Below are 226625 nucleotides of genomic sequence, written 5' to 3'. Positions count from 1 at the left end.
TCCCCCGCTCGGTCGAGGAGACGCCGGTCGGGGCCGACGCGCGCCGGTTCCCCGGCGTCGACGGCACCGTGCACTACGACGAGGGCATCTTCTCGGGCTACCGCTGGTACGACCAGCAGGACGTCGACCCGCTGTTCGCCTTCGGGCACGGTCTGTCGTACACGACGTTCCGGTACGGGCCGCTCACTGTGCGGCCGGCCCGCGACGGGGGCCTGGTCGCCCGCGTCAAGGTGGCCAACACCGGTGACCGCGCCGGCTCGGAGGTCGTCCAGGCCTACCTCGGGGCCAGCCCGAGGGTCGACCTCCCCCAGGCGGAGCGTCAGCTGGCGGGCTTCGAGAAGGTCCGGCTGGCCGCGGGGGAGTCGCGCTGGGTCACGGTGCGCATCGAGCCGCGCGCCCTGCAGCATTGGGACGTCGAGCGCGACGCCTGGGTGACGGGCACCGGCCGCCGGACCGTGGAGGTCGGGTCGTCCTCCAGGGACCTGCGCCGCAGCGCCGAGGTGATGGTGCGGGAGAAGCGCCGCTAGGCCTGGCCGCCGCGCGGGGGACGGGGGCGACCTCCGCGTCCGTCACCCGTGCGGCGCCCGCCCGCGTCGCGGCGCGGGCCGCCGCCCGCGCGACCGTCCGGCCGGGGGCCTCCGCCTGGGCGGCCGCGCCGCCCCCGCTGGTCGCCCGGTCCGCGCGCGGCGCCGCCACGGGACCCGTCGAGGAGCTGGAACAGCGTGATCCACTGGTCGGGGTGCACGAAGGCGACGATCTCGTCGTGGTGGACGTCGGCGCGCGCGAACGCGCTGTCGACCTTCGAGCGCGGCCACTCCCGGGTCAGCGACCGGTAGAGGCTGCCGCCCTTGCCGACGAAGCCGATCTCCACCATGTCCGCGAAGCGCGACCTCGCCGCCGCGTCGCGCAGGAGGGGCTGTGGGCGGCGGCGCAGCCGCATGATCGCGGAGTGCACGCGCGGCACCGGTGTGAACAGCGTGCGGTCGACCTTGGCGACGTACTGCCACTCGAAGGTCGGCCACGTGGTGACGGTGAGGGCCGTCCACCGTCCGTAGTCACCCGTCCGCTTGCGCGCGAACTCCTGCTGGGTCACGAGGGTCGCCGACGTCAGGGTCGGGGCGGTCAGGCACCAGTCGACGATGGCGGAGGTGATGCCGTAGGGGATCGCGCCGACGAACTGGAACGGCTCCTCGGGGTGAGGCGCGGTCAGGAAGTCGGCGTGGACGACCTCGATGCTCGTCTCCTGGGCCAGGTCGGTCGAGAGTCGTCGCGCGAGGCGCTGGTCCAGCTCGTAGGTGCGTACCCGCCCGGCGCGTCGGGCGAGCTCGCGGGTGAGCAGCCCTTCGCCGGGACCCGCCTCGACGACGAGCCCGTCGGGGTCGACGTCGGCGGCGTCGGCGATGCGCCGGATGGTCGCCGGGTCGCGCAGGAAGTTCTGGCCGAGGACCCGCCGGTCGCGGTCGCGCTGGCTGCGGCCGCCCACCGGCCGCTGCGGGCGACCGGAGGAGGGTCCGCGCCCTCGCGGACGGTCTTGCGGACCTGCCATGGGCTCCTGCTCCTCGTCGGTGCGCCGGCGGGACGGGCCCCGTCGGTACGTCTCAGGATACGGTGGGGACGCGCCGGTCCGACGCGTCGGGCGGTGCGCCTGACGCCGTCAACGCGAGGAGGAGTCGTGTCCCACGTGGTCCCGCCGATGTCCGACGAGAAGGCCCTGCTCGCCTGGCTGGCCGAGATGCGCGCGCACGAACCGGTCTGGCGCGACGAGTACGGCGTGTGGCACGTGTTCCGCCACGCGGACGTCCGCGAGGTCCTGAAGGACACCGCCACGTTCTCCTCCGACCCGAACCGGGTGATCGAGGGCTCCGAGCCGACCCCGGGGATGATCCACGAGATGGACCCGCCGGACCACCGCGCGCTGCGCAAGGTGGTCAGCAGCGCGTTCACCCCACGGATGGTCGAGAACCTGGAGCCGCGAGTCCGCGAGGTCGCACGCGATCTGCTCGACGCGGCCGGACCGCGTTTCGACCTCGTGCAGGAGATCGCCTTCACGCTGCCCGTCACCATCATCGGAGAGATGCTCGGCCTGCCGCGCGAGGACCAGGAGCAGTTCGGCTCCTGGTCGGCCTCCCTCATCGACATCCAGATGGACGACCCGACCGACCCGGCCCTGGCGGAGCGCATTGCGGCGATCCTGGATCCTCTGACGTCGTACCTGCAGCGCCTGTGCGCCGAGCGCCGCGCCGCGCCCGCCGACGACCTGGTGAGCAAGCTCGTCCTTGCAGAGGTGGACGGGCGCGGGCTCGACGACGTGGAGGCGGCGAACTTCTCGACCGCGCTCCTCCTCGCGGGCCACGTCACCACCACGGTCCTGCTCGGCAACATCGTCAACACGCTCGATGAGCATCCCTGGGCTTGGGATCTCGCCCGCGAGCACCCGGACCGGATCCCCGCCATCGTCGAGGAGGTCCTGCGCTTCCGTCCACCCTTCCCGCAGATGCAGCGCACGACGACTGCCCCGGCGCGGGTCGGCGGCGTGGACCTCCCGGCCGACGTCATGGTGAACGTGTGGGTGCTGTCGGCCAATCGCGACCCGGAGGCGCACAAGGACCCCGATCGCTTCGACCCCGACCGCGGGGTGCGCGGCGCGGCGCAGCTCTCCTTCGGCCACGGCATCCACTTCTGCCTCGGGGCACCGCTCGCGCGCCTCGAGAACGTCGTCGCGCTCGAGGAGATCGTCCGGTCCCGCGGCCGGCTCGTGGTCGACCGCGAGGACCCGTCGTTCGCGATGTTCGACCAGATCGTCCTCGGGGTGCGCACCATGCCGGTCCACGTCTAGGTCGTGGGTCTCGTCGGTGCACGTCCCGTGGGGGACGGACCGCTGCGTCGGCTCCTCGACGCCCGCCTGGTCGTCGGCGAGGCGTTCGCGCACGGGGACGAGGACGGCCTCACCCCGGCGGAGCGCCTTCTGGTCGTGGGGGCCGTGCCTGCGCGCCGACGTGAGTTCGCCGCGGGGCGCCGTCTGGCGCGCTCGGCGCTTGACGAGCTCGGCGTCCGCGCCGACTCGATCCTCTCGGGACCGCGGGGCGAGCCGATGTGGCCGGTGGGCGTCGTCGGAAGCATCACCCACTGCAGCGGCTACGTGGGCGTCGCGGTCGGCCGCCGCACGGAGGTGCGCGCCGTCGGGATCGACGCCGAGCCGGACGAGCCGCTGCCCGAGGGCATCCTGCACAGCATCGCCGACCCGACGGAGGTCTCGATGGTCGCGGACCTGACGGCGAGCGCTCCCGGACCTGCATGGGACAGGCTCGTGTTCTGCCTCAAGGAGGTGGTCTTCAAGGTGTGGTACCCGCTCGCCGGGAGCTGGCTCGACTTCGACGACGCGGCGGTGGTGGTCGACCGGGGCTCGGCGACCTTCCGGGCGACGTTGCTGCGCCCGGCTCCCGAGCTCGCCGCGCTCGGGCTGCCCTCGACGTTGCAAGGGTCGTGGGTGCGGCACCGGGGCATCCTGGTGGCCGCCGTACGCATCGACGACCTCCAGGGGAGCGCAGGATGATCGACCGCGGTGACGACGTCTGGTTCCGAAGGCTGAACGAGGGGCAGCGCGACGCGCCGCTGTTGTTGGTGCTCCCGCACGCCGGCGGGTCTGCCACCTACTACCGGCCGCTCGGTGCCCTGCTGCCGGAGCTCGAGGTGCTGGCGGTGCAGTACCCGGGCCGCCAGGACCGGCACCGGGAGGCGCAGCTGCCGTCGATCGAGGCGCTCGCCGAGGAGGTCTCGACGCGACTCGCCCCCCGTGCCGCGGCGCGGACGCTGGTGCTGTTCGGTCACAGCATGGGCGCGGTCGTGGCCTTCGAGGTTGCACGACGGCTTGAGGGTCGGGGCACGGCGGTCGCGCACCTCGTGGTGTCCGGCCGGGGTGCGCCGGGGTGGTCGGAGGCGGCGCCGGTCACGCTCGACGACGACGCGCTGCTGACCGAGCTCCTGCGCCTCTCGGGGACCGACGTCGCGGTGCTGGACGACCCGGAGATCCGCGCCCTGGTGCTGCCCGCGGTGCGGGCCGACTACCGCATCGTCCGCGCCTACCGCGGGTCGGCGGACGCCGTCGTCCAGGCCCCGCTCACCGTCATGCACGCCCGCGACGACCCGCTCGTGCCGGCAGACGCGGTTGCCGGATGGCGGCGGAACTCGCGCGGAGCGCTGACGGAGCTCACCTTCCGCGGCGGCCACTTCTACCTCGTGGACCAGGTCGCCGAGGTGGCGGAGGTGCTCAGGCGGGCCGCGACGGGCTAGGATCGACGTAGTTCTCACGGGCCAGGACGACCAGCACGATCCGACCAGTGGAGGAAGGGGGCGTCCACCGATGGAGCACGCGCCGACCTTCGTGGACACGGCTGCCGCGGGACGCGGAGCCGTGCTCGATCGAGAGCGCGCCGATCCGCGCGACGCCTTGCTCGGCTGGCTCGCCGAGCGTGCCGCGGCTCGCGACCTGCAGGTCGAGCGGACCTCGTTCGCCGACCTTGAGCACTGGAGCCTCGACGGCACGCACGGAGCGATCCGGCACGATTCCGGCCGGTTCTTCTCGGTCGAGGGGTTGGCCGTCTCGACGAACCACGGGTGGCGGCGCGAGTGGTCGCAGCCGATCCTGCTGCAGCCGGAGGTCGGGTTCCTCGCCCTGCTCGTGCGGGAGGTCGACGGCGTCATGCACGCGCTCGTCCAGGCCAAGGTCGAGCCCGGCAATCTCGGGAAGGCGCAGCTGTCGCCGACGATCCAAGCGACGCGCAGCAACGTCCTCGGCGTGCACCGTGGCCACGCGGTGCGCTACATCGAGCACGTCAACGGCACGGCTCCGGGCCACGTGCTGCTCGACGTCCTGCAGTCCGAGCAGGGGTCGTGGTTCCTGCGCAAGCGCAACCGGAACCTCGTCGTGGAGGTGCAGGAGGACGTCGAGCTGCACCCGGACTTCCGCTGGACGCCCCTGTCGGTGCTGCGCTCGGCGCTGCTCGTCGACAACGTTGTCAACATGGACCTGCGCAGCGTGATCTCCTGCCTACCGACCACCGGACGCCTCGGCCCCGTCGACGACGGCGGCCCCGTCGTCGACGAGCGCGTGCAGGCCCTGCGCCGCTCCCTCGCGGCCCGACCGGAGCCCGACCACGCGCTGCGCCGGTGGGTCACCGACATCCGGTCCCGGCGCGAGCTGGTGCAGCGGCTGCGCCCGCTCTCCGACACGGCGTCGTCCGGCTGGGTCCTCGGCGAGGACGCCATCGAGCACGTTGACGGCAAGTACTTCTCCGTCTTCGGCATCACGGTCACCGCCAGCGGACGCGAGGTCGGCTCGTGGTCGCAGCCCATCGTCGCCGCGGCGAGCCCGGGGCTCCTGGCCCTGCTCGTCACCCAGGTCGACGGTGTGCTCCGCGCCCTGGTGCAGATGCGCACCCAGGCGGGCGGCTTCGAGGTCGCCGAGCTCGCACCGACCGTGCACTGCCAGCCCGCGAACTACGCCGACCTGCCCGAGTCGGCCGCGCCCCCGTACCTCGACGTCGTCGCGACGGCCGACGAGGGATCGGTGCTGTACGACTCGTGGCAGTCCGAGGAGGGCGGACGCTTCCACCACCTCCAGAACCGGTACGTCGTCGTCGAGGTGCCGCCGTCCTTCGACACGTCGCAGACCCCGGAGCACCGGTGGGTGACCCTGGGCGAGATCGGCGACCTGCTCACGCACGAGAACTACGTCACCATCGAGCTGCGCACGCTCATGGCCTGCGCGCTCGCCCTCGCACAAGGGGAGCACCCGTGAAGCGCACCATCGACGACCTCGCCGTCTTCGGGGGGCCCGCAGCCTTCCTCAACACCGTCACCGTCGGTCGCCCTTCGATGGGGGACCGTGAGCGCTTCGAGTCGCGCATGGCCTGGGTGCTGAACAACGAGTGGCTCACGAACAGCGGCCCGTTGGTCAGCGAGTTCGAGACCGCCGTCGCCGAGATCGCCGGGGTCAGGCACTGCGTGGCCACGAGCAACGCCACAGTGGGCCTGCAGCTCGCGATGCACGCGGCGGGGGTCCGCGGCGAGGTCATCATGCCGGCCATGACGTTCGCGGCGACGCCGCACGCCGCTAGCTGGATCGGTCTGGAGCCGGTCTTCTGTGACGTCGACCCGGTCACGGGGCTGATCGACCCCGACGACGTGAAGCGGCGCATCACCGAGCGCACCGGGGCCGTCGTCGGCGTCCACCTGTGGGGCCAGGTCGCGCCGGTCGAGGAGCTCGACCGACTCGCGCACGACCACGGCCTGGTCATGCTCTACGACGCCGCCCACGCCCTGGGGTGCACGCGCGACGACCGGCCAGCGGGCAGCTTCGGCGACGCCGAGGTCTTCAGCTTCCACGCGACCAAGGTGGTCACGTCCTTCGAGGGCGGGGCCCTGGTCACCGACGACGCCGCGCTCGCCGCGCGGGCCCGGAGCATGCACAACTTCGGCCTCGGCCAGGGCGGACGGGTGGAGCACGTCGGCACCAACGCGAAGATGAGCGAGGCGTCGGCCGCCATGGGCCTCACCTCGCTCGACGCGTTCGCTGAGGTCTGCGAGCACAACCGCCGCAACCACGAGCTGTACGCCGAGGAGCTGCGCGGCGTGAAGGGCCTGCGGCTGCACGAGCTCGACCTTGAGGAGCGCAGCAACTACCAGTACGTGATCGTCTCGGTGGATCCCGCGCACACCGGGATCGACCGCGACGAGATTATCAGGGTGCTCGCTGCCGAGCAGGTGGTCGCGAAGCCGTACTTCTCGCCGCCGTGCCACCTCATGGAGCCCTACCGGACCGAGACCCCCCAGCGCATCGAGAGCGCGGAGTGGCTGGCGGCGCAGGTCGTCGCCCTGCCCACCGGGCCGGGGGTCTCGGCCGAGGACATCCGCAGGATCTGCGACGTGCTGCGGCTGGTCGTCGCCGACGGGGAGCACGTCGCGCGCCGGCTGACCGCAGCGAGGAACGCACCGAGCTAGGGCCCCGGACAGGGGCACGTCCACACCTATGGAGACATCGATGAAGGTTCTAGACGTGGCACGACCCGGCGTCGACCACCACACGGCACGCGACCTCGTCGCCGAGCGACTCCGCTCGATGGGCGAGGACGGGGTCGAGGCGAAGGCGGCACACCTGGCCGCCCTCGTCTCCCACTACGGGGCGCACCCGTTCACCCCGCTGGAGCAGATGCGCCAGAGGCTCGGCCTGGACCGCGACGAGTTCGCGGCCGTGCTGGAGGTGTTCGACCGCGTGCCCGAGCTGGCGCTGGCCGTGGAGCACGGCCCGGCGGGCAAGTACTGGAGCAACACGATCAAGCCGCTCAACGAGGCCGGTGCGCTCGACGCCGCCGTCGAGCGACGCTTCGCCTTCCCCGTGAGCGTCGGCCTGTACCCGGGCCCGACGTGCATGTTCCGGTGCCACTTCTGCGTGCGTGTGACCGGGGCGCGGTACGCGGCGGACTCCCTCACCCCCGGCAACGAGGTCCTGGCCTCGGTGATCGACGAGGTGCCGAACGACGGTCGCACGACCATGTACATGTCCGGCGGGCTCGAGCCGCTGACCAACCCGGGTCTGGGCGAGCTGATCACCCGCGCCGCGAACCGCGGGCTCGACCTGACGATGTACACGAACTCCTTCGCGCTCACCGACGCGACCCTGTCGCGGCAGCCGGGGGTCTGGGACCTCGGGGCCCTGCGCACCTCGCTCTACGGCCTGAACGACGAGGAGTACGAGGAGACCACCACGAAGAAGGGTGCGTTCAGCCGCGTCAAGGCCAACCTGCAGCGGTTCATGCACCAGCGACAAGAGCGGGGCAGCGACCTGCGGCTCGGCTTCAACCACATCATCCTCCCCGGCCGCACGGGGCGGCTGATCGACCTCGTCGACTTCATCGCCGAGCTGAACGAGTCCAGCCCCGACCGTCCGCTCGACTTCGTCACCGTGCGCGAGGACTACAGCGGTCGCGACGACGGCCGGCTCGACGAGCAGGAGCGAGACGAGCTCCTCCACGGTCTCGACGCGTTCATGGAGTACGCCGAGCGGCACACCCCGGGGATGACGATCGACCTCGGCTATGCGCTGGAGAGCCTGCATCGCGGGGTCGACGCGGAGCTGCTTCGGATCCGGCCGGACACCATGAGGCCCACCGCGCACCCGCAGGTCGCCGTCCAGGTCGACCTGCTGGGCGACGTGTACCTGTACCGGGAGGCTGGCTTCCCCGACCTCGACGGAGCCCACCGCTACATCGCCGGGCGGGTCACTTCCGATCACAGCCTGCACGACGTGCTGCGCGAGTTCGTCGAGTCGGGGCGCGAGGTGGAGCCGGCTCCCGGCGACGAATACTTCCTCGACGGCTTCGACCAGTCGGTCACGGCGCGGTTGAACCAGCTCGACCAGGATGTCGCCGATGGGTGGGGACGCTTCCGCGGGCTCGTCAGGGCGAGCTGACGGTGCGGGCACGTCAGCTGCGCGTCGCTGGAGGGTGGGAGTTCACGCCGACGGTGCACCACGACGCACGAGGAGTCTTCGCGTCTCCCTTGCAGGAGGAGGCGTTCGTGGCGGCCGTCGGGCACCCGTTCCCCGTGGCGCAGACGAACCACATCGTCTCCGACCGCGGGGTCCTGCGCGGTGTGCACTTCACCGCGTCGCCCGGTCAGTCGAAGTACGTCCACTGCGCCGCCGGTCGGGCGCTCGACGTCATGATCGACGTGCGCACGGACTCGCCGACGTTCGGCACCTGGGAGGCTGTGGAGCTCGACCCACGGCGATGCAACGCGCTGTACTTCCCGATCGGGACCGCGCACGCCTTCATGGCGCTCGAGCCCGGCACGATCATGTCCTACCTCGTGAGCACGCCGTACGATGCGGAGCTCGAGCTGGCGATCGACCCGTTCGACCCCGAGCTGGCCCTCCCGTGGCCGGCTGACGTGCCGGCCCTGCTGTCCGGTCGTGACGAGGTGGCGATGTCCTTCGCCCAGGCCCGCGCCGGAGGGCTGCTGCCACGGTCGGGTCCGAGGATGGTGGCAGAGGGCGTCGAGCCCTAGGGTCGCGCCGCGAGCACGGCGACCAGGTCGGCCACCCGTTCGGCAGCCGGGAGCGGGAGGTGCGGGCCCATGGGCAGGCTCAGCACTTCCCGGGCCAGACGTTCGGCGTGCGGGAGGGAACCGGCTCGGTGTCCGTGGTCCGCGTAGGCCGCGCTCAGGTGCACCGGGGTCGGGTAGTGGACGAGGGTCTCGACTCCGTGACGGGTGAGCTCTCGCTGCAGCGTCTCCCGGTCGTGGCAGCGGACGACGAAGAGGTGCCAGGCAGACCGGCCCTGGTCGTGCGGGGGGAGGCGGACACCAGATGCCTCCTCGAGCCGGTCGAGGTAGAGCGCGGCGATGGTCGCGCGGCGAGCGTTCCATGCGTCCAGCAGCGGCAGCTTCGCGCGCAGGACGGCCGCCTGGATCTCGTCCAGGCGACTGTTCGTGCCTCGGACCTCGTGCACGTACTTGGCCACGGACCCGTAGTTGCGCAGGAGGCGGACCCGTCGAGCCAGGTCGTCGTCGGCGGTGACGACGGCCCCGCCGTCACCGAGAGCGCCCAGGTTCTTGCCCGGATAGAAGCTGAAGGCAGCCGCGGTGGACCCGGATCCGACGACGGCGCCGTCTCGTCCGCGGGCACCCGTGCTCTGAGCCGCGTCCTCGACGAGAGCGAGACCGTGACGGTCGGCGACCCGGCGGATCGCGGCGAGATCGGCGACCTCGCCATACAGGTGCACGACGAGGATGGCGGCCGTCCGCGGCGTGATGGCGGCCTCGACCGCCTCGACGTCGACGAGGTAGCCGTCGGGTGACGGCTCCACGGGCACGGGGCGGGCTCCGCAGCGGGAGACGGCGAGCCAGGTGGCGATGAAGGTGTGGGCGGGGACGACGACCTCGTCACCAGGACCGACGCCCAGTGCGGTCAGACTGAGCTCCAGCGCGTCGCAGCCGCTGCCGACCGTGACGCAGTGCGCGGCAGAGCATGCCGCAGCGAACTCCGCCTCGAACGCCTCGGTCTGGGCGCCGAGCAGGTAGCGCCCGGACGCGAGGACCCCGCTCACCGCGGCGTCGATCTGGGGACGAAGCTCCACGTAGGCCGCGTCGAGGTCGAGGAACGGGACGTCGATGGTCATCGGCCTGCTCAGACGCGGTAGGGATCGTGGGCGTCGTCGCCCTCGTCGAGCAGGGCGCGCAGGTAGGGTCCGTAGGTGCTCGAGGAGTGCCGCTCGGCACGCTCGAGCAGCTCAGCGTCGGAGAGGAAGCCGACGCGCCAGGCCACCTCCTCGGGAGAGCCGACGAGGGTCCCTTGACGCGCCTCGATGGTGCGCACGAAGTTCGAGGCATCGTTGAGCGAGTCGAAGGTGCCGGTGTCGAACCATGCGGTGCCGCGGGGGAGGACCTCCACGTGCAAGCGGCCCTCCTGGAGGTAGAGGCGGTTCAGGTCAGTGATCTCGAGCTCACCTCGGGCGGAGGGCACGAGAGTCTTGGCGTGCTCGACCACGTCGTCGGGGTAGAAGTACAGACCCGGCACCGCATAGGGCGAGCGGGGCCGCTGCGGCTTCTCCTCCAGGGAGATCGCCCGGCCGTCCTCTCCGATCTCGACGACCCCGTAGGCCTGCGGGTTGGAGGTGCGGTAGCCGAAGATCGCCGCCACCTCGGTCTGGGTGTGTCGGCGCAGCTGGTAGCCCATGCCCGTCCCGTGGAAGATGTTGTCGCCCAGGACCAGCGCCGCCGGCTCCTGGCCGAGGTGCGACTCGCCGATGAGGAAGGCTTGGGCGAGGCCGTCGGGTGTCGGCTGCACCGCGTAGCTCAGGTTGACCCCGAAGGCGCTGCCGTCGCCCAGGAGACGCACGAACAGCTCTGCCTCGTGCGGACTCGTGATGATGAGGATGTCGCGGATGCCCGCGAGCATCAGGGTGGACAACGGGTAGTAGACCATCGGCTTGTCGTAGACCGGCACGAGCTGCTTGCTGATGCCGCGTGTGATGGGATGCAGTCGAGACCCTGTGCCCCCGGCCAGGATGATTCCGCGCATGTCTCGACCCTAGCGGTCCTTCTTCGCCCGCGGGGCGGTGGAGAAGGGCGCGGTCCCTGGAGCGCGACCAGGCGGGTGTCCGACCTAAGCTGGTCGCGGGGTCCTCGATGCACTCGGCGTGAGACCGAGCGCGCCGGTGGCAGAGGAGTCCGGCGGTCGCACGGACGGAACGCGCATCCAGCCCCGTCCATCAGCCCGCGAGGCCGTCCGGTCCCCGCGGGTCGACAGCGTCCCGCAGCGTGGCGAGACACGTCCGTCGTCGGATGCCGGGTTCATCGCCCGCGCCTCGTCGTCGGGCCGGGCGTCGGCGCACGATCGGAGGTGGCGTTCGACGACACGGTCGGTCTGGGCGTCTGGGCGTCTGGGCGTCTGGGCGGGCCTGCTCGTGCTCGTGTCGCTGCTCGGTAGCACCCCGGGGACACCCGATCTCGCTCGTGCTCAGCTGCGTGGCCGCGGTCCCCGAGGTGGTCGGGTGCTGCTCGATGGCGCTCCTCGTCGCGAGGCCGACCAGCGCCACACCGCCGCTGGTCGCGGCGTATCTGCTGGTGGGCCTCGAGGACGACGACGACGGCGACTCCGGGGTGGCGCGACGCTGGCCCGACGCCGGTCTCGACTGCGGGACGTTCGTCCGTCGCGTCGAGGACGGGGGTGGGTGCCAGGGCAGGCACGCGGACGGGTTCTCCGGCTGCGCGCGCGAGTCGCAGTCGGCGTGGAGCGTCCGGCGGCCCCGTCTGCTGGCCGACGGCACCCTCGACGTCGCGATGTGGCCGGGCCTGGTCGACGTCGACTGGCTGTTCTGAGCCGACGCCAGGGCGCGTCGTCGCTCAGCCCTCGCGGATCGTCATGCGGGTGAGCCGTCGCCCGCCACCTCGAACGCGAAACGGGAGCGACCGTTGGCGTGGGTCGAGCGCCAGTCGCCCACGACCGTGACGTGGCTGTCGTCCTGGATGCTGACCTCCTCGACGGTCAGGATGCCCTGGGAGCCGATGAACTCCCGAGCGCTCCAGGCCTTGATCTCGTCGCGACCGGTGAAGGTGCGACCCCAGTCGTCGACGACGGCGCCGGCGGCTAAGGCGTCGAGGAAGCCCTCGTCGTCGTGGCGGTTGACGGTCTCCACGAAGGAGGCCACGGGCTGGGGCAGGTGCGGTGCGGTCATGGGGGGTCTCCTCAGGGTCAGCGGGTCGTGTATCCGCCGTTGGCGAAGATGGTCTGGCCGGTGATCCACCAGCCCTCGGTCGCGAGGAAGCGGACGATCGGGGAGATGTCCTCGATCTGCGTCAGCTGGCCGCCCATCGCCTGCGACCGGTGGAACTCGACGCGCTCGGGCGTCTCCTGGCCGTAGAAGAACGGGGTGTCCATCGGGCCCGGCGCGATGGCGGTGACGGAGATCCCTCGCTCGGCGAACTCCTTCGCCGCGGCGCGCGTGAAGTGCTCGACCGGCGACTTGCCGCCGGCGTACGTCGAGTAGCCGTCGGTGAAGGCGCCGAGGAGCGACGTGACGATCGTGATGACCTTGCCGCCGTCGGCGACGTGCCGTCCGGCCTCCTTGATGAAGAAGTACGCCGCCTTGCTGTTGATGTCGAACATCGCGTCGTACTCGGCCTCGGTCGTGTCCGCGATGGGCTTGCGCAGCACCTTGCCGACGGTGTTCACCGCGACGTCGACGCGCCCGAGCGCCGACTCGGCGTCGGCGAACAGCCTCGCGACGTTGTCGGGGACGGTGAGGTCTCCGGTGAGGATCACGCCCTTGCCGCCCGCGGCCTCGACCGCGGCGAGCGTCTCCTCGGCGTCGGCGCGCGTGGACGCGGAGTTGTAGTGCAGGGCGACGTTCGCGCCCGCCTCCGCGGCCTGACGGCTGATGAGTCCTCCGAGGTTCTTGGCACCTCCGGCGACGAGGACGGTCTTGCCCTCCAGCGTGTGCGTGGACATGGTCACTCCTTCTATGTCGAGTGAATAGGAACATGTATCAGCGATACACGAGTACTGTAGCGACATGACAGAAGAAGTGCGAGCCGATACACGGACTCGTCTTCTCGACGCGGCCGCCGAGATGATCGCGAGCGCACCCGGCGAGGAGGTCTCGCTCAGGGCGGTGTGCGCTGCGGCCGGCGTGCAGATGCCGACGCTCTACCACTTCTTCGGCAACAAGCAGGGCCTGACCGACGCCGTCGTCGAGCGTGGGTTCGACCTCTACCTCGCCGAGAAGTCGGCCGGCGAGAGCACGGGAGACCCGATCCAGGACATCCGCGACGGGTGGGACGCCCACGTCGCGTTCGGCCTGAGGAACCCCGGGTTCTACACGCTCATGTACGGGAAGGTCCGCCCCGGCTACTCGCCGTCGGCGCAGGCCCGGCCGAGCGAGCTGCTGCGCGAGCTGACGAGGAAGGCGCACGAGCAGGGACGACTCTGCACGACCCCGGAGCAGGCGGCAGCGCACGTGCTCGTCACGAACATCGGCGTCACCCTCCGCCAGATCGTCCTCGCGACCGAGGACCGAGATCTCTCGATAGCCGTGCGCGAGGGAGTGATCGCCGCCATCACCGGCTCCGCGAGCTCGTCGCCGTCCCTCCAGGCCGACGTGCGTCGCGTCCTCGAGCACGCCGTGACGCAGCGTGACCTCCTCGGAGGGGAGGAGACGGCGCTGCTCACGAAGTGGCTGAGCCGTCTCCTCGCTGTGGGGTCGGACGGCTGACTCCTGCATCGCCGACGGTGCGCCCACCCCATCGCCGGCGGACGACGCCGCGCCTGGTCCCTCGCCCCGGCTAGCGTGCCGGGATGAAGCCGGATGCGTGGGCGCGTCTCGTGCGGGCGGGTGTGCTCCCTGCCGTCGTGACCACCGTCCTGATCGCCCTCGCGCTCGGTGTCGAGAACCTCGGGGTGGCCGCGACGATCGGGGTGCTGACCGGCCTGGTCGGGTGGGCGGTGGCCTCGTCGCAGCGCGCGGAGTCGCTCGGACGGCCGATGCCGGTGCTGGCGCTGGTGCTCGCTGCGGCGGTGGGCCCGGCGGTCTGCTTCGTCGTGAGCATCTGGGTCGGCCTGGGGAGGTCCGAGGCGGCAGGCGACTGGATCGTCCGTGGGGTGCAGGTCGGAGCGTGCTGCCTGCTCGTCGCGGCGGTCCTCGGTTTGCTCGGGCCGCGCACGCGCGAGGTGAGCGTGGGTCTGTGCCTCGTCGGGGCCGTCGTGCCGGCGCTGGTCGCCGTCCCGATGGGGATCGTCGCCCTGCGTACCGACGAGCGGGTCGAGGCTGCCGTGGACGACTTCCCAGTACGCGGCCCGAGCCGCCCGGCGGACGGAGACGAAGCGGTCGACCTCTCCGAGAACGAGATGGTCGAGGTGGTGCGTGCGTGGCCTGGTGCTGATCTGACCTGCGCCGACCTCGCACGGAGGTTCGAGGACTGGACGGGACGCGACGTGGCGCCCGATCCTGGCGACCGCACCTGCACGCTCGAGCACTCCTCGGCATGGCTCGGCCGACGCGCCGCGCTCCGGCCCGACGGGACCTTGGTCGTCGCCGTCTGGTCGCCGACGACGTCGTGGGTCGCGCAGGCCACCGCGGATCCGTAGCTCCGTCGGGGCTCGCGACGTGAGGCCCAGTGCACCCTCCCGGCGCTACCGTGCCTCATGGCGTCGGCCGGGTGGTGGAGGTTCGTCGGGAGCTTCGTGGTGCCCGCGGTCGGCATCCCCGTGGTCGCGACGCTGGGCTCCGGCATCGACGTGCTGGAGGCGGCCCTGTGGTCTGGCATCGCCGTCGGGCTGCTGGCCTGGAGTCTCGTCGAGGTGCTGGTGGCGCTGTTCGGTCCCGCCCCGCAGGCGGCTCGGCGAAGGGTGCCCCGCGCGGCCCTCGCCGTCCTGGCCACGCCAGTACCGGTGGTGTGCTGGGCCGCGGGCTTCTGGGTCGCGCTCGGGACGTCGGACGCCGCGGGGACGGTCATGTCGTGGGCCGCCTTGAGCGGTCTCGCGTGTGCGGCGCTGACCGTGGTCACGGCGTTGCTTCTCCCGCACCGCCGTGGACTCGCCACCGCGCTCTGCGCTGCTGTCGTGCTCGTGCCGGTCGTCGTCGGCGGAGCGATGGCGTTCTACGTCGCTCGCGTGGACGCGCGCCTCGCGTCGGCAGCGGCTGACTTCCCGGCCGAGGGCGACAGTCGGACGGCGCAGCCCGACGAGCCTGCCTCGGCGTCGTCACCGAAGGGGCCGCCCGAGGCGCTGCGGGTGTGGGACGAGTCCGACGTCACCTGCCCCGAGCTCTCCGACCGGTTCGAGCGCTGGTCGGGTCGGCCGGCTCTCGAGAGCCCAGTGCTCGAGGGAGAGTCGTGCGCCGTCGAGGCCGAGACGTCGTGGACGGGCTGGCGGGCCGCCGTCCGCTCCGACGGCCGGTTCGTGGCGGTGGTCTGGTCGCCGACGGCGGACCTCTTCGTCTTCTAGTCGTTGTCGTCACGGGGGCCGCCGGTGGATCGCCGTGCTTCTTCTCGTACAGGTAGCGGTGGGCGACGGGACCGATGGTGATGTCGCTCGTCGGGTCGGAGATCCACTTCGGGCTGCCGAGCTGGTCGTAGGTGGTGGAGATCGTCTCGCGGTTGCGGCCGATCTCCGCGATGAGTGCGACGGCGAACAGCCTTTGGTACCGCGGGCAGGCGCGTGACGGGTCGACGGGTTCGTACCAGCTGGGCACGCGCACGTACGACCCGTCGGATGCGGCGTTCACGACGCCGGACACGTATCGGGTGGCTGCGCCTCCGACGGACCTGTCGGTGACGACTGATCCGTTGACGGCGAACACGTACACGTACGTGAACGGCAACCCCGTCAACATGATGGATCCCGATGGTCACCGGGTGACGTGCACGGAGGGGCCGAGTCCGTGCAGCGTGACGGAGAACGGGAAGACTCGTGAGACGGGCAAGACGGTTCGTCCGGATGGGTCGATCTACACGGCGGCTGAGCTGCAGCGTCGGGGTGAGGCGGAGCTGGCGGCGTCGATGTCGCGTCGCGAGGCGTTGGCGAAGAAGGCTGCTGCGGAGTTCGACTGGAAGGGCGCGTTGGTCGATCTGGGGGTCGAGGCCTCGGGTCTGGGTGACATCAAGCGGTGCGTGATGGACCGCGACGTCGGCGCGTGTGCGTGGGCGGTCGCGGGGACGGCTGGGGCGGCGATCTTCAAGGCCGGCAAGACGATCAAGAAGGTCAAGAACTTGATCGACAACGTCCGTTCGTTCAACGCCGCGAAGCGGGCTGCGTCGGCGGCGTTGAGCAAGCTCGATGGGCAGATCTCGAAGCAGGCGGCGGAGCTGAAGTCGCTGGCGGCGAAGGTGAAGCGTTCACCGAGCAGTAGTGCTGGTGGTGCTCGCAAGGCGAGTGCGAAGACGGAGGCTCCGAGGCGCGGGGGTGGGGGCAGCAGCAAGAAGTCTGCACCTAGTGACCGAGGTTCAGGCCGAGGGCTGAACAAGTACGGTGGATCTCTAGACGAGACAAGCAGCAACGCAGCGGGCGGCCGGATCTTTACCTCGACGGGGGCCATCGATCAGGATGATCTGACTCCAATTGTCCAGTCTGCCGTCATGCGGGATGATGAGGTTCACATCCTGAGCGGTGTTCATGGGTTTGCTGACGGCACCACAGAGGGACATCGTGCGTTCTTCGATGAGGATGTCGTGGCGTTCGGCGACCTCCCTGGAGTCAGCGTCTACGACATCGACTCGATGTCGCCGGCTGAGGTAGGTGCGGTCATGGAGAAGCCGGGCACGATTATTGGGGGGTTCTGCGAAAGTCGAGCCTGTCTAAAGCGGTGATGAAACGGCAGGAGTGATGGTCTTGAGTTCTAGTCCTCTGAAGGAATACGTAGGATTCATCTGGATTGGCGACGAGCCTGGAAAAAGGCTAAGCGTGTGGGCGACGTCGCCCCGAGAGGCGCGGGCGATGGTCATCGAAGAGTTCGGCGAGGGACACGTCATCTCGCTACGAAACATTCGGGAGGCACGAACAACGCGCTAGCAAGATCCGGTGTCGCGGAATCGGTCAATCGGGCTGAGAGGTGTGGAGACGGGATATCGCCATGCTCTAGGCAGGGCCCACAGCAACCGGACTGGTTGTTCGGCGGACTGGATGGGGCTTGAGGTGAAACCCGTCGCCCGGTATCACGACAGGCTGGTCCGGCAAAGTCTCGCGAATTAATTGCAGGGCGTTCTTGGAGGTTTGGGGTGAGTGCTTCGACAGTCGCGACTATGGGTGCGCTCTCATACGAATTCCCCGACCTCCTGCCCCTACTTCAAGAACACCTGGAGGACAACGAAGGTGAGATGCTCCCGCATCTCTACCTCGCTGACGTGATGCGATGGCTTGCGAAGCGGGCGACTGCCCGAGAAGACCTCTGCCGCGCAATTCTTCGATGGCTCGAGGACGCGTACGCGACCGGAAATGAGGAGATTCGCGGATTGTTGACAGTCAGCGGAGTCGAACTTATCCCCGACCCTGGCGAACCGGGATCGGAGTTGCGGACACTTCTAGGGCCCCGGCTTCGTTCGATCGACCCCTGGCCCACGTAACCGTGGGATCGCAACGTTGCTTTTCGAGCGCGGCTTGATGACGATTGAGACAGTTGCACTCGTTGATGACAACTTGATCTGACGGTGAGCCCGGCAGCGATGACGCAGCAAACTCCTAGACCAGCCGTGGTAACAACAACTCGAGAACGGGAAGAAGTGAGCTCAGAGCCGACCCGGAGAAGCGCATTCTGCAGGCAGGAGAGGGAGAAGCCGTCAATGCTGTCGCATGAGGCTAGGCGGTTTCGGGCAACGAATTGATTGTGGTAGATCCGTCAGCCGGCCGCGTGAGTTTCCGCTCTACGTCTTCAGCTGGAACGCCCAAAGACTTCGGCTATCGAGCAAGTTAGGTGCGCAGCCCGCGTGGAGAGACGGACGATATCGAAGGAGAGATCGGTGGAAGAGTTCAAGTCGCGTTTCGACGTTGCGGCCCTCGCAGAATCGATGGCTGACACGATACGGGCGGACGCGGAGGCTTGGGAAAATAACACCCTCGGGTCTTTCTCTCAGGGCTATCTGGGTGGTTGGAAGACATGCACGGGTACTACGAGGCGCGCGGAGAGGAGACCCCGGCGCAACCGACGTGGCAAACGCTCGCTGATCTATTGCGAGCTGCCAAGGTGTACGAGTGAGCTCGTCTCCATTTCACCGCTACTACGGACGACGTAGGCCGATGCGAGGACGCTCCCGGCAACGTTGTTCGATGCGGATGGTGCGCTTCCTGATTGGCGGATCTCTCGGCGGGCTGCGGAGCTGAAGCCTCGGGCGGTGGCGGTGAACTTCAAAGGCTCGACCGCTGAGGATGTAAAGCGCGGCATTGAACTTCAAGGTCGGCCTAGGGGAGGTCTGTGGCGAGTGCTGCGACAGCGCCGATGGGTGCGCTCCCTGCAGCTGTCTCGCCGTCGGCGCTCCATGGCGAGTTCAGTACGAGAAATCCGATGGTCGGGACGCTGTTGAGTCTGGGGCGCCAGGCATCGACTGTGTGCCCCAACCTCGAAGATGCGAGGCGAGAATGACTATTGCGAATCACCTGGAACGGTTGAGCGAGACGATCCGAGAAGAGTCGTCGAAGCCCGAATCGTTGCGAGAGTCCGGGGCATCCGACGACGCTATCCGTCGGGCTGAGAATCTAGCGCTCGAGATGCGTAGGGGCATTCGATGCGGGGGACCTCAGTGCAGCCGACGCATTTGCTCAACGGCTAGCACGGAAGGCGATTGACGAGTGGTCCCCCCACTCGCGGCTGACCGAGGAGGTTCTTGCCTGCTCGACGGCACTGAGGTCTGTGAAGAAGTCGATCTAAACCTGAGACTGTCCCGCACGGCAAGACCGACGGATGACTCCTCATCAAAGGAACCAACAGACCCAGTGTTGTCCCGACAAGATCCAGGATGGACAGTATGAGGTTTCCCGCTCCAGATGACATGGCGGGGGCGCCAGCGTGGGACAACTATGTGGTGGCGCAAGTCGTCCAGGCCTCGCTCGGATTGTTGCCCTGCAACCTGACCCGGCCGGGGGGTCGAGATCGACGGTTTGAAGGTTCGCCTCCACTCTTACTTCTCCGAAGTGACGGCCGTCGACGAGGAATGCGTGGAAGACATTGCGGACGAGCTGAGTGGTCTGCTCGGTCCGCAGGCAGATGTCAGCGTCCAGTGGAACGCCGAGGAAGGGCGGCCAATCGATCCGAGCGGCAGTCTTCGTTGGACGTTCCTGCGTTGGGATGGGGGGACTGTCTACGGGTAATTCCTTATCGCCGCGACGAAGCAGGAGAGCGGGTCGGCCGAGGGCGTCGTCAGACCTCGTCCAGGCTCCGTGGCATGGGGCGCTGGCGCTATCGGTGGGGAGGTATCAGAGGTGACTCGATCGGTGGGCTGGTGCGAGAAGGGCAGGTGCGTCGTGGTGCAAGCCCTCCTTCGGACGGCCTTCTTCCTCGCCCTCGCGTGGCTCATCTTGTTCATGCGAGCAGGGGAGCCGGAGAGCAACCGCCGATTTCTCGTGGGTCTCGCGTGTGTTCCCTTAGCTCTCTGTGTGCTGATGCTGTTCTCCTCGGTCCGCGACTACCAGTGGATCCGCAGGGGTAGATCGGACTGAGGTCGACGGGGCTGGGGGAGATGGCGGGAACCGTCGCTCGTTCCGTCCCGCAAGGGGGAGGTGCCCCCAGCCGTCCCACGTCCCGGCAACCCTGCACGTCTGCGGAGATGGCGGGAGCCGTCGCGGCTCGTACCTCGCCGCTCCTCCCAAATCCCGACGCCTTCGTTAAACGATCGAGGACCCCCAGAAAAGAGCGCTGGGAGTCCTCGATCATTCGGCGGAGATGGCGGGAGCCGTCGCTCGTTCCTCGCTCCTCCCAAATCCCGGCAACCCTTCATAGACGCGAGAAGACCCCCAGCAAAGAGCGCTGGGGGTCTTCTCGCGTCTGCGGAGATGGCGGGATTTGAACCCGCGAGAGGTTTAACCCTCAACCCGCTTAGCAGGCGGGCGCACTAGGCCACTATGCGACATCTCCACGTCGCCGCCGGGCGGCAACCGGTACAGGATAGCGAGGCCCCGCCGCTCAGGACGAATCGGGCCGACCCTCAGGCTCTCGCCGGCACGCGACGACGCAGGGCGACGGTCGCCGCGACCGCGCCCAGCAGCGCCCCCGACGTGTTCGCGACGACGTCCGACACCGTCGCGAACCGCTCCGGACGCAGCAGCGCCTGACCCACCTCGATGCCCGACGACAGCACGAAGCCCGCCGCCGTCACCTGCCACCACGACAGCCGCGTCAACGCGACCGCCAGCCAGCCGAGCGGCACGAACAGCACGACGTTCGCCGCCGTCTGCACCACGTCGTAACCTGTCGGGCGCGGCATCCCGAACGACGACTCCAGCCAGCGCACCGGCCAGGAGTTCAGCACGTCCACCCCCTGGTCGACCGGGGTCGGCCAGAACGCGATCGCCGCCAACGCCGCCAGGTACGCGAGCGCCAGCACGACGTGGGTGGGGGAGCGGCGCATCCCCCGAGCCTAGGGCGCGCCCCCACACGGCCACCGCCGTTCGTGACCCAACACACCGCACCTCTGCCACCATGAGCGACATGCGCGTCGAGCACCTCAGGGCAGCCGTCATGAACCCCCTCACCCTCCCCGGGCTCCCCGCACACGTCTTCCTGCTGCACACCGACGACGGACTTGTCCTCGTCGACACCGGCTTCGGCACCGCCGACGTCACCGACCCCGCGCGCCGGTTCGGGCCCATCCGCCACCTGCTGCGACCCGATGGCGACCCCGACCGCACCGTCCTGCACCAGCTGCGCGCCCGCGGGCTCGATGCGTCCGACGTCGCCCACGTCGTGCTCACCCACCTCGACCTCGACCACGCGGGCGGACTCTCCGACTTCCCCGACGCCGCCGTGCACACCACCGCCGACGAGCACGCCGCCGCCGTCACCGACCCCGACCTGCTCGACCGCACCCGCTACCGGCCGCAGCAGCTCGAGCACGGCCCCCGCTTCGTGCTGCACGCAGGCCGCGGCGACGAGTGGCGCTACGGGCTCACCGGGCACGAGGTGCTGCCCGGCGTCGTGCTCGTGCCCATGCCCGGCCACTCCCGCGGGCACGCGGCCGTCGCCGTCGAGACCCCCGACGGGGTCGTCGTACACGCGGGCGACGCGGTCTTCGACGCCAGCCACGTCAGCGACCACAGCCCCCACGGCCAGCGGCTCGCGCCCGTGCGCGCCCTCCGCGCCTTCGAGCAGACCGTCGGCCGCGACCGCGCCCGCATCCGCGCCAACCACCGCGAGCTGCGACGCCTCGCCTCCCTGCCCGACGTGCTCGTCGTCCCCGCGCACGATCGGCGCATCACCGACGAGCTCGTCGACGGCGCCGCCACGTGAGCGACGCCTACCGGCACGTCGTCCTCTTCCGGCTGCACGACGGCACCGACGACGCCACCCGCGACGCAGCCGTCGCGGCGCTCGCGAGCCTGCACGACCTGCCGGGCGTCCTCGAGTGGACCGTGCGCGTCTCCGACGACACCCGCAAGGGCGTCGTGGTCGTCGAGAACGCGCTCTTCGAGAGCGAGGCGGCGTTCCGGGCGTTCCAGGCCCACCCGCGGCACGCCGAGGCCGGAGCGCTGCTGCGCGAGACCGCCGACTGGTGGGTGGGCGACTACCCCGAACCCCGGGGCCGGGACGCCGACGAGATCACGTGACCCGGTCTGCGCGAGTAGGCCACGGTGGGCCGTCCGGCCCCTAGACTCGGCCACGTGCCGAAGCCCCTGTCCCTGATCGCGCTCGTCGCGTTCGTCCTCGTCGACGTCGTGCTCGTGGTCCTGGTCTTCCAGCACGTCCACCGCGCGCCGCCCGGCAGCGGCCTCGGCCCGGCTGCCGCCACCGAGTCGCCCACCCCGGAGCGCAAGACGAACCAGCAGGCGTTCGACTTCAAGCCCGCCCAGGCCGCCAGCATGGACCTCGCGAACGACGGCACCTGGGTGTTCGCCACCCGTGGCGCCTGCGAGGGACGCACGAGCGCCACGCTCTGGACCTCGACGAAGAACGGCGCGTCGCCCACCAAGCGCGACCCCGAGCTCAAGGTCATCACTGCCGTCCAGGCACGCTCCGGCGGTGAGCTGACCGTCGTCGGCGCCGGCGAGGACTGTCAGGCCCGGCAGCGCTCGTCCACCGACGGCGGCGCCACGTGGGTCGACGACCCGATGATCACCCGCTGGTACACGTCCCCGTCCGACCCGACCGTCGCCGTGTCGCCCTCGAAGGGTGAGTCCAAGCCCGGTTGCACCTTCTCGTCGCTGTCGCAGGTCGACGACGACTTCGCGCGCGTCACCTGCATCGACGGCGACGTCGTCGGCAGCGGCGACGGTGGCGGCAAGTGGCTGCTGCTCGGTCGCCTCGACAACAGCCGCACCGCCGTGTTCACGACGTTCAACGCCGGCTACGCGCTCGCCCGCTTCGAGGGCTGCGCCGCCCAGCTGTTCAGCACGAAGGACTCGGGCCGCACCTGGGCGCCCGGCGGCTGCATCGTCGGCGACCCCGCCCGCGGCATCGCCGCCAACGACACCCTCGTCGCGGCCGTGGTCGGCGAGGATCCGCAGAGCTACGTCAGCGACGACCAGGGCCAGAAGTTCACGCAGCCGTAGAGGCGGCGCGCCCGCTCCGGCGGGTGGTGAGGACGGCCGTCGCACCCACCGACAGCACGGACACGAGCACCAGCGCTCCGGCGGGGCCGAGTGCGGTCCACGGGGCGCGCTCGACGTAGGCGGAGCCCTCGGCGAGCACCAGACCCCACTCCGGGCGAGGAGGTCGTGCGCCGAGCCCCAGGAACCCGAGCGACGCCAGGGCGAGCACGATGCCGGGCAGCCGCAGGGCGGCGTGGCGGGTGACGGCCGGCACGACGGCCGGCAGCGTGTGCCGCACGAGCCGGCGCACCGGCCCGACCCCCAGCACCGGCAGCACGGCCACGTGCGGCTGCGACCCTGCCTCGCGCAGCAGGGCCGACGTGTGCGCGGCGAGCGGGGCCCAGCTCACCGCCGTCACCGCCACCGCGGCACCCAGCTGCGACGGTCCGGCGATCGCGGCCACGACGAGCCCAGCGAGCACCGGAGGTGCGGCGTTCGCGATCTCGATCGGTCCGGTGGCGGCGTGCGAGAGGCACCCGACCGCCAGCCCGATCAGCAGGCACAGGACCAGCACGACGAGGCCCGTGCCGACGGTGGTGAGCGCGCCGTGACCCACCCTCGCGAGCAGGTCGCGACCGCTGGCGTCGGCGCCCAGCCAGAGCCCCGGCGACGGTGGCGCGAGGCGTGGGTGCGCCGACGTCGACGGGTCGCCGAGGAGCCCGGCCACCACGACGACGAGCAGCAGCGCGCCGGCCACGCCGGGGACGAGCAGGTCGCGACGACGCAGCACCACGACCGGCTCCGGCAGCGACAGGGCCGACAACCGCACGGCCCGGCCGAGCAGGAGGCGAGCGAGCAGCGACGCCGCACCGCCCGCAACGGCGGCGACCACCACGAGGAGCAGCAGCCCGGCTTGCAGGGCGGGCAGGTCCTGGGCGGCGGCCGCGCCGAGCAGCGCGCGACCGATCCCCGGGATCGCGAAGACCTCCTCGACCGCCACCGCGCCGCCCGTCAGCCCGACGACCACGAGGCCCAGCTGCGGCAGCACCGACGGCACCGCGCGACGCAGCACCGCCGTCGCCACCTCCCGTCGGGTGAAGCCGGCGCCCCGCCACGTCGTCACCCACGGCTCGGTGAACACGGCCGTCACCGCCGTGGCCGTCAGTCGGCCGAGCAGACCGCCCGCCGGCAGCCCGAGCGCCAGGGCCGGCAGCACCGCCTGGCCCGGGCCGTCCCAGCCGAACGGTGGGAACCAGCCGAGCCACACGGCACCGACGAGCAGCAGCACCGTCGCCAGCAGGAACTCCGGCAGGGCGGTCAGCAGCACCGACCCCGACCCGGACCCGAACGACGGACGCCCCCGCAGGCCGGCCCGCATCGCCACCGTGACGCTCACGGTGGCCACCGCGAACGCGACCACGAGCGAGAAGCCCACGAGCGTGAGCGACACGCTCAGGTTGTCGAGCAGGCCCGGCCCGACCGGACGTCCGCTGATCCACGACGTGCCCAGGTCCCCGCGCAGCAGCCCCGACACCCACTGCCCCAGCAGGGTGAACGGTCCGGCGTCGAGGCCGAGCTCGGCGCGGACCGCGGCCAGCGCCTCGGGTGTCGCCTCGCGGTCGGCGTACCGGGCGCGCAGCACCGTGAGCGCTGGATCGCGTGAGGCGAGCCAGGGCAGCGCACCGACCAGGGCGAGCAGCCCCGACGCCGCCAGCAGCCGCGACGCCGCCGTGACGACGGCGTCGCGGCGCGGCCGGGGCTCAGGCACCGGCGCTGCTGTCGGCGTCGATCAGGTCGCGCTCGCGCGGGTCGCGCTCGACCCCCGACACGCCCTGCGCCTCGCCCTGGATGACGCGCTCGTGCAGCAGCGGGACGGCGGCGTCGAGGCCCAGCACCTGCGCCTCCGCGAGCATCGTCAGGCGCTGACGCTCAGCGCCGGGCTCCACCTGCGCGGCGCGGTCGAGCGCGGCGTCGACGTCGTCGTTGCAGAGCTGGGCGATGTTGAAGCCGCCGTCGCAGCCGAAGTCGGACGCCATGTAGGCCACCGGGTCGCCGGAGTCGAGCACCGTGGCGCGCGACAGGATGAACGCGTCGAACGCTCCGTCGAGCGCGTCGGCCTCGATGAACTGGTACTCGCGCACGTCCTGCTGCACGACGAAGCCGGCGGCCTCGAGCTCCTGCTCCAGCAGCACCGCCACCTCGGGCAGCTCGGCGCGGTCGGTGAACGTGCCGAGGGTGATCCTGACGCCGTCGACCTTCGCGGGCTCCGCGCGCTGGGCGAGGAGCTGCGTGTACTCGGGGTCGGAGCGCAGGTCGGCCGCCCAGGGCAGCGCCGGGCCGAGCAGACCGCTGGCCTCGTCGGCGCGGCCCTCGTACACGTCCTTCACGAGCCGGGCGCGGTCGATCGCCTCGCGCGCCGCGGCGCGGACGGTCGGGTCCTTGAACGGGCCCTTCGTGGTGTTGAGGTAGAGCGTGTTCGTGCGCGGCATGGGCACCTCGATCACGAGATCCTCGTCGAGCTGCGCCACCTGGCCCACCGGCACCGACTCGACGACGTCGGCGTCGCCCGTGCGCAGCGCGGCGGCGCGGGCGGTGCCGTCGGGCACGAAGCGAGCATCGATGCCGGACGCCTTCGCCTTCTCGCCCCAGTAGTCGTCGTAGCGGTCGAGGGTCGCGCCCGACGTGCCGTCGACCTTCACCAGCTCGAACGGTCCGGTGCCGGCGCCGACCGGGTTCACGGCCTTGGTCGTGTACGCCTTCGGCGCGAGGATCGACAGCTGCGGGCTCGAGAGCCGCTGGGGGACGAGCGGGTCGGCTACGGCCGTCTTCACCACGACGGTGTCGGCGTCGGGCGCCTCGACGGTGAGCTCGACGCCGTCGAGGATGCGCGGCACGGGCGACGCCTGGGCCGCGGTCTGCAGCGACGCCACGACCTCCTTCGACGTCAGCGGCGTGCCGTCGTGGAAGGTGACGTCGCCGCGCAGGTCGAACGTCCACGTGCGGTCGTCGGTGCGCTGCCAGGAGGTGGCGAGCATCGGCTGCGCCACGCCGTCGGCGTCGAGCTGCACGAGCGTCTCGGCGGTGCTCCAGCGCGACAGCTTGAACGCGTCGTCGCTGAGCGGGGAGAGGCCGGAGCGCGGCGGCTGCATCATCGCGACGGAGATGCGGCCGTCGCTGGCCTGGTCGCTGCCGCCGCCGGCGAAGCAACCGGCGGCGAGGGTGAGCACCAGGGCGGCCGCGCCGGTGCGCAGTAGTGGACGAAGGGGGGTCATCGAGGTCCTTTCGAGGGGGAGGGGGTGGGTGGTGCGGGGCTCCGGGGCTCCGCGGGGTCGAGGGGTGGTGCCGCGAGCGGACGTCGCAGGAGGAGCGCGGCGGCCACGCTCGAGCAGAGCGCGAGGCCGGCGAGCAGCGCCCACGGGCGCGACGCCACGAGCGACGTCGCGCTGGCGTCGGCGTAGAGCGCGCCGAGCGGGACCGACAGGACGAGCACGGCCACGCCGCCGCACGTCGCGAGCAGGCCGTAGTAGGAGCCGAGGCGTCGACCGGCGGCGAAGGTCGGCACGAGGTCGAGCGCGGCCGGGCCGACCACGAGGTGGCCGAAGGTCAGCAGCACCACCGACGCGGTGACGGGCGCGAGCGACGTCGCGGTGGCCGGGACCGCCGCGGCGACCGCGAGCACGCCGAACGACGACGCCAGCAGCCCGTAGCCGACGGGCAGCACCACGCGGCTGGGGAGGCGTCGCGCGAGGCGGGCCACGGGCAGCTGGAGGGTGATCGTCACGGCGGAGACCACCGCGAGCAGCGCGGCGTAGGCGCCGGCGCCGCGACCGACGCGCTCCAGCTCCACCGGCAGCCCGAGGTACAGCTGGTTCCAAGCCAGCAGGTTCACTGCGTGCACGACGGCGAACAGCACGAACGTGCGGTGCCGCAGGCTCAGGCCCGGGCCGACGTCGCGCAGACCGGCGCGCAGCGTGTGGCCGTCGGGGCGGGCCGGGTCGGCGGGCAGCAGGCGCGCCAGCGCGAGGGCCGTGACGCTGAACAGCGCGGCACCCGATCCCGCCACGGCCGAGAACCCCCAGTCGAGCAGCAGCGCCCCGACGAGCGGACCGACGACGGCGCCGGTCTCGCCGACCACGGTGAGCCACGCGAAGAGCGTCGCCCGGGTGCCCGATGCGCTCGGGCGGGCCTGCTCCGCGGCGGCCACGAGCGTCTCGATCGCGGGGGAGAACAGCGCACCGCCGAGACCGGTGAGGACGGCGCCGGCGACGAACGTCGGCAGGTCGTCGGCGAGCGCCAGCGTGCCGAACCCGGCCACGCGCACCGCGCAGCCGGTGAGGATGAGGCGACGCGCGCCGAGCGCGTCGACCAGCACGCCGCCGAGCAGGAACAGGCCCTGTTGCGCGAACGTGCGGGCGCCGAGCACGAGACCGATCGCCGCGCCGGACAGCAGGTAGTCGTCGCGCAGCACGATCGCCAGGAACGGCACGACGGCGTAGAAGCCCACGTTGAAGACCAGCTGCGCCCCGAGCAGGGGTGCAGCCGTGGCTCGTCGCGTCACCCCAACGCCCCCGGACGGGACGCGTCGACGAGCGCCCGGGTCGCGGGGTGGGTGGGCGCGTCGAGCACCTGCGCGGTGCTGCCGTGCTCCACCACGCGGCCGTCGTGCAGCACGGCCGCCGTGCTGCACACCGACGCCACCGCGTGCAGGTCGTGGGTGATGAGCAGCAGGCCGAGGCCGTGGTCGACGTGCAGGTGCTGCAGCAGCGCGGCGAGGTCGCGGCGCAGGCCGACGTCGACGGAGCTGAGCGGCTCGTCGGCCACCAGCAGCGTCGCGCCGGTGCCGATCGCGCGCGCGATCGCGACCCGCTGCGCCTGCCCGCCCGACAGGCTTGAGCAGCGACGTCGCGCGAACGTCGTGTCGAGCCCGACGGCGTCGAGGGCGCGCTCGACGCAGCTGTCGTGGTCGTCGTCGATGGCCAGGCTGCGCAGCGGCTCCGTGAGGCAGGCGGCGACGTCGCGGCGCGGGTCGAGACTGCCCGCCGGATCCTGCGGCACGTACTGGAGGCAGCGTCGGAACCGTCGCAGCCCCGCGCGACGTCGGGGCAGCGCGGCACCGTCGAGCAGCACCTCGCCCGACGTCGGGCGCTGCAGGCCAAGCAGCACCCGGGCCAGCGTCGACTTGCCGGCGCCGGAGCGTCCGACGAGGCCGAGCGACGTTGCCGACGTGAGCCGCAGGTCGACGTCGGCCAGGGCGTCGGTGCCGTCGGCCAGTCGGACGCTGACCCTCTGCGCGTGCACGGTGGGGCCGGTCGCGGCTGGGGTGAGGGTGGCTGCGCTCATGCGACGAGTCCGAGGTCGTGCGCGAGGTGCCGGTCGGGCCCGTCGAGCAGCGTGGTGAGGTCGACGTCGGCGACGAGGCGGCCGTCGTCGACGAGCAGCGCCCGGGTGCAGAGCGCCTGCGCGACCTCGAGGTCGTGGGTGATGAGCAGGAGCGTCGACCGGGTGGCGCGCAGCGCGTCGACCACCTGGCGACGCGTGACCACGTCGAGCGCGCTGGTCGGCTCGTCGGCGACCAGCAGCGGACCGTCGACGGCGATCGCGAGCGCGATGCACACCCGCTGGCGCTGCCCGCCGGACAGCTCCGCGGGCAGCCGGTCGAGGACGGCGGTCGCGTCGAGGCCGACGTCGGCGAGGAGGGTGGTGAGGCGTGCGTCGAGGGCAGCGCCGCGTAGACCGGCGGAGCGCAGCGGTCGGGCCAGCTGCCGCCGGACGGGGGTGAGCGGGTTCAGCGCGACCTGCGAGTCCTGCGCGACGAGCGACGCCCGCGGTCGGCCGGGCTGGCTGCCACCGACGCTGACGCGCCCCTGGACGCGCAGCGTCGGCGAGGTGACGTCGGCGACGGCACGCGCGATCGTCGACTTGCCGGAGCCGGAACGTCCGAGCAGCGCCACCCGCTCCCCAGCGGCCTGTCGCCAGGAGACGTCGCGCACGAGCAGGGTCGCCCCCGCCCACACCGAGAGGCCCTCCACCTCCACCGCTCCCTGCGCCATCACATGGGAATGATAGTCACTTTGATGTGAGGAGGCGCCGCCGCCCCATGCCCCGGTTTCCCCCCGCAACCACCTCTCCAGTGACCGACCAGCGGAAGAGTTCGCTGGTCGAGTAGTCGGGCTCGGCGAGGAACGAGCCTGAGCCCCACGTATCGAGACCACTCCAAGCGGACGCTGGGGGATGGGTCGCGCTGATCTGTTGCCGGGTGGTCTCGATACGCAGGGACCTCGCAAGCTCGTCCCTGCTACTCGACCAGCGAAGGGCCCCGGTGGTCGAGTAGGCCGCCTGGCGACGAAGGAGCTCGGTCGGGCGTATCGAGACCACTCCAAGGTCTCGCTGGGAGCCGGCGCCCGCTGATCCGTTGCCGAGTGGTCTCGATACGTCAGGACTTCGCAAGCTCGTCCCTGCTACTCGACCAGCGAAGTGTCCCGCTGGTCGAGTAGGCCGGCCGGCGACGAAGGAGCTCGGTCGGACGTATCGAGACCATTCCAAGCAGACGCTGGGAGCCGGCCCGCGCTGGGCCGTTGCCGAGTGGTCTCGATACGCAGGGACCTCGCAAGCTCGTCCCTGCTACTCGACCAGCGAAGTGTCCCGCTGGTCGAGTAGGCCGGCCGGCGACGAAGGAGCTCGGTCGGACGTATCGAGACCATTCCAAGCAGACGCTGGGAGCCGGCCCGCGCTGATCCGTTGCCGGGTGGTCTCGATACGTCAGGACGAGCTCGCTGGCGCTCGCCGTCCTGACTACTCGACCAGCGGAAGGGTTTCGCTGGTCGAGTAGTCGACGCCGCGACGAAGGAGCTGGCGGAGAGGTATCGAGACCACTCCAAGGTTTCGCTGGGAGCCGGCCCCCGCTGATCCGTTGTCGAGTGGTCTCGATACGTCAGGACGAGCTCGCTGGCGCTCGCCGTCCTGACTACTCGACCAGCGGAAGGGTTTCGCTGGTCGAGTAGTCGACGTCGCGACGAAGGAGCTGGCGGAGACGTATCGAGACCACTCCAAGCAGACGCTGGGGGTCGGCTCGCGCTGACTGGCTACCTGACAGTCGCTGAGGCCAGGACAGAGCTGTGGACATCAGCTCGACCGACCCCGGCGACGTCGGTGCACTGACTGGATGGCCTACATGTACATCCTGCGCTGCTCCGACGGCAGCTACTACGTCGGCAGCACCCGGAACCTCGAGTCACGTCTTTACCAGCACCAGACCGGGATCGGCGCGGAGTACACCCGCTGCCGCAGACCGGTCGAGCTCGTCTACGCCTACGAGTTCGAGGACGTCGCCGACGCGTACGCCGCGGAGAAGCGGGTGCAGGGGTGGTCGAGGGCGAAGCGCGAGGCGCTGATCCGCGGCGACTACGACCTCCTCCCCACCCTCGCCCGCAAGGACTTCCGTCGACGCGACCCACGCCCCTGGCGCGAGTGAGCCTGACCGCCGGTCGAGTAGTCGACGTCGCGATAAAGGAGCTGGCGGAGACGTATCGAGACCACTCTGGGCTTTCGCTGGGAGCCGGGTCGCACTGATCCGTTGCCGGGTGGTCTCGATACGTCAGGACTTCGCAAGCTCGTCCTGACTACTCGACCAGCGGCACCCTTCGCTGGTCGGGTAGTCGACGTCGCGACGAAGGAGCCGACGGAGACGTATCGAGACCACTCCAAGCCGTCGCTGGGGACTGAGTCGCACTGATCTGTTGCCGGGTGGTCTCGATACGTGAGGACTTCGCAAGCTCGTCCTGACTACTCGACCGGCGGTGGGTCCGCTGGTCGAGTAGTCGACGTTGCGACGAAGGAGCTGACGGAGACGTATCGAGACCACTCCAAGCCGTCGCTGGGGACTGAGTCGCACTGATCCGTTGCCGGGTGGTCTCGATACGTCAGGACGAGCTCGCTGGCGCTCGCCGTCCTGACTACTCGACCAGCGGAACCCTTGCCTGCTCGACCAGCGGTAGGTCTCGTTGGTCGAGTAGTCGACGTCGCGACGAAGGAGCCGACGGAGACGTATCGAGACCACTCCAAGCGGTCGCTGGGGGCGGGTCGCGCTGAGCCGTTGCTGGGTGGTCTCGATACGCAGCCACGGCGCTCGTGCCTCGCGCGTGGCCGCTACTCGGCCAGCGGTGGGTTTCGCTGGTCGAGTAGTCGACGTCGCGACGAAGGAGCTGACGGAGACGTATCGAGACCCCTCCAAGCCGACGCTGGGAGCCGGGTCGCGCTGAGCCGTTGCCGGGTGGTCTCGATACGTCAGGACTTCGCAAGCTCGTCCTGACTACTCGACCAGCAGAACCCTTGCCTACTCGACCTGCGGAACCCTTCGCTCCTCGACGAGTGGGGGTCAGGAGCAGGAGGTGGGGAAGCGGCGGTCCTGGGTGAAGGACTGGACGCCCGGCGTCGTCGTCACGACCGCGCCGCGACGTTGGTCCTTGCCGGTCGTCATGGTGGTGCGGATGGTGACGGTCTGGCCGGGCTTGATGACGTAGGCCGTGTAGGCGACGGGGCGGGTGCCGAGGCGGCCGCTCTCGTCGAGGGAGATGGCATCGTCGGCCTTCACGTCGTCGACGGTGCCGCCGGCGGGGGCGACGACGCGGACGGTCAGCTGCTGGTCGCCGCGCGGGGCCCGGTTGCCGTTGCCGGTGATGTACTGCGGCAGGTCGGCGGCGTCGGCTGGTGCGTTCGACGTGATGGTGGTGGTGGCGACCAGCGTCTGGCGACCGTCGGTGCGGCAGCCCTCGGACTTCACCGTCGTCCTCCAGTCGAGGTAGTACTGCATCTTGGAGCTGGTGGTGTCGTTCAGGTACACGCCGATGCGTGGCGTGGTGCTCGGCTCGGGCAGCTCGCCCGACAGGCGCGTGCCGGCGAGGTCGTCCTCGACCGTCTTGTCGGCGCTCCACAGCAGGATGCGCCGCTCGTCGACGGCCTTCGTCAGACCCTCGAGGGTCTTGCGGGAGTCGCCGCGTCCGCCGAGGACGGAGCTGAAGATGCGCTGCGCCGCGTCGGCGAAGAAGAGGTCCTGCACCTGCGGGTCGGGGAACCGTGCGTACACGGTGTTGAGCAGGATCTCGACGGCGTTCGCGGACGTGAGCACCCTGCCGTCGGTGAGCCGGATGGAGCCGGTGCCGTCGAGCGCGTAGGAGAGGGCGACGGGGTCGATGGACAGCACGCCGTCGACCTTGGTGCCGAGCGAGCGCTGCACCATGGCGCGAGCGATGGTGGCGACACGGGGGAAGTCGGGCGTGATGGTGGTGTCGCGGATGTCCTCGGCGATGAGGCTGCCGAAGGTGCGCTCCTCGTCATCGCTGATGCGCACGACCGGGTCGTCGAACTCGCCGAGCTCGCGGATGGTGAACTGCTGGTTGAAGCTGAGCCGGCCGTTGCGGGCGGTGACGAGCGCGAGTGCGCCGGGGATACCACCGAGCGACCGCGACTCCGCATTGTTCTGGAACATGACCAGGTAGGTGCGGGTGCCGTCGGCACCGAGCATGCGGGGCGCGATGCGCAGCGCCTTGGCGGCGGCGTCGGCGGCCTGCTGCGCGGTGCCGAGCTTGTCCTTGAGCTCCTGCACGGGCTTGCGGAGGGGGCCGACGATGGCGGAGTCGTCGATGGCGTCGATGCGGCGACGGTTCTCGGTGAGGACGTTCGCGGCGGTGCTGACCGGACGCACCAGCCCGGCGAACTCACGGAGCGGGAAGCGGCCATCCTTGGGCCGGAAGGTGTTGGCGTCGAGCGACTGCGCGGTGTCGACGACGGGCGGCAGGGCACGCTGGGCGATGTCGTCGAGGGCGTCGGCGGCGGTCTGCACGGCGTCGACGCTGGAGCCGACGAAGGGCACGTGGGTGGCGGCGCCCCACAGGGGGCCGTCGGTGCGGGTGCGGGCGGTGGTGGTGCTCTGCTGCAGCGCACGCAGGGTATTGCGTGCGAGCTCCGTGTCGCCGCTGGTGATCTGCGACTGCAGGTCCTGCGCCTCGCCCGTGGCTGACGTGATGGCCTTCTGCGCCTGCGACGCCTCGTAGCCCATCCACCCGACGACGCCGATCGCGACGAGGACGACGACGCCCAGGCCGATCCACAGCGGCTTGCGGTTGCGCTGCTTGCGGCTCTTGCGCCGTGCGCTGCCTGAGGAGCGCGACGAGCGGGTGCGGGAGGCCATGGCGTGATCCTAGGGTCGCGGGTCGAGCCGACGGTTTCGGCGCAGACATGACTCCGCCACCTCCCCAGCCCGGAGGCTGGTGGAGGTGGCGGACGTCAGGGTCGTGCTTCGCGGAGCGACGCGATCAGCTGTGACGACGGCGGGCGGCGATGACGCCGGCGCCGGCGAGCACGAGGGCTGCGCCACCCGCGAGGAGGAGGACGTTCGAGCCGCCCGTGTCGGGCAGCGCGCCGCTGGCGTTGTCGCCGCTGCCAGCGCCGGTACCGGTGCCGGCGTCAGCGACGCCCGTGCCCACGACGAGCTTGATCGTCTTGGTGTAGGTCTGCTGGACCGGGACGAAGCCGGACTTCAGGCCGCTCGCGCTGGGGGCGATGTCGTCGGCCGTCGTGATCGTCATGACGATCTCGAAGGTGCCGTTCTCGTTCGGCGCCTGGCCGGAGACGTTCCAGGTGGTGGTGTTCGTGCCGCCACCGACGTTCTGGCCGAGCAGCGTGGCGGAGTAGGACTCGACCTCGGCGCCACCGAAGGTGCCGGAGAAGGAGAACTGACCGCCGGGAGCGACCTGGACACCCGCGGCGGCGCTGCCACCGGGGATGGTGATGATGGGCTCGTCGCCGTAGGCGAACGCCGAGCCGGCGGAGAAGAGGGTGACCAGACCGGCCACGAGGCCAGCGATGGCCAGACGAGTGCTGCGCATGTGAAGCTCCGAGGGATGTAGAAGACGACCACAAAACCAGTGGTTCCCGGCTAACAGTAGCGGTGAAAAGCCCTCGCGAACCAAACTTGTCCAAACTATTCACACGGACGCAACACGGGCCAACTTGCTGACGGCGTGTCTGGGGGATTTTTCCCGTCTTTTCAGGAAGCCGAGCTGTGACTCATGACACAAGCCGTCGGGACGAACGACCGGTCCGCACGGACTGAGACGCCCGGGAGATCAGGCCTGGCGGCCCGGATCGTCGATCTCGGGGTCGTCCGGGAGGCCGCGGCTCGCGTCGAGGCGGCGGCTGGGCTCGCGACCCACGGCGTCGTCGAGGGCGTCGAGGTCGCCCGAGCGGTCGGTGCGCCGACGGGCGGTCACCGGGTGCGACTGACGCTGCTGCTGTTGCTGCGTGGTGTCGGCGCGGCGCTTGGAGCCGCGTCGGGTCGAAGCGGGCTCGGGGCGGTCCTCCGCGGCCTCCACGCTGTCGGTGTCCGTCGGCGCGTAGCCGTAGCCGTACCCGTAGCCGTACCCGTAGCGCCCGGACTTCACGGGCGTCATGTTGAAGACGGCCGCGACGGGCTTGGCGCCGACGCCCTCGAGCCGTCCGACCGCGGCGCGCACCTGGTCGCTGGAGGTCTTGCCGTGGCGGACGACGAGCACGGCGCCGTCGACGACGCTGGAGATCAGCGCGGCGTCGGTGACCGGCAGGAGCGGCGGGGCGTCGATGAGCACGACGTCGTACTCGGCGCGCAGCTGCTCGACGAGGCTCACCATGGCGCGCGACTGCAGGAGCTCGGCGGGGTTGGGCGGCGTCTTGCCGCTCGAGAGCACCGACAGGCCGGAGACGCCGGTCTCCTGCATGGCGTCGGGCAGCTCCACACGGCCGACGAGCACCGTGGTGAGGCCGACGGCCTCGACGAGCCCGAGGTACTGCGCCACGCGGGGGCGTCGCATGTCGCCCTCCACCAGCGCGACCTTCTGACCGCCCTCGGCGAGCGCGAGCGCGAGGTTGACGGCCGTGGTGCTCTTGCCCTCGCCCGGCAGCGCGCTGGAGAGCACGAAGACCTTCTTGTTGGCGTCGGGGTCGATGAACTGCAGGTTGGTGCGCAGCACGCGGAAGGCTTCGGCGCGCGGGGAGTACGGGTCGATCTCGGAGATGAGCGGGGCGCCGTCGGCGCCGTTGTCGAACGGGATGGCGCCGATGACCGGCGCCTCGGCGAGCTCCTCGAGCTGCTTGTGCGTCTTGACGGAGGAGTCGAGGGTCTCGCGCAGCACGGCGATGCCGGCGCCGAGGAGAAGGCCCAAGGCGAGGCCGATGACGAGATTACGAGACGGTTGGGGCGAGACGGGTGACGCCGGCGCCGTGGCCTGGTTGGTGACGGTGGCCTTGATGGTGGCCTGGTCCTTGCCGGGCGGCGTCTCGAGCTCGCCGACGTACCCGACGAACACGTCTGCGGTGGTCTCGGCGATGCGCTGGGCGCGCTCGGGCGACGGGTCGGTGACCGTGATCGTCAGGATGACCGTGTCAAGCTGCGACGTGGCGGTGATCTGCTGGCTCAGCTCGGCCGGTGTCTCGTCGAGGTCGAGGTTGCGGATGACGCGCCGGGTGACCTCGTTCTGGTTGACCATCTCGGCGTAGCTCTTCACGCGCTGCAGCGAGAACTGGCTGCCCTGGAAGGCCTGGCTGTCGTCGGCGGCCTGCGAGGTGGAGATGAACAGGTCGGTGGACGACGCGTACTCGGGCGTGGTGCGCCAGGTGGCGAGCGCTGCCAAGGCGACGACACCGAGGGCCACGGACGCGATGAGCAACCAGCGGTGACGAAGGATGGTCAGGTAGTCCCGCAGGTCCACGTACAGCTCCCGAGTGGTGATGACGGCGGCCCCCGAGACCGAGGGATGCGCCTCACTCTAGGCGAGGCGGGTGGGGATCGTGGACGACTTGGCTGTGACGTCGTGCGGGCGAATCGTGCGCGATGCTCAGACGTGGGCCAGGAGATCGAGCAGGTAGCGGCCGTAACCGCTCTTGTGCAGCCGCTCGCCACGGGCACGTAGCTGGTCGTCGTCGATGTACCCGAGACGCCAGGCGATCTCCTCCGGCGCGCCGACCTTGAGGCCCTGACGGGACTCGACGGAGCGGACGAAGTTGGAGGCGTCGTTGAGGGAGTCGAAGGTTCCGGTGTCGAGCCAGGCGGTGCCACGCTCGAGGATCTCGACGTGCAGCCGGCCCTCCTCGAGGTAGCGCTCCTGCAGGCCGGTGATCTCGAGCTCGCCGCGGTCCGACGGCTTCAGCTCGTGGGCGTACTCGACGACGTCGCTGTCGAAGAAGTAGAGGCCGGGGATGGCGAAGGGACTCTTCGGCTCCGCTGGCTTCTCCTCGATGGAGAGCACGCGGCCGTCGTCGGCGAACTCGACGACGCCGTACGGTCGCGGGTCGGCCATGCGATACCCGAAGATCGCGGCACCGTCCATCTCCTTGAACCGGCTGAGCGTGGATCCGAGGCCGGTGCCATAGAAGATGTTGTCGCCGAGCACGAGTGCGCTGTGGCTCGTCCCGACGTGGTCGGCGCCGATGATGTATGCCTGGGCGAGGCCGTCGGGGCTGGGCTGCTGGGCGTACGTGAGACGGATGCCGAACTGGCTGCCGTCCCCGAGAAGCCGCTCGAAACCGTCGGCCTCGTGTGGCGTCGTGATGATGAGGATGTCCCGGATGCCGGCCAGCATGAGCGTCGACAGCGGGTAGTAGATCATCGGCTTGTCGTAGACCGGCATGAGCTGCTTGCTGATGCCCTCGGTGATCGGGTGCAGACGGGTACCGGTGCCGCCGGCCAGGATGATGCCCTTCATCGGTGCACGTCCGTCTCCATGAACGGACCAACGATATGAGGAGGCCGTAGTCACGGCGCCTCGTCGCGCGGTTCGCACGGTCACGCGACCCTGAGTCGAGCCGATCTGTGATCGAGCCCTCTTGGATGGCGCTCTCAAACGCTCTCGCGCGGCACCGCGCCCGTGACACGATGTGGACGACGTGCTGGAGATCCCGGCGAGAGGGCGATCGATGAGACGTGGACCGGTGGACCTGCTCCCGGCGGGAGCGCTGCCGCTCGGACTCGGGTGCAGCAGGCTTGGTTCGGTCGGGGGAGCATCGCCGGACGAGGCGCGTACTGTCCTCGCGCTTGCGCTCGAAGAGGGTGTGCGGTTCTTCGACACGTCCAACATCTATGGCCAGGGCGACAGCGAACGCCTGATCGGCGAGGCGATGAGTCGGCGCGACGATGTGGTCGTGGTGACCAAGGCCGGAAAGTACGTGCCTTGGCCGAAGCGCGCCCTCGTGCCCGTGAAGGGGCTTCTCAGAGGCTCGGTGAGACGGTCGACCGCAGCGAAGCAGACCGTCGGGTCCGCGCGCGCCAAGCCGATGCCCACGAACTGGGAGCCCTCGCGCCTCAGGTCGAGCCTCCACGGGAGCCTTCGTCGTCTTCGGCGCGAGTACGTCGACGTGCTGATGCTTCACAGCCCTCCGGTCGAGATCGTCGAGCGAGGGGAAGCGACGGCAGGCCTCGAGGACGCCAGGCTCGCAGGAGACGTGAGGTACGTCGGCGTGTCCGTCGACGACGTCGCCACTGCCAACGCCTGCCTCGACGACGGCCGGATATCGGTGCTGCAGCTCCCGTTGCACCCAGGCTCGGACGACTACGCCGAGGTGCTCGACCGCGCACGAGTTCTGGGCGTAGCGGTGATTGCGCGGGAGGTTCTTGGCGGCATCGGCTCACTGTCGGGCCATCCGCGCCCCAGTGAGCTCGCGCAGGACCGGATCTGTCGTTCCATCAACGATCCGTTGGTGGCGATCACGCTCGTCGGGGCGACAAGGACGTCGAGTCTGGCTGCGTCGGTCGAGGCTGCCCGCTCGTGCACCGGTGGCCACCCATGAGCGCGCGGTACGAGTCTTGAGCGCGTCCTCGGCTCGTGTGATGGTGCGGGCAGCGTCGCGGCTGTCGTTGCGCCAGGTCGCCTACCACGTGAAGCGGATCGTGCGGAACCGCATCGCTCGCGCCCGACCCGACCTCTACCACCGCTACGTCGCGCGCGTCGCCCGCTCGGTGCCGCCGCTCGAGCTGGGGCGCCGACCCGCCCGGTCCACCGAGCTGGCGCGCGCCGTGGCGCCGTTCTACTACGCCGAGTACGTCGAGACGATCGACCGTGCGGCTCGGGCGGAGTTCGAGTTCTTCGGCCAGAAGGTCGACTTCCATGATGTCGCACGTATCGACTGGCACCACCGCGTCGACGCCGAGTCCGACTTCCACCTCTGGCGCATGAAGCTCGGTCACATGGGCTTTGTCTGTCCCATGCTGATCGACGGAGGGGAGACGCACCTGGCGGCGGTCGAGAGTCTCGTGCGGGGGTATCGGACGACCGCGGACTTCGGGATCGAGGGTTGTTTCTCCTCCTACTGGTTCCCCTACAGCGTCTCCCACAGGATCCTCGCGATCCTGAGCGGTTACGTGCTCGCGCTAGAAGGGCGCGAGCTGCCGACGACGCTGACCGATGAGCTCGACGAGTTCCTCCGGTGGAACGTGGCGTTCGTGCAGGTCAACGTCGAGCACGAGCTGCGCAACAACCATGTCGAGCGGAACCTGGCCGCGCTGTGCCTGTACTACAGCTACGCCCGCCGCGTCCCTCGGCGCACGAAGCGCCGACTGAACCGCGAGGTCCGCAGGTCGATGCGTGCCTGCGTCCTGCCCGACGGAGTGATCGCCGAGCGATCAGCGATGTATCAAGGTCTTGCCGTGATGGCGCTCGACGTCTTCGCCAAGACGCCGTTCCTGTCGCAGCGGGTCCGCGACGAGGCCAAGAAGACGCACGACAAGGCTCTGAAGGCCTGGGCGTCCCTCACGCATCCCGACGGCGAGATCGCGTTGTTCAACGACAGCTGGTTCGAGGAGGTCCCCCCGATCAGCGACGTCTTGGACGGGCAGGACGTCAGGCCCACCAGCGTGCTCGACTCGGCTGGATACGTCCGGCTCGAGGGCGAGGACGTCTTTGCGCTCATGGACGGGGGAGCCATCGGCCCGTCGTGGAATCCCGGTCACGGGCACGCGGACTTCCTCTCGGTCGAGGTCGACGTCGCGGGGCGGCGGTTCATCGTTGACCCTGGCACGTTCCAGTACTCCACCGGTGAACGGCGGACCCTCGAGCGGTCGGCTGCCAGCCACAACGGTCCCCGGGTGGAGGGACTCGAACCGGTCGAGTACCTCGGCTGCTTCCGTGTGGGTCGGATGGCGCGGGCTTCCATCCAGGTGGCGGACGACGAGCAGTCAGCCACGGGAGAGCTGCCGCTCCCAGGTGGCCCGACGGTCCGGCGACGCGTGAGCCTCGGGCGCGGCTCGGTCGTGGTGCGTGACAGCTGGTCGGGACGACGGGACGAGGCTGTCGTCACGCTCACCGTCTCCGACGGATGGACTCTCGTCGACAGCCAACGGGATCGCGTCCTGTTCCGCTCGGACGACAAGGAGGCCGAGATCGCCGTGACCCACGGCGACGTCGCCGGCGTGCGCGACGGCGCGTGGGCCTGTCGCTACCTCGAGAGTCGCGCCGCGACATTGATCGACCTGAAGCCTTCGCTCGACTCGAGTCACGACCTCGAGTGGCAGGTCGCCGTGAACAGCCGTCCCGTCGCAGAGCGGGTGGAGCGAAAGGAGCATCCGGCATGAAGATCGCGATCGTCGGCTGCGGATTCGTGTTCGACATCTACATGAGGACGGTGCGCGCCCACCCGGAGCTGGAGGTCGCTGGGGTCTACGACCGGCGACCAGAACGAGTGCGCGCCGTCGCAGAGCACTACGGGTTCCATGGGTACGCGTCGTACGACGAGCTCCTGGACGACCCGCAGGTCGACATGGTCGTGAACCTGACCAACATCGGGTCGCACTACGAGGTGTCGAAGCGCGCCCTGGAGGCTGGGAAGCACGTCTACTCGGAGAAGCCGATCACCACCTCCGTCGAGGAGACCCGGGACCTGTTCGACACCGCGGAGACGAATGGCGTACGGCTCGGCGCCGCGCCGTGCAACATCTTCAGCGACAGCGTGCGCACCATGTTCGAGCTCGTGCAGTCCGGCGCGATCGGGCAACCGCTCCTGGTCTATGCCGAGCTCGACGACAACCCCATCCATCTCATGGGGTTCGAGGAGGTCGTCAGTCCGACGGGAGCACCATGGCCCCTGGTCGAGGAGATCCTCGAAGGGTGCACCTACGAGCACCTGGGATACCACCTCATCTGGATCTGCGGCCTCCTCGGACCGGTGACCGCCGTGACGGCGTTCTCGAGCGAGCTGATCGAGGGCAAGGCGGGGGACGTACCCGGTCTGTCGGGAACGCCCGACTACTCCGTGGCCAACCTCCACTTTGCGAGCGGAGCGGCCGCGCGCATCACGTGCAGCGTCGTGGCACCCCGCGACCACCGCATGCGCGTGATCGGACGCGAAGGCGAGATCACCACTGACAGCTATCGTCAGTACCGGGCCCCGGTCTTCCTCGAGCGGTTCACCCGGCGGAGCCTGAACGCCCGAAAGTTCCAGACGCTCCGCGCGCATCGCGGTCTCGGCCGGCTTCTCGGAATGGGCGGACGTCGCGTCAAGCTCCTCCGGAACTCCAAGTCGCACGCCGTGGAGAAGAACCTCCTCGTGCGTCCGTCGCTCAAGCAGCGCCTCGTCGGGGCGCTCCGGAGACGCGAGGTGTACGCCCAGGACAAGTTCGCAGGGATCGCGCAGATGGCTGACGAGATCTCAGGCGGCAACCCTCAGTACCTGAGTCCGGACTTCCTGCTGCATCTGAACGAGCTCACGCTCCTGGTCCAGGGGGCGGGTCCGGGCGGGATCGCTGTGCGCACGACGACCACCTTTGAGCCTCTGGGGCCGATCCCGGACGTGGGCGCACTGACGAGCGGTGATCCGCGCCACGATCAGCCAGGTGGTGTGCGCAATGTCTGATCCAAGGAACTCGCCCGGCATTAGGATGCTGCAAGACACGCTGGATCGTCGACGTCCGCCTGCGAGTCGAGCAGCAGGTTCGGACACGCGAGCTGGGCGTTCCCCAGTACCAAGTACACGGTGGATGTGACACGTTGCGAGTCGCTGTGACAGGAGTGAGTGGGCTCATCGGGTCGGCGGTCGTCCGCCTCCTCGAGCACGATCACGAGATCGTCAAGGTGGGCCGCCGGGATGGTGACGACGTGGTCCTCGACCTCTCGGACGAGTCGACGTGGGACAGGGCCGACTTCCCCCAGATCGATGCGTTGGTGCACTGCGCCGGGGTCGTCGACGAGGACATACGCGATCACGCGGATCTTGCGTGGAAGAAGGCCGTCGGGGGTGCGAACCGTCTGGTCGACGCGGCACTCCACGCGGGGGCCCGCCACCTCGTCTACATCTCCTCCGCTCACGTCTACGGGCCACTCGTCGGTCGTGTCGACGAGAGCCGTGCCTCCAATCCGGTGTCCGACTACGCCATCGCGCACTACGCGACGGAGCAGATCTTTCGACGACGGGCCTCGGACCAGGTCCGGGTCTCGGCCCTCCGACCCTGCGCAGTCTTCGGCCTCTTGCCCGATCCCGAGCGCTTCCGCCGGTGGTCGCTGGTCCCCTTCGCGTTCCCTCGCGACGCCGTCAGCGGGGGTGAGATCAGGATCCGGTCGTCCGGCGAGCAGCGGCGGAACTTCGTCGGGAACGACGACATCGCCCGCGTGGTCGCGCGATGGCTCGGGGAGGACGGCCAGGGTTGGAGCGTCCTCAACCCGATCGGCCTGCTCGACGCCTCGATCGCCGAGGTCGCGCAGATCTGCGCTGAAGAAGCTGAGTCCGTCACGGGCCGACCGTGCCAGGTGTTCCGAGGGGGTCCGGACGTCGATCCGCCTGAACCCCTGCGGTACGAGTCGACAGCATCGTACGAGCGGGGATCGCAGGCCTTCCGCGCCACCACCCGCGACTTGCTGCGTCTGCTGAACGGTGGTGCGTGACGTGAAGCCGAGGCTGACGATCGGGCTCATCACCTTCAACGGATCGGCGTCGATCGCGCGAAGCATCGAGAGCCAGCTGAGCCAGACCTTCCGCGACTTCACGCTGCTGATCTTCGACAACGCCTCGACGGACGGGACGAGCGAGATCTGCGCCGCCTTCGCGGCCGAGGATCCGCGGGTCGTGCACGTCCGGCATCCCGCCACCGTTCCTCAGAGTGACAACTTCCGTGGCGTGCTCATGGCCGCGGACACCGAGTACTTCATGTGGGCGACCGACGACGACCTGCGCAGTCCGCGGTTCGCCGAGGACTGCATCGAGCTGCTCGACCACCATCCCAATGCGGTGGCAGCCTGCACGCCGGTGCAGTTCAGAGCGCAGGACGGTTCGCTGACCGACGCGCGCGGCACGTTCAGCATCGAGGGGACACCGGAGCAGCGGCTCAGGACGTACTTCGCGAACCCGCGTGACAGCTCTCGTCTCTTCGGCGTCTACCGAACCGATGGCCTCAAGAAGGCCTACGCCGAGGACACGTCGGTCTTCGGCTACGACTGGCTCGTCGTCGGCCTGACGATGCTCGAGGGCGACCACCTCGAGACAGGGACGGTCGGCCTGGTCCGTGCGGCAAACGCGCCCGGCAAGTACTTCGCCAGCTTCAAGCGGCACTTCGTCCGCGAGCCCGGTCCGTGGGGCGTCCTCTCCTCCTTCCTCCCGCTCCTTCCCATGACGCGGCAGCTGCGGTCCCGCCTTCCGCGCTCTGCTTGGAGAGCTTCTCGATGGCGCCTGCTGCGCCTGAACCTGCACCAGTCGCTGTTGATGCTTCGGTGGAGGTTCCCGAGGCTTGAGCCGGTGTTCCGGTTGGTGCGTCGCGTGGACCGTAGCGTCGGGAACTCGTGAGGTAGACATGGTCAAGGTCCACGACGCCAGGGCGAACAACTTCAACCTGCTCCGCCTGGTGGCGGCAAGTGCAGTGATCTTCTCGCATGCGGCAGAGATCGCTGGTGCGCGCCCCGACGCGATCGAGGAGTGGATCGGTTACAGCGGGGGCTGGATCGCCGTCTCCGCGTTCTTCTCGATCAGCGGCTTCCTCATCTACCGTTCCATGGTCAGCAGCAGGAACGTGAAGATCTTTATGGTGGCGCGAGGCCTCCGCATCTTCCCGGGCCTGTGGGTGATGCTCGTGCTCACGACGATGGTTCTTGGGCTCACGGTCGCCGCAGGCGGACCGAGCAGCTACTTCACGTCCCCGCAGGTCTACGAGTACGTCGCCGGCAACGCCGTGCTCTACGCGCCGCAGTACCACTTGCCGGGAGTGTTCGACGGTCTGCCGACCGACGGCGTGGTGAACGGCTCCCTCTGGACCCTGCGTTTCGAGTTCGCGTGCTACCTCGCGGTCGTGGGGCTCTTCGTGGTGGGAGCGTTCGCGTCCAACCGTCGCTTCGCCTCCATGTGCGTGGTGTATGTCGTGGGCTACGTGGGCTTCCTCGTCGTCTCAGCGCACCTTGGCTCCCTCGATGCGGCGCTGCACGACGGTAGCGACGTCGCCAAGCTGCACCGACTCTCGCTGGCGTTCATGGTCGGGGTCGTCGTTGCCCGCCTGTCCGACCGGGCACGTCCCGCGTGGTGGTGGGTCGGCATCGGAGGGCTGCTGTGCTTGGTGAGCTTTGGCACGCCCCTCTTCCAGACCGCCCTGGTGTTGCTCGTGGCCGCCCTCGTCTTCTGCCTCGCCTTCTTCCAGGCGCAGTGGCTGCATCGCTTCCGCTCCATGCACGACTACAGCTACGGCATCTACATCTACGCGTTCCCGGTGCAGCAGGCCGTCCAGCTCTGGTTGGACCCGCGCCACGCGATCGTGAACGCCCTGATCAGCCTGGTGATCGTCGTGCCGCTCGCCGCCCTCTCCTGGCAAGCTGTGGAGAGCCCGGCACTGCGACTGAAGAGCCGGCTGCAGAGACGCGCAACGCCGTGAGGACGATGCGACGCAACAGTGCATTCTCCGCGGCCGAGGTCATCGTCGGTGGCGTCTGCCTCTTCTTCATCTACCGCAACGTCGTCCAGACCCTCGGCGTCTCCATGCTCGGCGTTTGGTCCCTAGTCCTGGCGACGACGGCGTTCGGCCGTGCTGCGGACCTCGGGATCAGCGGAGGTCTGGCGCGATTCATCGGGCGATCGATCGGCGAGGGCCGACTCGAAGCCGCAGTCGCGTACATGCGGACCGGTGTCCTGTTCATGGCGGCCGCCATGGGCGTCGTCGCGCTTGCCCTCTGGTGGCCCCTTTGGCGCGGACTGGCCATCGCCCTCGACGGGCGTGAGCTTGCCGCCGCGCGAGAGGTGCTGCCCTGGGCAGTGTTGAGCCTGTGGCTCCTCATCGTGAAGTCCGCGATCGACTCGTGCCTGCTGGGGATGGGGCGCGCCGACCTGCGCTCCATCGGAGGCATGCTGGGCATGCTGGCCCAGCTGGTCGCGTCGCTGATGCTCGTGGGGACGTTCGGCCTGAACGGTCTGGCGTGGGCGCAAGCGGGGCAGTTCGTGCTCGCCATCTGTTTCGAGCTCGGCGCTCTCGCCATCGTGACGAACAGCGCCGGCGACAGGATGGCATCGCCCTGGTTCTCCGGGGCGCTCCTGCGGGAGATGCTCGGATTCGGCGTCAAGCTCCAGGCGGGTTCTCTCGCCAACCTGATGTTCGAACCCGTCGTGAAGACCGCTCTCGGAGCGGTGGCGGGCACTCACGTCCTCGGGATCTTCGAGATCGCCTACAGGATGTCGTATCAGGCCCGAAACGTCGCGATCATGGCGCTGCAGCCTTCACTGCCCAAGTTCGCAGAGCTGTCGGTGGGAGACCAGCAGGGCCTGCGGGACCTCTTCTCGCGCATCTGTCGTGCCGCAGCCCTCATGGGTGGTGGGCTCATGCTTTTGGTCGCGGTGGCCTCTCCGCTCATCTCGTTCCTCTACCTCGACGAGGTCGATCCGCTCTTCATCTACGTGGTGGGAGTGGTCTCGGCGATGTGGGCTGCGACGATCTTCGCCTCGCCTGCCTACTACCTCGGTATCGCGAGTGGCCGCGTCGTGCCGTACGTGATGAGCGAATGTGTCTCCATCGCCATCGCGGGCCTGGCGGTCGTCGTCGTGGGTGCCGTCATCGATCCGGCAGCTTCCATCGTCGGTATCGCTCTGGGAAAGATCGTGGGCAGCTGTATCACAGCGGCATGGATCCGTCCCACCTCACGACTTCGCGACTCGGCACTGCTTCATCCGGATATCCTGAAGGCGACCGTCGTCGTGTTGCTGTGCTCCGTGACTGTGGTCCTGGTGAGCTTGCACGTGCGATGACCGGAGACGAGAGGCTCGACAGATGGCTCTGACGCAGTCGAGCACCCGTCGTGGCGCGCCCGCCGTCGACACGGGCCGGCGAGGGCACCGCACGGTCTACGCGTTGATCGTCGTCGCCCTGATCGGGATGCATCTGCGGCTCTCCGTGGAGACGAGCACCGGGGCACAGGTCGTTCCGATGTACCCGCTGCTGCTGAGCGCCGCCCTGCTCTCGTTCCGTGTCGGGAACGAGCTGGCTCGACGAGCGGGTCAGCTGATCGTGGTCCTGGCCGTGTTCCTGCTCATCGAGCCGTTCGTCTCCTTCGCTCCAGAGAGTGCGAGCGTCGTCAACCTGCTCTCGGCGTTGCAGCTCCTCGCCTCGGTCCTGTCGGCCTTGATCATCATCGCGGTGTGCCGGACGCTGCCCCGTGACGGCTTGCGCAAGCTGTTCTTCGGCTTCTGGGTCGCCTTGATGGTGCTGGCCCTGTTAGAGAGCGTCGGACTTCGCGACGTGTTCACCTCGATCCGCGATGCGCTCTACTTCACCTCGCAGCGAGGGATCTACTCCGAGGCGGCACGCGACATCGTCCTCTACGGGAAGATCCGACCGACTGCGCTGGCGAGCGAACCTTCCTATCTTGCCGACTCGTACATGAGCATGATCGTCGCGGTCTTCCTCCTGGATCCTCGACGAGGGCAGTGGTCGTCCTGGGTGCGGCTCGGGCTGATGGTCGCCATCGGCTTCGCGATCGCGCCGAGCCTGAAGATCGTCTTCTACCTGCTCGCTCTCGGGATCTGGATCCTGTGGCCGAGGACGCCCAAGCGGCTGGCGCTCGCGGGTGTGGCGCTGTCGACGGTCTTCTTTGTCATGTTTGTGACCTTCGAGTTCTCGCTCGGATCGGTCCTGACGAGGTTCGGGCTGGGGGAGACCGGCAGCTTCTTCGGACGCATCGCTGTCGCGCCGCAGATCGGTCTCGAGGCCGTCACCAACCACCCGGTCCTGGGGTACGGAGTGGGGAACACAGACGGACTCCTGCCCGTCATCGACGAGGCCTGGCAGAGCAGCGGAGCCTACGCCCGTTTCCCGTGGTATCAGGGATTGGGCCCGTCGGAGCTCATGTCCAACGGGTTCTGGTGGCAGTGGGCTTTCCTCGGAATCGTGGGCGGAGCGACCTTCTGGCTCCTCGTTGCGAAGACCCTGAGGGCCGTTGGCGTGGAGCATCCGTTGCGATCGATCGTCTGTGCGTGGGCCGTTTGGTACTCGGGCTTTGCCTTTGTCGACCCGGCGAGCTGGTTCGTGCTGGCATTGTTCGTGATCCCGGTCGTGTCAGGGGTACGGCCGGTGCCAGCGAACGCAGCCTCGCTAACAGGGTCGCGGAAGTCCTGAATGTCGGCGACCGTGCTCCAGGCGCGTCTGTCTGACCAAGACAGAGGCAGAGCCGGGCGGGTATACGCAACCTCGGCAACCCCGACTGCCGTGGCGAGCACCTCCAGCAGCTTTGTCCCCGTGCGGCGTCACATGCCAGAACGACACTAGGACTGGCGACCGAGGTGCCAGGCGGGGTCGAAGTCTCGCGCGGCAGCGTCCTTCGGGGAGATCAGCGCGGGCTCGAACGGAAGCGACACGTCGAAGGTCGGGTCGTCCCACCGGACCGATCGCTCGTTCTCGGGGTCGTAGTAAGCGGACACGAAGTACATCATCTCGACGTCCTCCGTCAGGGAAAGGAAGCCGTGGGCGCAGCCGTGCGGGATGTACATCATGGTGCGGTTCTCGGACGTCAGCTCGGCGCTGAAGGAACGGCCGAAGGTCGGTGAGCCCTCACGCAGGTCCAGCACCACGTCGAGCAGGGCTCCTCGGATCACCTTGACGACCTTCACCTCAGCACTCTCGCCGAGCTGGTAGTGCATCCCCCGGAAGGTGTGCTTGACGCGACTGAACGACGTGTTGAACTGGACGAACCGAGTCTCGAGGTCGTGCGCCTCGAACTCGTCGACGTCGAAGACGCGGGAGAAGAAGCCTCGATCATCACCCCGAGGCTCGAGGTCGATCGTGTAGACGCCGGCGAGTGGCGACTCGGTGAACCTCACGGTGCCGTCCTCTCTGCAGCGCCCTGTCCCAGCGCCTCGTAGTCATCGATCTGCGCATCGAGCGCCGTAGCGTAGTCCTGCCCGGAGTCCGTGGCCTTGATCCAGTCCGCCGTCCACTGGACTGCCTCACGACCGGTGAGTCGTGGTCGCCAGCCCAACGACTTCTCGGCGAGTGAGGCGTCGAGCGTGAGGAGCTTCATCTCCACCGGGTGGAATCCGGAGGCCTGGTGCCACGGCCGGTCGACCCCCATCGCCTCGCCGAGCGTCTCGGTCACCTCACTTACGGTCATCGGCTGGTCAGGGACCGGAGCGAAGTTCAGGGCCCGCGGCAAGGTCGGCCAGCGGTGATCGACCATCGCCTCGACGTAGTCGAGGTAGCCGCTCACGGGGTCGAGGACGTGCTGCCAGGGCCTGACGGACCGAGGGTTCCGGAGCTCGACGCCGGTGCCCGAACGCATGGCGCGCCAGATGTCGGGGACGAGGCGGTCCTCCGACCAGTCTCCTCCTCCGATGACGTTACCTGCTCGCGCTGTCGCGAGGGCGACGCCAGCGTCGTCGTAGAAGCTCTGCCGGTAGGAGGAGACCACCTCCTCGCACGCAGCCTTGGAGCTGGAGTAGGGGTCGTGGCCACCCAGGCGGTCCGACTCGACGAACGGGGTCCCGGAATCGTCGTTGAGGTAGACCTTGTCCGTCGTGACCACGAGGACCGCCTGAAGACGCGGCGCATGGTGGCGGAGAGCTTCCAGCACGTTGAGCGTGCCCATCACATTGGTCGCGAACGTCTCGGCGGGCTCGGCGTAGGAACGGCGGACCAGTGGCTGGGCAGCCATGTGGATCGCGACCGTCGGATCGGCGTCGGCCACCGCCGACGTCAAGGTCGCCGCGTCCGTGATGTCGCCGACGACGGACTGGAGTCCCGGGAGGTCCAACGAAGGGAACAAGGCGGGAGTGGTGTCCGGCGCCAGCGCGTAGCCGACCTGCGAGGCGCCCATGCGCGACAGCCAGCGGGCGGTCCACGATCCCTTGAAGCCCGTGTGTCCGGTCAGGAAGACTCGCTGGTGGGCCCAGAACTCTGGATTCGGCACGGTCGGCTACTCCCACGTCTTCCAGGGAGCCTGGTCGGCTGCCCACAGGTCCTCGAGATGCATCTTGTCCCTCAGCGTGTCCATCGGCTGCCAGAATCCGTTGTGCTCGAAGGCTGCCAACTGTCCGTCGTGGGCGAGGCTCTCGAGCGGCTCTCGTTCCCAGATGGTCGCGTCGCCGTCGATGCGATCGAGAACGCGAGGATGGAGGACGAAGAATCCGCCGTTGATCTGTCCGCCGTCGCCCGCAGGCTTCTCCTCGAACTTCTCCACCCGGCCATCCGTGATGACGGTGGAGCCGAAGCGACCGGAGGGTCGCACCGCCGTGAGCGTCGCGTCGAGACCGTGCTCGCGGTGGAACGTGGTCAACGCTGTGAGGTCGACATCGGCGACACCGTCACCGTAGGTCATGAGGAAGGGCTCGTCGTCGCGGAGGAACGGCCGGACGCGCTTGAGCCGTCCGCCGGTCAGCGTCTCGGCCCCCGTGTCGATCAGCTGGATCTTCCAGTCAGGCAGCGACTCGTTCTCCCCGAGGAAGGACACGGAACGCTGGCGGATGTCGACCTCGATCGAGGAGTTGTGCATCGCGTAATTCGCGAAGTACTCCTTGATGTAGTAGCCCTTGTATCCCAGGCACACGACGAACTCGTTGAATCCGTGCTGCGAGTAGATCTTCATGATGTGCCAGAGGATCGGATACCCACCCACCTCGACCATCGGCTTCGGCCTGACCGAGGTCTCCTCGGCGAGCCGCGTGCCGAGGCCCCCGGCGAGAATGACTACCTTCATGCGATGTCCCGTCCCTTGTGTTGACTCATGAGAGTGCCGTCTCGTCGGACGGGTCGAGCGCCGCGGTCAGCGACCGGGCGCGATCGTCCCACGAGAACGCCGAGCGGCAGTCGTCGAAGGCTCGATTCTGGACCGCGTCGAGGAGCGCGGGGTCGTCGATCACCGCACACACCAAGGTGGCAAGCGCGTCGAGCGACTCCGCAGCGAGGTACCCGTCGCCGGGTGGCGTCGGCAGGCCGCTGATGGCCGACTCGAGACCGACGATCGGCAGACGTTGGAAGATCTGCGAGAGCAGGCGGAGCTTGAAGCCGCTCCCTACGGTGTCCACGATCAGGCCGGCTCGAAATCCACTGATCACCGACTCCAGGTCGTCGACGAATCCCACGACGTCCACGTTCGGGTACTCGGTGACGACTCGACGCTTCAGCGACTCCGGGACGTCACCGACGACCGCCATCTCGATGCCGTGCTTGTCGAGACGCTCGTACGCGACGCTGAACCAGTCGAGAAGAACTTGCTGCTTCTGCTCGGAGCGGCGCCCTCCCAGCAGGGCGATCCGGCGAGGGGTGGTCGCGTCGATGGTTCTTCGTGGTGTCATGGGGCCGTCGTAACCCGGCGACAGCACGAGGTACTTCCGCTGTGGAGCGATGGCCCGGAACGGCCGGAGATCGGCCTCGTTGATGACCGTCACGACGTCGGTCCGCCTTATGAGCCGGTTCTCCCAATACTTCACCTTTGCGAGATCCCATCGGGCCATCACGCGCTTCGGCAGCGACATGTCGTAGCCCTGGTACTTGCCGGCGCGCGTCGGGTACTCCCACTCGTGAGAGGTGTAGAGCACCGTCGTGTCCTGATGCCTGCGACGGTGCCTCAGCGCGTCGCGGAGGAGGTGCGCGGAGCCGATGTTGTCGAGCACCACGGCGTCCCAGGTGTCGCTGCGCAGGTGGCGCTTCGCCTCGCGACGGTAGTCGCGCCGGGCGCCCTTCCAGGCGATGAGGGGGAATGTCGACAGGACGGAGGCTGCGCGACCGCGGCGTTGAGCTGTCGTGACGACCCAGGTCACGCCGTCAGCGGCGTCCTCGACCCGGGCGCCACCGTCGGCGCAGACGACGGTCACGTCCGCGAACGTCGCCCAGGTCTCGATGAGGCCACGGCTGTACACCGCGTCTCCAGCGACGGCCGGAGGGTACGGCAGCACCTTGGTGAAGTAGAGGACGCGAGGTCGGCGCGACTGTGTGGTCATGTCTCTACCGAGAACCTGCCGGCGCCCACGTCGAGTAGGTGCGTCCTCTGGCTGCCCGAAGGACGCCGAGCAGCGTGGCCAAGAGGGCGATCACGATCTCGGCGAGAGCGGCGATCGGCCCGGACTTGACCTTGGCTGCGATCACCGTGCTCGCCGCGACGGCCACCAGCGCGGCCAGTCCGAGGAACGGCGCGACGGTCGTTGCAAGGCCGATCGCGGCAACCGTACCGATGATCACGAAGAGACCTCCGAACCAGCGGATCACCTTGTGGGAGACGTACTTGAAGGTGTCGATCCTCGACATGGTCCGTAGCTGTGGCTTCATGACGCGGTGGGTGTGGTAGGCGCGAGCTGCGATTCGCGCCTTGCGCGAGAACTCGTCCTTCCTGTCGGTGACGAGGCGTTCGTGGGCTACGACGTCGTCGACCTTGAGAAGCCTCTTTCCCGCGAAGACGGCAGCCATCGACACCGTCAGGTCGTCGAGGACGGTGTCAGGGAAGTCCGGGTAGAGCTCACGACGGACGGCGAAGATCGACCCGTCGGCACCCATCACGTTCCCCGTCCGGGACTCGAGGGTCTTGATCTTCTCCTCGAGTCGCCAATAGGCGCCGCCGACGGCCGCGGTGGAGCTGTCGTCAGCGTTCACGTAGCGCAAAGTCCCGCACACTCCGCCGACTTCTGGGTCGGAGAACCAGGAGGAGAGTCGTTCCAGCGCGTCCTCGCGCAGGGTCACGTTCGCATCGGTGAAGATCAGCACGTCACCGACAGCCTGACCCGCGAGGACCTTCATGCCGTGCGCCTTCCCGAGACGACCGCTGCCTTGGAAGACCTCGACCAGGTCGGGTCGTTCGGACAGCTTCGTCAAGGTGTCGTCGAGCGACCCGTCGTCATAGGCGAGGACCTGAAGCTCGGGATCGACCTTGCGCAGCGCTTCGAGGTTGGGGATCTTCACGTCGAGCGCGTTCGACTCGTTGAAGGCGCAGAACAGGAGGCTGAACCGCATTCGCGGTGCTGGACGCGGCTCCACGGGAACCTTCGGCAGTAGCGTGAGCACTGCGGGATAGATCGCATAGGGGTAGAGGACGCCGAGGATGCAGGCGGCCAGAACCACGGCACAAGTCGCGGTCATGCTTGATGGGACGTCCGGACCGTCTGGTGGCCCCCGAGCGGACTCATGCGCATCAGTATGCGCCGTCCGATGCGAGCACGGCCTTCATGGTTCGCCACAGGATCGCGACGTCGGCGGTCAGCGACCAGTTCTCGACGTAGTAGGTGTCGAGCTGGATGGCCTCTTCCCAGGTGAGGTCAGACCGCCCGGACACCTGCCACAGACCCGTCATGCCCGGCAGGACGCGCAGGCGGCGGTGGGCGACGTGGTCGTAGAGGTCGACCTCGAACTGGCGCTGCGGGCGCGGACCGACCAGGCTCATGGTCCCGAACAGGACGTTGAAGAGCTGCGGCAGCTCGTCGAGGGAGTACCGGCGCAGGAAGCCACCGACCCGGGTGATGCGCGGGTCGTTCTTCAACTTGGCGAGCGGACCGACCGACTCTCCCTGCTCGGAGAGGAGCGATGCGAGGCGCGCGTCGGCGTCGGGGTGCATCGAGCGGAACTTGATCATGCCGAACGGCTCGCCGTCCTTGCCGATGCGCTCCTGGTGGTAGAAGACAGGACCGCGACTGGTCATCTTGACGGCGAGGGCCGCTGCCAGGAGGACCGGAGAGAGCATGAGGATCAGTGCCGCCGCACCAGCGCGGTCGAAGATCTGCTTGGGCCACGTCGCGGCGTCGCCGTAGGTCGGCTTGTCGACGTTGAGGAACGGCATCTTCCCGACGCGGCTCAGCTGGATGCGCGAGCCCGAGACGTCGACGACGTTGGGTGACACGAGCAGGTCGACGTCGAGACCTTCCAGCTCCCAGGTCAGCTCCTTCAGGCCGGCGTGACCCAGGTGCTCCGTGTCGGTGACGATCACCAGCTCCGCCTCCGCCACGCTCAGCGCGGCGTCGAGGTTGCGCTCGGTCCCCATCACCGGCACGAAGGCGTCCGGAATCGGGAGCCACTCGCACAGCGAGGTGGCGCGGTCCGGGACCCACACGCCCGTCACCCGGACGCCGGACTGAGGGCTGTTGCCCAGGTGGCGCGTGATGTCCTCGGCCGATCGCATGCCGCCGATCACGAGGGCGTTGGTGATCATCGCCCCCCGCTGGCGCTGGCGGTTCAGCCACGAACGCCACACGCGGCGGACGACGATCAGCCCCAGGAGGCCGAGAGGGAAGGTGATGGCGAGATACCCGCGCGAGGAGTCGATCTTGAAGACGAGGGACGCGATGGCCACGAGCCCGAAGAAGGTGACGGACGCGCGGACGATGCGGCGGTACTCCTCGACGCCGTCGCCCAGGACCCGGCTGTCGCGGGTGCGGTAGGCCTGCAGCGCGACGGACCAACCCACGGCGAGAGTGGCTCCGAACGTCCAGTAAGAGACGGAGAGCGGGCCGTTGGTGGTGGCCTCGGCGTCAGCGCCGAAGCGCAGGACGGCTCCCAGGATGGCCACGGCGAAGAGAACGGCGGTGTCGGTCAGGAAGACACGGTGTGCGACCTGCTTGTGCCATGGCGCGCGGTGTGTCGCTGAGCTGTCGATGGCGGGGTCCTCAGGGGGTTCGACGGCGACAGCAGGTCGCTGGGTTCGCCGCGCGCTCGGGAGGTCCGCATGGGTAGAGGTCGTCCGACTGACGTCCTGGATGGTCATGTGCACCGTTCTCCGAGCTTCTCAGTGTGCTCCCCCGAGCCAGCACCCGCTCAGGTTAGGGCTGATTCCGGGGCGATTCGACCACTTTGTGTGAACGAGGTGTGACATCACAGGCGCCAAACGGTGATCCTCGCCACGTCTGGGTCGTTTGCCCTCTGCAACGACAGGGCATTCGACCCGTACGGCACTCGGGCCAAAGTCAGGGGCCAATGCGGTCGGGTCGGACGGGATCGGAAATCCGTCGTACGAATGTGGAGAAACCGCTGACGGACGTGGTGGCGGTCGGTAGTGTTCTTCTCGAAGCCCCGCTGATTCACCCCCCGAGATCAGCGGGGTTTCTCTATGCCGGAAGCCCGCTTCCGCTGGTGACGCAGCCCACCTGGAAGTGACACGTTCCTGTCATCTTCCTTCCTTACCTTCAGATCAGAAGGAGGAGGGTGATGAGACGTACCTGGAGGCGCTGGCGCTGCCGGCTGAAGTACGGATACGCCTGCCCCCACCTGGAGCTGCACACCAGGGAGGGCAGAAAGGGCCTCGGCACGCGGAAGCGCTGACGACCGTCAGTCGACCGAGACCGTGTTGTTGCTCAGGTTCGGGTCGGTGCGACCGGGCGACGTGACCGTCGCGAAGAAACCGGAAGCCTCGGGGGGCGACCAGGACGCCACGAGCGGTCCGGGGTTCGGCCCAGACGCCGTGCAGATCACGACCCTCGACGCTCCGCCTCCCGTGCACGACCAGCCGTTCTGCTGCACCCAGCCCACCGACAGCTCCTGCGGGAACGTCAACGTCACCTGCGGGACGTCGCGCGTCGCCACCACCGTCAGCCGCACGATGCGCTCGAGCTCCGTGCGCTCCACCGTCGCCGAGATCGAGAGGTCCTCGTCGGGCGTCGGCTCGGGAGTGGGCTCCGGGGTCGGCTCGACAGTCGGCTCAGGGGTGGGCTCCGGGGTCGGCTCGACCGTCGGCTCCGGGGTGGGCTCGGTGGTGGGCTCGGGCGTCGGGTCGGGCCGAGCCGGCCGGGGGGTGGGCTCGGGCTTCGCCGGTGCCGGCTGCGGCCGGGCGTGGGGCTCGGCCGGTGCCGTCGGCGCCGCGGACGGGGACGTCGTGGGCGCAGGCTGCGGCACCGTGCTCGCGACCGGCTCGAGCGACGGCGTGGCCGTCGGCTCGTCGACGGGGACGTCCGACGTCTCGGGAGTGGACTGCGGCGACGCCGTGACGGCGCTGGGCACGTCCTTCGCGACCACGCGCGCGGTGTCGCCGCGCTGGGACACCAGGACGGCGCCCACGGCCACCGCCGCGACCAGCACGGTCGCGGCCACGGCAGCGACGACGCCCAAACCGGCGCCGGCCAGGCCTCCCACGCCGGACGCACCAGCGGCGCCGCCGGACGACGACGAGCCGCTCGTCGACGAGCCCCCGGTCGCGGACGACGTCGCGACGAGACCGGCGCCCACCGCGGTGCTCGTGGTGCCGAACGCGGCCACACCCGGCGCGCCCAGCAGCGCGGGCAGCAGGAGCAGACCCAGGTTGGCGGTGATGCCGCCGACCATGAGCGCAGCCTCGCTGCAGCCCTCGCAGTGCTCGAGGTGCGCCTCCACCTTGGCCAGGGCCCGCGGCCGCAGCTTCCCGCGGTCGTACGCGGGCAGCAGCTCGCGCACCTCGCGGCACTCCGGGTCGTCGGTCTGGCCCAGGTGCGCGGTCAGGTAGGCGTTGCGCAGACCCTCACGGGCGCGCAGCGCCAGCGACGAGACCGCGTTCGGGCGGATGCCGAGCGTCTGCGCGACCTGCTCGGGCGACTCGTCGTGAATGGTCGTGTGCCACAGCACCGCCTGCCAGCGCTCCGGGAGCGTCGCGAACGCCTGGGCCAGCAGGCTCGACTCCTCACGCAGGTCGACCCCGTCGCCTGCGGCCGGCACAGGCGCCTCGTCGACGTCCTCGTACAGGTCGATGCGCGACGCCGCCTTCGACGCGCGGTAGAAGCCGTTGCGCACCGACGTGAGCAGGTAGGGGCGGAACGCGAACTCGGGTCCGGCGCCGTTGCGGATCGCGCGGAGCACGCCGACGAACGCCTCGGAGGCGAGGTCGTCGGCGGCGGAGCGGCCGGCCAGGGCCGTCGCGAGACGGACGGCCGGGGGGTGGTGGCGCTCGAACAGGGGACCCGCGGCGTCGTCGTCTCCATCGCGGTAGCGCTGGATCAGCTCGGCGTCGCTCGGGTCGAGAAAGAGGTCAGGCATGGGTGGCCATTCGGCTGGTGAAAAGGGGATCTGGGGGGTAGCCCTGTCACCAAGAGTGCGTCGTCATCGTCTCGTCACGCAAAATTCGGAGAAAAGATCAAGGAGATCCGCGTGATCGTCCCACCGTGACCGACTCCTTTCCTTTCGTCGGCGGGAACGGCCCGTCATTCCAGGGGCGAGAGGAAGCGGTACACCGTGAGCATCCGAGCCCTGCCCTGCCGACCCCCCACGCTGCGTCTCGTCGGCGGGCCCGGCGACGACATCGCGCACGTCGCCGGACTGCTGGCGCGCTGCACGCCGGGCGGCGGCTGGCAGCCCACGCTCGCGGCACGCCTCGGCCGGCTGCACGCCCAGGAGGGTGCCGACCTGCACGGCCTGCTCGCCTGCATCGACGACACCCTCCTCGCCGCCGGCCGCTCGCCGGCCACGCCGCAGGTGGCCCGCGCGGCGCTCGAGGCGTGGACCAAGGAGCGGTGCCGACGCGGCGAGGACGTCGACAACCCGCTCACCGGCACGCCCGGCGCGGAGAACCTGCGCGGCCAGCTCGAGCGGGTGTGCCTCGCGGCGACGCCGCGGGTGCTGGTGGCCGAGGTCATCGTCGACGAGCTGGTGCAGTGCGACCGCGGCGCGCTGCGCGACGTGGAGGCCGAGCTGAGCCTCGCGCTCGTCCGCGCCGTCCTCGACGAGCAGCTCGGCGCCACCGACCACCTCCACCGCGGACGGTGGTCGCGCCTCGGCCAGCACCGGCTCGCGGCTCTCGTCGACGTCGCCGACGTCGCGGCCCTCGTGGCCGGGGTGAGCCGGTCGCGTCGCTGGCTCGGACGGTGGCGCGCCGACATCGACGTCGCCGCCTGGTTCGAGCCGGTGCCGTCCGAACCGTGCGCACGGGGTGCGCTCGTCAGGGACCTCGCCATGTGAGGCGAACGAGACCGCCGTCCACGGACGTGATCAGGGGTGCAGGTCCGCGGTGGGGAGCACGCTCCCTCGGGGGGACGGCGCACATGAAGACGCCGGCGGCGACCGACCGGCTCAGGGGTGCTGCGGAGGGAGCAGCACCGCGAGCAACGGTGGTCGCCGCCGGCGACGAGTGCGAAGGGGAAGGATCAGCTGCCGACGTCGAACTTCGGCGAGGGGGCAGCGGCGGGGTGGTCGGACGTCGGCCGCTTCGGTGGCGCGATCGACGTCGGACGATCTCGGACGAACTCGCGTTCCATCCAGTGCAGGCGGTTCGAACCCGTGCGCGGATCCCAGAAGTCACAGAGCACGAGGCCCTCGTAGGTGTGGGTGGCCACGGCGGGCACCAGTTCCTTGACCTGCTCGCCGCCGTGGTCCCAGAGGCAACCGACCCAGACGGGTCGGGGTTGGACCAGCGGTACAGGCGTCCCGGAGGGCGTCGGCTGCTGGTTGATCAGGAGGGACATGCCCCCAACCTATTCACTGAAGAGGTTCTGACCAACTTCTGGTTGAATATTTGTCCACCGACAACGTCACACCAGCTCGCGATTGGCGAACTGGTTCAGCTTGTCGCAGACGAACACGACGTGCCGGTGCAACCACACGGTCGCCGCGGGACCGAACGACGCCGACGTCGCGTCGACGGAGTACGTGAGCCGGCTGCCCGTCAGGTGGTCGTGCAGCTCGATGGTCTCCAGCAGGTCCGCCATCGGCGTCTCGGTGCGCAGCGCCAGGCACTGCCCGGCCCTGAAGTCCGCGACCCGCACCGTCGCGTCGACGCCATGCAGGCCGTTGTGGTGCTTGCACACGTACGACGACGTGGGATCGAGGACCGTGCTGTCCGTGGACACGCACTCCTCCAGCGCGCTCCACTCGGAGATGTTCTCCAGGGACACGAGCTCCTCCCACAGTCGCTCGCGGGCGAGCGAGGACTCGATCTCGTGACCATCGATGAGCATTCTCGAACGGTAGGTCCGGTTCGGCGGGTCCGCAGTGCGAGAGAACCATTGAAATCTCAACCATCTGCGGGGGTGGAGTGCGCGAGCGTCGGCGTGCGTCCCCGGCGTCCGCTGGCAGCGCAGGCCTGGCGTCGGACAGGCACCCGTGACATTTCCCACTTGTTACGACCAGGTAGATGAAAACTTCTTCAACTCCGGTACGGTCACTCCAACCGATTGCGGGGGAGGACCCCCCGGAACGTGTCCCCGGACGGGGCAACGAGAGGAAACGACACGATGGCAGACGTGGCGGCGGCGCTCGACAAGGCCGGACTGACCAACACGCACGTGCGCGAGTACGTGGAGCACTGGGCGGGGGTGACCGGCGCCTCGCAGATCGAGGTCGTCTCGGCCGCCGACGACGCCCGACTCATCCAGGAGGCGCTCGACGCCGGGGAGCTCCTCCCCGCCGGCGAGGGCCGCTACTACTCCCGCTCCTACTTCAAGGACACCGCACGCGCCGAGGAGCGCACCATCGTCGCCACGCACGACGAGGCCGACAAGGGCGTCTACAACAACTGGCGTCCCGCCACCGAGATGAAGGAGAAGCTGGTCGGGCTCATGACCGGCGCCTCCGAGGGCAAGACGATGTACGTCATCCCCTACCTCATGGCACCGAAGGGCTCGCCGCTCGAGGAGTACGCCGCCGGCGTCGAGCTCACCGACAACCGCAACGTCGTGTTGCAGATGATCCGCATGGCCCGCGTCGGCGCCGAGTACATCAACGACCTCGGCGACTCCTTCGTCCGCGCCGTGCACGTCACCGGCGACCTGGAGAACCTCGGCCAGGGCACCCCCGACGACAAGCGGTACTTCGTCACCGTCGCCGACGAGCGCACCATCCTGCACTTCGGCTCCTCCTACGGCGGAAACGCGCTGCTCGGCAAGATCGCCCACGGCCTGCGCCAGGGCTCCTACGACGGCTGGAAGAACGGCTTCCTCGTCGAGCAGTTCATGCTGCTCGGCATCGTCGACAAGGAGACCGGCAAGAAGTACCACATCTGTGGCGGCTTCCCGTCCGCGTCGGGCAAGACGAACCTCGCCATGACGCTCGCCCCCGACGCCCTCGGCGACCGCTACTACGTCGAGTTCTACGGCGACGACATCGCGTGGCTGTGGGTCGGCGACGACGGCAAGCTCTACGGCATGAACCCCGAGAACGGGGTCTTCGGCGTCGCGAAGGACACCAACGAGAAGACCAACCCGACCGCCGTCGACTCCATCGTCGAGGGCACCGGCGCCATCTTCACCAACGTCGCCTACAACCCCAAGACCCAGGAGGTCTGGTGGGAGGGCAAGGGCGACAAGCCCACCGACCTCGACGGCTGGGAGGACTGGAAGGGCGACCTCATCGCCGACCGTCAGGGCGAGGAGGTCGACGCGCCGTGGGCCCACCCCAACAGCCGCTTCACCACCACGCTGGAGAACGTGCCCAACGTTGCGAAGGACTTCGAGGAGCCGCAGGGCGTCGAGATCCACGGCGTCATCTTCGGCGGCCGCACCCGCGACCGTGAGCCGCTCATCCGCGCCATCGACGACGTCGCCGAGGGCGTCTACGACGGCCTGACCCTCGGCGCCGAGGCCACGGCCGCCGCCGACGGCCTCGAGGGCGTCCTGCGCTACGACCCCATGTCGATGCGTCCGTTCATGTCCTACTCCGAGGGCGCCTACGCCGCCCACTGGCTCGAGGTCTTCTCCCGCGCCCAGAAGAAGCCCGTGTTCGCGCACGTCAACTGGTTCCAGCGCGGCGACGACGGCCGCTTCCTGTGGCCCGGCTACCGCGAGAACCTGCGCCCGCTCGTGTGGCTCATGCAGTACATGAACGGCGAGGTCGAGGGCGAGCGGACGCCCGTCGGCGTCATCCCGAAGCGCGACGAGCTGCTCCTCGAGGGTCTGGACGAGCAGGCCCTGGCCGACCTCGACACGATCCTCACGATCGACGTCGACCGCTGGCGGGAGGAGATCGGCCACCGCCAGGTGCACCTGGAGCAGTTCCACGGACTGCCCGAGGAGATCTGGGAGGCGCACCGCCGCGTCGCCGCGGCACTCGACGACGCCTGAGCCGGTGTCCGCCACGAGCGCGCCGCTGCACCACAGCAAGGCCGAGCTCTTCCGCACGCTCGGGCACCCGGTCCGCATCCGGGTGCTCGAGCTGCTGGAGGACCGGCCGATGGCCGTGCGCGAGCTGCTCGCCGACATCGAGGTCGAGTCGTCGTCGCTGTCGCAGCAGCTGGCCGTCCTGCGTCGGGCCGACCTCGTGACGTCGACCCGACGCGGCGGCACCGTCGAGTACGCGCTGGCGACGGATCGCGTCGCCGAGCTGCTCGCCGCCGGCAGGGCCCTGCTCAACGTCCTGCCCTGACCCACCCCCACCCGACCCCGCCCAGCCTCCGCTGGGCGGGGTCGCGTGCGTCGCGGTCGAGTGCGCCAGGACGGGCTGTCCGAGCGGTTTGCCAAGATGAGGCCATGTCGGCCCTGTCGAAGGCACTCGCCTACCGGCGTCTCGTGGATGAGCACGCTGCCCTGCGACTCCTGCGCGCCGACCTCGCACCCGTCATCGCAGGCATCCTCGCCGAGCGTCTGGGTGCACCCGGAATGCGCATGCCCACCGAAGAGCTCCACGCGGCCGTGGAGGCAGATCTCGAGGAGCTGCGTCTGCACGAGGAGCTCAAGCAGAACGCACGTGCCTACTGCGACGACTGGCGCAACGCCGGCTTTCTCGTGCGGCGCACCGATCGCGACAGCCGCGGAGAGACCTACGAGCTGTCGGCCGCCGCTCACCTCGCGCTCCGGATGTTCTCCCAGCTCGAGACACCTCGCACCACGATCACCGAGTCGCGTCTCGTCGGGCTTGCTGCCGCCATCCGTCAGCTCGCCCGCGACACCGACCCTGACGGCACCCGTCGACTCGAGGTCCTGCTGACCGAGCGAGACCGCATCGACGCCGAGATCACCGCGGTACGCGGAGGTGAGGTGACCACGCTCGACGACCGCCGCGCCGCCGAACGCCTCGCCGACATCCTCCTGCAGGCCGAGCATCTCCCCGGCGACTTCGCCGGGGTACGAGCTCGCTTCGAGAGTCTCAACCAGGACCTCCGCGCCAGCATCCTCGACGCCGACGAACGACACGGCAGCGTCCTCGACGACGTCTTTCGCGGTGTCGACCTGATCGAGGCCTCCGACGAAGGCCGAACCTTCACCGCCTTCGCCGCGCTCATCCGCGACCCCGAGCGGTCCGCCGCCCTCGACACCGACCTCGCCGCCCTGCTCGAGCGTGACTTCGCCCGCGCGATCGACCCAGGGGCACGTCGCGCGCTCCGCACGCTTGTCCGCGACCTCAAGCACGGCAGTCGCGACGTGCACCAGGTACTCACCGAGTTCGCTCGCGGTCTGCGCCGCTATGTCTACTCCCAGGAGTTCCAGCGCGACAGGCGGCTCCGCGACGCGCTGCGGGAGTCGCTCTCCGTCGCCGTCGCTGCCTCTCGCCGCATCAAGCCCTACGCGCGGATGCCGCGCGACATCGAGCTGTCGGCGCTCCCGTTCTCCACCGTGGGAGAGATCAGTGCGCACGACCCGTCCGACTACGACACCGGTGCCACCCTCGACGACGCGACCACCACGACGGTCGACCTCGAGGCACTCCGCGCGGTCGCGCGAGAGAGCGAGATCGACTTCGTCGAGCTCGTCCGCAACGTCAACGCCGTCCTCGACGAGGTGCCGTCCGCCTCGGTAGGCACCGTCCTGCGCCACCGCCCTGCCAGCCAGGGGGTCGCCAGCGTCGTCGGGCTGCTCTCCCTCGCCACCGTCCACGGGCGGCTCGACCCGAGGTCGGCCGAGTCGCTCACCTGGACGGGGACCGACGGTGTCCCGCGATCCGCCATCATCGCCACCCACACCTTTACGGAGAAGATCAGATGAGTCTCGCGGACCCCGCCGGCGCCCCGCGCCTCTGGAAGGACGACACGGGCAGGCTCGTCGAGGACTCGCGGCGGGCGGTGCTCGAGATCCTCAAGGGCCCGTACCTGTCAGGGCGCCGACGGCCACAGCTCTGGGCCGCCCTGATGGCCGACGAACGCGCCATCCGATCGCTCCTGCACGATCTCTTCCTCGAGCTCGTCATCGACCCCGTGGACGAGTTCGCCTTCACCCGCAAGGTCCGCACCGACGAGATCGAGGTCCCGAGCACGCTGCGCAGCGAGAGTCTCGCGTTCATCGACACCGCGATGCTCCTCGTGCTTCGTCAGCTCCTCCTCGCGACGTCCGGAGAGCGGCGGGTGATCGTCGGCCAGGACGAGGTGTACGAGCGGCTGAGCATCTACTCCGACGGCGACGAGTCCACGTTCCGTCGCAACCTCAATGCAGCCTGGGGGCGCATGATGAACAAGCTCCGGGTCATCCACCCTGCGGGCGAGGAGCGAGCCGAGATCTCACCCGTGGTCAAGTTCCTGCTCGACGAGGATGAGGTCCGCGCTCTCACCGAGGAGTACCGGCGCATCGGCGAGGGTGCCGCGTCAGGTGAGGACGTCTCATGACCCTTCCCCTCGACCTCCCGGTCCCGGCCACCGGACAGTGGCGCCTCGCCGAGGTCCAGCTCGCCAACTGGGGCACGTTCGACGGCAAGATCTACCGGCTGCCGATCGCCCGACGAGGTCACCTGGTCACCGGGCCCTCCGGGTCGGGCAAGTCGTCCCTGCTCGACGCGATCGCCGCTGTCCTCACCCCGGATAAGTGGCTACGGCTCAACCAGGCGGCGCAAGGCAGCGGCGCCCGGGCCGATCAGCGCAGCCTCGTCAGCTACGTTCGCGGTGCATGGTCGCGCACCGTCGACGACGACGAGGACCGCGTCGTCAGTCAGTTCCTGCGCACCGGAGCGACCTGGAGCGGGATCCTGTTGCGACTTGAGTCCGGGACCACCCAACCCGTCACGCTGGCCCGCTTGTTCTTCCTGCGCGCCGGCGGCTCCAGCAACGCCGACATCAACGACGTCTGTGTGCTGGAGCGATCGGCCATCGACCTGCGCGACGTCGAGCCGTTCGTCCGTAAGGGCGTCGAGGTGCGCAAGCTGCAGGCCGCCTGGCCGGACGCCGTGGTCACGAGCAACCGGTCCCACGCCCGCTTCTACGCACGACTCAGGTCCGTCGTCGGCATCGCGGACGAGACCGCCCTCCAGCTCCTGCACAAGACGCAGTCGGCGAAGAACCTGGACAGCCTCGACGACCTCTTCCGCGACTACATGCTCGAAGAACCGTCCACCTTCGCGCTCGCAGACAACGCGGTGGCGCAGTTCGGTGAGCTCCGCAGCGCCCATGACCGCGTCGTGCAGCTGAGGTTGCAACGCGATCACCTCCTGCGGCTCCGCGACGCTGCCTCCGCCCACGACGAGGCCCGCGTCGCAGCGGAGAAGGCGAAGGACCTCGCCAGCCACGTCGTCGGCTACCAGCATGCCCGCACGCTTCTGCTGGCCACCAACGAGGCTGAGGCCCTCAGGGAACGCCTGGTCGTCCTCCGGGAGGACGTCGCGACTGCACGGCTGCGCGACACCTCGTCGGACGAGGCACTGCGTCGCGCCGAGCGCCTCGCGCTGGAGCTCGGAGGTGCGGAGGCCGAGCACGTCCAACGGGCGATCGACACCGCCGAGCAAGCCGCGCGCGACACGGAGGAACGCTGGCAGACTCTGGCGCGGCAGCTCGCCGCCGCGGGCATCCAGAGTCCGCCCCGGACGGCAGGTGAGTTCGCTGAGCTTCGTCGGGCCATCGAGGAGATGATCGACGACACCGAACCGGAGACCGCGTCGTACGAGCAGCTCCAGCGCCTGTTCGAGACCCGCGCCGAACGGGATCGGCTCACCGACGACATCGCGTCGCTCCGCAGGACCGGGAGCACGGTACCCCCGCGACTCCTCGCGGTTCGGACGGCTCTCTCCGCGCACCTCGGGCTGCCGGACACGGCACTCCCGTTCGCGGCCGAGCTGATCGAGGTCGCCCCTCGTCACGTCGCCTGGACCGGTGCGATCGAGAGGGTGCTTCGACCGCTCTCTCTCGCGATGCTCGTGCGGTCCGAGCACCTCCGGCCCGTGCGGCGCTGGGTCGAGGAACACCAGCTCGACGGCCTCCGCCTGGTCTTCGAGGAGGTCCGACCGGACGCCGCGCCGCCACGACCGGCGCGCAGCGACGTGTCGCTGCTGCACCGGGTCGTGATCGCCGACGGACCATTCGCCGGGTGGCTTGGAGGGCAGCTGTCCGAGCGGTTCGACTACGCCTGCGTCGACAGCCCGGATCACCTGGACCGTCACGACAAGGCGGTCACGATCGGCGGCCAGGTCAAGACGTCGCGCACGCGGTACGAGAAGGACGACCGCATGCGCATCGGTGACCGGCGCGGGTGGGTCCTGGGCGATCGCGAGGCGAAGATCGAGGCGTTGGTCGAGCGCCTCATCGGCGCGGAGGCCGAGCTGGCCGCAGCGCAGGAGGTCGCCGCCGACGTCGAGCGGCGCCGAGCAGCGTCGATCGAACGCCGTGGTGTGCTCAAGACCGTCCGTGAGCAGCGTTGGGCTGCGGTCGATGTCGAGGGTGCGCAGAGCCGCGTGGCCGAGCTGCAGCACCAGCTCGAGGATCTCACGAGCGCCGACTCCGAGCTCAGCACCGCGGTGCAGACGGTGGCTGCGCGTCGCAGCGAGCGGCAGGCGTCCGCGGAGGTGCTGCGAGCCGCTGAGCTGGCGGTGGCGCAAGCGGAGAGCGAGCAGCGTCGCCTCGGGGAGGAGATCGATCGGCTGAACGCGTCGTCGCGCGAGGAGGGCGCGCTCGACCCCGAGGTCGTCACCGAGCTGGACGGACGGTTCCGTGCGAGGCGGCGGCACCTGGACCGGGTCGGCATCGCCGCCGTCGGACAGCAGGTCGTCCAGGATCTCCGCGACGATAGCGACGCGGAGACCCGCCGGGCCAACACCGCGGCGGAGGCCATCGTCCGCGAGGCCACGTCGTTCAACGAGCAGTGGCCTGCCGCTGCGGTCGCGGCTGACCTGACCCCGTCGGTGGACGATCGCGGCGGCTACCTCGACGTACTCGACCAGATCGTCGCGAACGGTCTGCCCCAGCACGAGGCCAGCTTCCTGCGGCTCCTGCGGGAGCGCTCGCGCGACATGGTGGCAGACCTCGTCAACGACATCCTGGCAGCGCCGCGGGAGATCGCCGAACGCATCGGCCCGGTCAACGACTCGCTGCGCAGGTCGCCGTTCGACACGGACCGCTCCCTGGGTCTGAAGGTCAAGACCCGTCACACCGACACGGTCACGCGATTCATCGCCGACCTGCGGGCCGTGGCGAGCTTGGGCTGGACGGAGGATGACCTGGAGGCCGCAGAGGAACGGTTCGCCGTGCTCAGCCGCATCATGGAGCAGCTGGCCTCCAGCCTTCCGGCGGACCGTGCGTGGCGCCGTCAGTGCCTCGACACCCGCCAACACGTAACCTTCCGGGCCGAGGAGATCGACCCCGACGGCCACGTGCACGCCACGTACGACTCGGGGGCGGCGATGTCGGGAGGGCAGCAGCAGAAGCTCGTAGTGTTCTGCCTCGCCGCTGCGCTGCGGTACCAGCTCGCCGACGCAGACGACGTCGTCCCCCGGTACGGCACGATCGTCCTCGACGAGGCGTTCGACAAGGCCGATACGAGGTACACGCGCATGGCCCTCGACGTGTTCGTCGAGTTCGGTTTCCAGCTCATCCTCGCCACCCCGCAGAAGCTTTTGCAGACGATCGAACCGTACGTGGGTGCGGTGACCTCGATCGAGAACCCCACTCGGAAGCTCTCCCAAGTCTCGAGCGTCGTCTGGGACGATGAGGTTCCGTCGTGATCGGGGTCGCCGAGGCGCGCGCGGGGGCAGCGGCCACCCTGCGGCGACGTGGCACTGATTGGGCCGTTGCTCCGCCCGACGAGCCGGCTCTCACGATCCTGCTGAAGCCGCCCACGGAGCGCGAGGCGATGGTCGATCAAGCCGGTGCCGAGGCCTGGGCGCGCGCATGGACGGACCCCGCGTTCGTCGGTGGTCTCACCGTGGAGTGGGAGGAGCGCTCGTGGCGGCGGGTGGGTCGTCAGCGGGTGCCGGTGAGACTGGTGGCCCGTCGTCCCGACGATGTCGCAGCGTTGGCGGGGGGCCGGGTCGCTTCCGAGTGGAGGCTATTCGCTGCTCGTGTGGCAGAGATCCGAGGACGGTGGGGACCGTCGGAGGAGCTCGACGCCACCTGCCGACGTCATGCGCGTGAGATCACCGGGTGGGACGAGGACCGGTTCCTGCAGGTCCTCGACGTCGCTCAGTGGCTCGCCATCCACCCCTCCGACGGGTTGCGTCCGCGGCAGGTCCCTGTGCGAGGGGTGGACAGCAAGTGGCTAGGGCGCCACCGCGGCGTGCTCACGGCTCTCACGACTGCCACGACGGGCCGGCCTGGGTTGGGGCTGGTCGATGGGGACCCGCTTCTCCGGGTGAGGTGCCTCGACTCCTCGCTCTGCATCGGTGGGCTGGCGGACCTCGCCGCACCGGTCCGTCAGCTCGCGAGCCTCGCTCTGCGCCCGGACGTCGTCTTCGTGTTCGAGAATCTCGAGACCGTCCTCGCCATGCCGCAGTGGCCCGGCGCCGTGGTGCTACATGGCTCCGGCTATGCCGTCGACGTCCTCGAGAAGCTGCCGTGGCTGGCGCGGTGTCCGATCGTCTACTGGGGAGATCTCGACTCGCACGGTTTCGCGATCCTGAACAGGTTGCGATCTCACCTCGACGGGGTGACGAGCGTGCTTATGGATGAGAAGACCCTCCTGGACCATCGTGACCTTTGGGTGATCGAGCCCCGACCGGCGCGCGGCGTGCTCGACGAACTGACGTCGGACGAGCGTGCCGTGCTAGCGCGGATTCGTGCGGAGGGTGACGTCCGGCTGGAGCAGGAGCGAATCCCCTGGGACCTCGCCCTGAGGGAGCTCAGATCGGTTTCGCGAGGCTGATGACCGAGCGCGTGGGGTGAGCGGCAGCGTCGGCGTGGGGTGGTCTCGATACGGCGACTTCTGCTCCTTCGTCGCGACGTCGCCTACTCGACCAGCGGTCAACTCGCTGGTCGAGTAGTCAGGACGAGCTTGCGAGGTCCTGACGTATCGAGACCACTCGGCAGGGGCTCAAGCGTGGGCCACCCCCCAGCGTCCGCTTGGGGTGGTCTCGATACGCCCGGAGCACGCTCCTTCGTCGCGGCTCCGCGCTACTCGACCAGCGGGTGGGGGCGGGGATGGACCGCTCGACCAGCGGTAGGGGTGGTGTCTCTTCGACCAGCGGTGGGGTGGGTCAGTCGCTGCCGAAGAGGTCGCGGGTGTAGATCTTGTCGGCCACGTCGGCGAGGTCGGGGGTGTGGCGGTTGACGACGATGACGTCGCTGCGACGCTTCAGCTCCTCGAGGTCGCGCAGGACCTCCGAGCCGAAGAACGGCTCGTCGGGCAGCAGCGGCTCGTACACGAGCACCTCGATGCCCTTCGCCTTCAGCCGCTTCATGACGCCCTGGATGCTCGAGGCGCGGAAGTTGTCCGAGCCCGACTTCATCACCAGGCGGTAGATGCCGACCGTCTTCGGCTGACGACGCAGGATGTCCTCGGCGACGAAGTCCTTGCGGGTCGAGTTGGCGTCGACGATCGCGCCGATCAGGTTCTGCGGCACGTCCTCGAAGTTCGCGCGCAGCTGCTTCGTGTCCTTCGGCAGGCAGTAGCCGCCGTAGCCGAACGACGGGTTGTTGTAGTGGCTGCCGATGCGCGGGTCCAGACCCACGCCCTCGATGATCTGCCGCGAGTCGAGGCCGTGGATCGCCGCGTACGTGTCGAGCTCGTTGAAGTACGCCACCCGCAGCGCCAGGTAGGTGTTCGCGAACAGCTTGATCGCCTCGGCCTCGGTCGAGTCGGTCAGCAGCACCGGCACGTCGTCCTCCAGCGCGCCCTCGCGCAGCAGCTCCGCGAACGCCTCGCCCTCAGCGGTGCGGGCACCCACGACGATCCGCGACGGGTGCAGGTTGTCGTACAGCGCCCGACCCTCGCGCAGGAACTCCGGCGAGAACAGGATCGTCAGGTCCGGGTGCTGCTCGCGGATGCGGGCCGTGAACCCCACGGGAACGGTCGACTTGATGACGATCGCCGCCGCCGGGTTCACCTCGCCGACGGCCGCCACGACGCTCTCGACGGAGCGCGTGTTGAAGTAGTTCGACTGCGGGTCGTAGTCGGTGGGCGTCGCGACCACGACGAACGAGGCGTCGACGTAGGCCGACGCGGCGTCGGTGGTGGCGGTCAGGTCGAGCGGCTTCTCGGCCAGGTACTGCTCGAGCTCGACGTCCTCGATCGGCGACGTGCGCGCGTTGATCTGCTCCACCTTGGCGGCGTCGATGTCGACGGCCACCACCTGGTGGCGCCGGGCGAGGATGACGGCGTTCGAGAGGCCGACGTAGCCGGTTCCCACCACTGCGATCTTCATGGCCGCAGCCTAACGTCTGGCATCGCGCCCCCGACCGGACAATGCCGTGCGACCCCGCGGCGACAGGCCCCGTCAGGTGCTGTCGCAGCACCCCCGCGCGCCGCTACGATGAGCGCACCCCCGTCGCCTTCCTCACCCCTGGAGAAGGCGGCGGGGCTTCGTCGTCCCCGTCAGGGGGTCAGGACTCGTCGGTCGCGTACGTGTCGGTGCGCTGGACGAAGCGGGTCAGCCGCTCCTGCACGAGCGCCACGTGGTCGTGCAGCCACACCGTGACGGCCGGGCCGAACATCGACGACGTCGCCGCGGCGGTGTAACGGACCAGCGTGCCTCGACCGTCGGGCTCGAGGACGACGCGCTCGTTCACGACCGCCATCGCCGACGCCGTGCGCAGCTTGAGCTCGTTCGGCGGGTCGAGGTTCGTGACCACGATCGAGGCGTCCAGCTCCTCGTCGCGGTGCTGCAGGACGCACAGGTACGACTGGGCCTGCGCCAGGACGTCGGTGTCGGTGGACAGGCAGCGGCTGACAGCACTCCACTCGCCGAGGGTCTCCAGACGCAGGAGGTTCGCCCACAGCTGGGCGCGCGTCTGCGGCGACGCGATCTGGTACTCCTCCGCAATCATGTTTCGACGGTAAGCATCCTGCGAGGCGGGCGCATCTCAACGCGCCGTGCGGAGCATGTGGAGAGGTTGATCGTCCGTCAGATCCACCGGCGGCGACGGAACACGGCCCACAGACCGACGCTCACGCAGCCCATCAGCAGCAGCGCGAACGGATACCCGAGACGCCAGTGCAGCTCGGGCATCTGGTCGAAGTTCATGCCGTACACGGTGCCGATGAGGGTGGGCGCGAACAGGATGGCCGCCCAGGCCGAGATCCGCTTGACCTCCTCGTTCTGGTCGAGGCTGGCCTCGGTGAGCGCCTTCATCTCCTCGTTCTGCTTCTGCGCCACCAGGGTGGCGTTGACGGTCATGATGTCGCGCAGCAGCTGGCGGAACCCGTCGATCTGCTCGGTCACCTGCGTCAGGTGGTCCTCGACGTCGCGCAGGTAGCGCTGCAGCTCGTCGTCGATGCGGTACTTCGTGAACCCGCCGGCCAGCGAGCGCAGCACGCGCGCGAGCGGTGCGGCGGCCCGCTGGAACTCGATCACCTCGCGGGTCAGCTCGTAGATGCGCCGCGAGACGCGGGGGTCGCCGGAGAAGACCTCCGTCTCGATCTCGTCGATGTCGTTGGCGAGGCCCGCGACGACGGGCAGGTAGCCGTCGACCACCCGGTCGAGCACGGCGTAGAGGACGGCCTCCGGGCCGAGGCGCAGCAGGTCGGGGTTGCTCTCGAGGCGGCGACGCACGGCCGACAGGTCGGGCGCCTCGCTGTGCCGCAGCGTGACGACGAAGTCGGGCCCGACGAACACGTGCACCTCGCCGAACTCCACCTCCTCGACGTCGTCGAGGTAGCGGGCGGCGCGCAGCACGACGAAGAGGGTGTCGTCGTAGCGCTCGAGCTTGGGGCGCTGGTGGGCGACGATCGCGTCCTCGACGGCGAGGCTGTGGAGGTCGAGCTCGTCGGCGAGCGACCCGAGCTCGTGCTGGTCGGGCCGGTAGAGACCGACCCACGCGAACGCGTCGGGGTGCTCGCGCAGCGCACCGTAGGTGTCGGCGAGCGTGCGGGGCGACGCGACGCGGTCGCCGTCGACGTAGACGGCGCTGTCGACGAGGCTCTCGCGACCCTCGGCCTGGCGGTCGGTGGCGTGCGCTGCGCTCGGCTGGTCCGCGCGGGGACGGTCGGGGGTCGGGTGCTGACGGCGCACGCGGGTGGTCAGGGTGCGCAGGGACGTGAAGGAACGGTCGGACATGACGGACTCCGTCGGGGTGGGCCGCAGAGCTGCGGCGGGCCGGTGCTGACGACGGTGCTGGTCCCGGTGCGAGCGACCGGGGCGACGACGGCGCTCAGGAGCGCGGTCGTCGACTGGGAGGTTCACCGGACACGGCAACCACCTCCCTCGTCAGCCTGCGGGCGTTCCACCGACCAGGGTAGCTCGTCCCCGGCGCCTACCCGTCCGTACGGCGGACGGGCGTCACGCGCGAGAAACCTCGGGACGGCAGGATGGGTGCCATGACCTCCCCCAGCACCCGGTCGACCGAGCAGATCCTCGCGTCCGATCGCCGTGAGCCCGACGTCGCCCTCTTCGCCGGAGGGGTCGGGTCCGACGAGGAGCATGCGGCGCTGCGCGCCTCGGTCCGACAGCTGACGACGCTGCTCGGCGAGGCGCTCACCCGCCACGAGGGGGCGGAGCTGCTCGAGCTCGTCGAGCGGGTGCGCCACCTCGCGCGACGACCCGGCGCCGGGTCGGGCGAGCTGCGCGAGGCGCTCGACGCCCTCGAGCCCGACCGCGCCGTGGTGCTGGCCCGGGCGTTCGCCCTGTACTTCCAGCTGGTCAACATCACCGAGCAGCTGCACCGCTGGCAGGAGCTGACGCTGAGCAGCGAGGGACCGCTCGCGAGCACCTTCGGGCGCATCGAGGAGGCCCTCGCCGACGGCAGCCTCTCGGCCGAGGAGCTGGCCGACGTGCTCACCCGCGTCGAGTACCGGCCCGTGTTCACCGCCCACCCCACCGAGGCGAGCCGGCGCACGGTGCTGCGCCTGCTGCGCAAGGTCGCCGAGGTCGTGCGCGACCTCGAGGACCCGCGTCGTCCGGCCGCGCACGCCGCCGCCGACGAGCGTCGCCTGGCCGAGCTGGTCGACCTGCTGTGGCAGACCGACGAGCTGCGGGTCGTCAAGCCCGAGCCGCTCGACGAGGCACGCACGGCCGTGTACTACCTGCGCTCGATCGCGTCGGAGGTCGTGCCCGGCCTGCTCGACGAGCTCGACCGGCAGACCGCGCGCGTCGGCGTCGAGCTGGCGCCGGCGGCCCGACCGCTGCGCTTCGGCACGTGGGCCGGCGGCGACCGCGACGGCAACCCCAACGTCACGCCGGAGGTCACGCTCGACGTGCTGCACCTGCAGCACACGTCGGGCCTGGCCGAGCTGGTGACGATGGTCGACGACCTGCTCACCGAGATGACCGCGTCGACGCGCGTGGTCGAGGCCAGCCAGGAGCTGCTCGACAGCCTCGCCGAGGACGCCGAGGCGCTGCCGATCACCTGGAGCACGATCCGCCGCCTCAACGCCGACGAGCCGTACCGCCTCAAGCTCAGCTTCGTGCGCGTGCGCCTGCTGCGCACCCGCGACCGCCTCGTCGACGACACCCCGCACGAGCCGGGTCGCGACTACCTCGGCTTCGACGAGCTGGTGCGCGACCTCGCGCTGGTGCGCGACTCGATGCTGGCGGCCGGCGACGAGCTGACCGGCAACGGCGCCATCCGACGTCTGCTGCGCACCGCGGTCACGTTCGGCGCGGGCCTGGCCACGATGGACGTGCGCGAGCACTCCGCCAAGCACCACGCGGCCCTCGCCGACCTCTACGCGAGGGTCGGCGAGACCGGGTACGGCGAGCTCGAGCGTCCGCAGCGCATCGAGCGGCTCGCCGAGGAGCTGCGGTCCGCGCGTCCGCTGCTGGGTGCTGCGGCGGCCGCCGACCGCGAGCGGCTCGGCGAGGCGGCGTCGGCGTCGCTGGCGCTCATGGAGACCATCCGCACCGCGCTCGACACGTACGGGCCGGAGGTCGTCGAGACCTACATCGTCTCGATGACGCACGACGTGGACGACCTGTTCGCCGTCGTCGTGCTGGCCCGCGAGGCAGGCCTCGTCGACCTCACCGGCGAGGAGCCGGTGGCGCGCATCGGCTTCGCGCCGCTGTTCGAGACCGTCGCCGAGCTCGAGTCGGCCGGGCCGCTGCTCGACGCGCTGCTGTCGGACCCGTCGTACCGCCGCGTGGTCGCGGCGCGCGGCGACCTGCAGGAGATCATGCTCGGCTACTCCGACTCCTCCAAGGACGCCGGCATCGCCGCCTCGCAGTGGCAGATCCACCGCGCGCAGCGCGCGCTGCGCGACGTCGCCCGCGAGCACGGCGTGCGGCTGCGGCTGTTCCACGGTCGCGGCGGGTCCGTGGGCCGCGGCGGCGGCCCGACGGCCGAGGCGATCATGAGCCAGCCGTACGGCTCGCTCGACGGCGCCATCAAGATCACCGAGCAGGGCGAGGTCATCTCCGACAAGTACGCCCTGCCGGGGCTCGGTCGGCACAACCTCGAGGGTGCGCTGGCCGCGGTCGTGGAGGCGTCGGCGCTGCACCGCACGTCGCTGCTGCCGCGCGAGGTGCTCGACGGCTGGAACGCGACGATGGACGTCGTCGCCGAGCAGGGCAAGCAGGCCTACCGTGCGCTCGTGCGCGACGACGCGCTGGTGCCGTTCTTCGTGGCCGCGACGCCCGTCGACGAGCTCGGCAAGATGAACATCGGCTCGCGTCCGGCGAAGCGCCCGGGCGGCGCCGGGGGCCTCGACGACCTGCGTGCCATCCCGTGGGTGTTCGGGTGGACCCAGTCGCGGATCATCCTGCCCGGCTGGTTCGGCGTTGGCTCGGGCCTGCAGGCCGCGTTCGACGACGGCCGCGAGGACACGCTGCGCGAGATGTACGGGTCGTGGGCGTTCTTCCGCACGTTCCTGTCGAACGTGCAGATGACGCTCGCGAAGACCGACCTCGAGATCGCCTCCTCCTACGTCGACGCGCTGGTGCCCGACGACGCCCGCCACCTGATGGACGTCATCCGCGCCGAGCACGAGCGCACCGTGGGGCAGGTGCTGCGGGTGACCGGCCAGACGTCGCTGCTGGAGTCGGCTCCGGTGCTGCGCCGCACGCTCGAGCTGCGCGACGCCTACCTCGCGCCCCTGCACGCGCTGCAGGTCTCGCTGCTCGGTCGGGCGCGTTCGGCGGAGTCGCCGTCGGCCGAGACCGAGCGGGCGCTGCTGCTGACGATCAACGGCATCGCCGCCGGCCTGCGCAACACCGGCTGAGCGGTCCCGTCACCACGACGACGGCGCTGCCTCCCCGTGCGGGGTGGCAGCGCCGTCGTCGTGTGCGGGTGACGCGGGGATCAGCGGTAGCGGACCTTGAAGTACAGCAGTCCGCTGACGATCGACGTCTGGCGCAGGCGCTTGTCCTGGTTCACCAGCACGCGCTTGCTGGAACGCTTCGACGGCTTCGTGAAGTAGTCCTGCGACACCACGAGGTCGTCGTTGCGCACGTCGTTCGCGAGCTGGTCGGCCACGCCCTGCGCCGACGTCGGCTGCTTCGCCGGGAGCGACAGCTCGTCCTCGTCGTCGTAGTAGTAGTCCTCGTCGTCCCACGGGGCGAAGTCGTCGAAGTACTCGTCCTCGTCGTCCCAGCTGTTCGTGTTGCCGCCGGTGATGACGATGCGGCCGGTGCCGATCGCCGTCGACGCGGGACGGATCTCGGTGGTCACGTAGCGCTTGGTGGCCTTCGAGTACCGGTTCGCGCGGTCGAGGGTGATGCGCAGCTTGATCGTGCGTCCCTTGGTGGCGGTGATGGTGCCACCCTCGCGCAGCTTGACCCAGCGACGCGTCTTCGTGTCGTAGCGCTCGGCGGCGGTGGCCTTGAGCGCCTTGTACGGCGACGTGAGCGTGTCGTCGATGGTCACGTCGGTGACGTCGATGTTCGAGAACGGGTTGTCCTGCAGGGCCCAGATGTTCGACGCGACGCCGGTGCCGACGTACTCCGCGAGGGAGTCCTGTCGGCTGTAGCGGTCGGTGCGGCGCATCTCGACGGGCTTGCCGTTGACGGTGCTGGTGCCCTTGACCGTCCAGGTCACGAGCGACTCGCCACCGGCCAGCTGGTCCTGGGCGAGGGCAGCGTCGCGGAAGGCGTGCGTGGCGGCGATCTCGGCGAGGGCGTCCGGGTTGGGGACGGACGACAGGTAGGTGCGCGCCGGCTTGCCGTCGGACGAGGCCGTCGAGGTGACGGTCGTGGTGAGCGGCAGCGCGCCGAGGCGACCGAACACGCCGGCCAGGCCGTCGTGCAGGAGGGTTCCCTGCGGGGCGCCGAGGTTGGCCAGCTTGTACGACTCGCCGCCGTCGGCCTGGATCAGCGCGGTCGACGCGTTGTGCAGGGTGCGCTGGGCGTTCGCGAACTCCATGGGGTGGCCGAAGCCGACGACGTCGCCGTCGCACACGAGCGACGCGGTGCCGAGCGCGTAGGAGGCGATCGACCCGTAGGAGTCGGCGACGGCCAGGTTGCCGCCGGCGACGATGGGTGCGTCGGCGGCGGTGCCGCCGCTGGCGCCGTTGATGACGGTGCGGGCCGTGGTGCCGGCGCGCTTGGCGATGGTGGCGTAGCCGCGGGCGAGGCTGCTGGGCAGCGTGATGGCGGTGACGGGCTTGATGCTGCGCGCGCCGGTGCCGAGCTCGCTGCGGTCGGCGCCGGCGGCGACGAGGCGGTTCTTCTCGCGCGAGGTGAGCCTGATGCTCGTGGGCGCCTGGCCGCCGTTGGCGCGCAGGGCCTGCAGGGCCGCGGCGGGCGTGACGCCGGCGATCGAGGAGCCCTGCGTGCCGCCGAACGTGTAGGCGACGGCGCCGATGAGGCGGCCGTCGGCGGCGTACACGGGGGAGCCGGACATGCCCGACCAGACGCCGGCGTCGATGGTGCCGTCGGCCTTGGTGATCCGGGAGCCCTTGAGGTCGAAGACGAGGGTGTCGCCGTCGTCGCTCCTGAGGGTGTCGAGGTAGGTGCCCGTGAACGACTCCGGCTCGACCTTCGACGACGGGCGACCGGGGATGACGCCGGCGGTGGTGAGACCGGTGACCTCCTGGCCCTCCTCGAGCTGGTCGGCGGGGTAGGTCTCGCACGCGGCGGACGACGAGGGGGCGTCGGTCGGCTCGGCCTGGGCGGGCGCGGCCACGAGGCCGACGGTGCTGGCGACGAGTGCGGCGGATGCGCACAGCGCCGGCAGCGCCAGACGACTGCTGGTCATGGGTCCTTCTCTCTCCACGGTGCCCCGCGACGGGGCGGCTGCGCTCACCGTAGTGGTCGCGGACCTGGTTCCTGGGCGGATTCACCAAACAGACACCTGTCGTCGGTGGATCGGGTGAGTCTTTGCGTGGTCCCGGCCCCGGTTGCACGACGCCGAGGGGCGTCCCGTAGACTCTTCGCTGTCCTTCGGGACGTGCGCCCGTAGCTCAACGGATAGAGCATCTGACTACGGATCAGAAGGTTTGGGGTTCGAATCCCTACGGGCGCGCAGACGAGGCCCGGAGCATCTGAGGATGCTCCGGGCTTCTGTGCTTTGTGGGGGACCCGGGGCGGTGCCTGGGTGGACGCAAGACTCCGCGTCCGCGTGCGGGGTGTCGAAGGATGCTGCGTCCGTGTCGGGATCCCGTCGTGAACGCAGCATCGTCGGGTGTCGGGGACCTCGACGCAGGACCGTCAGGTCGGTTTCAATGCATGGAGCAGGTGTCGAGATGACGGACGTGAGGGGGAGACGATGCTCGGCTCGTTCATGACCCTGGACGTCGTCGGCGAGGTCCTGGACCGGCTCGACCGCTCCCAGACCGCGGCCGCGGCGTACCGGGCGGCGTGGAAGAGCCGCGAGACGAGCGGCGACGCGAGTCCCGAGCTGCTCCTCGAGGAGATGAAGCGGCGCTCGGTCCCCGGCGCCTACGCGCCTCTCGACGATCCTCGGCTCGCCGCTCCGCTCGCCCTCTGGCAGGCCGGGGTGGAGCCGCGCGCAGCACGTCGGTCGCTCAAGGCCGGGCGGGTGCCTGACTGACTCCGCTGTCTCCCAGAGCGACAGAGGAGACGGCATCGTCGGTCTCGAGTCGTCGGGGCCGGGAATGATACTGCGGCGCCGGGATCGGCTACGACACCTCAGCCCGTGGGACGGACGACTGTCCCGGATTCATTTTTGACGTGATCTCGATTCACCAGCTGGTCTGACCTGTGATGGTTCGTATCACCCGCTACTGACCGGTTGCGGTTCCGATGCCGCTCGACACCAGCGGCTTCCCCATGAGAGAGCGGCCCATGCCCCCTTCCGCCCCCTTGACCGCAGTCACGACGGTCACCGCCACCGCGGTGCTCGCAAGCCTGCTCGCGGCACCTTCACACCGCCCGCCCGTGCTCCACGGCGCGTCCGATACGTCGATCATCGCCGGCGACCACCGCGGCGAGGGCGACGGGTCGCTGCGCTCGATCGCTGACTCTGACACCGACACGTTCGAGCGTCTTCCCCTGAACGGAGACCGCACTGCGACCGCCACCACGCCGGTCCCGATCGCCTCGGGCGGCACCGGCTGGACGACCTTTCCCCGCAAGAGCAAGCGCACCGTCACCGTCGCAGGTGTCGGCTCGGTGCCCGCCAACGCCTTCGGCGTCAGCCTGAAGGTCACCGGACGTTGGACCACGAAGAAGGACCCCGGCTGGCTCGTGGTCAACGACCCTGAGCTTCCTGGCGACTACCAGATCGTCGAGAGCCCCTACGGGACTACCTATGAGAGCAGCGAGCTCATGGAGATGACCCTGTCCGAGGCCGGCACGATCGAGGTCGCCAACAACTCCGGGACCAACGTCAACATCAAGGTCGAGGTCAACGCCTGGTACGCCGACCCCGACCCGCTCAGCGACATCGACTCCGGGATCATCGACGGCCTCGAGCTGATCGAGAAGATCCCCGACTCCGAGACCGGCACGCAGGAGGACATCGACGCGTGGCTCGCCGAGCAGGGCCTCGAGCGGCCCGCCGCCGACGTCACCAGCGACAGTGGCGACGCGATCCAGGCCACCTACGACCCGCGCGTCAAGCAGAACGCGATCACCGTCGGCGCCACCGCCTGCATCGGTGCGATCATCCTCGCCGTCCTGAGCAACATCTACCTCGTGTCCAAGCTCGCGAAGGTCAAGGCTGCGATCAAGACTGTCGGTGGCACGAAGGCCGCCTACAAGGCTCTACGGAAGGCGTACAAGACCTACCGCAAGGCCGGTCACGGACGAGGAGCGTCGGCGAAGAAGGCTTTCAAGCACGTCTTCACCCATGGGAGCATCGGCAAAGACGTACGCGACGCGCTGATCGACCTGGCCACGGTCGGTGGCGTCATCGAGAAATGCTTCTGACGGGGGAGATCATGGAAACGCTCAACAACTACCGCACGCTGTTCTCGATCGTGGCCGTGGCCGCGATCGCCGTCAACATCTTCGGCAGTGCCGACGCCGCGACCGGCGCCTACATCGTCGCCGCTGCGGTCGTCCTCTACATCCTCTGGGCGGCATTCGGACGGACGCAGCTGCAGCAACGGCGCGTGAAGAACGCCTCCAGCTGAACCACGACGGCACTGTGACTGGCCGATTCCGACCAGCCACAGTGCCGTCTCACGCCCCTCCGCGACGTCGCCCGAGGCGCTCGAGCTGCAGCACGGGGAGCGCGGCCTCACCGGCTCCGTCGGTGCGAGACGTCCTTCAGGACGCGCCCTGCTCCTCGCGCGGGACGGACAGCTCGACGAGGTTGCCGTCCGGGTCGCGGACGTAGACGCTGCGGATCGGTCCGGAGGAGCCGGTCCGGTCGACGGGTCCGAGCTCGACGGGCACGCCGGCGCCGGCGAGCGTCCGCTCGACCTCCCCCAGGGGGCGGTCGACGATGAAGCAGAGGTCGGCCGAGCCGGGGGTCGGTGCGGCGGCGTGCGGCTCGATCGGCGCCGCGGCCTCGTGCAGGTTGATCTTCCAGCCCGGCGCGTGGAGGGCCGTCCGTCCCTCGCCGAAGGTCCGGGCCTCGAGCCCGAGGACGTCACCGTAGAAGCGGACCGTCGCGTCGACGTCGGCGACGGTGAGGACGAGGTGGTCGAGGTGGTGCAGCACCCGCCCATCGTGCGCCACCGCGCCACGCCCGTCACGTGCCCTCGAGGTCCCGACGGCGGACGCACGCGTCTGCGTCCGCGTGCCAAGGGTCGAAGGATGCTGCGTTGGTGACGGGATCCCGTCACCAACGCAGCATCCTTCGGGGCTGGACGCAGGACGGCAGAATCCTGCGTCCAGCCGTCCCCTCACCCCCGCCCCGGCCCCCTCAGGGGGCCGGCCATGGCGTGGTAGCCGCCGTCGACGTGCAGGATCTCGCCGGTGACGGCTCGTGCGAGGTCGGAGAAGAGGTAGCAGACCGAGTCGGCGACAGGCTCGGTGTCGCGGGGGTCCCACGGCAGGGGCGACCGCTGCTCCCACGCGTCGAGCAGCTCCTCGAAGCCCGGGATGCCGCTGGCGGCGCGGGTGTGGACGGGTCCGGCCGCGACCAGGTTGCTGCGGATGCCGATCGCGCCCAGGTCGCGGGCGAGGTAGCGGTTGAGCGACTCCAGGCCCGCCTTGCACACGCCCATCCAGTTGTAGACCGACCACGCCCCTGCGGCGTCGAAGTCGAGCCCGACGAGGCTGGCCCCCGGCGGCGGGCTCAGTCGGCGCAGCACCTCCGCCAGCTCCGCGTAGGAGACGGTGCTCGTGCGGAACGCCTGCTCGAGCTGTGCAGGGTCGACGCCCAGCATCGAGCCCGACAGTGCCGCCCGCGGCGCGAACGCGATGGCGTGCAGCGCCGCGTCGAGACGTCCGAAGCGCTCGCCAACGGCCTCGACCAGCTCCAGGCCCGCGCCCGGGCGGGTGACGTCGTAGGTGAGGACGGTGTCGACGTCGAGCGACCGCGCCGCCTCTCTCGCGCGCTCGAGGTCGCGGTCGAGGGCCGTGAGCACGACCTGGGCGCCCAGCTCGCCGGCCCGTCGAGCCACGCCGTAGGCGATGCTCTCGGTGGTGACGACCCCCGTCACCAGCACGACCTTGCCGGCCAGCAGGCCCGCGCTCACGCGAGCACCCCGGCGATCGCGTGGTACAGCGGGATGCCGAGGACGATGTTGAACGGGAACGTGATGCCGAGCGACATCGTCAGGTAGCGCGACGGCAGCGCCTCCGGGATCGCGTGGCGCGCCACGGCCGGGACGACGATGTACGAGCCGCTGGCCGCCAGCACGGTCAGCAGCGTCAGGTCGCCGATGGAGAGACCGGCCAGGACGCCCAGGGCCAGCGCGAGCGTCGCGCCGAGCAGCGGCATCACGACGGCGAAGCCGATCAGGAACGGCGGGACCCCCTTGACCTCGCGCAGCTGCCGGGCCACGACGAGGCCCATGTCGAGCAGGAAGAACGCCAGCAGCCCCTTGAAGAGGTCGTGCAACAGCGGCGCCATGGTCTCCGCGCCGCTCGATCCGGAGGCGACGCCGATGACCAGGGAGCCGACGAGGAGCAGGAACGTGCCCTCGGTGAACGCCCCGCGCAGGATGCTGCCCACGCTCGCGCCGGCCGGGGGCAGGTCCGACGTCGGCGTCGTGGGGGCGTCGGGTCCGGAGCCGGTGGTCCGCGCGGCCACGAGGGCCGGCTCGGCCGCCCGACGCTGCGAGCGCACCCAGGTGGCGAGCAGCACGGCCATGATCACCGCGGGCGTCTCCATCATGACCAGCGCGACCGTCATGTAGCCGCCGGGCTCGTCGCCACGCGAGGTCACGAACTGCGTCGCCGCGACGAACGTGACGGCACTGACCGAGCCGTAGGTGGCCGCGATCGCCGCCGCGTCGAAGGGCGCCACCCGCCGGCGCAGCACGCGGTACCCGACGACCGGGATGACGACGGACAGGAGCACCGCGAGGCCCATGACGGTGAGGGCGGTGCTGGTGATGCCGGTGGCCGCGAGCGCCTCGCCGCCCTTGAAGCCGATCGACATGAGCAGGTAGAGGGAGAGGAACTTCGTGACGGCCGGTGGCACCTCGAGGTTCGAGCGCAGGGTGCCGGCGAGCAGTCCGAGGACGAAGAACAGGATGACCGGGTCGGTGAGGTTGCTGAGCATGGAGAGATCCACGAGGACTCCTGGACTGGCAGGGGGATCTCGTCCGCGCGGTGTCGCCACCCCGTCCGGCGCCGCGCGGTGAGAGATCGTTAACGGGAAGCACAATACCGGTATTGAGGTGCCGGTGTAGCCTACGTGAGGCACGACACCTTCGCGGCTAGGCTGGGTGCGTGACGTCGGAGCGCTCCTCGTGGACCTTTCTCAGCAACCACGGCCACGTGCTCGTCCTCGTCGCGCGCGAGCCGGGCATCCTGCTCACCAGCCTCAGCGAGCGCGTCGGCATCTCCGAGCGCGCCGCCCGCACGATCCTGCGCGACCTCGAGGAGGCCGGGTACCTCACGCGCACCAAGGTCGGGCGACGCAACCGCTACGAGGTGCACCCCGACGGTCCCCTGCGCCACCCCGAGGAGTCGACCACCATGGTCAGCGACCTCCTCGCCGCCTTCGGTCGCTGAGCGGCGCGTCGGCCTCTACGGACGGGACGGCTCGTCGTCCCAGCCGGGCACGACGACGACGTCGATGCCCTCGGACTCCCACAGCGAGATCACGTTCGGGTTGTCGTCCCAGGCGCGGACGACGCGGTAGCGCTGGCGCACCTGCGCGAGGACGTCGCGCTTGACCTCGACGTCGGGGCGGCCGTCGTGCTCGCCGCGCAGGTAGAGGTGGTCCGACGGCACGTCGTGCAGCGCGAGCCAGAACGACGTTCCCGCGCGCCAGTGCTCGCGGCGGGCAGTGACCACGACGACGGCCCGACCCTCGCGCGCCGCGGCCCGTGCCCCGTCGACGACCCAGGCGTGCGGCGGGCAGCCGAGGGCGGCCTCGTGGAACGCCTCGAAGTTGCGTCGCTCCCCACGCACGTGGTGCCGGACGCCCGAGACGTCGCACAACGTGCCGTCGACGTCGAAGATCTCGGCCTCCCGCATGGGCAGGAGCCTACGAGGGCAGGACGGCCAGCACGCCGTGCACGAACAGCTCGACGCCGATCGCGAGGATGAGGAAGCCCATCACGCGGGTAAGGGCGCCGATGCCGGTCGGGCCGAGCCGGTCGACGACCGGCGTGGCGAAGCGCAGCGCGAGCGCGATGAGCAGACCGATCGCGAGGCCCGCGACGAGGATGCCGACGCGGTCGAGCGGGTCGGGGTGGCGCGCGGACAGCGCGATGATCACGCCGATCGCCCCCGGCCCGGCCACCAGCGGCAGCGCCATGGGCGAGAACGACACGTCGGCCTTCGCGGCGGCGTGCTCCTTCTCGGCGTCCGTGCTCGTCTCCCACGGCACGATCATGCCGAAGCCCGAGTGCGCCACCACGAGGCCGCCGGCGATCTGCAACGAGGCGATCGTGATGCCGAAGGCGCTCAGCACGAGGCTGCCGAGGAGCGCGAACACGCCCAGGATGGCCGCCACGTAGATGCCGGTGCGCCACGCCTGACGTCGCACCTGATCGGCGGGCTGGCCCTCGGTGAGGGCCGCGAAGGCGGCCACGGCCCCGAGCGGGTTGGTGATCGGCAGCAGCGCCGCGAGGGCGGCGAGGGCCACGGAGACGGACGTCACGCGTCCATCGTGGCAGCCACGGGCGACTCGGGCGCGTCGGCCCTCGCGTAGTCGCCGTGGGCGGTGCGACGCACCAGGCCCTGCTCCTCGAAGGCGTCGAGCCAGCCCTGCATGGGCCACCGCCCCCAGCGGTCGCGGAACAGGCGGCCGTTGCGGAGCACGTCGTCGAGGTGCTGCACCGGCGGGGTCTGCGTCGGGTGGTGCTGGTGCGAGGCCCGCGCGCCGCCCACCCATGCGAGCGGCACGCCGGCCGCCGCCGCCCGCTGCCCGAAGTCGGTGTCCTCGGCGCCGTAGCCGGCGTACGCCTCGTCGAACCCGCCGACCCGCTCCCAGGTCTGCGGGGTGAGGGCGAAGGAGAGCGACCAGAACAGGTCGTGCCCGTCCGCGTCGACGACCACGTCGCCCGCGGGCGGCGCGGGGCGCGCCGGGTGCGGCGTCGCGAGCGTGTGCACGGTGTGCAGGTCGTAGCCGCCGGCCGGCGGCGGGGGCAGGTACGAGACCGGTCCGCAGAGCACCGCGTCCTCCGCGAGCGGACGCCGCGACGCCTCCTCGTAGGCGAGGACGAGCCCGGGCGAGGCGAGGCAGTCGACGTCGAGGAGCACGACCAGGTCGGCTCCGCGCTCGATCGCCGTGCGCGCCCCGAGGTTGCGGGCCGCGGCGAGCGGCAGCCGCTCGTCGGCGAGGGGCAGGTGCACGACGTGCGGCCGTCGCCCGGGCGCCGGCCACCACGCGGCGCGCGGGTCGCCCATCGCCACCACGACGTGGTCGTCGGGCGGCACGGCGCCCTCCGCGAGCGACCGTTGCTGCAGCCACAGGTGACGGTGCCGGCCGTGCACGACCGTCACGACCGCGACCCGGCCCGACCCCTGCGGCGTCATCGGCTGTCCGTCCGCGCGTGCGCCACCTCGAGGACGATCTCGGCGGCGCGGGCGGCGCCCTTGCCGTCGTTCCAGACCTCCCAGTCGCGTCCGTCGCGACGCACCGCCTGCTCCAGCAGCGCGGCCCAGTCGTCGTCGGCGGGCGCCTCGGCGACGACGACGGGCAGCCGCCCGTCGGCCCGCAGTGCCGCGGCGGTGGTCCGCTGCTCGTCGTGCGGACGCTCCTGCGGCACGACCACAGCAGGCCGACGCGCCGCGGCCACCTCGGCCAGCGCGTTCTGCCCGGCGTGGGTCACGACGACGTCGGCGCGCAGCAGTGCGGGCCACGGGTCGTCCAGCCAGGAGCCGGCGTGGCCACCGAGCACCGTCCACGTCCAGCCGGGGGTGTTGCGTCGGGCGCGCTCGAGCGAGGCGTCGTCGATGCCGGGTCCACCGGTGCCCGACAGGACGGTCACCTGGCGCGTGGCCGGAGGCGCGACCGCGTGCGGCTCCGGGCGGTCGTCGAAGCGCGAGAACGCGCCCACGTGCACGAGCCGCGGGTCGTCGGGGGCGACACCCTCGACGACGCCCGCGACGTCGGCGGGCCACGGCGCGACGATGCGGTCGGCGAGGTCGAGGGCCAGCTGGTGCGGCCGGTCGGTGCGGACGCCGGGCTGCAGCATCTGCACCACGGGCACGCCGTGCAGGCGGCAGAGCGCGGCCACCTCGACCGACGTGTCCACGACGACGACGTCGGGGTCGGTCAGGTCGATCCACCGCGAGATCGTCGCCATGCGCGAGCGCAGGCCGTCGTGCCCGCGGGGCACCCAGTGGAAGACCCCGCCGGCGGTCGGGTCCGGCGGGAGCTCGAACGGGTCGTCGTCGGCGTCCGGGTCAAGCCCGATCCACAGCTGCGGCCAGCCGCGCGGCGCGGGCAGCGTCGAGAACCCGGTCACCTCGTGCCCTCCGAGGTGGGGCAGGAGCGTCGTCGCCCGCATGACGTGCCCGTGCCCGTGGTGGTGGACGTAGTAGCCGATCATGAGGCCTCGGCGGGCTGGGTCGGGCTCTCGGCGCGGGCGTAGAGCTCCTCGTAGCGCGTGACCATCCGCTGCACGGAGCAGTGCCGTACCGCATGGTCGCGGACGGCGGTACGGTCGAGCGCGACCGCCTCGCGGGCGGCGCGGGCGAGGTCGTCGACGTCGTCGGGTCGCGCCAGCCGCCCGGCCGACACCCCGACCACCTCGGCCAGCGCACCGCGCGCGAACGCCGCCACGGGGGTGCCGCAGGCCATGGCCTCCGCCGCGACGAGGCCGTACGGCTCGTCCCACTGCGGCGTCACGAGCGCCACGCCGGCCCGCCCGACGAGGTCGCAGAGGGCGTCGGTGTGCAGGTGGCCGACGAGCCGGGCGTCGTCGCCGAGCAGCGGCTCGACCTCGCGACGCACGTAGTCGGCGTCCAGCACGGGTCCCGCGAGGTCGATCGCGAGACCGGCGCGTCGGGCGGCGAGGATGGCCAGGTGCGGAGCCTTCTCCGGCACGAGTCGGCCCGTCCACACCGCCCGCCCGCCCCCCGGACCCGGCTGCCACCGGGACGTGTCGACGCCGTTGGGCACCACCTCGGCCTGCACGGCGCGGGACCAGGCCGCGGCGGTGTGCCGGCTGACGGCGGCGAACGTCGACGCGCCGCCCGACATCGCGATGGCCGACTCGAGCCAGCCCAGCGGCGGGGTGTGCAGGGTCGTCACCATCGGCACCGACAGCATCGGCGCCATCGCCACGGGGAGGTGGTGGAGGCTGTTGTTGTGCACGACGTCGAAGCGCGACTGCCCGCCGCGGGCGAGCCGGAGCATGAGCGCCAGGTAGGCGTGGTGCTCGCGCATCCACGCGTCAGGGTGCGCGCCCACGTCGGCCCGCGCCGCCGCGCTCGGCTCGAACGGCGGCACGTCGAGCTCCTCGACGTCGAGTGAGGGGTCGGACCCGGGTGCGGCGAAGACGCTCACCCGGTGGCCGCGGTCGGCGAGCGCGTGGGCCAGCGTGGCCGTGTGCGCCTCGAGGCCTCCCTGGAACGGCTCGGCGACGGGGAAGCGGGCGGACGCGACGAGGCAGATCCTCATCGGCCACCCACGGTCGCGATGCTGCACGCACCGGTCAGCGCGTCGGTGTAGACCGTGGCGTGGGCCTCCGCGAGCTGGCGACGCTGCGCGAGCCGTTGCGCCACCGTCGGCGCCGGGGTGGGCGTCGACGCCCACGCGTCGCGCACCGCGGCCACGAGGCTGTCGGCGTCGAACCGTTGCTCGTCGAACGTGAACGCGTGCACCGGCCCCTGGTCGGCGTAGTAGCCACAGCTCGGAGCGGCGACCGGGGTGCCGACGTCGCGGCACAGCTCGAGCCAGCCCGAGTGGGTGCCGAAGCGGTAGGGCAGCACGGAGAGGTCGAGCGAAGCCAGGTAGTCGACCAGCTCGTCGTCGGTGAAGTAGTCGTGCACGCGCACGTCGACGACGTCGGGGGCGTCGGCGAGCCAGGCGGCCAGGTCGGCGTCGAAGCGCGCGCCGCCCGGGTCGAGCACGTCGGTGTGGCCGTCGACCTGCAGCACGCCGCCCGGCACCTCCTGCACGGCGCGGAGCAGGGTCGGCAGGAGGGTGGCTGGGTCCATGCAGGCGCGCAGGCTCTTGACGTGCAGGCCGACGCGGAACTCGCCGCCGCGCTCCGCAGGCGCGGGCCGGTGTCGGGCGAGCCTCTGCATGGTGGTGGGCTCGACGACGTGCGGGTGGGGGAGCACCAGCGCGTCGCGGTCCCACCGGCGGCGCACCTCGGCGGCCGCGCCCTCGGTCAGCGTGGCCACGACGGCGGCCGCCGGCACGAGCACGTCGAGCTGGGCGTCGTGCAGGGCGCGGTCGAGGTGGTGCGGGTTGCGCAGGTCGTGCACGGTGAGCACGAGCGGCTTGCCGTGCGTGCGCAGCGCCTCGACCAGCGCGGTGAGCTGCGCCGGGGCGAGGGCGTCGAAGCCGAAGTGCACGTGCATCAGGTCGAAGGAGCCGTGCGAGCGCTCCACCCAGGCTGGGTCGAGCATCGCCGGCGGCCACCACGGCTGGCCCGCGGCAGCCGGTCCGCCCCCGGGTGCGGGGTCGGCCAGGCGGCGCACGGGGTCGTCGAGGTCGAGGTCGGGCGACGACAGGTGCCGCACGTACACGTGCCCGGCGGGCACGGACGCGACCCTGATCTCGGGACGACCCCGGCGGGGCCCCATGGACGGCCCGGTGGACGACACCGTGGATGGCCCGGTGGACGACTCCGTGTCGGCGAGCGGCATGCTGACTGACCCCCTCGAGGCTGTGGGCGACCGCGGACCGGTCGCGTCCCAGGAGGTACCCGTGGCTGAGGGGGTGAACCCTCCCCGTCACACGCGTCGGGGGAGGCGTCCAGCGGACGGCCTCCCCCGTGGCGGATGCGCCCGACTCAGAGGTCGAGCGTGCCCACCCAGCGCTCGCCCTCGTCGCCGCCCCACGCGTCCCACGCGACGCGACCGGGCGACGGGAAGCCGTCGGAGCCGTTCTTGAAGCCCTCGGCGTCCTTGTCGACGTCGTGCCGCTTGAAGTAGGCGCGCATCTTCGTGGCCTGCTCGTCGGTGAGCTTCTCGCCGTTCGCGAGCTGGTGGGCCCGGTGCTCGCCGGTGTCGGTGAAGCCCTTGCCGGCCTTGCCGTCCTCGATCCAGCGGACGGCCCGCTGCGCGGTCTCCTGCACGCCCTTCGGCGGCTCGTGCTTGCCCTCGCTCATCGTCGGACCTCTCTCGTCGTCAGCGCGATGGTCGCGAGGTCACGGGTTCTCGACGACGCCGTGGTCGCTCTTGTACGGCTCGCCGGTCAGCTTCGACTTCACCAGGCTGATCGCGGACGCGACCTTGCTGCCGGGCGTGTCCCAGTACTCCGCCTTGTCGACGCGCACCTTGATCAGCGTCGAGTTGTCGCCCTCCGGTCCCTCGGGCAGCCAGGCCTCGGCGAAGGTGTTCCACAGCTCCTTCAGCTTGGCGAGGTCGTCGACGACCTCAGCGTGGCCCGTGAGCGCCACCCAGGAGTCCGAGGAGCTGAACGTCAGCTGCACGTCGGACCGCTTCGCGACGTCGCGCGTGTGCTCGGTGTCCTTCGCCGTGATGAACCACAGCTCGGCGGGGTCGAGGTCGGTGTCCTGGCGCGCCATCGGGATGCTGCGCAGGGTGCCGTCGTCGGTGACGGTCGTGAACATGGCGATCCGCAGGTCGGTCAGCAGGTCGTCGAGGGTCTTCTCGTCTGTCGTGTCACTCATGGTGGCTCCTCGTCTCGGGGTCGTCTCGACCGTAGGACGGGGTCGGCGGGTACGCCTCCCGAAATTCGGGGGGTTCGACATCGAGTTCCGGGGTACCGGGCCCGGTCGACGTGCACGGCCGTCGATCGTCGCCGACGGTGGAGACATGACCGAGATCAGCCGTACGTTCACCGTCCAGCCCGCCCCCGCGACCGTCCTCGAGTACCTGAAGGACTTCTCGCACGCCGAGGAGTGGGACCCGGGCACCGAGTCGTGCCAGCGCATCGACGACGGCCCGGTCGCCGTCGGCAGCCGCTGGCGGAACACGTCGAAGATTGCGGGCGTGAGCACCGAGCTGGAGTACGAGCTCACCGAGCTCGACGACACGCACGTGCAGTTCGTGGGCACCAACGACACCGCCCACTCCACCGACACGATCACCGTCCAGCCGCACGGGTCGGGCAGCGAGATCACCTACGTCGCCGACATCCAGCTGAAGGGTGCCGCGAAGCTCGCGACGCCTGTCGTCAAGCTGGTCTTCGAGAAGATCGGCAGCGACACCGAGGACGACCTCGTGCAGGTGCTCAACCGGCTCTGAGGCGTGCGTCCCTGAACCGGGACGTCGGGCCGGGGCGCGGAACATCCCGCTGCCGCCCGACGTTCACCCCCAGGTCTGCGCCGTGGTCGACGATGGAGCCCACGCGCCACCAGCACGCCCGGCACCGACCCCAGGGGACCGCATGAGCACCGCCACGACCGACCCGACCGCGACGACGGACACGCCCCCGCTGCCGCGCGAGCACCTGCTCGTCATCGGCACGCTGCTGGTGGCGTCGTTCGTGGTGATCCTCAACGAGACGGTCATGAGCGTGGCCGTGCCGGTGCTGCAGGACGACCTCGGCGTGCCGCCGTCGACGGGCCAGTGGCTGACTACCGCGTTCATGCTCACGATGGCCGTCGTCATCCCGCTCACCGGCTACCTGATCCAGCGGATGGCCACGCGCACGCTCTACGTCGCGGCGATGTCGCTGTTCACGGCGGGCACGGTGCTCGCGTTCGCGTCGCAGGGCTTCGCGATGCTGCTGGTCGCGCGGGTCGTGCAGGCCTCGGGCACCGCCGTGATGCTGCCGCTGCTCATGACGACGGTCATGACGATCGTCCCCGTCGCCCGGCGCGGCGCGATGATGGGCAACATCACGGTGGTCATCGCCGTCGCCCCCGCGCTCGGCCCGACGCTCTCGGGATTCGTGCTCGACCACTTCGGCTGGCGATGGATCTTCGGCGTCGTCGCCCCGATCGCGCTGGCCGCGCTCGTGGTTGGCGCGCGCTACGTGGTCAGCGTGGCGGCCACCGGCGACCAGCGCATCGACGCCGTGTCGGTGCCGCTCTCGGCGCTCGGCCTCGGCGGTCTGGTGTACGGCCTCGTCGGCATCGGCGAGCACGCGCAGGGGTCGTCGGGCACGCCCACCTGGCTGCCGTTCGTCGTCGGCGGCGTGGCCCTGGCCGCCTTCGTCGCCCGCCAGCTGCAGCTGCAGCGTGACGACCGCGCGCTGCTCGACCTGCGCGTGTTCACGTCGGGCCAGTTCCGCATCGCCACGGGCGCGATGCTCATCGCCATGGCGGCCATGTTCGGCTCGTTCCTCCTGCTGCCGCTCTTCGCGCAGCAGACGCTCGGCCTCAGCGCGCTCGAGACCGGACTCATCACCCTGCCCGGCGGCGTCGTGATGGGCGTGACCGGACCGTTCGTCGGCCGGCTCTACGACCGGCTCGGCCCGCGCGTGCTCGTCGTGCCGGGGTCGCTGCTCGTGTCGGCGGGCCTGTGGCTGCTGGTCGACGTCGACGCGGACACGTCGGTCGCGTGGCTGGTGGGCGCCAACCTGGTGCTGATGCTGGGTCTGTCGGCCACGTTCACGCCGCTCATGACCACAGCCCTCGGCTCCGTCGAGCCTCGCCTGTACTCCTACGCGAGCGCCGTCGTCGGCAGCCTGCAGCAGGTGGCCGGCGCCGCCGGCGCGGCTCTGTTCATCACCATCATGACCGTCGTCTCCGCCAGCGGCGTCGACGCCGGACTCGGCGAGGGTCAGGCGTTCGTCGGTGGTGTGCAGCAGGCGTTCCTGGTGGGTGCGCTGCTGAGCCTCGTGCTCGTCGTCCTCGTCCCGTTCCTGCGCAAGGCCGACGCACCCGAGGGTGCGCCCGCTCACTGAGGGCGCCCCCGTCGCCCTGCGGGCGGTAGGTGGCGCGCGCTTCCTCGTCGGCGGCGGTAGGCAGCACGCGGAAAACAGCGTCGAGAGCGCTACCCACCTACCGCTGACAGGTCGGGTTCCGCGCGCCACCTACCGCTGACAGGTCGGGTTCCGCGCGCCACCTACCGCTCGGGGGGCGGGTCCCCTCGTCCTCGGCTTCGCCGTCAGCGGACCCGTGCGGCGACGCCTGCCGCCCGGCCTCGTGCGGGTGCTGGTGCTCGTCGTCAGCGGGTCGTCGGCGCTGCTGCTGCTCGTGCGCTCCCTCCTCGGCTGCGTCGCGCGCCGCGGCCCGGCGACCCACCAGACCTGGGCAGAACGCGCCAGACGAACCTCTCTCGTCTACACTGGCCGGAGCAGGAGCCGTACGGCCCGCACTCGTGGGTGGGTGCTCAGCCACCGACCCGCCGCCGATGTCACTGGCGGCCGAGTCGCCGTACGCCCTGTCGCGGCGACGGGCACGACCCGTCCGCCGCCGGCCGAGGCAGACGTCCGGCCGTGGAGGAGGAGCCTGTTGGCCACGAGAACGCAGCAGCGGAACCCGCAGAAGGCACGCCAGAACGGCAGCGGGGCCCGGCGCAAGAAGCACGATGACGACACCGGACTCATGCCCGTGCTCGCGAAGGCGGTGCGCGAGGTCGAGAACGCGGTGCAGCGACGACGCGTCACCGCGTCGACCCGCGCCACCTTCCAGGCCGTCGGCCTGCTGGTGCGCGAGGAGCGCGCCCGCGTGAAGACCGCCACCGACCTCACCGAGCCGCAGCGCGCCGACCAGCTCAAGCGACTCGACGGCGTCGCCACCATCCTGGCCAAGACCGCGACGCGCGAGCCCGCGCTGCTCATGCTGCTCACCGACGACGCCGAGATCTCCAGCTCGACCCTCGCGCTCAAGCGTGAGCTGATGGCAGCCGCCGGCCTCGAGCTGGCCGTCGAGCCGCCCGCCGCCACCACCGAGCTGCGGGTCGACCGCTCCGTCGTGCCCCGCTCCGTCGTCGCGCGCCAGCTCGCCAACCCCTTCATGCCGCCGGAGTTCTCGCCCGAGCCGCCGCCCCGCACCGGGCCTAGCCGCCTCGCCACGTGGGAGCTCATCGGCCCCCTGCTGTCGTCGTTCGAGCGGGCCGCCGCCGGTGCGCCCGCCTGCATGGAGCTCCCCGAGCCGCTCCCGCTGAACCACCGCGGACCCGACCTCATGCGCCACCAGGCCCAGCTCGTGTCGTCCGCCGCCGAGGGACACCGCACCTTCCTGCTCGCCGACGAGCCCGGCCTCGGCAAGACCGCGCAGTCGCTGCTCGCCGCGCACGCGGCGCAGGCCTACCCGCTGCTCGTCGTCGTGCCGAACGTCGTCAAGGCGAACTGGGCGCGCGAGGTCGGGCTGTGGACCCCGCAGCGCGCCGTCACGGTCGTGCACGGCAACGGTGACGACATCGACGCGTTCGCCGACATCGTCGTCGTCAACTACGAGATCCTCGACCGCCACGCCGGCTGGCTCGGCGACCTCGGCTTCCGCGGCATGGTGCTCGACGAGGCGCACTTCATCAAGAACACGTCGTCGCAGCGCTCGCGTCACGTGCTGCGCATCGCCGACCGCATCCGCAGCCGCACCGCGCGACCGCTGATGATGGCGCTCACCGGCACCCCGCTCATCAACGACGTGGAGGACTTCCGCGCCATCTGGCAGTTCCTCGGCTGGATCGACGAGAAGAAGCCGCTTCCCGAGCTCATGCACCGGCTCGACGAGACCGGCCTGACGCCGCTCGACCCCGGCTTCTTCCCCGCCGCCCGGCAGGCCGTCATCGACATGGGCATCGTCCGACGTCGCAAGATCGACGTCGCCGCCGACATCCCCGCCCGCCGCATCGCCGACATGCCCGTCGAGCTCGACGGCGAGGCCGGCCGCTCCATCCGCGCCGCCGAGGCCGAGCTGGCCCGTCGGCTCGTCGCCCGCTACGACCGGGCGGCCGCCGCCCGGGTCGAGGCCGGGCACCCGGTGGCCGACGTGCTCGACCTCGACCTCGTCCGCAAGGTCGCGGCGTGGGAGCGCGAGGAGGCCAACGAGTCGACCGGCGAGAACGTGTTCTCGATGGTGCGTCGCATCGGCCAGGCCAAGGCCGGTCTGGCTGCCGACTACACCGCCCAGCTGGCGCGCAGCGTCGGCAAGGTCGTGTTCTTCGCGAAGCACCTCGACGTCATGGACGCCGCGCAGAAGGCGTTCGAGGAGCGCGGCATCGGCTACTCGACCATCCGCGGCGACCAGACGGCCGCGGCGCGCGCGAAGGCGATCGACGCGTTCCAGAACGACCCGGGCACGCAGATCATCGTCTGCTCGCTGACCGCGGCCGGCGTCGGCATCAACCTGCAGGTGGCGTCGAACGTGGTCCTCGCGGAGCTGTCGTGGACCGACGCGGAGCAGATGCAGGCGATCGACCGCGTGCACCGCATCGGTCAGGAGGAGCCGGTCACCGCGTGGCGCATCATCGCCTCGCAGACGATCGACACGCGCATCGTGGAGCTCATCGACAGCAAGGCCGGGCTCGCCGCCCGCGCCCTCGACGGTGAGGACACCGAGGTCGACGTCACCGACGTCCAGCTCGAGGCCCTCGTCGGCATCCTGTCGGACTCTCTCCGCTCGCGTCGCCGCTGACCGGGCCCGCTCCGCCTGCGCGTTTGCGTGGGGCCCCACTCAAACGTGCGAGAACGACGCACGGTTGCGTTGGGGGGAGCTGGTTTACGTGGGGCCCCACGTCAACGGGCCTGAGGACGCGAGGCGGGGCGGGCCGCTCGATCAGCGCCGGGCGGTCACGCCGCGCGGGAAGGCGGGGACGTCGCCGGGCCAGTCGCCCAACCGTTCGCGAGCGGGTGAGCCGTCGTCGGTGCGCACGTTGACGAGGCTGAAGGACGTCTGCCCGGGGACGGGCTCGCCGCGCTCGACCCATCCGCCCTCGGCCGCTGCTGCGTCGACGTCGAACTCGGGGCCGTCGCCGGTGTCGACGCTGACCGTGATGTACGTGTTCGGCAGGTAGCCGGTGCGCACGGACCACGCCGACTCCACCAGGAACGTCACCAGCGCGGGTCCGTCGACGATCCGGTACCCCGGCGCGACCGTGACCCGGACGTCGTAGCCGGTGTTGCCCTTGATGTTCGGCGGCTCGCCCCCAGCCACGTCGATCGTCAGGCCGGGGATGCTCGAGACGGCAGCCTGCGCCTGGCGCAACGTCTGCCCGCCCGACGCCGCATCGTGGGGGATGTCGTAGCGCGGGCCGCCCGCAGCACCGCAGCCTGCGAGCGCGACGAGGACGGCGACGGCCGCGACGAGGCGTCTCGCCGTCGAGCCTGCTTGCGTCGTCGTCGGGGTGCCCATGCGGGAGATCCTGGCATCTCGGGGGTCTTGCTGGGGTGGGGGCCTCAGAGGTCTCGTCCTCCTGCTGCGCTGCCTCGGGATGTCTCGACGTGCTGGTGCGACGTCTGCGCGGGTCTCGGCTCGTTGCTGCGCCGCCTCGGCGTTCGCTGGGGGTGGTCTCCGAAAGGGCTTCGACCGGGCGGCTGGCATCCGCGCTGGTCTGGGGTCTCGGGCCGGGACTTGGTGCTGGGGCGAACGCACGCGGACGCAGAAGCTTGGGTGCCCTTGGGGTTGGGGGGACGCACGATTCTGCTTTCGCGTGGAACGGTCCACGCCAAGGCAGAATCCTTCCGGCGCGACGCCCTCCATCGGTGGATCATCAACCGCAGGGGCGCTCCTGATGTTGCAGATCCACCGATGAAACGCGCGAACGCAGAGACGAAGAATCATGCGTCACCCGAGAGCCCAGGCCAGACCCCGAGACCCGAACCCGCCCCCAGGCCCGCTGCCGGTCGAGGCCCTTGCGGAGACCACCCCCAGCGCGAGCCGCGGCAGCGCACCAGCAAGGTCAGGCTCCCGCAGGCAGCGCACCAGCAAGGTCAGGCTCCCGCAGCCGGCGCGACGGCGGGACCCCGTCAGGCCAACGCGCGGTCGAGGTTGATGGCGGCGCTGATGAGGGACAGGTGCGTGAAGGCCTGGGGAAAGTTGCCGAGCTGGTCGCCGGTGGCGCCGATCTGCTCGGCGTAGAGGCCGAGGTGATTGGCGTACGTGAACATCTTCTCCAGCGCGACCTCGGCCTCGCGCAGACGACCGGCGCGGGTCAACGCCTCGACGTACCAGAACGAGCAGAGGCTGAAGGTGCCCTCGCCGTCGCCCACCCCGTCGCCGTCGGCGTCGGCGTCCTCGATGCCGTCGGGGGCGGCGTGGACGTCGTAGCGGAAGACGAGGCTGTCGGCGACGAGCTGCTCCTCGACGGCCGCCAGCGTCGACAGGAACCGCGGGTCGACGGGCGAGCAGAACTTCACCATCGGCATCAGCAGCACGCCGGCGTCGAGCACCGGGTCGTCGTCGGGGGCGGCGTCCGGGTCGGCCTCGGCCATGAGGAACGTCTCGTGGTGCGGGTCCCAGTGGTCGCTGAGGATCCGCTCGTGGATCTCGTCGCGCACCCGCGACCACGCGCCGACGTCGCCGGGCAGCCCCCGGCGCCGGGCCATGCGGATCATCCGCTCGACCGCGACCCAGCACATGAGCCGGCTGGTGGTGTGGGCGCGCACGTCGCCGCGGATCTCCCACATGCCGGCGTCGTCGGCGTCCCAGTGCTCGAGCACCCAGTCGAGCACGCGCCGCAGGTCGTTCCACGCGTCGTGGCTGATGCCCGGCCCGTACTTGTCGAACAGGTAGACGGCGTCGATGACCTCGCCGTAGATGTCGAGCTGCATCTGGTCGACGGCCGCGTTCCCGACCCGCACCGGACGAGAGTCGCGGTAGCCCGACAGGTGGTCGAGCTCGTGCTCGTCGGTGGGCGCCGACCCGTCGATGTCGTACAGCACCCGCAGCGGCCCGAGCTCGGCCTCGTCCTCGCGCTCCTCGCCGAGCCGCTCCGACAGCCAGCGGGTGAACGCGTTCGCCTCCGACGTGAACCCGAGACGCAGCAGCGCGTACAGGCTGAAGCCGGCGTCGCGGATCCACACGTAGCGGTAGTCCCAGTTGCGGGTGCCGCCGATCGTCTCCGGAAGGCTCGTCGTGGGGGCGGCGACGATCGCGCCACTCGGCTCGTGGGTGAGCAGCTTGAGGGTGATGGCGGAGCGGTGCACCGTCTCGCGCCACCGGCCGGCGTACGTCGACTGCGACAGCCAGCTGCGCCAGAACTGCGACGTCGCCTCGAACAGCGCCGACGTGTCGGTGTCGTCGCAGCCGTCGGTGGGGGTGTCGGCGTGCGGGTCGAGCACCTCCAGCACGAACAGGGCCCGCTCGCCCTCCTCGAGCGTGAACTCGGCGGTCACGTCGCCGGCGTCGACCTCGAGCGGCACCGTCGCGCCGAACGCCATGCGCACGCCCGGGTCGTCACCCCGGCCCTCGCAGGTGAGGGAGACCCCGTGGCCCGACGCGACGTCGAGCAGCTCGAGGTCGGGCGTCGTGCGCCCGTAGTGGGGGCGGGCCGCCACCCGGGTGCGGACCACGGAGCGTCCGCGGACGGCCACGACGCGACGCACGAGGCGCTGGCGGTGGTCGGGGTCCTCCGCGCGGAGCACGGGCATGAAGTCGTGCACCTCGACCACGCCGTCGTCGGTGAGGAAGCGGGTGGCGAGGATCGCGGTGTCGGGGAAGTAGAACTGCTGCGACCGCACCGACCCGTCGACCGGCTCGAGCTCCCAGGCCCCGCCGCGCTCGTCGTCGAGCACCGACGCGAACACGCTCGGCGCGTCGAAGCGCCCGGGACAGAACCAGCCGATGGTCCCGTCGGTGCCGACGAGCGCGGCCGTGCGCAGGTCTCCGACCAGGCCGTGGTCGGAGATCGGCAGCGGCCCCGACGTCGGACCTGGTGGGGACCCCGTCATCGCAGGTGCCAGCCGCGCTCGCCCGCGAGGTCGAGCGCAGCCTGCGGGCCCCACGAGCCCTTCTCGTACGTCTGCACCGGCGGCGGGTCCTCCAGCACGGGCGTGATGACCTGCCAGAGCCGGTCGACCTCGTCGCCGCGCGTGAACAGCGTCTGGTCGCCGTGCATGACGTCGAGCAGCAGCCGCTCGTACGCCTCGAGCGGCCGGTGCTCCGGGTCGTCGTCGGGCAGCTTGAAGGTGGCTGACGCACGCGTCAGCTCGAACGTCGGGCCGGGTCGCTTGACGTGCAGCGCGGCCGTCACCTCGGGCGCCTCGCCGAGCTCGAGCACGAGGCGGTCGTCGCCGTCCTGACGCTCGTCGAACAGCGGCTCCGGGGCACGGAAGAACAGGGTGGCGGTGCGTCGGGTCGCCGCCATCGCCTTGCCGGTGCGCAGCAGGAACGGCACGCCACGCCAGCGGTCGTTGTCGACGTGCACCCGGACCGCCACGAACGTCTCCACCTCGGAGTCGTCGTCGACGCCCTCCTCGTCGCGGTAGCCCTCGTACTGGCCCCGCACGACGTCGTCGGCGCGCAACGGCTGCAGGTCGGCGAAGACCGCGGCCTTCGCGTCGCGCAGGTGGTCGGCGTCGATGCTCTCGGGCCGCTCCATCGCCAGGAAGCCGAGCACCTGCGAGAGGTGCGTCGAGACCATGTCGCGCAGGGCGCCGGTGGCCTCGTAGAAGCTGCCGCGACCCTCGATGGTGAGCTCCTCCGGCACGTCGATCTGCACGGCGCACACGTGCTCGGCGTCCCACGACGGCTCGAGCAGGCCGTTCGCGAAGCGCAGCGCGAGCACGTTCTGCACGGCCTCCTTGCCGAGGAAGTGGTCGATGCGGAACACGCTGTCCTCGCCGGCGACCTCGTCGAGCGTCGCCTGCAGCGAGCGCGACGACTCCAGGTCGGTGCCGAACGGCTTCTCCACGACGATGCGTGCACCGTCGGCGATGCCCGTCTCGCCGAGCATGCGGATCATCGGCTCCATCGCGGCGGGCGGGACGGAGAGGTAGACCAGTCGGCGCGCATCGCCGCCCAGCTCGGACTCCGCGTCCCGCACGGCGGCCGCGAGGTCGCTGCCGTCGTCGGCGTCGGAGGTCTGGAAGCTGGTGCGCGAGACGAGCCGCTCGGCCACGTCGACGTCGAGGTCGTCGACGAACTCCTTGAGCCCGTCCATCACCTGCTCGCGGAAGTCCTTCTTCGGCTCGTGCCGCCCCGACCCGATGACGCGGTAGTCGGCGGGCAGCCGGTCGGCGAGCGCCAGCCGGTAGAGGCCGGGGAACAGCTTGCGCTTGGCGAGGTCACCGGTCGCGCCGAACAGCACGACGACCTGCGGAGGGAGGGAAGAGGAGGAGCTCACGACACGTCCTGGCGTCAGGGAAACGGGGTCACGTTCCACGCTAGGAGCGACCGTGGGGGAGCGCATGCCGACTGGACGTGACGTGGTCGTGCGACGGCCGCCCGTGGTGGTCAGAAGGGGTCAGCTCGGGTCGGGTCGGGGGTCCGCGACGGGCTCGACGTCGGCGACGGTCTTGTCGGCGCGCAGGCCGCGCCAGACGGGGTGGCGCAGGTGGCCGGAGTCGGTCCAGCCCGCCGCGGTGACCTCGCCGACGAGCTCGGCCTCGGTCCACACCGCCTCCCGGGCGACGTCGCGCGGGGCCTCGACGGTCGGCTGGTCGCGGCGCAGCGGCTCGAGCCGGCGAGCGAGGTCGGCGAGCGCGCGCTCGTCGAACCCGGTGCCCACGCGACCCGCGTAGCGCAGGCCACCGGCCGCGTCGGGCACCGCGACGAGCAGCGACCCCACCCCGCCGGTGCGCCCGCCGCGGCCAGGCCGCCACCCGACCACGACCACCTCCACGTGGTCCTCGTGCTTGAGCTTCACCCAGTGCGCCGAGCGGCTGCCGGGCCGGTACCGGCTGCTGCGCCGCTTCGCGACCACGCCCTCGAGGCCCAGCTCCCGGCTCGACGCGAGCGCGGCGTCGAGGTCGCCGTCGAAGGCGGCGGGCACGTCGACCCGGTCGGCGTCGTCGAGGTCGAGGCCCTCGAGCAGCTCGCGGCGCTGCACGTAGGGCAGGCCCGTGACGTCGGTCCCGCCCAGCCGCAGCAGGTCGAAGACGACGTAGCGCACGGGCACGGCCCGGCGCGCCGCGGCGACGTCGCGCGGCCGGACGAGCCCGATGCGCTGCTGGATGCGTCCGAACGACGGCGCACCGTCGTCGCCGAGCGCGACGACCTCGCCGTCGACGACGGCATCGTCGAGGTGCAGCCCGGCGAGCGCCTCGGCGACCTCCGGGTAGGTCGTCGTCACGTCCTTACCGCTGCGCCCCACGAGCCGCACGGCCCCGCCGTCGCACGTCGCCACCACGCGGACGCCGTCCCACTTCATCTCGAACGCCCAGGCGTCGGCGTCGCGGTGCGGGTCGAGGCCGTCGGGCCGGCTCGCGAGCATGGGCGCGACGGTCTCGAGGCGGCCGGCGTCGGGCGGACCCCCGCCGTCGGGCTCGTCCGTCGTGGGCGTGGTCGTGGGCGCGGTGCCATCGTCGGCTGCCGCAGTGTCGGCTGCCGCAGTGTCGGGGGCCGCCGGCGGGTCCATGCGGTGCATCAACCAGTTCTCGCCGGTGCGGATGAGGGCGAACCGCACGCTGCCGCCCAGCCCACCGCCCGCGGACCCGTGCAGCACGGCGATGACCTCGCCCTCCTTCCACTTCTCCAGCGTGTACGTGCCGTGGTCCCAGATGCTGACCTGCCCCGCGCCGTACTCGCCCCTCGGGATGGTCCCCTCGAACGTCGCGTACTCCATCGGGTGGTCCTCGGTGGGGACGGCGAGGTGGTTGCGGCTCGGGTCGGTCGGCGGACCCTTCGGCACGGCCCACGAGACGAGCACGCCCTCGCGCTCCAGCCGGACGTCGTAGTGCAGGCGTGTGGCGTGGTGCTCCTGCACCACGAAGATCGGGTCGGCGCCTCGCTCCGTCGGCGCCTCCGCGGGCACCGGCTCGGGGGTGCGCGACGCGTCGCGCATCGAGCGGTAGACCGTCAGCCGGTCCGGTGCGGCCACAGGTGCTTCGTCGCCCGACGTCGGCTGCGGGTCCAGGCCCGCGAGCGGGTCGTCGTCGCGCTCGAGCACCTCCTCCATCGTCAGGTGACGCAGGTCGGGCCCCAGCTCGTCCCACGACCGCGGCGCGGCGACGAACGGACCCTCCCCGTCGGCCGCTGCACGACCGCGCAGCGAGTACGGCGCGATCGTCGTCTTCGCCTGGTTGTTCTGGCTCCAGTCGACGAGCACGCGACCCTCGCGCAACGACTTCTTCATCGACGAGACCACGAGGTCGGGCAGCTCGTCCTGCAGCGCCGCAGCGACCTGCTTCGCGAAGGCGTTCACGTAGTCGGCATCGTGCTCGCCCGTCAGGTGCGCGTACAGGTGCAGGCCCTTGCTGCCGCTCGTCACCGGGAACGCCTCCAGCCCGACGTCGGCCAGCAGGTCGCGCGCCGCGTGCGCCACCTCCACGCACTCCGCCAGCCCCACGCCCGGGCCGGGGTCGAGGTCGAGCACCAGCCGGTCCGGGTGGCGCGGCGTCCCGTCGGCCTCCACCCGCCACTGCGGCACGTGCAGCTCCAGCGCCGCCACCTGCCCCAGCCACGCCAGCGCCGCCGGCCCGTCCACGAGCGGGTACACGTTCACGTGGCTCTTGTGCCGCACCACCACGCGGCGCACCCAGTCGGGCGCGGAGTCCGGCAGGTTCTTCTCGAAGAAGAGCTCTGCGCTCTTCTCCGCCCGTGGCCCGGAACCCCCGCCGGGGGCCTTCTCCGCCCGTGGCCCGGAACCCCCGCCGGGGGCCTTCTCCGCCCGTGGCCCGGAACCCCCGCCGGGGGCCTCACCGACAGCGCCGACGCCGTCCGGCCAGCGCTTGCGGGTGACCGGCCGCCCGGAGGCGTGGGGGAGGAGCCGGTCCGCGACGGCCACGTAGTAGGAGATCACCTCGGCCTTGGTGGTGCCCGTCGCCGGGTACAGCACCTTGTCGGGGTTCGTCAGACGCAGGCGCCGACCGTCGATCGTGACGGTCTGGCTGCTCGACGAGCCGCGGCTGGGCATGCCGCCGGGTCAGGCCTTCTTGCGGGCGCGCGGCTTCGACGCGGTGCTGCCGCCCTGGCCGCGACGCTCCTTGCTCCGCTCGACGCTGCGCTTGAGCGCCTCCATCAGGTCGACCACCTCGGCGTCGTCACCGTCGTCGTCGCTCGTGCCGAACGTCGCCGCCGTGTCGATCGTGTCGCCCTGCTCGAGCTTGGCCTCCACCAGCGTCCGCAGCTGCTCCTGGTAGTCGTCGGTGAACTGCGACGCGTCGAAGTCGGCCGCGAGCGAGTCGACCAGCTGCGAGGCCATGTCGCGCTCCTTCGCGCTGATCCGCGGCACGGTCTCCAGCACGTCGAAGTCGGCGGTGCGCACCTCGTCGTCCCACAGCATCGTCTGCAGCAGCAGCGTCTTGTCGCGCACGCGCAGCACCGCCAGGCGCGACTTCTGCCGCAGCGCGAACCGCACCACCGCGCTGCGGTCGGTGTCCTCGAGGGCGCGGCGCAGCAGCGTGTAGGGCTTGATCGCCGTCTTGTCGGGCTCCAGGAAGTACGCCTTGTCGAGCCGGATCGGGTCGATCTGCTGGGCCGGCACGAACTCCAGCACCTCGATCTCCTTCGCCGACTCCGCCGGCAGCGACGCGAGGTCGTCGGCGGTCAGCACCACCGTGTTCTCGCCGTCGTCGTACGCCTTCGCGATGTCCTCGTAGGCGACGACCTCGCCGCAGACCTCGCACCGTCGCTGGTAGCGGATGCGCCCGCCGTCCTCCGCGTGCACCTGGTGCAACGACACGTCGTGGCTCTCGGTGGCGCTGTAGACACGCACCGGCACGTTGACCAGGCCGAAGCTGATCGACCCCTTCCAGAGCGAACGCATGGGATCAGTGTTCCGCACTGGAAGGTCGGCGGCCACTCCGTGACGCACGACGGGCCGGGACCCGAAGGTCCCGGCCCGTGCGTGCGGTGACGCGGTCGGCTAGTTCGTGCCCGGCGCGTCGACGGAGTCGAGCGAGTCGGCCGGGGCGGCCGGCTTCGGCGGGGCCGGCGGGGGCGTCGCCGGCTGGTACGGCGGCGGGGGCGGGGTCTGCTTGCCCTTGAGCGTCGCGAAGGCGGCGGCACCCGCACCGATCAGCAGACCGATGCCCACCACGCGGCGCAGACGTCGCTTCTTCTTGGGCTTGACCTCCTCGGGCAGGCGGTCGGCGACGCCCTTGGGGAGGCGGTCGTAGGTCTTCTCGCTCAGCTCGGGCGCGCGGTCGAGGAGGTCGTGCCCGATCTCGGGAAGACGCTCGCGCAGGTCGGCGACACCGGACTGCGCCTTCGCGACGACGGTGTCGCGCACCTCGGGCGCCCGGTCGGCGAGCTGCTGGCGGACGCTGTCGGCCTGGGCGACGAGGTCGTCGAGGCGGCCCTCGAGGCGCTCCTGGACCTTGTCCCGGACGGTCTTGTTCTTCCTCAGCGACATGCTGGCACGGCTCCTCGGTCGGCGTGGATGCTTCTGCTCACGACACTATCGCCGGGTCCTGGACGACGCACCCTGGCCGTCGACATGACCGGACATCCGCCCAGTTTTCGATGTTCGGCGGCGCGAGCGACCCCGTTCTTGCGATCATGGCGGGCGTCGTCGGAGTGGCGTCCAGGGGAGGTCCAGGTGCTGCGCAAGGTCGCCGAGCTGCGAAGGGCCGTGGGTTGGCCCGCCATGACGGCGGCGACGGTGCTGCTCAGCCTGACCGCCCTCTGCATGCTGGCGCTCACGCTCGCCACGTGGCAGCCGGACAACAACCCGCGCTGGGTGCTCTACGTCCTCGTGGTCGTGGCGCTCGGCGGTCTCGCCTGGACCGTGAGGCGCGGTGCGTTGCTCGAGCCGCGCGAGGTCGCGGCGATGGTGTCGCTCTGCTTCGTGGCGCTCGCCGTGCTGACGTGGGGCACCGAGCGTCAGGTCGCCGTCCTCGCCAACGGCACGAGCACGCCGACCCTGGCCGTCTTCGCCGTGTGGTTCCTGCCGCTGGCGCTGGCGCGCGTGGTGTCGTACGTCGGCACGGCGCTGTGGGTGCTGGCCGTCGCCTCGCACCACGACCCGCAGATGCTCGGGCCGACGGTCGCCGTCGTCGTGCAGGTGCTGGTGGGCACCGAGGTCCTGGGTCGGCTGCGGCTGCGGCTCGACCGGCTCGCCCGCACCGACCAGCTCACCGGCGCGCTCAACCGGTGGGGCGTGCAGGCCGTGGTCGACGCGCAGCTGGTCCGGCGCCGCCGGCTGGGGACGCCGCTGACCGTCCTCGCCCTCGACGTCGACGACCTGCGCGCTGTGAACACCCTCGGGGGCCACGCGGCGGGCGACCGGCTGCTGACGTCGGTCGTCGAGCACCTGCGCGCCGGGCTGCGCGAGGGTGACGTGCTCGGCCGCCTCGGGGGCGACGAGTTCCTCGTCGTCATGCCAGGAGCCGACCACGGCGTCGCCGACGTCGTCGCGCGGCGGCTGCAGGTGGGTGCTCCGGCATCGTGGTCGTGCGGGGTGGCGCAGGCGCGCGCCGACGACGACGTCGCGTCGCTGCTCGCGCGGGCCGACGACCGGATGTACGCGCAGAAGCAGGGGCGTCGACCGGAGTCGGGTCAGACCTGAGTGACGCCCGGCGCGGGGTCGGGGTCGTCGGCGACCGACGTGAGCAGCCCGCGGCGCTCCGCCCAGGTCTCGAACCAGATCGTGAAGAACGGCGGGATGGACGCCGCCAGCGCCAGGGCGAGGGTCTTGAGGTTCCAGCGGAACGTCGACCACGCCACGACCGCGAGCGAGCAGTAGGCGAGGAACAGGACGCCGTGGATCGGGCCCACGATCGGCACACCGCCCTCGAGTCCGGCGTGCGGGTCGTCCTGCACGACCCACTTGAAGAACATCGCGACGAGCAGCGCGCCCCACGACACCGCCTCGGCGAAGGCGAAGATGCGGAACCAGCGCCGCACCGACCGGGCCCGGTCGTGAGGCTGGGGGACGGTCTCGGGGGCCGCAGGATCGGTCACGACCCACAGCGTAGTGGCGTCACACAAAGGAAACAGCCTCGTGGTGAGATGGGGACATGGCCTTCCTGCTGCGCGTCGAGCTGCCCGACGTCCCGGGCTCGCTCGGTGCGCTGGCCACGGCGCTCGGTGGTGCGGGTGCCGACATCGAGGCGATCGAGATCGTGGAGCACCGCGCCGACGGCAAGGCGGTCGACGACGTGCTGCTCGAGCTGCCGCCGAGCGTCATGGCCGACGCCCTCGTGACGGCGTGCCACGAGCTCGACGGCGTGCGGGTGCACTGGATCTCGCGGTACAACGCGGGCGCCAACCTGAGCATGGACCTCGAGGCCGTCGAGCAGTTCACGTCGGAGCCGCAGCACGCCGTCGAACGGCTCGTCGAGGTCGTGCCGGCCACGTTCCGCACCGACTGGGCCATGGCGCTGCGCCGCGTCGACGGCGAGGCGTCGGTGCTGTTCGCGTCGCCGTCGGCCCCGAAGCTCGTGCCCGAGGCGGCGGAGTGGCTGTCGATCAGGTCGTCGTCGCGCCTGGAGGGCGTCGAGGCGTGGTCGTCGACGCTGCTCGCCGGCACGCACGCGAAGGACCGCCAGGGTCGCGGCTTCGTCGTGGTCGTCGGACGGCACGGCGGCCCGGAGTTCCTCGCCTCCGAGCTCGCCCGCCTGGGCCACATGACGTCGCTCGCGGGGTCGGTCCAGGCCTGACCCCCGCTGCGCGTTTACGTGGGGCCCCACGTCAACGCGCGCTGGGGGCTGTCGTTTGCGTGGGGGAGTTCACTTTTGGGTGGGGCCCCACGTAAACAGGCGCTGGGGGCTGTCGTTTGCGTGGGGGAGTTGACCTTTGGGTGGGGCCCCACGTAAACAGTGCGTCCCACCCCAGGACTGGGTGGGGGAGTCGCACCTGGGGTGGGGCCCCACCCCGAGGGCAGCGGCGGGTGGGTCAGGGGGTGGAGGGGGTCTCCTCGAGCGGCTTCTTCGGGTCGGTGAGGGGGACGTGGGCGTGCTGGAAGCGGCCCAGGGCGGCGACCTCGCGCTCGAGGTCGGGCACGTGCCGCTTGAGCTGCGGACGCATGAAGAGCCACGCGACGGGGGAGTTGAGCAGCGGCTTCGTCCAGTTGGCGAGCAGCACGCCCCGCGGCACGTACACACGGGTCTTGCGACGGCGCAGGCCCGCGACGATCGCGTCGACGCAGTCGGCCAGGGTCGTGGTGCTGTTGGCGGGGTAGGGCAGCTTGCCGCGGATCGTCTTGAACGTCGGCAGGTCGGCCTCGGCGCCACGCACGATGTCGGTGTCGATCCACGACGGGTGCGCAACCCCGACCTTGATCCCGAGGTGGGCGACCTCCTGACGGGTCGCGAGGGCGAGCGACTCGGCGCCGGCCTTGCTGGCGTTGTACGACGCGAGCCCGGCGAGGTTGGTGAAGGCAGCCAGCGACGCGACGACGAGCGCGTACCCGCGGGTGCGCTCCAGGTGCGGGATCGACGCGTGCAGCGTGCGGTAGACGCCGTTGACGTTGATGTCGACGACCCGCTCGAACGACGCCTCGTCGATCTGGCGGACGGTGCCGTACGACGCGATGCCGGCGTTCGCCAGGACGTGGTCGATGCGGCCGAAGTGGGCTGCGGCGGCGTCGATCGCCTCGGTCATCGCGCGACCGTCGCGCGCGTCGGCCTCCCACCACGCCGCGGCCGGGCCGAGCTCGGCGGCGAGCGCCTCGAGCAGGTCGGGCTCCAGGCCCAGCAGCGCGACCTTGCCGCCCTGTGCCACGTACGCGCGTGCCACGCCCGCGCCGATGCCGCGGGCGGCGCCGGTGACGAGCAGGACCTTGCCGGTGAAGCCCTTGCGGGCGAACAGTGCCATGGCGTCAAGATACCGACGGTATCTGGGCGCGTCACGCGGGTGTGACCGATTCCCGACGCGCGCCCCGCAGTCGCCCACCAGTAGCCTCGCGGCCATGAGTGCCCTGCCCGGTGTGTCAGAGACGTTCGACCCCTCCGCGTGGGACGAGGTGCCCGGCTTCGAGCACCTCACCGACGTCACCTACCACCGCGCCCGCGCGCACGGCACCGTGCGCGTCGCGTTCGACCGCCCCGACGTGCTCAACGCGTTCCGCCCGCAGACGGTCGACGAGCTGCTGCAGGTGCTCGACCACGCGCGCACGTCGGCCGACGTCGGCTGCGTGCTGCTCACCGGCAACGGCCCGAGCGAGAAGAACGGCAAGCGATCGTTCTGCACGGGCGGCGACCAGCGCATCCGCGGTCGGTTCGGCTACCAGTACGAGGACGGTGAGGCGTCCGGCTCCGACACCGGAGCGGAGGAGCCGTCGCCCATCGACAAGGCCCGCCTCGCGCGGCTGCACATCCTCGAGGTCCAGCGCCTCATCCGCTTCATGCCGAAGATCGTCATCTGCGTCGTCCCGGGCTGGGCGGCAGGCGGCGGGCACAGCCTGCACGTCGTCGCCGACCTGACCCTCGCGTCGGCCGAGCACGCCCGCTTCAAGCAGACCGACGCCGACGTCGGGAGCTTCGACGGCGGCTTCGGGTCGGCGTACCTGGCCCGCCAGGTCGGGCAGAAGTTCGCCCGCGAGATCTTCTTCCTCGCCGACGAGTACTCCGCCGAGGACGGCGTCCGCATGGGCACGGTCAACCGGGCCGTCCCTCACGACGAGCTCGAGGCGACCGCCCTGGAGTGGGGGCGCAAGATCAATGCGAAGAGCCCCACTGCGCAGCGCATGCTCAAGTACTCCTTCAACCTGATCGACGACGGGCTCGTCGGCCAGCAGGTCCTCATGGGCGAGACCACCCGCCTGGCCTACATGACCGACGAGGCGCAGGAGGGTCGCGACCAGTTCCTGGAGAAGCGCGATCCCGACTGGTCGCCGTTCCCCTGGTACTACTGAGGGCCCAGTCTGGCGCGCCCGTGCGACGCCACCGACTGAGGTGGACGGGTGCTGGCGGTGCCCGGTGCTAGAGTTGACGACCTGGGCTGGCCGAGAGGCCCTGGTCCAACCTTTAGGCGGGGATATCCCCCGCCACCCTCTTGAGGCGGGTTCTTCCCGCCTCAAGACGTTTCCAGGGGTGTCGTCGTGCGCGAGCTAAGCATCTTCGTCGACGAGTCCGGCGACTTCGGCCCATTCGAGAAGCACTCGCCTTTCTACGTGCTGAGCCTCGTCTTCCATGATCAGAGCGACGACATCGCGCAGCACCTGGAGAAGATCCGCGACGCCCTGGTGGCGCGTGGCTTGCCGGCAGACCATGCGATCCACACCGGTCCCCTCGTGCGCCGGGAGCAGGACTATCGACTGCTCGACATGCCGTCCCGCCGTTCGATCTTCCGCGTGCTCGTCGACTTCGTCAGGACGTCCGAGGTCACGCACCACTCGTGGGTGTTCAGCAAACGCGAGCTGGGTGACACAGATCGGCTCGTCAGCGCGATGTCACGTGAGCTCGGTGAGCTGATCCGGTCGAGCTACGAGTTCTTCAGCTCGTGGGAGCGCATCGTCATCTACTACGACAATGGTCAGAAGGAGATCACGAATCTTGTCAACAGCGTCTTCAACGCTCACCTGAGTGTCGAGGTGCGCAAGGTGATCCCGGCCGACTACAGCCTGTTCCAGGCAGCCGACCTGTGCTGCACGCTCTCAATGCTCCGGCGAAAGATCGAGACCTCAGGCTTGTCGGCGTCCGAGCGCGGCTTCTTCTCGACGTCGAAGGACAGCGCCGAGCGCGCGCTGCGAAAGGGCTACTTCAAGAGCTTGGATCGTCAGCGGTTCGGTGGGTGAAGCCCCTCCCGTCCATCGACCCGGCGGAGACCGGTCCGCCCGCCGCGCTTCGCCGAGTATCTCCAAGCGGCCGAAAGTGGCTGGGTCGCCCGCCGTGTCCTGCGGCAGGATGACGGGATGGACTCGACGACGCTCTGGCGGCCGACCGGGCCGCAGGAGCTCGCGCTGGTCGAGGCATCGGGGTGGCGCGCGTGGCCGCCGCGGCTGCCCGACCAGCCGATCTTCTACCCCGTCCTGAACGAGGACTACGCCGTGCGGATCGCGCGCGACTGGAACGTGCCGGCGAGTGGTGTGGGCTACGTGACGCGCTTCGAGGTCGAGACGTCGTTCCTCGACGCGTACGACGTCCAGCAGGCGGGTGGCGACACCATCCTGGAGTACTGGATACCTGCCGAGGACCTCGCCGGGCTGAACGAGCACATCGTCGGCACGATCGACGTCGTGCAGGTGTTCCGCTGACCCTGGATCCGGCCCCGCGGCGACGCTAGGGTCGTGCCCACCGGGAACCGAGGGACGGAGGGCTCGTGTTCGGACGTAGGCGCGCGCGGCGTCGGGAGCACCCGACGACCGTCCGTCACCAGGAGCGGGAGCGGCCGTTCGAGCCAGCAGGTCTCGGGTGCTCGGAGACGGTGGACGCCGTCGACCGACACCTGGAGCAGTGGGTCGGGCCCGTCGAGACGGTCTTCCACGAGATCGTGTCCGACCTCGTGCACGTCGACGTGCACCTCGTGCCGGCCGGCGAGGGTCGGCCGTTCCACACGCTGGCGACGTCGGGCATGTCCGACCGCAGGATGACCGTGCCGCAGGACCTGCAGGGACAGGTGCCCGACCGGGTCGAGGTCATGGTCATGCTCCCGCCGGACTGGCCGGTCGACGAGGCCTCCTGGGTCGACGAGCGCTCCTACTGGCCCGTGCGCGCGCTGAAGGTGCTCGCCCGCTTCCCCCACGAGTACGAGACCTGGCTGGGTGCCTGGCACTCGCTGCCGAACGGCGACCCGGCCGAGCCGTACGCCGACGACACCCGCTTCTGCGGCCTCATGCTCGCCCCGCCGCTCCGGCTGCCGCAGGGGGCGCGGACCTTCCGCACCGACGACGGTCGTGAGGTCGCCCTGCTCGCGATGCTGCCGCTCCTGCCCGACGAGCTCGAGATGAAGCTGACCGAGGGGGTCGACGGCCTCCTCGACGGACTCGACGCGCACGGCGTGACGGAGCTGCTGGACCCCGACCGCCCGAGCGTCCTCGGTCCTCCACGGTGAGGTGGTCTCGGGGTCGCGACGCCAGCCGTGGGCACGGTGACGCTGCCGCAGAGGCACGCCGCCGCAGCCTCGCGGCGCTGCCCGGTCTCGGCTTCCCGCAGCCCCCGTCGCACCTGCCCCCGGTGGCCGACGCTGCCGATCCCCTCGTGCTCGTGGACGAGGAGCAGGTGATGCAGCGTGCGCTGGTGCTGACGGTGCGCGTGAACCTGGCCCTGCGCATGCCGCCGGAGCTCGCGCGCGCCTGGTTGGCGGAGCAGGGACTGCTCGCGTCGCTCAGCCCGCGCGAGCGCGCTCTCCTGTCGGGCGAGGTCGAGCCGGACTACTCGGACGAGGCGCAGGTCGAGGCCCTGTGGGCGCTGGCCTGGGTGCTCGGGCTCGTGCCCGAGCTCGACGCGAGCGCGCCGTGCGGCGACCAGCTCGCGTCGCTCATGCCCGACCTGCGCACCAGCGAGCCGGTGGCGGCGTGGCGCTCCCGCACCGGGCCTCGGCGCAGGGACGTCGAGGACGTGCTCCCCGTGCTCGACCTGCACCTCGCCCTGACGTGGGGGATCACCGACGCACGGCTCGCGGGCCGACCCCACCCCGGGCGTGTCGATCCGTCCGTCCTCTGGGAGCGACGTCGGGCCCTGGAGTGGACCGCCGGCGACGGCGTCCACGACAGCTGGGACGACGTGGACCTGTCCACCTGAGCAAGGCGTCCAGGACCGATCCCTACCCGGGTGGCCTCACCGAGGTCTACGCTTCTCCGCAGGTGGAACGTCGGGAGGGGACTGCCTGAGATGGAGCGGCTGCTCGGCCTCGAGAGCAGCGCCCCGCGCACGCGGACGCGATCCGCGGCGCTGGCGCTGGGCTTCGCCGTGCTCTTCGCCCTGGCGTTCCTCGCCGGCCGTGCGACCCGCGTGCCCCCGGCGCAGCTGGCGCTCGCCTGGCCGGCTGCCGGCGTGGTCATCCTCTGGCTGCTCGCGGCCCGCAGCTCGCTCGAGCGGATCGTCGCGTGCGTCGTCGTGGTGGTGGTCAGCGGTGTGCTCAACCAGCTCACCGGCACCGAGCCGCTGGGGGCCTGGCTCTTCGGCCTGGTCAACCTGTCGCACGGTGCCGTGGGTGCGGTCCTGCTGCATCGCTGGCGTCCGGCCTGGCTCCGCTCGACGTGGACGACGCTCGGCGACGTCGGCGTGCTGCTCGGCGTGGCAGCCGCGGCCGCCACCACCAGCGGGCTGCTGGGGTCGCTGGTGGCGTGGTGGCGCTTCGACGAGCCGTTCCTCGAGGGCCTGTTCATCATCGGCTTCCGCAACGTGGTCAGCTCCTTCGTCGTGCTGAACGCGCTGTTGGCGCTGCCCCAGCTCTGGCGCACCCGGCGCGAGCGGGGAGCGGGGTGCCCGCTGACGGTGGCTGCAGGACTCGTGGTCACGGGCGCGCTGCTCTGGCTGCCGTGGCCGGTCGACTTCGCCATCGTGCCGATCGTCGTCGTCGTGGCACTGCGCTGCGGCGCGCAGGCGACGTCGGTGCTGGTGGCGCTGCAGGGCGTGCTCGTCGTCGCCGCGACGGTAGCCGGCAACGGACAGTTCGCGTCGCTCGACGACCCCCAGGCGAGGGTCGTCGCGGCGCAGGCCTTCGTCCTCGTGCTGGCCGTCGTAGGCGTGGTGCTGGCGACGCTCGAGGACGCCCGCGACGCCGCGCTCGTGCAGAGCCGGCGCGACCGCGACCAGCTGCAGGACCACATGGAGGCGGCGCTGCTGGCGTCGGCGCACGTGGTGGTCGACCCCGACGGCTTCGTGCACGTCGACGCCGTGAACGCGGCGCTCGTGACGCTCACCGGCCGACCCCGGCACGCGCTCCTCGGGGTCGATCCGCGCACCTGGTTCGTCGACGACGACGTCGAGGCCTTCCGCCAGGGCGTCTGCGAGCTGACGCTGGGCCGCGCGCTCGGCTGGCGCACCCAGCTGCGGCTCGACGACGCGTGGGGCGGCGGATGGGTCGACGTGGCGCTGGCGCTCGTCGACCCCGACCTCGACCCGAGCCTCTCGCTCGGGGGGTCGGGTGCGTCGTCGGCGGCCATCACGCTGCAGATGATCGACGTGACCGCGCAGAAGGAGGCCGAGCAGGCGCTCGCCCACGCGGCCCTCCACGACGACCTCACGGGCCTGGCCAACCGGGCCCTGTGGGCGGACTCGCTGGAGCGCGCCGCGCAGGTGGTCGGGTCCGAGCGGCCGGCCCTCGCGGTGATGTTCATCGACGTCGACCGCTTCAAGCAGGTCAACGACGGCCGTGGTCACGCGGTCGGCGACGCGGTGCTCGTCGAGCTCGCCGAGCGGCTCTCCGCCCTCGTCGGCGACGGCGCCACCGTCGCCCGGCTCGGCGGCGACGAGTTCGTGGTCCTGTGCACGTCGGCGGGGACGCGTGAGGAGCTCGCCGCCGAGGCGCAGCGGATCATGGACCGCCTGTCGGAGCCCGTCGTGCTGCAGGACGGCACGACGGTCTCCGTGACCGTCAGCATCGGCATCGCCGCCGCCGACGAGCAGGCCGAGGCGCCTCTGCTCCTGCGCCACGCCGACCAGGCGCTCTACGCGGCGAAGGACCGTGGTCGCGGCCGGGCGGAGTTCTACGACCCGACCGTGCACGCCGGCATCGAGTCGTCGGCGCGGCTGCTCGTCGACCTCGAGCGGGCGCAGGCCTCGGGGGAGTTCTCGCTCGTCTTCCAGCCCATCGTCGACGTCGCCACCGGCTACCTCCACGCGGTCGAGGCCCTGCTGCGCTGGGACCACCCGATCCGGGGCCAGCTGCGTCCGGGCGACTTCATGCCCGTGCTGGAGGTCAGCGACCTGATGCACCAGGTGGGCGACGGGGTGCTCCGCGGGGCGTGCGCGCACGCGGCCGCGCTGGCTGCCCAGGGCACGCCGGTGCCGGTGCACGTGAACGTCTCGGCCGTCGAGCTGGGTCGGGCGGGTCTGGTGGCACGGGTGCTGTCGGTGCTCGACGAGGTCGGGCTGCCGCCGTCGATGCTCGTCCTCGAGATCACCGAGACGCAGCTGCTCGACGTGACGGGCGGTCTGGTCGTCGACCTCTTCGCCCTGCGCGACCACGGGGTGCGGATCGCGGTGGATGACTTCGGGACGGGCTACAGCACTCTGGCGCACCTCGTCGACCTGCCCGTCGACGTCGTCAAGCTCGACGGGTCGTTCGTCGCCCGCATGACGCACTCGCGCCGGGCGCGCTCGGTCTGCGCCGGGGTGGTCGCGATGGCCCAGGGGATCGGCATCGACGTCGTGGCCGAGGGAGTGGAGACGGCGGAGCAGCAGACCGCGCTCGAGTCGCTCGGCTACCGGCTGCTCCAGGGCTACCACCTGGGCCGGCCGGCTCCCGCCACGCCACCGACGGCCGGCGTGGGCGCGCAGGGACGCGGTTGATGACGTTCGGGTGAACGTCTGGTTCCGAGCCTTCCGGACGGGCGACGGCGCAGCCTAGGGTCCTCTCGACCTGACCAGTGACTTCGGGGGGAGTCCCGCCATGCCGCTTCGTGCTGCCTCGTCCACCGTCCACGTCCGTCCCGCCGTCGGGCGGCGACGGCGCCGCCTCACCCACGTCGTCGGCCTGCTGGTCGCGACGCTCGTCGCGACCGTCCTCGTCGCACCAGCCGCGTCGGCGTCGCCGGAGTCGCAGCTCGCCGAGCTGACCGTGCGGGCGGAGGCCAACGGCACGACCTACGACCGCGACGCGTTCCGGCACTGGATCGACGCCGACGGCGACGGCTGCAACACGCGCGCCGAGGTGCTCATGGACGAGTCGTCGTCGGCGACCGGGCGCACCGGCACCTGCACGATCACGTCGGGCTCCTGGCTGTCGCGTTACGACAACGTGCGCTTCACCGACGCGGGAAGCCTCGACATCGACCACATGGTGCCGTTGAAGGAGGCGTGGATCTCCGGTGCTTCGGGCTGGACGGCGAGTCGACGCGAGTCGTTCGCCAACGACCTCGGCGACGCCCGCAGCCTGATCGCGGTGTCGGCGTCGACGAACCGGTCCAAGAGCGACCAGGATCCGGACTCCTGGCTCCCGCCCGCCACCGGCTACCGCTGCACGTACGTGTCGGACTGGATCGCCGTGAAGTACCGGTGGGGTCTCAGCGTCGACTCCGCCGAGAAGGCCGCCCTGCAGGACGTCCTGGCCGGCTGCTGACGCCCGGCTCGACCCGTCGCCGTCGATGCTGATTCCCATCAATGGATGGGAATCCCTCGCTCACCTGGGGTTGCATCCGCAGGTGAGTGAGGGAGAACCATGGTGGGCTGCTGGTTCCCATGAACTGATGGGAACCAGCAGCCAGGTGGCCATTGAGGGCGGAACGCGTGAACTTGTCGTCCGGATGGCCGGAAGTTTCAGATACCGCCAGTACCTGAGACACCGGTCTCATCCAGTGGTCGGTTCCCGAGGCCTCCGCTAGTGTCCGCGGAATGAGGATCGGAGTGGTCGCCGAGTCGCGTGCCGGGGAGACCCGGGTCGCTGCGACTCCCGCGACGGTCGCACGTCTGCTGAAGCTCGGGTACGACGTGAGCGTCGAGTCCGGGGCCGGGGCGAAGGCCGCGTTCGCCGACGAGGCGTTCGCGGAGGCCGGTGCCTCCGTCGTCACGGGGGAGGAGGCATGGACGGCCGACGTCGTCCTCAAGGTCAACCCGCCGAGCACCGCCGAGATCGACCGGCTCAACGACCATGCGACGCTGGTCAGCCTGATCGCGCCGGCGACCAGCCCCGAGCTGCTCGAGGCGCTGTCGGCCCGCCCGCTGACCGTCCTCGCGATGGATGCCGTGCCGCGCATCTCGCGGGCGCAGTCGATGGACGTGCTGTCGTCGATGGCCAACATCGCGGGCTACCGCGCGGTCGTCGAGGCGGCCCACGAGTTCGGCCGGTTCTTCACCGGGCAGGTCACGGCCGCCGGGAAGGTGCCGCCCGCCAAGGTGCTCGTCGCCGGCGCCGGCGTGGCCGGGCTCGCGGCGATCGGTGCCGCGTCCAGCCTCGGCGCCATCGTGCGCGCCACCGACCCGCGCCCCGAGGTCGCCGACCAGGTGAAGTCGATCGGCGGCGAGTACCTCGCGGTCGACGTCGAGGTCGAGAAGTCCACCGACGGCTACGCGAAGGCCACCAGCGAGGAGTACGACCGCCGCGCCGCGGAGATCTACTCCGAGCAGGCCGCCGACGTCGACATCGTGGTCACCACGGCGCTCATCCCTGGACGTCAGGCCCCGCGGCTGCTCACCGAGGCCGACGTCGCCTCGATGAAGCCCGGCAGCGTCATCGTCGACATGGCCGCGGCCCAGGGCGGCAACGTCGCGGGCTCGGTGGCGGGCGAGAAGGTCGTCACCGCGAACGGCGTGACGATCCTCGGCTACACCGACCTCGCCGGTCGCCTGCCCACGCAGGCCTCCCAGCTGTACGGGCAGAACCTCGTCAACCTGCTGACGCTGCTCACGCCGGGCAAGGACGGTCAGCTCGTCCTCGACCACTCCGACGTGGTGCAGCGTGGCGTGACCGTGGTGCACGACGGCGACGTCCTCTGGCCGCCGCCGCCCGTGCAGGTCTCGGCGGCACCCGCCCCGACGGCCGAGATGCCGGCCGTGCAGGAGAAGCCGGAGCCGCGCCCCGGCCTCACCCAGCGCGGCAAGTACCTTCTCATCGCCGCGGGCATCGCCGCCCTCTTCCTCGTCAACGCGTACGCGCCGCCGCCGCTGCCCGAGCACTTCTTCGTGCTCACGCTGTCGGTCGTCATCGGCTACTACGTGATCGGCAAGGTCCACCACGCCCTGCACACACCGCTCATGAGCGTCACCAACGCCATCAGCGGCATCATCGTCGTGGGTGCGCTGCTGCAGATCGGCGTCGGCGACGGGGCCGACAACGCGTGGGCGATCCGCCTGCTCGCGTTCGTCGCGGTGCTGCTGGCCTCCATCAACATCTTCGGCGGCTTCGCCGTGACCCGCCGCATGCTGAGCATGTTCTCGAAGGGCTGATCAGAGTGACTGCACAGAGCATCGCGACCGCGGCGTACATCGTCGCCGCCCTGCTGTTCATCCTCAGCCTCGCCGGGCTGAGCAAGCACGAGACCGCGCGCTCGGGTGTCGCCTACGGCATCGCCGGCATGACCATCGCCCTCGTCGCGACCATCGTGCTGGCCGTCGAGGACGCCGAGACGGTCGGCGTCGTCCTGCTGGTCGGTGCGATCGTGATCGGCGCGGGCATCGGCATCTGGCGGGCCCGCGAGGTCGAGATGACCGGCATGCCGGAGCTGATCGCGCTCCTGCACTCCTTCGTCGGCATGGCGGCCGTGCTCGTCGGCTGGAACGGCTACCTCGAGCACCCGGTGTACCCGTTGGAGTCGCTCGAGCGGATCCACTCGGCCGAGGTCTTCGTGGGCGTGTTCATCGGCGCCGTGACGTTCACCGGGTCGATCGTCGCGTACCTGAAGCTGAGCGCACGGATCAAGTCGTCGCCGCTCGTGCTGCCGGGCAAGAACTACCTCAACATCGGCGCGCTGGTGCTGTTCTTCGTGCTCACCGTCGTGTTCGTGGCGAGCCCGAACATCTGGCTGCTGATCCTGGTGACGGCCCTCGCCCTCGCCCTGGGCTGGCACCTCGTAGCCTCGATCGGCGGTGGCGACATGCCCGTCGTCGTGTCGATGCTCAACAGCTACTCGGGCTGGGCCGCGGCCGCAGCCGGCTTCCTGCTGAGCAACAACCTGCTGATCGTCACCGGCGCGCTCGTGGGCTCCTCGGGTGCGTACCTGAGCTACATCATGTGCCAGGCGATGAACCGCTCGTTCATCTCCGTGATCGCGGGCGGCTTCGGCATCGAGGCGCCGGCCGGCGAGGCGACGGACTACGGCGAGCACCGCGAGGTCGACGCCGAGGGCGTGGCCGAGCTGCTGAAGGACGCGTCGAGCGTCGTCATCACCCCGGGCTACGGCATGGCGGTGGCACAGGCGCAGTACCCGGTCGCCGACCTGACCCGCAAGCTGCGCGAGCGCGGCGTCGACGTGCGGTTCGGCATCCACCCGGTCGCCGGTCGGCTGCCCGGGCACATGAACGTGCTCCTCGCCGAGGCGAAGGTCCCGTACGACATCGTGCTCGAGATGGACGAGGTCAACGACGACCTCGCCGACACCGACGTGGTGCTCGTCATCGGCGCCAACGACACCGTGAACCCGGCCGCGGCGGAGGACCCGACCAGCCCGATCGCCGGCATGCCGGTGCTGCGGGTGTGGGAGGCGTCGAACGTGGTGGTGTTCAAGCGCTCGATGGCCGCCGGGTACGCGGGGGTGCAGAACCCGCTGTTCTTCCGGGAGAACAGCCAGATGCTGTTCGGTGACGCGAAGGACCGCGTGGAGGACATCCTGCGCGCGCTGTGAGTCGGAGGTGCACGGTCGGCCGGTCGCCCGAGGGGTGGCCGGCCGTCGTGCTTCGTGGGAGAAGGGACGACGGATCGTGTTGACATGCACGGATTGCTATATAAGGATGTGTGCATGAGTGAGCGGGGTGACGCCGGGCGGGGGGACATCGACGCCTACGCGTCCGTCGCTGCACTCTTCGACGCCATGTCGACGCCGTTGCGCGCCGCTCTCGTGCACCGCCTGTGCGCGGGGGAGCAGACGGTCGGCGACCTCGTCGAGTGGACCGGGCGGTCGCAGCCGCTCGTGTCGCAGCACCTGAGGATCCTGCGCACCGCACGTCTCGTCTCGGGCGAGCGACGCGGACGCGAGGTCGTCTACTCCCTCACCGACGAGCACGTGGCCCACGTGCTCCTCGACGCCTTCCAGCACACCCAGGAGAACCACTTATGACCGTCATCGACCACCGCGAGGCCGAGAAGCACGACCACACGCACGGCCCGGGCTGCGGCCACGACGCCGTCGTCCACGAGGACCACGTCGACTACCTCCACGACGGCCACGTGCACCGTGAGCACGACGGCCACTACGACGAGTGCGCCACCTGTTCCTGTGCTCACTGCAGCGACAGCTGTGCGACCTGCACCTGCACCGACTGCACGTGCGCGACCTGCAACCACAACGTCTGCTCCTGCGCGCACTGCTCCGACAGCTGCGCCAACTGCGTGTGCAGCGACTGCACCTGCAGCACCTGCAAGCACGCCGCCTGAGTCGGGCTCAGCCCTCGACCCGCGCCCACTCCGGGCGCAGGTCGTCGGGCACCCAGCGCATGAGCGCCGCGTGGTCGTCGGGCGCGACCTCCTCCTGGGGGTCGCGCCCGACGTGCGTCAGCGCGACCTCCGCCGCGCGCTCGTCGAGCGTCGGGCCGAGGGCCACGAGCCGGCTCGTCGGCGCGGGCCTCGGTGCGGGGGTCACGCGCGGCAGCCCGCCGACGCGGTGCACCGTCCACCAGCGCGCGCCCCACGGCACGTCGAGCCGGACCACGCCCTTCAGCCGGTAGGCCTCCGGCAGTCCACCGTCGAGCAGCTCGGCGAGGCGTCGCGGGTGCACCAGCCCGTCGTGCTCCCAGGTGCTCGCGTGGACGTGCTGGTGCCCGCCGGGGAGGGGGAGGGCCTCGGCGAGGGACAGCTGACGGGGTCCGTCGTCCAGCGGCGCCGAGGCGTCGGCGAAGAGCTCGGGGTCGAGTGCGCCGTGCGGCGCGTCGACCACGGGCACCCCGGTGCGCAGCAGCGGCTCGAGCCGACGTCGCGCCTCGTCGACGGGGACGGAGTTGGGCAGGTCGGTCTTCGTCAGCGCCACGAGGTCGGCGCGAGCCAGGCCGGCGGGGTCGAGCAGCGTGTCGTCGTCGGCCCAGGCGCGCGCGTCGAGGACGTGCAGCAGCCCGCCTGCCTGCCCCGGGTGCCGCACGGCGCGGTGGAGACGAGCGGCGAGCGTCGCAGGGTCGGCCACCCCGCTCGACTCCACCAGCACCAGGTCGAGTCCGGCGCGCGTCGACGTCAGCTGCTCCAGCGTCGAGTCGAGCGTGTCGTCGTCGACCCGGCAGCAGACGCACCCGCCGGCCAGCGAGAGCGTGGCCGCCGACCCGGCGTCGACGAGCAGCGCGTCGACGTCGACGGCGCCGAAGTCGTTGACCAGCACGCCCACCCGACGTCGGCCCCGGTGGGCGAGCAGGTGGTTGAGGATCGTCGTCTTGCCGCTCCCGAGGCTGCCGGTGAGGGCGACGACGGGGACGGTGGCGGACACGGCCCGAGGATACGGACCCTGACTGTGACGACCTGGCCCCGAATGGCCCCGTTCGAGGTCCAGGACGTCACGGTCAGCGGGGCTGTCGGGCGGTGCGCCAGGCGAGCACTGCCGCCGCGAGGGCGAGGGCCAGGACGGCGAGCGCGACGAGCAGCGAGACCTGGATGCCGGCGTCGCCGTCGGAGCGTCCCGCGACCACCTGGTAGGTGGTGGCCAGCAGTGCCGCGCCGAGCGAGGAGCCGATGCGCTGGCCGGTCTGCAGGGCCCCGCCGGCCGCGCCACCCATCCGCGGCGGCACCTCCTGGAGGGTCAGCGTGATGTTCGGCGACACGACGGCGCCGCCGCCGAGACCGGCCAGCAGCAGGAACGGGGAGAGCGCCCACCAGAGGTCGTCGGTGGGGCGACCGGGCGCGACCAGCGCGGCACCGAGGACGCCGACCATCATGACGCCGAGCGCGATGACCGTGAGTGGTCGACCGACCGTGCTGACCAGCCGTCCGGCGAGCGGGGACGTGATCGCCGACCCGAGGGCGAACGGGGTCAGGAGCAGCCCGGCGTGCAGCGCGCTGACGTCGCGCGCGTCCTGCAGCCACACCGACGCGACCAGGAACACGCCCGTGAACCCGGTGAAGTAGACGGTGCCGACGAGCAGCCCGTTGCCGTACCCGGGGAGGCGGCGCAGCAGGTCGAGGTCGAGCAGGGGGTCGTGGCCGAGTCGCTTCTCGCGGTGCTCCCAGCGCACGAACGCCCACGCGAACACCGGCACGCCGACGAGCAGCCCGAGCGGCCAGCGCGCACCCGACTCGAGGCTGACGAGCGGGTAGAGCAGGCAGAGCACGGACACCCCGAGAAGCGCCGCGCCGAGGGTGTCGATGCGGCCGGGCGTGCTGTCGTCCTCGCGTCCGGGGACCATGCGGGCGACGGCGATCGCGGCGACCACGCCGATCGGCACGTTGACGAGGAACACGAGCCGCCAGCCGAGCTCCTCGCCGACCAGGCCGATGACGAGACCGCCGAGGAGCGGTCCGGTGGCCGACGCGAGCGAGACGGTGAGGCCGAAGTAGCCGAACGCGCGGCCCCGCTCGGCGCCGGAGAACAACTGCTGGATGAGCCCCGAGCTCTGGGGCGTGAGGAGCCCGGCCGACGCGCCCTGGAGCAGTCGGGCGACGACGACCAGCTCGGCGGTGGGCGCGAGCCCGACCGCGGCGCTCGAGGCGACGAACCCGGCCAGGCCGATCAGCATGAGCCGTCTGCGGCCGTACGCGTCGCCGAGGCGTCCGCCCGCCACGAGGGTCAGGCCGAACGTGAGCGCGTAGCCGGAGACCACCCACTGCACGGTCGAGGCCGACGTGTCGAGCCCCTTCTGGATCGAGGGGATCGCGACGTTGACGATGGTGACGTCGAGCAGCGACATGAAGCCGACGACCAGGGTGACCGCGAGGATCCGCCACCGCGCCGGGTTCGGCTCGTCCGAGGTGGTCGGTCGGTCCTCGTGGGTCTCGACCGGCTCCTCGCTCACCAGACCAGCGTGGCCGAGTCCGGGGTCGGCGCAAGCCGAACGGTGGGGCGTGGGATCAGATGATGGCGCCTGCGATGACGGCGAGCATGAACAGCACGAGCACGGTCTGTGTCAGCCGGGCGGTCCACGACGGCCGCTCGAACCACGGGTAGGCCTCCGGCACCAGCCGCAAGGCCCGCCGACGCGGCGCCTGCTGCGCCGGGCGGCCGATCGCGTCGACGATCGCCGGGAACCTGGTCCGCCATCGAGGGTCGGACAGGTGGAAGCCCTGGCGGCCGTCGGAGATGACGAGCTCGGACGGTCGCGGGTTCTCGGGGGTGCGGCGCGTGAGCACCACCCAGACGTCGCTACGCAGGTCGACGGTGCGTCGACGGTGGAATCCGATCCAGTACTCCACGCGGTCGAGGCCGATGACCAGTCGCTCGGTACGTACCGCCTGGTACTCCACCACGGTGGTCACCGTGTGGACGAGGACGATGAGACTGGGCACGAACCAGCCGCCGCCGAGGGCCGGCCTGAACACCACGAGAAGGAACGCCAGGAGGAGCACCATCGCGAGGGACTCCCGCCGCAGCACGGAGCGGAGGTCCGCGGGGTCCCACGGGGCGGGCGCGATCTCCACGCGTCCGGGGTCGCTCACAGCACCCCGGCCTGATGGCGTGCGACCACGACCGCGACTGCCACGAGGACGACGACGAGCAGGCCGACCACTGCGAGACGTCGGCGCCTGAGCTCGGGACGTCCCCAGGCCACGAAGGTCCGGTCGAGCACCGGCAGGGCCTCGGGCATTTGACGACGGACGAGGGTGACGCCCGACATCGGCGCGTCGACACCGGCGACGTCCGCCAGCTCGAGGTGCCGCGGAGCCCATCGAGGGTCGGTGAGCCGGAAACCGTCCTGACCGTCGGACAATGCCAGGTGCTGGGGCGAGGAGCCGTCATCCCGTCCGAGGCGGTACCGGACGGCCCGGAGATCGACCCCGCGCCGGACGCGGCCCCGCACCCGTCCGCGGCGCCACAGCGTGACCGTCTCCTCGTCGACGACGACCCGTTCGGGCCAGCGCACGACCGGGGCGACCACCGGTGCGACCAGACCGGCGAGCCCGAGGGCGACCGCGAGGCCGGCCAGCACCGGGGCGTGGTCGACGTTCGCCAGGGCGCCCGCACCCAAGCCGAGCGCCCCGACCAGATTCCAGCGCAGCTCGCGCGCCACCTGCGTGCGGCCCTGGGACTGCGACCAGCGCACGGGGAGGATCTCGACGGGCCACGGTGGCGTCGGCGACGTCGGACCGGTCATGGCCGACACCCTCCCACGCCCGTCGGCACCCCGTCAGCCGGATCGCGAGGCTCAGCGCAGGGCGAAGGCCACGACGATCGCGACGAGCACCACGACCAGCACGGCGAACGCGAGTGGGTGACGGGTGGACCAGTCGAACGCCTCCGGATGACGCCGGGCGGCGACCTTGGCTGACACGAGCGGAGCGGAGACCCCGAGGATCGTCAGCAGCTCCGGGTACCTCGGCGTCCAGCCGGCGTGGGTGAGCAGGATCCCGTCGCGACCGTCGGACATCGCCAGGGCCTGTGGTCCCGCTTCCGAATCGCCGCGGTAGAGGGAGAAGCGCCCGGCCCACAGGTCCTTGCGGGCCAGGCGGGACCGTGGCCGGCTCCGTCGCCCTCGGACGAGCTCCACCGTGTCGTCGATCAGCACGAGCCGCTCACGGGTCCCCCGCCACCACTCCCACGCCGCGCCAGAGGCGACCAGCACCGCCAACGTCAGCACGAGGAGTGCGAGCACCGGTCGGGGCTCGCGGTGGATGACGTACTGAACGAGGAGGGAGAGCACGAGGAGGGACCGGTAGAGCACGAGACCCCGCAGCGCGTCCTACTGCGGCTGCTCCGACCAGGGCACGGGGCGCAGGACACGGACGGGGTCGAGGTCGCTCATGGCCCTGCGCCCGTGAGGGCCCCGACCAGGTAGCCGGCGACCAAGCCCGCTGCCACGAGCACGACGACACCCACCGCGACCCGGGCCCAGCCCTGCGCACGGAGCGCGTCGAGGAGTCGCTCGAGGGCGGTGAAGCACTCCGGCATGCGTCGTCGGGCCCTGTCGTGGGTCAGTCGCGGCGCGGCCACCTCGGCGGCGAGGGCGATCGCCTCGAAGCGGGCGATCCACCGTGCGTCGCCGAGGCGGAACCCCGTGGTCCCGTCGGAGACGGCGAGGTGGATGAGACCCAGAGGTCGGCCGACCGGCCAGGGCACGTAGCGCGCGGCGCGCAGGGTCGGACCTCGTTGGAGACGGGCACGTAACCGCTTGCCGCGCCACCACTCCACCGTGCTCGCGGTGACGACGACTCGCTCGTGGCGCACCATCAGCAGCTCCGTCGCGTACGCCCCGAGCACCGCCAGCACGCCCGCCAGCACCACGACTGCGACCCACGGGTGCTGCTCGCTCGCGAGGGCCAGCCACAGGACCCCGGGTGTCAACGGCACGGCCAGCACCAGCAGGTCCCGCCACAGCCGCGCCGCGCCGTCGGCCTCGCGCCAGCCCAGGGGGCGCAGCACGAGCGCCGTGGCGTCCGCGTCAGGACCCGGCTCGGTCATGGCGCACACCCTTGCACGCCCGCGGTCGTCACCGCAGCCGATTGGCCGGACGTCCCCGCTGGTCAGGCGGTGAGGAGCGCCCCGACGACGGGGACGGCCACGATCGCGACCAACAGGCCGAGCACCGAGAGCCCCGCGACGAGGTTGGGGCGGCGCTCCCACAGCGGGAAGGCGTCCGGCACCAGCTGCTGCGCCTGGCGGTGGTCGACGGTGGGTGCCTCGACGCCCAGGGCCGTGAGGAGCTGCTCGTGCCGGACCAGCCACCGGTCGCTCGCCAGCCGCACGTGGTCACGACCGTCGTGCAGCAGCAGCTTCGGCAGCCCGAACGGGTGACCCGACGCCGACAGCCGGAACCGCAGGGCCCGGATCGGTGCGGTGCGGTCGAGGCGGTGGAGCAGCCGGTCGCCGCGGTACATCTCGAGCGTGCGCGCCGTGATCACCAGGCTCTCGCGCTGGTATGTGAGTCGCTCGTAGAGCAGGATCGAGGGCACCGTCACGACGACGGTCGGGACCGCGATCAGCAGCACGCCCAGCAGGCCCGTGCCGCGACCCGCCAGCAGCAGCAGCCCGACGGCCACGGCCAGCACCGCACCGGACGCCGCGATCCGACGGCGACGCTCGGCCCACCCCCACGGCCCCGGACGGAGCTCCTGCGTGACGGCCACGTCAGTCGGCCACGTCAGTCGGCGACGCCGTACAGCCGGTCGCCGGCGTCGCCGAGACCGGGGACGATGTAGCCGTTCTCGTCGAGACGCTCGTCGAGACCGGCGACGACGAGGGTGACGGGCACGCCGACCTCCGTCATCTCGCGCTCGATCCGCTCGATGCCCTCCGGGGCGGCGAGCAGGCACACGGCGGTGATGTGGTCGGCCCCGCGCTTCACCAGGAAGTGGATGGCGGCGGCGAGGCTGCCGCCGGTCGCGAGCATCGGGTCGAGCACGTAGCACTGGCGCCCGGACAGGTCGTCGGGCAGCCGCTCGGCGTAGGTGTCGGCCTCGAGCGTCGCCTCGTTGCGCACCATCCCGAGGAAGCCGACCTCGGCCGTGGGCAGCAGTCGCTGCATGCCCTCGAGCATGCCCAGGCCCGCGCGCAGGATCGGCACGACGAGCGGGCGCGGGTCGGCGAGCCGGACGCCCTGCGCCTGGGCGACCGGCGTCATCACCTGCACCGTCTCGACGCGGACGTCGCGCGTGGCCTCGTAGGCCAGCAGCGTCACCAGCTCGTCCGCGAGCCGACGGAACGTGGGGGAGTCGGTGGACGCGTCGCGCAGCACCGTGAGCTTGTGGGAGACGAGCGGGTGGTCGGCGACGTGGACGTGCATGACGTCGAGCCTAGTGCCAGCGCCGTCCGTCCCCACGATCCGGAACCCCATCGCCCGTTGCGGGCGCGAGAAAGGACGACCAGGTTCCGGATCGTGGGGACTCTCCAGCTGTCGGGCTAGGCGAGGACGCGGTCGTACCAGGGGCCGGCGAGCACGCCGTCGGGGTCGAGGCGTCGGCGCAGCGCCTCGAAGTCGGGCAGGCGCGGGTAGAGGCCGCGCACGTCGAGCGCGAAGTGCTTGCCCCAGTGCGGGCGCGGCGCGAACGGCGCGAGCGCGTGCTCGACCACGAGGGCCGCGGCCGAGGAGAGCGTGAGGTCGGCCGTCCAGGTGAAGTGGAAGGAGCAGGTGTCCTGCCCCGACTGCGGGCTCAGCCACAGCTCGTCCGCCGCGATGGCGCGGATCTCCGACGTCAGCAGGGCGGAGTCGAGCAAGTGCCCGACCTCCTGCAGGGCGCGCGCGGCTGCGGGTCCGTGCTCGGCCGCCAGGTGGTACTCCGACTGCACCTCGTCGCCCGCGCTCGGCAGGAACCCCGGCCGGAAGTGCGGCAGCCGTTCCACCCACGGCCCGGGCACGCCCTGCTGGGCCGTGCAGTGCACCGGGTCGAGGCCGGGGATCGGGTGCAGCTCCTCCGTGGCCGGCGCCAGCCCGAGCGTCTCCCACCCCGGGGCGGGGTCGGGGTCGCCGTCGCGCCACTTCACCCACACGTGGCTGGGCGCGTCGTCCCAGCGGGTGAAGACGCTGACGCTGCGGCCGAGGCGGTGCAGGTCGGCGAGCCGGTCGGGCAGGCTCGCGACGTCGGCGTCGGGGAGCACCACCTGGCGGTGGTCGACAGCGGGCACGGCGTCGAGCTCGAGCGCCGTGACCACGCCGAGGAGGCCGAGGTTGACGACCACGCCGTCGAAGTCCGGGTCGCCGCGGCGGACGGTCGCGACGTCGCCAGATGTGAGCACCAGCTCGACCGCCCGAACCTGCGTGGCGAGGTTGCCGGTCCGCGTGCCCGACCCGTGCGTCGCGGTCGCGACCGCGCCGGCGACGTTCAGGTGCGGCAGCGAGGCCAGGTTGGCCAGGGCCAGCCCGTGCGGCGCGAGCTCCTCGGCCAGCCGTGCGTGGGTCAGGCCGGCGCCGACCCGCACGGCGGCTCCGTCGTCCAGCACGTCGACGGTGTCGAAGGCCGTCAGTGCGACGGCCTCGGCCCCGTCGGCGACGTCGTTGAAGGTGTGGCCGGTGCCCACCGGGCGCAGGCGCGGGGTGGTCGTGACCAGGCGGCGCAGCGCGTCGAGGTCGGCGGGACGGTGCTCGGCGGCGAAGTGGTACGGGACGGTGCCGGACCAGCTGCTCCGGCGCGGGGTGGTGGTCACACCGCATCCTCCCATGGGGGGCGGCCATTGTGAGCGTTCACAATTTCTTCGTCGAACTGCTTGACGCGGTGTGTTGTGAGCGTTAACAATCAGGCATCAGTGATGCAGGTCACGTGCCAGCGTCGCCAGTGTGTCCGGTTGTCCGCCCGCCACACGAGCCCCCCGCAGGTGCCGTCCCGGCGCCGAACCAGATGGAGGAAAGCAGTGTTCAAGAAGGTCATCACGGTCGCAGCAGGCCTGGCCCTGCTCGGTGGCATGACGGCGTGCGGCAGCAGCTCGGACGGCGGCAACGGCGGATCCGGCGGCGACGGACTGACCATGGGCTTCGCCCAGGTCGGTGCCGAGAGCGGCTGGCGCTCCGCCAACACGACGTCGATCCGCGAGACGGCGAAGAAGGACGGCGTCGACCTCAAGTTCTCCGACGCCCAGCAGAAGCAGGAGAACCAGATCAAGGCGATCCGCTCCTACATCCAGCAGAAGGTCGACGTCATCGCCTTCAGCCCGGTCGTCGAGACCGGCTGGGACGCGGTGCTGCAGGAGGCCAAGCGGGCCAAGATCCCGGTCATCCTGACCGACCGCGCCGTCGACTCCGACGACGACTCGCTCTACGTCACCTTCCTCGGCTCCGACTTCGTCGAGGAGGGCGAGAAGGCCGGCCAGTGGCTCGTCGACAACGCCCAGGACGCCGACGTCGACAAGAACGGCGACGTGAACGTCGTCGAGCTGCAGGGCACCACGGGTGCCGCGCCGGCCATCGACCGCAAGAAGGGCTTCGAGGACGTCACGTCGTCCGACGACGCGATCAAGATCATCGCCTCCCAGACGGGCGACTTCACGCGCGACGGCGGCAAGAAGGTCATGGAGGCGTTCCTGCAGTCCCACGACGACATCGACGTCGTCTACGCGCACAACGACGACATGGGTCTCGGCGCGATCGAGGCGATCGAGGCCGCCGGCAAGAAGCCCGGCACGGACATCAAGATCATCACGGTCGACGCCGTGAAGGACGGGATGACGGCGCTGAGCGAGGGCAAGATCAACTTCATCGTCGAGTGCAACCCGCTGCTCGGACCCCAGCTCATGGAGCTGGCGAAGAAGGTCGTCGCCGGTGAGGACGTGCCGAAGCGGGTCGTCACCGAGGAGACGACGTTCACGCAGGACCAGGCGAAGCAGGTGCTGGCCGACCGCCAGTACTGAGCCTGCCCGTGACGGGGCGGGGTCGCTGCCACGACCTCGCCCCGTCCCACCCCGACCGTCCCGTCCGCTCGACCGTGAGGAGCACGTCATGAGCGCAGGAACCGCCGCCGCGAGGGCCGAGACCCCCGCTGCCCGACCCGCTCCGCGCGCCGACAGCGCGGTGGAGCCCGTGGTCGAGCTGACCGGCATCGAGATCGGCTTCCCCGGCGTCAAGGCGCTCGACGGCGTGAGCCTGCGACTCCTGCCGGGGGAGGTGCACGCGCTCATGGGCGAGAACGGTGCCGGCAAGTCGACGCTGATCAAGGCGCTGACCGGCGTCTACGCCATCGACGCCGGGTCCCTCAGGGTCGACGGCCAGGAGCACCGGTTCTCCGGCCCGGCCGAGAGCCAGGCCGCCGGGATCAGCACGGTCTACCAGGAGGTCAACCTCTGCACCAACCTCACGGTCGCGGAGAACATGCTCCTCGGACGCGAGCCGCGACGCTTCGGCCGCATCCACACCCGCGCCATGAACCGCCGGGCCGCGGAGGTGCTCGCGCGCCTCGGTCTCGACGTCGACCCGACCTCGACCCTCGGCAGCCACCCGATCGCCGTGCAGCAGCTCGTCGCCATCGCGCGGGCCGTCGACGTCGACGCCAAGGTGCTCGTGCTCGACGAGCCGACGTCGAGCCTGGACGCCGACGAGGTCCGCGTGCTCTTCGACGTCGTGCGCTCCCTGCGCGACCAGGGCGTCGCGGTGCTCTTCGTCTCGCACTTCCTCGACCAGGTCTTCGAGCTCTCCGACCGGATGACGGTGCTGCGCAACGGTCGGTTCGTCGCCGAGCACCGGACGGCGGAGATCACGCAGCTCGAGCTCGTGCAGGAGATGATCGGCCGCGAGCTGGAGGTGCTCGAGCGGCTCGACCGCCAGCCCGCCGACCCGGCCGCTCCCGCCGCCGAGCCCGTGCTCAAGGTCGTCGGCCTGGGCCGCTCGGGCGAGCTCGAGGCCACCGACCTCGCCCTGCACGAGGGGGAGGTCGTCGGCGTGGCCGGGCTGCTCGGCTCGGGTCGCACCGAGCTGGCGCGGCTCCTCGTCGGCGCCGACGTCGCGGACCGCGGCGAGGTGCAGGTGCAGGGTCGGACCCGTCCCTGGCGCTCCCCGCGCCAGGCCATCGACGCCGGCGTCGCGTTCTCCAGCGAGGACCGTCGGGCCGAGGGCGTGGTCGGCGACCTGACCGTCGCCGACAACATGATCCTCGCGCTGCAGGCCACGCGAGGCTGGCTGCGCCCCGTGCCGCAGCGCACCAAGGACGAGCTCGTCCGCCGCTACATCGAGGCCCTCGACATCCGACCGGCCGACCCGAACGCCCTCATGCGCAACCTCAGCGGCGGCAACCAGCAGAAGGTGCTGCTGGCCCGCTGGCTGATCACCGAGCCGCGGCTCCTGGTCCTCGACGAGCCGACCCGCGGCATCGACGTGGGCGCAAAGGCACAGATCCAGCAGCTCGTCGCCGAGCTGGCCGCCGACGGGATGGCCGTCGTGTTCATCTCCGCGGAGCTCGAGGAGGTGCTGCGGCTCGCCGACCGCGTCGTCGTCATGCGCGACCGCCGCAAGGTGGCCGAGCAGGTCAACGACGGCCTCGAGGTCTCCGACGTGCTCCGCACCATCGCGGGTGCCGGCGAGTCCGCCGTGGCGCTCGAGGTCGTCCCCGACGCCGAGGAGGCTCCCCGTGCCTGACGTCCGTGCGCTCCTGCGCAGCTCTCTCGTGTGGCCCGTCGTGGCCCTGCTCGCCCTCGTGGCGCTCAACGTCGTCGTCAACCCCGGCTTCCTGTCGGTGCGCCTGCAGGACGGCCGGCTCTACGGGAGCGTCATCGACATCCTGCGCAACGGGGCTCCCGTGCTGCTCGTCGCGCTCGGCATGACCCTCGTCATCGCGACCCGCGGCATCGACCTCTCGGTGGGCGCCATCGCCGCCATCTCCGGGGCCGTGGCCTGCGTGCAGATCGCGGGCTCGAACCAGGAGTCCGCCGCCGGCACGGCCATCGTCGCGATGACGACGGCGCTCGCCGTCGCCGTCCTGCTCGGCCTCTGGAACGGCTTCCTCGTCTCCGTGCTGGGCATCCAGCCCATCATCGCGACGCTGGTGCTCATGACCGCCGGACGTGGTCTCGCGATGCTCGTCACCGACGGGCAGATCACCACGGTCACGAACCCGACGTTCAAGCTGATCGGCGCCGGGTTCTTCCTGGCCGTGCCCGTGGCCGTCCTGGTCGCCCTGGTCGTCTTCGGAGCCACGGCGCTGCTGACCCGGCGCACCGCGCTCGGGATGCTCATCGAGGCCGTCGGCATCAACCCCGAGGCCAGCCGCCTCGCCGGGGTCCGCAGCCGCACGATCATCTGGACCGTCTACGTGTTCGCCGCGTTCTGCGCCGGGGTCGCCGGCCTGATGATCGCCTCCAACACGAGCGCGGCCGACGCCAACAACGCCGGCCTCTGGATCGAGCTCGACGCGATCCTCGCGGTCGTCATCGGCGGCACCTCGCTCGCCGGTGGCCGGTTCTCGCTGGCCGGCACGTTCGTCGGGGCGCTGTTCATCCAGACCCTCGCGACGACCATCCCCAGCATCGGCATCCCGGCGGAGACGAACTACCTGTTCAAGGCCGTCGCCGTGATCGCGGTCTGCCTGCTCCAGTCCCCGCAGGTCCGCAGCACGCTCGCGGCCCGCCGCACGACCCCCTCCCGCGCGAAGGCAGGTGTCCCCGCATGACCACCGCGACCGTCCCCGCCGGATCGGCGCTCGACCGGCTCAAGGGCTTCACGCCCCCCGACCGCTACCTGCCGGTCGTCGCCACCCTCGCCGTCTTCGTCGGCATGTTCGGCCTCGGGTCGGCCCGCTACGAGGGCTTCGCGTCGCCGCAGGTCGTCGCCAACCTGTTCGTCGACAACGCGTTCCTCATCGTGCTGGCCGTCGGCATGACGTTCGTCATCCTCACCGGGGGCATCGACCTGAGCGTCGGCTCGGTGGTGGCGCTGTCGACGATGGTGGCCGCGTCGACGCTGCAGGCCGGCTGGAACCCGGGGCTCGCCATCGCCGCGGTGCTCGCGACCGGTGTCGTCATCGGGCTGTTCCACGGGGTGGTGATCCACTACCTCGGCATCCAGCCCTTCATCGCGACGCTCGCCGGCATGTTCCTCGCCCGTGGGCTCTGCTACCTCATCGACGTCGAGTCGATCCCGATCCGCGACCCGTTCTTCACCGACCTCGCGAGCCGCACCGTGACCCTCCCGGGCGGGGTGTACGTGACGTGGACGGCGCTGCTCGCGCTCGGCGTCGTGGGTGTCGCCGCCTGGGTGCTGCACCTGACCCGCTTCGGGCGCACGGTCTACGCCGTCGGCGGCAGCGAGGCGTCGGCGCTGCTCATGGGTCTGCGCGTCGCGCGGGTCAAGGTCGGGGTCTACGTCGTGAGCGGCTTCTGCTCGGCGCTGGCCGGGCTGCTGTTCTCGCTCTACATGCTCTCGGGGTACAGCCTGCACGCGGTCGGCATGGAGCTCGACGCCATCGCCGCGGTGGTCATCGGCGGGACGCTGCTCGTCGGCGGACGTGGGATGGTGCTGGGGTCGCTGCTCGGGGTGCTCGTGCTGGGGACCATCCAGACGTTCATCTCCTTCGACGGCACGCTGAGCTCGTGGTGGACCAAGATCTCGATCGGGGTCCTCCTGCTGGTGTTCGTCGTCATGCAGCGCTTCTTCACCAGGAGGCAGGCATGACCGTCAGGCCCGACCAGTCCCGCACCCCCGTGATGGCCGACGTGGCCGCGCTCGCCGGGGTCTCTCACCAGACCGTCTCGCGCGTCGTCAACGGGCTCCCGCACGTCGGCGAGGCCACCCGGCAGCGGGTGCTCGCCGCGATCGAGGAGCTCGACTACCGGCCCAACACGGCCGCCCGCACGCTCGTCACCCGCCGCTCGTCGATCATCGGCATCATCAGCACCGAGACCGGTCTGTACGGGCCGAACAGCATCCACCGCACGGTCGAGGAGGCAGCCCGCGAGGCCGGCTACTTCGCCGGTTCGGTAGGGCTGAAGACGATCACCGCCGACGGCCTCGCCGCCGCCGTGGACCACCTGCGCCGCCAGTCCGTCGAGGGCATCGTCATGATCGCTGCGCAGCACGAGGCCCTCGACCTCGTGCGACGGTCCGACCCGGGCGTGCCGCTCGTGGTCGTCGAGGGCGACCTGTCGCGCGCGACGTTCGCCGTCGGCGTCGATCAGCACCGGGGCGCCGTCATCGCCACCCAGCACCTCGTCGACCTCGGCCGTCGCCGGATCGCCCACGTGAGCGGACCGCACGGCTGGACCGAGGCCGAGGCGCGCGCCCAGGGCTGGAGCGACACCGTCGCGACGGCGGGGCTGCAGCCCGGGCCGCTGCTCGAGGGCGACTGGACGGCCGAGCGGGGTTACGCGCTCGGTCTCGAGCTCGCCGTGCTGCGCGACGTCGACGCCGTGTTCGTCGCCAACGACCAGATGGCGATCGGGGTGCTCCGCGCGCTCCAGGAGTCGGGTCTGTCGGTGCCGGACGACGTCAGCGTCGTCGGCTTCGACGACTCGCCGGAGGCGGGCTACCTGATCCCGCCGCTCACGACCGTGCACCAGGACTTCCCCGAGGTCGGCCGCCGGGCGATCGCCGTGCTCCACGCGGCCATCGTCGGCGGGACCGAGGACGTCGACCGACTGGTGGAGCCGACCCTCGTGGTCCGCGCCAGCACCACCCCGCGCGCCCCGCGCGACCGGCCCTCCGGAGGAGCGCGATGACCGAGCACGAGCACGACCACGAGGACGCCTACGTCGTCGGCGTCGACTACGGCACCCTGTCCGGTCGCGCCCTCGTGGTGCGCGTGTCCGACGGTGCCGAGCTGGGGTCGGCCGTGCACCCCTACCGGCACGCGGTCCTCGAGCGGTGCCTGCCATCGGACCTCACCGGCGGTGCGGAGGTGGCGCTCGAGCCCGACTGGGCGCTGCAGGTGCCGCAGGACTACCGCGAGGTGCTCCAGGTCGCCGTCCCTGCCGCCGTCGAGGCCGCCGGGGTCGACCCGAGCCGTGTCATCGGCATCGCCACCGACTTCACCGCCTGCACGATGGTGCCCACGCTCCACGACGGCACGCCGCTGAACGAGGTCGACGGGTACGCCGACCGCCCCCACGCCTACGTCAAGCTCTGGAAGCACCACGCCGCCCAGGCGCAGGCCGACCGCATCAACGCGCTCGCCGCACAGCGGGGGGAGACGTGGCTCGCCCGCTACGGCGGCCTTCTGTCGTCGGAGTGGGAGCTGGCCAAGGGGCTGCAGCTGCTCGAGGAGGACCCCGACGTCTACGCCCGCACCGAGCGGTGGGTCGAGGCGGCCGACTGGATCGTCTGGGAGCTGTGCGGCACGTACGTGCGCAACGCGTGCTCGGCGGGCTACAAGGGCGTCCTGCAGGACGGTGCCTACCCGTCAGCCGACTTCCTCGCAGCGCTCAACCCCGCGTTCGCCGACTACGTCGAGACCAAGGTCGAGCAGCCGATCGGCCAGCTCGGCGACCGCGCAGGCTCGCTGTCCGCACGCGCCGCCGCCTGGACCGGGCTGCCCGAGGGCATCGCGGTGGCCGTCGGCAACGTCGACGCGCACGTGAGCGCACCGGCCGCGCAGGCCGTGGACCACGGCCAGATGGTGGCCATCATGGGCACCTCCACGTGCCACGTGATGAGCGCCGGCGTGCTGCGCGAGGTGCCCGGGATGTGCGGGGTCGTCGACGGCGGCATCGTCGCCGGCAGCTGGGGCTACGAGGCCGGCCAGAGCGGCGTCGGCGACATCTTCGGCTGGTTCGTCGAGCACGGCGTGCCGCCGTACATCCACGCGGAGGCGGCCGCCGCCGGCCGCAGCGTGCACGAGCACCTCACCGCCCTCGCCGCGCAGCAGGAGGTCGGCGAGCACGGGCTCGTCGCGCTCGACTGGCACAGCGGCAACCGTTCCGTCCTGGTCGACCACGAGCTCTCGGGTCTCGTCGTCGGCCAGACCCTCGCGACCCGGCCGGAGGACGTGTACCGCGCCCTCATCGAGGCGACCGCCTTCGGCACCCGCACCATCATCGAGGCCTTCACCTCCTCCGGCGTCCCCGTCGAGGAGCTCGTGGTGGCCGGCGGGCTGTCGAAGAACCACCTGCTCATGCAGGTCTACGCCGACGTGACGCGCCTGCCGCTGTCCGTCGTCGGGTCCGAGCAGGGCCCAGCCCTGGGCTCTGCTCTCCATGCCGCCGTCGCGGCCGGCGCGTACGCGGACATACGCGCCGCCGCGAAGGCCATGGGGTCCGTGCAGCGCGGTGTGTTCGTCCCGGACGAGGAGTCGGCGCTCGCGTACGACGCCCTGTTCGCCGAGTACACCGCGCTGCACGACCACTTCGGCCGGGGCGGCAACGACGTGATGCACCGCCTGCGCACGGTGCGACGCGACGCCGTGCGGCGTCGACGGACCAGGAAGGACGCCTCATGACCGTCACCGCCGACGTCACCGAGACGCTGCGGACCCTGCGCGCCCAGGTGAGCGCGCTGCACGCGGAGCTCACCCGCTACGAGCTCGTCGTGTGGACCGCCGGCAACGTGTCGGCACGGGTGCCCGGGCACGACCTCATGGTGATCAAGCCGAGCGGCGTCTCCTACGACGACCTCACCCCCGAGAACATGGTGCTCTGCGACCTCGACGGCGAGGTCAAGGAGGGCGACCTCGCCCCCAGCTCCGACACGGCCGCGCAGGCGTACGTCTACCGGCACCTGCCGCACGTGGGGGGCGTGGTGCACACCCACTCCACGTACGCGACCGCCTGGGCGTCGCGCGCCGAGCCCATCCCCTGCGTGCTGACGATGATGGCCGACGAGTTCGGGGGCGAGATCCCCGTCGGGCCGTTCGCCCTGATCGGCGACGACTCCATCGGTCGGGGCATCGTCGAGACGCTGCGCGGCAGCCGCTCGCCGGCCGTCCTCATGCAGAACCACGGCGTCTTCACCATCGGCAAGGACGCCCGCGCCGCGGTCAAGGCCGCCGTCATGTGCGAGGACGTCGCCCGCACGGTGCACGTGGCCCGCCAGCTCGGCGAGCCCGTGCCGATCCCCGAGCAGCAGGTGACGAGCCTGTTCGACCGCTACCAGAACGTCTACGGCCAATGAGCCTTGAGGGAGAGCACCGCATGAGCACCCAGCAGCAGACGCGCGAGGTCTGGTTCCTGACCGGCAGCCAGGCCCTCTACGGCGACGAGACGCTCGCGCAGGTCGCGACGCAGTCGCGCGAGGTCGCGGCCATGGTCGACGGCGACGACCGGATCCCCGTGCCCGTCGTCTGGAAGCCGGTGCTCACCACGGCCGACGCGATCCGACGGGTCGTGCTCGAGGCGAACGCCGACGACGCGTGCGTCGGGCTGATCGGGTGGATGCACACCTTCTCCCCGGCGAAGATGTGGATCCAGGGTCTCGACGCGCTGCAGAAGCCGTTCCTGCACCTGCACACGCAGTGGCACCGCGACATCCCCTGGGAGTCCATCGACATGGACTTCATGAACCTCAACCAGGCGGCGCACGGCGACCGCGAGTTCGGCTTCGTGCAGACGCGCCTGGGCGTGGCGCGCAAGACCGTCGCGGGGCACGTGAGCGACCCGTCCGTCGGCGCCCGGATCGCGACCTGGGTGCGCGCGGCCACCGCGGCGCAGGACGTGCGCACGCTGCGGCTCGCGCGCTTCGGCGACAACATGCGCGACGTCGCCGTCACCGAGGGCGACAAGGTCGAGGCGCAGCGTCGCTTCGGCGTCTCGGTGAACACGTTCGGCGTCAACGACCTCGTCGACGTCGTCGACGCGGTGGAGCCGGGTGCGGTCGACAAGGTGGTCGCCGAGTACGAGGACCTGTACGACGTCGCGCCCGACCTGCACGCCGGCGCCGATCGGCACCACCTGCTGCGCGACGCCGCGCAGATCGAGGTGGGGCTGCGGCGCTTCCTGGAGGAGGGCGGCTACGGCGCCTTCACGACCAGCTTCGAGGACCTCGGCGGGCTCCGCCAGCTGCCGGGGATCGCGGTGCAGCGGCTCATGGCCGACGGCTACGGCTTCGGCGGTGAGGGCGACTGGAAGACGTCGGTGCTCGTGCGGACCACCAAGACGATGACGGCGGGGCTGCCCGGCGGCACGTCGTTCATGGAGGACTACACGTACCACCTCGAGCCGGGCAACCAGAAGTCGCTGGGTGCGCACATGCTCGAGGTGTGCCCGACGATCAGCTCGCAGCGACCGTCGGCTGAGGCGCACTCACTCAGCATGGGCAACCGCGAGGACCCGGTGCGCCTGCGCTTCGTCGCCGACCCCGGCGAGGCGGTCGTGGTCGGCCTGGCCGACCTCGGCGACCGCTTCCGGCTCACCGCGAACGACGTGACGCTGGTCGAGCCCGACGCGCCCCTGCCGAACCTCCCCGTCGCGTGCGCGGTGTGGCAGGCCCACCCGTCGCTCCCGACGGCCGCCGAGGCCTGGCTCATGTCGGGCGGACCGCACCACACCGTCCTCACCACCGCCGTCGGCATCGAGGCCTTCCGGGACCTCTCCGAGATCCTGCGGACCGAGCTCGTGCACATCGACGCCGACACCACCCCCCACCGCTTCCTGCAGGAGCTGCGCTGGAACGCGGCGTACTACCGGCTCGCGGACGGGATCTGAGCTGCCCCCGGGGCTGCCTGGTCCGGGGGTCGTGACCTTGCTGGTGCGCTGGCTGCGGTCGTCGTGACCTTGGTGGTGCGCTGGCTGCGGTCGTCGTGACCTTGGTGGTGCGCTGCCTCGGCTCTCGCTGGGGGCAGCCTCTGAAAGGGCCTCGACCGGCAGCGTGCCTGGGGGTAGCTCCGGGTCTCGGGGTCTGGCTGAGGCCGCCCTCGCCGCAAGGTTCTTCGTTTCTGCGTTCTTGACGCACCGTTCTGCGTTGGCGCGTCCTATCGGTGGATCTGCAACCGCAGGAGCCGTTCTGCGGTTGAAGATCCACCGATGGCGGGCTGTGGGCGCAGAGGCTTCTGCGTTCACGACGGCATCCCGTAGCAAACGCAGCATCCTTGGCCCCTCAGTGCACGAACGCAGCATCGTGCGCCCACTCCGTGCCCAAGCCGCAGCCCGAGACCCCAGACCAGCGCCGTCGCCAGCCGCCCGGTCGAGGCCCTTTCGGAGACCACTCCCAGCGAAGGCCGAGGCAGCGCACCAGCAAGCCCGGACCCCCTGCGGCAGCGCACCAGCAGGCCCAGACTCCCTGCGGCAGCGCACCAGCAGGTCGAGACCAACGCAGGCAGCGCACCACCAAGACCACGACCACCGATGGCAGCGCACCGGGAGCGCACCCGGACGATCTGGGACGATCAGGGGGTGAGCAGCAGGCCGGTGGACGACGTCGCGGCGATGCGTCGCGCGCTCGACCTCGCCGCGTCGGCGCTGACGTCCGACGACGTGCCGGTGGGTGCGCTCGTGCTCGACGCCTCGGGGGTCGTGGTGGGGGAGGGGTTCAACACGCGGGAGCGCGACCAGGACCCGCTCGGCCACGCCGAGCTGGTGGCGCTGAGGGCGGCGGCAAGGCAGCTCGGCACGTGGCGCCTGGACGGCTGCACGCTGGTCGTCACCCTCGAGCCGTGCACGATGTGCGCCGGCGCCATCGTGTCCTCGCGCGTGCAGCGGCTCGTGCTGGGGGCGTGGGACGACAAGGCCGGAGCCGTCGGCTCGCTGTGGGACGTCGTCCGCGACCGTCGCCTCAACCACCGTCCCGAGGTCACGTCGGGCGTGCTCGCGGAGGAGTCGTCGGCGCTCCTGCGCGCCTTCTTCGCCGACCGTCGCTGAGCGAGGTTCCGGCGCGTTCTTCCGGGTTAGGGTATTTGGTCCCGGGACCCCGGTTCTCGGTGACATCGTGGATGCGCACCATCCACCACGGGAGGGAGAACCGTGAACATCACCATCATCGGTCGCGCCTGCGCGACCGTCGTCATCACGATCGCCGGCATCAACCTCGCCACGACGCCGGCGAGCGCCGACGACCCGGCGCCCAGCTGTGACCCGGCCGTCGTCCAGGCCGCGCTCACGAAGGCCGAGGCGGACGCGCTGGCCGCGCAGAAGGCGTACGTCACGCACACGCGGACCTCGACGAAGGACCTCGTGAAGCAGCTCAAGGACCGCGAGACCGCCGAGGCGCGAGCCGCCGAGAAGGAAGCACGACGCCTCGCCGTCGCGGCTCGGAAGGACCCCGCGCTCCGCGACGAGGCCAAGGCCGCCCGAGACACGGCCCGTGCCGCGGCCAAGGAGGCAGCCCGTGCGCAGCGCGCGTCGCTCGCCACCCTGAAGCGTCAGGTCAAGGCCGAGCGCGCCGTCCTGAAGTCGCAGTGGGACGCAGTGAAGAAGGCGCTGCGGGACCAGCGCGACCACGCCGAGGAGTGCGCCGAGGCTGCGCAGGCTCCCGAGCCCACGGAGTCGCCCGAGACGCCCGAGACGGAGCACGACGGCGCGCACGCCTGACGCCGCGAGCGCGACGGCGAGCGCCCCGGCCGCCCCCGTCGGCCGGGGCGTTCTCGTCTGCCTGCACGAGACGCGGACGCCGCTGATTCCCAGGTCCTGATGGGAATCTTTCACTCACCTGCGGATGATTCAGCCGGTGAGCGTGGGAGAAGCATGGTGAGCTGCTCTGATTCCCATCACCTCATGGGAATCATCACGCGCGGACGGCAGCGGAATAAGTTGAATGTTGAACTAGTTGATGCGACCATCGACGCAAGGAGGCTCCCATGAGCAGCATGCAGTTCGGCATCTTCACCGTCGGCGACGTCACCCAGGACCCCACCGACGGGACGACGCCCACGGAGAACGCGCGCATCAAGGCGCTCGTCGAGATCGCGAAGAAGACCGAGGAGGTCGGCCTCGACGTCTTCGCGAGCGGGCAGCAGCACAACCCGCCCTTCGTGACGACCTCGCCGACCACGCTGATGGCCTACATGGCCGCGCAGACCGAGCGCATCGTCTTCTCCACGGCCATCGCGCAGATCACCACGAACGACCCGGTCCGGCTGGCCGAGGACTACGCCGTGCTGCAGCACCTCTCCGACGGCCGCGTCGACCTCATGCTCGGACGCGGCAACTCCGCCCCGGTCTACTCGTGGTTCGGCCAGGACCCGACGCGCGCCGTCGAGCTCACGGTCGAGAACTACCAGCTGCTCCGCCGGCTGTGGGACGAGGACGTCGTCGACTGGGAGGGCCGCTTCCGCACGCCGCTGCGCGGGTTCACCGCCACGCCGCGCCCCCTCGACGGCGTGCCGCCCATGGTCTGGCACGCCTCGATCCGCACGCCCGAGGTCGCCGAGCTCGCGGCCTACTACGGCGACGGCTACTTCGCGAACAACATCTTCTGGCCGAAGGAGCACTACATCCGGCTGATCAACTTCTACCGGCAGCGCTACGCCCACTACGGGCACGGCGAGCCGGAGCAGGCGATCGTCGGGCTCGGCGGCCAGGTGTTCATGCGCAAGAACAGCCAGGACGCGATGCGGGAGTTCCGGCCCTACTTCGACAACGCGCCGGTCTACGGCCACGGGCCGAGCCTGGAGGACTTCACCGCGCAGACGCCGCTCACCGTCGGCAGCCCGCAGGAGTTCATCGAGAAGACGCTGACCTTCGCCGACTACTTCGGCGACTACCAGCGCCAGCTGTTCCTCGTCGACCACGCCGGACTGCCGCAGAAGGAGGTGCTGCACCAGATCGACATGATCGGCGAGGTGCTGCCCACGCTGCGCAAGGAGTTCGAGGCCCGCCGGCCCGCCGGCGTCCCCGACGCGCCCACCCACGCCTCGCGCGTGGCGGCCCGCGACGCCGCCCAGGCCGACAGCCCCGACGAGGAGGTGCGCGCATGACCCGGGTCGTCATCGTCTCCGCCGGCCTCGGCAACCCCTCGACCACCCGGCTGCTCGCCGACCAGCTCGCCGCCGGCGTGCGGCGGGCGGACACCACCGCGTCGATCGAGGTCGTCGAGCTGCGACCCCTCGCGCACGACGTCGTCGACGCCACGCTCAGCGGCTTCGCGTCGCCGCGGCTGCAGCACGTGGTCGACCAGCTCGGCGCGGCCGATGCGGTCGGGTTCGTCACCCCTGTCTTCCAGGCGTCCTACAGCGGACTCTTCAAGTCCTTCGTCGACGTGCTCGAGCCCGACGCGCTCGTCGGCAAGCCGGTGCTGCTCGGCGCCACCGGCGGCACGGCCCGGCACTCGCTGGCCGTCGAGTACGCGATGCGTCCGCTGATGGCCTACCTGCAGGCCGTGCCGGTGCCCACCGGCGTGTTCGCGTCGCCGCACGACTGGAGCGCCGACGGCGAGGGGGCACTGACGACCCGTGTCGACCGCGCGGTCGGCGAGCTCATGAGCATGCTGCGCGGGGCCGGCACGGGGCGCACCCGCAACGACGACATCGACCTGTTCAGCGACACGATGCTGAGCATCTCCGACCCGCAGCGCCGACCCTGACGCAGCGTCCCCGAGCGCTCGCCGAGCCGCCGCGCCGAACGTCTACCGCGTCGACGTCGTCGGGCGTACGGTCGGAGGATGTGCCGGAACATCCGCAGGCTCCACAACTTCGAGCCGCCCACCACCGACGACGAGGTGCGTGAGGCCGCGCTGCAGTTCGTGCGCAAGACGAGCGGCTCGACCCGACCCTCGCGCGCCAACACCGAGGCGTTCGAGCGGGCGGTCGACGAGATCGCGGCGGCCACCCGGCGCATGCTCGACGACCTCGTGACGAGCGCCCCGCCGCGCGACCGGGACGTCGAGGCGGTCAGGGGTCGCGAGCGGCACGAGAAGCGCATGGAGCGCGAGGTGCGCCTGCGCACCGGCGCCGCGTCCTAGGAGCCCGCTAGTCGGGCGTCGACGCGGGCAGGTGCTCCTCGAACCACTGCAGCACGAGGTCGCGCGCCACGAGCGTGCCGAACGACACCGTCCCCAGGCCTCGACCGAGCGTGTGCTCCTGGCCGGGCAGCTCGACGTAGCGCGTCGTGATGCCGGCCCGGCGCGACGCGTCGGCGAACCGACGCACCGGGTCGGGAAGGATCAGGTGGTCGGCCCCGCCCTGGACGACGAGGACGGGCGCACCGTCGCACGCGCCGACCACGGACCGGCACTGCCGCAGGGGCTCCTCGACGTGCTCGGCGGAGTCGGTGAACGCGTACCGCTCGGGAAACTCACGTGGCGAGCCGCCGACGTACAGGTCGCCGTAGCCGCGTCCCAGCGCCGACTCCTCGTAGGCGGCCGACCCGTCGACCGCGGGGTACAGCCCCACCACTGCGGACACGCGCGGCAGGTCGTCGCGCGACCCGCACGACGGGTCGAGGCTGCGGCCCAGGTTCGCCGCGTTGATCGCGAGCTGACCTCCGGCGGAGTCGCCCATCGTCCCCACGCGGTCGGGGTCGAGCCCGACCCGCGGGCCCCGACGGGTGACCCAGGTCAGCGCGCAGCCGACGTCGGCCACGGCGAGGTCCCACGTCTGGCGGTCGCGCGTCGCGAGCCGGTAGCTCACGTCGAGGACGGCGTAGCCGCGGTCGAGCAGCGGCGGGAAGTAGGCGGTGGGACGGGGGCTGCCGCTCGTGAAGCCGCCGCCGTGCACGTTCACGACGACGGGCGCGCGACGGTCGGCCGAGGCGCCCTGCGGCAGGTAGAGGTCGGCCGACAGCGCGACTCCGTCGACCTGCCCGACGGTCACCGTCCGGTCGGGCTGCACCACGCCCCTCTGGAACGGCAGGGTGGGTGCGAAGACGCCGACGTCGGCGCCGACCCGCTGCGCGTCGACCACCTGGTAGGTCCACAGGCCGAGCGACGAGACGAGGGCGAGCGCCGTGACGACGGGCAGCGGTCGCCACGGGTCGAGGCCGCGACGGCGGGCACCGACCAGGGCGATGACGAGCAGCGCCGCCGCGAGGACGACGTTCCACACGCCGAGCGCGTCGCGCCACACGCCGACGGCGACGACCACGTACTGCGCGGCGTGGTGCTGGAGCACGGGCTCCCACCAGGAGGGACGGGTCCAGGCGACCACCTGGCCGAGCACGGTGATGAGCACCAGCACCACCAGCAGGGTGCGACCGAGCCCTCGCAGGGCTCCGCCTCCCGCCCGATCCGCTGCCACGTCGTCCCTCTCGTCGTCCGTCCCCCGGCGGAGACCGTACCCGCGGTCGGCCCAGGTCGCGAGCGGGGCCTCGGGCCCTACCGTGGAGGGATGGTCGCCTCCCCGTACCGGCTCGTCCCCGCCCGCTCGGACCGTCGGCTGAGCGAACGGTTCTTCGGCCGGTTCCGCCGGGTCGGGCTGCGCGGCGTGCTCGCCGACCTCGACCGGCGGGCGACGCCGACGCAGGTGCCGGGCGAGGCCGTGGCGGAGGGCTTCACGTGGGAGGAGCGCGACGCGAGCACCGACCGGTGGTGGCCGCAGGGCGTGACGACGTCGGCCGACGCGTACGGACCTGACCCGCAGTCGGGCACCTACGCGGGCCGTCTGGTGCTGCTCGCGAGCTGGTACGCCCACGGGGCGCTCGGCTGGCTGCTCCTCGGGTCGCGGGTGTCCGTCGTCGACCTCACCGACCCCGCGGACCCTCGCTACCGGCACGTGCTGCTCGTGGAGCCGCGGCGCCGGTTCGGGCTGCACCGGCTGCGGCCCGTGCGGGTGCATGCGGGCGGGATCGTCTGGTACGGCGACCACCTGTTCGTCGCCGGCAGCTCACGCGGCATCCGCGTGTTCCGCGTCGACGACGTCGTGCGGGTGCGCAACCGCTGGCGCACGCGCGGCTACCGCTACGTCCTGCCGCAGCTGACGACCTACGACGCGTCGACCACGGGCGACGCGCGACCGATGACCTACTCCTTCCTCTCGCTCGACCGCGCGGGCGACGTCGACCACCTGGTGGCCGGTGAGTACGGCCGCAAGGGCGCCACCCACCGTCTGCTGCGCTACGAGCTGGACCGGGCGACGCAGCTGCTGCGTGGCGTCGAGGCGGGCCCGGCGGAGCCGGTGGAGGCCCACGACGGTGTCGCCCCGCGGATGCAGGGAGCCGTGCTCGTCGACGGCACGTGGGTGATCACCGCGAGCGCCGGGGAGGACGTCGCGGGGGACCTGTGGGTCGGACGTCCTGGTGCGCTCCACCGGCACCGCGGCGTGCTGCCGACCGGTCCGGAGGACATCACGTGGTGGCCCCAGCGCGGTCAGCTGTGGACGCTCACCGAGTGGCCCGGGCGTCGCTGGGTGTACGGCATCGACGTCGACCGGTGGGTGCGTCCGGCGCCGCCCGCCTGACCCACGACGCGCGACCGGCCCCACGCCGACGGAGGTCAGAGGCCGAGCAGGGTCCGGGACTCCTCGCGCATCTCGACCTTGCGGACCTTGCCGGTGACCGTCATCGGGAACTCCTCGACCACGTGCACGTACCGCGGCACCTTGTAGTGGGCGAGCCGTCCGTCGCAGAACTCCCGCACCGCCTCGACCGTCAGCGTGCCGATGCCGTCGCGCAGCCGGACCCACGCCATGAGCTCCTCGCCGTAGCGCGCGTCGGGCACGCCGACGACCTGCACGTCGAGCACGTCGGGATGGGTGAGCAGGAACTCCTCGACCTCGCGCGGGTAGATGTTCTCGCCGCCGCGGATGACGACGTCCTTGATGCGACCCGTGACGCCGACGTACCCGTCGTCGTCCATGACGGCGAGGTCGCCGGTGTGCATCCACGCGTCGGCGTCGATCGCCTCGGCGGTCTTGGCCGGCTCCTCCCAGTAGCCGAGCATCACCGAGTACCCGCGGGTGCACAGCTCGCCGGCCGTGCCGCGGGGGACGACGTCGCCGGTGAGCGGGTCGACGACCTTGACCTCGAGGTTGGGGTGCACACGTCCGACGGTGCTGACGCGACGCTCGACCGAGTCGTCGGTGCGGGTCTGGGTCGAGACGGGCGACGTCTCGGTCATGCCGTAGCAGATCGACACCTCCTCGGCGCCCATCCGCTCGATGACCTGCTTCATCACCTCGACCGGGCACGGGGAGCCGGCCATGATCCCGGTGCGCAGCGCGGACAGGTCGTGCTCGTCGAACGACGGGTCGGACAGCATCGCGATGAACATGGTGGGCACGCCGTACAGCGACGTGCAACGCTCCTGCGCCGCAGCGCGCAGAGTGGCGGCGGGGTCGAACATGGGCGCGGGGACGACCATCGTCGCGCCGTGCGACGTGGCTGCGAGGTTGCCCATGACCATGCCGAAGCAGTGGTAGAAGGGCACGGGGATCGCGATCCGGTCGTCGGCCGTGTAGTGCAGCAGCTCGCCGACCGCGAAGCCGTTGTTGAGGATGTTGCGGTGCGAGAGGGTGGCGCCCTTGGGGAAGCCGGTGGTGCCCGACGTGTACTGGATGTTGATCGGGTCGCCGGGGTCGAGGGTGGCCTCCACGGCGTCGACGTCGAGGTCGCTCGCGCGGCCGGCGTCGGTCATGGCCTCCCAGGAGGGGGTTCCGATCAACAGCACGTCCGTGAGGTGCGGGTGGTCGGGGCGGACCTGCTCGATCATGTCGGCGAACGAGGCGCCCTTGAGCTCGGGCACGGCGACGATCGCGCGCATGCCCGACTGGCCGACGACGTAGCCGAGCTCGTGGGCGCGGTACGCGGGGTTGACGTTGACCAGCACGACGCCGAGGCGCGCCGTCGCGTACTGGACGAGCGTCCACTCGGCGCAGTTCGGCGCCCAGATGCCGACCCGGTCGCCCTTCTGCAGCCCCAGCGACGCGAGCCCGCGCGCCACCGCGGTGACGTCGTCCCACAGCTCTCGGTAGGTCCAGCGCCGTCCGGTGGCGCACTCCACGAGCGCCTCGCCGTCGGGCACGCGCGCGACGGTGGCGGCGAGGTCGGCACCGATCGTGGTCTCGAGCAGCGGGACGTCGGTGCTGCCGGTCGTGTGGCTGGGTCGGGCTGTCATCGGTCCCCCCGAGAGCAGTGTGTGCTGGGTCACGTCGAGTCTGCCACGCGCCGACGACCGGCCTCCGGCCCGACCTCAGGAGGTGGCGTCGAGCACCCTCAGGATGTTGCGCCCCGTGAGACGGGACAGGTCGTCGGCGGACCAGCCTCGCCTGGCCAGCTCGTCGAGCAGCGCGGCGTGGCCGGTGACGTCGCCCATGCCGACCGGGAAGTGGTCGAAGCCGTCGTAGTCGCCCCCGAGCCCGACGTGCTCGACGCCGGCCACCTCGCGGGCGTGGTCGACGTGGTCGGCGACGTGCTCGACGGTGACGACGGGCTTCTCGCCGGCCGTGGCGGGGTCGGTCTCGTGCCGCTCGAACCAGGCCGCGAACTCGGCGCTGACGAAGGACGGCACGTAGGTGACCATGACGACCCCGCCGTTGCCGGGGAGCCGCTCCAGCACGTCGTCGGGGACGTTGCGCGGGTGGTCGGTGACGGCGCGGCACGAGGAGTGGCTGAAGATCACCGGCGCGCTGCTGACGTCGAGCGCGTCGTGCATGGTCGTCGCGGCCACGTGCGAGAGGTCGACGAGCATGCCGACGGCGTTCATCTCGCGCACGACGTCGCGGCCGAAGGCGGTGAGGCCGCCGTGCTGCGGCACGTCGGTGGCGGAGTCGGCCCACGGCGTGTTCTCGTTGTGGGTGAGCGTCATGTAGCGCACGCCGAGGCGCGCGAGCTGGCGCAGGACCGCGAGAGACCCGTCGATGCTGTGCCCGCCCTCGGCACCGAGCAGCGATGCGAGCCGCCCCGAGGCCCAGGCGGCGCGGACGTCGTCGCCCGTCCAGCACAGCGCCGTGCGCTCCGGGTACCGGGCGACCAGGCGGTGCACCCAGTCGACCTGCTCCAGCGTGTAGGTGACGGCGTCGGCCCCACGCCGCTCGCAGGGCGCGTAGACCGACCAGAACTGCCCGCCGACGCCCGCGGCGCGCAGCCGGACGAGGTCGGTGTGGAACGTCGGCTCGACGCCGTCGGCCGCGCGGTCGGCGTCGAGCCCCTCGACGGAGTACCCGGCGGCCTCCCGCGCCTCCCACGCGAGGTCGTCGTGGCCGTCGACGAGGGGTGCGACGCGCACGGCCTCCTGGGCGGCGGGTTCGGTGAGCAGGGAGCCGAGGGTCGCGTCCATGCCTCCACGGTAGGACGCCGGGCGTCAGCCGCCGGGACAGGTGTTGGTGCCGCCGCTGTGCACGGCGCACCCGCCGTTCGGCCGCGCAGGTGTCGGCTCGGGCGCGGTGCGGTCGCGCCAGTCGCGCGCGGCATCGGGGCCCACGGCCGCGACGGGCACCAGCGCCAGCGCCAGCGCGAGGCCGAGCCCGACGGCGGCGAGAGCGCGACCTTGCACGAGCGCGAGGCACAGTCCCATGAACGGCAGCACCGTGGTGAGCGCCATGGCGACGGTGACGCCGACGAGCACCTTCGTCTCCTCGGACGGCGTGAGCCCGTCGAGGCTGAAGCCTGTAGCGGCGGTCCAGAGGTAGGCGAGGAGGCCGGCGACCCACGACACCCAGGCGAGCGCGATCCCCCGGGACGTCGAAGGGTCTGCCGTCGTCCGGTGCTCCGTCATGGGCCACCTCCGGGCTCGGGGTCGACGTGACTGTCCCGTGGCGTCGGCTGCGGTGTCAAGGCTCGACGCCGGTGGCAGGGTGGGTCGTATGCACCCGTTGCACGAGCTGACCCTGGCCGACCTGCGCCGCCGCACGAGCGTCAAGTGGACGCTCCACGAGCCCGACGTGCTGCCCGCGTTCGTCGCCGAGATGGACGTGCCGCTCGCGGAGCCCGTCGCCCGGGCGCTGTCCGAGGCTGTCGCGCTCGGCGACACCGGCTACCCGAAGGCCGGGACGTACGGGCAGGCGCTGGCGTCGTTCGCGGCCGACCGCTGGGGCTGGACCGTCGATCCGGCCAGCACGCTCGACGTCGCCGACGTGATGGTCGGCATCGAGGAGGTGCTGCGGCTGCACGCGGCCCCGGAGGCCCCGGTGATCCTCAACCCGCCCGTGTACCCGCCGTTCTACGACGCGGTCGCGCACGTCGGGCGCTCGAGGGTGGAGGTGCCGCTCGGTGCCGACGGACGGCTCGACCTCGACGGCCTGGCCACTGCTTTTGCCCGCCACCCGGGCGCCGCCTACCTGCTGTGCAGCCCGCACAACCCCACCGCGGTCGTGCACACCCGCGAGGAGCTGTCGACCGTCGCCCGGCTGGCCGCCGAGCACGGCGTGCGGGTCGTGGTCGACGAGATCCACGCCCCGCTCGCGCCGGTGTCGGGCGAGACCGACGCGTTCGTGCCGTACCTGTCGGTCGAGGGGACCGACGACGCCTACGCCGTGCTGTCGGCGTCGAAGGCGTTCAACCTGGCGGGCCTGAAGGCTGCCGTGGTCGTGGGCGGTGCCGCCACCGCCGACGAGCGGGCCGCGGTGCTCGAGATCGTCAGCCACGGCCCCAGCCACCTCGGCACCCTGGCGCACGTGACCGCGCTGCGCGAGGGTCGCGACTGGCTCGACGCGCTGCGCGCCGACCTGCGCGCGAACCGCGAGCTGCTCGAGGCACTCGTGGACGAGCACCTGCCCTCGGCGCGGCTGCTCGCCGGGCCCGGCACCTACACGGCGTGGCTCGACCTGCGCGCGTACGACGTCGGCGACGACCCGGCCGCGCGCCTGCTGGAGCAGGGTCGGGTCGCCCTCGCCCCCGGCCCGACGTTCGGCGGCACGTCGCGCGTCGGCGACGGCCGCGCTCGCCTGACCTACGCCACCCCGCCCGACGTGCTGCGCGAGATCGTCACCCGAGTCGCCTCCGCCCTGCCCTGACCCCACCCACCCGTACGCCTGAGCCCGCGTTCTGTGGAGTCGGTGACGGTCTCGCGGCGGGAAAGCGTCGCAAGGTTCACCAAACGCCTGGTTCGCGCTGGGGGTCAGGGGGAGGGGACGACGAGGTCGGCCTGGTCGCGCCGGGCGAGCACGCGCCGGGCGTTCGGCTCGTCCACGTCGTCGACCCACGCCTGCGCGTCCTCGCGCGACTTCCCGTGCTTGACGTGCCGCATGACGAGGCGCGACCGGCGCCGTCCGTCGTCGAGGTCGACGAACCAGACGGCGTCGAGCTCGCGCCGGACGTCGGGCCACGGCTCGTCGGCGTCGAGGAGGTAGTTGCCCTCGGTCACGACCACGCGGTGCTCCGGCGCGATCGTGATCGACGCCGCCAGGGGCTGCTCGAGGTCGCGCTCGAAGCCCGGCGCCAGCACGTCGTGGTCGGTCTCCGCGCGCAGGCGTCGCAGGAGCGCGAGGTAGCCGTGCGCGTCGAAGGTCTCGACGGCACCCTTGCGAGCGAGGAGTCCGCGCTCGAGCAGGGCGACGTCGGCGAGGTGGAACCCGTCCATCGGCACCCGCACGGACGGGACGCCGCGCGCCGACAGCCGGTTCGCGAGCCGTCGGGCCAGCGTCGACTTCCCGCTCCCGGGTGCGCCGACGAGGCCGACCAGCACGCGACGGGCCGGGTCGGCCTCAGCCAGCGCTGCCGCCCGCGCGGCGAGGTCGTCGAGGTCCACGACGCTCATCCTCCTCCTGCACGGGGTCGCTCCCCCTCGTCAAACCCACCGCCGGGTGACGCGCAGGGGTCCGGTAAGGTACCCCGCGGTGGCGTGTCCGAGCGGCCGAAGGTGCATCACTCGAAATGATGTGTGGGGTCAAACCCACCGTGGGTTCAAATCCCACCGCCACCGCCGGTGAGAAGGGCCCCCAGCGTTCTGCGCCGGGGGCCCTTCTCCGTCCACGGGCGACGCCCTGGTCACGGGAGGGCGAGGCCACGTCGCCACCGACGTCCTCGCCCTCCTTCGCCCCACCGGCCTATGCTGGCGAGGTGTTCGAGACCGCGATGCTGAGCCGGGCGACCGGGCTGCTCGCGTTCGTCCTGTGCCTCGCGGCGCCGTCGGAGTCCACTGCAGCGGCGGGCGTCGCGGTCCTCATCGCCGCGGCGCTGGTGGTGGCGGTGGGCTCGCGCGTCGTGGTCGAGCACCGTGTCACGGGGGTCGGAGCGCGGCCAGGCGAGGCCGTGCGGCTGGTGCCCGTGCTCTCCTCGCGCATCGCGGACCCCGTGCGGCAGCCCGTGCGTCCGCGCGCTCCCGGTCTGGTCTGAGGTCGCCTTCGGGCGACGTGCCCGATCCGATCCTCAGACCAGGAGACTCCCATGCTCGACCCGTTGAAGCACGTCCTGTCCGCCCTGCTGTCCCACACCCACGCCCTCCTCACGCACCTCGGGGCCGACCCCGGTGGTGCCGTCGGCTGGTGCCTGAGCATCGCCGCGATCGTCGTGGTGGTGCGCTCCCTGCTGCTGTCGATCACGATCCACCAGGTCCGCAACGCGCGCCGGTCCGCGCTCGCCCGACCACAGCTGCAGGAGATCGCCCAGCGGTACAAGGGCCGCACCGACACCGAGAGCGTGCGCGCCATGATGGAGGAGCGTCGCGCCGTGTCGGCCGAGCACGGCGTCTCGCGGCTCGGGTGCCTGCCCGTGCTGCTGCAGGTGCCGCTGTGGATCGCGCTCTACCACCTGCTCTCCGACGTCGCGGCCGGCTCGCCGGTCGGGTCGATGGACGCCGAGCAGGTGGCGCTCTTCGACCGCGCCCAGCTGTTCGGCACCGGTCTGGCGGACAGCGGCATGCTCGGCCACGGAGGGCTCCACCTGGCCGTCGTCCTCACGCTCGCAGCCGTGGCCGCGCTGGTCTCCTTCGCGACCCAGCACCTGTTCGTCATGCCGAACACCCCGACCGAGGGGATGCCCGAGGCGATGCAGCAGGCCACCCGCATGATGCCGACGCTCTCGGCCGGAGGGCTCCTGCTCACCGGGACGTTCGTGCCCGTCGGCTTGCTCGTCTACTGGGTCGCCAGCCAGGTGTGGACGCTCGGCCAGTCCCTCGTGGTCTGGCGGTGGTTCCCGACGCCCGGCAGTCGGGCGGCGCGGCGACGCGAGGCGGCCACGGACTGACGACGCCGCGCTGTCGCTCGCCGCTCGGCCTGCGACGTCTGCCGCGTCTGCATCGGCAGCGACGAGAGGGTCCGCCGCCTCGACCTGTCGTGCGACGGCGGCCGGTGGCTCCCTGGCCTGTCAGTCGCCCATCGCACGCTGCAGGACGTCGGCGAAGTCGCTGTCGACGTGGATGGACATCGTTCCCTCGTCGTCGAAGCGGGTGAGCTGCACGTAGGCCGACCCGTTCCACCAGTACAGGTGGGGGCTGACCTGGCCGACGCCGTCGGAGTACCCGAGCGCGGTGAAGCGCGCCATGCTGTTCACCACCGAGACCACCGTCGCGTCGCGCACCACGTGCCAGCAGAGCTGGTGACGGTGCGGGACGCTCATCAGCCAGCCGAGGTCGGTCGGCGCGGCGTCGTCGACCCCGGCGGGCAGCTCGGGGAGCAGCAGCGCGCGGCTCGCGGTGTGGACCGAGTCGCCGAGCAGCACGTGGAAGGCGCCGCCGTCGTGCGCGTCGACCAGCTCCACCTGCTCCGTCGGGAGGGCCCGGAGGTTCTCGAGACCCGCCTGGTGCAACAGCTCCCATCCGCCGGCGGTCCGTGCGTTCTCGTGGTTGTAGATCGACAAGGTCGTCGGCAGGTCGAGCGCGAGGACCTCGATGATGCCGGGGGCGAGCTCGCGGTGCGGGAAGGCGTCGAGGTCGGGGAGGGCGTCGGCCGGCAGGAGTCGCGCGTAAGTGCGTCGCCGCTGGTCGTCGGGGTCCGCGCCCTCGAAGGGGTCCTCTTCGTCGAAGCTCTCGAGGATGCGCCGCACGTGGTCCTGCACCGCGGCCGGCCAGTCACGGCGGTCGACGTCGGCGCACGTGGCTGCCACGTTCCAGAACCCGAACTGACGGCCCTCGGCGTCGACCGCGTGATCGGCGTGCGTGGTCACCTCGAGCCCGTGCTCACCGAAGGCGTGGTGCAGGAGCGCGCGGACGCGGTCGGCGTCGGAGACGGTGAGGAACGTCAGCGCCTCGTCCATCGGCTCGGGCCGGTCCGCGGTGCGCCTCGAGAAGATCCCCATGGTGCCGTCCTTCGTGTCGGGTGCGCGGCCAGCATGGCAGTGCCGGACCCGACGCGGACGGACCCGCGCCGACTCCGGCCTACAGCTGCCCCTCGACGAACTGGGCGACGCCGTTCCCGAACGACCAGTCCTCCTTGGTGTTCTCCGTCAGCGACACGATCAGGTCGGACGGGGCGAGGCCGCACTCGGCCTCGAGCCGCTCGGCGAGGGTCGCGTAGAGCGCGCGCTTCTGGTCGAGGTCGCGGCCCTGCTGGGTGATCTGCAGGATCACGAGGTCGTCCGTGCGCTCGATGCCGAGCCCGGTGTCCTCGGCGATCATGAAGCCCGGCTTGTGCTCGGAGATGAGCTGGTAGCGGTCGCGCTCGGGAGCGGCGAACACGTCGAGCAGGGTCTGCTGGACGACGTCGGCCAGCCGGCGGACCTCCTCGGGCGTGCGTCGACCTTCGACGAGATGCAGGTGGACGAGCGGCACGGGGGCTCCTGACGTCGGGACGCGGTCACCTCATCGTCGGCACGCTCCGCCGGACGCGCGACCCGAGCGGGCGTGAGGTCCGGCACCCCGCCCCCGCCGCGACCGGTCAGGTGGTGTGGCTCGGGCGACCGAGGGACGCCGCCAGCTCGGCCTGGTAGGCGGCGTAGGCCTCGACCAGACGCGGCGCGTTCCAGCCCGACGGTCGCAGCGCGGGCGGCAGGGCCGGGTCGGTCCGCAGGTGGCGGACGAGCGCAGCGGCCACGGCCAGACGCTCCGCAGGCGGTCGTGGCTCGTCGAGGGCCGCGAGCAGTCGATCGCCGGTGTCCGTCCAGCCGGGCAGGTCCCACAGGCGCGCGGTGAGCCCGCGCTCGTCCATCGGACGCGAGCTCGCCACCACGACGAGGTCGTCGGGCCAGGCGGGGAGCGGACGGTCGAGGTTCGCTGGCCGGGTCCAGACGCCCTCGCGCAGCTCGGCGAGCCGCAGCCGCTCCATCTCCTGGCGCAGCGCGGCGCGGTCCGGCGCCGACCGGCCGCCGGCGACCACGACCGCGGTCTCCCACGTGCCGTCCCACGGCCGGTACGGCGGGTCCAGGGCGGCGTCCTGCCGACGTTGCCGTTCCTGCAGCCGGGCGCCGATGCGGTAGGTGCCGCCCGAGCGCTCGAGGTCGCCCGCCGCGACCAGGCGGGTCAGGGCGGCGCGGAGCGTCGACTCGGGGACGTCGAAGACCTCGCCGGAGGCCACGAGCTGCGCCGGCGTCATCTCCGGCGGATGCACCGCGAGCATGAGGCTCAGCACGATCGACCGGGCGCTGAGGGGGCGGACGTCCATGTGCACAGTCTCCATCCTTGCAGATCGGCCTTGCACATCCTTGACAACTGTCACGATGATGCAATGCTTGGACCATGACCCTCACCCCGCCCCGCACCGTCAGCGACGTCCGCCCCGGCACGGTCACCGGCCCCGACGCCAACCAGGCGCCGCCGCTCGCGCCCTACGACGCGTCGGCCGACATCGCGCTCGTCGAGGCGCTGCGCCGGGAGGGCGCCGGCTGGGCCGAGGACGACGTACGCCGACTCGGCCGCCTGGCGGGCAGCCCCGAGGCGCAGCGCTGGGCGGAGGACGCCAACCGCTTCGAGCCGGAGCTGCGCGTCGTCGACCGCTACGGCAACCGCGTCGACGAGGTCGAGTTCCATCCCGCCTGGCACCAGCTCATGGACACCGCGATCTCCGAGGGCCTCGGCGGCGCTGCCTGGGCCGACGAGCGTGCGGGCGCCCACGTCGCCCGCACGGCGGGCAGCCTCGTGTGGGGGCACACCGAGGCCGGCCACGGGTGCCCGGTCACGATGACCTACGCCGTCGTGCCCGCGCTGCGGCACGCCCCGGCGCTGGCCGAGGTGTACGAGCCGCTCCTGACGTCGCGCGTGTACGAGCCCGGTCTGCGCGTGCCCGCCCAGAAGCAGGGACTGCTCGCGGGCATGGGCATGACGGAGCGCCAGGGCGGCTCCGACGTGCGCACCAACACCACCGTCGCGCAGCCGACCGAGGAGCCCGGCGTCTTCACGCTGCACGGTGCCAAGTGGTTCACGTCGGCGCCCATGTGCGACGTGTTCCTCGTGCTTGCGCAGTCGCCGGGCGGCCTGTCGTGCTTCCTCGTCCCGCGGATCCTGCCCGACGGGTCGCGCAACCGCTTCCACGTCGTGCGGTTGAAGGACAAGCTCGGCAACCGCTCCAACGCCTCGTCCGAGCCCGAGCTCGACGGCGCCGTCGCCTGGCTCGTGGGGGAGGAGGGCCGCGGCGTGCGCACCATCATCGACATGGTCAGCTGCACCCGGCTGGACTGCGCGACGGGCAGCGCGACCCTCATGCGCAAGGCGCTCGTCGAGGCCGGCCACCACGTGCAGCACCGCGCGGCGTTCGGCCGCCGGCTGGTCGACCAGCCGCTCATGCGCAACGTGCTTGCCGACCTCGCGCTCGAGTCGGAGGCCGCGACGGCGTTCACCCTGCGGCTCTCGGGTGCCGCCGACCGCGCGCTGCGCGGCGACGAGCACGAGCAGGCGTTCCGGCGCATCGGCACGGCGGTCGGGAAGTACTGGATCACCAAGCGGGGCCCCGCCTTCACGGCGGAGGCCATGGAGTGCCTGGGCGGCAACGGGTACGTCGAGGAGTCCGGCATGCCGCGGCTCTACCGCGAGGCTCCGCTCAACTCGATCTGGGAGGGCTCGGGCAACGTCAACGCGCTCGACGTCCTGCGGGCCCTCGGTCGCGAGCCGGCCGTGGCCGACGCCCTGCTGCACGAGATCGGTCTCGCCCGCGGTGGCGACGCCCGCCTCGACGCCGCGGCCGACAGGCTGGGCGCCGACCTCGCAGCCGCCGCGCGCGACCTCGGCAGCATCGAGTTCCGGGCGCGCCGACTCGTCGAGCAGATGGCCCTGACGCTGCAGGCGTCGCTGCTGGTGCGGCACTCCTCGCCCGCCGTGGCCGACGCGTTCTGCTCGAGCCGGCTCGACGGGCGCGGCGGGCTGGCGTTCGGCACGCTCGACGCCGACGTCGACGCCGGCGCGATCCTCGAGCGGGCCCTGCCTGGTCTCGCGACCTGACGGCGGCCGGGCCGGGGACGCGCTGGTCGAGCGCGTCCGGTCAGACGCCTGGATCGCCGGACGGCCACGCGGCGATGAGCTCGGCGGGGCCGAGGACGGTGACGTCGTCGATCTGCGTCGGTACCCGCGAGACGGCGAGCAACGGGGTCTCGTCAGTCGCCCCCGGGAGCTGGCGTCGATGCTCGACGAGGCGGTCGTAGTCCCGGCGGCTGAAGGGTGCGTTCTCGAGCCACTTGATGGACCCCACCGCGAAGAGGGCCTTCGCCGTGGGTGCCCGGTCCGCGACGACGATGTCGATCTCGGGATCGTTCTTGCGGGTCCAGTAGCCGCCCACGACCCCGGCGGACCCGTCGGGTCCGAGCGGGAGGCCGAGCCGATCGATCGCTTCACGGACGATCGGCTCGATGGCGCGACCGCGCCACGTCGTCCAGGACCTCTGGACCCGCTCCAGGGTGCGGTCGCCACGTCCGCGCTCGACCTCGTGGATGTACGGCCCGACGAACTCCAACCAGAACCTCAGGTAGGGGTCGGCGACCCAGTAGCGCGCTTCCTGCGAGGCCTTCGTCGACAGGGGCGTGGCCCGATGCACGATGCGCTTGTCCGTCAGGAGCGAAAGTGCCCGGCTCAGGCTGGCGGCGGTGACGCCGCTCGCTCGCCCGATGGAGGTGAACGTACGCTCGCCGCTGCCGATGGCCCCGAGGACGGTTCGTGCCTGGGCCTCGGAGGGGAACTCGGCCGCGAGGGCGCGTTCGGCGGAGACCAGGAGGGCGGAGGTGGGGTTGGCGAACGCGCTTCTCAGGTAGTCGGTCAAGGACTGGCCGGGCTTCCACTCGGCGCAGATCAGTGGAAGCCCACCGGTGACGAGGTGCGCGTCGAACGCGTCGGCGGGCTCGAGCTGGAGCATGCGGGCGACCTCGGCCGGCGAGAGCGCAGGCACGACCATCTCGTCGGCACGTTGGTGGAAGGGCCGGTCGTAGCTGCTGAGCGCCTCCATCATGGCCAGGTCGGAACCGATGCCGATGAGGAGCAGTCGGTGCCTGGACAGGATCCTGTCGAAGACGGTCTGGAGCGTGCCTTCGAACGCAGGGTCCTGAGCGATGACGTAGGGGAGCTCGTCGAGGACGACGATGCTGCCGGTGTCAGACGTCGCGCTGGCGAGCAGTCGAAGCGCTGCGTCCCAGCTTGTCACGGTGAGGTCGCGGAAGGTGTCCGCGCCGGGGAGGTTGGAGCGGGCGACCTCGTCGACGAAGAGCTGGAGCTCCTCGTGCAGGGGGCGTCGCGAAGCAGCGTAGAAGAGGTAGGGCACCCCGGATCGCTCGACGAACTCCTCGACGAGACGGGACTTGCCCACGCGACGCCGTCCTCGGATGAGGACGGCCTTGCCGGGCTTCGCGTCCGTCGACTCGCGCACCGACGTGAGGCGGTCGGTGAGCTCCCGCAGTTGCTGCTCTCGTCCCACGAACATGTGCCGCGCCTCTGGTCGGGAAGTGATTCACCGAGGAGACTATCATGAGTGATAGTCTCCTGGACTATACTCTTTGGTCGCCAGCGATCGGCGATCCGCTCGTGGGCTGTCCCGTCTGCGCGACACCGGCTCGGCCGGTGGGCGACCCGCCCGTTCCTCCACAGAGACGTCCAGGTGTCCTCAGCGCCTCGCACCGAGGACGCTCCCGGGGTTGAGCCGACCCTCCGGGTCGAGAGCGGCCTTGACGGCGCGGTGGACGTCGAGGGCGACGGGGTCGAGCTCGCGCGCCAGCCAGCCGGCCTTGAGCCGGCCGACGCCGTGCTCGCCCGTCACCGTGCCGCCGAGGTCGAGGGCGAGCGCCGTGATCGCGTCGAACGCGCGCCGGGCGGCCGCCTCGGACTCCGGGTCCTGCTGGTCGAAGATCACCGTCGGGTGCATGTTGCCGTCGCCGGCGTGGCCGAACACCCCGATCGTCAGCCCCTCGGCGCGGGCCACCTGCTCGACGCCCTGCACGAGCGCCACGATCGCGCGCCGCGGGACGCACACGTCGTCGAGCAGCCAGTCGCCGAGCCGCTCCAGGGCGGGCAGCGCCTGACGTCGGGCCTCGAGCAGCTGCCGTCCCTCCTCGACGTCGGTCGTGACCGCGACGTCGACCGCTCCCGCTCCCTCGCACGCCCGCTGCACGGCTGCGAGCGTCGCCGTGGGGTCGGGCTGGTCGGACTGGACCAGCAGCATCGCGGCGGCGTCGAGCCCCATGCCGGTGTGCGCGTCGATCGCCCGGAGCGTGGTGGCATCGAGCAGCTCGAGCAGCGACACGTCGAGCGCGTCCGCGCTCATCCGTTCCACCGCCCGACCCGCGTCGGGCAGCGAGGCGAACGTCGCGACGACGGTGGCGGGTGCCGGGGGAGCCGGCCGCAGCCGCAGCGTGACCTCGGTGATCACCCCGAGCGTCCCCTCGGAGCCCACGAGCAGGTGGGTCAGGTCGTAGCCGGCCACGCCCTTGACCGTGCGGCGTCCGGTCCGCAGGACCCGACCGTCGGCCAGGACGACCTCGAGACCCAGCACGTAGTCGCCCGTCACCCCGTACTTCACGCAGCACATGCCGCCGGCGTCGGTCGCGACGTTGCCGCCGATGGTCGAGATGGCGACGCTGCCGGGGTCGGGCGGGTAGAACAGCCCGACCTCCTCGACCGCCGCGCGCAGGTCGCCGGTCAGCACGCCGGGCTGCACGACGGCGACCCGTTCCTCGACGTCGATCGCGACGATGCGGTCGAGCCGTCGGGTGCTCAGCACGACGGAGCCCGCCGGAGCGTTCGCGCCGCCGGCCAGCCCCGTGCCGGCGCCGCGGGTGACGACCGTGAGCCCGGCCGCCCGCGCGGCCCGCAGGCAGGCGGCGACCTCGTCGGTGTCGCGTGGCGACAGCACCGCTGCGGGCGTCGAGCGCTGCACCAGTCGCGCCTCGTCGTGCGCGAACCCGGCCACCACGTCCGGGTCGGTCTGCACGATCGCCGTGGGCAGGTCGTCGAGGCTCACCCGACGATCGTGCCACGAGCGACCGCCCGCCGTTCTTGACGTGGATTTGAGGTCCGGTTGGGTTGGGGCTGACCCGTCCCGTCCGATGCTCGGGGTGCCGCCGCAGGAGCGGCACCGACGAGGAGGACGGCATGAGGACCGACGTGAGGACCAGGGCCCGCCGCATGGCGGTCGGCGCCGGCGTGCTGGGTGTGGTGGCGACCGGCGGCTTCGCGGCCGTCGTCGCCCAGACCAGCTCGACCGCCGCGAGCGTCGAGCAGAGCACGACGTCGGGCACGTCGGGGAGCACGTCGCCCCAGGACTCGAGCCAGGGCAGCACCTCGGACCAGGGGAGCAGCTCGGACCAGGGCGGGAGCGGCCTGCAGCAGGGCAGCTCCAGCGGCCAGGGCGACGCGTCGAGCAACGCGTCATGAGCGCCGTGCGTCGGTGGGACGCCTGGTCGTGCACCGTGTCCGTGACCGTGGAGGCCGGCTCGCCCGACCGTGCCGAGCGCGTCGTCCGCGACCTGATGGCCGACGTCGACGCCGCCGTGAGCCGGTTCCGCGACGATGCCGAGCTGGTGCGGGTCGCTCGGCACGGCGGCCGTCTGGTGCCGGCGTCGGCGCTGACCGTCGAGCTGGTCCAGGTGGCCCTGCAGGCCGCGCGCGCGACCGACGGTGCCGTGGACCCGACGCTCGGCGCCGACCTGGCAGCACTCGGCTACGACGCCGACCTCGACGTGGTGCGGGCCGCGCCCCGAGGTCGCGCGGCCGGGACGCGGACCGGCCTCGGCCAGCTGGAGGCGCTCCACCGACCGAGCTGGCCGCTCCGACGTGACTGGCGCAGCGTCCGCGTCGACCCCGAGCTGCGGCTGGTGGGGGTCCCGGCGGGCGTCGGGCTCGACCTCGGTGCCGTGGCGAAGGCGTGGACGGCCGACGAGGCGGCGCGCCGGGTGCACGCGCTCGACGGCCACGCCGTCCTCGTCGAGATCGGCGGCGACCTCGCGCTCGCGGGCCGACCGTCCCGACCCTGGCAGGTCGACGTCGCCGAACGACGCGGCGGGGCGGGGACCCGGGTCGCCGTGACCCGCGGCGGGCTCGCGACGTCGTCGACCCGGGAGCGTCGCTGGACCACCACGGACGGCGTCCCGGCCCACCACCTGCTGGACCCCCGTACGGGCCGACCCGCCGACAGCTCCTGGCGCACGGTCGCCGTGTGGGCTCCGAGCGCGGTGCTGGCGAACACGCTCAGCACGGCCGCGGTGGTCCGCGGCCCGGAGGCCCTGCCCTGGCTGCAGCGTGACGACGTGGCCGCACGCGTGGTCACCGTCGCCGGTGCCGTCGAGCACGTCGGCGGCTGGCCGCCCGAGACGGAGGTGGCGGCATGACCCTCTGGTTCCTGGCTCGTGCTCTCGGCATGGTGGCCCTCCTCGGGTTCACGGCGTCCGTCTGCCTCGGTGCGCTCGCGTCGTCGACGGGTCGCGGCAGCGGCGCCCACGAGCAGCGCGCCGTCCGCCAGCTCGCGCACCGCTCGGTCGCGCTCACGGCGCTGGCGGCGCTGGTCCTGCACGTCGGGCTGCTCGTGCTCGACACCCACGTCGACGTGCCGCTCACCTCCGTGGTCGTGCCCTTCACCTCGGGGTTCGCGCCGCTCGCGGTCGGGCTCGGCGCCCTCGCGGTGTGGGCCTTCGTGGCCGCCGCGCTGAGCGGACTGTCGCGCGGACGGCTCGCCGGCTCGCGGGTCTCGCCCCTCGTCTGGCGCACCGTGCACGGCTCCGCCTACGTCGGCTGGCTGCTGAGCATGGGGCACGGCGTCCTCGCCGGCACCGACACCGGTCGTGCCTGGGCGACGGTCGTCTACGTCGGCTGCGCGCTGGCGGTGGCCGGAGTCGCGGCGCTGCGCATCCTCGCCCGTCCCCGTCGGACGACCGTCCTCACCGACTCCGTCCCACCCCACCGTGTGCTCGTCCGAGGAGGATCCCGATGACCGTCCTGACCTGTCCCAGCGGTCCCCCGGCCGTCCTCACCTGGGGAGCGGACGCCCTGCTCTCCGGCGCGCGCGACACCGGCCACGTGCCCCTCGTCGAGCACGAGCTCCTGCATGGCGCGCTCCGGGCGGATGCAGCGCGCACGCTCGCCGCCGACGTGGCGTCGGTGCGGCTGCTGGGCCGTGGCGGTGCAGCCTTCCCGGTCGCGACCAAGCTGGCCGGAGTCGCGCCCGGGTCCGACGTGCGGGTGGTGGTGAACGGCAGCGAGGGCGAGCCGGCGAGCTGGAAGGACCGGGTGCTCATGCGCCGCGTCCCGCACCTCGTGCTCGACGGCGTCGTCGTCGTGGCGGAAGCCCTGCGCACGACGCACGCCGTGGTCGCCGTCCACGACCCGCAGGCTGCTGCGGCCCTGCGTGCCGCGCTCGTGGAGCGCACCGACGCGCACCACGTGCGGGTCGTCGACGCAGCAGGGACGTTCGTCGGCGGCGAGGCGCGGTCGCTCGTCAACCGGCTCTCGGGGTCGGCGCCGGTCCCGGGTGGTCGACGCACGCTGCCGACCGTCCACGGGGTCGACGGGCACCCGACGTTCCTGTCGAACGTCGAGACCTTCGCGCAGCTGGGGCTGCTGGGCCGTCGCGGACCGGCCGGGTTCGCGAGCGTCGGCACCCTCGACGAGCCGGGGAGCACGCTCGCGACGCTGCTGGGCGACGTGCCGCACCCGGGCGTGGTCGAGGTGCCGCACCGCCGACGGGTCGCCGACCTCGTCGGCGGAGCGGACCGGACCGTCCTCCTCGGTGGGTACCACGGCCGCTGGACCAAGGCCGGCGACCTGCTCGTGGACCGCGCCGCCCTCCGCGCGCGAGGTGCGACGTGGGGTGCGGGCGTCGTCGCCGTGCTGCCCGGCGCCACCTGCCCCGTGGGGGAGGTCGCGCGGGTGGCGCGCTGGCTCGCCGGGGAGTCGGCCGGGCAGTGCGGACCCTGCGTGTTCGGGCTCGACTCCCTCGCCTCCGACGTCGAGGGGCTGGCGGCGAACGCGCCCGTCGACCTCTCGCGCCTGTCCCGACGGCTCGGCCTGGTGCGCGGTCGCGGAGCGTGCGCCCACCCCGACGGCGCCGTCGGCTTCCTGGCCAGCGCGCTGACCGCGTTCGCCGACGACGTCGCCGTCCACGCGACGGGTCGCGGGTGCGGACGTCCGACGCTCGGCGTGCTCCCGACGGGTGCCGAGCGATGAGCCCACGCGTCCTGGTCGACTGGACCCGCTGCGACGGCCACGGACTGTGCGCCGCGCTCCTGCCCGAGCAGGTGACCCTCGACGAGTGGGGCTTCCCCGTCGTCGGCGACGACCTCACCGAGCGGCAGGCCCGCCAGCTGGCGCAGGCGTGCCCCGCGCTCGCCCTGCGGGTCCTGCCCGCATTGGACCGGTCGGGCCGGTCGTGAGCGTGCGCGAGTCGGCCCCGGTCGGCGTCACCGAGCACTACGGTGACCCCATGGTCCGGATCCTGGTGGTCGAGGACGACCTCGCCATCCGCACGACCCTCACCCGCGGGCTGACCGACCACGGTGCCGTCGTCACCGCCGTCGGGACGGCCGTCGAGGCCATCCGCAGCGTCGGGGCCGAGCAGCCCGACGTGATCATGCTCGACCTCGGGCTGCCGGACCTCGACGGCGCCGACGTGCTCGCCCTGGTGCGCTCCTCCAGCGACGTGCCGGTGGTCGTGGCCACGGCCCGTGACGACGAGCGGGAGATCGTGCGGCTCCTCGACGCCGGCGCCGACGACTACCTCGTCAAGCCGTTCTCCGCCGCGCAGGCCATGGCGCGCGTCCGAGCGGTGCTGCGCCGCACCGCGCCGGCCGGTGCGGCCGACCGCACCGTCAGGGTGGGCGGACTGGTCGTCGACCCTGTCTCACGAGAGGTCGCCCTCGACGGCCGCGCCGTCGCGCTGAACCGCAAGGAGTTCGACCTGCTGCTCGCCCTCGCCACCCGCGCCGGCGAGGTCGTGAGCAAGCGTGAGCTGCTGGCCGACGTCTGGCAGATGCCGTGGGGCGGCGCCGACCGCACGGTCGACGTGCACCTGTCGTGGCTGCGTCGCAAGCTCGGCGAGAGCGCTGCCGACCCGCGGTACCTGCACAGCGTGCGAGGGGTGGGCGTCAAGCTCGTCGCCCCCGACCCCGCGACCGGCGGCGCCGCGTGAGCCTGCGCGCCCGCATCCTCGCGCTGGGCGTCGGGTCGGCCGCGGCGATGCTGCTGCTCCTCGCCGTGCCGGTGACGCTGACCGTGCAGCGCAACGTGCAGCAGGACGAGGAGCAGTGGGCGGCCTCCGTCGCGCAGGGCGTGGCCGACCTGCTGAGCACGGGGCGGGGCGACCGCGACGACCTCGTCGCGGTCGTCGAGCGCATCGACGCCCGCGACGGTGGTCGGGTGACCGTCGACGTCGGCGACGGCGCGCCCGTGGGGTCGACCCGACCCGACTGCAGCGTCGACTCGGACGCCCGTTTCGGTCCCCTCGCCGACGCCGGCACACCCCCAGGGCGACGCGACGACGACGCACGGTCCCCCGACGGCGACTCCTACGGCCCGCCGGACGCCCGGGTCGGGCGCGTGTACGGGGCCGAGGTGGCGTCGGTCGACGGCGGCCGGCTCGTGCGCGTGGTCGCCGAGCAGCGGGGCCGCGACGTCGCGGTGTGCTCGTTCGTGCCGAGCAGCGTGGTGGGGAGGGAGACGCTCGAGCAGGTGGGCGTGCTCGGCCTGGCCGGGCTGGTCACGCTCGCGGCGGTGGCGGGGCTCGCCGTGGTGGTGGGGCGTCGTCTCGCGGGTCACCTGACGGCAGCGGCCGCGACGGCCGAACGACTCGCCGACGGCGACCTCGACGCCCGGGCGCCGCAGGACGGTCCGCGCGAGGTGCGCAGCGTGTCGGCGGCGCTGAACCGCCTGGCCGGGCGCATCGACGAGCTGCTCGTGGCCGAGCGCGAGACCGTCGCCGACCTGTCGCACCGGCTGCGCACCCCGGTCACCGCGGTGCGGCTCGACGTCGAGGCCCTGCCGGAGTCGCCGCAGAAGCGTGAGCTCGAGGACCACCTCGACCACCTCGAGCGGACCCTGACGGCGGTGATCCAGGCTGCTCGCCGACCACAACGCGAGGGGGCGGTGCCCCGGAGAGACGCGGTCGCCGTGGTGCAGGACCGGTTCGCGTACTGGGCTCCGCTGCTGGAGGACCAGCGGCGAGACGCCGTGCTCGAGCTGCCGGACGGCGCCGCGGGGTGGGAGGTGCGCCTGGCCGACGCGGACCTCGCCGCCGCGCTGGACGCGCTGCTCGAGAACGCCGTCGCGCACACGGCCGAGGGAGTGCCGGTGGCCGTGACCGTGTCGTCCGTCGGCACCGACACCGTCGTCGAGGTCCGTGACCAAGGGCCGGGCGTGCCGCCGTCGGCCTTGCGGCGCGGGACGAGCGACCGGGGCTCCAGCGGTCTCGGCCTCGACATCGCGCGGTCGTGCGCGGAGGCGAGCGGCGGTCGCCTCGAGCTCGACCGCGACGGTCCGTGGTCCCTGGTCCGGCTCGTCCTCGGCGCACCCTGACCCCCTCCACCGCACGTCGGCGCTCGCCGCACGGGGACGTCCCACGAAGGAGAACACCATGCTGGACACGTTCAACGGCCTCCCGCTGCACCCGCTCGTCGTGCACGCGGTCGTCGTGCTGCTGCCCCTGTCGGTGGTCGGTGCGATCGTCGTCGCGCTGCGCCCGGCCTGGCGCCAGACCTACGGCTGGCTCGTGGCCGGTCTGCTCGTCGTGGCGACCGCGCTCACCCCGGTCGCGACCTCGAGCGGCGAGGCGCTCGAGAAGAGGGTCGGCGACCCGGGCCGGCACGCGGAGCTCGGCGACCAGCTCATCTGGTTCGAGATCGCCCTGCTGGTGGTGCTCGTGGCGATGCTCGTCCTGCACCGTCGGGGCGTCGTGTCCGCGGCGGCGCGGGGCGTGGCCGTCCTCGTCCTGATCGCCTCCGTCGCGGCGGCCGTGCAGGTCTACCGCGTGGGCGACTCGGGCGCGAAGGCGGTGTGGGGCGACACGACCAGCGAGGCTGGCGGCAGCTGAGCAGTCGACGTCCGAGAGGTACGTGCCGGGACCGGCGACGAGGTCAGCGCGGGGCCTTGACGGCGACGACCGGGCAGTCGGCCTCGAGCAGGATGCGCTGCGAGGTCGAGCCGAGCACCAGCTTGCCCACGGGCGAGCGGCGGCGCTGGCCGATGACGACGAGCGACGCGTCGTGGCGGTTGGCGTGGTCGAGGATGGCGTCGGCGGCGCCACCGCTGCCCACGAAGTGCACCACCTCGTGCTCGACGCCTGCCTCGCCGAGCCGCGACTCGAGCTGCTCCACGACGGTCTCGGGCGAGACGTCCGGGTGCGGCGCGTCGGACGCGATGACGACGAGACGGGCGGACGTGCTGCGGGCGTGGTCGACGGCCCAGGTCCAGGCGGCCTCACCCTCGGGACTCGCGACGTAGCCCACGACGATCGTGCTCATGCGGTTCTCCTTCTCCCCGGCACCACGCTACCGGGCACGTACGGCATCGTCGCCCCGGGTGAGCAGGGACTGATGTCCCGAAAGAAGTCAGGACTTTATGGGTGCAGATGACCTCGATAGGGACTAAAGTCCCGAGGAGATAGGGACCAGCGTCCGTCCTTCGTGGTGGGGAGACCACGAAGGGCCAGGTGGGCACCAGTGCAGCCGGCCGTGCATCCCTTCACCGAGGGAGAGAACACCATGGGACTGGTGACGTCAGCACGTCCGTCGAGCACGACCGCGAAGGTGGTCGCGCTGATCCTGGTCGCCCTGGCGGCGTCGACGCTGGTCGTGGCGCAGGCCGACGCCGCGCGCAGCCACCGCGTGACCGTGACGAAGACCGCCACCGTCGCGAAGACCGCGACGCGCGTGGTCCACGTCGACGGACACCGCGGCGAGGCGACGGTGCGGCGCAGCGCGACGGGTCGCGGCACCGCGACCGTCAAGGCGGCGACCCCGCAGCGGGCTCGCGCCCGGGCGGCGACGAAGGCGCGCGAGCGGGCCCTGGTGCAGGCCCGTCAGCGCGCCTTCGCGACGGCCTCGGCCGCCGCGGCGAAGATCGCCACCGCGCGCGCCGAGCAGGCCGCCGCCGCGGCCGAGCCGACCCCCGAGCCGACACCCGCCGCGACCCCTTCGCCGACGCCGACCGCCACCCCGGCGCCCGAGCCCACGGTCGCGCCCAGCCCGGAGCCCGTCGCGACGCCCGAGCCGACGGTGACGCCGTCGGCGGAGCCCTCTGCCGCCCCCTCGCCCGAGCCGACGGTGACTCCGTCGCCCGAGGCGACGACCGCTCCGAGCCCGGAGCCCACTGCCTCTCCGGCCCCGACGGCGACGCCCACCCCGGAGGCCACGGCGACGCCGACCCCCGAGCCGACGCCCACCCCCGAGTCGACGACGACCTCCGACGACTGCGGGAAGACCCGCTCCAAGGACGACGGCTCGGCGTGGACGTGCACCTTCGCCGACGACTTCACCGGCAACGCCCTCGACCGCAGCAGGTGGAGCCCGGCGACCACCGAGGCCACCGGCCTGACCTACGGGGACTGCTGGGTCGACCGGCCGCAGAACCTCGAGGTGAAGGGCGGCGCCCTGCGCCTGACGACGCGCAAGGAGTCCGAGCCCGTCACCTGCACCGCCAACGGCTCCACCGTCACGACGCCCTACACGTCGGCGTCGGTGACCACCTGGGGCCACTACACGATGAACCGGGGACGGGTCGAGATCCGCGCGAAGATGCCCGCGAGCTCCCGCCCCGGCGTCCACAGCGCCCTCTGGCTGTTCCCGCAGACGCTGAAGTACTGGGGCGACGGCCTCGGCACCGGCGAGATGGACATCGCGGAGTTCTACTCCCAGTACCCGGACCGCCTGATCCCGACCGTCCACTACGCGACGTCGACCCGCGACTACACGAACTACTTCTGCATGGTCGACGACCCGACCGCCTGGCACACCTACGCGCTGGAGTGGGACCGCGAGCGCATCCGCGTCGAGTACGACGGGCAGGTCTGCCTCGACCACGCCATCCGCACGTCGGACACCTCGGTCGAGCAAGGCCGGCCGTTCGACCAGGACTACACGATCAACCTCACCCAGATGCTGGGCGTCGACGGCAACAAGCCGACGTCGGGCACGACCTTCCCCGCCACGCTGCAGGTCGACTGGGTGCGCGCCTGGCAGTGACGGGTCGGTGGGGGCGGCTGCACGAGGTCGGTAGCGTGACCCCGTGAGCGACTCGCCCCCGCGCCGGCTGCTGCTGGTCAACGGCCCCAACCTGAACCTGCTCGGCACGCGCGAGCCCGCCGTGTACGGGCACGAGACGCTCGACGACGTCGTCGCGCTCGTCGAGCGGACCGCCGACGAGCTCGGCTACGCGGTGCGGGCGCTGCAGAGCAACCACGAGGGCGTGCTCATCGACGCGATCCACGAGGCCCGCGAGGACTGTGCGGGGGTCGTCATCAACCCGGGTGGGCTCACGCACACGTCGGTGGCGTTGCGCGACGCCCTCACCGGCGTGGCGCTGCCGTTCGCGGAGGTGCACGTGTCCGACGTGCACGCCCGCGAGGAGTTCCGCCACTTCTCCTACCTGAGCGACGTCGCCGCGGTCACCGTCGTCGGGGAGGGTGTCGCGGGCTACGGTCGCGCGGTCCGCGAGCTCGTCGCCGCCCTGGCCACCGAGGAGGACGCCTCGTGAGCGACGGACCCCGCAACGTCCCGCACAAGAAGCAGCTCGCCGTCTCCCGACGCGTGCGCGTGCCCGGGCCCGACGCCGACTGGGCGGCGCTGCACGCCTTCGCGCAGACCTTCGACGCGGCCTTCTTCCTGTCGTCGTCCACGGCGACGATCGTGCAGCTCGCCTACCGGCCCGCGTTCGAGGCCGTCGAGCGCGGAGAGCACCTGGGTGGTGACCTGGGCATCACCCTGCTGCGCGCAGCCCTGTGGTTCCAGGCCAGGTCGGACACCTTCGCCGGCGCCTCCGACTTCTCCAGCCCCGAGGTCGAGCGCTTCTACCGCGCCGTCTGCGAGGAGCTGCACACCCGCACCCACGGCTGGGTCGAGGACGCCACCTGACCCTCCGCCGAGCGGATGGCTTCGCTGGTCGAGTAGTCGACGCCGCGACGAAGGAGCAGGCGGAGGTCGAGACCACTCTGGGCGTTCGCTGGGGGTTGGCCCGCGCTGGGCTGTTGCCGGGTGGTCTCGATACGTCCGAGCCTCGCAAGCTCGTTCGGACTACTCGACCAGCGGAGTGTTCCGCTGGTCGAGTAGTCGACGCCGCGACGAAGGAGCTGGCGGAGATGTATCGAGACCATCCCAAGCGTTCGCTGGGGGTTGGTCCGCGCTGGGCTGTTGCCGGGTGGTCTCGATACGTCCGAGCCTCGCAAGCTCGCTCGGACTACTCGACCAGCGGAGTGTTCCGCTGGTCGAGTAGTCGACGCCGCGACGAAGGAGCTGACGGAGACGTATCGAGACCACTCCACGCCGACGCTGGGGCTTGGTCCACGCTGAGCCGTTGCCGGGTGGTCTCGATACGCAGCGACGTGCTCGCTGGCGCTCGCCGTCGCCGCTACTCGACCAGCGGTGGATTTCGCTGGTCGAGTAGTCGACGTTGCGACGAAGGAGCTGACGGAGACGTATCGAGACCACTCCACGCCGACGCTGGGGCTTGGTCCACGCTGAGCCGTTGCCGGGTGGTCTCGATATGCAGGGACCTCGCAAGCTCGTCCCTGCTACTCGACCAGCGGAACCTGCCGCTGGTCGAGTAGCGCGGAGCCGCGAGGGACGAGCGTGCTTCGGGCGTATCGAGACCACTCTGTGCTGTCGCTGGGGGTCGGTTCGCGCTGAGCCGTTGCCGGGTGGTCTCGATACGCAGCCACGGCGCTCCTTCGTCGCGCGTGCCGCTGCTCGACTGGCGGTGGTCGGCGGGCAGGGGGGATCGTGCCTACGGTGAGGCCATGACCCGCTACCTCACGATCTGCGCCGTGGCGCTCCCGCCGCTGTTCACCGCCGCGCTCGGGCTGACGCACCCGGCGGTGCTGACCGTCGAGGACGCGGCGCACTGGCAGATGATGCACACCGTCCTGCTGCCCGTCTTCCCGCTCCTCGCGCTGGGCCCGTGGCTCGTCGCCCGCCAGCACGACCGCGCCGTCGGCGTCGTGGTCGGTGTCCTGGCGTACGTGTACGCCTGCTTCTACACCAGCCTCGACATCCTGGCCGGGATCGCCGGGGGAGCCATCAAGGACGCCGAGGCGGGCGGCCTCGGGATCGTCTTCCCCATCGCGGGCGACCTCGGCGCCATCGGGTCCTACGCCTACATCGCCGCGACCGCGCTCGCCGTCGGCGTCGCGAGCCGCGCCGGCGTGGTGCGGGCGCTGCCCGGCGCCGTGCTCACGCTGGTCGGCTCCGTGATGTTCTGGCAGGAGCACGTCTACCGGCCGTGGGGCGTGCTTTCGATGGTCCTGCTCGCCGCGGGCTGGACCTGGCTCGTCGTCGCTACAGGTCCGCGAGCAGCCGCACCGTCGTCGCCCACGCCTCGCTCCGTGGGTCGATGACGACGAAGTGGTCGCCGTCGACGGGCGTGAGCGTCGCGTCGGCACCGGCGTCGGTGGCTGCGGCGACGTAGGCCTCCGACTGGCTGATCGGCACGGTCGAGTCGTCGCGTCCGTGGACGCAGCGCACCGGCACGTCGAGCGGGACCTGGCCGGTCGGGTCGGCGTCGGGCACCTGGTCGACGGGCCGGCCGAGGAACGCCTCCACGGCCCCGGCGCCCAACGAGGCAGCCCCCGCGAGGTCGAGCACGCCCGCCTGGGAGACCGCGGCCGTCACGGGGACCTTCGCATCCGTCCACGGCTGCAGGCGTTGACGTCCCGCCGCCCACACCGCGAGGTGGCCGCCGGCCGAGTGGCCGAGCGTCACCACGCGCGAGAGGTTGAGGCCGTCGACCTCCGCGAGCTTGTCGATGCCCGCGCTGACGTCGTCGGGCGTCTGCGGCCACCCGCCACCGTTCCCGACCCTGCGGTACTCGAGGTTCCAGGCGGTCCAGCCCTCCTCCGCGAGCGACGCGGCGAGCGGACGGCCGAGCGAGAGGTCGTACTGCGCGCGCCAGAACCCGCCGTGGATGACGACGACCACCCCGCGTGAGGCTCCCGACGGACGGGTCAGCTCGGCGAACTGCGACGGGTCGGAGCCGTAGGCGATGCGTTCCATGTCGCCCATGCTGCCACCGCCCGACGTGGGTGCACTGGGGCCGGAGCAGGCGGCGAGCGCAGCCGTGCCGACCGCCGCGGCCCCGAGCGAGAGAAATCGACGACGGTGCACCCGTCCATCCCACCGCACGGCGTGCGTCCCTGCAGGTCGATGCACGGTCGACGCTCGATAGGATCGGGTCTCGGCGAGGGTGGGAGGTCGGTGCATGGACGTCCACGACCTCGACGTGTTCCTCCTGGTCGGCTCGGGCGTCCTCATCGCGGCGATCCTCGCGGTCCGGCTCTCCGTCAGCGTGGGCCTGCCGTCGCTGCTCGTCTACCTCGGTCTCGGACTCGTGCTCGGCGAGGAGGGCCTGGGTGTGCAGTTCGACGACGCCGACCTCGCGCTCGCGGTCGGCTTCGGCGCACTCGTGCTGATCCTGGCCGAGGGCGGTCTGACGACCCGGTGGGAGCACGTGCGCCCGGCGATCGGCCTCGGCCTGCTGCTCGCGACCCTCGGGTCGGTGGTCAGCGTGCTCGTCGTCGCCGGCGCGGCCCACTACGCGCTCGACCTGCGGTGGGAGATCGCGGTCCTGCTCGCCGCCGTGCTCACGCCCACCGACGCGGCGGCGGTGTTCTCCGTGCTGCGCGCCGTGCCCATCGCACCCCGGGTGAAGGGCGTGCTGGAGGCGGAGTCGGGGCTCAACGACGCGCCGATCGTCGTGCTCGTCACCGCGTTGAGCGCCGGTGAGATCGCCGACGGCGGTGCCCTCTCCTTCATCGGGCTGATCGTCTTCGAGATCGTCGTCGGCGCGGTCGTCGGCCTGGCGGTCGGGTTCGGTGCCGCGAGGCTGCTGCGCCAGCTCGCGCTGCCGGCGTCGGGCCTCTACCCACTGATCGTGCTGGCGTTCACGGTGCTCGCGTACGGCCTCGCCGTGCTCGGCCACGCCAGCGGCTTCGCGGCCGTGTACCTGTGCGCGCTCGTGCTCGGCAACACCGAGCTCCCGCACCGCGTCGCCACCCGCTCGTTCGTGGAGGGCATCGGCTGGCTCGCGCAGATCGGCCTGTTCGTCATGCTGGGCCTGCTCGCGAGCCCCTCGGAGTTCACGCTCTGGCACCTGTGGACGGGACTGGTCGCGGGCGCTGTGCTGACCTTCGTCGCCCGGCCGCTGTCGGTCCTGGTCTGCGCCACCTGGTTCCGGGTCGGCTGGCGCGAGCAGCTGTTCGTCGGCTGGGCGGGCCTACGGGGTGCCGTGCCGATCATCCTCGCCACGATCCCGCTGGCCGCCGACGTGCCCGGCTCGCGCGACCTCTTCGACATCGTCTTCGTGGCGGTCGTCGTCTACACGCTCGTGCAGGCCGCGCCACTCGCGCGCCTGGCGCGCTGGTGCGGGGTGCTGCGCGACGACGTGCGCGACCTCGAGGTCGAGGCCGCGCCGCTCGAACGGGTCTCGGCCGACCTGCTCCAGGTCCACGTGCCGCGCGGATCGCGCCTGGCGGGCGTCGAGGTGGGCGAGCTGCGCCTGCCCACAGGGGCGTCGGTGTCGCTCGTCGTGCGCGACGGCACGCCGTTCGTGCCGCACCGCACCACGCGGCTCGTGCGGGGCGACGACGTGCTCGTCGTGGCCACGCGCGACGTCCGCGAGCTCACCGAGCAGCGTCTGCTCGACGTCGGCCGCCACGGACGGCTCGCCGGCTGGGACGCGGCCGACCCTGCCTGACCCGCCGCGCCTGTTCCGGTGCGGTCAGGCCGCAGGGACCGTGGGCAGGCAGACCGTGAAGCGACGGTCGTTGCTGGTGTCGCGCACGTCGCGCCCGAGCTGGCGGAACCCGTCGCCGACGACGACCGTCACCGACCCCTCGTCGACCGGGATGTCGGGCTCGACGTACTGCACGCGGGAGCCGAACTGCGCACCGACGAGCCGGACGCGCGGGTCCTTCGGGTCGTCCGTGAGCACGGCGGCCACCCGTGGCCTGACCTTGCTGTCGGAGTTCCCGATCTGGCCGGCGAGGAACCCGCGACGCTGCAGGTTGATGGAGACGCGGTTCGCCAGACCGGCCCGGCTGCTCGCGTTGTAGACGTCGACGCTCACGAGGCTGCTGGTCACACGGTCGTCCTTCTCCACGACGCGGCGTTCGCAGGTGGGTGCAGCCTCACCGGTGTCGGCCTCGGCGGTGACGAGCCGGAAGCCGACGAACAGCCCCAGCACGAGCAGCAGTGCACAGCCGAGCAGGACGAGGGGGCCGACGGCTCCGCTGCGGGGGTTCATCGACGGGCTCCGATCGTCAGGACGCGGGCGTGCAGCATGGACCGCTGCTGCAGGGCAGCGCGGACGGCGCGGTGCAGCCCGTCCTCGAGGAACAGCTCGCCGTTCCAGGCGACGACGTGCGCGAACAGGTCGCCGAAGTACGTCGAGTCCTCGTCGAGCAGGTTGGCCAGGTCGAGCTGCGTCTTGGTGGTCGTGAGGTCGGAGAGGTGCACCTGCGTGGGCGACAGGTCGGCCCACTCGCGCTGCGACAGTCCGTGGTCGGGGTACGGCCGACCGTCGCTCACCCTCCGAAAGATCACGACGTCAGTGTAGACAGCACGACCGCCGCGCAGCGGTAGCCTGACCGCCATGAGCACGGCTGACGGGGACGGTCGACCCACCGACGGCGACGCGAGCGCGTCCGACCTCGCCGCGGAGGCCGCGCAGGCTGCCGCTGCGGCGGAGGCGGCAGCCGTCGAGGCCCGACGTCGCGCCGACGAGCTGGCACGCGCCGCCGCTGCCGAGCAGCAGGCGGGCGTGGCGGTGCCGTCCGATCCTGTGCCGGACCACTCTGGGCCCCAGGATCCGGTGGTCGAGGAGGTCCGTGCGGGCTACGCCTTCGACGGTCCGGTGGTGGAGATCGGCGCCCTCGTCGTCGACGACGTCGCCGTGCCGTCGGCGCCCGTGCGCATCCCGCTCGGCATGCTCAACCGGCACGGGCTGGTGGCCGGCGCGACCGGCACCGGCAAGACGCGGACGCTGCAGCTGCTCGCGGAGCAGGTCTCGGCGCACGGCGTGCCCGTGTTCGCGGCCGACGTGAAGGGCGACCTCTCCGGCATCGCCGTCCCCGGCACCCCGAGCGAGCGCCTCACGCAGCGGTGCGCCGACGTCGGGCAGACGTGGCAGCCGCTCGGCTCGCCCACGGAGCTCCTGACCCTCGGCGGCCTCGGCACGGGCGTGCCGGTCCGCGCGAGCCTGGAGTCGTTCGGTCCGCTCCTGCTCGCGAAGGTGCTGGGCCTGAACGAGACCCAGGAGTCGTCGCTCGGACTCGTCTTCCACCACGCGCGCGAGCAGGGACACCGGCTCGTCGACCTCGGCGACCTGCGCTCGGTGCTCACCTGGCTCGTCGGCGACGGCAAGGCCGAGCTGAAGGAGCTCGGCGGGCTCTCGTCGGCCACCGTCGGCGTGATCCTGCGCGAGCTCGTCGCGTTCGCCGACCAGGGCGCCGACGTCTTCTTCGGCGAGCCCGAGCTCGACGTCGCCGACCTGCTCCGCCTGGCCCCCGACGGCCGCGGCGTCGTGTCGTTGCTGGAGGTGCCGTCGGTGGTGGACCGGCCGACGCTCTTCTCGACCTTCCTCCTGCACCTGCTGCGCACGCTGTTCGCGACGCTGCCCGAGGTGGGCGACGTCGAGAAGCCGCGCCTCGTGTTCTTCTTCGACGAGGCGCACCTGCTGTTCGCCGACGCGTCGAAGGACTTCCTGGCGCAGGTGACCCAGACCGTGCGGCTCATCCGCTCCAAGGGCGTCGGCATCGTGTTCGTCACGCAGACGCCGAAGGACGTGCCGTCGGACGTGCTCGCCCAGCTCGGGTCGCGGGTCCAGCACCAGCTGCGCGCCCACACGCCCGACGACGCCAAGGCCCTCCGCGCGACCGTCTCGACGTACCCGACGTCGGGGTACGACCTGGGCGAGCTGCTCACCCGGCTGGCGATCGGCGAGGCCGTCGTCACGGTGATGGACGAGCGGGGTGCCCCCACCCCCGTCGCGTGGACCCGGCTGCGGGCGCCGCAGGGGTCGATGGCTCCCGCACCGGCCGACGTCGTCGCGGGACTCGTCGCAGCGTCGCCGCTGCTGCCCCGCTACGGCACGCGCGTCGACCCGCCGTCGGCGACGGAGGCGGTCGAGGCCGCCCGCGGAGCTGCCGAGGCGCGCACCGAGGCCGACCGGGCCGCGCGCGACGCCGCCGCCGAGGCCGGACGCGTGGCCCGTGAGGCCGACCGCCTCGAGCGCGGGCCCCGGCGTCGGACGCGCTCCCGCACGACGTCCACGGGTCGCTCGACGCTCGACCGCGCGGTCGGCGAGGCGTCGCGCACGCTCGCGCGAGAGCTGGCGAAGAGCCTGTTCCGTCGACGTCGCTGACCCTGGCTGTCGCGGGCGCCGACGGCGCCGGGCGACGTCGCCCGGGTGGCCTCAGGGTGACGTGCGGGTGACCGATGGGTGACGTCCCCGAGGTGCACACGGTGCCGTTCACGCCATAGTGAAGCCATGAGCCTCACTCCTGTCGGCACCCGAACGCGCCTCGGGGTCCGCGCCGTGGTGCTGGAGGTGGCGCTGATCGCCGTGCTCTACGTCGGCTACAGCGCCTCGCGGATGCTCGCCTCCGACGACCGCGGCGCCGCTCTCGACCGTGCGAAGGACCTGCTGGGTCTCGAGAAGGCCTGGCACCTGGACGTCGAGCAGGCCCTGAACACCTGGGTGGTGCACCACGACCTCGTGGCGGTCGCGTCGAGCTACTGGTACGCCACGGCGCACTACGTGGTCACCGCCGTCGTCCTCGTGTGGTTGTTCGTGCGTCGCCGCTGGCTGTACGGGCGCGCGCGCACGTCGCTCGTCGTGGCCTCGTTGGCCGGTCTGGCCTGCTACCTGACCGTGCCGATGGCCCCGCCGCGCTTCGTGGAGGGCTACACCGACGTGCTCGCCCTGCACTCGGCCGCGGGCTGGTGGGGGTCCGACGCGTCCGCCCCGCGCGGCATGGGCGACCTGACCAACGAGCTCGCGGCCTTCCCGTCGCTGCACGCTGGCTGGGCGCTGTGGGTCGCGCTCGCCCTCACCGCGGCCGGGGTCGGTCGGGTCTGGCGCACCCTGGGCTGGGCGCACGCCCTCGTCACGGCGTTCGTCGTGGTCGGGACCGGCAACCACTGGCTGCTCGACGTCGTCGGCGGCTGGGCCGTCGTGGCCGTCGCGTGGGCCGGTGTGGAGATCGTCACCCAGCGGCGGGCACCGGCGGACGCGACGGCGGCGGCACCGACTTCCTAGTCTGGGGGGCATGAGCGAGCACGCCCCGTCTCCCGTCCCCGTGACCGTGTCGGTGACGCGCCACGTCGACCCTGCGCACGAGGACCAGATGGTCGCGTGGCTGCGGGCCGGCTCGGAGCTGGCGGAGCGCTTCGACGGCTTCCTCGGCTCGGGGTGGGTGCGCACGTCGCCGACGTCGGGGGAGTGGCACATGCTGTTCCGCTTCGCGAGCGACGCCGACCTCGACGTGTGGATGTCGTCGCGGCAGCGCCGCTGGTGGCTCGACAGCGCCCAGGGCATCGCCGACGAGACCCGGCTCGAGCGTCGCACCGGCATCGAGGGCTGGTTCGACGACCCGTCGCGCGTCGACCTGGAGGACCTGCGCTCGGTCCCGGTCGCACCGCCACGGTGGAAGCAGATGATCTCGATCTTCATCGTCTTCTTCCCGCTGAGCGTGGTGACCAACGAGATCGGCGTGCACTACCTGGCCGACGTGTGGCTGCCCCTGCGCGTGCTCGTCACGGTCTGCGTCATGACGCCGCTCATGACGTACGTGCTGCTGCCGTGGGTCACCCGGCTGCTCGGGCCGTGGCTGCACCGTCGGCCCGGGTCGCGCTGAGCCGCGCGCGACCACCCGGCTCAGCGAGGGTCAGGCCTTCTTCGCGGCCCGGCGCACCGGCTTCCGCGCCGGCTTGGGGCCCGGACGGTGCACGAGCACGGGGCAGGTGGCCTGGTTCAGGACCTTGTGCGAGACCGAGCCCATGAGCACCGCCTGGGTGCGGGTGCTCTGGCTGGCGAGCACGATGAGGCCGGAGTCGAACCGCTTGGCCGCCTTGATGATCTCGTTCGCCGGCGCGCCGCTGTAGACGTGCGTGGTGACGGGCGGGCCCCAGCCGTCGAGCGCCTCGGCGACCTTGAGCGTGGCCTGCTCGGCCTCGCGACGGAACGACAGCTCGACACCGCCGTCGGCGCTGCCCTCTGCCGCGAACGGCACCGCGGCGAGCGGGCTGACGACGGCGACGACGCTGACCTTGGTGACGCTGTCGGCGTCGACGACGTGGCGCAGGTACGTGGCGGACTGGAGCGACTGCTTCGAGCCGTCCGTGGCGACGAGCACGTGCATGGGCTTCTCCTGGGTGGGTCGTTGCGGGTGAGGCTAGCCGGACAGGTCGGTGGGGTCGAGGGCGTGCGGCTGGTGACGCATCGCGAAGGCGTTGACGCCGTACATCACGACGCCGATGGCGACGATCGCACCGCACCACAGGATCGAGCCGGGGTCGTCGATCATCGTGTGCACCAGGATCGCCACGTTGGCGACGACGCCGACGACGAGGATGACGATCGGCGCCGAGTAGTGCTCGTGCTCGACGGGCGTCCCGCGCAGCGTGAGCGCCGCGAGACAGACCATGCCGTACACGACGATGAGGAACAGGACGGTCACGGTGGCCAGCCGGTCGACGTCGGCCACGGCGAGCAGCAGGCACACGAGGGCGGCGGTGAAGACGATCGAGACCCACGGGGTGCGGCGGGTGGCGTGGGTGCGGGCGAAGATCCGCGGCACGATGCCCTGGCGCGCCATGCCGTACATGATGCGCGACTGCGCCACGAGCGAGACCAGCGTCGTGTTGGTGACGGCCACGAGCGCGATCGCGGAGAACACGAGCTCGGGCACGGGGATGGGGCCGTTCTGCACGACGGTCAGCAGGCTGCCGTCCTCGCCCTTGTTCGCGGTGAGCTGGTCGAGCGGCGCGACCATCGACGCGATGAATGCGATGACCATGTAGAGGATGCCGGCGAGCGTCATGCCGCCGAGCAGCGCCCGCGGGAAGGTCCGGCTCGGGTCCTGCGTCTCCTCGGCGATGTTCGCGGCGTTCTCGAAGCCCGTCATCGCGAAGAACGCCAGTGCGACACCGCTCAGGACGACCAGCGTCGGGTTGCCCTCGTTGAGCTCGAACGGCTGCTGCAGGTTCGCGTCGCCCTCGGCCAGGACGACCACGCCGACCGCGAGGATGATCAGCAGGCCGGTCGTCTCGATCAGCGTCATGACCATGTTGGTCCACACCGACTCGGTGATGCCGCGGAAGTTCAGCAGCGAGAGTGCGACGATGAAGACGATGGCGACGAGCGTGACCGACGCACCCTCGACGAAGGACTGGAAGTAGGTGCCGCCGAAGACCCGCGCCAAGGTGCCGGCGGCGGCGATGGTGGCGGCGAGCAGGCAGAACGTGACCATGAAGGTCAGGAACCGGTTGCCGAACGCCTTGTGCGTGTACAGCGCGGCCCCCGCGGCCTGGGGGTACTTGGTGATGAGCTCGGCGTAGGCGAAGCCGGTGAGCAGTGCGACGGTGACGCCGATGACGAACGACAGCCAGAACGCGCCGCCCACCGTGAACGCCATGACGCCGATGAGGGCGTAGATGCCGGAGCCGAGCACGTCGCCCAGCACGTAGAAGAACAGCAGCCGGCCGGTGATGGACCGCTTCAGCTCCTCCTGCTGCCCGGCACCCCCGGCTGCGCTCGTGGTCTGGTCGCTCATGCGGTCCCTCCCGATCGCGTGTTCCGTCGATCGTGGTGGCAGGGACGGGTGCGCGCAAGCCCAGGCGGGTTGCAGCGCGGTTACGAGCCGCGGACGTACCCGAGCCGCGCCGCCCGCTCCAGGATCCCGAGGGTGGCCTTGAGACCGTCCTCGTCGACGATCGGGAACTGGTCCTTCCAGTCGTCCCGCGCGTGGCTCCAGTCGAGCACCGACGTGACCTGCGTGCCGCCGTCGACGGGTTCGAGTCGGTACCCCCAGCGGTGCCCGATCGGTGGGCGCACCCGGCCGATGATCGACCAGGTGATCAGCCGGTCGGGCTCGTACTCCTCGATGACGACCGTGACGTCGTACTCCTTGAGGTCGGGGATGTCGCCGTAGGACTCACGGTCCATGTGCACGAGGAACCGGTCGCCGACCGCGGCGACGACGTCGCCCTCGACCGACTGCAGCATGCCGGAGGCGTCGATCGCGACGTGCCCCCACGGGTCGCGCAGCACCGCGAAGATCGTGTCGGCGGGCGCCTTCACCACGCGGCCGGTCTCGATGCGTTCGTCGGGGTAGCGCTCGCTCATGCGTCCATCGTCGGCCGCAGTCCCGCGTCGCGCACCCTCGCCCGGCCGGCCTGCTTGCGTGGGGCCCCACGCAAGCAGGCTCCGCCCACCGCAAACATGCGCCCGATCTGCGCGTTTGCGTGGGGCCCCACGCAAACGCGCACGTGCGGGCGGGTCAGCAGCAGCGCGCCATGGGGGCGTGCTCGATCCGGTCGGCGCGGTGGCGCTCGAAGGCGCGGCGGGTCGTCGGCTCGACGCCGTCGCGCTCGCAGGCCGCGAGGTAGTCGTCCCACGCCGCCTCGCCCGTGAACTCCCGGACGAGGCGACGAAAGCGCGCGAAGCGGCTCATCGGTGACCCCGCTGGCCGGTGAGCTCGCCTCGCTCGGCCTCCCACGCGGCGACCGCCTCCTTCTCCTCGCGGGTCGCGACGAAGTCGGCCGGCGCGACGATCTGCGACGGCGTGTGAGGCACCTCGGTGGTGGGCAGCGACCCGACCCGGACCGCGCGCACCCAGATCACCACGGCGTTGGCGACGACGACGATGACGAGCAGCGCGAACACCGCCTGGATGACGCCGTTCGTCGTGGAGTTGCGGATGATCTGGTCCATCTGGCCCGGGTCGGCCGCCGGCGCCAGCACGTCGCCGGCGTCGCGCGCCTCGCGGTACCGGTCGGCCTGCGCGAAGTAGCCGATGGCGGGGTTGTCGCTGAACACCTTCTGCCAGCTCGCCGTCATCGTCACGACGAGGTCCCACGCGAGCGGGATGCCGGGCACCCACACCCACCTCAGCTTGCCGTGCTTGAGCAGCAGGGTCACGCACAGCGTCAGGGCGATGGCCGCGAGCAGCTGGTTGGCGATGCCGAACAGCGGGAAGAGCTGGTTGATGCCGCCGAGGGGGTCGCTGATGCCGATGTAGAGGAAGTAGCCCCACGCGCCCACCGTGACGGCGCTCGCGCTCCACGCGGCGGGCCGCCACGAGACGTCGCCGAAGCGGGTCCAGACGTTGCCGATCGTGTCCTGCAGCATGAACCGGCCGACGCGGGTGCCGGCGTCGACGGCGGTGAGGATGAACAGCGCCTCGAACATGATCGCGAAGTGGTACCAGAAGGCCTGCAGGTTGCCGCCGAACGCCTGGTGGAAGACCTGCGAGAGGCCGAAGGCGAGGGTCGGAGCGCCGCCCGTGCGCGAGACCAGCGTCGACTCCTCGATCGACGCCGCGGCGGCGGTGAGGTCGCCGGGCGTGATCGTGAAGCCGAGCTGGCTGACGAACGCCGCCGCGCCCTCGGGCGTGCCGCCGGTCGCGCCGGCGGGGGCGTTCATCGCGTAGTAGAGGCCCTGGTCGATGACCACGGCCGCGATGAGCGCGCTGATGGCCACGAACGACTCCATCAGCATGCCGCCGTACCCGATCATCCGGACGTGGCTCTCCTTGGCGATCATCTTCGGCGTCGTGCCGGACGCGATGAGGGCGTGGAAGCCCGACAGCGCACCGCAGGCGATGGTGATGAAGACGAACGGGAACAGCTTGCCCGCGAACACCGGACCGTCGCCGTCGACGGCGAAGCTCGTGACCGCGTCGGCCTGCAGCGTCGGCGCGGCGATGACCAGGCCGACGGCCAGCAGCACGATGACGCCGATCTTCATGAACGTCGAGAGGTAGTCGCGCGGCGTCAGCAGCATCCAGACCGGCAGGATCGACGCGACGAACCCGTAGACGACGAGCGCGATGACGAGGTGCTCCTTGCTCAGCGTGAGCGCGTCGCCGAGGCCCAGCTGGTCGACGTACCCGCCGCCGACGATCGCGAGCAGCAGGAGCACGACGCCGATGGCGGTGGTCTCGAGGACGCGACCCGGGCGCAGGTAGCGCAGGTAGAAGCCCATGAAGAGCGCGATGGGGATGGTCAGGCCGATCGAGAAGACGCCCCACGGCGACTCCGCGAGCGCGTTCACGACCACCAGCGCCAGCACTGCGAGGATGATGATCATGATCGCGAAGACGGCGATCAGGGCAGCGGTGCCGCCGACGACACCGATCTCGTCGCGCACCATCTGGCCGAGGCTCTTGCCGTCGCGGCGCATCGACAGGAACAGCACGACCATGTCCTGGACGGCGCCGGCGAGGATGACGCCGACGATGATCCAGATGGTGCCCGGCAGGTAGCCCATCTGCGCCGCGAGCACGGGACCGACGAGCGGACCGGCGCCGGCGATGGCGGCGAAGTGGTGGCCGAACAGCACCCGACGGTCGGTCACCTCGTAGTCGACGCCGTTCTCCAGGCGCTCGGCCGGGGTCGCGCGCGTGTCGTCGACCTCGAGGACCTTGCGCGCGATGAACCGCGAGTAGAAGCGGTACGCGATGGCGTACGACGACAGGGCGGCGAACAGGATCCACAGCGCCGACACGTCCTCGCCGCGCGAGAGCGCGAGGACGGCCCAGCAGACGGCGCCGACGAGGGCGACCGCCGACCAGACGACGATGGTGCGGATCCGGCTGCTCCCGCCACCGGTGCCGATGGGCTGCGGGGCGGTCGGGGTGCGGGTGCTCATGGGTCTCCCGGGGTGGTGCAGCAGGACAGGACTCGGGCGCGGGGCGGCGGGACGAGCCGGCGCGCCGATCCATCCGACCACGCGTGACCCGGGTCACGCCAGTTGCGTACGTTGCGTCGCGCCGAGCGGTGCCGGTCCGTCGGCGAGCGGCGTGCGGTACCCGTCGCCGGGCGCGCGTCGACCGTCTGCGGACCGTGGGCGGGACGCCTGCACCACCCAGCGGCTCGAGCACTCGACGGACGGGCAGGTCGAGCGTACGGTGCGCTGTGAGGCAGGTCACACCGACCGTCTCGTCGGGGGGTCGCCTGTGGGCGTCCCAGGAGAAAGGGATCACCATGAAGCGTTCGATGAGACTTGCAGGCGCAGCGGCCATGGCGGTGGGAGCACTCGTCGCCGTCGGACCGACGACGGCCGGACCTGCAGTCGCCGCCAACGACTGCACCGCCCCGCGCTGGGACGTCCACCCGGACCTGATCAGCACCGGCACGTTCAGCTGGGGCGACGGCACCGCCATCCGCACCGCCGGCTACAACGACTGCACCATCGTCGGCCGCGGGTACCCCAACCAGGGGATCGACGTGCACTGCAGCCGACAGAACGACAACGGCGTCTGGTGGGTGTACGCCCGCAACACCAGCACGGGGAAGGCGGGCTGGGCGAGCTACAGCGCCGTCTACACGTCGGGCAGCGTCCTGCCGCCGCGGTGCTCCTGAGCGTGACGGCCGCCCGCTACGGGACTGCGCAGCGGGCGGCCGTCGGCGGCTCCGAGTGGCTCGACGGCGGGCGTATCGTCGAACCATGAAGGCGTTGGTCACCGGCGGGGTCAGGTCGGGCAAGTCGTTCCACGCGGAGTCACTGGTGGTGGCGCACGAGCAGGTCGTCTACGTGGCCCCCGGACCGCCGGCCGACCCCGACGACGACCCGGAGTGGGCCGAGCGCGTCGCCCGGCACCGGGACCGGCGGCCGGCGCACTGGGTCACGCTCGAGACGACCGACCTGGTCGCGGCGATCGAGGACGGTGGCGACGACACGGCCGTGCTCGTCGACTGCCTGGGCACCTGGCTCACCGCCCAGCTCGACGAGCTCGACGCGTGGGACGCGATCCGCGAGGACTGGGAGCCGGTGCTGATGGAGCGCGTCGACGCCGCTGCGTCGGCGCTCGCCCGGACGTCGCGCACCGTCGTGCTGGTGACCAACGAGGTCGGGATGGGCGTGGTGCCGGAGCACCGGTCGGGCCGCGTCTTCCGCGACCTGCTCGGCGTCGTGAACCAGCGGTTCTCGGCCGAGTGCGACCAGGTGCTCCTCGTCGTCGCCGGACGGGTCCTTACCCTCTGACCCCTCGACCCCGCTGAGCGTGACGTTCGCGGGGCGATGTGGGCGTCGTCGCCCCGCGAACGTCACGCTCAGAGGGGTGGGGCGGTTCGGGGGAGCGGAATGGACCCGGGGAGGGGCTAGCGTCGGGGAGTGCACCCCGACGTCGAGATCCTGCGCGCGGCGATCCGCGTGCCCACCGTGGCCGACCGCGACCCGGCACTCACCGACCTCGAGCCGTTCGCGCGCCTGCACGCGCTGCTCGCCGAGCACTTCCCGCTCCTGCACGCGCAGCTCGAGCGCGTCGACCTCGGCGACGCCGCCCCGCGGGCGCTGCTGTGGCGCTGGGCCGGCGCGTCGCCCGACCGTCCCGTGGTGCTCATGGCCCACCAGGACGTCGTCCCTGTGACGCCCGACGACCCGTGGACGCACGACGCGTTCGCCGCCGACGTCGTCGAGACGGCCGAGGGGCCGGCCGTCTGGGGACGCGGCACGCTCGACGACAAGGGCCAGCTCGTCGCGATCTGCACGGCCGTCGAACGGCTCCTCGCCGACGGCTTCGAGCCGGCGCAGGACGTCTGGCTGTCCTTCGGGGCCGACGAGGAGGTGTCGGGCCCCTCGGCGCCGGCTGCCGTCGCCGAGCTGGCCCGTCGTGGGGTGGAGCCGTGGTTCGTGCTCGACGAGGGCGGCGCGGTCGCCGGGCAGGCGTTCCCCGGCGTGTCGGCACCCGTCGCGGTCATCGGCTCCACCGAGAAGGGCACGACCACCCTCTCGCTCACGGTCACCGGACGAGGTGGCCACTCCTCCACGCCCCCGACCCGCGCCCCCGCCGCGCGGCTCGGTCGCGCGCTCTGGCGGCTCGACCGTGAGCAGTTCGGGGTCAACGTGCCCGGTCCCACCGTCGACCTGCTCCGCCGGCTCGCCGGCCACCTGCCCCTGCCGCTGCGCGCGCTGCTCGCAGGCGCCACGCGGACCCCGCCGGCCGTGCTCGGTCGCGTGCTCGTGGCTGCCGGTCCGGAGACGGCGGCGATGGCGCGCACCACGATGGTCGCGACCACGCTCGTGGGCGCTCCGGCGCACAATGTCATCCCGGCCCGGGCGCGCGCCGAGGTGAACCTCAGGATCATGCCCGGCGAGAGCGTCGCCGCCGCGGTGGAGCACGTGCGCGCCGCGGTGGACGACGACGAGGTGGTCGTCGACGTCGTCGAGGCCAACGAGCCGAGCCCGCTGTCGCCCACCACCGAGCCGGAGGCGCAGGGTGCGTTCGCCCTGCTCGAACGGACGGTCGGCGCCGTGTTCCCGGACGCCGTCGTCACGCCCTACGTCATGATGGCCGGCACCGACAGCCGCACCTTCACCGCGATCTGCCCCCGCGTGTACCGCTTCGCGCCGCTGCGGATGAGCAAGGAGCAGCGGGCGTCGATCCACTCCTACGACGAGCACGTGCACGTGGCGGCCTGGCTGGAGGGCGTCGACTGGTACGTGGCGCTCCTGAGGGGGCTGTGACGTGACCACGACCGCGACGCTGCACCGCTCGCGCTGGTCCGTCGTCGGGTTCCTCGTGGCCGTCGAGGTCGTGAGCGGCGTCCTGCAGGGCTTCTACACCCCGATCTTCTCCGACATCGCCCGCCACCTCGGCATCCGCGACGCCGACGTCAACTGGTTCGAGGCCGCGCAGCTCGTGCTGTCGGCGCTCGCCGTGCCGTTGCTGGCTCGGCTCGGCGACCTCTGGGGGCACCGCAACGTGCTCCTGCTGTCCACGGCCGTGACCGCGGTCGGGTCGTGGACGCTCGCCCTCGCGCCGGGCTTCTCGACGTTCCTCGTCGGCTGGGCGCTCCAGGGCGCCTACGTCGTGTGGCTGCCCGTCGAGGTGGCGATCATCCACCGTCGCACCGCCGGCCGGGCCGACCAGCACCGGACGACGCGCCGCGCCGCGGCGTTTCTCGTGGCCGCGCTCGAGACCGGTGTCATCGTCGGTGCGCTCACGTCGGGCGCCCTCGTGGAGGCGACGTCGATGACGGTGCTGCTGTGCCTCCCCGCCGTGGCGGTCACGGCCTGCCTGCTCGTCGTCTGGTTCGGCGTCGAGCGCGACCGCGGCCAGGCCTCTGGCGGCTACGACTACGCGGGGCTCGGCTGGCTCACGGTCACGCTCGGCCTGCTGATGGGTGGCCTGATCGCCATCCGCCTGCTCGGTGCCGGGTCGCCGGTCCCGTGGCTCCTGGTCGCGCTCTCGCTGGCGGCGCTCGCCGGGCTCGTGCGGTTCGAGCGGGCGCTGGGGGAGAGGGCCGACGGCACGGTCGCGCCGTTGATCGACGTGCGCACGTTCGCCCTGCGCGCCCAGTGGCCCGTCCAGCTCACGGCGTTCCTGTTCGGGATGTCGGTGCTCGGCGCGCAGATCCCGCTGTCGACGTTCGCGCGGACGGACCCCGACGTCGCGGGCTTCGGCCTCGGCGCGTCCGCGGCGTTCGTCTCGACGCTCATCGGCGTCTACGTCGTCACCATGGTGGTCGGCGCGCTGTCGCTGCCGCTGCTCGCCGGCCTGCTCGGCCCCCGCGTCGCGATGGTCGTCGGTTGCACGCTCGTCGGTGTCGGCTACGGCCTGTTCCTCCCGCTGCACGACAGCGCGGGGCAGATCCTCACGAACATGGGCGTCGCCGGGGTCGGGTCGGGCCTGCTGGTGGCGGCCCTCCCGGCCGCCGCGGCGGCAGCAGCACCGGCCCACGCGACGGGCTTCGCCACCGGCATGACCAACGCGACGAAGACGGTGGGCGGCGCGATCGCCTCCGCGGTGTTCGCCATCGCCCTCGCCTCGACCGGCTCGATCGACGACCCCGCGCTCGGGCACGCGCCGCTGTCGGGCTACCTGACGGTCTGGGCGGTGTGCTCCCTGTCGGCGCTCGCGGCGGCGGTGGTGCTGCTGGTCACCCGTCGCGGCGCCGGCGCGACGCCCGAGGGAGGAGTCAGCGCGGGGTGAGGCGGCGTCGACGTCGGGCCCACGGGGCCAGGACGAGCGCCACCGCCGTCGCACCGGCGGCGCCGAGCAGCCACCAGGCCAGCTGGTGCCGCGTGCTGTCGAGCGGGTCGCGTCCGGCCACGGTCGGCAGGATCGTGGATTCCTGCGGCGCCGACGCCGCCTGGGACGTGCCCGGTGCCGCGTTCGAGGTGCTCGTCATGGCGGCGACGGGCTGGATCGTGCCCCAGCCCCGGGTGTCGTCGCGCTGGTCCTCGACGGGTCGGTCCGCCGTGGCCAGCAGCCGGTTGACGACCTGGCGGGGCGAGTCGTCCGGGAAGCGCTGGACGAGCATCGCGGCCAGGGCACTCACGTAGCCCGTGGCGTAGCTCGTGTACGGGTGGTCCAGGCCCACGAGGCAGTCGCCGTTGGAGCGGAACGCGGTGAGCACGTTGGCCCCCGGGGCGGCGACGTCGACGTGCGGGCCGTGCACGCTCCAGTCGTCGACGGCACCCGCGGCGTTCGTCGCCGCGACCCCGACCACGCCGTCGAAGCCGGCCGGGTACTGCACCTGGGTGAAGGGGGCGTCCTCCTGCGTGTTGCCCGACGCCGCCACCACGATGGCACCGCTGCGCAGGGCGACCTCGGTGGCGCGACGCAGCGCCGGGAGGTCCTTGTCGGAGGAGCCCGTCGTGAGCGAGACGTTGATGACGTCGACGCCCTGCTGGGCCGCCCACCGGATGCCGGCGGCGACGTCGGCCGTCGTGCTGCCCTCGCCGAGCACACGGACCGGCACGATCGTGGCCTCGGGCGCGGCCCCGATGAGCACCGAACCCGTCGCGCGGCGGGCGGCGATGATGCCCGCGAGGGCCGTGCCGTGGGCGTAGGGGTCCTCGGTGGCCTGGCCGCCGATGAAGGAGCGACCGGGCTCCACGCCCGACCGCAGGTGCTGGTTGCGGGTGTCGACCCCGGTGTCGACCACGGCCACCCGGACACCCTTGCCGGTGCCCTCGCGCCAGGCGTCGGGGAAGCCGGCGTCGCGCACGTTCGTCATCGCGGTCGGGTCGGAGACGAGCTGCGTGCGGCCCACCTCGCAGCGCCCCTCCTGCGCGTTGGGCGGCTGGTCGACGGCCACGGCCGGTGCGAGCGGCGTCAAGGTGGGCAGCAGCAGGGCCGCGCCGGCGACGACGTGCGCGAGACGCAACGTCACTGCTTCGCCCCGTCAGCCGCCTGCACGGCCGCGGCCAGCGAGAGCTCGGGGCCGCTGGAGAACAGCTCGACCCACGCGCGCGGCGTGGCGATCGGCTCGACCGACTCGTAGCCGAGCGCCCGCAGGACGGTCGGCACCTGGTCCTTCGGCCCGATCGCGAACCGGGTCCCGCGGGAGTCGACGAGGAAGGTGGTGTCGTTCGTGCTCGCGCGGGAGCGGGTCGTCGAGCGGACCAGCGCACCGCGACCCTGCTCGACACGCACCAGACGCTGGGCGCCCGTGGCGCGCGCCTCGTCGCGGGTGGCCTCGGCCAGCACCGGCGTGCTGGTGGCGCCGTCCTCGCCGGCCACCAGCTGCAGGCACGGACGACGGTCGTCGCTCTGGTCGGGCAGCTCGGTGGGCCAGTCGCCGGGCACGACGCCCGACGCGCTCTGCGCCGGGACGGACTGCACGTCGCCGACGTCGACCTGCTGCTCCGGCAGGCGGCTCGTCGCGGTGTAGACGGCGTACGCGAAGTCGCTGAGCTGCACCAGGCCCCGGCGGCCGAGCACGTAGCCCGTGCCGTCGACGGAGACGGGGGTTCCGACGACGTCGAGGCCGGCGACCCCGGTGCTCCCGCTGAAGCGGCTGCCGGAACCGGGCACGGTCAGCGGGGCCAGCGACGTCCCCTCGGGCACGAGCTGCAGCCAGGCGTCCGACGCCGCGAACGGGTCGTCCTGCCCGACCCCGACACCGCGCAGCACCGACTGGCCCAGCCGGCCGGCCGGCACGGCGTAGCGTCGTGAGCCCGACACGAGCCAGAGCCGGTCCTTCGTGTCGCGGGCGAGCAGCGAGTCCTGGCTCGAGCGCCGGGTTCCCGGGGTGTCGCTGACGTCGACCGTCAGCCCGCCCTGCTCGTTGGTGCACGCGCTCCACCGGTCTTGCACGAGCAGCGATGCGGGGGTCAGGTAGTCGGGCGCGCCGGGGATGCCGACGGGCTGCGACTTCGGCTCGTCGACGAGCACGTCGTCGGGGACGTAGGAGACCTTCACCTGGTCCTGGCCCGCCAGGGCGAGCCGGGCCGAGGTGATGTTGATGACGGGGAACAGCGTGCCCTCGTACTGCACGAACCGTGAGCCGCTGTCCTTCGCGATGACCAGGCCGTTCTCGCGCCAGCCGTCGCCGACGGCGGGCTTGAGCACACCGGCGACGGCGGCACCGGCCACCAGCAGGGCTGCCAGCACGATGCCGCCGGCGAGCGTGCGCCCGTAGCGGACGGGTTCGACCTCCCGTCCGCCCGGGGCACCGCTCAGGAACGCCGTGACGAGGCGACGGCGGTTGAAGGAGTGCGCCTCGACCAGGTCACGCTTGCTCGCCATCCGTCAGACGAGACGGTGGCGGGCCGAGTACGGCCGGCGCAGCAGGACGCCACCGATCAGCAGGAAGACGGCACCCAGGGCGGCCAGCAGGTTCAGGCCGCCCTCCACACCCGTGGCGGGGAGCTCCTCGCCCCGCGGCGTGGCCGCGGCGCCGGAGCCCGACGCGACGAGCCCACCGAGGGAGGAGTCGAGGCCGCTCAGGCCCTGCGGCACGGAGTTGCCGAGGCCCGGGGCCACGGCACCGCCGTCGGAGACGTTGCCGCCGCCGCCGTTCCCACCGCCGTTGCCGCCACCGTTGCCCCCGCCGTTGCCGCCGCCGGGCGTCGGGATGGTGGGCGTGGGCGTGGTGGGCTGCGGGGTCGTCGGCTCCGGGTCCGGCGTGGGGATGGTCGGCTCGGGCACGGTCGGCTCCGGGTCCGGAGTGGGGATCGTCGGCACCGGGATCGTGGGCACCGGGATGGTGGGCTCCGGGTCGGGGTCGAGGATCGGGAAGCAGTCGGGGTCGAGCGGGTTCACGAGAAGGTCGCAGTCGCCGTCGACGAGGGCTGCCGCGTCGACCGCGGCGGCGCGGGCACTCGCGTCGGCCGTGGTGTCGGTGTCGGCGGCGAACGCCAGCTGGGGCAGCGAGAAGGACAGCAGGACGGCGCCCACGGTGAGGGCGGCCCCGGAGGTGGCCTGGCGCAGCTTCATGAGGTGTCTCCTTGGTAGTTCAGGACCGGACGGCGGCGACGATGCCGACCGCGATGACGAGGAGTGGCAGGAGGGCGACGAGTGACGCGAGCTCGACCACCTCGACGAGACGGCCGCGCACGACCGACTCCTCGGAGCGGACCAGCGTGGCGACGAGGGTGGCCGCAGCAGCGACGACGAGGACGATGACGAGCTCCAGGCGCCACTCGGGCCGGAGCACCAGCACGCTCAGCGCGACGGCGAGCAGTCCGGCTCCGGCGCCCGCGAGCCCGACGCCGACCTCGGTGCCGGAGCGCAGCTGGCGCGTGCGGGCGAGCAGGACGACGCTGACGCACACCGTGGCCAGCGCTCCGGTGACCCCGAGCGTGACGGCCAGGGGCGCGACGAGCAGGAGCAGCACGCCGACGGACGCGGTGAGGGCCAGGAAGATGCTGTGCCCGGTGGCGGCGCTGGAGCGCACCTGGTCGATCGAGACCTCGTCGGGGTCCGCGACCTCGACCGTCGGGTCCTGCGGCTGGGCGGCCGAGCCGCCGACGAGCGTCAGCGACAGCGCGGGCAGCAGGCTGGAGAGGATGGTCAGCACGGCGAGCAGCGTCAGGTACGCCTCGGGCGCGCCGATGTCGGTGGACGCGACGATGGAGCTGGTCATGGCCACGAGCGCGCCGACCACCAGGCCGGGTGCGAGCAGCACACGTCGCTCCACGGTCCCGACGAGGGCCAGGGCCGCGGCGACCGCGGCCCCACCGCCGGCGGCGGCGAGCGGCCAGCCCAGCAGACCGGGCTCGTCGAGCGCGGTGAAGCCGCCCACGGCGGCGAACACGGTGGCGCTCCAGCCCAGGACCAAGGCGACCTCGGGCTCGCCCTCCAGGCGGGCGAGCACGATCGCGGCGGTGACGAGCACGAGCGCGACCACACCGGCGAGCGCGCCGGCCACGACGCTGGGACGCTCGAGGCTGATGGTCAGGGCGCCGAGGGCGAGCAGCGCGGTGGCGGCGACGAGGGCCGTCCGACGGGCCGCGGTGGGCGCCCACGGCGACGTCGTGGACTCGACGACGTCGGCCATCGCCTCGACGACGTCGTCGTAGACACGCCGGCGACCGTCGGAAGCCGGTGCGAGCACGAGCACCGCACCGTCGTGCACGTGCTGGAAGGTCAGGCCGCTCGTCGACGAGAGCTCGCGGCCGTCGCTCAGGTGCAGCACGAAGCCGCGGTGCGACGTGGTCGGGTCGAGGGCGCCGAGCGTGCGGGCGATCTCCGGCACGAGCTCGGCCACCGGCACGGCTGACGGCAGCGCGAGGTCGGCGCTGCGCTCGTCGGTGCGCACCGTGACACGGACCAGGCCGGTGGGTCCGGCCTCGGTCGTGGTCATGGGCGACTCCGGGGGCGCTGCGGGTACATGGTCTCGGCTCTCGTGCGGTCGGTCGGACAGGAGTTCCCGCCAGGCCGCGGACGCGACCTGGCGGGGAGGAGGTGGTGGGTCAGCCGCCGAAGGAGGCGCGGTTGGCGTTCTCGGCGCGGCGGTAGTCGGCTGCGGAGTCCGAGACGGCGGTGCCGGTCTGGGCGAGGGTGGCGTTGAGGTCGTTGATGGCCTGGTCCCACTTGGTCTTGGCGCTCTGGTAGGCGGCGGATGCCTCGCCGGTCCAGTCGGCCTTGAGGGGGGCGAGCTCGGACTCGAGGCGGTCGAGTCGGCCGCGCAGGGCGGAGACGGCGGCGGAGATCTCGCCGGAGATGCCGTCGAGGCCGCCGAAGTTGACGGCGAGGCGTCCGGTGCTGCTCATGGGGTGCTCCTGACTCTCAGGTGGGTGGGTGTGGGGTGGTCTCAGCCGCCGAGGCGCGAGGAGATCTGGGAGTAGGTGTCGACCTGGACGTCGTCGGTCTGGGTGTAGGTGACGTCGGCGCCGGTGAGGTTGGCCTCGAAGTCGTTGAGGGCGCGCACGATCTTGTCGGTCTCGGTGTTCCAGACGGTGATGAGGTTGGTGAACCCGGCGGCTCCGCCGCCTTCCCAGGCGCCCTTGGTGGAGAGGCGCTGGGGCATGGAGTTGACCTCGCGGGTCAGGTCGCCGTGGGCGCTGCGGACCATCTCGGCGGCGCGGGTGATCGCGCCTTCTTCGCGGCTGAGCTCGCTCATCGTTCGTCCTCCCGGTTCCCCGTGGGCACGGTCGCGGCACGGGCTCGTCGATGCTGGTGGCAAAAGACTAGGTCACCTGGTTCGTTTCGACTAGTCAGAACGGGGGGAACGTCCCACATCACGGGCGTCGTGACGTGTGACGATCGTCGCCGTCCCCGCTCCGTAGCCTCCTGCGCCGCGGACCGTGTGGTCCGTCGAGGTCAGGACAGGACGCCGGGCGACGTCTCGTCGTCGTCCAACCACTGGTCGTCGTCGAACGCCAGGTGGTCCTGCGTGGGCTCGTCGTCCTCGTCGCGACGTCGACCCTGGCCGCCGGCGCCGGCGCCGGACCGTGCGGCGTTGCCGCCCCGCCCCGTGGGACCGGTGCCGTTGCCGCGGCCGGACCCGCCGGCACCCTGGCCGGCGCGCGATCCGCTGCCCTGGGCCGGTCGGGTGCCCGCGCTGCCCGCGCGGCTGCCCGTGCCCGGAGCCGAGCGGGACGCCTGGGAACCAGCAGCACGGCCCGCCTGGCTGCCGGGCGACGCTCCGGCACGGCCTGCCTGCGCACCGGGGCGCGCGCCTGCCTGCCCAGCCTGACCGGCCGGGTTCGCCACGCGGGCGTTCGACTGCGAGGAGGAGGACCCCAGCGTGGAGCCCTTCGCCATGCCAGCCGTCCGACCGGACCCGGCACCGGCGGACGACGCGGCGCCCTTGGCGGCACCGGCGGCCTTGGCGAGGATGCCCTTGCCGGCACCCAGCAGACCCGCGGCGCCGGCGGCACCGCCGACCCCGCCGGCTCCCATGCCTCCGGCCTGGCCGAGGGACGAGCCGCCGTCGGTGAGCCCGGTGTCGAGGTCGGTCAGGCCGTCGCCGTCGGCATCGCCGCGGCCGTCGCCGTCACCGGTGCTGCCGTTTTTGACGGGGGCGACGAGCGTGGGGTTGGTGCCGCGGGGCCCACGGCCGATCGTCGCGGCCGAGGCCATGGCGCTGACCGCGGTCGTGCCGCCGACGACCGGCGTGCCCGACAGGCCACCGCCGGTGCCGCCGGTGTTGCGGGACCCGGTGCTGGTGTCGTCGACCGAGGTGCCCTCGACTCCCGGTGCGGCCGTCGCCAGCATCTTCTGTGCTGCGGCGAGTCCGGCGTCGAGCCGGGTGAGGGCGGCGGCGGCGTCGTTCTCGCGTCGCTCCATGGAGGTGGCGTGGCTCGAGGCGGCGCTGTCGTGCTCGCTCTTGGCGGTGTTGTAGGCCTCGACGTCCGCGTCGCTCGCGTCTGCACCCGGCCTGGTGGGGCTGGCGCCCGGGGCGGGGGAGATCTCGGGCAGGTTCTGCAGGTCGGAGCGGGCGGTGGACAGCGCTTCGGCGCCGGCGCGCATCCCGGCGGCGGTCTGCTCGAGCTTGGTCTGCATCCGCTCGATCGTCTGCAGCTTCTGGGCGAAGGCGGCGTCGGCGGCCGCGGCGTCCGAACCCTCGGTCCAGGTCTCGCGGGCCCGCTGCTGGGCGGTGACGAGCTCGGTGCGGAGCGCGTCGAGCTTGGTCTTGGCGGCATCCCAGTCGATGGCCTTGCCGGTGAGGGCGCCGGGGATGGCGCTCTCCACCTGTCGCAGCTTGCTCTCGTTCGGTCCCATGGTCAGGCCTCCTCGGACGGACGGTGGTGGCGGCGGGCGACGACGATCCCCGCGGTGACGAGCACGAGGACGGCGACGGCGCCGAGGACCCACGGCAGGGGGCCGGTGCCGTCGTCGGCAGCGGCGTCGGTGGTGTCGGCTGCCGCAGGGCTCGTGGTGGTCTCGGCGGACGGCGCGGGATCGGCGGAGTCGCCGTAGACGGAGAGCGGGTAGGTCTTGACGGCGGCCTCGACCCCGCGCGTCAGGGGATTCTCGTCGGGCCAGCCGGTCGGGTCCCTCTCGAGCATGTTGCGCACGGAGAGGATGCCGAAGCCGTTCGGTCGCTCCCACCCGAAGTAGTCGGCGTCCCCGGAACGGCCGGTGCTGTGGATCAGCTGCTGGACGAGCTGGTTGCCGGTGGCGTCGGGGAACTTCTGCTTCACGAGGGCGAGGGCCCCGGCCGTGATGGCCGTGGCAGGCGACGTACCCGTGCGGGGGTAGGCCGGTGTCCAGACCGCCCCGCGCCTCTCCGTGCTGGAGGCGCCGGCGGGAACCTCGACCCCCGGTGCGGTGATCGCGAGCGTGGCGGAGAGGTCGTCGCGCTGGCCGGGCTGCTCCGACCACGCCTTGGCGTTCCGGTCGGCCGCGCCCACGGCGACGGCGCCGGGAGCGGAGGCCGGCGAGGAGATCCCCGGCGAGCCGGCCTCGCCGCCTCCGGCGACCACGACCGCGCCCGCGGCGATCGCCTTGCGGACCGCGGGGTCGTTCTCGTCGGCATCGCCGGACGCGAGGGAGACGCTGATGACGTCCGCCCCGTCCCGCGCGGCCTGCTCGATGAGCGCCGCCGGGGAGGCCAGCGAGTCGGTGTAGGGGTCGCGGTTCGCCTGGTAGAAGGTCACCTCGGCATCGGGGGCGACCCCGGTGACACCACCGTTGCCCTGTCCGGCGACGAGCACGGTCATGGCCGTGCCGTGGTTGGCGGCCCCGGCTCCGGGCACGGACACGGACTTCTTGCCGGTGACGGAGCGGCCGAGCGTGATGTCGGCGCCGCGCAGCTCGGGCACCGTGAGGTCGATGGAGCCGTCGATGATGGCCACCTTGACGCCCTTGCCCGTCGTCTCCCGGTGGACCTCGTCCAGACGGAGCGCGGAGTACCACCAGGCGTCGTCGGGCTGGTACCGCGCGAGCGAGGCCTGCGCCGTCGACGGCGCCAGGAGAGCGACGACGAGGACCAGCAGCGCCGCGAGTCGCCCCGGGCCTCGACTCATTGGTAGGCCTGCTCGCCCTGGTCGCCGTCGGTGGTCTGGACGGTGTCGGTCGACGTCGCGAGGTCGCCGCCGAGCTGCTCGACGACGTCCTGCAGAGGTTCGGAGTCCGTGCCCGCGAGAGCGTCGAGGTCGACGTCGACGGACTCGGGGTCGACGAGGTCCGTCCCCTGGTCGGCGCGCGCGTTGTCGTAGGACTCCGTCGTCGACGAGGCGCTTCCCGCGAAGCGGGTCGCGATGGAGGCCATCGCGCCCTGCACGCCGTCGTCGGTGTCGGCGTAGTTGTCGGCCGCAGTGGTGAGCGCGAGACCGAACTCGTCCATCTCCTGCTGGAGGGCGCCGAGCGTCGTCGCGAAGACGGTCGCCACGCTGTCATGGTGCTGGGCGAGCGCCTGCGCGGCCGGGTACTGGCCGTACATGGACGCCTCGCCCTTCGTGGCCTCGACGGTCTGCTGCGCCGCGAGCGCCTCGGCAGCCAGCTCGGAGGTGTTCTTGCCGACCTGGCGCAGTCCCTCGATGTCGAGCTCGACGGCGCTGCCGCCGCCGGAGCCGTCCGGCGTGCCCATCAGCCGCCGAAGGAGGCGCGGTTGGCGTTCTCGGCGCGGCGGTAGTCGGCTGCGGAGTCCGAGACGGCGGTGCCGGTCTGGGCGAGGGTGGCGTTGAGGTCGTTGATGGCCTGGTCCCACTTGGTCTTGGCGCTCTGGTAGGCGGCGGATGCCTCGCCGGTCCAGTCGGCCTTGAGGGGGGCGAGCTCGGACTCGAGGCGGTCGAGTCGGCCGCGCAGGGCGGAGACGGCGGCGGAGATCTCGCCGGAGATGCCGTCGAGGCCGCCGAAGTTGACGGCGAGGCGTCCGGTGCTGCTCATGGGGTGCTCCTGACTCTCAGGTGGGTGGGTGTGGGTGGTCTCAGCCGCCGAGGCGCGAGGAGATCTGGGAGTAGGTGTCGACCTGGACGTCGTCGGTCTGGGTGTAGGTGACGTCGGCGCCGGTGAGGTTGGCCTCGAAGTCGTTGAGGGCGCGCACGATCTTGTCGGTCTCGGTGTTCCAGACGGTGATGAGGTTGGTGAACCCGGCGGCTCCGCCGCCTTCCCAGGCGCCCTTGGTGGAGAGGCGCTGGGGCATGGAGTTGACCTCGCGGGTCAGGTCGCCGTGGGCGCTGCGGACCATCTCGGCGGCGCGGGTGATCGCGCCTTCTTCGCGGCTGAGCTCGCTCATCGTTCGTCCTCCCGGTTCCCCGTGGGCACGGTCGCGGCACGGGCTCGTCGATGCTGGTAGGACCAGACTAGGACATCTGGTCAGTTCTGACTATCCCGTCCTCAGGGACGTGAGAGCCGCCGGCCGGTCGTCGCGAGCCGTCGGGCGTCAGGACGACGTGAGGACGCGCATCCAGTCGAACAGCCCGCTGACCAGCGGGAACGCGCCGACGACGGCGACGAACGCCAGGCCCTCCGCGATCTCGGCGCTGCGCGACCACCACACGGAGGTCCAGCCCCGGCCGGCCGAACGGGCCACGAGGGCGAGGACCAGACCGAGGAGGACGGCCACGGTCGCGCCGGCGACACGGGCGTCGTCGCCCACCTCGAGCAGCAGCGACGCGGCGGTGGCCAGGAGGAGCGCGGTGCCGGTGGTGCGCTGCCAGCGACGCGCCTGCTGGGCCCGCAGGGTGCGACCGCTCAGCACCAGTGCGGCACCGGTGGCGGCGCAGACGAGGGTGGCGCCGACGTCGCGGGCGCCGTCGGTGGGGGCGAGGAGCAGCCAGGCTCCGCTGGCCGCGACCAGCAGGGAGCACACGACCGTGGCCGCGCCGACGAGCCGCAGCGCACGCAGGGCGACGGCGCGCACGTCGTCCTCGCGGACGACGCCGCGGAAGGAGCGGCGCGGCTGCTCGCGCGCGGTCCAGGCCGTGACGGCGAGCCGCTGCAGGTCCACGAGCACGTGGTCCGGAACGTCGACGACGAACGACGGCAGCAGGCGCGCGCCCAGCACGGCCGCCAGCAGGACGAGGGCGGCGAGGGTGGTCGTCGACCAGTCCGCCAGGAGCGTGACGGTCGCGAGCAGCGCGACACCGACGCCGGCGACGAGCTGGACCGCCAGCTCCTCGTCGGCCACGCCCGGCACGGCCGCGCGCAGGGCGGCGCTGCCGCACGCCACGGCCAGGCCCGCCACCGTGACGGCCAGCGTCGTCGCCCCGGCCTGGCCGGGCGGGAGCTGCAGGACGACGGCCGCGGCGAGGAGCAGCGGCACGACGGAGAGCCAGGCGCGGTCGTGCGCGCCGGCCGGGACGCGGAGGCCGACGATCCCTGCCACGGCGAGGACGACGAGCGCGAGCGCGCCGGAGGCGGCGTCCGCGGCGGTGCCGCCGGTCAGGGCACCGGCCGTGGCGGCGAGCAGACCGGCCACGGCCACGGCGCCCGGGGCGAGCCGGGCGACGACGGAACCCGTCGCGGACCTCGCGGCCCGGTCGGTCGGTGGAGCGAGGGCGGGCAACGGGGCGACCGTCGACGTGGCGGGAGCGGCGGGCTGCGCGCGTCGGCCGCGCGACCCCCGACCCGTCGGGGCGGTGCTCACGGGGGCGGCGTCGGCGTCGACCGCGACCAGCAGGTCGCCGTGCTCCAGGCGCGCGGCGTGCACCGAGGTGGTCGGGTCGAGGGCGCGCCCGGTGGCCGTGCTCAGGAGCACCGGACCGCTGCCCGTCTGGTCGCGGAAGCCCGCCGCCACGGCGCCGACGTCGGCCCACCGGGGCACGGCGAGGTCGACCCGTCCCGCGTCTCCGACGACGCTCAGCCGGATCGTGGCCAGCGCGGTGCTCTCGCTCATGCGACCCCCTTCGGGGACAGTGTGACCGATCAACGGCCCGTCCGGGGGGTCGGGCGCGGCTACGATCGTGCGGCGGGGGCGCCGTGCCCCTCCCCGAGACCCACCAGGAGGTCGTGTGGCCACCACGCTGCAGCGCGGACGTCGAGTCGAGCCGCCCCGGGTGCCCGAGGGTGCCCTGGAGCTCGACCCGCCCCCGGAGCTGGCGCCGCACGAGGGCATCGGCGGTGCGCTCATGATGGCCCTGCCGATGCTGGCGAGCGTCGGCTCGATCGTCTTCGTGGCCTCCAGCGGGGGCGGTGCGCGCGGCTTCATCGCCGCGGGCATGTTCCTCCTCGCGACCCTCGGCTTCGTGGCCGTCAGCGTCGAGCGCCAGCTCAAGCAGCGCCGGACGCAGGTCGGCGGGTCGCGCCGGGAGTACCTGCAGTACCTGTCGACCGTGCGGGCCCGCGTGCGTGCGGCCGCCGACGCCCAGCGCGACGGTCTCACGTGGCTGCACCCCTCGCCGTCGGCCCTCGCCGCCGTGGCCGAGGAGGGCAGTCGGCTGTGGGAGCGTCCGGCCGACGACCCGCACGCCCTCCACGTCCGCTACGGCACGTCGACCCAGCCGCTCGCGCTGGAGCTCGTGCCGCCCACGACGACCTCGATCGACCAGGTCGACCCGGTGTGCGCGTCGGCGCTGCACCGGCTGCTGTCCGTCCACCGCGCGCAGCCCGATCTGCCCGCCGCCATCGACCTGTCGGCGTTCAGCCGCGTCGAGCTGCTGGGCTCCGTCGAGCAGGTGCGTGCCCTCGCCCGGTCGCTCGTCTGCGAGGCCACCGCGTTCCACGCCCCGCAGGGCCTGGTCGTCGCGGTCCTGGCCGACGACGACGCCGCCCGCGACTGGGACTGGGTCAAGTGGCTGCCGCACGCGCACAGCGAGCGCGAGAGCGACGCGGTCGGCCCGGCCCGCATGATCGCCTCCTCGCTCGACGACCTCGCCGCGATGCTGCCGCAGGAGGTCGTCGACCGGCCGCGCTTCGGCGCCGACCAGCCGGTCGAGGGCCCGCACGTGCTGCTCGTGGTCGACGGTCCGGCGCTGCCGCCGGGCAACCACCTCGTGCCCGAGGAGGGTGTCCACGGCATGACCGTGATCGAGCTCCCCGAGTCCTGGGGCGAGCTCGAGGACCCGACCCGGCTGCGGCTGGAGCTCGTGCAGGCCGACCGCGGCGCCGTCGGCGTCACGGCCTGGCGGCGCCACGACGAGCCCGTCAAGGGGCACGCCGACCAGCTCGACCGGGAGAGCGCCGAGGCCTTCGCGCGCCGCCTCGCGCCGCTGGCGAGCACCGAGGGTCCCGTCCGCGAGGACGCGACGTCGACGACGCCCGACCTCACCGACCTGCTCGGTCTCGGCGACGTCCGCACGCTCGACGTCGCCGACGGGTGGCGGTCCCGGCCGGCGCGCGACCAGCTGCGCGTGCCGATCGGCGTGGGGCCCACGGGCGCTCCCGTGCACCTCGACCTGAAGGAGTCCGCCCAGCAGGGCATGGGTCCGCACGGGCTGGTCATTGGCGCGACGGGCTCGGGCAAGTCCGAGCTGCTGCGCACGCTCGTGCTCGGGCTCGCGCTCACGCACTCCAGCGAGCAGCTCAACATGGTCCTCGTCGACTTCAAGGGCGGTGCGACGTTCGCCGGGCTCACCGACATGCCGCACGTCGCGGCGGTGATCACGAACCTGGAGGAGGAGCTCGACCTCGTCGACCGCATGCAGGACGCGATCTCCGGAGAGATGGTCCGCCGCCAGGAGCTCCTGCGCCGCGCGGGCAACTACGCCTCGCTGCGCGACTACGAGAAGGCGCGCGCCGCCGGCGAGCCGCTCGACCCGCTGCCGTCGTTGTTCATCGTCGTCGACGAGTTCAGCGAGATGCTCGCCGCGAAGCCGGAGTTCATCGACCTCTTCGTCGCCATCGGTCGACTCGGCCGCTCGCTCGGCATCCACCTCCTGCTCGCGTCGCAGCGTCTCGAGGAGGGTCGCCTGCGCGGGCTCGAGAGCCACCTGTCCTACCGGATCGGCCTGCGCACGTTCTCCGCCGCGGAGTCGCGCACGGTGCTCGGCGTCCCCGACGCCTACGAGCTGCCGTCGGTGCCGGGCCTGGGGTACCTCAAGGCCGACGGCGAGATGGTCCGGTTCAAGGCCGCGTACGTCTCCGGCCCGCCGCCGCGGCGCGCCAGCATCGGCGAGGACGAGTCGCGCTCCCAGGCGCGCGCGATCCTGCCCTTCACCGCCTCCCACGTGCTCGCGCCGACCGACCTGGCACCTGCCGACGACGGACCCGTGCCCGCCCCGGTGCCCGCCTCGACGTCGTCGGCCTCGGTGCTCGACATCGCCGTCGACGCCATGCACGGCCGCGGGCCGCTCGCGCACCAGGTGTGGCTGCCGCCGCTCGACGTGCCCGACACCCTCGACGGGCTCCTCGGCGACCTCACGCCGACCGACGGCGGTGGCATGCTCTCGGCGACGTGGCGTGCGCACGGCGGTCTGCGCGTCCCGATCGGCACCGTCGACCGGCCGCGCGAGCAGCGTCGCGACCAGCTCGTCATCGACCTCTCGGGCGCCGGCGGACACGCCGCCGTCGTCGGCGGTCCGCGCAGCGGCAAGAGCACGCTGCTGCGCACCATCGTCGCCAGCATCGCGCTGTCGTCGTCACCGCGCGACAGCCAGGTGTACGTGCTCGACTTCGGCGGCGGCACGTTCGCCGGCCTCACCGACCTGCCGCACGTCTCGGGCGTCGCCACGCGGGCCGAGCCCGATGTCGTGCGTCGCGTGCACGCGGAGGTCAGCGGCATCATCGACCGTCGCGAGGCGTACTTCCGCCGCAACGGCATCGACTCGGTCGAGACGTACCGTGCCCGTCGGCGCGAGGGCCAGGCCGACGACGGCTACGGCGACGTCTACCTCGTCGTCGACGGCTGGGGCACGTTGCGCTCGGACTTCGACATGCTCGAGATGGAGCTGCAGTCGCTCGCGCAGCGCGGTCTGACCTTCGGCGTGCACGTGCTCGCGGCGGCCGGACGCTGGGGCGACTTCCGGGCCGCCATGCGCGACGTCTTCGGCACCCGGCTGGAGCTGCGCCTGGGCGACCCGACGGACTCCGAGGTCGACCGCAAGGTCGCGCAGCTGGTGCCCGCGGAGCGCCCCGGGCGCGGTCTCGTGACGACCAAGCACCACTTCCTCGCGGCGCTGCCGCGGCTCGACGGCCGGGGCGAGGCGCGCGACCTCGGCCCGGCGGTCGTCGACCTGGTCACGCGCGTCAGGGACTCCTGGGGCGAGGGCGGGCCCAAGCTGCGCCTGCTGCCCGACCGGATCTCGCTGGAGCGGGTGCGCGAGCTGGCGCGGGTCGGCGACGACGACCGCCGCGTGCTCGTGGGGGTCGACGAGCGCGACCTGGCGCCCGTCGGCCTCGACCTCGACGCCGAGCCGCACGCGCTGCTGTACGGCGACGGCCGCTCCGGCAAGAGCGCGTTCCTGCGCGCCTACGCCCGTGAGGTCATGCGCACGCGCGGTCCGCGCGAGGCGCAGCTCGTGGTCGTCGACTACCGGCGTTCCCTGCTCGGCGAGGTGCCGGACGAGTGGCGGATGGAGTACGTGTCGAGCGCGGCGCAGCTCGAGCCCGTCGTCAACGGGCTGGCGCAGTTCCTGCAGGGCCGGATCCCCGGTCCCGACGTCACGGCCGAGCAGCTGCGCGAACGGTCGTGGTGGAGCGGGCCTGAGGCGTTCGTCCTCGTCGACGACTACGACCTGGTGGCGCCGCAGTCGCAGTCGCCGCTCGCCCCGCTCGTGCCGCTGCTGGCGCAGGCGCGCGACGTCGGCCTGCACGTCGTGGTCGCGCGGCGCGCCGGCGGTGCGGCGCGTGCGGCCTACGACCCGGTCCTGCAGACCCTGCGCGACCTCGCCCAGCCTGGTCTGCTGCTGTCGGGCCCCCCGGAGGAGGGCCCGCTCATCGGCGGTGCCCGACCGAAGCCCGCGCAACCGGGTCGGGCCCAGCTCGTCACCCGCGACCGCGGCCTGGAGATCGTCCAGCTCGCCTGGGCCGAGCCCACCGCGTAGCCAATCGTGAGGACGGGTGAGGCCTAGGGGGCCGTCGCGCCGATCGGGTTGGGGTAGGTGATCGCGCCGGAGGCGACGACGGACCGGGCCGCGGCGGCGAGGGCGGGCTCGACGGCCACGGCGTGTGCCGTCGCCTCGGTGTCGAGCGCGGCGTCGACGGCCCGGTCGGTGGCGTCCTCGAGGCGCTCACGGGCGGCGCGCCCGGTGTCGGTGCCGTGCCCGTCGGCGTCGACCCACCCGCGTCGGCGCAGGTCCTCCAGCGCCGCGGCCCACTCCTCCTCGGTCCAGCCGCGGATCTCGCGCTGACGCTGAGGCGCACGACCGAGCGCGACCTGGAGGGCGTTCGCGGCGGCCCCGCCGAGCCCGGCGGTGACGAGCACCGACACGTGCGCGTCGCCGCGCAGCTCGCGCAGCACGCTGGCGTGGCGCCACAGCGCACCGAGTGCGTCGTCGGGCACCGGCAGCGAGCGCTCCGCAGCGGCCAGTGGCTTGCCCGCGAGGTCGACCCGCTCCGCCACCCCGCCGAGGCGTCGTGCCAGGGCTGCGACGTCGTGCCCGTCGAGGCCGGGGGCCAGCGCGTCGCGTGCCAGGGAGAGGCGGGTGTCGAGCACGGCGCCGGCGTCGGCCAGGCGCCACGCGTCGGGGACCACCCGCTCGACGAGCCGGGGCGCGAAGCCGTGGAACGTCGCCACGACGACCGGCGCCGCCGGGGTGCCCAGCGCCGCGGACCGCGACGCGGCGTAGCCCATCCACCACCCCTTCAGGCCCACGGCCTCGTAGCGCTCGCGGGCGTCGGGGGCGAAGTAGACGACCGAGTGCAGCGCCTCGACGGAGCGCCAGAAGTCGGTGAGGGGGTGCATGGAGGCCAGTGTGCCGGGTGGGCGAGGAAATGCCGCAGCGGACGGTCGCCTGGCCGTGACGGCCGATCGACGCCTGAGCGTGTGAGGGGTGTCACCTGAGGTTGCCCGGTCGGTCCTCGCGGTGATTAGGTAAGCCTTGCCTTCAAAAGGGGCACCTCACCACCTCTCGGGGAAGGAGCACGGTGGACAGCCACGTGTTCAGCCCGGCCAACGCCGAGCACTATGCCACGACCATGCGACGCGGGATCGACGTCCTGACCGACCACCTCGCCTCGGTCGAGCAGCCCTTCAGCGGACGCAGCGTCGCCGACGTCGCCCGCACCGTCGACGCAGTCGACCTCGACCAGCCGGTCGACGTGGAGAGCGCGCTCGCCGAGCTGCGCGACGTCTACCTCGACGACGCCGTCTGGTTCCACGACGCCGGCTACGCGGCGCACCTCAACTGCCCGGTCGTCGTGCCGGCCCTGCTCGCCGAGCTGTTCGTCTCGGCGGTCAACTCCTCGCTCGACACCTGGGACCAGAGCGCCGGCGGCACGCTCATCGAGCGCCGCCTCGTCGACTGGACCACCGGCCGCATCGGCTTCGCCGACGGTGCCGACGGCGTGTTCACGTCGGGCGGCACGCAGTCGAACCTGCAGGCGCTGCTCATGGCGCGCGGCGAGACGTTCCTGCGCGGCCACGTCGACCCCGGCCTCGCCTACAACGAGAGCCTGTCGAGGTTCCGCGTGTTCTGCTCGCGCGACGCGCACTTCAGCGTCCAGAAGTCGGCCACCATCCTGGGTCTCGACGCCGACGCGGTCGTCCCTGTCGACGTCGACGCGCGGCACCGGATGGACCCCGTCGCCCTCGAGCGCGCGCTGCACGACTGCCTCGCGCGCGGGCTCGTCCCGATGGCCGTCGTCGCGACCGCCGGCACCACCGACCTCGGCGCGATCGACCCGCTCGGGCCGGTCGCCGACCTCTGCGCCGAGCACGGTGTGTGGATGCACGTCGACGCCGCCTACGGGGGAGGGCTGCTCGCGTCGCGCCGACGTCGGCACCGGCTCGACGGGATCGAGCGCGCCGACTCCGTCACCGTCGACTTCCACAAGACCTTCTTCCAGCCGGTCAGCGCGAGCGCGGTGCTCGTGCGCGACGCGGGGGCCCTGCGGCACGTGACCTACCACGCCGAGTACCTCAACCCCCGCACGGCGAACCTGCCGAACCAGGTCGACAAGAGCATGCAGACCACGCGTCGCTTCGACGCCCTCAAGCTCTGGATGACGCTGCGCACCATGGGCGCCGACGCCGTCGGCGACGGCTTCGACACCGTCATCGACCTCGCCCACGCGGCCGCCGACTGGGTCCGCGAGCAGGACGACCTCCTGCTGCGCGCCGAGCCCGAGCTGAGCACCGTCGTGCTGCGCTACCAGCCCGGCGGCGTCGACGACGACCACGCCGACGAGCTCAACCCGCGGATCCGCCAGGCCCTCTGGCGCGACGGGCGCTGCGTCGTGGCGGGCACCAAGGTCGAGGGTCGGTCCTGGCTCAAGCTCACCCTGCTCAACCCGGCGACCACGCTCGACGACGTCGTGCGGGTCCTGGAGCGTGTGCGGGCCGCCGGCGACGACCTGCTCGAGCACGACCGTCAGGGGGTCGCGTCGTGACCGGGCCAGCGTCTGATCGCCGCCCACGGCCCGGCACCCCCGCCGGGGACGTGCTCGACTTCGTCGCCGTCGGCGCGGGGCCCTTCAACCTCGGCCTGGCCGCCCTCGCCGAGCCCGCCGGCCTGCAGGGCGTGGTGCTCGAGTCGCGCGAGGAGACCACCTGGCACGGCGGCATGATGCTGCCCGAGGCGACCCTCCAGGTGCCGTTCATGGCCGACCTCGTCACCATGGCCGACCCCACCTCGCCGTACTCCTTCCTGGCCTTCCTCAAGGAGACCGGACGGCTCTACCCGTTCTACATCCGCGAGAGCTTCTACCCGTTGCGTCGCGAGTACGACCGGTACCTGCGCTGGGCGGCCGAGCGGCTCCCGGTGCGGCTCGGCCACCACGTGCAGTCGGTGCGCCGCGACGGCGACCTCTTCGCCGTCACCGCCCTCACCGCCGACGGCCCGACGACGCTGCTGGCCCGGCACGTCGTGCTGGGCGTCGGCACGACGCCGCACGTGCCCGACGCGGCACGCGCGGCCTGCGACGCCGACGGCGGTCTCGCGATCCACTCCGCCGAGTACCTCCAGCGCAAGGAGCGGCTCCAGGAGAGCGGGTCGATCACCGTCGTCGGCAGCGGCCAGAGCGCCGCCGAGGTCTATCGCGACCTGCTGGAGGACGCGCGAGAGCGCGACTACCGGCTGACGTGGGTGACGCGGTCGCCGCGGTTCTTCCCGATGGAGTACACGAAGCTCACGCTGGAGATGACGTCGCCGGAGTACACCGCGTACTTCCAGTCGCTGCCGACCACGACGCGCGACCGGCTCGTCGTCGAGCACAAGCCGCTCTACAAGGGCATCAGCGGCGACCTCGTGGACGACATCTACGACACGCTCTACCGCCTGGGCCTCGACGGTCCGGTGCCCACGGACCTGCTGGCCGGCACGACGCTGACCGCCTCCCGCTGGGACGAGGGGGCGGGACGCTTCTCCCTGGAGCTGCGCCACGACGAGACGGACCAGGCGTTCACGCTGGACACCGCGTCGCTCGTGCTCGCCACCGGCTACCGGGCCCAGCTGCCCGACCTCGTCGAGCCGCTGCGCGAGGGGCTGCACTGGGACGAGCGTGGCCGCTACGCCGTCGCCGCCGACTACACGATCGACGCCGAGCACCGCGTGTTCGTGCAGAACGCCGAGGAGCACACGCACGGCTTCGTCGCACCCGACCTCGGCATGGGCGCGTTCCGCTCGTCGATCATCGTCAACGCCATGGCCGGACGCGAGGTGTACGCCGTCGAGGAGCGGATCGCGTTCCAGACGTTCGGGGCGCCGACGTCCGACCGCGACGGCGGAGCCCGCGCCGACGGGATCCGCAGCCTGACGGGGGTGGACCGATGAGGATCGAGCTCGAGCCGCTCGACGTCGAGCGCGACGTCGACCTGCTGCACGCGTGGGTCACGCACCCGCGGTCGCGGTTCTGGATGATGCAGGGCGCGAGCGTCGACGACGTGCGCCGCGAGTACGCCGACATCGTCGCCAGCCCGCACCACGACGCCTGGCTCGGTCGGGTCGACGACGGCGACGGCGCCGGCGGGGGTGCCGGGCCGTGGGCGGCGAAGAGCACCGGGGGTGCCGGGCCGTGGGCGGCGAACAGTCCAGCGTTCCTCGCGGAGACCTACGACCCCGCCCGCTCCGCGCTGAGCGCGGTGCTGGACGTGCGACCCGGCGACCTCGGGATGCACGTGCTGGTGGCCCCCACGGACACGCCGGTGCACGGCTTCACGACCGAGGTCTTCGCCGCGGTCATGCGGCACTGCTTCGCGCTGCTCGGCCACGCCGACGAGCCGACGGCGCGGGTCGTGGTCGAGCCCGATGCCGCCAACACGGCCATCCACGCGCTGAACGCGCGGGCCGGGTTCGTCGTCGAGGGGGAGGTGCAGCTGCCCGACAAGCGGGCCCTGCTCAGCACCTGCACGCGCGAGCAGTGGGAGCGCAGCGAGCTCGGTGCGGCGGTGGTGGCCCGATGAGCACCGTCGTCGACCTGCACGCGACGTCGCAGGAGGCGTTCGACGCCGCCGACCACCTGGAGCCGGCCACGCTGGAGCGCGCGCAGCGGCGGCTCACCGCCAAGGCCATCGGCGAGCTGACGCACGAGCGTCTCCTGTCGCCGACGCCCGTGCCCGACGCCGCCGGCTGGTGGGAGGTGCGGACGGTCGCGTCCGTCTGGCGCTTCCACGCGCACGTGCACGAGCCCGAGCACTGGTCGGTCGACCCGGCGTCGCTGCTGCGCGCCGACGTCGAGCAGGACGTGACGCGTCCCGTCGACGTGCTCGAGCTGGTGGCCGAGCTGCACGAGGAGCTCGGCATCCCCGACCACCTGGTCGCCGTGTACCTGGAGGAGCTCAGCGCGACCCTCGCCGCGGCGTGCTGGTCCGACGTGCACCACGACCACAGTGCCGAGGACCTCCTCGACGCCGATCTGGCCACGACCGAGGCGGCCATGCACGAGGGCCACCCGGCGTTCATCGCCACGAACGGCCGCATCGGCTACGGCCTCGACGACTACCGTGCCTACGCGCCGGAGACCGGCAGCGAGGTGCACCTGGTGTGGCTCGCCGTCCGCCGCGAGCACACGGTGCTGGCGGTCGGCGACGGGATCGACGAGGACACCCTCTACGCGGGCGAGCTCGACGCGGACGAGCGCGCCGGGTTCGAGCTGCGGCTGCGGTCGCTGGGGCTCGACCCCCGTGACTACCTGCTCGTGCCGGCCCACCCGTGGCAGTGGACGAACAAGCTGGCCATCACGTTCGCCGCCGACGTGGCGCGTCGTGACGTCGTGCCGCTCGGCCCAGGCCGCGACGCCTACCGTGCGCAGCAGTCGGTGCGCACGTTCCTCAACGTCTCCGACCCGTCGCGCCTGTACGTCAAGACCGCCCTGTCGGTGCAGAACATGGGCTTCATGCGGGGGCTGTCGCCGCACTACATGCGCGGCACCCCGGCCATCAACGACTGGGTGCACCGGCTCGTCGCCGACGACGCCGAGCTGCGTCGCTGCGGCTTCGAGGTGCTGCGCGAGCGCGCCGCCGTGGGCTACACCGGTGGCGTCTACCAGCAGGTCGCCGGCGTGCGGCGGGGTCCGTACCAGAAGATGTTCGCCGCCCTGTGGCGCGAGACCCCCACCCTCGTGGCGGGCGAGCGCGCCGCGACGATGGCGTCGCTGCTGCACCGCGACCGCGACGGTCGCAGCCTGGTCGCGGCGACGGTGCGCGCGTCGGGCCTCGACCCGGCCGACTGGGTGCGGCGCTACCTCGACGTCTACCTGCGTCCGGTCGCGCACTGCCTGTGGGCGCACGACCTGGCCTTCATGCCGCACGGGGAGAACCTCATCCTGGTGCTGCGCGATCACGTGCCCGTGCGCGCGTACATGAAGGACGTCGGCGAGGAGGTCGCGCTGCTCGTCGGCGACGGCCCCGAGGCGCACCCCGAGCACGAGCTCCCCGAGGCGGTGCGCCGCATCCGGGCCACCGTGCCGGAGGGTCAGCAGTCGCTCGCGGTGCTCACCGACGTGCTCGACGGGTTCCTGCGGTTCCTCGCCGCGATCCTCGCCGACGACGGTGTGCTCCCGGGCGCCGACTTCTGGACGGTGGCCGCGGAGTGCCTGCGCGACCTGCAGGCCGACCACCCGGAGCTGGCCGACCAGCACGCGCGGTACGACCTGCTGGCCCCGGACTTCGAGCACTCCTGCCTGAACCGGCTGCAGCTGCGCAACACGCTGGAGATGGTCGACCTCGCGGACCAGGCGACGTCGCTGCAGCTGGTCGGCCGGCTCGCCAACCCCCTGCACGGCCGATGACCGCCGTCCCGCACCCGGGTGGGCTCCCGGCGCATCTCTCGGGCGGGACACGCCGGGGGCCCTCCCGGGTGCGGGACGCGAGGGGGCGGGCATGAGCGTGCTCACCGTGCGGGCCGCCTCGCTCGAGGCGCTCGCCTTCGAGCAGGGTCGCCGGACCGTCGAGGTCGCCGAGGACCGTCTGCTGGAGGACCTCGCCCACGTGCAGGCCGTCACGGGCACCGTCTGGGACGAGTTCTGGAGCCGGTCGCTGCTCGTGCGCACCGCGCGACGCGCGCACGAGCGGCTCGACGACGAGACGCGCGGCTTCGTCGACGCCTACGCGGCGGGGGTGCGGGCCGCGGGGATCGAGGACTGGCAGGACTGGACGTCGCTCGGCGTCTTCGCCGTCCACCACGCGCTCTTCGGCTCCCTCGGCCACCACCTGTGGCGGCGTCACGCCGCGCGCGTGCTCGGCTCCGATGCGGCGCGCGCGCTCGCGCAGGAGGTGCCGGCCCTGTCGGGCAGCAACGCCTGGGTCGTCGGGGGCTGCAGGTCGACCGACGGTGCGCCGCTCATCGGCGCCGACCCGCACCGCATCGTCACGGTGCCCAGCGTCTACCAGCGGGTTCACCTCGTGGCCGGCGACGCCGACGTCGACGTCGTCGGGCTGACGTTCCCGGGCGTGCCGGGGGTGCAGCACTTCGGGCACACCGGCACGGTCGCGTGGGCCATCACCAACGCGATGGCCGACACCCAGCGTCTCGTCGACGTCGAGGCCGACACGCCGCGCGACGTCGTCGAGGGCGTCTCGGTGACGGCCGACGGCCCGGTCGTCCTCGAACGTCCGGACGGCTCCGGCGTGGCGATACGCAGCGTGCCGTGGCTGCTGGACGACCTCGGGTTCGCGGCCTTCGTGCCGCTGCTGCGCGCCCGCACCACCGCCGACGTCGACGCCGCCCTCGACCACTGGGTCGAGCCGGTCAACGACGTGCTCGTGGCCGACGTCGACGGTGCCGTGCTGCACCGGGTGGCCGGCCGGGTGCCGTGGCGCGAGACGTCGGGCGAGTGGTCGGGGTGGGTGGTGCCGCACCGCCGACGGGTGGGGCCGACCGAGCACGCCGTGGTCGCCAACCACCGGCAGGGTGGGCACAGCGCGGCGCTGGCGGACGAGCTCGCGCCGCCGCACCGCGGCCGCCGTCTGCACCAGCTGCTCGCGTCGTCGCCGACGCTCGACGTCGAGACCGGCGCGGCGCTGCACGCCGACACGCTGCTGCTGCCGGCCGCGCACTGGCAGCGCAGGCTGGGTGAGCTGGCGATGTCGTCGGAGCCGGCCGAGGTGCGCCAGGTGCGCGACCGGCTGCTCGCCTGGGACGGGCACATGGACGCCGCGTCGAGCGACGCCGCCCTGTTCGCGCTGCTGCGGTCGGCCGTCGTCCGACGTCTGGTCGCGCACCCCGCGCTCGCCCCGCTGCAGGAGCCGTCCGAGGACCCCTGGACCGGGCCCGAGGAGCTGTTCGCGCCCTGGCTGCGGCCCGAGCCGCGTGTGGCGCTCGCGCTCGACCGCTGGCTGGAGGACCCGACGGCGGCATCGCCGCTGCTCACGTCGTTCGACCTCGACTGCACGCTGCTCGCGGCGCTGCGCGAGGTCGCGCCGTCGGCGGGCGACGTGGGGCCGTGGGGCGACGTGCACACCTTCACCACCCCCGACGGCGAGGTGCTGCGGCTCGGCGGCGACGACGGGTGCGTGCTGTCGACGTCGTCGCTGCCCGGCCTGGACGACCGCGTGTGGCGCGGCCCGGTCGCGCGACTGGTGTGGAGCCTCGGCGACCGGTCGCGGAGTCGCTGGACCGTGCCCGACGAGACGGACGTGTGGGCGGCGGGCTCGACGTCGCCCCTGGAGGCGGACCTCGCATGACGTTCACGCACCGCCCGCTGGACCCGGTGGCCGACCTCGACCTGGTGCACGGCTGGGTGACGCAGGAGCGCGCCGAGTTCTGGGGGATGACCGACTACACGCGCGAGGAAGTCGGGGAGGTGTACGCCTACCTCGACTCGCTGTCGACGCACCACGCGTACCTCGTCCTCGAGCTGCCCGGTGAGGGGGCCGGGACGCCCGAGTGCGGGGTGCCCGTGGCGATCTTCCAGACCTACGAGCCGCGGCACGACCCGGTCGGGGAGGCGTACCCGGTGCGGGAGGGCGACCTGGGGGTGCACCTGTTCGTCGGGCCGGGGGAGCCGAGGTCGGGGTTCACGGGCTCGCTGGTCGCCTACGTGCTGCGTGTCCTGCTGGCCGACCCCGCCGTGCGTCGGCTCGTGGTCGAGCCCGACGTCCGCAACGAGCGCTCCGTGTCGCGCTTCCTGCGCGAGGGCTTCGAGCGCGGCCCCGTCGTTGACCTGGGCCACAAGACCGCCCAGCTCGCCTTCCTCCCCCGCCCCACCTGACCCCGCGCCGCGCAGGTTTACGTGGGGCCCCACGTAAACCTGCGATAGCGACGCATGTTTGCGGTGGGGGGAGCGTGTTTGCGTGGGGCCCCACGCAAACGGTCAGGGGGTGAAGGGGTGGCCGGTGGCCGCGTCGTACAGCTCGACGTCGGCGAGGGGGACGGTGCGGCGGGAGACGCCGACCTTCGTCCACGTGAACCCCTCGGGCGGGTCCTCGCCGGGGGCGGCCACCGCGACGAGGTGCACACCGTCCACCCCGTCCTCGAACGCGGCCACGTAGTCGGTGGTCCCCTCGCCGGGTCGCCCGTACCGGGCGCGGAGGCCGACGTGGGGCGCCGGGCGCACCGGGCCGCGACCGTTGCGCCAGCCGTAGGCGGGGGTGTCGTAGAAGGAGATGACGCGACGTCGACCGTCGGCCTCGAGGCGCCACAGCTCGGCCCCCGACGGCGCCCGCGTCTCGCGGAGCACGCCGTCGACGACCTCGACGCCCGGAAGCTCCGGGAGCACGAGAAAGTCGACAAAGCGACCCGCCGACGGGGCCGGATCCGGGTGGTCGAACGCCGCCCGCGCCGCGTCGGCGTCGGCGTACGTCGCCTGCTCGACGGGTACGACCGGACCGCCGACGACGTCGAGCCCCTCGAGCACGACGCCGGTGGTCTGCGCCGGGGTGAGGAGCGCGAACCAGCGCCGCCGCACGGTGGGGGTCACGGGACGAGCAGGACCTTGCCGGTCGCGCGACGCTCGTCGATCTCGGCGAGCGCCTGCGCGGCGTCGTCGAGGCCGAACGTGGCGCCGATCGGCGGCGTCAGCGCACCCGAGGCGAGGTGCGGGGCGATCGCGGCCCACTCCTGTGCCACGTGCCCGGGTCGGGCGAGCGCGTAGGCACCCCAGCCGACGCCGACGACGCTGAGGTTGTTGAGCAGCAGGCGGTTCACCTTGACCTCGGGGATGTCGCCCGCGGTGAAGCCGACGACCAGCAGGCGGCCGTCCTCGCGCAGGCTGCGCAGCGAGTCGGTGAACCGGTCGCCGCCGACGGGGTCGACGACGAGGTCGACCTTGCCCGATTCCTTGACCGCGTCGAGGAAGCCGTCGGCGAGCACGAACTCGTCGGCGCCCGCGTCGATCGCGACGGCACCCTTCTCGGCGGTCGACGTGACGGCGACGACCTGACCCGCGCCGAAGGCCTTGGCGACCTGGATCGACGCAGTGCCGACACCGCCAGCCGCGCCGTGGACGAGCACGCGCTCACCCTCGGCGAGCCGGCCGCGCTCGACGAGCGCGAAGTAGGCGGTGAGGTAGTTCAGCGGCACCGAGGCGCCCTGCTCGAAGGAGACGGAGTCCGGCAGCGGGAACGTCATGTCGGGCTGGGTGACGGCGTACTCCGCGAACCCGCCGAGCATGCAGAACCCGGCCACGCGGTCGCCCGGCGCGAAGCCCGAGCCCTCCGGCGCCGACACGACCTCGCCCGCGACCTCCGAGCCGGGGACGAACGGCAGCTCGGGCTTGAGCTGGTACAGCCCGCGGGTCTGCAGCACCTCCGGGAAGGAGACGCCGGCGGCCCGTACCCGTACGAGCACCTGGCCCTCCGCGGGCGTCGGGTCGGGGAGCTCGGTGACCTCGACGGCCGAGGGCCCGTCGAGCGTCGTGATCTGCACGGCACGCATGGCCCGACCCTAGGGCCGCCACCCGTGACTAAGCAAGCGCTTAGTCAAGATCGGTGGGGTGTCCGCTGCCGGGCCCCGGCACTCACCATGGGAATCCCTCGCCCACCCTGGGAAGCGTCCGCAGGTGAGTGGGGGAGAACCATGGTGGGCTGCTGATTCCCATGACCTCATGGGAATCAGCGGGCACGCAGGATCACGGGGGCCTTGTCGTCGGGGACGTTCGTGATGTTGCGCAGGCGCGGACCGGTGGGCTGCTCGGTGTGCACCGCGAAGCGCTGCAGCACCTCGCGCAGGACGACCGTGCCCTCCATCAGCGAGAAGGCCGCGCCGATGCAGCGCCGCACGCCCCCGCCGAACGGGATCCACGTGCCCGCCGACACCTCGCCGTCGAGGAACCGGTCGGGCCGGAACAGGTGCGCGTCGGCGAACGACGCCTCGCGGCTGTGCGACAGCATGATCGACGGCGCCACGGTCGTGCCGCGCGGCAGGCGACGTCCCGCGACCACCTGGTCGCTCTGCAACGACCGCGCCACGAAGTCGATGATCGGGTGCAGCCGCATGGCCTCCTTGAGGCACGCCCCGAGGAACACCTCGTCGCCCTGGTCGGCAGCCGTGGTGGCGCGCGTCAACAGGTCAGGGTGCCGGCCGAGCTCGTGCAGCGTCCACGACAGCGCCGACGCGGTCGTCTCGTGCCCGGCCAGCAGCAGCGTGACGAGCTGGTCGCGCAGCTCCTGGTCCGACAACGGCTCCTCGTCGTCGCCGCCCCCGGCGCGCAGCAGCCGCGACAGCACGTCGTCGCGACCCTCCAGCCCGTCGCGGGCGTGCTCGGCCCGCCGCTCGGCGATCTCCGCGTACAGCAGCGCGTCGACCTCGCGCAGGTTCGTGAAGAACCCGCGCCATGGCGGCACCTTCCGCAGCCGCGGGAAGATCCACGACAGCAGGATGCCGGCGTCGATGTCGACGATGCGTGTGACCTTCGGGCGCAGCACCTCCAGCCGCTCCTCGTCGGTGACGCCGAAGACGACCTGCAGGATGACCTCCAGCGTCAGCGCGTTCATCGCGTCGAGCGTCACGAGCCGCTGACCGTCGTGCCAGCCCTGCACCGACTCCTTCGCCAGACCCTCCACCAGCGGCCGGTAGCTGCGCATCGCCGGACCCGTGAACGCCGGCATGAGCAGCTTGCGGCCGCGCTGGTGCTCCGCGTCGTCGGTGAGCAGCAGCGAGTGGTCGCCCATGACCGGACGCAGGATCGCGTTGCCCTCGCCAGCATGGAGCTGCGACGGGTCGGCCGCGAAGATCTCCTTCACGTCGGCCGGGTCGGCGTGGACGACGATGGTGCGCGGTCCGGGCAGGATCTGCACGCTGAACGTGTCGCCGTAGCGCGCGTGCGCGTCGCGGATCAACGGTCCCCGCTTGCGCATGAACCGCATGGTCATCAGCAGCGGGTTGCCGCGCGGCCCCGGTGGCACGTCGTAGCTCTGGCTCATCTCTCGCACGGTACAGCGCGTCGACGCTGCACGGAACGTCTCGAGGACGCGCAGGTCGTCCGACGCGGGCCCTCGACTAGCAGACGTGAGTGCCTGTTGTCACCACGTCTTCACCGATCGTGAAGACACCTTGAGCGGGAGCCGGGCGGCGCGATGACCTGAGGTCCTGGCGGCGCGCCCGCGCCCGTGAAAGGAGAACAGCATGACGACGACGCAGCAGCAGACCCTCGCCAGGGTGGCGCTGGGTGGTCTGGTCCTGAGCGCCCTGGCGCTCGTGGCCCAGCTCGCCCTGGTGCACTCCGGTGCAGCCCCCGACCTCGCCACGCAGCTCGGCATCTCGACCGTCGCGGCGACCAAGCTGATCAACGCGGCCACCTCGTGGTACGTGACGGTGCTCCTGGCGGCCCTGACCGGAGGCTGGGGCGCGGGGCTCGTCGCGGTCGCCAAGAAGATGGCCGCGAAGTACGGCACGAAGTACGCGGCGGCCTGGTAGGAGGACGCCCGGTGCCTCCCGTCCCCGCCACCGGGGCGACCCTGTGCTCCGACCTCGGGGCGCAGGGTCGCCGGTCGTCCCTCGCGGTGCTGCGCCGGTGCCTCGTCGTCGTGCCGTGGCTCCTGCGGTCGCGGCGCAACCGGGTCGCCGCCGAGCTCGGCCGCCACCCCCTCACCCCGACCGACCGTCGGCTCCTGGCGGCCGCCGTGACGTGGTCGCTCGCCTGCTCCGCGACGTGCGGTGCGATCGTCGTTGCCCTCGGCGACGGCACCCGGGTCGTAGCAGCCCTCGTCTGCGTGGCGGTCCTGGCGGTGGCGCCGCTCGCAGCAGGTGCCTTCCCACGGACGAGGACGGTCGGGCTCGTGCGCAGCGCCTACCACCGGGAGGGGCCGTGGTCCGGGCCGTCCGCGGTGTCCCTGGCGGTCGCCGACGGCATGGCGCGGCTGGCGAGCCTGCTCGGCGTCCTGCTCGTGTCGCTCGGGCCGGCGCTGGTCGTGGTGCTGGCGGCGCAGTGGGGCCCGGTCGTCGCCGTGCTCCTGGCGCCGGCGGTGCTCCTCCTCGGGGCCGCGGTCGGCGTGCTCGCCTGCGTCGGCTCGCTGCTGCGCCTCGGTGCCGGCGCCCACCTGGCCGTGTCGGTGGGATACCACGCCGACGTGCTCGTCCGTGCGGTCGGCGCCGCGGGAGTGGCAGGCGGCGGCGCGTACGTGGTCGGCAGGCTGGCGCGGGCGACGGATGCGTCGGGCCCACCGCAGGCCCTGCGCGACGTCCACGTCACCGGGCTCGGTGCGCTGCTGCTGGCCGCGGGCGCCGCGGCGGCGATCGGGACGTCGCTGGTGCTCCTCGCGCGGGTGGCCAGGTCCACCGGGCTCGAGCGGACGCTGCGTCGACTCGCCCGGCAGTCGGGTGCCGACGGCCCCGCCCCCGGGGAGCGGCTCGCGCCGAGCGCCTGGGAGGACGACGCCGTCGGCACCAAGGAGCGTGTGTTCGTCCGTCGCACGCGAGCCGGACGTCGCAGCGGCGCCGATGGCCTCGTCGCCGTCTCCTCCGCCCTCGTCGGCGGGGCCGTGGGTCTGGTCTCGAGCGGACTCGTCAGCTCGTCCACGGGGCGCCTCGTCGCACTGATGTTCGGTCTGCTGCTCGTGGGGGAGCTCGTCGGCGACGGGCTGCGCCGCGTCGACAGCGTCGACGCCGACGGGGCAGCGACGACGTGGCTGCTCGGGTCGAGACGACACGTGCGGCATCTCGTCCGCCTGCGCGCGGCCCGGCACGCCCGCACCCTGGCGGTCGTCGTCGCGTCCGTCCTGGTGGTGGCGACGGTCGCGACGTCCCTGCCCGGACCGCAGGTGGTCCTGGTCGGGGCCGCGGGCGCGCTGGTGGTCGTCGTGAGCACGATCGCGATCGTCGGCACGACCGCCCGGCACCCACGGTGGGACTGGACGAGCGTCGACGAGATCGGCATGCACCCGGCAGCGCAGGCCCAGCGGTTCGCGACCACCGGGGTCCTCTGGATGGTCGCCTTCTGCCTGGCCGCCGTCGGCCACCGCCTGGCCCCCACCACGGCCGGCCCGACGGGCGACGGCACGGTCCTGCCGCTCGCGGCCGCCGCCCTGCTCGTCCTCGGCGGGCTGGCCGTCGCCCCGTCCGCCGCCGTCGCCCTCGGACGGAGCACCCGGTGACGCCTCGACTCCCACGGGTCGCGGTGGAGGACCTCGTGGTCTCCTACGGCGCTGAGCCCGTGCTGCGGGGCCTGTCCTTCGAGGTCGGCGCGGGTTCGTGCGTCCGCGTCGCAGGGGGCAACGGAGCCGGCAAGACGACCCTGCTGTCCGTGCTCGCGGGACTGCTGCCCGCCGACTCCGGCGTCGTGCGCGTGGAGAGCGACACCGTGCAGCCCGGTGACCACCCGCCCCTGCTCGCGAGCCCAGCGCAGCTCTTCCCCTACCTCTCGGTGCACGAGCACCTGCTGATGACCGAGCGGTTCGCGCTCGAGCGCGGGCTCCAGGTCGACGACGCGCCCACCCCGGCCGACCTCGCGCTCGAGCACGTGGCCGACTCCCTCGCCGAGCGCCTGTCGCTCGGCCAGCGGCAGCGCCTGGCCATCGGCATGCTGCGGACGTCGGGCTCCGACGTCTGGCTGCTCGACGAGCCGTTCAACGGTCTCGACCAGGCCGGAGTCGCCGCGCTCCGCGAGCAGGTCACCGCACTCGTGGCCCGCCGTGGCGTCGCGGTCGTCGCGGCCCACCAGGCGTCGCACCTGGACGGGCTCGTCACCTCGACGCTGCAGCTCGACAGCGGTCAGGAGGTACCGACGTGAGCGTGTCGGCGACCCGTCGTCCAGGGGCGGCGCGTCGACCCGGTACGACGACGCGGCTGGTCGCCGGGTTCCTCGTGGTCGTCCTCGTCGCCGTCGTGGCCGGGACGGTCGCGGGCCACGCCCACCCCGCTGAGGCCGAGCGGAGCCGCGGGCGACCGGCGCACGCCGAGGAGATCCTGCAGCACAACCTCGTGGTCCTGGTGGTCGTGGGGGTGCTGGCGCTGCTGTCGGTCGGACTGCTCGCCGTGCTCTACCTGCTGCCGAGCTTCTGGATCGTGGGGTTCCAGGTGGGTCAGTCCTGGCAGGAGCACGGGCCGGGCCCGACCCTGCACGGCCTCCTCTGGCACGCGCCGCTCGAGCTCACGGCCTTCGCGCTGTGCGCCGCCACGGCGACGGTGCAGAGCCGACGGCTCTGGTCCGCGGCCGGTGGCCGAGAGCGCGGTGCGACCCGGGCGGCCGAGGTCCTCGGCCCGCTCCTGCGGGGGTGGGTGACGTCCGTGGGGCTCCTGGTCCTGGCCGCCCTGGTCGAAGCATCCCTGTCAGCCGGTCCCCGATGAAGAAGAAGGAGATCCTCATGGAAGAGAACGCCCCTGCCCACGGCCTGCCGGTCGTCCTGTCGGTGCTGCTGTCGCTCGCCGCCCTCCTGCTGGGCTGGCGCGGCGACATCGGTGTGGCATGGGCGGTCGTCGCGGTCCTGCTTGCCGGTGCCGCCCCGGCGCTGGCCCTCCTGCCGCACGGCCGTTGGCCGTCGGTGCTGGCGCTGCTGGGCAGCGTCGTCACGCTGGCGCTCGCCGTCGCCGCATGACCCGCAGGCGCCGCCCCGCGCTCCTCGTCGGGGCCCAGGTGCTCGCGGCGTACGTCCTCGTCGCGTGCGTGGCGCTGGAGGCGGGGACGCGGCGCGGCGGTGCGTCGCTGGACGCGGTGCCGGGCGAACACCCGCGCGGCGTCGTGGTCTCGCTGGGCGTCCTGGTGCTGCTCTCGCTGCCCGTGGTCGTGCTCCTGGCGCTGCTGCTCTCGGCGGCGATGCTCCAGGTGGCGCTCGGGCTGCTCGACGTCGAGCTCACCCTCGGCCGCGCCGTCGAGGTGATGCTGTGGGCGGCTGTCCCCCTGGCCATCCGCAACGTCCTGCTCGGCGGCGTCGCCCTCGCGGTCGGCGGCGAGCAGGCCGCAGCCCTCATCCGGTTCGGGGACCCGTTCGTCCTGGCCGCTGCCGTCGTGGTGGTCGCCCGGCTGCACGCGCTCGGGGTGCAGACGTGGCGGGCGACGGCGGCAGCGCTGTTCGTCGTGGGCCTGCCGATCGTCCTGCAGGTCGTGCTCGGGTCGAGCGCCGCATGAGCCGCCGACTCGCGGTGGTGGTCGTGCTGCTCGTCGCCGGCGTCGTCACGCTGGCTGCCCTGGCCCTGCAGCACCGCGTCGACGGCCGCCGCGCCGATGCCACCCGCGCGTTCGCCCAGGTCGTCCCGGGCCTGAGCGAACGAGAGGTGCGGGCGATCCTCGGACCGCCCGACCCCACCGTCCAGGACCTGGCGCCACCGGGCGGCGGCTGCGTGGTCTACGTGCGCGCCGACCGGACCACCGACCCGTTCGTGGCGTTGTGCTTCGTGGACGGACGGCTGCGGTGCCTCAGCACGGTCGGCCCGCCGACCGGTCGAGAGCGGGTCAGGCCGCCTTCTCCCACGCGAAGTCCTGCGCCTCGACCTTGCGCGTCGCCCACCAGTAGCGGAACGTGAAGCCGGGCCAGATCGTGCGGTTCTTGCCCTGGCTGTCGAGGTACCAGCTGGTGCAGCCGCCCTGGCTCCACACGCCCTTGCTGACCTTCTCCTGCAGGGCGTCGTTGAACTCGCGCTGCGCCTGCGACGTCGGCTCGACGGCCTGCGCACCACGCTCGTCCATCTCATCGAGCATCGCGATGATCCACTTCGTCTGCTGCTCGATCATGAACACGACCGAGTTGTGGCCGAGCGCCGTGTTCGGGCCCAGCAGGAAGAAGAAGTTCGGGAAGTCGGTGACCGAGATGCCCAGGTAGGTCTCGATGCCCTTCTCCTTGAACGTCTTCGACAGGTCGCGGCCACCCTTGCCGGTCACGTGCACCCACTCGAACGCGTCGGTCACGTGGAAGCCCGTGCCGTAGATGATGACGTCGGCCTCGCGGAACGTGCCGTCCTTGGCGCGGATGCCGTCGGCGGTGATCTCCTCGATGCCGTCGGTGACGAGCTCGACGTTGTCGCGGTTGTAGACCGGGACGTAGTTGTCGGTCTTGAGGATGCGCTTGCAGCCCAGGCGGTAGTCGGGGATCAGCTTCTCCGCGACCTCCGGGTCCTTCACGGTGCGGCGGATGTAGTCGGAGACCTTGTTCTCCATGACCTTGGAGACGTTCTGGAGCGGGCCGGTGAACGCCAGCTGCTGCGCCTCGTTCAGCCAGTACATGGCGTTGCGGTACGCGCGGGTCCCGCCGGGGAGCCTCTTGATGAAGGCGCCCTTGCGGCCCTCGATGTCGTGGTTGTGCTTCGGCACGACCCACGGCGCGGTGCGCTGGTAGACGTCGAGCTGCGCGACGTCGCCGACGATCTGCGGGATGAACTGGATGGCGCTCGCGCCGGTTCCGACGACTGCGACCTTCTTGCCGGTGAGGTCGACGTCGTGCTGCCACTGCGCGGAGTGGAAGCGCGGGCCGCTGAAGCTCTCGGCCCCGGGCAGGTCGGGGATGTTCGGGATGTGCAGGCCACCGATGCCGGACACGACGACGCGGGCGTCGTAGGTCTCCTTGCTCGTGCTGACCGTCCACCGCAGCCGGTCCTCGTCCCACACGGCGCCCGTGACCTCGGTGCCGAAGTGGATGACGTCGTAGAGGTCGTGCTTGCGCGCCACCGAGCGCATGTACTCCCAGATCTCCTGCTGGCCGGAGTACTCGCGGCTCCAGTCCTTGTTCAGCTCGTAGGAGAAGGAGTACATGTGGGACTGGATGTCGCACTCGGCGCCGGGGTAGGTGTTGTCGCGCCAGGTGCCGCCGACGTCGTCGGCCTTCTCGATGACGACGAAGTCGGTGCGCCCCGCCTCGCGCAGCTTCATCGCCATGCCCATGCCGCTGAAACCGGTACCGATGACCAGGGTGTCGGTGGTGATCATGTTTCGGATACTATCGGTATCCGAGTTCCGTGACCAGTGTCGCGGACCACGTCACAGGGAGGCAGCGGTGAGCGTCGACAGCGAGCGCGGCACCACGCGCGCGGAACGCCAGGCCCAGACCCGTGAACGGCTCGTCGAGGTCGCGCGCGAGCTCTTCCTCGCCGACGGCTACGCCGGTACCTCGCTCGACAAGGTCGCCGTCGCGGCCGGATTCTCCAAGGGCGCCGTGTACTCCAACTTCTCCGGCAAGGAGGAGCTCTGCATGGCCGTGCTCGACACCATCCACGAGGAGCAGGTCGAGGGCGTCGTCGCCGCGTTCACCGCCGACACCGACCTCGACGGACGGATCGACGCCTTCGCCGCCTGGGTGCGCGAGAAGCTCGGTAAGCCGCGCTGGACGGCGCTCGAGGTGGAGTTCGCGGCCGTCGCGCGCCAGAGCCCCTGGGTCGCCGGCGAGCTCGTGAAGCGTCACCGGATGCTCGTCACGGCCAGCGCCGACCTGATCGACCGCGTCCTCGCCGACGCCGGCCTCCGCCTCGACTTCGGCGCCCACAAGGCCGCCGTCGCGCTCCTCAGCCTCGGCATCGGCCTGGGCGCCATGCGCTCGCTCGACCCCGAGCTCGACGTCGACGTCTTCGCCGAGACGATGCGCGCGCTGCTGCGCAGCTCGACCTCAGCCTGAGGTCAGGCTGGGTCTGGACGCGCGCCAGGTTTCCGCTGGTCGAGTCGTCAGGACGGCGAGCGCCAGCGAGCTTGTCCTGACGTATCGAGACCACCCGGCAACGGCTCAGCGTGCCTGCGTCGACGTGCTCGGGACTGGACGCTCACCAGGTCTCGATCTCCGCCGCGGCTACGCCCCTCGTGCGGCGGCTCCAGCGGGACCGGCTTCGCCGGTGCACCACTCGTCCGTCGCGGCTACGCCCCTGCTGCGACGGCTCCACCTCCCCGAACCGCTCGGGCGCGGAGCGCCCTCGGGTTCGGTGATCAGTAGCCGCCGTTGTCCTTGAAGCGCTGGAAGCTGCGCTCGATCTCGGCCTCGGCCTCGACGCGGCCGGTCCAGTTGGAGCCCTCGACGGACTTGCCCGGCTCGAGGTCCTTGTAGACCGTGAAGAAGTGCTGGATCTCCAGGCGGTCGAACTCGGCCACGTGGTGGATGTCGCGCAGGTGCTCCTGGCGCGGGTCGGTCGCGGGGACGCACAGGACCTTGTCGTCGCCACCCGCCTCGTCGGTCATCCGGAACATGCCGATCGCGCGGCACGTGATCACGCAGCCGGGGAAGGTGGGCGACGGCAGCAGCACGAGCGCGTCGAGCGGGTCGCCGTCCAGGCCCAGGGTGTCGTCGATGAAGCCGTAGTCGGCCGGGTACTGCGTCGCGGTGAAGAGCGTGCGGTCGAGGCGGATCCGGTGGTCCTTGTGGTCGACCTCGTACTTGTTGCGCTCCCCCTTGGGGATTTCCACGGTCACATCGAAGATCACGGGCCGGGCCTCTCGTGGGTTGCTGATCGTCCGAGCGAGGTGTCGCCGGGGCCGGACGGACCACCGGGCCTGCGCTCTGGGTGCATAGTCTGGCCCATGTGACGCGACGTGACCGAGGCAGGGTCGGGCTGCCGTGGCTGCTGGGCACCCTCGTGCTCGTCGGCGCGCTCGTCGCCGCCGTCGCGTTCGGATGGACCACGGGGCGGCTCAACCCGCTCGTGTGCGGCGGTGCCTGCGGTCCCGAGGCCGTCGCGACCCCGGCCGGGCTCACCCTCGACACGGTGCCCGAGCGCACCGCCCCCGACCCCGTCGTCACCCGACGTCCCGACCCCGACGCCGTGCGCGCCGCCGTGGGGGGCCTGCTCGACGACCCCGACCTCGGCGGGCGCGTCGGCGTGAGCGTCTTGGCGCTCGACGGCACGTCGCTGCTCGACCGGGACGCGTCGGCGACGTTCGTGCCTGCGTCGACGACGAAGCTGCTCACGGCGTACGCCACGTTGTCCAGGCTCGACCCGACCGCGCGATTCTCGACGTCGACCGTGCTGGACGGCGAGCAGGTGGTGCTGGTCGGCGGCGGCGACCCGTACCTCGCCTCGACCCGGCCCAGTCGACCCACGCGTGTCGACCGCGCCGACCTGCGCACCCTCGCGAGGCGCACCGCCGACGCGCTGCGGGCCGCCGGCCGCACGACCGTGCGGATCGGCTACGACGCCGGCCTGTTCACGGGGCCCGCCGTCAACCCGACGTGGGAGTCCTCCTACGTCGCCGACCAGGTGGTCACGCCCGTCAGCGCCCTGTGGGCCGACCAGGGGGAGCGTGACGGTGTCCGGAGCACCACCCCCGCGCAGGACGCCACGGCGCGCTTCGCCGGCTACCTGCGCGACGCCGGCATCCGCGTGCGCGGCGACGCGACCCGCGCCGACCCCGGCTCGAGCGCCCAGCCCCTGGCCGTGGTGCGCAGCGCCACGGTCGCGCAGGTCGTCGACGCGATGCTCGTGCGCAGCGACAACGAGGCCGCCGAGGTGCTGCTGCGGCACGTGGGCATCGCCGCCGGCGGCGCGGGCAGCGTGGCCGACGGGACCCGCGCCGTCGTGGCCACGCTGCGCGAGAACGACGTCCCGGTCCCGGGCCTGCGGCTGCGCGACGGCAGCGGGCTGTCGCGCGCCAACCGGATCGCGCCGGCGACCCTGGCCGGCGTGCTGCGCGCGGCCTCGGCGCGGGCGGCCACCGCGCCGCTGCTGGCGGACCTCCCGGTCGGCGGGTTCACCGGCACGCTCGCGAACCGGTTCGGCACCGACTCCGCCGGTCGCGGCCTGGTCCGGGCGAAGACCGGCACGCTGACCGGCGTGCACTCCCTCGCCGGCTACGTCACCGACCGCGACGGCACGCCCCTCGTCTTCGCCGTCATGACCGACGACACCGAGGACGTGAACCCCTTCGTCACGCAGGCCGCGGTCGACGACGTGGCCGCCGCCCTGGCCGGCTGCTCCTGCGGCGGCTGAAGAACAGTCCTGTAGTTCTCGCGTTCTCGTGGCAGGAGTGACGTGTGGGACGCAGGATGGTGGTCCCGCCGGGTGGGGAAGCCCGACGGGTCGAGGGAGATCATCATGCGCAGGCTCGGGCTCGCGTGTGTCGCCGCACTGCTGTGCGCGACCACGCTCACCGCCATCAGCGGCACCACGTCGACGGCGGCATCGTCGACCCCGGTGGCGTTCCCGTCGAAGCCGAAGGGGCTCAAGGCGCCCGTGACGCTGCCGAAGGACGTCGACCCGGCCTCGGCGTACGTGCCGCAGGTGGCCTGCCAGCCCGGCACGCCACGCGGCGTCGCGCTGACGCGTGACCTGGTCATGCGCACCTACGGCGTCGGCGGCGCGGGGAACACGGCCCGCAGCTGCACCGAGGGGGTCTCCGAGCACGCCGACGGCCGCGCGTGGGACTGGATGGTCGACGTCACGAAGCCGTCCGAGCGCGCCGCGGCGGCGGACTTCCTGGCCTGGCTCACGAAGGACGGCGGCACGAACGCCCGGCGACTGGGCGTCATGTACGTCATCTACAACGAGAAGATCTGGGCCATCTACCGGGCCAAGGAGGGCTGGCGGCCCAGCTCGGGCCACCGCGACCACGTGCACGTCTCGTTCAGCTGGAACGGTGCCCGTGGCACCACCAGCTTCTGGACGGGCAAGGTCCACCCGGTCGACTACGGTCCGTGCGCCCGGTACAGCGGCCAGCCCGGCGTCGTGAACGGCCAGGCACGCACGACTCCCTGTCCCGCGCTCACCGCCCTCGTGCGCAAGACGTCGCGCAGCACCGAGGAGCTCGGCTCGCGCGCGTCGACCGTGCGTTCGGCGCAGACCGCGCTGGGCGTCAAGGTCACCGGCACGCTCGACACCACCACGCGGTCCGCGCTCGCGCGCTACCAGAAGGCGCACGACCTGCCGCCCACGGCGACCCTCGACCAGCCGACGTGGTCCTCGCTCGTCCCGGCCAGCACGACCTGGGACGCTGCCGGCTCGATGACGTCGGGCGAGGCGGCGCGCTACGGCGCGAAGAACTACCCGACCACCCTCGGTCCGTGGGCGACGGGCAAGTCCGTGCTGGTGCTGCAGGTCGCGCTCGCGGTGCCGCGCGCCGACCGCAACGGTTACCTCGGGCCGCGGACCGTCGCCGCCGTCAAGGCGCGGCAGCAGGCGCTCGGTCGCCCGGTCACGGGTCGCTGGTCGAAGGCCGACTGGGCGGCGCTGGCAGCAGCCTCCTGACCTGCGACGACGCCGTCGCCGTTGGACTGGTGCACGGCCGCCGGCCGCGCGACGATGGGTCCATGAGCGACGACCAGGTGCAGCGACCGGCCCGCGACGACCACGACGTCGACCGCAGCCACGGCAAGGACGAACGACGCTACGTGCCCTCCGAGGTCGACCCCAAGCGATGGGTCAAGCGCCTCGCGGCCGTGCTGGTGGGCGTGGCCGTGGTCTACCTGCTGGCCCTCGTGGCGGGGGCGTTCTTCCCGCGCTGGTGGGCGCAGCGCGTGGCCGACCAGGTCAACGGCGACATCACGAGCGGCGTCCTGTGGGGGCTCTTCTACGGGTTCGTGTTCACCATCGTGCCGCTGCTCGTCGTCGTGCAGCTGCGCCGGCGGTTCTTCAGCTGGACCTGGCGCGGGATCCTGCTCCTCGTGGCCGTCGTGCTGGCCGCCCCCAACTGGTTCACGCTGTCGATCGTCGTCGGAGCCGGCAGTGCCGCGCACGCCGGCGAGCGGATCCTCGACGTCGACGCGCCGGGCTTCCGCGTGGCCAGCGCGATCGGTGCGGTGGGAGCCGTCGCACTCGTCGTCATCCTCACCGTCACGGGCGCGCTGGCCCACCGTCGCAGGCGCCAGGTGCGCGACCTCAAGGGTCAGCTGCACGAGCGCGACGAGCGTCCCGGGACGGGCGCCTGACGCCGAGTTGCGACGTCCGCGCACGGTGCCAGGCTGGGTCTCGCGGCACCCGCCGCGTACCCGACTCGAGGAGGAACCTCATGAGCGAGCAGAACCTTGAAGGACCCGCTGACGGTGGCGCCGAGGGCACCCCGGGTGTCCAGGACGGCGGCGCCGACGGTGGCGCCGAGGGCCCCGCTGACGGTGGCGCCGAGGGCACGCCGGGCGTGCAGGACGGCGGCGCTGACGGTGGCGCCGAGGGCCCCGCTGACGGTGGCGCCGAGGGCACGCCGGGCGTGCAGGACGGTGGCGCCGACGGTGGCGCCGACGGCTCGGCGCACTGAGTCGTGACCACCACCGAGCAGGGCGGGCCGACCGGGACGACGTCACCTGACGTCGCCCCCGGTCGTCCGGCCCTGCGTCGGCTGGTCGTCGACCCCGTCGGCTTCGCCGCCGACACGTGGGGTCGGGCGCCGCTGCTCACCCGCGCGGCCGACCTGCCCGGCGCCTTCGACGACCTCTTCGGCGAGACCGCGGTCGACGACCTCGTCTCCACCCACGGCCTGCGCACCCCCTTCCTGCGGGTCGCGAAGGACGGCAGCACCCTGCCCACCCGCGCCTTCACGTCCGGCGGCGGCGTGGGTGCCGGCATCGCCGACCAGGTCGACGACACGCGCCTCACGGCACTGTTCGCCGACGGCGCCACGCTCGTGCTGCAGGCCCTGCACCGCACCTGGCCCCCGGTCGTGGCGTTCGCCCAGCAGCTCGTCGCCGACCTGGGCCACCCCGTCCAGGTCAACGCGTACGTCACGCCGCCGCAGTCGCGCGGCTTCGACGACCACTACGACGTGCACGACGTGTTCGTCCTGCAGATCTCCGGCGCCAAGCGCTGGCGCATCCACGCCCCCGTCCACGAGGCGCCCTTGCGCGACCAGCCCTGGACCGACCGTCGCGAGGCCGTGCGCGCCGAGGCGGAGCGCGAGTGCCTCATCGACGAGGTGCTCGAGCCCGGCGACGTCCTGTACCTCCCGCGCGGCACCCTCCACGCCGCGACGGCGCTCGGCGACGTCAGCACGCACCTGACGTTCGGCGTCCACACCTGGAACCGCCACCACCTCGCCGAGGAGGTCGTGGCCGCGGCCCTGGCTGCGGTCGCCGACGACCCCGACGTCCGCACGTCGCTGCCCCTGGGCGTCGACGTCGCCGACCCCGACGACCTCCACGCCCACGCCGAGCTGGTGCGCGACCGGCTGCTGGCCGCCGTCCGCGCCGTGCCCACCGACACGCTCGCCGCCGCGCTCGGGGGGCGCGACGGCACGTCGGGCCGCGCCGCACCCGTGGGTCCGCTGGCGCAGCTGCGCCTGGCCCAGGGGCTCACCGACGACACCGCGCTCGTGCTGCGCGGCAGCCTGGCGGCGCACGTCGCGGACGGGCACCTGCGCGGCCGGGGGGTCGACGTCGACGTCGCCGACCTCGAGGCCGACGTGCTCCACGGGCTGCTCGACGGCCAGGTGGTCACCGTCGCCCGTCTCGGGCACGAGACCGCGCGCCGGCTCGTCGCCGCGGGCGTGCTCGTGGCGGCCTGAGCCGCCCGTGGCCGACCTCGACGACCTCTGCGCCGCGCGCGCCCGCGTGCGCGCCGACCCCCTCCCGGGCACGGCGCTGCACGTGCAGCGGCTGCTGCTCGTCGAGCACCAGGGCCCGTGGCCGTTCCACGCGCTCGAGTCCGAGGGGCTGGACCCCGACGTCGTGGCCCGGCTCGTCGAGGCCACCCGCGAGGCGGGCGGTCGGACCGTCCTGATCCGCCGACCGGGGCGCCGCAGCGACGCCGACGGTCCCCGCGCGTGGGCCGTCGTCGACGTCCCCGCCGGCCGGCTGCGCTGGGGCACCTGGACCGAGCCGGCGGACCTGCTCGACTCGTGCCCCGTGCTGCGCGAGCCCGCCGACCACGACGGCTGGACCGACGAGCCGGCCGTGCTGGTGTGCGCGCACGGACGCCACGACACCTGCTGCGCCGTGCGCGGTCGTCCGGTGGCCGCCGCGCTCGCCGAGCGGTTCGGCGACGCGGTGTGGGAGTGCAGCCACGTGGGTGGCGACCGGTTCGCGGCGAACGTCGTGGTGGTGCCCGACACGACCTACTACGGCGGGCTCGACGACGACACGTCGCTCGACGTGATCGACGAGCACCTCGCGGGGCGTGTGACTCCCTGGGCGCTGCGCGGCAGCAGCGCGATGCCGCCCGTGGCGCAGGCGGCCGCGGTCGCCGTGCACGAGCGGTGGGGTCCGGCGGGCCCGCGCGACGTGCAGTGCGTCGAGGTGACCGCGCTGGCCGGCGACCGCTGGCGGGTGCGCCTGTCGTGCGACGGCATCCTCCCGCCACGGGTGGTCGCCGACGTGCGCGCGGTGCAGCGCGAGGCCGCCGTGCTCACCTGCCAGGCACCTCGGGCGACGTCGGCCCGGGCGTTCGTGGTCGACGCGCTGGAGCCCGACGGCCGGTGAGCCTCCCCGGAGTTGTCCGTCCCGCCGCCTAGCGTCGGGCCGTGCGCACCAACCGGTTCGAGGGCTTCTGCGCCGCCTGCACCCTCCACGTGCTCGCGGGAGCCGGCCGGCTCACCGGCACGCCGGGCGCCTGGCGCACGTGGTGCGTCGCCTGCGCACCCCGCCCGCCGGCACGGGGCGGGCACGACGGGTGGCACCGGCTGCCGCTCGCCTCGCTCGACCTCGAGACCACCGGCACCGACGCGCTGCACGACCGCGTGGTGAGCTTCGCGCTGCTCGACGAGCCCGGCTTCGAGATCGCCGGCCTCGTCCGGCCGGACGTCCCCGTGCCCGAGGCAGCCGCCGCCGTCCACGGCATCACGGACGCGATGCTGCAGGACGCCCCGACGTCGGCGGAGGCGCTGCCGGTCGTGCTCGACTGGCTCGCGACGCTCGCCGAGCGCCGGGTGGGTCTCGTGGTGTTCAACGCCTGCTACGACCTGTCGATGTTGCGCGCCGAGGCGCGCCGGCACGGGCTCGCCGAGCCCGACTGGGAGCGGTTGCTCGTCGTCGACCCGTACGTCGTCGACTGGGGGATCGAGCGTGGCGCGCTGGGTCGTCGTCGCCTCGGCGACGTCGCCGCCTACTACGGGGTCGCGCTCGACGGTGCCCACGACGCCACGTGCGACGCGGTCGCCGCGCGACAGGTGGCGGTCGAGCTGGCGGCCAGGCACGCCGACGTCGGCACGCTCGACCTGGAGCAGCTCATGCACGCCCAGCGCGGGTGGTACGCCGAGCGCGCGGAGGACTGGAACGCCTACGCGCGGCGGGTCGGCCGCGACCTCGACGACCCCGCCGGCTGGCCGCTCGTCGGCTAGATGGGCCGGGGGGCCTCGGGGTCGACGCCCCGGACACGGTCCAGGATCGCCGCCGCGGCCGCGTCGGGCGCCTGCTCCGGGATCCAGTGCGTGACGCCCTCGAGCACCTCGTAGCGGTAGTCGGCGCTCACGTGCGCGCCGCACGCGTCGGCGCCGGCCCGACCGATGGCGAGGTCGTCGTCGCTCCAGACGAAGGTGGTCGGCACGTCGACCGACGGCAACCCCGCCAGCTCCGGGGTCATGGCGCGGTACCAGCCGAGCGCCGCGGTGAGCGCCCCCGGCTCCTGCAGCTGCGCGACGTAGGCGTCGACGAGGTGCTGGGGCACGGCGCCCTGGTACATGGCGCGGAGCCGGCGGGCGTCGTCGGCGAGCAGGAGGTCCTCGGCCTTCCCCTCCCGTCGGAACAGCCCGATGTAGGAGCCGCGCTCGCGGGCGTCGGCGTCGTGGGCGAGCGCCGCGTTGTAGGCGGCCAGGTGCGGCACCGAGAAGGTGGTCAGGGTCTCGAGCCGGTGCCCGTGGTGCGCGGCGACGTACCACGCGACGGCCGCGCCCCAGTCGTGCCCGACCAGGTGGAAGCGGTCGAGCCCGAGCGCGTCGGCGAGGCTCACGACGTCCTGCGCCAGGCGGTCGGTGGCGTAGGCGGCGACGTCGGCCGGTCGGGCGCCGGGGGAGTAGCCCCGCTGGTCGGGGGCGACGACGCGCAGGCCGGCGTCGGCGAGCGCGGGCACCACGGGCGACCACGAGAGCGAGGTGGTCGGGAACCCGTGCAGCAGCACGACCGGCGTCCCGTCGTCCGGTCCGGCGTGCCGGACGTCGAACGTGAGGTCGCCGACCGCGACGGCAGTGGTCTCGGAGAAGGCCATGAGCACATCGTCGCGCACGAGAGGGGCTTCTGCGCCCGCTCGTCCCCAGGACACGCTGGACGGTCGCCGTCTCAGTCCGACGGAGCGCCCGCGCGCTGCAGTGCCGCGCGGTCGAGCGCGGCTCCGGTGGCCACGTCGGGGGCGGTGCCGCCGCGGTCGGCGTGGACCCACCACCGGTCGGCGTCGGACCTCGGCTGCTGCGGGTAGTGCCCGACCGCGTCGTCGAGCAGCCGCACCAGGGCCTCCCTCAGCCGCGCCGTCAGCTCCGCCACCGACTCGTCCTCGCGCGGCAAGAGCGGTTCGCCGACCACGACGTCGACCGCCACCCCGCGGCGCAGCGTGCGACGTCCGTCGACCGTGAGCAGCCGGTGCCCGCCCCACACGACGCAGGGCACGAGGGGGACGACGACCCCGGTCGTCCGGGTGGCGTGCAGGGCGAGTGCTGCGGCCCCCGGCTTCAGCCGCTTCACGCGGAAGGAGCGCGAGATGGTGGCCTCGGGGAAGACGCCCACGACCTCGCCCGACGTCACGAGGCGCCGGGCGTGGCGGTAGGCGCTCGCGCCCGTCCAGCGCTCGACCCGCACGTGCCCCATCGCGCGCATGAGCCGGCCGACGACGGGGGCGTCGAAGACCGAGGCCTTGCTCATGAAGCGCACGAGTCGTCCCCGCTGGCGCGCTGCCCACTCCAGCAGCACGAAGTCGAGGTAGCCGGTGTGGTTGGCGGCCAGCACCGCGGCACCGTCGCGCGGCAGGTGCTCGAGCCCACGAGCCCGCAGTCGCACGCCCCACGCGCGCAGCAGCAGAGCGCCGGCGCGGTTCACCCAGCGATAGGTCCGGTCGGAGCGGCGGGTCGCCCGTGCGGGCCGGGTCGGGTCGGGTCTCACGTCAGGGGTTCGCCGCTGGGCTGCCGGAGGACGGGGCCGCGCGTCGACAGGTCGCCCGACACGCGCAGCGCGCCGGCCGTCAGCAGCGCGATCGCCGCGCCGTAGAGGATCATGACGGCCACCGACACCGTGGCCGACCCCGGGTCGACGCGGCCCGCCTCGCCCAGGGCGATCAGCCCGTCGGAGACGAGGAAGAGGGCTCCGCCGACGCCCGCCAGCACGTCGACGCACGACGACGTGACGGCGGTCGCGAGCAGCAGCACGGCGTAGACCGGCACGACCGGACGCAGGTCGGCTGCGAGGCCGCCCCACGCCCACGCGACGCGGGCGACGCCGGCGAGGAGGTACGTCGCCACCAGGAGCGGGTGGGGGCGTCGCTCCCGCACCGCACCGGCGCGCACGAACAGCGTGACGAGGCAGACGTGGGCCGCCGCGAACGAGGCCATGCCGGCGACGAACAGCCCGTCGACCTCGAGCAGGAGGTCGCCGCCGAGGCACAGCACGAGCGCGGCCACGAGCAGCCCCGGACCCCGCTCGGCGACCACCCACGCCACGAGCACGGGTGCCAGCAGGCACTTCGTGACGCTGTCCCACGGGGTCGCGTCGGCCGCGAGGAGCACCAGGTGCACCGACAGCACGGCGACGAACGCGACCAGGAACGGGATCCCTCGCCACCCGCCGCTGTGCCGCTCGTCCATCGGCGCAGGCTACCCGGCGGCGGTGTCGGGCTCGCGTCGTGCGGCGCGGCGGGCCCGCTTGTCCTCGTACATCGACCGGTCGGCGCGTTGGAACGCCAGGTCGACCGGCTCGTCGCCGGGGAAGACGAGCGACCACCCGAAGGAGGCCTCCACGCCCTCGTGCTCCAGCGCGTCGCGGTAGCGCTGCAGCGTCCGGCTGAGCAGCCTCGGCGAGACGTCCTCCACCAGGACGACGAACTCGTCGCCGCCGTACCGCGCGAGGGTGTCGTGCGCGCCGCGGGCACGGGTCAGCGCGTGCGCGGTGCGCTGCAGGAGGGTGTCGCCGGCGGCGTGGCCGTGGCGGTCGTTCACGTCCTTCAGACCGTCGAGGTCGCACAGCACCACCGCGGCGAGGTCGCCGTACGCGCTCGCGCGGACCGCGGCGTCGGCGAGCACGGAGTCCCAGCCACGGCGATTGACGAGGCCCGTGAGCGCGTCGGTCTGGGCCAGGGCCTCCGCGGTGCGCCGCTCGCGGTCGTCGCTCTCGGCCCGGCGGGCGAGCGAGAGGTGGGCACCGAGCAGGTCGCCCAGCACGGCGAGCAGCTCGGCGTCGACGTCGGCCCCGTCGAGCGGGTCGACGCCCAGGCCGCAGAGCATGCCGAACATCTCGCCCTCCGGGTCGCGGATCGGCACGCCGGCGTAGCTGCGGGTGGCCCCGATGCGCAGGTCGCTGTACTGCGGGTGCGTGGTCACGTCGTCGACGATCGCGTCGGCCCCGAGGTCGAAGGCCCGGTGGCAGTAGGACTGGTCCCACGGCCGGCGGTCGCCGACCCGCACGAGCGTGCCGTTCGTGGTGTGCAGGAAGACCTGCTCGCCCTCGATCCGTCGGTTGACCGACCAGTCGCTGATCGGCGTGCTGCGCCTCAGGTACTCCACGACGCGGTTCGCGACGGCGCTGAAGGTGTCGGTCCCCGTGGCGGGGGAGAGCGGCTCCATGGCATCCATCCTGCCAAGGTTCCCGCCGCCTGCTGGTCGACTTCGGCGAAGACGCCGACGCAGTACCAAAGTGGGAGCGACAGTATCCGCCCTGGTACGCTGACCGCGTCGTCCCCCGTCGCCGGAAAGGCCGCCATGCCCGCCGATCGTCTGATGCCGACCCCCGAGTCGGCCGACCTCATCGCCCTCACGCGCGAGCTCGTCGACGACAAGCTGCGCCCTCGCGTCGACGAGGCCGAGCGCACCGCCACGTTCCCGCGCGACGTCTTCGCGATGCTGGGCCGTGCCGGCCTGCTGGGCCTGCCCTACCCCGAGGAGCTCGGCGGCGGAGGCCAGCCGTACGAGGTCTACCTGCAGGTCGTCGAGGAGATCGCCTCGGCCTGGGCGGCCGTCGGCGTCGGGGTGAGCGTCCACGCGCTCTCCTGCTTCGGGCTCGCCGAGGCCGGCACCGACGAGCAGAGGCAGCGCTGGCTGCCCGACCTGCTCGGGGGTGACCTGCTGGGTGCCTACTGCCTCTCCGAGGCGCACGCCGGCTCCGACCCGGCCGCGATGCGGACCAAGGCGGTCCGCCAGGGCGACGACTACGTCATCACCGGCGCGAAGGCCTGGACCACCCACGGCGGGCAGGCCGACTTCTACAAGGTCATGGCCCGCACGTCCGACGAGAAGGGGCGGGGCATCTCCTGCTTCCTCGTCCCGGCCGACGCCGAAGGCCTCACGGCCGACGTGCCCGAGCAGAAGATGGGGCTCATGTCCTCCACGACGGCCACGATGCTGTTCGACGGCGTCCGGGTGCCCGCGGAGCGACGGCTCGGCGCCGAGGGTCAGGGCCTGGCCATCGCACTCGCCGGCCTCGACGCCGGACGGCTCGGCATCGCCGCGGTGGCGGTCGGCGTCGCGCAGGGCGCCCTCGACGCCGCCGTCGCGTACGCCCAGGAGCGTGAGGCGTTCGGCCGGGCGATCATCGACCACCAGGGGCTCGGCTTCCTGCTGGCCGACATGGCCGCGGCCGTCGACTCCGCGCGTGCCACCTACCTGCACGCCGCCCGGCTGAAGGACGCCGGACGTCCGTACGGGCGGGCCGCGTCGGTCGCCAAGCTCGTCGCCACCGACAACGCCATGAAGGTGACCACCGACGCGGTGCAGGTGCTCGGCGGCGCCGGCTACACCAAGGACTTCCCGGTCGAGCGCTACATGCGCGAGACCAAGGTCATGCAGATCTTCGAGGGCACCAACCAGATCCAGCGGCTCGTCATCAGCCGGCACCTGAAGTAGGAAGAAGGAACCCATGCAGCTCACCGGAACCTCCGCCGTCGTCACGGGTGGTGCGTCGGGACTCGGCGCCGCGACCGCTGCCGCGCTGGCCGCCGCCGGCGCGGCCGTCGTGGCGGTCGACCTGGCGCAGTCCATCGAGAAGGCGCCCGACGTCGAGGGCGTCACGTACGTCGAGGCCGACGTGACCGACGAGGCGCAGGTGCGCAACGCCGTCGCGGCCGCCTCGGAGCAGGCACCGCTGCGCGTCGCGGTCAGCTGCGCCGGCATCGGCACCGCCGGTCGCGTGCTCGGCAAGGGCGGCCAGGGCATCCACGACCTCGGCCTCTTCGCGCGCATCGTCAACGTCAACCTCGTGGGCACCTTCACCGTGCTCGCGGTCGCGGCCGAGGCGATGGCCGCCACGGAGCCGCTCGAGCACGGCCAGCGCGGCGTCGTCGTCAACACCGCGTCGATCGCGGCGTTCGACGGCCAGATCGGCCAGGCCGCGTACTCGGCGAGCAAGGGCGGCGTCGTCGGCATGACCCTGCCCACGGCCCGCGACCTCGCGCAGTACGGCATCCGCGTGAACACGATCGCGCCGGGCATCATCGACACGCCGATGCTCGCCACGGTCGGCGAGGAGATCCGCGCCGCGCTCGCGAAGGGCGTGCCGTTCCCGCAGCGCCTGGGCCGTCCCGACGAGTACGCGCAGCTCGTCCGGATGATCGTCGAGCACGACTACCTCAACGGCGAGACCATCCGCATGGACGGCTCGCTGCGCATGGCCCCGCGATGAGCGAGGTGGCGGACGCACCGGGACACTGGGCCCATGACTGACGCCCCCGTCCTGCTCACGGTCGACGACGGCGTCGCCCACGTCGAGCTGAACCGTCCGGAAGCCTCCAACACGATCGACCTGCCCTACACGGCCGCGTTCGCCGACGTGCTCACGCAGGTGCGCGACGACGACGCCGTGCGGGTGGTGCTGCTCACGGGTCGGGGTCGGATGTTCTGCGCCGGCGGCGACCTCGGGGCGATGGACGCGGCGCCCGACCGCTCGGCGTTCCTGCAGGAGCTCGCCGATGCCTTGCACGTCGGCGTCCGGCTGCTCGACGGGCTCGAGAAGCCGGTCGTCGTCGGGGTGCAGGGTGCGGCGGCGGGCGCCGGTCTGTCGCTCGTGCTCGGCGGCGACCTCGTGGTGGCCGGCCGGTCGGCCGCGTTCGTCACCGCCTACACGTCGGTCGGCCTGACGCCGGACGGCGGGCAGTCGTGGCTGCTCCCGCGTGTGGTGGGGCTGCAGCGCGCGCTGGAGCTCACGCTGACGCCGCGCCGGCTCTCCGCCGAGGAGGCGCAGGCGTGGGGGATCGTCACGCGTGTCGTCGACGACGAGGCGGTGGCCGACGAGGCGCACGCGCTGGCCCGGCGTCTGGCCGACGGTCCCGCGCGGGCGTTCGGCCGGGCGCGTCGGCTCGTGCGCGGTTCCTTCGGGACGCCGCTGTCGGAGCAGCTCGACCGCGAGGCGCGCACCATCGCCACGTCGGTCGCGGAGCCCGAGAGCGCGGCCCTGATCACGCGGTTCCTGTCCCGCGGACGCTAGCGGCTCGGCCCGGCCGGGTCCGTCGTGGCGCGAGGGGCGTCAGGTGCGGCCGGCGGCCTGGGCCAGGACGGGCTGGATGCACAGCTGGAGCACGTCGACCAAGGTGTCGACGAGCTCCTCGCGCGTGCGGGCGCCCGGGTCGGCGAGCCAGCGTGAGACGACGGCGTCGGCCAGGCCCACCAG

At 72.0% G+C, this 226625-nt stretch carries 214 protein-coding genes, 3 tRNA genes and 2 pseudogenes (2 of these 219 cut by a window edge); 120 read left to right on the top strand and 99 right to left on the bottom strand.

Going from position 1 to position 226625, the window contains the following annotated elements:
* On the top strand, nucleotides 1–527 hold the final stretch of the coding sequence (locus tag Aeryth_RS15855; RefSeq protein ID WP_236749891.1) for a beta-glucosidase family protein. 1786 nt of this gene lie to the left of the window's left edge; only the last 527 of its 2313 coding nucleotides appear in the window; its start codon lies off the left edge, out of view; its stop codon occupies nucleotides 525–527.
* A gap of 179 nt (nucleotides 528–706) precedes the next feature.
* Here the strand turns inward: Aeryth_RS15855 and erm are convergent.
* Nucleotides 707–1483 (bottom strand): annotated as a pseudogene (gene erm / locus Aeryth_RS15850) (ErmE/ErmH/ErmO/ErmR family 23S rRNA (adenine(2058)-N(6))-methyltransferase); the annotation flags it as partial.
* Nucleotides 1484–1672: 189 nt separating this feature from the next.
* Between erm and Aeryth_RS15845 the strand changes: the two are divergent.
* The 7 genes from Aeryth_RS15845 to Aeryth_RS15815 all read left to right on the top strand — a co-directional run bounded on the left by Aeryth_RS15845 (nucleotide 1673) and on the right by Aeryth_RS15815 (nucleotide 9063).
* The gene (locus Aeryth_RS15845; protein ID WP_202967683.1) at nucleotides 1673–2836 is read left to right on the top strand and encodes a cytochrome P450; all 1164 of its coding nucleotides are present in this window, start codon (nucleotides 1673–1675) and stop codon (nucleotides 2834–2836) included.
* Between the two features lie 27 nt (nucleotides 2837–2863).
* The gene (locus Aeryth_RS15840; RefSeq protein ID WP_158509220.1) at nucleotides 2864–3553 is read left to right on the top strand and encodes a 4'-phosphopantetheinyl transferase family protein; all 690 of its coding nucleotides are present in this window, start codon (nucleotides 2864–2866) and stop codon (nucleotides 3551–3553) included.
* Nucleotides 3550–4290, top strand: coding sequence for a thioesterase II family protein (locus tag Aeryth_RS15835; RefSeq protein ID WP_067860655.1), 741 nt, complete (start codon nucleotides 3550–3552; stop codon nucleotides 4288–4290). The genes Aeryth_RS15840 and Aeryth_RS15835 overlap by 4 nt, the downstream gene beginning before the upstream one ends.
* 70 nt (nucleotides 4291–4360) lie before the next feature.
* Nucleotides 4361–5797, top strand: a complete 1437-nt coding sequence (locus tag Aeryth_RS15830) for an NDP-hexose 2,3-dehydratase family protein (RefSeq protein WP_083516502.1) — start codon at nucleotides 4361–4363, stop codon at nucleotides 5795–5797.
* Entirely contained in the window at nucleotides 5794–6999 is a 1206-nt protein-coding gene (locus Aeryth_RS15825) for a dTDP-4-dehydro-6-deoxyglucose aminotransferase (protein ID WP_067860653.1), read from the top strand. Before Aeryth_RS15830 ends, Aeryth_RS15825 begins: the two co-directional genes overlap by 4 nt.
* A 55-nt stretch (nucleotides 7000–7054) precedes the next feature.
* On the top strand, nucleotides 7055–8467 hold the full coding sequence (desII, locus tag Aeryth_RS15820; RefSeq protein ID WP_202967682.1) for a dTDP-4-amino-4,6-dideoxy-D-glucose ammonia-lyase: 1413 nt from the start codon (nucleotides 7055–7057) through the stop codon (nucleotides 8465–8467).
* A gap of 2 nt (nucleotides 8468–8469) precedes the next feature.
* Nucleotides 8470–9063, top strand: a complete 594-nt coding sequence (locus Aeryth_RS15815) for a dTDP-4-dehydrorhamnose 3,5-epimerase family protein (RefSeq protein ID WP_067861931.1) — start codon at nucleotides 8470–8472, stop codon at nucleotides 9061–9063.
* Here Aeryth_RS15815 and Aeryth_RS15810 read toward each other — a convergent pair.
* Both Aeryth_RS15810 and rfbA (Aeryth_RS15805) read right to left on the bottom strand, forming a co-directional pair.
* On the bottom strand, nucleotides 9060–10175 hold the full coding sequence (locus Aeryth_RS15810) for a DegT/DnrJ/EryC1/StrS family aminotransferase (RefSeq protein WP_257721381.1): 1116 nt from the start codon (nucleotides 10173–10175) through the stop codon (nucleotides 9060–9062). The genes Aeryth_RS15815 and Aeryth_RS15810 overlap by 4 nt on opposite strands.
* 8 nt (nucleotides 10176–10183) lie before the next feature.
* Nucleotides 10184–11077, bottom strand: a complete 894-nt coding sequence (gene rfbA / locus Aeryth_RS15805; RefSeq protein WP_067860648.1) for a glucose-1-phosphate thymidylyltransferase RfbA — start codon at nucleotides 11075–11077, stop codon at nucleotides 10184–10186.
* A 446-nt stretch (nucleotides 11078–11523) separates the two neighbouring features.
* Between rfbA (Aeryth_RS15805) and Aeryth_RS15800 the strand changes: the two genes are divergently transcribed.
* Nucleotides 11524–11877: a hypothetical protein gene (locus Aeryth_RS15800; RefSeq protein WP_144433822.1), complete on the top strand. Its 354-nt coding sequence runs from the start codon at nucleotides 11524–11526 to the stop codon at nucleotides 11875–11877.
* Nucleotides 11878–11918: 41 nt separating this feature from the next.
* Here Aeryth_RS15800 and Aeryth_RS15795 read toward each other — a convergent pair whose 3' ends face one another.
* A complete protein-coding gene (locus tag Aeryth_RS15795) occupies nucleotides 11919–12233 on the bottom strand; it encodes a nuclear transport factor 2 family protein (protein ID WP_236749761.1) in 315 nt (104 codons plus the stop codon).
* A gap of 17 nt (nucleotides 12234–12250) precedes the next feature.
* Entirely contained in the window at nucleotides 12251–13006 is a 756-nt protein-coding gene (locus Aeryth_RS15790; protein WP_067860643.1) for an SDR family oxidoreductase, read from the bottom strand.
* A gap of 64 nt (nucleotides 13007–13070) precedes the next feature.
* On the opposite strand from Aeryth_RS15790, the gene Aeryth_RS15785 reads away from it, so the two are divergent.
* The 6 genes and pseudogenes from Aeryth_RS15785 to Aeryth_RS18585 all read left to right on the top strand — a co-directional run.
* Entirely contained in the window at nucleotides 13071–13769 is a 699-nt protein-coding gene (locus tag Aeryth_RS15785; RefSeq protein WP_067860641.1) for a TetR/AcrR family transcriptional regulator, read from the top strand.
* 83 nt (nucleotides 13770–13852) lie between these two features.
* Nucleotides 13853–14641: a hypothetical protein gene (locus Aeryth_RS15780; protein ID WP_067860639.1), complete on the top strand. Its 789-nt coding sequence runs from the start codon at nucleotides 13853–13855 to the stop codon at nucleotides 14639–14641.
* A 57-nt stretch (nucleotides 14642–14698) separates the two neighbouring features.
* The gene (locus tag Aeryth_RS15775) at nucleotides 14699–15499 is read left to right on the top strand and encodes a hypothetical protein (RefSeq protein ID WP_067860637.1); all 801 of its coding nucleotides are present in this window, start codon (nucleotides 14699–14701) and stop codon (nucleotides 15497–15499) included.
* 131 nt (nucleotides 15500–15630) lie between these two features.
* Entirely contained in the window at nucleotides 15631–16860 is a 1230-nt protein-coding gene (locus Aeryth_RS15770) for an RHS repeat-associated core domain-containing protein (protein ID WP_067860635.1), read from the top strand.
* Between the two features lie 432 nt (nucleotides 16861–17292).
* Entirely contained in the window at nucleotides 17293–17613 is a 321-nt protein-coding gene (locus Aeryth_RS18590) for a DUF7674 family protein (RefSeq protein WP_470207140.1), read from the top strand.
* A 509-nt stretch (nucleotides 17614–18122) separates the two neighbouring features.
* A pseudogene (locus Aeryth_RS18585) lies at nucleotides 18123–18242 on the top strand (DUF7660 family protein); the annotation flags it as partial.
* Nucleotides 18243–20027: 1785 nt separating this feature from the next.
* On the opposite strand, the gene Aeryth_RS15760 reads toward Aeryth_RS18585, so the two are convergent.
* Both Aeryth_RS15760 and Aeryth_RS15755 read right to left on the bottom strand, forming a co-directional pair.
* Nucleotides 20028–20114 (bottom strand) — tRNA-Ser (locus Aeryth_RS15760).
* A gap of 70 nt (nucleotides 20115–20184) precedes the next feature.
* Nucleotides 20185–20607 (bottom strand): VanZ family protein, encoded by a 423-nt coding sequence (locus tag Aeryth_RS15755; RefSeq protein WP_067860631.1) that lies wholly within the window; start codon nucleotides 20605–20607, stop codon nucleotides 20185–20187.
* A 71-nt stretch (nucleotides 20608–20678) separates the two neighbouring features.
* On the opposite strand from Aeryth_RS15755, the gene Aeryth_RS15750 reads away from it, so the two are divergent.
* From Aeryth_RS15750 to Aeryth_RS15740, 3 genes are read left to right on the top strand one after another with little or no spacing between them, the layout of a single operon-like run.
* Nucleotides 20679–21485 (top strand): MBL fold metallo-hydrolase, encoded by an 807-nt coding sequence (locus Aeryth_RS15750; RefSeq protein WP_236749760.1) that lies wholly within the window; start codon nucleotides 20679–20681, stop codon nucleotides 21483–21485.
* Complete coding sequence (locus tag Aeryth_RS15745; RefSeq protein ID WP_067860627.1) at nucleotides 21482–21802, top strand: Dabb family protein; 321 nt, start codon at nucleotides 21482–21484, stop codon at nucleotides 21800–21802. The genes Aeryth_RS15750 and Aeryth_RS15745 overlap by 4 nt, the downstream gene beginning before the upstream one ends.
* 54 nt (nucleotides 21803–21856) lie before the next feature.
* Nucleotides 21857–22744, top strand: coding sequence for a hypothetical protein (locus Aeryth_RS15740; protein ID WP_067860625.1), 888 nt, complete (start codon nucleotides 21857–21859; stop codon nucleotides 22742–22744).
* Here Aeryth_RS15740 and Aeryth_RS15735 read toward each other — a convergent pair.
* The 5 genes from Aeryth_RS15735 to Aeryth_RS15715 are packed head-to-tail and all read right to left on the bottom strand — an operon-like array spanning nucleotide 22731 to nucleotide 28773.
* Complete coding sequence (locus Aeryth_RS15735) at nucleotides 22731–24491, bottom strand: ABC transporter permease subunit (protein ID WP_067860623.1); 1761 nt, start codon at nucleotides 24489–24491, stop codon at nucleotides 22731–22733. The two genes, Aeryth_RS15740 and Aeryth_RS15735, sit on opposite strands and share 14 nt — an antisense overlap.
* Nucleotides 24484–25995 (bottom strand): ABC transporter substrate-binding protein, encoded by a 1512-nt coding sequence (locus tag Aeryth_RS15730; protein ID WP_067860621.1) that lies wholly within the window; start codon nucleotides 25993–25995, stop codon nucleotides 24484–24486. The genes Aeryth_RS15735 and Aeryth_RS15730 overlap by 8 nt, the downstream gene beginning before the upstream one ends.
* A complete protein-coding gene (locus tag Aeryth_RS15725) occupies nucleotides 25992–27281 on the bottom strand; it encodes an MFS transporter (RefSeq protein WP_067860619.1) in 1290 nt (429 codons plus the stop codon). The genes Aeryth_RS15730 and Aeryth_RS15725 overlap by 4 nt, the downstream gene beginning before the upstream one ends.
* Nucleotides 27278–28063, bottom strand: coding sequence for an ATP-binding cassette domain-containing protein (locus Aeryth_RS15720; RefSeq protein ID WP_083516501.1), 786 nt, complete (start codon nucleotides 28061–28063; stop codon nucleotides 27278–27280). Before Aeryth_RS15720 ends, Aeryth_RS15725 begins: the two co-directional genes overlap by 4 nt.
* Complete coding sequence (locus tag Aeryth_RS15715; protein WP_083516500.1) at nucleotides 28060–28773, bottom strand: ATP-binding cassette domain-containing protein; 714 nt, start codon at nucleotides 28771–28773, stop codon at nucleotides 28060–28062. Before Aeryth_RS15715 ends, Aeryth_RS15720 begins: the two co-directional genes overlap by 4 nt.
* Nucleotides 28774–29885: 1112 nt before the next feature.
* Between Aeryth_RS15715 and Aeryth_RS15710 the strand changes: the two genes are divergently transcribed.
* A complete protein-coding gene (locus Aeryth_RS15710) occupies nucleotides 29886–30194 on the top strand; it encodes a GIY-YIG nuclease family protein (protein ID WP_067860615.1) in 309 nt (102 codons plus the stop codon).
* 903 nt (nucleotides 30195–31097) lie between these two features.
* Here Aeryth_RS15710 and Aeryth_RS15705 read toward each other — a convergent pair.
* The 4 genes from Aeryth_RS15705 to rfbA (Aeryth_RS15690) form a co-directional block, all read right to left on the bottom strand.
* Complete coding sequence (locus Aeryth_RS15705) at nucleotides 31098–32909, bottom strand: DUF4012 domain-containing protein (protein WP_067860613.1); 1812 nt, start codon at nucleotides 32907–32909, stop codon at nucleotides 31098–31100.
* Nucleotides 32910–33033: 124 nt separating this feature from the next.
* Entirely contained in the window at nucleotides 33034–33606 is a 573-nt protein-coding gene (locus Aeryth_RS15700; protein WP_067860611.1) for an LPXTG cell wall anchor domain-containing protein, read from the bottom strand.
* A 240-nt stretch (nucleotides 33607–33846) separates the two neighbouring features.
* Nucleotides 33847–35463: a tyrosine-protein kinase domain-containing protein gene (locus Aeryth_RS15695; protein WP_083516499.1), complete on the bottom strand. Its 1617-nt coding sequence runs from the start codon at nucleotides 35461–35463 to the stop codon at nucleotides 33847–33849.
* A 126-nt stretch (nucleotides 35464–35589) separates the two neighbouring features.
* Nucleotides 35590–36456, bottom strand: a complete 867-nt coding sequence (gene rfbA / locus Aeryth_RS15690) for a glucose-1-phosphate thymidylyltransferase RfbA (protein WP_067860609.1) — start codon at nucleotides 36454–36456, stop codon at nucleotides 35590–35592.
* 226 nt (nucleotides 36457–36682) lie between these two features.
* On the opposite strand from rfbA (Aeryth_RS15690), the gene Aeryth_RS15685 reads away from it, so the two are divergent.
* The 8 genes from Aeryth_RS15685 (at nucleotide 36683) to Aeryth_RS15650 (ending at nucleotide 46313) form a co-directional block, all read left to right on the top strand.
* Entirely contained in the window at nucleotides 36683–37537 is an 855-nt protein-coding gene (locus Aeryth_RS15685; protein WP_067860607.1) for an aldo/keto reductase, read from the top strand.
* Nucleotides 37538–37577: 40 nt separating this feature from the next.
* Nucleotides 37578–39317: a heparinase II/III family protein gene (locus Aeryth_RS15680; protein WP_067860605.1), complete on the top strand. Its 1740-nt coding sequence runs from the start codon at nucleotides 37578–37580 to the stop codon at nucleotides 39315–39317.
* Nucleotides 39314–40594 (top strand): Gfo/Idh/MocA family protein, encoded by a 1281-nt coding sequence (locus tag Aeryth_RS15675; RefSeq protein ID WP_067860603.1) that lies wholly within the window; start codon nucleotides 39314–39316, stop codon nucleotides 40592–40594. The genes Aeryth_RS15680 and Aeryth_RS15675 overlap by 4 nt, the downstream gene beginning before the upstream one ends.
* A 146-nt stretch (nucleotides 40595–40740) precedes the next feature.
* Entirely contained in the window at nucleotides 40741–41619 is an 879-nt protein-coding gene (locus Aeryth_RS18565) for an NAD-dependent epimerase/dehydratase family protein (protein WP_158509219.1), read from the top strand.
* 1 nt (nucleotide 41620) lies between these two features.
* Nucleotides 41621–42514, top strand: a complete 894-nt coding sequence (locus tag Aeryth_RS15665; RefSeq protein ID WP_067860599.1) for a glycosyltransferase family 2 protein — start codon at nucleotides 41621–41623, stop codon at nucleotides 42512–42514.
* A 7-nt stretch (nucleotides 42515–42521) separates the two neighbouring features.
* Nucleotides 42522–43586: an acyltransferase family protein gene (locus tag Aeryth_RS15660; RefSeq protein ID WP_067860597.1), complete on the top strand. Its 1065-nt coding sequence runs from the start codon at nucleotides 42522–42524 to the stop codon at nucleotides 43584–43586.
* 5 nt (nucleotides 43587–43591) lie between these two features.
* Nucleotides 43592–44947, top strand: coding sequence for an MATE family efflux transporter (locus Aeryth_RS15655; protein ID WP_067860595.1), 1356 nt, complete (start codon nucleotides 43592–43594; stop codon nucleotides 44945–44947).
* 22 nt (nucleotides 44948–44969) lie between these two features.
* Nucleotides 44970–46313, top strand: coding sequence for a hypothetical protein (locus Aeryth_RS15650; RefSeq protein WP_067860593.1), 1344 nt, complete (start codon nucleotides 44970–44972; stop codon nucleotides 46311–46313).
* 146 nt (nucleotides 46314–46459) lie between these two features.
* Here Aeryth_RS15650 and Aeryth_RS15645 read toward each other — a convergent pair whose 3' ends face one another.
* The 7 genes from Aeryth_RS15645 to Aeryth_RS15615 all read right to left on the bottom strand — a co-directional run bounded on the left by Aeryth_RS15645 (nucleotide 46460) and on the right by Aeryth_RS15615 (nucleotide 55106).
* A complete protein-coding gene (locus Aeryth_RS15645) occupies nucleotides 46460–47014 on the bottom strand; it encodes a dTDP-4-dehydrorhamnose 3,5-epimerase family protein (protein ID WP_067860592.1) in 555 nt (184 codons plus the stop codon).
* Complete coding sequence (gene rfbG / locus Aeryth_RS15640) at nucleotides 47011–48099, bottom strand: CDP-glucose 4,6-dehydratase (protein WP_067860590.1); 1089 nt, start codon at nucleotides 48097–48099, stop codon at nucleotides 47011–47013. Before rfbG ends, Aeryth_RS15645 begins: the two co-directional genes overlap by 4 nt.
* 6 nt (nucleotides 48100–48105) lie before the next feature.
* Complete coding sequence (gene rfbF, locus Aeryth_RS15635) at nucleotides 48106–48885, bottom strand: glucose-1-phosphate cytidylyltransferase (RefSeq protein ID WP_067860588.1); 780 nt, start codon at nucleotides 48883–48885, stop codon at nucleotides 48106–48108.
* A gap of 25 nt (nucleotides 48886–48910) precedes the next feature.
* Nucleotides 48911–50128, bottom strand: a complete 1218-nt coding sequence (locus Aeryth_RS15630; protein WP_067860586.1) for a glycosyltransferase — start codon at nucleotides 50126–50128, stop codon at nucleotides 48911–48913.
* A 4-nt stretch (nucleotides 50129–50132) separates the two neighbouring features.
* Nucleotides 50133–51239 (bottom strand): glycosyltransferase, encoded by a 1107-nt coding sequence (locus Aeryth_RS15625; RefSeq protein WP_202967680.1) that lies wholly within the window; start codon nucleotides 51237–51239, stop codon nucleotides 50133–50135.
* 70 nt (nucleotides 51240–51309) lie between these two features.
* On the bottom strand, nucleotides 51310–52872 hold the full coding sequence (locus Aeryth_RS15620) for a sugar transferase (RefSeq protein ID WP_083516496.1): 1563 nt from the start codon (nucleotides 52870–52872) through the stop codon (nucleotides 51310–51312).
* 560 nt (nucleotides 52873–53432) lie between these two features.
* The gene (locus tag Aeryth_RS15615; protein WP_067860580.1) at nucleotides 53433–55106 is read right to left on the bottom strand and encodes a sigma-70 family RNA polymerase sigma factor; all 1674 of its coding nucleotides are present in this window, start codon (nucleotides 55104–55106) and stop codon (nucleotides 53433–53435) included.
* Between the two features lie 195 nt (nucleotides 55107–55301).
* Here Aeryth_RS15615 and Aeryth_RS15610 point away from each other — a divergent pair, with 195 nt between their 5' ends.
* Complete coding sequence (locus Aeryth_RS15610) at nucleotides 55302–56024, top strand: hypothetical protein (RefSeq protein ID WP_067860578.1); 723 nt, start codon at nucleotides 55302–55304, stop codon at nucleotides 56022–56024.
* A gap of 185 nt (nucleotides 56025–56209) precedes the next feature.
* Here Aeryth_RS15610 and Aeryth_RS15605 read toward each other — a convergent pair whose 3' ends face one another.
* Entirely contained in the window at nucleotides 56210–56527 is a 318-nt protein-coding gene (locus Aeryth_RS15605) for a hypothetical protein (protein ID WP_067860576.1), read from the bottom strand.
* Between the two features lie 66 nt (nucleotides 56528–56593).
* Nucleotides 56594–57019 carry a hypothetical protein gene (locus Aeryth_RS15600; protein ID WP_067860574.1) on the bottom strand — a complete coding sequence of 142 codons (426 nt, stop codon included), beginning with the start codon at nucleotides 57017–57019 and terminating at the stop codon, nucleotides 56594–56596.
* 276 nt (nucleotides 57020–57295) lie between these two features.
* Here Aeryth_RS15600 and Aeryth_RS15595 point away from each other — a divergent pair, with 276 nt between their 5' ends.
* The 6 genes from Aeryth_RS15595 (at nucleotide 57296) to Aeryth_RS15570 (ending at nucleotide 66043) form a co-directional block, all read left to right on the top strand.
* Nucleotides 57296–59119 carry a phosphoenolpyruvate carboxykinase (GTP) gene (locus Aeryth_RS15595; protein ID WP_067860572.1) on the top strand — a complete coding sequence of 608 codons (1824 nt, stop codon included), beginning with the start codon at nucleotides 57296–57298 and terminating at the stop codon, nucleotides 59117–59119.
* A 4-nt stretch (nucleotides 59120–59123) separates the two neighbouring features.
* Nucleotides 59124–59420 (top strand): ArsR/SmtB family transcription factor, encoded by a 297-nt coding sequence (locus Aeryth_RS15590; RefSeq protein ID WP_067860570.1) that lies wholly within the window; start codon nucleotides 59124–59126, stop codon nucleotides 59418–59420.
* A gap of 104 nt (nucleotides 59421–59524) precedes the next feature.
* Nucleotides 59525–60976, top strand: a complete 1452-nt coding sequence (locus Aeryth_RS15585) for a DUF3375 domain-containing protein (RefSeq protein WP_067860568.1) — start codon at nucleotides 59525–59527, stop codon at nucleotides 60974–60976.
* A complete protein-coding gene (locus Aeryth_RS15580) occupies nucleotides 60973–61590 on the top strand; it encodes a DUF4194 domain-containing protein (protein WP_067860566.1) in 618 nt (205 codons plus the stop codon). The genes Aeryth_RS15585 and Aeryth_RS15580 overlap by 4 nt, the downstream gene beginning before the upstream one ends.
* Nucleotides 61587–64907, top strand: a complete 3321-nt coding sequence (locus tag Aeryth_RS15575; protein WP_067860564.1) for an ATP-binding protein — start codon at nucleotides 61587–61589, stop codon at nucleotides 64905–64907. The genes Aeryth_RS15580 and Aeryth_RS15575 overlap by 4 nt, the downstream gene beginning before the upstream one ends.
* Nucleotides 64904–66043 carry a Wadjet anti-phage system protein JetD domain-containing protein gene (locus Aeryth_RS15570; protein ID WP_067860561.1) on the top strand — a complete coding sequence of 380 codons (1140 nt, stop codon included), beginning with the start codon at nucleotides 64904–64906 and terminating at the stop codon, nucleotides 66041–66043. Before Aeryth_RS15575 ends, Aeryth_RS15570 begins: the two co-directional genes overlap by 4 nt.
* A 331-nt stretch (nucleotides 66044–66374) precedes the next feature.
* Here Aeryth_RS15570 and Aeryth_RS15565 read toward each other — a convergent pair whose 3' ends face one another.
* The 3 genes from Aeryth_RS15565 to corA form a co-directional block, all read right to left on the bottom strand.
* Nucleotides 66375–67541 carry a nucleotide sugar dehydrogenase gene (locus tag Aeryth_RS15565; RefSeq protein WP_067860558.1) on the bottom strand — a complete coding sequence of 389 codons (1167 nt, stop codon included), beginning with the start codon at nucleotides 67539–67541 and terminating at the stop codon, nucleotides 66375–66377.
* Nucleotides 67542–67719: 178 nt separating this feature from the next.
* Entirely contained in the window at nucleotides 67720–68163 is a 444-nt protein-coding gene (locus Aeryth_RS15560) for an SRPBCC family protein (protein ID WP_067860556.1), read from the bottom strand.
* A gap of 77 nt (nucleotides 68164–68240) precedes the next feature.
* Nucleotides 68241–69392: a magnesium/cobalt transporter CorA gene (corA, locus tag Aeryth_RS15555; protein ID WP_067861921.1), complete on the bottom strand. Its 1152-nt coding sequence runs from the start codon at nucleotides 69390–69392 to the stop codon at nucleotides 68241–68243.
* 260 nt (nucleotides 69393–69652) lie between these two features.
* Here corA and ppc point away from each other — a divergent pair, with 260 nt between their 5' ends.
* Nucleotides 69653–72487 (top strand): phosphoenolpyruvate carboxylase, encoded by a 2835-nt coding sequence (gene ppc / locus Aeryth_RS15550; protein WP_083516495.1) that lies wholly within the window; start codon nucleotides 69653–69655, stop codon nucleotides 72485–72487.
* A gap of 80 nt (nucleotides 72488–72567) precedes the next feature.
* Here ppc and Aeryth_RS15545 read toward each other — a convergent pair whose 3' ends face one another.
* On the bottom strand, nucleotides 72568–74460 hold the full coding sequence (locus Aeryth_RS15545; RefSeq protein ID WP_067860554.1) for a hypothetical protein: 1893 nt from the start codon (nucleotides 74458–74460) through the stop codon (nucleotides 72568–72570).
* Between the two features lie 194 nt (nucleotides 74461–74654).
* Here Aeryth_RS15545 and Aeryth_RS15540 point away from each other — a divergent pair.
* The 4 genes from Aeryth_RS15540 (at nucleotide 74655) to Aeryth_RS15525 (ending at nucleotide 76801) form a co-directional block, all read left to right on the top strand.
* A tRNA-Arg gene (locus Aeryth_RS15540) sits at nucleotides 74655–74727 on the top strand.
* Nucleotides 74728–74970: 243 nt separating this feature from the next.
* Nucleotides 74971–75255 carry a hypothetical protein gene (locus tag Aeryth_RS15535; RefSeq protein WP_067860552.1) on the top strand — a complete coding sequence of 95 codons (285 nt, stop codon included), beginning with the start codon at nucleotides 74971–74973 and terminating at the stop codon, nucleotides 75253–75255.
* Between the two features lie 254 nt (nucleotides 75256–75509).
* The gene (locus tag Aeryth_RS15530; protein WP_144433817.1) at nucleotides 75510–76595 is read left to right on the top strand and encodes a hypothetical protein; all 1086 of its coding nucleotides are present in this window, start codon (nucleotides 75510–75512) and stop codon (nucleotides 76593–76595) included.
* A gap of 11 nt (nucleotides 76596–76606) precedes the next feature.
* Nucleotides 76607–76801, top strand: coding sequence for a hypothetical protein (locus tag Aeryth_RS15525; RefSeq protein WP_067860548.1), 195 nt, complete (start codon nucleotides 76607–76609; stop codon nucleotides 76799–76801).
* A gap of 136 nt (nucleotides 76802–76937) precedes the next feature.
* Here the strand turns inward: Aeryth_RS15525 and Aeryth_RS15520 are convergent, their stop codons facing one another.
* The 3 genes from Aeryth_RS15520 to Aeryth_RS15510 form a co-directional block, all read right to left on the bottom strand.
* On the bottom strand, nucleotides 76938–77333 hold the full coding sequence (locus tag Aeryth_RS15520; protein ID WP_067860546.1) for a VOC family protein: 396 nt from the start codon (nucleotides 77331–77333) through the stop codon (nucleotides 76938–76940).
* 185 nt (nucleotides 77334–77518) lie between these two features.
* The gene (locus tag Aeryth_RS15515) at nucleotides 77519–78316 is read right to left on the bottom strand and encodes an SDR family oxidoreductase (RefSeq protein WP_067860544.1); all 798 of its coding nucleotides are present in this window, start codon (nucleotides 78314–78316) and stop codon (nucleotides 77519–77521) included.
* The gene (locus Aeryth_RS15510; protein ID WP_067860542.1) at nucleotides 78313–79347 is read right to left on the bottom strand and encodes a sodium-dependent bicarbonate transport family permease; all 1035 of its coding nucleotides are present in this window, start codon (nucleotides 79345–79347) and stop codon (nucleotides 78313–78315) included. The genes Aeryth_RS15515 and Aeryth_RS15510 overlap by 4 nt, the downstream gene beginning before the upstream one ends.
* 170 nt (nucleotides 79348–79517) lie before the next feature.
* On the opposite strand from Aeryth_RS15510, the gene Aeryth_RS15505 reads away from it, so the two are divergent.
* Nucleotides 79518–79802 (top strand): helix-turn-helix transcriptional regulator, encoded by a 285-nt coding sequence (locus tag Aeryth_RS15505; protein ID WP_067860540.1) that lies wholly within the window; start codon nucleotides 79518–79520, stop codon nucleotides 79800–79802.
* 15 nt (nucleotides 79803–79817) lie between these two features.
* Here the strand turns inward: Aeryth_RS15505 and Aeryth_RS15500 are convergent, their stop codons facing one another.
* From Aeryth_RS15500 to Aeryth_RS18010, 8 genes are all read right to left on the bottom strand, one after another.
* Entirely contained in the window at nucleotides 79818–80270 is a 453-nt protein-coding gene (locus tag Aeryth_RS15500; RefSeq protein WP_067860537.1) for a phosphatase domain-containing protein, read from the bottom strand.
* Nucleotides 80271–80280: 10 nt separating this feature from the next.
* Complete coding sequence (locus tag Aeryth_RS15495) at nucleotides 80281–80898, bottom strand: MarC family protein (RefSeq protein ID WP_067860535.1); 618 nt, start codon at nucleotides 80896–80898, stop codon at nucleotides 80281–80283.
* Nucleotides 80895–81776 carry a glycosyltransferase family 2 protein gene (locus tag Aeryth_RS18395; protein ID WP_083516493.1) on the bottom strand — a complete coding sequence of 294 codons (882 nt, stop codon included), beginning with the start codon at nucleotides 81774–81776 and terminating at the stop codon, nucleotides 80895–80897. Before Aeryth_RS18395 ends, Aeryth_RS15495 begins: the two co-directional genes overlap by 4 nt.
* On the bottom strand, nucleotides 81773–82795 hold the full coding sequence (locus Aeryth_RS17420) for a glycosyltransferase (RefSeq protein WP_083516492.1): 1023 nt from the start codon (nucleotides 82793–82795) through the stop codon (nucleotides 81773–81775). Before Aeryth_RS17420 ends, Aeryth_RS18395 begins: the two co-directional genes overlap by 4 nt.
* Complete coding sequence (locus Aeryth_RS15480; RefSeq protein WP_067860531.1) at nucleotides 82792–83868, bottom strand: glycosyltransferase; 1077 nt, start codon at nucleotides 83866–83868, stop codon at nucleotides 82792–82794. The genes Aeryth_RS17420 and Aeryth_RS15480 overlap by 4 nt, the downstream gene beginning before the upstream one ends.
* Nucleotides 83865–84959, bottom strand: coding sequence for a glycosyltransferase family protein (locus Aeryth_RS15475; RefSeq protein ID WP_236749758.1), 1095 nt, complete (start codon nucleotides 84957–84959; stop codon nucleotides 83865–83867). The genes Aeryth_RS15480 and Aeryth_RS15475 overlap by 4 nt, the downstream gene beginning before the upstream one ends.
* A 251-nt stretch (nucleotides 84960–85210) precedes the next feature.
* On the bottom strand, nucleotides 85211–85528 hold the full coding sequence (locus Aeryth_RS15470) for a hypothetical protein (protein WP_067860529.1): 318 nt from the start codon (nucleotides 85526–85528) through the stop codon (nucleotides 85211–85213).
* Nucleotides 85529–85567: 39 nt separating this feature from the next.
* Nucleotides 85568–86053 (bottom strand): pyridoxamine 5'-phosphate oxidase family protein, encoded by a 486-nt coding sequence (locus tag Aeryth_RS18010; RefSeq protein WP_067860526.1) that lies wholly within the window; start codon nucleotides 86051–86053, stop codon nucleotides 85568–85570.
* Between the two features lie 145 nt (nucleotides 86054–86198).
* Here Aeryth_RS18010 and Aeryth_RS15460 point away from each other — a divergent pair, with 145 nt between their 5' ends.
* The 3 genes from Aeryth_RS15460 (at nucleotide 86199) to Aeryth_RS15450 (ending at nucleotide 90913) form a co-directional block, all read left to right on the top strand.
* Nucleotides 86199–86630 (top strand): SRPBCC family protein, encoded by a 432-nt coding sequence (locus tag Aeryth_RS15460; RefSeq protein WP_067860524.1) that lies wholly within the window; start codon nucleotides 86199–86201, stop codon nucleotides 86628–86630.
* 142 nt (nucleotides 86631–86772) lie between these two features.
* Nucleotides 86773–88236 carry an MDR family MFS transporter gene (locus Aeryth_RS15455; protein WP_067860522.1) on the top strand — a complete coding sequence of 488 codons (1464 nt, stop codon included), beginning with the start codon at nucleotides 86773–86775 and terminating at the stop codon, nucleotides 88234–88236.
* A 550-nt stretch (nucleotides 88237–88786) separates the two neighbouring features.
* On the top strand, nucleotides 88787–90913 hold the full coding sequence (locus tag Aeryth_RS15450) for a DEAD/DEAH box helicase (RefSeq protein WP_067860520.1): 2127 nt from the start codon (nucleotides 88787–88789) through the stop codon (nucleotides 90911–90913).
* Between the two features lie 141 nt (nucleotides 90914–91054).
* Here the strand turns inward: Aeryth_RS15450 and Aeryth_RS15445 are convergent, their stop codons facing one another.
* The 6 genes from Aeryth_RS15445 to Aeryth_RS15420 form a co-directional block, all read right to left on the bottom strand.
* Nucleotides 91055–91630, bottom strand: coding sequence for a hypothetical protein (locus Aeryth_RS15445; protein WP_067860518.1), 576 nt, complete (start codon nucleotides 91628–91630; stop codon nucleotides 91055–91057).
* Between the two features lie 614 nt (nucleotides 91631–92244).
* Nucleotides 92245–94167 (bottom strand): glycoside hydrolase family 15 protein, encoded by a 1923-nt coding sequence (locus Aeryth_RS15440; protein ID WP_067860516.1) that lies wholly within the window; start codon nucleotides 94165–94167, stop codon nucleotides 92245–92247.
* Nucleotides 94164–95561, bottom strand: coding sequence for a glucose-6-phosphate dehydrogenase (gene zwf, locus Aeryth_RS15435; protein WP_067860514.1), 1398 nt, complete (start codon nucleotides 95559–95561; stop codon nucleotides 94164–94166). The genes Aeryth_RS15440 and zwf overlap by 4 nt, the downstream gene beginning before the upstream one ends.
* A gap of 120 nt (nucleotides 95562–95681) precedes the next feature.
* Nucleotides 95682–98291 (bottom strand): ATP-dependent DNA ligase, encoded by a 2610-nt coding sequence (locus Aeryth_RS15430; protein WP_067860512.1) that lies wholly within the window; start codon nucleotides 98289–98291, stop codon nucleotides 95682–95684.
* 9 nt (nucleotides 98292–98300) lie between these two features.
* Complete coding sequence (ku, locus tag Aeryth_RS15425; protein ID WP_067860510.1) at nucleotides 98301–99143, bottom strand: non-homologous end joining protein Ku; 843 nt, start codon at nucleotides 99141–99143, stop codon at nucleotides 98301–98303.
* Nucleotides 99144–99242: 99 nt separating this feature from the next.
* The gene (locus tag Aeryth_RS15420) at nucleotides 99243–99731 is read right to left on the bottom strand and encodes a hypothetical protein (protein ID WP_067860508.1); all 489 of its coding nucleotides are present in this window, start codon (nucleotides 99729–99731) and stop codon (nucleotides 99243–99245) included.
* 186 nt (nucleotides 99732–99917) lie between these two features.
* Between Aeryth_RS15420 and Aeryth_RS15415 the strand changes: the two genes are divergently transcribed.
* Nucleotides 99918–100886, top strand: coding sequence for a GGDEF domain-containing protein (locus Aeryth_RS15415; protein ID WP_067860506.1), 969 nt, complete (start codon nucleotides 99918–99920; stop codon nucleotides 100884–100886).
* Here the strand turns inward: Aeryth_RS15415 and Aeryth_RS15410 are convergent.
* Nucleotides 100877–101281, bottom strand: a complete 405-nt coding sequence (locus tag Aeryth_RS15410) for a DUF3817 domain-containing protein (protein ID WP_202967679.1) — start codon at nucleotides 101279–101281, stop codon at nucleotides 100877–100879. The genes Aeryth_RS15415 and Aeryth_RS15410 overlap by 10 nt on opposite strands.
* Before the next feature lie 56 nt (nucleotides 101282–101337).
* Between Aeryth_RS15410 and Aeryth_RS15405 the strand changes: the two genes are divergently transcribed.
* Nucleotides 101338–101979, top strand: a complete 642-nt coding sequence (locus Aeryth_RS15405) for an ACT domain-containing protein (RefSeq protein WP_067860502.1) — start codon at nucleotides 101338–101340, stop codon at nucleotides 101977–101979.
* A 235-nt stretch (nucleotides 101980–102214) separates the two neighbouring features.
* On the opposite strand, the gene Aeryth_RS15400 is transcribed toward Aeryth_RS15405, so the two are convergent.
* Nucleotides 102215–103135, bottom strand: coding sequence for an SDR family oxidoreductase (locus Aeryth_RS15400; protein ID WP_067860500.1), 921 nt, complete (start codon nucleotides 103133–103135; stop codon nucleotides 102215–102217).
* Nucleotides 103136–103229: 94 nt separating this feature from the next.
* Between Aeryth_RS15400 and Aeryth_RS15395 the strand changes: the two genes are divergently transcribed.
* The 11 genes from Aeryth_RS15395 (at nucleotide 103230) to Aeryth_RS15345 (ending at nucleotide 114451) form a co-directional block, all read left to right on the top strand.
* The gene (locus Aeryth_RS15395; protein ID WP_067860498.1) at nucleotides 103230–104174 is read left to right on the top strand and encodes a 1,4-dihydroxy-2-naphthoyl-CoA synthase; all 945 of its coding nucleotides are present in this window, start codon (nucleotides 103230–103232) and stop codon (nucleotides 104172–104174) included.
* Nucleotides 104175–104360: 186 nt separating this feature from the next.
* Nucleotides 104361–105056 carry a DUF3800 domain-containing protein gene (locus tag Aeryth_RS15390; protein ID WP_067860496.1) on the top strand — a complete coding sequence of 232 codons (696 nt, stop codon included), beginning with the start codon at nucleotides 104361–104363 and terminating at the stop codon, nucleotides 105054–105056.
* A 117-nt stretch (nucleotides 105057–105173) separates the two neighbouring features.
* Complete coding sequence (locus Aeryth_RS15385) at nucleotides 105174–105515, top strand: hypothetical protein (protein WP_067860494.1); 342 nt, start codon at nucleotides 105174–105176, stop codon at nucleotides 105513–105515.
* Nucleotides 105516–105685: 170 nt separating this feature from the next.
* On the top strand, nucleotides 105686–106312 hold the full coding sequence (locus Aeryth_RS15380) for a suppressor of fused domain protein (RefSeq protein ID WP_158509218.1): 627 nt from the start codon (nucleotides 105686–105688) through the stop codon (nucleotides 106310–106312).
* Nucleotides 106309–107001: a DUF4272 domain-containing protein gene (locus Aeryth_RS15375; protein ID WP_067860492.1), complete on the top strand. Its 693-nt coding sequence runs from the start codon at nucleotides 106309–106311 to the stop codon at nucleotides 106999–107001. The genes Aeryth_RS15380 and Aeryth_RS15375 overlap by 4 nt, the downstream gene beginning before the upstream one ends.
* A 90-nt stretch (nucleotides 107002–107091) precedes the next feature.
* The gene (locus Aeryth_RS15370; protein ID WP_067860491.1) at nucleotides 107092–109716 is read left to right on the top strand and encodes a putative bifunctional diguanylate cyclase/phosphodiesterase; all 2625 of its coding nucleotides are present in this window, start codon (nucleotides 107092–107094) and stop codon (nucleotides 109714–109716) included.
* A gap of 100 nt (nucleotides 109717–109816) precedes the next feature.
* Nucleotides 109817–110485: an HNH endonuclease family protein gene (locus tag Aeryth_RS18390; RefSeq protein WP_083516488.1), complete on the top strand. Its 669-nt coding sequence runs from the start codon at nucleotides 109817–109819 to the stop codon at nucleotides 110483–110485.
* Nucleotides 110486–110757: 272 nt separating this feature from the next.
* Nucleotides 110758–112308: a Re/Si-specific NAD(P)(+) transhydrogenase subunit alpha gene (locus Aeryth_RS15360; protein ID WP_067860489.1), complete on the top strand. Its 1551-nt coding sequence runs from the start codon at nucleotides 110758–110760 to the stop codon at nucleotides 112306–112308.
* A gap of 5 nt (nucleotides 112309–112313) precedes the next feature.
* The gene (gene pntB, locus Aeryth_RS15355) at nucleotides 112314–113702 is read left to right on the top strand and encodes a Re/Si-specific NAD(P)(+) transhydrogenase subunit beta (RefSeq protein WP_067860487.1); all 1389 of its coding nucleotides are present in this window, start codon (nucleotides 112314–112316) and stop codon (nucleotides 113700–113702) included.
* A gap of 114 nt (nucleotides 113703–113816) precedes the next feature.
* Nucleotides 113817–114134: an ArsR/SmtB family transcription factor gene (locus tag Aeryth_RS15350; RefSeq protein WP_067860485.1), complete on the top strand. Its 318-nt coding sequence runs from the start codon at nucleotides 113817–113819 to the stop codon at nucleotides 114132–114134.
* Nucleotides 114131–114451, top strand: a complete 321-nt coding sequence (locus Aeryth_RS15345; protein ID WP_067860483.1) for a hypothetical protein — start codon at nucleotides 114131–114133, stop codon at nucleotides 114449–114451. Before Aeryth_RS15350 ends, Aeryth_RS15345 begins: the two co-directional genes overlap by 4 nt.
* A gap of 7 nt (nucleotides 114452–114458) precedes the next feature.
* Here Aeryth_RS15345 and Aeryth_RS18495 read toward each other — a convergent pair whose 3' ends face one another.
* From Aeryth_RS18495 to Aeryth_RS15300, 9 genes are all read right to left on the bottom strand, one after another.
* Nucleotides 114459–115484, bottom strand: a complete 1026-nt coding sequence (locus Aeryth_RS18495) for a CobW family GTP-binding protein (RefSeq protein ID WP_067860481.1) — start codon at nucleotides 115482–115484, stop codon at nucleotides 114459–114461.
* Between the two features lie 73 nt (nucleotides 115485–115557).
* The gene (locus tag Aeryth_RS15335) at nucleotides 115558–117003 is read right to left on the bottom strand and encodes an MFS transporter (protein ID WP_067860479.1); all 1446 of its coding nucleotides are present in this window, start codon (nucleotides 117001–117003) and stop codon (nucleotides 115558–115560) included.
* Nucleotides 117004–117058: 55 nt separating this feature from the next.
* Entirely contained in the window at nucleotides 117059–117643 is a 585-nt protein-coding gene (locus tag Aeryth_RS15330; protein ID WP_067860477.1) for a hypothetical protein, read from the bottom strand.
* On the bottom strand, nucleotides 117640–118299 hold the full coding sequence (locus Aeryth_RS15325) for a hypothetical protein (protein WP_067860475.1): 660 nt from the start codon (nucleotides 118297–118299) through the stop codon (nucleotides 117640–117642). Before Aeryth_RS15325 ends, Aeryth_RS15330 begins: the two co-directional genes overlap by 4 nt.
* Before the next feature lie 51 nt (nucleotides 118300–118350).
* Entirely contained in the window at nucleotides 118351–118866 is a 516-nt protein-coding gene (locus Aeryth_RS15320; RefSeq protein ID WP_067860473.1) for a hypothetical protein, read from the bottom strand.
* Between the two features lie 77 nt (nucleotides 118867–118943).
* Nucleotides 118944–119603, bottom strand: a complete 660-nt coding sequence (locus Aeryth_RS15315) for a hypothetical protein (RefSeq protein ID WP_067860471.1) — start codon at nucleotides 119601–119603, stop codon at nucleotides 118944–118946.
* Nucleotides 119604–119665: 62 nt separating this feature from the next.
* Nucleotides 119666–120268, bottom strand: coding sequence for a hypothetical protein (locus Aeryth_RS15310; RefSeq protein WP_067860469.1), 603 nt, complete (start codon nucleotides 120266–120268; stop codon nucleotides 119666–119668).
* Nucleotides 120269–120282: 14 nt separating this feature from the next.
* Complete coding sequence (gene upp / locus Aeryth_RS15305; RefSeq protein WP_067860466.1) at nucleotides 120283–120924, bottom strand: uracil phosphoribosyltransferase; 642 nt, start codon at nucleotides 120922–120924, stop codon at nucleotides 120283–120285.
* A 116-nt stretch (nucleotides 120925–121040) separates the two neighbouring features.
* Entirely contained in the window at nucleotides 121041–122282 is a 1242-nt protein-coding gene (locus tag Aeryth_RS15300; protein WP_202967678.1) for a D-arabinono-1,4-lactone oxidase, read from the bottom strand.
* A gap of 204 nt (nucleotides 122283–122486) precedes the next feature.
* Between Aeryth_RS15300 and Aeryth_RS15295 the strand changes: the two genes are divergently transcribed.
* The 13 genes from Aeryth_RS15295 (at nucleotide 122487) to Aeryth_RS15235 (ending at nucleotide 136374) form a co-directional block, all read left to right on the top strand.
* Entirely contained in the window at nucleotides 122487–123479 is a 993-nt protein-coding gene (locus tag Aeryth_RS15295) for an ABC transporter substrate-binding protein (RefSeq protein WP_067860460.1), read from the top strand.
* Nucleotides 123480–123567: 88 nt separating this feature from the next.
* Entirely contained in the window at nucleotides 123568–125196 is a 1629-nt protein-coding gene (locus Aeryth_RS15290) for a sugar ABC transporter ATP-binding protein (RefSeq protein WP_083516486.1), read from the top strand.
* The gene (locus Aeryth_RS15285) at nucleotides 125189–126226 is read left to right on the top strand and encodes an ABC transporter permease (protein ID WP_067860456.1); all 1038 of its coding nucleotides are present in this window, start codon (nucleotides 125189–125191) and stop codon (nucleotides 126224–126226) included. The genes Aeryth_RS15290 and Aeryth_RS15285 overlap by 8 nt, the downstream gene beginning before the upstream one ends.
* Nucleotides 126223–127227: a galactofuranose ABC transporter, permease protein YjfF gene (gene yjfF, locus Aeryth_RS15280; RefSeq protein WP_067860454.1), complete on the top strand. Its 1005-nt coding sequence runs from the start codon at nucleotides 126223–126225 to the stop codon at nucleotides 127225–127227. The genes Aeryth_RS15285 and yjfF overlap by 4 nt, the downstream gene beginning before the upstream one ends.
* Nucleotides 127224–128270: a LacI family DNA-binding transcriptional regulator gene (locus tag Aeryth_RS15275; RefSeq protein ID WP_067860452.1), complete on the top strand. Its 1047-nt coding sequence runs from the start codon at nucleotides 127224–127226 to the stop codon at nucleotides 128268–128270. Before yjfF ends, Aeryth_RS15275 begins: the two co-directional genes overlap by 4 nt.
* The gene (araB, locus tag Aeryth_RS15270; protein WP_067860450.1) at nucleotides 128267–129985 is read left to right on the top strand and encodes a ribulokinase; all 1719 of its coding nucleotides are present in this window, start codon (nucleotides 128267–128269) and stop codon (nucleotides 129983–129985) included. Before Aeryth_RS15275 ends, araB begins: the two co-directional genes overlap by 4 nt.
* Nucleotides 129982–130656, top strand: a complete 675-nt coding sequence (locus Aeryth_RS15265; protein ID WP_067860448.1) for an L-ribulose-5-phosphate 4-epimerase — start codon at nucleotides 129982–129984, stop codon at nucleotides 130654–130656. The genes araB and Aeryth_RS15265 overlap by 4 nt, the downstream gene beginning before the upstream one ends.
* A gap of 20 nt (nucleotides 130657–130676) precedes the next feature.
* Nucleotides 130677–132185, top strand: coding sequence for an L-arabinose isomerase (araA, locus tag Aeryth_RS15260; RefSeq protein ID WP_067860446.1), 1509 nt, complete (start codon nucleotides 130677–130679; stop codon nucleotides 132183–132185).
* 687 nt (nucleotides 132186–132872) lie between these two features.
* The gene (gene tadA / locus Aeryth_RS15255) at nucleotides 132873–133337 is read left to right on the top strand and encodes a tRNA adenosine(34) deaminase TadA (RefSeq protein ID WP_257721380.1); all 465 of its coding nucleotides are present in this window, start codon (nucleotides 132873–132875) and stop codon (nucleotides 133335–133337) included.
* A 102-nt stretch (nucleotides 133338–133439) separates the two neighbouring features.
* Nucleotides 133440–134006 (top strand): hypothetical protein, encoded by a 567-nt coding sequence (locus Aeryth_RS15250; protein ID WP_067860444.1) that lies wholly within the window; start codon nucleotides 133440–133442, stop codon nucleotides 134004–134006.
* Between the two features lie 275 nt (nucleotides 134007–134281).
* Nucleotides 134282–135391 carry an LLM class flavin-dependent oxidoreductase gene (locus Aeryth_RS15245; RefSeq protein WP_067861894.1) on the top strand — a complete coding sequence of 370 codons (1110 nt, stop codon included), beginning with the start codon at nucleotides 134282–134284 and terminating at the stop codon, nucleotides 135389–135391.
* Nucleotides 135388–135996, top strand: a complete 609-nt coding sequence (locus Aeryth_RS15240) for a CE1759 family FMN reductase (RefSeq protein WP_067860442.1) — start codon at nucleotides 135388–135390, stop codon at nucleotides 135994–135996. Before Aeryth_RS15245 ends, Aeryth_RS15240 begins: the two co-directional genes overlap by 4 nt.
* Before the next feature lie 78 nt (nucleotides 135997–136074).
* On the top strand, nucleotides 136075–136374 hold the full coding sequence (locus Aeryth_RS15235) for a DUF2277 domain-containing protein (RefSeq protein ID WP_067860440.1): 300 nt from the start codon (nucleotides 136075–136077) through the stop codon (nucleotides 136372–136374).
* A gap of 7 nt (nucleotides 136375–136381) precedes the next feature.
* Here Aeryth_RS15235 and Aeryth_RS15230 read toward each other — a convergent pair whose 3' ends face one another.
* Nucleotides 136382–137647: an alpha/beta hydrolase gene (locus tag Aeryth_RS15230; RefSeq protein WP_067860438.1), complete on the bottom strand. Its 1266-nt coding sequence runs from the start codon at nucleotides 137645–137647 to the stop codon at nucleotides 136382–136384.
* A 90-nt stretch (nucleotides 137648–137737) separates the two neighbouring features.
* On the opposite strand from Aeryth_RS15230, the gene Aeryth_RS15225 reads away from it, so the two are divergent.
* Nucleotides 137738–138805, top strand: coding sequence for a hypothetical protein (locus Aeryth_RS15225; RefSeq protein ID WP_067860436.1), 1068 nt, complete (start codon nucleotides 137738–137740; stop codon nucleotides 138803–138805).
* 35 nt (nucleotides 138806–138840) lie between these two features.
* Here Aeryth_RS15225 and Aeryth_RS15220 read toward each other — a convergent pair whose 3' ends face one another.
* From Aeryth_RS15220 to Aeryth_RS15210, 3 genes are all read right to left on the bottom strand, one after another.
* The gene (locus tag Aeryth_RS15220; protein WP_067860434.1) at nucleotides 138841–140460 is read right to left on the bottom strand and encodes an AMP-binding protein; all 1620 of its coding nucleotides are present in this window, start codon (nucleotides 140458–140460) and stop codon (nucleotides 138841–138843) included.
* Between the two features lie 75 nt (nucleotides 140461–140535).
* Nucleotides 140536–141621: a dipeptidase gene (locus Aeryth_RS15215; protein WP_067860432.1), complete on the bottom strand. Its 1086-nt coding sequence runs from the start codon at nucleotides 141619–141621 to the stop codon at nucleotides 140536–140538.
* A gap of 24 nt (nucleotides 141622–141645) precedes the next feature.
* The gene (locus Aeryth_RS15210) at nucleotides 141646–142059 is read right to left on the bottom strand and encodes a hypothetical protein (protein WP_067860430.1); all 414 of its coding nucleotides are present in this window, start codon (nucleotides 142057–142059) and stop codon (nucleotides 141646–141648) included.
* An 88-nt stretch (nucleotides 142060–142147) separates the two neighbouring features.
* Between Aeryth_RS15210 and Aeryth_RS15205 the strand changes: the two genes are divergently transcribed.
* Nucleotides 142148–143296 carry a MalY/PatB family protein gene (locus Aeryth_RS15205; protein WP_067860428.1) on the top strand — a complete coding sequence of 383 codons (1149 nt, stop codon included), beginning with the start codon at nucleotides 142148–142150 and terminating at the stop codon, nucleotides 143294–143296.
* 104 nt (nucleotides 143297–143400) lie between these two features.
* Here Aeryth_RS15205 and Aeryth_RS15200 read toward each other — a convergent pair whose 3' ends face one another.
* The gene (locus tag Aeryth_RS15200; RefSeq protein WP_067860426.1) at nucleotides 143401–144039 is read right to left on the bottom strand and encodes a nucleoside/nucleotide kinase family protein; all 639 of its coding nucleotides are present in this window, start codon (nucleotides 144037–144039) and stop codon (nucleotides 143401–143403) included.
* Nucleotides 144040–144117: 78 nt separating this feature from the next.
* Here Aeryth_RS15200 and Aeryth_RS15195 point away from each other — a divergent pair.
* The 3 genes from Aeryth_RS15195 (at nucleotide 144118) to yidC (ending at nucleotide 145466) form a co-directional block, all read left to right on the top strand.
* A tRNA-Ser gene (locus Aeryth_RS15195) sits at nucleotides 144118–144204 on the top strand.
* Between the two features lie 137 nt (nucleotides 144205–144341).
* Nucleotides 144342–144617, top strand: coding sequence for a hypothetical protein (locus Aeryth_RS15190; protein ID WP_067860425.1), 276 nt, complete (start codon nucleotides 144342–144344; stop codon nucleotides 144615–144617).
* 51 nt (nucleotides 144618–144668) lie between these two features.
* Entirely contained in the window at nucleotides 144669–145466 is a 798-nt protein-coding gene (gene yidC, locus Aeryth_RS15185) for a membrane protein insertase YidC (RefSeq protein WP_067860422.1), read from the top strand.
* Between the two features lie 120 nt (nucleotides 145467–145586).
* Here the strand turns inward: yidC and Aeryth_RS15180 are convergent, their stop codons facing one another.
* The 3 genes from Aeryth_RS15180 to Aeryth_RS15170 form a co-directional block, all read right to left on the bottom strand.
* The gene (locus Aeryth_RS15180; RefSeq protein WP_067860420.1) at nucleotides 145587–146516 is read right to left on the bottom strand and encodes a hypothetical protein; all 930 of its coding nucleotides are present in this window, start codon (nucleotides 146514–146516) and stop codon (nucleotides 145587–145589) included.
* Between the two features lie 79 nt (nucleotides 146517–146595).
* Nucleotides 146596–146988 carry a tautomerase family protein gene (locus Aeryth_RS15175; RefSeq protein WP_067860418.1) on the bottom strand — a complete coding sequence of 131 codons (393 nt, stop codon included), beginning with the start codon at nucleotides 146986–146988 and terminating at the stop codon, nucleotides 146596–146598.
* A gap of 106 nt (nucleotides 146989–147094) precedes the next feature.
* Complete coding sequence (locus tag Aeryth_RS15170; protein ID WP_083516485.1) at nucleotides 147095–147817, bottom strand: hypothetical protein; 723 nt, start codon at nucleotides 147815–147817, stop codon at nucleotides 147095–147097.
* A gap of 74 nt (nucleotides 147818–147891) precedes the next feature.
* Between Aeryth_RS15170 and Aeryth_RS15165 the strand changes: the two genes are divergently transcribed.
* The gene (locus Aeryth_RS15165) at nucleotides 147892–149586 is read left to right on the top strand and encodes an acyl-CoA dehydrogenase family protein (protein ID WP_083516484.1); all 1695 of its coding nucleotides are present in this window, start codon (nucleotides 147892–147894) and stop codon (nucleotides 149584–149586) included.
* A gap of 40 nt (nucleotides 149587–149626) precedes the next feature.
* On the opposite strand, the gene Aeryth_RS15160 is transcribed toward Aeryth_RS15165, so the two are convergent.
* Nucleotides 149627–151051: an ATP-binding protein gene (locus Aeryth_RS15160; RefSeq protein ID WP_193786272.1), complete on the bottom strand. Its 1425-nt coding sequence runs from the start codon at nucleotides 151049–151051 to the stop codon at nucleotides 149627–149629.
* 180 nt (nucleotides 151052–151231) lie between these two features.
* The gene (locus Aeryth_RS15155; RefSeq protein WP_067860414.1) at nucleotides 151232–152584 is read right to left on the bottom strand and encodes an FAD-binding oxidoreductase; all 1353 of its coding nucleotides are present in this window, start codon (nucleotides 152582–152584) and stop codon (nucleotides 151232–151234) included.
* 131 nt (nucleotides 152585–152715) lie between these two features.
* Between Aeryth_RS15155 and Aeryth_RS18375 the strand changes: the two genes are divergently transcribed.
* Genes Aeryth_RS18375 through Aeryth_RS15115 form a run of 8 tightly spaced genes read left to right on the top strand, consistent with a single transcriptional unit; the run spans nucleotide 152716 to nucleotide 158638 of the window.
* Nucleotides 152716–152997, top strand: coding sequence for a hypothetical protein (locus Aeryth_RS18375; RefSeq protein WP_169795974.1), 282 nt, complete (start codon nucleotides 152716–152718; stop codon nucleotides 152995–152997).
* Nucleotides 152994–153950 carry an FAD:protein FMN transferase gene (locus Aeryth_RS15145; protein WP_067860410.1) on the top strand — a complete coding sequence of 319 codons (957 nt, stop codon included), beginning with the start codon at nucleotides 152994–152996 and terminating at the stop codon, nucleotides 153948–153950. The genes Aeryth_RS18375 and Aeryth_RS15145 overlap by 4 nt, the downstream gene beginning before the upstream one ends.
* Entirely contained in the window at nucleotides 153947–154549 is a 603-nt protein-coding gene (locus Aeryth_RS15140; RefSeq protein WP_067860408.1) for a hypothetical protein, read from the top strand. The genes Aeryth_RS15145 and Aeryth_RS15140 overlap by 4 nt, the downstream gene beginning before the upstream one ends.
* Nucleotides 154546–155781, top strand: a complete 1236-nt coding sequence (locus tag Aeryth_RS15135) for an NADH-ubiquinone oxidoreductase-F iron-sulfur binding region domain-containing protein (RefSeq protein WP_067860406.1) — start codon at nucleotides 154546–154548, stop codon at nucleotides 155779–155781. Before Aeryth_RS15140 ends, Aeryth_RS15135 begins: the two co-directional genes overlap by 4 nt.
* A complete protein-coding gene (locus tag Aeryth_RS15130; RefSeq protein ID WP_067860404.1) occupies nucleotides 155778–155987 on the top strand; it encodes a ferredoxin in 210 nt (69 codons plus the stop codon). The genes Aeryth_RS15135 and Aeryth_RS15130 overlap by 4 nt, the downstream gene beginning before the upstream one ends.
* A 50-nt stretch (nucleotides 155988–156037) precedes the next feature.
* Nucleotides 156038–156742, top strand: a complete 705-nt coding sequence (locus Aeryth_RS15125) for a response regulator transcription factor (protein WP_067861888.1) — start codon at nucleotides 156038–156040, stop codon at nucleotides 156740–156742.
* A complete protein-coding gene (locus Aeryth_RS15120; RefSeq protein WP_067860403.1) occupies nucleotides 156739–158124 on the top strand; it encodes a sensor histidine kinase in 1386 nt (461 codons plus the stop codon). The genes Aeryth_RS15125 and Aeryth_RS15120 overlap by 4 nt, the downstream gene beginning before the upstream one ends.
* A 58-nt stretch (nucleotides 158125–158182) precedes the next feature.
* Nucleotides 158183–158638, top strand: a complete 456-nt coding sequence (locus tag Aeryth_RS15115; RefSeq protein ID WP_236749757.1) for a DUF2231 domain-containing protein — start codon at nucleotides 158183–158185, stop codon at nucleotides 158636–158638.
* Nucleotides 158639–158681: 43 nt separating this feature from the next.
* Here Aeryth_RS15115 and Aeryth_RS15110 read toward each other — a convergent pair whose 3' ends face one another.
* Nucleotides 158682–159068: a universal stress protein gene (locus Aeryth_RS15110; protein WP_067860401.1), complete on the bottom strand. Its 387-nt coding sequence runs from the start codon at nucleotides 159066–159068 to the stop codon at nucleotides 158682–158684.
* A 249-nt stretch (nucleotides 159069–159317) separates the two neighbouring features.
* Here Aeryth_RS15110 and Aeryth_RS15105 point away from each other — a divergent pair, with 249 nt between their 5' ends.
* The 4 genes from Aeryth_RS15105 to Aeryth_RS15090 all read left to right on the top strand — a co-directional run bounded on the left by Aeryth_RS15105 (nucleotide 159318) and on the right by Aeryth_RS15090 (nucleotide 163153).
* A complete protein-coding gene (locus Aeryth_RS15105) occupies nucleotides 159318–160787 on the top strand; it encodes a family 16 glycosylhydrolase (RefSeq protein WP_144433814.1) in 1470 nt (489 codons plus the stop codon).
* 43 nt (nucleotides 160788–160830) lie between these two features.
* A complete protein-coding gene (aroQ, locus tag Aeryth_RS15100; protein WP_067860397.1) occupies nucleotides 160831–161298 on the top strand; it encodes a type II 3-dehydroquinate dehydratase in 468 nt (155 codons plus the stop codon).
* Nucleotides 161295–161675: a hypothetical protein gene (locus Aeryth_RS15095; RefSeq protein ID WP_067860395.1), complete on the top strand. Its 381-nt coding sequence runs from the start codon at nucleotides 161295–161297 to the stop codon at nucleotides 161673–161675. The genes aroQ and Aeryth_RS15095 overlap by 4 nt, the downstream gene beginning before the upstream one ends.
* Before the next feature lie 881 nt (nucleotides 161676–162556).
* The gene (locus Aeryth_RS15090) at nucleotides 162557–163153 is read left to right on the top strand and encodes a hypothetical protein (protein ID WP_144433813.1); all 597 of its coding nucleotides are present in this window, start codon (nucleotides 162557–162559) and stop codon (nucleotides 163151–163153) included.
* Here Aeryth_RS15090 and Aeryth_RS15085 read toward each other — a convergent pair.
* A complete protein-coding gene (locus Aeryth_RS15085; RefSeq protein ID WP_202967677.1) occupies nucleotides 163095–163919 on the bottom strand; it encodes an alpha/beta hydrolase family protein in 825 nt (274 codons plus the stop codon). The two genes, Aeryth_RS15090 and Aeryth_RS15085, sit on opposite strands and share 59 nt — an antisense overlap.
* 94 nt (nucleotides 163920–164013) lie before the next feature.
* On the opposite strand from Aeryth_RS15085, the gene Aeryth_RS15080 reads away from it, so the two are divergent.
* Nucleotides 164014–165507 carry a potassium/proton antiporter gene (locus Aeryth_RS15080; RefSeq protein WP_067860390.1) on the top strand — a complete coding sequence of 498 codons (1494 nt, stop codon included), beginning with the start codon at nucleotides 164014–164016 and terminating at the stop codon, nucleotides 165505–165507.
* 24 nt (nucleotides 165508–165531) lie between these two features.
* On the opposite strand, the gene Aeryth_RS15075 is transcribed toward Aeryth_RS15080, so the two are convergent.
* On the bottom strand, nucleotides 165532–166056 hold the full coding sequence (locus tag Aeryth_RS15075; protein WP_067860388.1) for a LytR C-terminal domain-containing protein: 525 nt from the start codon (nucleotides 166054–166056) through the stop codon (nucleotides 165532–165534).
* Nucleotides 166053–166355, bottom strand: coding sequence for a type II toxin-antitoxin system VapB family antitoxin (locus tag Aeryth_RS15070; protein WP_067861882.1), 303 nt, complete (start codon nucleotides 166353–166355; stop codon nucleotides 166053–166055). Before Aeryth_RS15070 ends, Aeryth_RS15075 begins: the two co-directional genes overlap by 4 nt.
* A gap of 49 nt (nucleotides 166356–166404) precedes the next feature.
* Between Aeryth_RS15070 and Aeryth_RS15065 the strand changes: the two genes are divergently transcribed.
* From Aeryth_RS15065 to Aeryth_RS15055, 3 genes are all read left to right on the top strand, one after another.
* Nucleotides 166405–168174 (top strand): helicase HerA-like domain-containing protein, encoded by a 1770-nt coding sequence (locus tag Aeryth_RS15065; RefSeq protein WP_067860386.1) that lies wholly within the window; start codon nucleotides 166405–166407, stop codon nucleotides 168172–168174.
* A 126-nt stretch (nucleotides 168175–168300) separates the two neighbouring features.
* Nucleotides 168301–169071, top strand: coding sequence for a phosphatase PAP2 family protein (locus Aeryth_RS15060; protein ID WP_067860384.1), 771 nt, complete (start codon nucleotides 168301–168303; stop codon nucleotides 169069–169071).
* A gap of 10 nt (nucleotides 169072–169081) precedes the next feature.
* The gene (locus Aeryth_RS15055; RefSeq protein ID WP_067860382.1) at nucleotides 169082–169669 is read left to right on the top strand and encodes an antibiotic biosynthesis monooxygenase; all 588 of its coding nucleotides are present in this window, start codon (nucleotides 169082–169084) and stop codon (nucleotides 169667–169669) included.
* A 30-nt stretch (nucleotides 169670–169699) separates the two neighbouring features.
* Here the strand turns inward: Aeryth_RS15055 and Aeryth_RS15050 are convergent, their stop codons facing one another.
* The 5 genes from Aeryth_RS15050 to Aeryth_RS15035 form a co-directional block, all read right to left on the bottom strand.
* Entirely contained in the window at nucleotides 169700–170173 is a 474-nt protein-coding gene (locus Aeryth_RS15050) for a universal stress protein (protein WP_067860380.1), read from the bottom strand.
* A gap of 33 nt (nucleotides 170174–170206) precedes the next feature.
* Entirely contained in the window at nucleotides 170207–171586 is a 1380-nt protein-coding gene (locus Aeryth_RS15045) for an APC family permease (RefSeq protein ID WP_083516481.1), read from the bottom strand.
* An 80-nt stretch (nucleotides 171587–171666) separates the two neighbouring features.
* On the bottom strand, nucleotides 171667–172158 hold the full coding sequence (locus Aeryth_RS15040; RefSeq protein WP_067860378.1) for an SRPBCC family protein: 492 nt from the start codon (nucleotides 172156–172158) through the stop codon (nucleotides 171667–171669).
* 154 nt (nucleotides 172159–172312) lie between these two features.
* Nucleotides 172313–172486, bottom strand: coding sequence for a CstA-like transporter-associated (seleno)protein (locus tag Aeryth_RS17720; protein WP_144433812.1), 174 nt, complete (start codon nucleotides 172484–172486; stop codon nucleotides 172313–172315).
* Nucleotides 172483–174684 (bottom strand): carbon starvation CstA family protein, encoded by a 2202-nt coding sequence (locus tag Aeryth_RS15035; protein ID WP_067860376.1) that lies wholly within the window; start codon nucleotides 174682–174684, stop codon nucleotides 172483–172485. Before Aeryth_RS15035 ends, Aeryth_RS17720 begins: the two co-directional genes overlap by 4 nt.
* A gap of 347 nt (nucleotides 174685–175031) precedes the next feature.
* On the opposite strand from Aeryth_RS15035, the gene Aeryth_RS15030 reads away from it, so the two are divergent.
* The 4 genes from Aeryth_RS15030 (at nucleotide 175032) to Aeryth_RS15015 (ending at nucleotide 178969) form a co-directional block, all read left to right on the top strand.
* Nucleotides 175032–175397, top strand: coding sequence for a hypothetical protein (locus tag Aeryth_RS15030; RefSeq protein ID WP_144433811.1), 366 nt, complete (start codon nucleotides 175032–175034; stop codon nucleotides 175395–175397).
* An 85-nt stretch (nucleotides 175398–175482) separates the two neighbouring features.
* Nucleotides 175483–176019 carry a bifunctional adenosylcobinamide kinase/adenosylcobinamide-phosphate guanylyltransferase gene (cobU, locus tag Aeryth_RS15025; protein ID WP_067860372.1) on the top strand — a complete coding sequence of 179 codons (537 nt, stop codon included), beginning with the start codon at nucleotides 175483–175485 and terminating at the stop codon, nucleotides 176017–176019.
* 129 nt (nucleotides 176020–176148) lie between these two features.
* A complete protein-coding gene (locus Aeryth_RS15020) occupies nucleotides 176149–177501 on the top strand; it encodes a M20/M25/M40 family metallo-hydrolase (RefSeq protein WP_067860370.1) in 1353 nt (450 codons plus the stop codon).
* 1 nt (nucleotide 177502) lies between these two features.
* Entirely contained in the window at nucleotides 177503–178969 is a 1467-nt protein-coding gene (locus Aeryth_RS15015; protein ID WP_067860369.1) for an MFS transporter, read from the top strand.
* On the opposite strand, the gene Aeryth_RS15010 is transcribed toward Aeryth_RS15015, so the two are convergent.
* From Aeryth_RS15010 to Aeryth_RS14955, 12 genes are all read right to left on the bottom strand, one after another.
* Complete coding sequence (locus tag Aeryth_RS15010) at nucleotides 178956–180155, bottom strand: S8 family serine peptidase (protein ID WP_067860367.1); 1200 nt, start codon at nucleotides 180153–180155, stop codon at nucleotides 178956–178958. The two genes, Aeryth_RS15015 and Aeryth_RS15010, sit on opposite strands and share 14 nt — an antisense overlap.
* Nucleotides 180152–181513, bottom strand: a complete 1362-nt coding sequence (gene eccB, locus Aeryth_RS15005) for a type VII secretion protein EccB (RefSeq protein WP_067860365.1) — start codon at nucleotides 181511–181513, stop codon at nucleotides 180152–180154. The genes Aeryth_RS15010 and eccB overlap by 4 nt, the downstream gene beginning before the upstream one ends.
* A gap of 3 nt (nucleotides 181514–181516) precedes the next feature.
* Nucleotides 181517–182203: an LPXTG cell wall anchor domain-containing protein gene (locus Aeryth_RS15000; protein ID WP_067860363.1), complete on the bottom strand. Its 687-nt coding sequence runs from the start codon at nucleotides 182201–182203 to the stop codon at nucleotides 181517–181519.
* Between the two features lie 19 nt (nucleotides 182204–182222).
* Nucleotides 182223–183572: a type VII secretion integral membrane protein EccD gene (gene eccD / locus Aeryth_RS14995; protein WP_067860361.1), complete on the bottom strand. Its 1350-nt coding sequence runs from the start codon at nucleotides 183570–183572 to the stop codon at nucleotides 182223–182225.
* Between the two features lie 109 nt (nucleotides 183573–183681).
* A complete protein-coding gene (locus Aeryth_RS14990; protein WP_067860353.1) occupies nucleotides 183682–183981 on the bottom strand; it encodes a WXG100 family type VII secretion target in 300 nt (99 codons plus the stop codon).
* 41 nt (nucleotides 183982–184022) lie between these two features.
* Nucleotides 184023–184331, bottom strand: a complete 309-nt coding sequence (locus Aeryth_RS14985) for a WXG100 family type VII secretion target (protein WP_067860351.1) — start codon at nucleotides 184329–184331, stop codon at nucleotides 184023–184025.
* A 200-nt stretch (nucleotides 184332–184531) separates the two neighbouring features.
* A complete protein-coding gene (locus tag Aeryth_RS14980; protein ID WP_067860359.1) occupies nucleotides 184532–185935 on the bottom strand; it encodes a hypothetical protein in 1404 nt (467 codons plus the stop codon).
* 2 nt (nucleotides 185936–185937) lie between these two features.
* Nucleotides 185938–187182 carry a S8 family peptidase gene (locus Aeryth_RS14975; protein ID WP_067860357.1) on the bottom strand — a complete coding sequence of 415 codons (1245 nt, stop codon included), beginning with the start codon at nucleotides 187180–187182 and terminating at the stop codon, nucleotides 185938–185940.
* On the bottom strand, nucleotides 187179–187745 hold the full coding sequence (locus Aeryth_RS14970; protein ID WP_067860355.1) for a hypothetical protein: 567 nt from the start codon (nucleotides 187743–187745) through the stop codon (nucleotides 187179–187181). The genes Aeryth_RS14975 and Aeryth_RS14970 overlap by 4 nt, the downstream gene beginning before the upstream one ends.
* Nucleotides 187745–188044 (bottom strand): WXG100 family type VII secretion target, encoded by a 300-nt coding sequence (locus tag Aeryth_RS14965; protein WP_067860353.1) that lies wholly within the window; start codon nucleotides 188042–188044, stop codon nucleotides 187745–187747. Before Aeryth_RS14965 ends, Aeryth_RS14970 begins: the two co-directional genes overlap by 1 nt.
* A gap of 40 nt (nucleotides 188045–188084) precedes the next feature.
* Entirely contained in the window at nucleotides 188085–188393 is a 309-nt protein-coding gene (locus Aeryth_RS14960) for a WXG100 family type VII secretion target (RefSeq protein WP_067860351.1), read from the bottom strand.
* Nucleotides 188394–188540: 147 nt separating this feature from the next.
* Entirely contained in the window at nucleotides 188541–189995 is a 1455-nt protein-coding gene (locus Aeryth_RS14955) for a hypothetical protein (RefSeq protein WP_067860349.1), read from the bottom strand.
* A gap of 115 nt (nucleotides 189996–190110) precedes the next feature.
* Between Aeryth_RS14955 and eccCa the strand changes: the two genes are divergently transcribed.
* Nucleotides 190111–194079, top strand: a complete 3969-nt coding sequence (gene eccCa, locus Aeryth_RS14950) for a type VII secretion protein EccCa (RefSeq protein ID WP_067860347.1) — start codon at nucleotides 190111–190113, stop codon at nucleotides 194077–194079.
* A 23-nt stretch (nucleotides 194080–194102) separates the two neighbouring features.
* Here eccCa and Aeryth_RS14945 read toward each other — a convergent pair whose 3' ends face one another.
* Nucleotides 194103–194939, bottom strand: coding sequence for an SCO6745 family protein (locus Aeryth_RS14945; RefSeq protein WP_067860345.1), 837 nt, complete (start codon nucleotides 194937–194939; stop codon nucleotides 194103–194105).
* A 182-nt stretch (nucleotides 194940–195121) separates the two neighbouring features.
* Here Aeryth_RS14945 and Aeryth_RS14940 point away from each other — a divergent pair, with 182 nt between their 5' ends.
* The 6 genes from Aeryth_RS14940 to Aeryth_RS14915 all read left to right on the top strand — a co-directional run bounded on the left by Aeryth_RS14940 (nucleotide 195122) and on the right by Aeryth_RS14915 (nucleotide 202843).
* Nucleotides 195122–196585 (top strand): pyridoxal phosphate-dependent decarboxylase family protein, encoded by a 1464-nt coding sequence (locus Aeryth_RS14940; RefSeq protein ID WP_067860343.1) that lies wholly within the window; start codon nucleotides 195122–195124, stop codon nucleotides 196583–196585.
* A gap of 50 nt (nucleotides 196586–196635) precedes the next feature.
* Nucleotides 196636–197967, top strand: a complete 1332-nt coding sequence (locus Aeryth_RS14935; protein ID WP_067860342.1) for a lysine N(6)-hydroxylase/L-ornithine N(5)-oxygenase family protein — start codon at nucleotides 196636–196638, stop codon at nucleotides 197965–197967.
* The gene (locus Aeryth_RS14930; RefSeq protein ID WP_067860340.1) at nucleotides 197964–198596 is read left to right on the top strand and encodes a GNAT family N-acetyltransferase; all 633 of its coding nucleotides are present in this window, start codon (nucleotides 197964–197966) and stop codon (nucleotides 198594–198596) included. Before Aeryth_RS14935 ends, Aeryth_RS14930 begins: the two co-directional genes overlap by 4 nt.
* Nucleotides 198593–200422 carry an IucA/IucC family protein gene (locus Aeryth_RS14925; RefSeq protein ID WP_067860338.1) on the top strand — a complete coding sequence of 610 codons (1830 nt, stop codon included), beginning with the start codon at nucleotides 198593–198595 and terminating at the stop codon, nucleotides 200420–200422. The genes Aeryth_RS14930 and Aeryth_RS14925 overlap by 4 nt, the downstream gene beginning before the upstream one ends.
* Before the next feature lie 91 nt (nucleotides 200423–200513).
* Entirely contained in the window at nucleotides 200514–202316 is a 1803-nt protein-coding gene (locus Aeryth_RS14920; protein ID WP_067860336.1) for a penicillin acylase family protein, read from the top strand.
* The gene (locus Aeryth_RS14915) at nucleotides 202313–202843 is read left to right on the top strand and encodes a GNAT family N-acetyltransferase (RefSeq protein WP_067861879.1); all 531 of its coding nucleotides are present in this window, start codon (nucleotides 202313–202315) and stop codon (nucleotides 202841–202843) included. The genes Aeryth_RS14920 and Aeryth_RS14915 overlap by 4 nt, the downstream gene beginning before the upstream one ends.
* 102 nt (nucleotides 202844–202945) lie before the next feature.
* On the opposite strand, the gene Aeryth_RS14910 is transcribed toward Aeryth_RS14915, so the two are convergent.
* The 3 genes from Aeryth_RS14910 to Aeryth_RS14900 all read right to left on the bottom strand — a co-directional run bounded on the left by Aeryth_RS14910 (nucleotide 202946) and on the right by Aeryth_RS14900 (nucleotide 205994).
* Entirely contained in the window at nucleotides 202946–203551 is a 606-nt protein-coding gene (locus tag Aeryth_RS14910) for a hypothetical protein (protein WP_067860334.1), read from the bottom strand.
* Entirely contained in the window at nucleotides 203548–204507 is a 960-nt protein-coding gene (locus Aeryth_RS14905; protein WP_067860332.1) for an NADPH:quinone oxidoreductase family protein, read from the bottom strand. The genes Aeryth_RS14910 and Aeryth_RS14905 overlap by 4 nt, the downstream gene beginning before the upstream one ends.
* Before the next feature lie 176 nt (nucleotides 204508–204683).
* The gene (locus tag Aeryth_RS14900; protein ID WP_067860330.1) at nucleotides 204684–205994 is read right to left on the bottom strand and encodes a cytochrome P450; all 1311 of its coding nucleotides are present in this window, start codon (nucleotides 205992–205994) and stop codon (nucleotides 204684–204686) included.
* 202 nt (nucleotides 205995–206196) lie between these two features.
* Here Aeryth_RS14900 and Aeryth_RS14895 point away from each other — a divergent pair, with 202 nt between their 5' ends.
* Genes Aeryth_RS14895 through Aeryth_RS17715 form a run of 7 tightly spaced genes read left to right on the top strand, consistent with a single transcriptional unit; the run spans nucleotide 206197 to nucleotide 210528 of the window.
* Complete coding sequence (locus Aeryth_RS14895; RefSeq protein WP_067860328.1) at nucleotides 206197–206487, top strand: hypothetical protein; 291 nt, start codon at nucleotides 206197–206199, stop codon at nucleotides 206485–206487.
* Nucleotides 206488–206498: 11 nt separating this feature from the next.
* Nucleotides 206499–208163: a hypothetical protein gene (locus tag Aeryth_RS14890; protein ID WP_067860326.1), complete on the top strand. Its 1665-nt coding sequence runs from the start codon at nucleotides 206499–206501 to the stop codon at nucleotides 208161–208163.
* Complete coding sequence (ccmA, locus tag Aeryth_RS18005; protein ID WP_158509217.1) at nucleotides 208160–208798, top strand: heme ABC exporter ATP-binding protein CcmA; 639 nt, start codon at nucleotides 208160–208162, stop codon at nucleotides 208796–208798. The genes Aeryth_RS14890 and ccmA overlap by 4 nt, the downstream gene beginning before the upstream one ends.
* Nucleotides 208795–209355, top strand: a complete 561-nt coding sequence (locus Aeryth_RS14880) for a stage II sporulation protein M (protein WP_067860322.1) — start codon at nucleotides 208795–208797, stop codon at nucleotides 209353–209355. The genes ccmA and Aeryth_RS14880 overlap by 4 nt, the downstream gene beginning before the upstream one ends.
* Nucleotides 209356–209372: 17 nt before the next feature.
* Entirely contained in the window at nucleotides 209373–209603 is a 231-nt protein-coding gene (locus Aeryth_RS14875; RefSeq protein ID WP_144433810.1) for a hypothetical protein, read from the top strand.
* Entirely contained in the window at nucleotides 209600–210133 is a 534-nt protein-coding gene (locus Aeryth_RS14870; protein WP_067860318.1) for a hypothetical protein, read from the top strand. The genes Aeryth_RS14875 and Aeryth_RS14870 overlap by 4 nt, the downstream gene beginning before the upstream one ends.
* Nucleotides 210130–210528 (top strand): hypothetical protein, encoded by a 399-nt coding sequence (locus tag Aeryth_RS17715; RefSeq protein WP_144433809.1) that lies wholly within the window; start codon nucleotides 210130–210132, stop codon nucleotides 210526–210528. The genes Aeryth_RS14870 and Aeryth_RS17715 overlap by 4 nt, the downstream gene beginning before the upstream one ends.
* On the opposite strand, the gene Aeryth_RS14865 is transcribed toward Aeryth_RS17715, so the two are convergent.
* Nucleotides 210458–211924: a flavin-containing monooxygenase gene (locus tag Aeryth_RS14865; protein WP_067860316.1), complete on the bottom strand. Its 1467-nt coding sequence runs from the start codon at nucleotides 211922–211924 to the stop codon at nucleotides 210458–210460. The genes Aeryth_RS17715 and Aeryth_RS14865 overlap by 71 nt on opposite strands.
* A gap of 67 nt (nucleotides 211925–211991) precedes the next feature.
* Here Aeryth_RS14865 and Aeryth_RS14860 point away from each other — a divergent pair, with 67 nt between their 5' ends.
* Nucleotides 211992–212606 carry a TetR/AcrR family transcriptional regulator gene (locus Aeryth_RS14860; RefSeq protein WP_067860314.1) on the top strand — a complete coding sequence of 205 codons (615 nt, stop codon included), beginning with the start codon at nucleotides 211992–211994 and terminating at the stop codon, nucleotides 212604–212606.
* 302 nt (nucleotides 212607–212908) lie between these two features.
* Here the strand turns inward: Aeryth_RS14860 and Aeryth_RS14855 are convergent, their stop codons facing one another.
* Entirely contained in the window at nucleotides 212909–213400 is a 492-nt protein-coding gene (locus Aeryth_RS14855; protein WP_067860312.1) for an inorganic diphosphatase, read from the bottom strand.
* A gap of 98 nt (nucleotides 213401–213498) precedes the next feature.
* On the opposite strand from Aeryth_RS14855, the gene dacB reads away from it, so the two are divergent.
* From dacB to Aeryth_RS14820, 7 genes are all read left to right on the top strand, one after another.
* The gene (gene dacB, locus Aeryth_RS14850; RefSeq protein ID WP_067860310.1) at nucleotides 213499–214902 is read left to right on the top strand and encodes a D-alanyl-D-alanine carboxypeptidase/D-alanyl-D-alanine endopeptidase; all 1404 of its coding nucleotides are present in this window, start codon (nucleotides 213499–213501) and stop codon (nucleotides 214900–214902) included.
* Nucleotides 214903–215007: 105 nt separating this feature from the next.
* Complete coding sequence (locus tag Aeryth_RS14845) at nucleotides 215008–216156, top strand: peptidoglycan-binding domain-containing protein (RefSeq protein ID WP_144433808.1); 1149 nt, start codon at nucleotides 215008–215010, stop codon at nucleotides 216154–216156.
* 62 nt (nucleotides 216157–216218) lie between these two features.
* Entirely contained in the window at nucleotides 216219–216836 is a 618-nt protein-coding gene (locus Aeryth_RS14840) for a hypothetical protein (protein ID WP_067860305.1), read from the top strand.
* Nucleotides 216837–216916: 80 nt separating this feature from the next.
* On the top strand, nucleotides 216917–217159 hold the full coding sequence (locus tag Aeryth_RS14835; RefSeq protein WP_067860303.1) for a BatC protein: 243 nt from the start codon (nucleotides 216917–216919) through the stop codon (nucleotides 217157–217159).
* 3 nt (nucleotides 217160–217162) lie between these two features.
* Nucleotides 217163–218401 (top strand): cupin domain-containing protein, encoded by a 1239-nt coding sequence (locus tag Aeryth_RS14830; protein ID WP_202967676.1) that lies wholly within the window; start codon nucleotides 217163–217165, stop codon nucleotides 218399–218401.
* A 7-nt stretch (nucleotides 218402–218408) separates the two neighbouring features.
* Complete coding sequence (locus Aeryth_RS14825; RefSeq protein WP_067860301.1) at nucleotides 218409–219314, top strand: sucrase ferredoxin; 906 nt, start codon at nucleotides 218409–218411, stop codon at nucleotides 219312–219314.
* Nucleotides 219315–219355: 41 nt separating this feature from the next.
* A complete protein-coding gene (locus tag Aeryth_RS14820) occupies nucleotides 219356–220171 on the top strand; it encodes an exonuclease domain-containing protein (RefSeq protein ID WP_067860299.1) in 816 nt (271 codons plus the stop codon).
* On the opposite strand, the gene Aeryth_RS14815 is transcribed toward Aeryth_RS14820, so the two are convergent.
* From Aeryth_RS14815 to Aeryth_RS14800, 4 genes are all read right to left on the bottom strand, one after another.
* Complete coding sequence (locus Aeryth_RS14815) at nucleotides 220168–221034, bottom strand: alpha/beta fold hydrolase (protein ID WP_067860297.1); 867 nt, start codon at nucleotides 221032–221034, stop codon at nucleotides 220168–220170. The two genes, Aeryth_RS14820 and Aeryth_RS14815, sit on opposite strands and share 4 nt — an antisense overlap.
* Nucleotides 221035–221105: 71 nt before the next feature.
* Complete coding sequence (locus tag Aeryth_RS14810) at nucleotides 221106–221855, bottom strand: lysophospholipid acyltransferase family protein (RefSeq protein ID WP_236749756.1); 750 nt, start codon at nucleotides 221853–221855, stop codon at nucleotides 221106–221108.
* Nucleotides 221856–221914: 59 nt separating this feature from the next.
* On the bottom strand, nucleotides 221915–222616 hold the full coding sequence (locus Aeryth_RS14805; RefSeq protein WP_067860293.1) for a lysoplasmalogenase family protein: 702 nt from the start codon (nucleotides 222614–222616) through the stop codon (nucleotides 221915–221917).
* Between the two features lie 9 nt (nucleotides 222617–222625).
* Complete coding sequence (locus Aeryth_RS14800; protein ID WP_067860290.1) at nucleotides 222626–223591, bottom strand: sensor domain-containing diguanylate cyclase; 966 nt, start codon at nucleotides 223589–223591, stop codon at nucleotides 222626–222628.
* Between the two features lie 135 nt (nucleotides 223592–223726).
* Between Aeryth_RS14800 and Aeryth_RS14795 the strand changes: the two genes are divergently transcribed.
* From Aeryth_RS14795 to Aeryth_RS14785, 3 genes are read left to right on the top strand one after another with little or no spacing between them, the layout of a single operon-like run.
* Nucleotides 223727–224866 carry an acyl-CoA dehydrogenase family protein gene (locus Aeryth_RS14795; RefSeq protein ID WP_067860288.1) on the top strand — a complete coding sequence of 380 codons (1140 nt, stop codon included), beginning with the start codon at nucleotides 223727–223729 and terminating at the stop codon, nucleotides 224864–224866.
* Nucleotides 224867–224879: 13 nt separating this feature from the next.
* Nucleotides 224880–225641 carry an SDR family NAD(P)-dependent oxidoreductase gene (locus tag Aeryth_RS14790; RefSeq protein WP_067860285.1) on the top strand — a complete coding sequence of 254 codons (762 nt, stop codon included), beginning with the start codon at nucleotides 224880–224882 and terminating at the stop codon, nucleotides 225639–225641.
* Between the two features lie 33 nt (nucleotides 225642–225674).
* Nucleotides 225675–226442, top strand: a complete 768-nt coding sequence (locus Aeryth_RS14785) for an enoyl-CoA hydratase/isomerase family protein (protein ID WP_067860283.1) — start codon at nucleotides 225675–225677, stop codon at nucleotides 226440–226442.
* A 39-nt stretch (nucleotides 226443–226481) separates the two neighbouring features.
* Here Aeryth_RS14785 and Aeryth_RS14780 read toward each other — a convergent pair whose 3' ends face one another.
* On the bottom strand, nucleotides 226482–226625 hold the end of the coding sequence (locus tag Aeryth_RS14780; protein WP_144433807.1) for a TetR/AcrR family transcriptional regulator. Its footprint extends 492 nt past the window's final position; 144 of the gene's 636 nt are visible here — the last part of the coding sequence; its start codon lies beyond the right edge, outside the window; its stop codon occupies nucleotides 226482–226484.

Source organism: Aeromicrobium erythreum, assembly GCF_001509405.1.
In the GTDB taxonomy this organism is placed as follows: domain Bacteria; phylum Actinomycetota; class Actinomycetes; order Propionibacteriales; family Nocardioidaceae; genus Aeromicrobium; species Aeromicrobium erythreum.
The sequence above is the reverse complement of the archived record's forward strand: the minus strand, read 5'-3'. Positions and strand labels throughout refer to the sequence as shown.

Coding starts and splice junctions, on each gene's coding strand:
- Aeryth_RS15500 (WP_067860537.1), bottom strand. CDS start 80,270: ATGCGGGAGGCCGAGATCTTCGACGTCGACGGCACGTTGTGCGACGTC.
- Aeryth_RS15680 (WP_067860605.1), top strand. CDS start 37,578: ATGGTGCGGGCAGCGTCGCGGCTGTCGTTGCGCCAGGTCGCCTACCAC.
- araA (WP_067860446.1), top strand. CDS start 130,677: ATGAGCACCCAGCAGCAGACGCGCGAGGTCTGGTTCCTGACCGGCAGC.
- Aeryth_RS15245 (WP_067861894.1), top strand. CDS start 134,282: ATGCAGTTCGGCATCTTCACCGTCGGCGACGTCACCCAGGACCCCACC.
- Aeryth_RS15050 (WP_067860380.1), bottom strand. CDS start 170,173: ATGCACGTGCTCGTCGCCACGGACGGCTCGAAGCAGTCGCTCCAGTCC.
- Aeryth_RS15225 (WP_067860436.1), top strand. CDS start 137,738: ATGGTCGCCTCCCCGTACCGGCTCGTCCCCGCCCGCTCGGACCGTCGG.
- Aeryth_RS15480 (WP_067860531.1), bottom strand. CDS start 83,868: ATGAGGATCTGCCTCGTCGCGTCCGCCCGCTTCCCCGTCGCCGAGCCG.
- yjfF (WP_067860454.1), top strand. CDS start 126,223: ATGACCACCGCGACCGTCCCCGCCGGATCGGCGCTCGACCGGCTCAAG.
- Aeryth_RS14925 (WP_067860338.1), top strand. CDS start 198,593: ATGAGCACCGTCGTCGACCTGCACGCGACGTCGCAGGAGGCGTTCGAC.
- Aeryth_RS15460 (WP_067860524.1), top strand. CDS start 86,199: ATGACCGAGATCAGCCGTACGTTCACCGTCCAGCCCGCCCCCGCGACC.
- Aeryth_RS14955 (WP_067860349.1), bottom strand. CDS start 189,995: ATGAGCGAGAGCACCGCGCTGGCCACGATCCGGCTGAGCGTCGTCGGA.
- Aeryth_RS15090 (WP_144433813.1), top strand. CDS start 162,557: ATGACCCGCTACCTCACGATCTGCGCCGTGGCGCTCCCGCCGCTGTTC.
- upp (WP_067860466.1), bottom strand. CDS start 120,924: ATGCACGTCCACGTCGCCGACCACCCGCTCGTCTCCCACAAGCTCACG.
- Aeryth_RS15720 (WP_083516501.1), bottom strand. CDS start 28,063: ATGAGCGCAGCCACCCTCACCCCAGCCGCGACCGGCCCCACCGTGCAC.
- Aeryth_RS15660 (WP_067860597.1), top strand. CDS start 42,522: ATGGTCAAGGTCCACGACGCCAGGGCGAACAACTTCAACCTGCTCCGC.
- rfbA (WP_067860609.1), bottom strand. CDS start 36,456: ATGAAGGGCATCATCCTGGCCGGCGGCACCGGTACCCGTCTGCACCCG.
- Aeryth_RS15470 (WP_067860529.1), bottom strand. CDS start 85,528: ATGAGCGAGGGCAAGCACGAGCCGCCGAAGGGCGTGCAGGAGACCGCG.
- Aeryth_RS14900 (WP_067860330.1), bottom strand. CDS start 205,994: ATGAGCCAGAGCTACGACGTGCCACCGGGGCCGCGCGGCAACCCGCTG.
- Aeryth_RS15730 (WP_067860621.1), bottom strand. CDS start 25,995: ATGACCCCCCTTCGTCCACTACTGCGCACCGGCGCGGCCGCCCTGGTG.
- Aeryth_RS15110 (WP_067860401.1), bottom strand. CDS start 159,068: ATGAGCACGATCGTCGTGGGCTACGTCGCGAGTCCCGAGGGTGAGGCC.
- Aeryth_RS15180 (WP_067860420.1), bottom strand. CDS start 146,516: ATGGGGATCTTCTCGAGGCGCACCGCGGACCGGCCCGAGCCGATGGAC.
- Aeryth_RS15240 (WP_067860442.1), top strand. CDS start 135,388: ATGACCCGGGTCGTCATCGTCTCCGCCGGCCTCGGCAACCCCTCGACC.
- Aeryth_RS15115 (WP_236749757.1), top strand. CDS start 158,183: ATGCTGGACACGTTCAACGGCCTCCCGCTGCACCCGCTCGTCGTGCAC.
- Aeryth_RS15145 (WP_067860410.1), top strand. CDS start 152,994: ATGAGCGCCGTGCGTCGGTGGGACGCCTGGTCGTGCACCGTGTCCGTG.
- Aeryth_RS15080 (WP_067860390.1), top strand. CDS start 164,014: ATGGACGTCCACGACCTCGACGTGTTCCTCCTGGTCGGCTCGGGCGTC.
- Aeryth_RS15605 (WP_067860576.1), bottom strand. CDS start 56,527: ATGTCCCTCCTGATCAACCAGCAGCCGACGCCCTCCGGGACGCCTGTA.
- Aeryth_RS17720 (WP_144433812.1), bottom strand. CDS start 172,486: ATGAGCCGCTTCGCGCGCTTTCGTCGCCTCGTCCGGGAGTTCACGGGC.
- Aeryth_RS14795 (WP_067860288.1), top strand. CDS start 223,727: ATGCCCGCCGATCGTCTGATGCCGACCCCCGAGTCGGCCGACCTCATC.
- Aeryth_RS15055 (WP_067860382.1), top strand. CDS start 169,082: ATGAGCGAGCACGCCCCGTCTCCCGTCCCCGTGACCGTGTCGGTGACG.
- Aeryth_RS15630 (WP_067860586.1), bottom strand. CDS start 50,128: ATGACCACACAGTCGCGCCGACCTCGCGTCCTCTACTTCACCAAGGTG.
- Aeryth_RS17715 (WP_144433809.1), top strand. CDS start 210,130: ATGAGCCGCCGACTCGCGGTGGTGGTCGTGCTGCTCGTCGCCGGCGTC.
- Aeryth_RS14920 (WP_067860336.1), top strand. CDS start 200,514: ATGAGCGTGCTCACCGTGCGGGCCGCCTCGCTCGAGGCGCTCGCCTTC.
- Aeryth_RS14980 (WP_067860359.1), bottom strand. CDS start 185,935: ATGGGACCGAACGAGAGCAAGCTGCGACAGGTGGAGAGCGCCATCCCC.
- Aeryth_RS14845 (WP_144433808.1), top strand. CDS start 215,008: ATGCGCAGGCTCGGGCTCGCGTGTGTCGCCGCACTGCTGTGCGCGACC.
- Aeryth_RS15440 (WP_067860516.1), bottom strand. CDS start 94,167: ATGACGGGGTCCCCACCAGGTCCGACGTCGGGGCCGCTGCCGATCTCC.
- Aeryth_RS15030 (WP_144433811.1), top strand. CDS start 175,032: ATGAGACTTGCAGGCGCAGCGGCCATGGCGGTGGGAGCACTCGTCGCC.
- Aeryth_RS15455 (WP_067860522.1), top strand. CDS start 86,773: ATGAGCACCGCCACGACCGACCCGACCGCGACGACGGACACGCCCCCG.
- Aeryth_RS14835 (WP_067860303.1), top strand. CDS start 216,917: ATGAGCGAGCAGAACCTTGAAGGACCCGCTGACGGTGGCGCCGAGGGC.
- Aeryth_RS18590 (WP_470207140.1), top strand. CDS start 17,293: ATGGGTGCGCTCTCATACGAATTCCCCGACCTCCTGCCCCTACTTCAA.
- Aeryth_RS15215 (WP_067860432.1), bottom strand. CDS start 141,621: ATGGACGCGACCCTCGGCTCCCTGCTCACCGAACCCGCCGCCCAGGAG.
- Aeryth_RS15040 (WP_067860378.1), bottom strand. CDS start 172,158: ATGAGCGAGCGCTACCCCGACGAACGCATCGAGACCGGCCGCGTGGTG.
- Aeryth_RS15780 (WP_067860639.1), top strand. CDS start 13,853: ATGAAGCCGGATGCGTGGGCGCGTCTCGTGCGGGCGGGTGTGCTCCCT.
- Aeryth_RS15620 (WP_083516496.1), bottom strand. CDS start 52,872: ATGACCATCCAGGACGTCAGTCGGACGACCTCTACCCATGCGGACCTC.
- Aeryth_RS15385 (WP_067860494.1), top strand. CDS start 105,174: ATGGACTCGACGACGCTCTGGCGGCCGACCGGGCCGCAGGAGCTCGCG.
- Aeryth_RS14790 (WP_067860285.1), top strand. CDS start 224,880: ATGCAGCTCACCGGAACCTCCGCCGTCGTCACGGGTGGTGCGTCGGGA.
- Aeryth_RS14785 (WP_067860283.1), top strand. CDS start 225,675: ATGACTGACGCCCCCGTCCTGCTCACGGTCGACGACGGCGTCGCCCAC.
- Aeryth_RS14805 (WP_067860293.1), bottom strand. CDS start 222,616: ATGGACGAGCGGCACAGCGGCGGGTGGCGAGGGATCCCGTTCCTGGTC.
- Aeryth_RS15400 (WP_067860500.1), bottom strand. CDS start 103,135: ATGGCACTGTTCGCCCGCAAGGGCTTCACCGGCAAGGTCCTGCTCGTC.
- Aeryth_RS14895 (WP_067860328.1), top strand. CDS start 206,197: ATGACGACGACGCAGCAGCAGACCCTCGCCAGGGTGGCGCTGGGTGGT.
- Aeryth_RS15000 (WP_067860363.1), bottom strand. CDS start 182,203: ATGAAGCTGCGCCAGGCCACCTCCGGGGCCGCCCTCACCGTGGGCGCC.
- Aeryth_RS15615 (WP_067860580.1), bottom strand. CDS start 55,106: ATGCCTGACCTCTTTCTCGACCCGAGCGACGCCGAGCTGATCCAGCGC.
- Aeryth_RS15710 (WP_067860615.1), top strand. CDS start 29,886: ATGGCCTACATGTACATCCTGCGCTGCTCCGACGGCAGCTACTACGTC.
- Aeryth_RS18375 (WP_169795974.1), top strand. CDS start 152,716: ATGAGGACCGACGTGAGGACCAGGGCCCGCCGCATGGCGGTCGGCGCC.
- Aeryth_RS15510 (WP_067860542.1), bottom strand. CDS start 79,347: ATGCTCAGCAACCTCACCGACCCGGTCATCCTGTTCTTCGTCCTCGGA.
- yidC (WP_067860422.1), top strand. CDS start 144,669: ATGCTCGACCCGTTGAAGCACGTCCTGTCCGCCCTGCTGTCCCACACC.
- Aeryth_RS14930 (WP_067860340.1), top strand. CDS start 197,964: ATGAGGATCGAGCTCGAGCCGCTCGACGTCGAGCGCGACGTCGACCTG.
- Aeryth_RS15545 (WP_067860554.1), bottom strand. CDS start 74,460: ATGACCAGCAGTCGTCTGGCGCTGCCGGCGCTGTGCGCATCCGCCGCA.
- Aeryth_RS15705 (WP_067860613.1), bottom strand. CDS start 32,909: ATGGCCTCCCGCACCCGCTCGTCGCGCTCCTCAGGCAGCGCACGGCGC.
- ku (WP_067860510.1), bottom strand. CDS start 99,143: ATGCGTTCGCTCTGGAAGGGGTCGATCAGCTTCGGCCTGGTCAACGTG.
- Aeryth_RS15125 (WP_067861888.1), top strand. CDS start 156,038: ATGGTCCGGATCCTGGTGGTCGAGGACGACCTCGCCATCCGCACGACC.
- Aeryth_RS14915 (WP_067861879.1), top strand. CDS start 202,313: ATGACGTTCACGCACCGCCCGCTGGACCCGGTGGCCGACCTCGACCTG.
- Aeryth_RS15575 (WP_067860564.1), top strand. CDS start 61,587: ATGACCCTTCCCCTCGACCTCCCGGTCCCGGCCACCGGACAGTGGCGC.
- Aeryth_RS15130 (WP_067860404.1), top strand. CDS start 155,778: ATGAGCCCACGCGTCCTGGTCGACTGGACCCGCTGCGACGGCCACGGA.
- Aeryth_RS15785 (WP_067860641.1), top strand. CDS start 13,071: ATGACAGAAGAAGTGCGAGCCGATACACGGACTCGTCTTCTCGACGCG.
- Aeryth_RS15045 (WP_083516481.1), bottom strand. CDS start 171,586: ATGAGCGACCAGACCACGAGCGCAGCCGGGGGTGCCGGGCAGCAGGAG.
- Aeryth_RS15525 (WP_067860548.1), top strand. CDS start 76,607: ATGGAAACGCTCAACAACTACCGCACGCTGTTCTCGATCGTGGCCGTG.
- Aeryth_RS15600 (WP_067860574.1), bottom strand. CDS start 57,019: ATGCTCATCGATGGTCACGAGATCGAGTCCTCGCTCGCCCGCGAGCGA.
- Aeryth_RS15200 (WP_067860426.1), bottom strand. CDS start 144,039: ATGAGCGTCGTGGACCTCGACGACCTCGCCGCGCGGGCGGCAGCGCTG.
- Aeryth_RS15790 (WP_067860643.1), bottom strand. CDS start 13,006: ATGTCCACGCACACGCTGGAGGGCAAGACCGTCCTCGTCGCCGGAGGT.
- Aeryth_RS15265 (WP_067860448.1), top strand. CDS start 129,982: ATGACCGTCACCGCCGACGTCACCGAGACGCTGCGGACCCTGCGCGCC.
- Aeryth_RS15405 (WP_067860502.1), top strand. CDS start 101,338: ATGGCCTTCCTGCTGCGCGTCGAGCTGCCCGACGTCCCGGGCTCGCTC.
- Aeryth_RS14990 (WP_067860353.1), bottom strand. CDS start 183,981: ATGAGCAGCACCGGACGCCTCGCCGTCAACTTCGGCGGCCTCGACGGC.
- Aeryth_RS15345 (WP_067860483.1), top strand. CDS start 114,131: ATGACCGTCATCGACCACCGCGAGGCCGAGAAGCACGACCACACGCAC.
- Aeryth_RS15595 (WP_067860572.1), top strand. CDS start 57,296: ATGGCAGACGTGGCGGCGGCGCTCGACAAGGCCGGACTGACCAACACG.
- Aeryth_RS14975 (WP_067860357.1), bottom strand. CDS start 187,182: ATGAGTCGAGGCCCGGGGCGACTCGCGGCGCTGCTGGTCCTCGTCGTC.
- Aeryth_RS15165 (WP_083516484.1), top strand. CDS start 147,892: ATGACCCTCACCCCGCCCCGCACCGTCAGCGACGTCCGCCCCGGCACG.
- ppc (WP_083516495.1), top strand. CDS start 69,653: ATGACCTCCCCCAGCACCCGGTCGACCGAGCAGATCCTCGCGTCCGAT.
- Aeryth_RS15275 (WP_067860452.1), top strand. CDS start 127,224: ATGACCGTCAGGCCCGACCAGTCCCGCACCCCCGTGATGGCCGACGTG.
- Aeryth_RS17420 (WP_083516492.1), bottom strand. CDS start 82,795: ATGATCGGCTACTACGTCCACCACCACGGGCACGGGCACGTCATGCGG.
- Aeryth_RS15205 (WP_067860428.1), top strand. CDS start 142,148: ATGCACCCGTTGCACGAGCTGACCCTGGCCGACCTGCGCCGCCGCACG.
- Aeryth_RS15650 (WP_067860593.1), top strand. CDS start 44,970: ATGGCTCTGACGCAGTCGAGCACCCGTCGTGGCGCGCCCGCCGTCGAC.
- Aeryth_RS14970 (WP_067860355.1), bottom strand. CDS start 187,745: ATGGGCACGCCGGACGGCTCCGGCGGCGGCAGCGCCGTCGAGCTCGAC.
- Aeryth_RS15430 (WP_067860512.1), bottom strand. CDS start 98,291: ATGCCCAGCCGCGGCTCGTCGAGCAGCCAGACCGTCACGATCGACGGT.
- Aeryth_RS15065 (WP_067860386.1), top strand. CDS start 166,405: ATGAGCACGGCTGACGGGGACGGTCGACCCACCGACGGCGACGCGAGC.
- Aeryth_RS15585 (WP_067860568.1), top strand. CDS start 59,525: ATGTCGGCCCTGTCGAAGGCACTCGCCTACCGGCGTCTCGTGGATGAG.
- Aeryth_RS15750 (WP_236749760.1), top strand. CDS start 20,679: ATGAGCGACATGCGCGTCGAGCACCTCAGGGCAGCCGTCATGAACCCC.
- Aeryth_RS15580 (WP_067860566.1), top strand. CDS start 60,973: ATGAGTCTCGCGGACCCCGCCGGCGCCCCGCGCCTCTGGAAGGACGAC.
- Aeryth_RS15530 (WP_144433817.1), top strand. CDS start 75,510: ATGCCCCCTTCCGCCCCCTTGACCGCAGTCACGACGGTCACCGCCACC.
- Aeryth_RS15675 (WP_067860603.1), top strand. CDS start 39,314: ATGAAGATCGCGATCGTCGGCTGCGGATTCGTGTTCGACATCTACATG.
- Aeryth_RS14875 (WP_144433810.1), top strand. CDS start 209,373: ATGGAAGAGAACGCCCCTGCCCACGGCCTGCCGGTCGTCCTGTCGGTG.
- Aeryth_RS15830 (WP_083516502.1), top strand. CDS start 4,361: ATGGAGCACGCGCCGACCTTCGTGGACACGGCTGCCGCGGGACGCGGA.
- Aeryth_RS15220 (WP_067860434.1), bottom strand. CDS start 140,460: ATGACAGCCCGACCCAGCCACACGACCGGCAGCACCGACGTCCCGCTG.
- Aeryth_RS15140 (WP_067860408.1), top strand. CDS start 153,947: ATGACCCTCTGGTTCCTGGCTCGTGCTCTCGGCATGGTGGCCCTCCTC.
- Aeryth_RS15370 (WP_067860491.1), top strand. CDS start 107,092: ATGGAGCGGCTGCTCGGCCTCGAGAGCAGCGCCCCGCGCACGCGGACG.
- Aeryth_RS14840 (WP_067860305.1), top strand. CDS start 216,219: ATGAGCGACGACCAGGTGCAGCGACCGGCCCGCGACGACCACGACGTC.
- Aeryth_RS15290 (WP_083516486.1), top strand. CDS start 123,568: ATGAGCGCAGGAACCGCCGCCGCGAGGGCCGAGACCCCCGCTGCCCGA.
- Aeryth_RS14905 (WP_067860332.1), bottom strand. CDS start 204,507: ATGCGTGCCGTGCAGATCACGACGCTCGACGGGCCCTCGGCCGTCGAG.
- Aeryth_RS15445 (WP_067860518.1), bottom strand. CDS start 91,630: ATGGGCACCCCGACGACGACGCAAGCAGGCTCGACGGCGAGACGCCTC.
- Aeryth_RS15135 (WP_067860406.1), top strand. CDS start 154,546: ATGACCGTCCTGACCTGTCCCAGCGGTCCCCCGGCCGTCCTCACCTGG.
- Aeryth_RS18390 (WP_083516488.1), top strand. CDS start 109,817: ATGCCGCTTCGTGCTGCCTCGTCCACCGTCCACGTCCGTCCCGCCGTC.
- Aeryth_RS14815 (WP_067860297.1), bottom strand. CDS start 221,034: ATGGCCTTCTCCGAGACCACTGCCGTCGCGGTCGGCGACCTCACGTTC.
- Aeryth_RS18010 (WP_067860526.1), bottom strand. CDS start 86,053: ATGAGTGACACGACAGACGAGAAGACCCTCGACGACCTGCTGACCGAC.
- Aeryth_RS15700 (WP_067860611.1), bottom strand. CDS start 33,606: ATGCGCAGCACTCGTCTGGCCATCGCTGGCCTCGTGGCCGGTCTGGTC.
- eccB (WP_067860365.1), bottom strand. CDS start 181,513: ATGGCGAGCAAGCGTGACCTGGTCGAGGCGCACTCCTTCAACCGCCGT.
- Aeryth_RS14865 (WP_067860316.1), bottom strand. CDS start 211,924: ATGATCACCACCGACACCCTGGTCATCGGTACCGGTTTCAGCGGCATG.
- Aeryth_RS14945 (WP_067860345.1), bottom strand. CDS start 194,939: ATGCACCCCCTCACCGACTTCTGGCGCTCCGTCGAGGCGCTGCACTCG.
- Aeryth_RS15755 (WP_067860631.1), bottom strand. CDS start 20,607: ATGCGCCGCTCCCCCACCCACGTCGTGCTGGCGCTCGCGTACCTGGCG.
- Aeryth_RS15395 (WP_067860498.1), top strand. CDS start 103,230: ATGAGTGCCCTGCCCGGTGTGTCAGAGACGTTCGACCCCTCCGCGTGG.
- rfbA (WP_067860648.1), bottom strand. CDS start 11,077: ATGCGCGGAATCATCCTGGCCGGGGGCACAGGGTCTCGACTGCATCCC.
- Aeryth_RS15315 (WP_067860471.1), bottom strand. CDS start 119,603: ATGACCGAGCCGGGTCCTGACGCGGACGCCACGGCGCTCGTGCTGCGC.
- Aeryth_RS15325 (WP_067860475.1), bottom strand. CDS start 118,299: ATGACCGGTCCGACGTCGCCGACGCCACCGTGGCCCGTCGAGATCCTC.
- Aeryth_RS15075 (WP_067860388.1), bottom strand. CDS start 166,056: ATGAACCCCCGCAGCGGAGCCGTCGGCCCCCTCGTCCTGCTCGGCTGT.
- Aeryth_RS15565 (WP_067860558.1), bottom strand. CDS start 67,541: ATGAAGATCGCAGTGGTGGGAACCGGCTACGTCGGCCTCTCGAACGCC.
- araB (WP_067860450.1), top strand. CDS start 128,267: ATGACCGAGCACGAGCACGACCACGAGGACGCCTACGTCGTCGGCGTC.
- Aeryth_RS15360 (WP_067860489.1), top strand. CDS start 110,758: ATGAGGATCGGAGTGGTCGCCGAGTCGCGTGCCGGGGAGACCCGGGTC.
- rfbF (WP_067860588.1), bottom strand. CDS start 48,885: ATGAAGGTAGTCATTCTCGCCGGGGGCCTCGGCACGCGGCTCGCCGAG.
- Aeryth_RS15210 (WP_067860430.1), bottom strand. CDS start 142,059: ATGACGGAGCACCGGACGACGGCAGACCCTTCGACGTCCCGGGGGATC.
- Aeryth_RS15535 (WP_067860552.1), top strand. CDS start 74,971: ATGCTCGGCTCGTTCATGACCCTGGACGTCGTCGGCGAGGTCCTGGAC.
- Aeryth_RS14870 (WP_067860318.1), top strand. CDS start 209,600: ATGACCCGCAGGCGCCGCCCCGCGCTCCTCGTCGGGGCCCAGGTGCTC.
- Aeryth_RS15795 (WP_236749761.1), bottom strand. CDS start 12,233: ATGACCGCACCGCACCTGCCCCAGCCCGTGGCCTCCTTCGTGGAGACC.
- Aeryth_RS14965 (WP_067860353.1), bottom strand. CDS start 188,044: ATGAGCAGCACCGGACGCCTCGCCGTCAACTTCGGCGGCCTCGACGGC.
- Aeryth_RS15835 (WP_067860655.1), top strand. CDS start 3,550: ATGATCGACCGCGGTGACGACGTCTGGTTCCGAAGGCTGAACGAGGGG.
- eccD (WP_067860361.1), bottom strand. CDS start 183,572: ATGACCACGACCGAGGCCGGACCCACCGGCCTGGTCCGTGTCACGGTG.
- Aeryth_RS15160 (WP_193786272.1), bottom strand. CDS start 151,051: ATGTTCGTGGGACGAGAGCAGCAACTGCGGGAGCTCACCGACCGCCTC.
- Aeryth_RS15560 (WP_067860556.1), bottom strand. CDS start 68,163: ATGATTGCGGAGGAGTACCAGATCGCGTCGCCGCAGACGCGCGCCCAG.
- Aeryth_RS18395 (WP_083516493.1), bottom strand. CDS start 81,776: ATGACGCCGCAGGGGTCGGGCCGGGTCGCGGTCGTGACGGTCGTGCAC.
- Aeryth_RS15715 (WP_083516500.1), bottom strand. CDS start 28,773: ATGGCGCAGGGAGCGGTGGAGGTGGAGGGCCTCTCGGTGTGGGCGGGG.
- corA (WP_067861921.1), bottom strand. CDS start 69,392: ATGTCCGACCGTTCCTTCACGTCCCTGCGCACCCTGACCACCCGCGTG.
- Aeryth_RS14960 (WP_067860351.1), bottom strand. CDS start 188,393: ATGAGCGAGCTCAGCCGCGAAGAAGGCGCGATCACCCGCGCCGCCGAG.
- Aeryth_RS15810 (WP_257721381.1), bottom strand. CDS start 10,175: ATGACCATCGACGTCCCGTTCCTCGACCTCGACGCGGCCTACGTGGAG.
- Aeryth_RS15420 (WP_067860508.1), bottom strand. CDS start 99,731: ATGTCGCTGAGGAAGAACAAGACCGTCCGGGACAAGGTCCAGGAGCGC.
- Aeryth_RS15350 (WP_067860485.1), top strand. CDS start 113,817: ATGAGTGAGCGGGGTGACGCCGGGCGGGGGGACATCGACGCCTACGCG.
- Aeryth_RS15035 (WP_067860376.1), bottom strand. CDS start 174,684: ATGAGCACCCGCACCCCGACCGCCCCGCAGCCCATCGGCACCGGTGGC.
- Aeryth_RS14985 (WP_067860351.1), bottom strand. CDS start 184,331: ATGAGCGAGCTCAGCCGCGAAGAAGGCGCGATCACCCGCGCCGCCGAG.
- Aeryth_RS15170 (WP_083516485.1), bottom strand. CDS start 147,817: ATGGACGTCCGCCCCCTCAGCGCCCGGTCGATCGTGCTGAGCCTCATG.
- Aeryth_RS15775 (WP_067860637.1), top strand. CDS start 14,699: ATGGCGTCGGCCGGGTGGTGGAGGTTCGTCGGGAGCTTCGTGGTGCCC.
- Aeryth_RS15655 (WP_067860595.1), top strand. CDS start 43,592: ATGCGACGCAACAGTGCATTCTCCGCGGCCGAGGTCATCGTCGGTGGC.
- Aeryth_RS15235 (WP_067860440.1), top strand. CDS start 136,075: ATGTGCCGGAACATCCGCAGGCTCCACAACTTCGAGCCGCCCACCACC.
- Aeryth_RS14800 (WP_067860290.1), bottom strand. CDS start 223,591: ATGGAGCCGCTCTCCCCCGCCACGGGGACCGACACCTTCAGCGCCGTC.
- cobU (WP_067860372.1), top strand. CDS start 175,483: ATGAAGGCGTTGGTCACCGGCGGGGTCAGGTCGGGCAAGTCGTTCCAC.
- Aeryth_RS15060 (WP_067860384.1), top strand. CDS start 168,301: ATGAGCCTCACTCCTGTCGGCACCCGAACGCGCCTCGGGGTCCGCGCC.